197 protein-coding genes and 2 tRNA genes (2 of these 199 cut by a window edge) are annotated in these 230686 nt (G+C 65.7%); 96 read left to right on the top strand and 103 right to left on the bottom strand.

What is annotated here, in order from left to right; genetic code table 11:
- Both ACVOKU_RS01330 and ACVOKU_RS01335 read right to left on the bottom strand, forming a co-directional pair.
- On the bottom strand, window positions 1-648 hold the beginning of the coding sequence (locus ACVOKU_RS01330) for a putative bifunctional diguanylate cyclase/phosphodiesterase (protein ID WP_481558838.1). The gene continues 1776 nt to the left of window position 1, outside the view; only the first 648 of its 2424 coding nucleotides appear in the window; it begins with the start codon at window positions 646-648; its stop codon lies beyond the left edge, outside the window.
- A gap of 148 nt (window positions 649-796) precedes the next feature.
- The gene (locus ACVOKU_RS01335) at window positions 797-2731 is read right to left on the bottom strand and encodes a DEAD/DEAH box helicase (protein ID WP_481558839.1); all 1935 of its coding nucleotides are present in this window, start codon (window positions 2729-2731) and stop codon (window positions 797-799) included.
- Between the two features lie 268 nt (window positions 2732-2999).
- Here ACVOKU_RS01335 and ACVOKU_RS01340 point away from each other — a divergent pair, with 268 nt between their 5' ends.
- Window positions 3000-3221, top strand: coding sequence for an RNA-binding S4 domain-containing protein (locus tag ACVOKU_RS01340; protein ID WP_014036469.1), 222 nt, complete (start codon window positions 3000-3002; stop codon window positions 3219-3221).
- An 11-nt stretch (window positions 3222-3232) separates the two neighbouring features.
- Here the strand turns inward: ACVOKU_RS01340 and ubiM are convergent, their stop codons facing one another.
- From ubiM to ACVOKU_RS01360, 4 genes are all read right to left on the bottom strand, one after another.
- Window positions 3233-4411, bottom strand: a complete 1179-nt coding sequence (gene ubiM, locus ACVOKU_RS01345) for a 5-demethoxyubiquinol-8 5-hydroxylase UbiM (RefSeq protein ID WP_481558840.1) — start codon at window positions 4409-4411, stop codon at window positions 3233-3235.
- 80 nt (window positions 4412-4491) lie between these two features.
- Window positions 4492-4881 (bottom strand): MAPEG family protein, encoded by a 390-nt coding sequence (locus ACVOKU_RS01350; protein ID WP_312553902.1) that lies wholly within the window; start codon window positions 4879-4881, stop codon window positions 4492-4494.
- An 11-nt stretch (window positions 4882-4892) separates the two neighbouring features.
- The gene (locus ACVOKU_RS01355) at window positions 4893-5453 is read right to left on the bottom strand and encodes a DUF4019 domain-containing protein (protein WP_481558841.1); all 561 of its coding nucleotides are present in this window, start codon (window positions 5451-5453) and stop codon (window positions 4893-4895) included.
- Between the two features lie 58 nt (window positions 5454-5511).
- On the bottom strand, window positions 5512-6675 hold the full coding sequence (locus tag ACVOKU_RS01360; RefSeq protein ID WP_481558842.1) for a COG3904 family protein: 1164 nt from the start codon (window positions 6673-6675) through the stop codon (window positions 5512-5514).
- A gap of 160 nt (window positions 6676-6835) precedes the next feature.
- On the opposite strand from ACVOKU_RS01360, the gene ACVOKU_RS01365 reads away from it, so the two are divergent.
- The 3 genes from ACVOKU_RS01365 to ACVOKU_RS01375 all read left to right on the top strand — a co-directional run bounded on the left by ACVOKU_RS01365 (window position 6836) and on the right by ACVOKU_RS01375 (window position 10160).
- Window positions 6836-8314, top strand: a complete 1479-nt coding sequence (locus tag ACVOKU_RS01365; protein WP_481558843.1) for a DNA-3-methyladenine glycosylase 2 family protein — start codon at window positions 6836-6838, stop codon at window positions 8312-8314.
- Window positions 8311-8802, top strand: a complete 492-nt coding sequence (locus tag ACVOKU_RS01370; protein ID WP_481558844.1) for a methylated-DNA--[protein]-cysteine S-methyltransferase — start codon at window positions 8311-8313, stop codon at window positions 8800-8802. Before ACVOKU_RS01365 ends, ACVOKU_RS01370 begins: the two co-directional genes overlap by 4 nt.
- A 107-nt stretch (window positions 8803-8909) precedes the next feature.
- A complete protein-coding gene (locus ACVOKU_RS01375; protein ID WP_481558845.1) occupies window positions 8910-10160 on the top strand; it encodes an alkaline phosphatase family protein in 1251 nt (416 codons plus the stop codon).
- 188 nt (window positions 10161-10348) lie between these two features.
- On the opposite strand, the gene ACVOKU_RS01380 is transcribed toward ACVOKU_RS01375, so the two are convergent.
- A complete protein-coding gene (locus tag ACVOKU_RS01380; RefSeq protein ID WP_004150462.1) occupies window positions 10349-10528 on the bottom strand; it encodes a 30S ribosomal protein THX in 180 nt (59 codons plus the stop codon).
- Between the two features lie 110 nt (window positions 10529-10638).
- Window positions 10639-11052, bottom strand: a complete 414-nt coding sequence (locus ACVOKU_RS01385) for a MerC domain-containing protein (protein WP_053518754.1) — start codon at window positions 11050-11052, stop codon at window positions 10639-10641.
- Window positions 11053-11186: 134 nt separating this feature from the next.
- On the opposite strand from ACVOKU_RS01385, the gene ACVOKU_RS01390 reads away from it, so the two are divergent.
- The 4 genes from ACVOKU_RS01390 to ACVOKU_RS01405 all read left to right on the top strand — a co-directional run bounded on the left by ACVOKU_RS01390 (window position 11187) and on the right by ACVOKU_RS01405 (window position 17079).
- Window positions 11187-13394, top strand: coding sequence for a TonB-dependent receptor (locus tag ACVOKU_RS01390; protein WP_481558846.1), 2208 nt, complete (start codon window positions 11187-11189; stop codon window positions 13392-13394).
- A gap of 274 nt (window positions 13395-13668) precedes the next feature.
- A complete protein-coding gene (locus tag ACVOKU_RS01395) occupies window positions 13669-14235 on the top strand; it encodes a TetR/AcrR family transcriptional regulator (protein ID WP_053518751.1) in 567 nt (188 codons plus the stop codon).
- Window positions 14235-15908: an MFS transporter gene (locus tag ACVOKU_RS01400; RefSeq protein ID WP_481558847.1), complete on the top strand. Its 1674-nt coding sequence runs from the start codon at window positions 14235-14237 to the stop codon at window positions 15906-15908. The genes ACVOKU_RS01395 and ACVOKU_RS01400 overlap by 1 nt, the downstream gene beginning before the upstream one ends.
- 10 nt (window positions 15909-15918) lie before the next feature.
- Entirely contained in the window at window positions 15919-17079 is a 1161-nt protein-coding gene (locus ACVOKU_RS01405) for an HlyD family secretion protein (RefSeq protein WP_481558848.1), read from the top strand.
- Between the two features lie 74 nt (window positions 17080-17153).
- On the opposite strand, the gene ACVOKU_RS01410 is transcribed toward ACVOKU_RS01405, so the two are convergent.
- From ACVOKU_RS01410 to creB, 7 genes are all read right to left on the bottom strand, one after another.
- Window positions 17154-17645: a Fur family transcriptional regulator gene (locus tag ACVOKU_RS01410; protein ID WP_053517393.1), complete on the bottom strand. Its 492-nt coding sequence runs from the start codon at window positions 17643-17645 to the stop codon at window positions 17154-17156.
- Between the two features lie 33 nt (window positions 17646-17678).
- Complete coding sequence (gltX, locus tag ACVOKU_RS01415) at window positions 17679-19082, bottom strand: glutamate--tRNA ligase (protein WP_053517391.1); 1404 nt, start codon at window positions 19080-19082, stop codon at window positions 17679-17681.
- Between the two features lie 90 nt (window positions 19083-19172).
- Complete coding sequence (locus ACVOKU_RS01420; protein ID WP_111185835.1) at window positions 19173-20771, bottom strand: M20/M25/M40 family metallo-hydrolase; 1599 nt, start codon at window positions 20769-20771, stop codon at window positions 19173-19175.
- Between the two features lie 98 nt (window positions 20772-20869).
- Window positions 20870-21280 (bottom strand): hypothetical protein, encoded by a 411-nt coding sequence (locus ACVOKU_RS01425; RefSeq protein ID WP_481558849.1) that lies wholly within the window; start codon window positions 21278-21280, stop codon window positions 20870-20872.
- A 10-nt stretch (window positions 21281-21290) separates the two neighbouring features.
- Window positions 21291-22610: a cell envelope integrity protein CreD gene (gene creD / locus ACVOKU_RS01430; RefSeq protein ID WP_481558850.1), complete on the bottom strand. Its 1320-nt coding sequence runs from the start codon at window positions 22608-22610 to the stop codon at window positions 21291-21293.
- An 81-nt stretch (window positions 22611-22691) separates the two neighbouring features.
- Entirely contained in the window at window positions 22692-24152 is a 1461-nt protein-coding gene (gene creC / locus ACVOKU_RS01435) for a two-component system sensor histidine kinase CreC (protein WP_481558851.1), read from the bottom strand.
- Between the two features lie 3 nt (window positions 24153-24155).
- Window positions 24156-24875, bottom strand: a complete 720-nt coding sequence (creB, locus tag ACVOKU_RS01440; RefSeq protein ID WP_111185841.1) for a two-component system response regulator CreB — start codon at window positions 24873-24875, stop codon at window positions 24156-24158.
- Between the two features lie 34 nt (window positions 24876-24909).
- Here creB and ACVOKU_RS01445 point away from each other — a divergent pair, with 34 nt between their 5' ends.
- The 4 genes from ACVOKU_RS01445 to ACVOKU_RS01460 all read left to right on the top strand — a co-directional run bounded on the left by ACVOKU_RS01445 (window position 24910) and on the right by ACVOKU_RS01460 (window position 30662).
- Window positions 24910-25767 (top strand): 23S rRNA (adenine(2030)-N(6))-methyltransferase RlmJ, encoded by an 858-nt coding sequence (locus ACVOKU_RS01445; RefSeq protein WP_128990187.1) that lies wholly within the window; start codon window positions 24910-24912, stop codon window positions 25765-25767.
- 95 nt (window positions 25768-25862) lie between these two features.
- A complete protein-coding gene (locus tag ACVOKU_RS01450; protein ID WP_053517384.1) occupies window positions 25863-26408 on the top strand; it encodes a GNAT family N-acetyltransferase in 546 nt (181 codons plus the stop codon).
- A 125-nt stretch (window positions 26409-26533) separates the two neighbouring features.
- Window positions 26534-29998: a transcription-repair coupling factor gene (mfd, locus tag ACVOKU_RS01455; RefSeq protein WP_193395624.1), complete on the top strand. Its 3465-nt coding sequence runs from the start codon at window positions 26534-26536 to the stop codon at window positions 29996-29998.
- Window positions 29999-30044: 46 nt separating this feature from the next.
- On the top strand, window positions 30045-30662 hold the full coding sequence (locus ACVOKU_RS01460; RefSeq protein WP_481558852.1) for an HD-GYP domain-containing protein: 618 nt from the start codon (window positions 30045-30047) through the stop codon (window positions 30660-30662).
- Window positions 30663-30740: 78 nt separating this feature from the next.
- Here the strand turns inward: ACVOKU_RS01460 and ACVOKU_RS01465 are convergent, their stop codons facing one another.
- Together ACVOKU_RS01465 and gpmA are read right to left on the bottom strand one after the other, a co-directional pair.
- Window positions 30741-32834 carry a M13 family metallopeptidase gene (locus tag ACVOKU_RS01465; protein WP_481558853.1) on the bottom strand — a complete coding sequence of 698 codons (2094 nt, stop codon included), beginning with the start codon at window positions 32832-32834 and terminating at the stop codon, window positions 30741-30743.
- Window positions 32835-32980: 146 nt separating this feature from the next.
- The gene (gpmA, locus tag ACVOKU_RS01470) at window positions 32981-33730 is read right to left on the bottom strand and encodes a 2,3-diphosphoglycerate-dependent phosphoglycerate mutase (protein WP_481558854.1); all 750 of its coding nucleotides are present in this window, start codon (window positions 33728-33730) and stop codon (window positions 32981-32983) included.
- A gap of 93 nt (window positions 33731-33823) precedes the next feature.
- Between gpmA and nfi the strand changes: the two genes are divergently transcribed.
- Window positions 33824-34498, top strand: coding sequence for a deoxyribonuclease V (gene nfi / locus ACVOKU_RS01475; protein ID WP_481558855.1), 675 nt, complete (start codon window positions 33824-33826; stop codon window positions 34496-34498).
- 7 nt (window positions 34499-34505) lie between these two features.
- Here the strand turns inward: nfi and ACVOKU_RS01480 are convergent, their stop codons facing one another.
- The 3 genes from ACVOKU_RS01480 to ACVOKU_RS01490 form a co-directional block, all read right to left on the bottom strand.
- Complete coding sequence (locus ACVOKU_RS01480; protein ID WP_481558856.1) at window positions 34506-35486, bottom strand: cation diffusion facilitator family transporter; 981 nt, start codon at window positions 35484-35486, stop codon at window positions 34506-34508.
- A gap of 157 nt (window positions 35487-35643) precedes the next feature.
- On the bottom strand, window positions 35644-37893 hold the full coding sequence (locus ACVOKU_RS01485; RefSeq protein ID WP_481558857.1) for a TonB-dependent siderophore receptor: 2250 nt from the start codon (window positions 37891-37893) through the stop codon (window positions 35644-35646).
- Between the two features lie 217 nt (window positions 37894-38110).
- Window positions 38111-39319, bottom strand: coding sequence for an MFS transporter (locus ACVOKU_RS01490; protein WP_481558858.1), 1209 nt, complete (start codon window positions 39317-39319; stop codon window positions 38111-38113).
- 81 nt (window positions 39320-39400) lie between these two features.
- Between ACVOKU_RS01490 and ACVOKU_RS01495 the strand changes: the two genes are divergently transcribed.
- The 5 genes from ACVOKU_RS01495 to map all read left to right on the top strand — a co-directional run bounded on the left by ACVOKU_RS01495 (window position 39401) and on the right by map (window position 42632).
- Window positions 39401-39838, top strand: coding sequence for a winged helix-turn-helix transcriptional regulator (locus tag ACVOKU_RS01495; protein ID WP_481558859.1), 438 nt, complete (start codon window positions 39401-39403; stop codon window positions 39836-39838).
- 168 nt (window positions 39839-40006) lie between these two features.
- Window positions 40007-41137: a metallophosphoesterase gene (locus ACVOKU_RS01500; RefSeq protein ID WP_481558860.1), complete on the top strand. Its 1131-nt coding sequence runs from the start codon at window positions 40007-40009 to the stop codon at window positions 41135-41137.
- 62 nt (window positions 41138-41199) lie between these two features.
- Window positions 41200-41559, top strand: coding sequence for a bleomycin resistance protein (locus ACVOKU_RS01505; protein WP_481558861.1), 360 nt, complete (start codon window positions 41200-41202; stop codon window positions 41557-41559).
- Between the two features lie 70 nt (window positions 41560-41629).
- Window positions 41630-41842, top strand: coding sequence for a ParD-like family protein (locus ACVOKU_RS01510; protein ID WP_180875697.1), 213 nt, complete (start codon window positions 41630-41632; stop codon window positions 41840-41842).
- Window positions 41843-41849: 7 nt separating this feature from the next.
- Window positions 41850-42632: a type I methionyl aminopeptidase gene (gene map / locus ACVOKU_RS01515; protein WP_065174740.1), complete on the top strand. Its 783-nt coding sequence runs from the start codon at window positions 41850-41852 to the stop codon at window positions 42630-42632.
- Here map and ACVOKU_RS01520 read toward each other — a convergent pair.
- The gene (locus ACVOKU_RS01520) at window positions 42629-43243 is read right to left on the bottom strand and encodes a LysE/ArgO family amino acid transporter (RefSeq protein ID WP_481558862.1); all 615 of its coding nucleotides are present in this window, start codon (window positions 43241-43243) and stop codon (window positions 42629-42631) included. The two genes, map and ACVOKU_RS01520, sit on opposite strands and share 4 nt — an antisense overlap.
- 106 nt (window positions 43244-43349) lie before the next feature.
- On the opposite strand from ACVOKU_RS01520, the gene ACVOKU_RS01525 reads away from it, so the two are divergent.
- From ACVOKU_RS01525 to ACVOKU_RS01545, 5 genes are all read left to right on the top strand, one after another.
- Entirely contained in the window at window positions 43350-44243 is an 894-nt protein-coding gene (locus tag ACVOKU_RS01525; RefSeq protein WP_481558863.1) for a LysR family transcriptional regulator ArgP, read from the top strand.
- A gap of 78 nt (window positions 44244-44321) precedes the next feature.
- Complete coding sequence (locus ACVOKU_RS01530; protein WP_053517367.1) at window positions 44322-45728, top strand: TolC family protein; 1407 nt, start codon at window positions 44322-44324, stop codon at window positions 45726-45728.
- The gene (locus ACVOKU_RS01535; RefSeq protein ID WP_481558864.1) at window positions 45721-46731 is read left to right on the top strand and encodes an HlyD family secretion protein; all 1011 of its coding nucleotides are present in this window, start codon (window positions 45721-45723) and stop codon (window positions 46729-46731) included. The genes ACVOKU_RS01530 and ACVOKU_RS01535 overlap by 8 nt, the downstream gene beginning before the upstream one ends.
- Window positions 46716-47903 (top strand): ABC transporter permease, encoded by a 1188-nt coding sequence (locus ACVOKU_RS01540; protein ID WP_481558865.1) that lies wholly within the window; start codon window positions 46716-46718, stop codon window positions 47901-47903. The genes ACVOKU_RS01535 and ACVOKU_RS01540 overlap by 16 nt, the downstream gene beginning before the upstream one ends.
- Window positions 47900-49024 carry an ABC transporter permease gene (locus ACVOKU_RS01545; protein WP_481558866.1) on the top strand — a complete coding sequence of 375 codons (1125 nt, stop codon included), beginning with the start codon at window positions 47900-47902 and terminating at the stop codon, window positions 49022-49024. Before ACVOKU_RS01540 ends, ACVOKU_RS01545 begins: the two co-directional genes overlap by 4 nt.
- 66 nt (window positions 49025-49090) lie before the next feature.
- Here ACVOKU_RS01545 and ACVOKU_RS01550 read toward each other — a convergent pair whose 3' ends face one another.
- Window positions 49091-49453 (bottom strand): glycine zipper 2TM domain-containing protein, encoded by a 363-nt coding sequence (locus ACVOKU_RS01550; RefSeq protein WP_081284341.1) that lies wholly within the window; start codon window positions 49451-49453, stop codon window positions 49091-49093.
- 293 nt (window positions 49454-49746) lie between these two features.
- Here ACVOKU_RS01550 and ACVOKU_RS01555 point away from each other — a divergent pair, with 293 nt between their 5' ends.
- Complete coding sequence (locus tag ACVOKU_RS01555; protein ID WP_481558867.1) at window positions 49747-50442, top strand: response regulator transcription factor; 696 nt, start codon at window positions 49747-49749, stop codon at window positions 50440-50442.
- Here the strand turns inward: ACVOKU_RS01555 and ACVOKU_RS01560 are convergent.
- Entirely contained in the window at window positions 50384-51766 is a 1383-nt protein-coding gene (locus ACVOKU_RS01560) for a sensor histidine kinase (protein ID WP_481558868.1), read from the bottom strand. The genes ACVOKU_RS01555 and ACVOKU_RS01560 overlap by 59 nt on opposite strands.
- A gap of 202 nt (window positions 51767-51968) precedes the next feature.
- Between ACVOKU_RS01560 and ACVOKU_RS01565 the strand changes: the two genes are divergently transcribed.
- From ACVOKU_RS01565 to ACVOKU_RS01585, 5 genes are all read left to right on the top strand, one after another.
- Window positions 51969-54260 (top strand): ESPR-type extended signal peptide-containing protein, encoded by a 2292-nt coding sequence (locus tag ACVOKU_RS01565; protein ID WP_481558869.1) that lies wholly within the window; start codon window positions 51969-51971, stop codon window positions 54258-54260.
- 59 nt (window positions 54261-54319) lie between these two features.
- Window positions 54320-56197, top strand: coding sequence for a S8 family peptidase (locus ACVOKU_RS01570; RefSeq protein ID WP_481558870.1), 1878 nt, complete (start codon window positions 54320-54322; stop codon window positions 56195-56197).
- A 51-nt stretch (window positions 56198-56248) separates the two neighbouring features.
- Window positions 56249-57637, top strand: a complete 1389-nt coding sequence (locus ACVOKU_RS01575; protein ID WP_481558871.1) for an EAL domain-containing protein — start codon at window positions 56249-56251, stop codon at window positions 57635-57637.
- 112 nt (window positions 57638-57749) lie between these two features.
- Window positions 57750-58523 carry a chemotaxis protein CheW gene (locus ACVOKU_RS01580; RefSeq protein WP_481558872.1) on the top strand — a complete coding sequence of 258 codons (774 nt, stop codon included), beginning with the start codon at window positions 57750-57752 and terminating at the stop codon, window positions 58521-58523.
- Window positions 58513-58794 (top strand): hypothetical protein, encoded by a 282-nt coding sequence (locus tag ACVOKU_RS01585; protein WP_193395637.1) that lies wholly within the window; start codon window positions 58513-58515, stop codon window positions 58792-58794. Before ACVOKU_RS01580 ends, ACVOKU_RS01585 begins: the two co-directional genes overlap by 11 nt.
- A gap of 18 nt (window positions 58795-58812) precedes the next feature.
- On the opposite strand, the gene ACVOKU_RS01590 is transcribed toward ACVOKU_RS01585, so the two are convergent.
- From ACVOKU_RS01590 to ACVOKU_RS01600, 3 genes are all read right to left on the bottom strand, one after another.
- Window positions 58813-61677, bottom strand: coding sequence for a M16 family metallopeptidase (locus ACVOKU_RS01590; RefSeq protein WP_481558873.1), 2865 nt, complete (start codon window positions 61675-61677; stop codon window positions 58813-58815).
- A gap of 375 nt (window positions 61678-62052) precedes the next feature.
- A complete protein-coding gene (locus ACVOKU_RS01595) occupies window positions 62053-62403 on the bottom strand; it encodes a DUF6624 domain-containing protein (RefSeq protein WP_481558874.1) in 351 nt (116 codons plus the stop codon).
- Window positions 62400-62528 carry a hypothetical protein gene (locus tag ACVOKU_RS01600; RefSeq protein WP_481558875.1) on the bottom strand — a complete coding sequence of 43 codons (129 nt, stop codon included), beginning with the start codon at window positions 62526-62528 and terminating at the stop codon, window positions 62400-62402. The genes ACVOKU_RS01595 and ACVOKU_RS01600 overlap by 4 nt, the downstream gene beginning before the upstream one ends.
- A 169-nt stretch (window positions 62529-62697) precedes the next feature.
- Here ACVOKU_RS01600 and mutS point away from each other — a divergent pair, with 169 nt between their 5' ends.
- The 3 genes from mutS to katG all read left to right on the top strand — a co-directional run bounded on the left by mutS (window position 62698) and on the right by katG (window position 68409).
- Complete coding sequence (gene mutS / locus ACVOKU_RS01605; RefSeq protein ID WP_481558876.1) at window positions 62698-65253, top strand: DNA mismatch repair protein MutS; 2556 nt, start codon at window positions 62698-62700, stop codon at window positions 65251-65253.
- 159 nt (window positions 65254-65412) lie between these two features.
- Window positions 65413-66021: a DUF937 domain-containing protein gene (locus tag ACVOKU_RS01610; RefSeq protein WP_312553986.1), complete on the top strand. Its 609-nt coding sequence runs from the start codon at window positions 65413-65415 to the stop codon at window positions 66019-66021.
- A 147-nt stretch (window positions 66022-66168) separates the two neighbouring features.
- Window positions 66169-68409: a catalase/peroxidase HPI gene (katG, locus tag ACVOKU_RS01615; RefSeq protein ID WP_481558877.1), complete on the top strand. Its 2241-nt coding sequence runs from the start codon at window positions 66169-66171 to the stop codon at window positions 68407-68409.
- A 107-nt stretch (window positions 68410-68516) separates the two neighbouring features.
- On the opposite strand, the gene ACVOKU_RS01620 is transcribed toward katG, so the two are convergent.
- Both ACVOKU_RS01620 and ACVOKU_RS01625 read right to left on the bottom strand, forming a co-directional pair.
- Window positions 68517-68924 (bottom strand): RNA-binding S4 domain-containing protein, encoded by a 408-nt coding sequence (locus tag ACVOKU_RS01620; RefSeq protein ID WP_481558878.1) that lies wholly within the window; start codon window positions 68922-68924, stop codon window positions 68517-68519.
- 9 nt (window positions 68925-68933) lie between these two features.
- Window positions 68934-69170 (bottom strand): hypothetical protein, encoded by a 237-nt coding sequence (locus tag ACVOKU_RS01625; RefSeq protein WP_053518955.1) that lies wholly within the window; start codon window positions 69168-69170, stop codon window positions 68934-68936.
- 62 nt (window positions 69171-69232) lie between these two features.
- Here ACVOKU_RS01625 and ACVOKU_RS01630 point away from each other — a divergent pair, with 62 nt between their 5' ends.
- Window positions 69233-70690 (top strand): MATE family efflux transporter, encoded by a 1458-nt coding sequence (locus ACVOKU_RS01630; protein ID WP_065174644.1) that lies wholly within the window; start codon window positions 69233-69235, stop codon window positions 70688-70690.
- Window positions 70691-70750: 60 nt separating this feature from the next.
- Here ACVOKU_RS01630 and ACVOKU_RS01635 read toward each other — a convergent pair whose 3' ends face one another.
- The 11 genes from ACVOKU_RS01635 to ffh all read right to left on the bottom strand — a co-directional run bounded on the left by ACVOKU_RS01635 (window position 70751) and on the right by ffh (window position 78284).
- Entirely contained in the window at window positions 70751-71158 is a 408-nt protein-coding gene (locus ACVOKU_RS01635; RefSeq protein ID WP_053518959.1) for a DUF1801 domain-containing protein, read from the bottom strand.
- Window positions 71155-71631 carry a DUF1801 domain-containing protein gene (locus ACVOKU_RS01640; RefSeq protein ID WP_481558879.1) on the bottom strand — a complete coding sequence of 159 codons (477 nt, stop codon included), beginning with the start codon at window positions 71629-71631 and terminating at the stop codon, window positions 71155-71157. Before ACVOKU_RS01640 ends, ACVOKU_RS01635 begins: the two co-directional genes overlap by 4 nt.
- 79 nt (window positions 71632-71710) lie before the next feature.
- A complete protein-coding gene (locus tag ACVOKU_RS01645) occupies window positions 71711-72091 on the bottom strand; it encodes a DUF6404 family protein (RefSeq protein ID WP_053518961.1) in 381 nt (126 codons plus the stop codon).
- A gap of 82 nt (window positions 72092-72173) precedes the next feature.
- A complete protein-coding gene (gene rplS, locus ACVOKU_RS01650; RefSeq protein ID WP_053518963.1) occupies window positions 72174-72575 on the bottom strand; it encodes a 50S ribosomal protein L19 in 402 nt (133 codons plus the stop codon).
- Between the two features lie 166 nt (window positions 72576-72741).
- On the bottom strand, window positions 72742-73488 hold the full coding sequence (gene trmD, locus ACVOKU_RS01655) for a tRNA (guanosine(37)-N1)-methyltransferase TrmD (RefSeq protein WP_074900807.1): 747 nt from the start codon (window positions 73486-73488) through the stop codon (window positions 72742-72744).
- A 2-nt stretch (window positions 73489-73490) separates the two neighbouring features.
- Window positions 73491-74003: a ribosome maturation factor RimM gene (gene rimM, locus ACVOKU_RS01660; RefSeq protein WP_053518968.1), complete on the bottom strand. Its 513-nt coding sequence runs from the start codon at window positions 74001-74003 to the stop codon at window positions 73491-73493.
- A 44-nt stretch (window positions 74004-74047) separates the two neighbouring features.
- Window positions 74048-74308, bottom strand: a complete 261-nt coding sequence (gene rpsP / locus ACVOKU_RS01665) for a 30S ribosomal protein S16 (RefSeq protein WP_005415733.1) — start codon at window positions 74306-74308, stop codon at window positions 74048-74050.
- 136 nt (window positions 74309-74444) lie between these two features.
- Window positions 74445-75227: an aminotransferase class IV family protein gene (locus tag ACVOKU_RS01670; RefSeq protein ID WP_481558880.1), complete on the bottom strand. Its 783-nt coding sequence runs from the start codon at window positions 75225-75227 to the stop codon at window positions 74445-74447.
- The gene (locus tag ACVOKU_RS01675) at window positions 75224-76300 is read right to left on the bottom strand and encodes an NAD(P)H-dependent flavin oxidoreductase (RefSeq protein ID WP_481558881.1); all 1077 of its coding nucleotides are present in this window, start codon (window positions 76298-76300) and stop codon (window positions 75224-75226) included. Before ACVOKU_RS01675 ends, ACVOKU_RS01670 begins: the two co-directional genes overlap by 4 nt.
- 79 nt (window positions 76301-76379) lie before the next feature.
- Entirely contained in the window at window positions 76380-76814 is a 435-nt protein-coding gene (locus tag ACVOKU_RS01680; RefSeq protein ID WP_197572021.1) for a hypothetical protein, read from the bottom strand.
- 93 nt (window positions 76815-76907) lie between these two features.
- Window positions 76908-78284, bottom strand: a complete 1377-nt coding sequence (ffh, locus tag ACVOKU_RS01685) for a signal recognition particle protein (protein ID WP_053518973.1) — start codon at window positions 78282-78284, stop codon at window positions 76908-76910.
- 122 nt (window positions 78285-78406) lie between these two features.
- Between ffh and ACVOKU_RS01690 the strand changes: the two genes are divergently transcribed.
- On the top strand, window positions 78407-79201 hold the full coding sequence (locus ACVOKU_RS01690) for a cytochrome C assembly family protein (RefSeq protein ID WP_074900797.1): 795 nt from the start codon (window positions 78407-78409) through the stop codon (window positions 79199-79201).
- A 78-nt stretch (window positions 79202-79279) separates the two neighbouring features.
- Here the strand turns inward: ACVOKU_RS01690 and ACVOKU_RS01695 are convergent, their stop codons facing one another.
- From ACVOKU_RS01695 to radA, 3 genes are all read right to left on the bottom strand, one after another.
- On the bottom strand, window positions 79280-81586 hold the full coding sequence (locus tag ACVOKU_RS01695) for a hypothetical protein (RefSeq protein WP_481558882.1): 2307 nt from the start codon (window positions 81584-81586) through the stop codon (window positions 79280-79282).
- Between the two features lie 48 nt (window positions 81587-81634).
- The gene (locus tag ACVOKU_RS01700) at window positions 81635-83491 is read right to left on the bottom strand and encodes an ATP-binding protein (RefSeq protein ID WP_481558883.1); all 1857 of its coding nucleotides are present in this window, start codon (window positions 83489-83491) and stop codon (window positions 81635-81637) included.
- A 198-nt stretch (window positions 83492-83689) separates the two neighbouring features.
- The gene (radA, locus tag ACVOKU_RS01705; RefSeq protein ID WP_053518980.1) at window positions 83690-85066 is read right to left on the bottom strand and encodes a DNA repair protein RadA; all 1377 of its coding nucleotides are present in this window, start codon (window positions 85064-85066) and stop codon (window positions 83690-83692) included.
- Between the two features lie 149 nt (window positions 85067-85215).
- Between radA and ACVOKU_RS01710 the strand changes: the two genes are divergently transcribed.
- Window positions 85216-87273 carry a putative bifunctional diguanylate cyclase/phosphodiesterase gene (locus ACVOKU_RS01710; protein WP_481558884.1) on the top strand — a complete coding sequence of 686 codons (2058 nt, stop codon included), beginning with the start codon at window positions 85216-85218 and terminating at the stop codon, window positions 87271-87273.
- 115 nt (window positions 87274-87388) lie between these two features.
- Here ACVOKU_RS01710 and cyoD read toward each other — a convergent pair whose 3' ends face one another.
- Genes cyoD through cyoA form a run of 4 tightly spaced genes read right to left on the bottom strand, consistent with a single transcriptional unit; the run spans window position 87389 to window position 91405 of the window.
- Window positions 87389-87730, bottom strand: coding sequence for a cytochrome o ubiquinol oxidase subunit IV (gene cyoD, locus ACVOKU_RS01715; protein ID WP_053518984.1), 342 nt, complete (start codon window positions 87728-87730; stop codon window positions 87389-87391).
- Window positions 87730-88368: a cytochrome o ubiquinol oxidase subunit III gene (cyoC, locus tag ACVOKU_RS01720; RefSeq protein ID WP_065174633.1), complete on the bottom strand. Its 639-nt coding sequence runs from the start codon at window positions 88366-88368 to the stop codon at window positions 87730-87732. The genes cyoD and cyoC overlap by 1 nt, the downstream gene beginning before the upstream one ends.
- Entirely contained in the window at window positions 88365-90362 is a 1998-nt protein-coding gene (gene cyoB / locus ACVOKU_RS01725; RefSeq protein ID WP_053518988.1) for a cytochrome o ubiquinol oxidase subunit I, read from the bottom strand. The genes cyoC and cyoB overlap by 4 nt, the downstream gene beginning before the upstream one ends.
- Window positions 90363-90364: 2 nt before the next feature.
- The gene (gene cyoA, locus ACVOKU_RS01730) at window positions 90365-91405 is read right to left on the bottom strand and encodes a ubiquinol oxidase subunit II (RefSeq protein ID WP_053518989.1); all 1041 of its coding nucleotides are present in this window, start codon (window positions 91403-91405) and stop codon (window positions 90365-90367) included.
- A gap of 343 nt (window positions 91406-91748) precedes the next feature.
- Between cyoA and ACVOKU_RS01735 the strand changes: the two genes are divergently transcribed.
- Entirely contained in the window at window positions 91749-92429 is a 681-nt protein-coding gene (locus ACVOKU_RS01735; RefSeq protein ID WP_481558885.1) for a GyrI-like domain-containing protein, read from the top strand.
- Here the strand turns inward: ACVOKU_RS01735 and ACVOKU_RS01740 are convergent.
- The 20 genes from ACVOKU_RS01740 to ACVOKU_RS01835 form a co-directional block, all read right to left on the bottom strand.
- Entirely contained in the window at window positions 92417-92593 is a 177-nt protein-coding gene (locus ACVOKU_RS01740; RefSeq protein ID WP_263177825.1) for a hypothetical protein, read from the bottom strand. The two genes, ACVOKU_RS01735 and ACVOKU_RS01740, sit on opposite strands and share 13 nt — an antisense overlap.
- Window positions 92594-92651: 58 nt before the next feature.
- Window positions 92652-94334, bottom strand: coding sequence for a TonB family protein (locus ACVOKU_RS01745; RefSeq protein WP_481558886.1), 1683 nt, complete (start codon window positions 94332-94334; stop codon window positions 92652-92654).
- A complete protein-coding gene (locus ACVOKU_RS01750; protein WP_481558887.1) occupies window positions 94331-95737 on the bottom strand; it encodes a hypothetical protein in 1407 nt (468 codons plus the stop codon). The genes ACVOKU_RS01745 and ACVOKU_RS01750 overlap by 4 nt, the downstream gene beginning before the upstream one ends.
- A 4-nt stretch (window positions 95738-95741) precedes the next feature.
- Window positions 95742-96482 (bottom strand): PP2C family serine/threonine-protein phosphatase, encoded by a 741-nt coding sequence (locus ACVOKU_RS01755; RefSeq protein ID WP_481558888.1) that lies wholly within the window; start codon window positions 96480-96482, stop codon window positions 95742-95744.
- A 17-nt stretch (window positions 96483-96499) separates the two neighbouring features.
- On the bottom strand, window positions 96500-97180 hold the full coding sequence (locus ACVOKU_RS01760; protein ID WP_481558889.1) for a vWA domain-containing protein: 681 nt from the start codon (window positions 97178-97180) through the stop codon (window positions 96500-96502).
- A 540-nt stretch (window positions 97181-97720) separates the two neighbouring features.
- Window positions 97721-100759, bottom strand: coding sequence for an autotransporter domain-containing protein (locus ACVOKU_RS01765; RefSeq protein ID WP_481558890.1), 3039 nt, complete (start codon window positions 100757-100759; stop codon window positions 97721-97723).
- A 360-nt stretch (window positions 100760-101119) separates the two neighbouring features.
- Window positions 101120-101377: a hypothetical protein gene (locus tag ACVOKU_RS01770; protein WP_053520314.1), complete on the bottom strand. Its 258-nt coding sequence runs from the start codon at window positions 101375-101377 to the stop codon at window positions 101120-101122.
- 1 nt (window position 101378) lies between these two features.
- Window positions 101379-102263, bottom strand: a complete 885-nt coding sequence (locus tag ACVOKU_RS01775) for an RHS repeat-associated core domain-containing protein (protein ID WP_481558891.1) — start codon at window positions 102261-102263, stop codon at window positions 101379-101381.
- 14 nt (window positions 102264-102277) lie between these two features.
- Complete coding sequence (locus ACVOKU_RS01780) at window positions 102278-108355, bottom strand: RHS repeat domain-containing protein (RefSeq protein WP_481558892.1); 6078 nt, start codon at window positions 108353-108355, stop codon at window positions 102278-102280.
- An 852-nt stretch (window positions 108356-109207) separates the two neighbouring features.
- The gene (locus tag ACVOKU_RS01785) at window positions 109208-109693 is read right to left on the bottom strand and encodes a hypothetical protein (protein ID WP_481558893.1); all 486 of its coding nucleotides are present in this window, start codon (window positions 109691-109693) and stop codon (window positions 109208-109210) included.
- Window positions 109690-110886 carry an RHS repeat domain-containing protein gene (locus ACVOKU_RS01790; protein ID WP_481558894.1) on the bottom strand — a complete coding sequence of 399 codons (1197 nt, stop codon included), beginning with the start codon at window positions 110884-110886 and terminating at the stop codon, window positions 109690-109692. The genes ACVOKU_RS01785 and ACVOKU_RS01790 overlap by 4 nt, the downstream gene beginning before the upstream one ends.
- A gap of 402 nt (window positions 110887-111288) precedes the next feature.
- Window positions 111289-112575: an RHS repeat domain-containing protein gene (locus tag ACVOKU_RS01795; protein WP_481558895.1), complete on the bottom strand. Its 1287-nt coding sequence runs from the start codon at window positions 112573-112575 to the stop codon at window positions 111289-111291.
- Window positions 112576-112589: 14 nt separating this feature from the next.
- Window positions 112590-113129 carry a hypothetical protein gene (locus tag ACVOKU_RS01800; RefSeq protein ID WP_146256254.1) on the bottom strand — a complete coding sequence of 180 codons (540 nt, stop codon included), beginning with the start codon at window positions 113127-113129 and terminating at the stop codon, window positions 112590-112592.
- Window positions 113107-113964 (bottom strand): RHS repeat-associated core domain-containing protein, encoded by an 858-nt coding sequence (locus ACVOKU_RS01805; protein WP_481558896.1) that lies wholly within the window; start codon window positions 113962-113964, stop codon window positions 113107-113109. Before ACVOKU_RS01805 ends, ACVOKU_RS01800 begins: the two co-directional genes overlap by 23 nt.
- Before the next feature lie 590 nt (window positions 113965-114554).
- Window positions 114555-115538 carry a tyrosine-type recombinase/integrase gene (locus ACVOKU_RS01810; protein WP_481558897.1) on the bottom strand — a complete coding sequence of 328 codons (984 nt, stop codon included), beginning with the start codon at window positions 115536-115538 and terminating at the stop codon, window positions 114555-114557.
- A gap of 85 nt (window positions 115539-115623) precedes the next feature.
- On the bottom strand, window positions 115624-115962 hold the full coding sequence (locus ACVOKU_RS01815; protein WP_481558898.1) for a hypothetical protein: 339 nt from the start codon (window positions 115960-115962) through the stop codon (window positions 115624-115626).
- Window positions 115963-115970: 8 nt separating this feature from the next.
- Window positions 115971-116927, bottom strand: coding sequence for an RHS repeat-associated core domain-containing protein (locus ACVOKU_RS01820; protein WP_481558899.1), 957 nt, complete (start codon window positions 116925-116927; stop codon window positions 115971-115973).
- Between the two features lie 288 nt (window positions 116928-117215).
- Window positions 117216-117291, bottom strand: a tRNA-Thr gene (locus ACVOKU_RS01825).
- Window positions 117292-117342: 51 nt separating this feature from the next.
- On the bottom strand, window positions 117343-118347 hold the full coding sequence (locus ACVOKU_RS01830) for a 2-hydroxyacid dehydrogenase (protein WP_481525905.1): 1005 nt from the start codon (window positions 118345-118347) through the stop codon (window positions 117343-117345).
- Between the two features lie 98 nt (window positions 118348-118445).
- Window positions 118446-121331 carry an autotransporter domain-containing protein gene (locus ACVOKU_RS01835; protein WP_481558900.1) on the bottom strand — a complete coding sequence of 962 codons (2886 nt, stop codon included), beginning with the start codon at window positions 121329-121331 and terminating at the stop codon, window positions 118446-118448.
- Window positions 121332-121759: 428 nt separating this feature from the next.
- Here ACVOKU_RS01835 and ACVOKU_RS01840 point away from each other — a divergent pair, with 428 nt between their 5' ends.
- The 4 genes from ACVOKU_RS01840 (at window position 121760) to treA (ending at window position 127701) form a co-directional block, all read left to right on the top strand.
- On the top strand, window positions 121760-122239 hold the full coding sequence (locus ACVOKU_RS01840) for an RNA polymerase sigma factor (protein WP_229765781.1): 480 nt from the start codon (window positions 121760-121762) through the stop codon (window positions 122237-122239).
- The gene (locus ACVOKU_RS01845) at window positions 122236-123204 is read left to right on the top strand and encodes a FecR family protein (RefSeq protein WP_279942326.1); all 969 of its coding nucleotides are present in this window, start codon (window positions 122236-122238) and stop codon (window positions 123202-123204) included. Before ACVOKU_RS01840 ends, ACVOKU_RS01845 begins: the two co-directional genes overlap by 4 nt.
- A 14-nt stretch (window positions 123205-123218) precedes the next feature.
- Window positions 123219-126008 (top strand): TonB-dependent receptor plug domain-containing protein, encoded by a 2790-nt coding sequence (locus ACVOKU_RS01850; RefSeq protein WP_481558901.1) that lies wholly within the window; start codon window positions 123219-123221, stop codon window positions 126006-126008.
- A gap of 73 nt (window positions 126009-126081) precedes the next feature.
- Window positions 126082-127701, top strand: coding sequence for an alpha,alpha-trehalase TreA (treA, locus tag ACVOKU_RS01855; RefSeq protein ID WP_481558902.1), 1620 nt, complete (start codon window positions 126082-126084; stop codon window positions 127699-127701).
- Here the strand turns inward: treA and ACVOKU_RS01860 are convergent, their stop codons facing one another.
- The 7 genes from ACVOKU_RS01860 to murJ form a co-directional block, all read right to left on the bottom strand.
- Complete coding sequence (locus ACVOKU_RS01860) at window positions 127702-128367, bottom strand: lysoplasmalogenase (RefSeq protein ID WP_481558903.1); 666 nt, start codon at window positions 128365-128367, stop codon at window positions 127702-127704. It abuts the gene before it with no gap.
- Window positions 128364-130247, bottom strand: a complete 1884-nt coding sequence (locus ACVOKU_RS01865) for a M61 family metallopeptidase (RefSeq protein ID WP_481558904.1) — start codon at window positions 130245-130247, stop codon at window positions 128364-128366. The genes ACVOKU_RS01860 and ACVOKU_RS01865 overlap by 4 nt, the downstream gene beginning before the upstream one ends.
- 220 nt (window positions 130248-130467) lie before the next feature.
- Window positions 130468-131418 (bottom strand): 4-hydroxy-3-methylbut-2-enyl diphosphate reductase, encoded by a 951-nt coding sequence (gene ispH / locus ACVOKU_RS01870; RefSeq protein ID WP_053516117.1) that lies wholly within the window; start codon window positions 131416-131418, stop codon window positions 130468-130470.
- A gap of 27 nt (window positions 131419-131445) precedes the next feature.
- A complete protein-coding gene (lspA, locus tag ACVOKU_RS01875; RefSeq protein ID WP_065174616.1) occupies window positions 131446-131970 on the bottom strand; it encodes a signal peptidase II in 525 nt (174 codons plus the stop codon).
- Entirely contained in the window at window positions 131970-134801 is a 2832-nt protein-coding gene (gene ileS, locus ACVOKU_RS01880; protein ID WP_065181117.1) for an isoleucine--tRNA ligase, read from the bottom strand. The genes lspA and ileS overlap by 1 nt, the downstream gene beginning before the upstream one ends.
- A complete protein-coding gene (locus tag ACVOKU_RS01885) occupies window positions 134798-135745 on the bottom strand; it encodes a bifunctional riboflavin kinase/FAD synthetase (protein ID WP_111185715.1) in 948 nt (315 codons plus the stop codon). The genes ileS and ACVOKU_RS01885 overlap by 4 nt, the downstream gene beginning before the upstream one ends.
- A 75-nt stretch (window positions 135746-135820) precedes the next feature.
- Window positions 135821-137425, bottom strand: coding sequence for a murein biosynthesis integral membrane protein MurJ (gene murJ / locus ACVOKU_RS01890; protein WP_111185717.1), 1605 nt, complete (start codon window positions 137423-137425; stop codon window positions 135821-135823).
- Between the two features lie 117 nt (window positions 137426-137542).
- On the opposite strand from murJ, the gene rpsT reads away from it, so the two are divergent.
- On the top strand, window positions 137543-137812 hold the full coding sequence (gene rpsT / locus ACVOKU_RS01895) for a 30S ribosomal protein S20 (protein ID WP_005408560.1): 270 nt from the start codon (window positions 137543-137545) through the stop codon (window positions 137810-137812).
- A gap of 190 nt (window positions 137813-138002) precedes the next feature.
- Here the strand turns inward: rpsT and cgtA are convergent, their stop codons facing one another.
- The 3 genes from cgtA to rplU all read right to left on the bottom strand — a co-directional run bounded on the left by cgtA (window position 138003) and on the right by rplU (window position 139824).
- Entirely contained in the window at window positions 138003-139055 is a 1053-nt protein-coding gene (gene cgtA / locus ACVOKU_RS01900; protein WP_065181115.1) for an Obg family GTPase CgtA, read from the bottom strand.
- 178 nt (window positions 139056-139233) lie between these two features.
- Window positions 139234-139497, bottom strand: coding sequence for a 50S ribosomal protein L27 (gene rpmA / locus ACVOKU_RS01905; protein ID WP_053516127.1), 264 nt, complete (start codon window positions 139495-139497; stop codon window positions 139234-139236).
- An 18-nt stretch (window positions 139498-139515) separates the two neighbouring features.
- Window positions 139516-139824, bottom strand: coding sequence for a 50S ribosomal protein L21 (gene rplU / locus ACVOKU_RS01910; protein ID WP_006424709.1), 309 nt, complete (start codon window positions 139822-139824; stop codon window positions 139516-139518).
- 317 nt (window positions 139825-140141) lie between these two features.
- Here rplU and uvrA point away from each other — a divergent pair, with 317 nt between their 5' ends.
- Together uvrA and ACVOKU_RS01920 are read left to right on the top strand one after the other, a co-directional pair.
- Entirely contained in the window at window positions 140142-143126 is a 2985-nt protein-coding gene (uvrA, locus tag ACVOKU_RS01915) for an excinuclease ABC subunit UvrA (RefSeq protein ID WP_481558905.1), read from the top strand.
- The gene (locus ACVOKU_RS01920; RefSeq protein ID WP_125895430.1) at window positions 143126-143533 is read left to right on the top strand and encodes an acyl-CoA thioesterase; all 408 of its coding nucleotides are present in this window, start codon (window positions 143126-143128) and stop codon (window positions 143531-143533) included. The genes uvrA and ACVOKU_RS01920 overlap by 1 nt, the downstream gene beginning before the upstream one ends.
- A gap of 104 nt (window positions 143534-143637) precedes the next feature.
- Here ACVOKU_RS01920 and ACVOKU_RS01925 read toward each other — a convergent pair whose 3' ends face one another.
- Window positions 143638-144078, bottom strand: coding sequence for a copper chaperone PCu(A)C (locus tag ACVOKU_RS01925; protein ID WP_481558906.1), 441 nt, complete (start codon window positions 144076-144078; stop codon window positions 143638-143640).
- Window positions 144079-144112: 34 nt separating this feature from the next.
- Between ACVOKU_RS01925 and ACVOKU_RS01930 the strand changes: the two genes are divergently transcribed.
- The 12 genes from ACVOKU_RS01930 to ACVOKU_RS01985 all read left to right on the top strand — a co-directional run bounded on the left by ACVOKU_RS01930 (window position 144113) and on the right by ACVOKU_RS01985 (window position 163006).
- Entirely contained in the window at window positions 144113-144889 is a 777-nt protein-coding gene (locus ACVOKU_RS01930) for an enoyl-CoA hydratase/isomerase family protein (protein ID WP_053516135.1), read from the top strand.
- 87 nt (window positions 144890-144976) lie between these two features.
- Entirely contained in the window at window positions 144977-145897 is a 921-nt protein-coding gene (tesB, locus tag ACVOKU_RS01935; protein ID WP_428993211.1) for an acyl-CoA thioesterase II, read from the top strand.
- Between the two features lie 4 nt (window positions 145898-145901).
- Window positions 145902-146411, top strand: a complete 510-nt coding sequence (locus ACVOKU_RS01940) for a pathogenicity-like protein (RefSeq protein WP_481558907.1) — start codon at window positions 145902-145904, stop codon at window positions 146409-146411.
- A 220-nt stretch (window positions 146412-146631) separates the two neighbouring features.
- Entirely contained in the window at window positions 146632-148464 is a 1833-nt protein-coding gene (locus ACVOKU_RS01945) for a monovalent cation:proton antiporter-2 (CPA2) family protein (RefSeq protein ID WP_111186653.1), read from the top strand.
- Between the two features lie 146 nt (window positions 148465-148610).
- Complete coding sequence (folD, locus tag ACVOKU_RS01950) at window positions 148611-149489, top strand: bifunctional methylenetetrahydrofolate dehydrogenase/methenyltetrahydrofolate cyclohydrolase FolD (RefSeq protein ID WP_065181342.1); 879 nt, start codon at window positions 148611-148613, stop codon at window positions 149487-149489.
- A gap of 269 nt (window positions 149490-149758) precedes the next feature.
- The gene (gene guaB, locus ACVOKU_RS01955; protein ID WP_279942087.1) at window positions 149759-151216 is read left to right on the top strand and encodes an IMP dehydrogenase; all 1458 of its coding nucleotides are present in this window, start codon (window positions 149759-149761) and stop codon (window positions 151214-151216) included.
- A 105-nt stretch (window positions 151217-151321) separates the two neighbouring features.
- A complete protein-coding gene (gene guaA, locus ACVOKU_RS01960; RefSeq protein ID WP_049483147.1) occupies window positions 151322-152887 on the top strand; it encodes a glutamine-hydrolyzing GMP synthase in 1566 nt (521 codons plus the stop codon).
- 225 nt (window positions 152888-153112) lie between these two features.
- Window positions 153113-155089: a type I restriction-modification system subunit M gene (locus ACVOKU_RS01965; protein ID WP_481558908.1), complete on the top strand. Its 1977-nt coding sequence runs from the start codon at window positions 153113-153115 to the stop codon at window positions 155087-155089.
- Window positions 155086-156459 carry a restriction endonuclease subunit S gene (locus ACVOKU_RS01970; RefSeq protein ID WP_481558909.1) on the top strand — a complete coding sequence of 458 codons (1374 nt, stop codon included), beginning with the start codon at window positions 155086-155088 and terminating at the stop codon, window positions 156457-156459. Before ACVOKU_RS01965 ends, ACVOKU_RS01970 begins: the two co-directional genes overlap by 4 nt.
- The gene (locus tag ACVOKU_RS01975; protein ID WP_481558910.1) at window positions 156459-159647 is read left to right on the top strand and encodes a type I restriction endonuclease subunit R; all 3189 of its coding nucleotides are present in this window, start codon (window positions 156459-156461) and stop codon (window positions 159645-159647) included. Before ACVOKU_RS01970 ends, ACVOKU_RS01975 begins: the two co-directional genes overlap by 1 nt.
- Before the next feature lie 146 nt (window positions 159648-159793).
- The gene (locus tag ACVOKU_RS01980; RefSeq protein ID WP_481558911.1) at window positions 159794-160735 is read left to right on the top strand and encodes a DUF5655 domain-containing protein; all 942 of its coding nucleotides are present in this window, start codon (window positions 159794-159796) and stop codon (window positions 160733-160735) included.
- A 1314-nt stretch (window positions 160736-162049) separates the two neighbouring features.
- Window positions 162050-163006 carry a hypothetical protein gene (locus tag ACVOKU_RS01985; protein WP_481558912.1) on the top strand — a complete coding sequence of 319 codons (957 nt, stop codon included), beginning with the start codon at window positions 162050-162052 and terminating at the stop codon, window positions 163004-163006.
- Window positions 163007-163148: 142 nt separating this feature from the next.
- On the opposite strand, the gene ACVOKU_RS01990 is transcribed toward ACVOKU_RS01985, so the two are convergent.
- Window positions 163149-163505 (bottom strand): hypothetical protein, encoded by a 357-nt coding sequence (locus ACVOKU_RS01990; RefSeq protein WP_478462530.1) that lies wholly within the window; start codon window positions 163503-163505, stop codon window positions 163149-163151.
- Window positions 163506-164049: 544 nt separating this feature from the next.
- A complete protein-coding gene (locus ACVOKU_RS01995) occupies window positions 164050-164973 on the bottom strand; it encodes a LysR family transcriptional regulator (RefSeq protein ID WP_481558913.1) in 924 nt (307 codons plus the stop codon).
- 97 nt (window positions 164974-165070) lie between these two features.
- Between ACVOKU_RS01995 and ACVOKU_RS02000 the strand changes: the two genes are divergently transcribed.
- Together ACVOKU_RS02000 and ACVOKU_RS02005 are read left to right on the top strand one after the other, a co-directional pair.
- Window positions 165071-165910 (top strand): type 1 glutamine amidotransferase domain-containing protein, encoded by an 840-nt coding sequence (locus ACVOKU_RS02000; RefSeq protein WP_481558914.1) that lies wholly within the window; start codon window positions 165071-165073, stop codon window positions 165908-165910.
- 98 nt (window positions 165911-166008) lie between these two features.
- A complete protein-coding gene (locus ACVOKU_RS02005; RefSeq protein ID WP_481558915.1) occupies window positions 166009-166740 on the top strand; it encodes a hypothetical protein in 732 nt (243 codons plus the stop codon).
- A 39-nt stretch (window positions 166741-166779) separates the two neighbouring features.
- Here ACVOKU_RS02005 and ACVOKU_RS02010 read toward each other — a convergent pair whose 3' ends face one another.
- Complete coding sequence (locus ACVOKU_RS02010; RefSeq protein ID WP_481558916.1) at window positions 166780-168156, bottom strand: M1 aminopeptidase family protein; 1377 nt, start codon at window positions 168154-168156, stop codon at window positions 166780-166782.
- Between the two features lie 128 nt (window positions 168157-168284).
- Here ACVOKU_RS02010 and ACVOKU_RS02015 point away from each other — a divergent pair, with 128 nt between their 5' ends.
- Window positions 168285-169067 carry a 3-hydroxybutyrate dehydrogenase gene (locus ACVOKU_RS02015; protein WP_481558917.1) on the top strand — a complete coding sequence of 261 codons (783 nt, stop codon included), beginning with the start codon at window positions 168285-168287 and terminating at the stop codon, window positions 169065-169067.
- Here the strand turns inward: ACVOKU_RS02015 and ACVOKU_RS02020 are convergent.
- The gene (locus ACVOKU_RS02020; protein ID WP_481558918.1) at window positions 169064-169435 is read right to left on the bottom strand and encodes a DUF4180 domain-containing protein; all 372 of its coding nucleotides are present in this window, start codon (window positions 169433-169435) and stop codon (window positions 169064-169066) included. The genes ACVOKU_RS02015 and ACVOKU_RS02020 overlap by 4 nt on opposite strands.
- A gap of 313 nt (window positions 169436-169748) precedes the next feature.
- Between ACVOKU_RS02020 and ACVOKU_RS02025 the strand changes: the two genes are divergently transcribed.
- From ACVOKU_RS02025 to ACVOKU_RS02050, 6 genes are read left to right on the top strand one after another with little or no spacing between them, the layout of a single operon-like run.
- Window positions 169749-170171 (top strand): PAAR domain-containing protein, encoded by a 423-nt coding sequence (locus ACVOKU_RS02025; RefSeq protein ID WP_065175549.1) that lies wholly within the window; start codon window positions 169749-169751, stop codon window positions 170169-170171.
- Window positions 170172-170173: 2 nt separating this feature from the next.
- Window positions 170174-170626, top strand: coding sequence for a DUF4123 domain-containing protein (locus ACVOKU_RS02030; RefSeq protein WP_481558919.1), 453 nt, complete (start codon window positions 170174-170176; stop codon window positions 170624-170626).
- Window positions 170626-170985, top strand: coding sequence for a hypothetical protein (locus tag ACVOKU_RS02035; RefSeq protein ID WP_065175551.1), 360 nt, complete (start codon window positions 170626-170628; stop codon window positions 170983-170985). Before ACVOKU_RS02030 ends, ACVOKU_RS02035 begins: the two co-directional genes overlap by 1 nt.
- The gene (locus tag ACVOKU_RS02040) at window positions 170985-171686 is read left to right on the top strand and encodes a Tox-REase-5 domain-containing protein (protein ID WP_461289636.1); all 702 of its coding nucleotides are present in this window, start codon (window positions 170985-170987) and stop codon (window positions 171684-171686) included. The genes ACVOKU_RS02035 and ACVOKU_RS02040 overlap by 1 nt, the downstream gene beginning before the upstream one ends.
- Before the next feature lie 13 nt (window positions 171687-171699).
- Entirely contained in the window at window positions 171700-172410 is a 711-nt protein-coding gene (locus ACVOKU_RS02045) for a hypothetical protein (RefSeq protein ID WP_481558920.1), read from the top strand.
- A 22-nt stretch (window positions 172411-172432) separates the two neighbouring features.
- Window positions 172433-173167, top strand: coding sequence for a hypothetical protein (locus ACVOKU_RS02050; protein WP_481558921.1), 735 nt, complete (start codon window positions 172433-172435; stop codon window positions 173165-173167).
- Window positions 173168-173189: 22 nt separating this feature from the next.
- Here ACVOKU_RS02050 and ACVOKU_RS02055 read toward each other — a convergent pair whose 3' ends face one another.
- From ACVOKU_RS02055 to ACVOKU_RS02065, 3 genes are read right to left on the bottom strand one after another with little or no spacing between them, the layout of a single operon-like run.
- The gene (locus ACVOKU_RS02055; protein WP_481558922.1) at window positions 173190-173648 is read right to left on the bottom strand and encodes an SRPBCC family protein; all 459 of its coding nucleotides are present in this window, start codon (window positions 173646-173648) and stop codon (window positions 173190-173192) included.
- 2 nt (window positions 173649-173650) lie between these two features.
- Window positions 173651-173965: an ArsR/SmtB family transcription factor gene (locus tag ACVOKU_RS02060; protein WP_053517574.1), complete on the bottom strand. Its 315-nt coding sequence runs from the start codon at window positions 173963-173965 to the stop codon at window positions 173651-173653.
- 33 nt (window positions 173966-173998) lie between these two features.
- Window positions 173999-174835 (bottom strand): oxidoreductase, encoded by an 837-nt coding sequence (locus tag ACVOKU_RS02065; protein WP_481558923.1) that lies wholly within the window; start codon window positions 174833-174835, stop codon window positions 173999-174001.
- A gap of 102 nt (window positions 174836-174937) precedes the next feature.
- Between ACVOKU_RS02065 and ACVOKU_RS02070 the strand changes: the two genes are divergently transcribed.
- The 3 genes from ACVOKU_RS02070 (at window position 174938) to ACVOKU_RS02080 (ending at window position 177111) form a co-directional block, all read left to right on the top strand.
- Window positions 174938-175891 carry an AraC family transcriptional regulator gene (locus ACVOKU_RS02070; protein WP_279942104.1) on the top strand — a complete coding sequence of 318 codons (954 nt, stop codon included), beginning with the start codon at window positions 174938-174940 and terminating at the stop codon, window positions 175889-175891.
- A gap of 54 nt (window positions 175892-175945) precedes the next feature.
- Window positions 175946-176530 carry a TetR/AcrR family transcriptional regulator gene (locus tag ACVOKU_RS02075; protein ID WP_053517572.1) on the top strand — a complete coding sequence of 195 codons (585 nt, stop codon included), beginning with the start codon at window positions 175946-175948 and terminating at the stop codon, window positions 176528-176530.
- A gap of 95 nt (window positions 176531-176625) precedes the next feature.
- Window positions 176626-177111: a hypothetical protein gene (locus ACVOKU_RS02080; protein WP_053517571.1), complete on the top strand. Its 486-nt coding sequence runs from the start codon at window positions 176626-176628 to the stop codon at window positions 177109-177111.
- 24 nt (window positions 177112-177135) lie between these two features.
- On the opposite strand, the gene ACVOKU_RS02085 is transcribed toward ACVOKU_RS02080, so the two are convergent.
- Together ACVOKU_RS02085 and ACVOKU_RS02090 are read right to left on the bottom strand one after the other, a co-directional pair.
- A complete protein-coding gene (locus ACVOKU_RS02085; RefSeq protein ID WP_481558924.1) occupies window positions 177136-178380 on the bottom strand; it encodes a hypothetical protein in 1245 nt (414 codons plus the stop codon).
- 86 nt (window positions 178381-178466) lie between these two features.
- Window positions 178467-179468, bottom strand: coding sequence for a helix-turn-helix domain-containing protein (locus ACVOKU_RS02090; RefSeq protein WP_065175558.1), 1002 nt, complete (start codon window positions 179466-179468; stop codon window positions 178467-178469).
- Between the two features lie 260 nt (window positions 179469-179728).
- Here ACVOKU_RS02090 and ACVOKU_RS02095 point away from each other — a divergent pair, with 260 nt between their 5' ends.
- The 9 genes from ACVOKU_RS02095 to ACVOKU_RS02135 all read left to right on the top strand — a co-directional run bounded on the left by ACVOKU_RS02095 (window position 179729) and on the right by ACVOKU_RS02135 (window position 190327).
- Complete coding sequence (locus tag ACVOKU_RS02095) at window positions 179729-182305, top strand: TonB-dependent receptor plug domain-containing protein (protein WP_481558925.1); 2577 nt, start codon at window positions 179729-179731, stop codon at window positions 182303-182305.
- Between the two features lie 52 nt (window positions 182306-182357).
- Window positions 182358-182939 (top strand): FMN reductase, encoded by a 582-nt coding sequence (gene msuE, locus ACVOKU_RS02100; protein ID WP_053517566.1) that lies wholly within the window; start codon window positions 182358-182360, stop codon window positions 182937-182939.
- A gap of 159 nt (window positions 182940-183098) precedes the next feature.
- A complete protein-coding gene (locus ACVOKU_RS02105) occupies window positions 183099-183461 on the top strand; it encodes a DUF3088 family protein (RefSeq protein ID WP_053517565.1) in 363 nt (120 codons plus the stop codon).
- Window positions 183462-183475: 14 nt separating this feature from the next.
- Window positions 183476-184471, top strand: a complete 996-nt coding sequence (locus tag ACVOKU_RS02110; protein ID WP_053517564.1) for an LLM class flavin-dependent oxidoreductase — start codon at window positions 183476-183478, stop codon at window positions 184469-184471.
- An 18-nt stretch (window positions 184472-184489) separates the two neighbouring features.
- Entirely contained in the window at window positions 184490-185833 is a 1344-nt protein-coding gene (locus ACVOKU_RS02115; protein WP_481558926.1) for an LLM class flavin-dependent oxidoreductase, read from the top strand.
- A 4-nt stretch (window positions 185834-185837) separates the two neighbouring features.
- Window positions 185838-187052, top strand: coding sequence for a M20 aminoacylase family protein (locus ACVOKU_RS02120; protein ID WP_481558927.1), 1215 nt, complete (start codon window positions 185838-185840; stop codon window positions 187050-187052).
- Complete coding sequence (locus ACVOKU_RS02125) at window positions 187049-187609, top strand: GNAT family N-acetyltransferase (protein WP_279942112.1); 561 nt, start codon at window positions 187049-187051, stop codon at window positions 187607-187609. The genes ACVOKU_RS02120 and ACVOKU_RS02125 overlap by 4 nt, the downstream gene beginning before the upstream one ends.
- A complete protein-coding gene (locus ACVOKU_RS02130) occupies window positions 187606-189336 on the top strand; it encodes an amino acid ABC transporter permease/ATP-binding protein (RefSeq protein ID WP_481558928.1) in 1731 nt (576 codons plus the stop codon). Before ACVOKU_RS02125 ends, ACVOKU_RS02130 begins: the two co-directional genes overlap by 4 nt.
- A 16-nt stretch (window positions 189337-189352) precedes the next feature.
- Window positions 189353-190327 (top strand): ABC transporter substrate-binding protein, encoded by a 975-nt coding sequence (locus ACVOKU_RS02135; RefSeq protein ID WP_065175560.1) that lies wholly within the window; start codon window positions 189353-189355, stop codon window positions 190325-190327.
- A gap of 59 nt (window positions 190328-190386) precedes the next feature.
- Here ACVOKU_RS02135 and ACVOKU_RS02140 read toward each other — a convergent pair whose 3' ends face one another.
- Window positions 190387-193503, bottom strand: a complete 3117-nt coding sequence (locus ACVOKU_RS02140; RefSeq protein WP_481558929.1) for a galactose-binding domain-containing protein — start codon at window positions 193501-193503, stop codon at window positions 190387-190389.
- 197 nt (window positions 193504-193700) lie between these two features.
- Window positions 193701-194780: an MBL fold metallo-hydrolase gene (locus ACVOKU_RS02145; RefSeq protein WP_481558930.1), complete on the bottom strand. Its 1080-nt coding sequence runs from the start codon at window positions 194778-194780 to the stop codon at window positions 193701-193703.
- A 103-nt stretch (window positions 194781-194883) separates the two neighbouring features.
- Here ACVOKU_RS02145 and ACVOKU_RS02150 point away from each other — a divergent pair, with 103 nt between their 5' ends.
- Entirely contained in the window at window positions 194884-195495 is a 612-nt protein-coding gene (locus tag ACVOKU_RS02150) for a TetR/AcrR family transcriptional regulator (protein WP_053517555.1), read from the top strand.
- 124 nt (window positions 195496-195619) lie between these two features.
- Entirely contained in the window at window positions 195620-196648 is a 1029-nt protein-coding gene (locus ACVOKU_RS02155) for a phosphotransferase (RefSeq protein ID WP_481558931.1), read from the top strand.
- Window positions 196649-196655: 7 nt separating this feature from the next.
- Here the strand turns inward: ACVOKU_RS02155 and ACVOKU_RS02160 are convergent, their stop codons facing one another.
- The 7 genes from ACVOKU_RS02160 to amaB form a co-directional block, all read right to left on the bottom strand.
- On the bottom strand, window positions 196656-197543 hold the full coding sequence (locus ACVOKU_RS02160) for a DMT family transporter (protein WP_065175629.1): 888 nt from the start codon (window positions 197541-197543) through the stop codon (window positions 196656-196658).
- Window positions 197544-197575: 32 nt separating this feature from the next.
- Entirely contained in the window at window positions 197576-198637 is a 1062-nt protein-coding gene (gene murB / locus ACVOKU_RS02165; RefSeq protein WP_481558932.1) for a UDP-N-acetylmuramate dehydrogenase, read from the bottom strand.
- Window positions 198638-198645: 8 nt separating this feature from the next.
- A complete protein-coding gene (locus ACVOKU_RS02170) occupies window positions 198646-199701 on the bottom strand; it encodes a quinone-dependent dihydroorotate dehydrogenase (protein WP_481558933.1) in 1056 nt (351 codons plus the stop codon).
- A gap of 8 nt (window positions 199702-199709) precedes the next feature.
- Entirely contained in the window at window positions 199710-200477 is a 768-nt protein-coding gene (locus tag ACVOKU_RS02175; protein ID WP_053517550.1) for a class I SAM-dependent methyltransferase, read from the bottom strand.
- Window positions 200478-200482: 5 nt separating this feature from the next.
- Window positions 200483-200767 carry a DUF4190 domain-containing protein gene (locus ACVOKU_RS02180; protein WP_053517549.1) on the bottom strand — a complete coding sequence of 95 codons (285 nt, stop codon included), beginning with the start codon at window positions 200765-200767 and terminating at the stop codon, window positions 200483-200485.
- Between the two features lie 76 nt (window positions 200768-200843).
- Window positions 200844-201647: an SDR family NAD(P)-dependent oxidoreductase gene (locus tag ACVOKU_RS02185; RefSeq protein ID WP_481558934.1), complete on the bottom strand. Its 804-nt coding sequence runs from the start codon at window positions 201645-201647 to the stop codon at window positions 200844-200846.
- The gene (gene amaB / locus ACVOKU_RS02190) at window positions 201647-203179 is read right to left on the bottom strand and encodes an L-piperidine-6-carboxylate dehydrogenase (protein WP_197572329.1); all 1533 of its coding nucleotides are present in this window, start codon (window positions 203177-203179) and stop codon (window positions 201647-201649) included. The genes ACVOKU_RS02185 and amaB overlap by 1 nt, the downstream gene beginning before the upstream one ends.
- Window positions 203180-203774: 595 nt before the next feature.
- Here amaB and ACVOKU_RS02195 point away from each other — a divergent pair.
- From ACVOKU_RS02195 to ACVOKU_RS02255, 13 genes are all read left to right on the top strand, one after another.
- Window positions 203775-205124, top strand: coding sequence for an undecaprenyl-phosphate glucose phosphotransferase (locus ACVOKU_RS02195; RefSeq protein ID WP_481558935.1), 1350 nt, complete (start codon window positions 203775-203777; stop codon window positions 205122-205124).
- Window positions 205125-205268: 144 nt separating this feature from the next.
- Complete coding sequence (locus tag ACVOKU_RS02200; RefSeq protein WP_283219807.1) at window positions 205269-205703, top strand: low molecular weight protein-tyrosine-phosphatase; 435 nt, start codon at window positions 205269-205271, stop codon at window positions 205701-205703.
- A 57-nt stretch (window positions 205704-205760) separates the two neighbouring features.
- On the top strand, window positions 205761-207971 hold the full coding sequence (locus tag ACVOKU_RS02205; RefSeq protein WP_481558936.1) for a polysaccharide biosynthesis tyrosine autokinase: 2211 nt from the start codon (window positions 205761-205763) through the stop codon (window positions 207969-207971).
- 104 nt (window positions 207972-208075) lie between these two features.
- Window positions 208076-209209 carry an NAD-dependent epimerase/dehydratase family protein gene (locus tag ACVOKU_RS02210; RefSeq protein WP_481558937.1) on the top strand — a complete coding sequence of 378 codons (1134 nt, stop codon included), beginning with the start codon at window positions 208076-208078 and terminating at the stop codon, window positions 209207-209209.
- A gap of 28 nt (window positions 209210-209237) precedes the next feature.
- Window positions 209238-210239, top strand: coding sequence for a WaaS/CpsH family glycosyltransferase (locus ACVOKU_RS02215; RefSeq protein WP_481558938.1), 1002 nt, complete (start codon window positions 209238-209240; stop codon window positions 210237-210239).
- 69 nt (window positions 210240-210308) lie between these two features.
- Entirely contained in the window at window positions 210309-211655 is a 1347-nt protein-coding gene (locus ACVOKU_RS02220; protein ID WP_481558939.1) for a capsular polysaccharide export protein, LipB/KpsS family, read from the top strand.
- Window positions 211652-212944 (top strand): lipopolysaccharide biosynthesis protein, encoded by a 1293-nt coding sequence (locus ACVOKU_RS02225; RefSeq protein WP_481558940.1) that lies wholly within the window; start codon window positions 211652-211654, stop codon window positions 212942-212944. The genes ACVOKU_RS02220 and ACVOKU_RS02225 overlap by 4 nt, the downstream gene beginning before the upstream one ends.
- 8 nt (window positions 212945-212952) lie before the next feature.
- Window positions 212953-214218: a hypothetical protein gene (locus ACVOKU_RS02230; protein ID WP_481558941.1), complete on the top strand. Its 1266-nt coding sequence runs from the start codon at window positions 212953-212955 to the stop codon at window positions 214216-214218.
- 27 nt (window positions 214219-214245) lie between these two features.
- Window positions 214246-214830 (top strand): acyltransferase, encoded by a 585-nt coding sequence (locus ACVOKU_RS02235; RefSeq protein ID WP_461289652.1) that lies wholly within the window; start codon window positions 214246-214248, stop codon window positions 214828-214830.
- The gene (locus ACVOKU_RS02240; RefSeq protein ID WP_481558942.1) at window positions 214827-215390 is read left to right on the top strand and encodes an acyltransferase; all 564 of its coding nucleotides are present in this window, start codon (window positions 214827-214829) and stop codon (window positions 215388-215390) included. Before ACVOKU_RS02235 ends, ACVOKU_RS02240 begins: the two co-directional genes overlap by 4 nt.
- 14 nt (window positions 215391-215404) lie before the next feature.
- A complete protein-coding gene (gene kdsA / locus ACVOKU_RS02245) occupies window positions 215405-216250 on the top strand; it encodes a 3-deoxy-8-phosphooctulonate synthase (RefSeq protein ID WP_481558943.1) in 846 nt (281 codons plus the stop codon).
- A 1-nt stretch (window position 216251) separates the two neighbouring features.
- Entirely contained in the window at window positions 216252-216803 is a 552-nt protein-coding gene (locus tag ACVOKU_RS02250) for a KdsC family phosphatase (protein ID WP_481558944.1), read from the top strand.
- Window positions 216804-216876: 73 nt separating this feature from the next.
- Window positions 216877-217824: a KpsF/GutQ family sugar-phosphate isomerase gene (locus tag ACVOKU_RS02255; protein ID WP_481558945.1), complete on the top strand. Its 948-nt coding sequence runs from the start codon at window positions 216877-216879 to the stop codon at window positions 217822-217824.
- 45 nt (window positions 217825-217869) lie between these two features.
- Here ACVOKU_RS02255 and ACVOKU_RS02260 read toward each other — a convergent pair whose 3' ends face one another.
- The 6 genes from ACVOKU_RS02260 to ACVOKU_RS02285 form a co-directional block, all read right to left on the bottom strand.
- On the bottom strand, window positions 217870-220011 hold the full coding sequence (locus tag ACVOKU_RS02260) for a YjbH domain-containing protein (protein ID WP_481558946.1): 2142 nt from the start codon (window positions 220009-220011) through the stop codon (window positions 217870-217872).
- Entirely contained in the window at window positions 220011-220784 is a 774-nt protein-coding gene (locus ACVOKU_RS02265; RefSeq protein WP_481558947.1) for a capsule biosynthesis GfcC family protein, read from the bottom strand. Before ACVOKU_RS02265 ends, ACVOKU_RS02260 begins: the two co-directional genes overlap by 1 nt.
- Entirely contained in the window at window positions 220781-221470 is a 690-nt protein-coding gene (locus ACVOKU_RS02270) for a YjbF family lipoprotein (RefSeq protein ID WP_481558948.1), read from the bottom strand. Before ACVOKU_RS02270 ends, ACVOKU_RS02265 begins: the two co-directional genes overlap by 4 nt.
- A 10-nt stretch (window positions 221471-221480) precedes the next feature.
- The gene (locus ACVOKU_RS02275; RefSeq protein WP_481558949.1) at window positions 221481-222590 is read right to left on the bottom strand and encodes a polysaccharide biosynthesis/export family protein; all 1110 of its coding nucleotides are present in this window, start codon (window positions 222588-222590) and stop codon (window positions 221481-221483) included.
- Window positions 222591-222679: 89 nt separating this feature from the next.
- The gene (locus tag ACVOKU_RS02280; protein WP_312552854.1) at window positions 222680-222979 is read right to left on the bottom strand and encodes a hypothetical protein; all 300 of its coding nucleotides are present in this window, start codon (window positions 222977-222979) and stop codon (window positions 222680-222682) included.
- 118 nt (window positions 222980-223097) lie between these two features.
- Window positions 223098-223685, bottom strand: coding sequence for a phosphatase PAP2 family protein (locus ACVOKU_RS02285; RefSeq protein ID WP_481558950.1), 588 nt, complete (start codon window positions 223683-223685; stop codon window positions 223098-223100).
- Window positions 223686-223794: 109 nt separating this feature from the next.
- On the opposite strand from ACVOKU_RS02285, the gene ACVOKU_RS02290 reads away from it, so the two are divergent.
- Window positions 223795-223871: transfer RNA gene (locus ACVOKU_RS02290), tRNA-Arg, on the top strand.
- An 808-nt stretch (window positions 223872-224679) separates the two neighbouring features.
- Window positions 224680-224814, top strand: coding sequence for a hypothetical protein (locus tag ACVOKU_RS02295; RefSeq protein WP_481558951.1), 135 nt, complete (start codon window positions 224680-224682; stop codon window positions 224812-224814).
- Window positions 224815-224829: 15 nt separating this feature from the next.
- On the opposite strand, the gene ACVOKU_RS02300 is transcribed toward ACVOKU_RS02295, so the two are convergent.
- Together ACVOKU_RS02300 and ACVOKU_RS02305 are read right to left on the bottom strand one after the other, a co-directional pair.
- Window positions 224830-225189 (bottom strand): response regulator, encoded by a 360-nt coding sequence (locus tag ACVOKU_RS02300; protein WP_053516753.1) that lies wholly within the window; start codon window positions 225187-225189, stop codon window positions 224830-224832.
- Window positions 225186-226340, bottom strand: coding sequence for a two-component system sensor histidine kinase NtrB (locus ACVOKU_RS02305; protein WP_481558952.1), 1155 nt, complete (start codon window positions 226338-226340; stop codon window positions 225186-225188). The genes ACVOKU_RS02300 and ACVOKU_RS02305 overlap by 4 nt, the downstream gene beginning before the upstream one ends.
- Window positions 226341-226492: 152 nt before the next feature.
- On the opposite strand from ACVOKU_RS02305, the gene ACVOKU_RS02310 reads away from it, so the two are divergent.
- The 3 genes in view from ACVOKU_RS02310 to ACVOKU_RS02320 are tightly spaced (each overlapping or abutting the next) and all read left to right on the top strand, a layout consistent with a single transcriptional unit that may run on beyond the window.
- The gene (locus ACVOKU_RS02310; protein ID WP_481558953.1) at window positions 226493-229594 is read left to right on the top strand and encodes a response regulator; all 3102 of its coding nucleotides are present in this window, start codon (window positions 226493-226495) and stop codon (window positions 229592-229594) included.
- The gene (locus ACVOKU_RS02315; RefSeq protein WP_065175572.1) at window positions 229591-230415 is read left to right on the top strand and encodes a CheR family methyltransferase; all 825 of its coding nucleotides are present in this window, start codon (window positions 229591-229593) and stop codon (window positions 230413-230415) included. The genes ACVOKU_RS02310 and ACVOKU_RS02315 overlap by 4 nt, the downstream gene beginning before the upstream one ends.
- Window positions 230415-230686, top strand: the 5' end (the start) of a protein-coding gene (locus ACVOKU_RS02320; protein ID WP_053516743.1) for a chemotaxis protein CheB. 304 nt of this gene lie beyond the right edge of the window; 272 of the gene's 576 nt are visible here — the first part of the coding sequence; its start codon is at window positions 230415-230417; its stop codon lies off the right edge, out of view. The genes ACVOKU_RS02315 and ACVOKU_RS02320 overlap by 1 nt, the downstream gene beginning before the upstream one ends.

Consider the following 230686-nt stretch of genomic DNA (forward strand, 5'->3'; position numbering starts at 1 on the left):
AACCAGGGTCGCCATCCGTACCGCCGCAGCCATCCGCAGCAGCGCGTGCGAAAACGCCTGCGCCTGCACCTGCAGCCGCCGGTCGAGATCACGAAGCTGCTGCAGGTACCGGTCGCGCGCGGCGACCGGCAATTGACCGTCGGCATGACGATGCTGCAGTTCGTCGACCAGACGGTGCACGGCCATCAGGTCGCCGTCGGTCGCCCGCCACAGCGCGGTCGCTTCACGGAAGGCGCCGAGGTCGCGGGCATGACGGAACGAAAAGATCAGCCGCGGCACATCGGCACGCGCGTTGCCTCCCTGCAGGAAGCCCTGTCGGGCACGCTCGATATCCGGCCTCGGCTGCTCCAGCGCCAGGCGCCCCTGCAGGTCCCCCATCGGCACGCGCAGGGCCTGGCGGGCGTCTTCCAGATCGCGGGCATCCCCCCGCGCCAGGTAGCGGCTGAGAGCGGCCGTGGCGTCCTGCTGGCCACGCGACCAGTAGCCCTGGCCGGCGATCCACGCCGTCGAGGCCGCCTGCAGTTCCTGGATCAACGCCGACAATGCGACCAGTCCGATCGCCATGCCCGTCAGCAGCGCAAACCTCAGCCCCAGCGCGCGGGACATCGGTACCCGGCGGCTGTGAATGTCCGTGCCACTCCTACCCATCCCGGATCCCCCCGAATGTGCTGCGGCGACAACCTCCTTTCGAACCGGCCCAGCCTATGACCCTGAATGTGTGGGCGGTGCGAAACCGGGGCCCACAACGAGCAACGCCAGCCCGGGGGCTGGCGTTGTCGATCACGGCAGGTCTGGCTCAGTAGCTGCGCGGGCCGCGCGGCTTGAAGCCATCTCGACGCGGCGGACGGCCGTCACGGTCACCGCCCGGGCCACCCGGGCCGCCCGGGCCGCCACGACGCGGGCCACCCGGGCCGCCCGGACCCCGCTTGTCGAAGCGCGGCTTGAACGGACGCGGTGCCGGATTGATCTCTTCACCGGCGGCCAGCGGACGCATCTGCAGCTGCTGGCCGGACACCCACACCTTCTGCAGGTGGGTCAGCACGTCCTGCGGCATCTGCGCCGGCAGGTCCAGCAGCGAGAAGTCGTCGTGGATGTCGATGCGGCCGATGTAACGGCTTTCCAGGCCGGCTTCGTTGGCGATGGCGCCGACGATGTTCGCCGGCTTCACGCCATGCTGGTGACCGACCGAGATGCGGTAGGTCTCCATGCCCTGCTCCGGCGCACCGCGCGGCGGAACCTCGCGGCGCGGACGCTGCTCGAAACCCCCTTCGGCGTCGTCACGGCGGGGACCACGCTCGAAGCGCGGGCCACGTTCGTTGCGGTCGAAGCGATCACCACGCTCCGGACGGTCGCCCCGGTCGAAGCGCTCGCGCGGCGCACGCTCTTCCCGCGGAGCACGCACCGGCGGCTGCAGCAGGAACGGGGTGTCGCCCTGCAGCATCTTCGCCAGCGCGGCAGCAATTTCGATGGCCGGCACGTTCTGCTCGTTCTCGAAGCGCTCCAGCAGCTGGCGGTAGAAATCCAGGCCGCCGGCGCCGAGCGTCTCGCTGATGCGCGAGGTGAACTTGTTGATGCGGGTATCGTTGACCGCTTCCACGCTCGGCAGCTGCATCTCTTCGATCGGCTGGCGGGTGGCGCGCTCGATCTGGCGCAGCATGCCCTTCTCGCGCGGGGTCGCGAACAGGATCGCCTCGCCGCTGCGGCCGGCACGACCGGTACGGCCGATGCGGTGCACGTAGCTTTCGGTGTCGTACGGAATGTCGTAGTTCAGCACGTGGCTGATGCGCTCGACGTCCAGGCCGCGGGCGGCAACGTCGGTGGCCACCAGGATGTCCAGCTTGCCTTCCTTCAGCATGGCGATGGTGCGCTCACGCTGGGCCTGCTGCATGTCGCCATTGATCGCGGCAGCGGCCAGGCCACGGGCCTGCAGCTTGCTGGCCAGTTCTTCGGTGCCGGCCTTGGTGCGGGCGAAGATGATCATCGCGTCGAACGGCTCGACTTCCAGGATGCGGGTCAGCGCATCCAGCTTGTGCATGCCGCTCACCCACCAGTAGCGCTGGCGGATGTTGGCCGAGGTGGTGGTCTTGGCCGCGATGGTGACCTCGACCGGGTCCTGCAGGTAGGTCTGCGCGATGCGGCGGATCTGCGGCGGCATGGTGGCCGAGAACAGGGCCACCTGGCGCTGCTCCGGCAGCTTCTTCAGCACGGCTTCGACGTCGTCGATGAAGCCCATGCGCAGCATTTCATCGGCTTCGTCCAGCACCAGGGTCTTCAGCTCGGACAGGTCCAGGGTGCTGCGGTCCAGATGGTCGATCACGCGGCCGGGGGTACCGACCACGATGTGCACGCCGCGGCGCAGGGCCGACAGCTGCTGGCCATACGGCTGGCCGCCGTACACCGGCAGCACGCGGAAGCCCGGGATCTTCGACGAATAGGACTGGAACGCTTCGGCGACCTGGATGGCCAGTTCGCGGGTCGGCGCAAGGATCAGCGCCTGGGGCTTGATCTGCTGCAGGTCGATGTTGGACAGTACGGGCAGCGCGAAGGCGGCGGTCTTGCCGGTACCGGTCTGCGCCTGGCCCAGCACGTCGCGGCCTTCCAGCATCGCCGGGATGGTGGCGGCCTGGATCGGCGACGGGGTTTCGTAGCCGATGGCGGTGACCGCCTGCATCACGGGCTCGGACAGGCCGAGCTGCGCGAACTGCAGCGGCGCTTGGGAATCTTGGGACATGGGGAACTCCGAAGGCACTGCCGTCTTCCTGGCAGTGCGATAAAAAAGGGGATGGTCCGCGCTTTGGGCGCCCTTCTTATCGCGTGCCCTGGCGCTGCTCGGTCGGAGGAGGTTTCACTCGCTCAGAGCGGAATGATACCGCATTGATCCTGAACGAGGCGTACAGTTTTTCCCTTCGCGTGCCGTCAGGCCCCGTGCTGGCGCACAATACGCGCCCTCTTCCCGGCCCGGCCGCTGGCCTGCGCCCTTTCCCAGGAACCCCCGCTCCATGCAGATTCTCGAATTCGACCTCGACGGCGACTACGTCGAACTCAAGCAGTTGCTCAAGCTGGCCGACCTGGTCACCAGCGGCGGCGAGGCCAAGATGGTCATCAGCGAGGGCCAGGTACGGGTCGATGGCGAAGTTGAACTGCGCAAGGCCTGCAAGATCCGCGCAGGCCAGGTGGTCGAATTCGCCGACAGCCAGATCCGGGTACTGGCGGCCGGCTGATCTGATCCTGTTCAGGCCACGCGCTGGGTCAGGTGCGAGGCGATCAGCTGCCTGAACGGCGCCACGCCCTGGGCGACACGCAGGCCCGCTGCCCGCAGCAGCCGCGCCGGGCGCCGATCATCGGTGTACAGGCTGGCGATCGCATTGGTCGCCTCGTACAGCGGTCGCGCCGCCATCCGATGACCACGCTGGTAGCTGGCCAGCATGCCGGCCGCGGCGATGTCCGCACCGCGGCGCTGCTGGCCGGCGATGCCCCGCGCCAGGCGCTGGGCACTGGCCAGGCCCAGGTTGAAGCCATGGGCGGTGACCGGGTGCATGCCCACCGCGGCATCGCCGATCAGCGCCGAGCGCTCGCCTGCGAAATGGTGCGCATACACACCCACCAACGGATAGGCCTGCGGCGTGGCCACCGGCTGCATGCCCCCCAGCCGATGCTCGAAGAAGCCGCTGATGGCCTCACCGAAGGCCACCTCATCCATCGCCAGCAGTTCCTCGATCCGCCGCGGGGGCAGCGTGATCACCGCAGACGCCTGGCCTTCGTTGAGCGGCAGCAGCGCCATCGTACGACCGTAGCCGAACCACTCCCACGCGGTGTGGTGATGGTCGCGTTCGACGCGCATGCGGCACACCAGCATCGACTTGCCGAAGTCGCGCATCTGCGCACCGATGCCGAGCATGCGCCGGGTTGCGGAGAAGCGACTGTCCGCGGCCACCAGCAACCGCGCGTGCAGCCTGCTGCCATCATCCAGCGTGACCACATGGCCCTGCGTATCGGCCTGCACGCCCTGCACCTTGCGCCCGTCGAACAGTTCCAGGCCGTCCTGGCGCTGCACCGCGTCCCACGCCGCGCGGCGGATCAGATGATTGGGCACCAGCCAACCCAGCGGCTGGCCATCGACCTGGCTGCTGGCGAAGGTCAGTGCGAATGGCGAGCCGCCGTTCATCACCTTGGCATCGCGCAGTTCGGAGATCTCGGCCTCCGGCAGCCGTGCCCACAGCCCCAGCTGCTCCAGGCTCTGCCGCGACGCGTGGGTCAGCGCGATCTCGCGGCCGTCGAACGCCGCTTCGGCGAGCGCCTGGCGTGGCTGCGCTTCGACCAGCCCGATCTGCAGCGCGCTGCCGGCCAGCGCACGTGCGAAGCACAGTCCTGCCGGCCCCGCGCCCACCACCACCACGTCCATCCTGCGCATGAGCGCCTCCCACCATTGATCCAGTCGCAGCCAGCATAGCGCCGCGCAGCTGACCGGCCTTGATCTGGATCAGGCCCGGCTCACAGCAGTGCGAACACCAGCGCCAGGATCGACAGCAGCGACACCAGCCACACCAGGCTGCGCACGTAGGGCACACCTGCGGCGTACAGCGGCAGGTAGACCACCCGTGCCCAGAAGTACGCCTGCGCGGCCAGTGCCGTGGTCTCGCTGCTGCGACCGGCCACCACCACCGCGATCGCGGCGGCGGCGAAGAACGGGAACGTTTCAAGGAAGTTGGACTGGGCCCGTTGCAGCCGCCCTGCCAGCGGGCTGAGTGGCCGGCCCTGTTCATCGCGCGCCGACGCGTTCCACTTCATGCCCCGCTCGCGGGTCACCACCGTGGAGGTGGCGAAGATGTAGACAAACCCCAGCAGCGTCGACCACGCCAGCAGTGTCAGTTCGGTTGCCATGCTGTTCTCCTTCAGGGCCCGGGCGCGCGCAGGCTGTAACCGGCCAGGCGCCAGACCTGGTCCTCATCGAAGCGGAACGAGACCAGTTCGCGCACGGGCTGCGCACTGTTGGCGAAGCGGGTCGGGAAGCTGACATTGATGTACAGGCCTTCGGGCACGGCGGCGCCGGCCGCGTACTTCACCCGGGTAATGGACGGTTGGCCGCGACCACTCAAGGCCCCCAGACGGGTGCGGTCGGCGGTCAGCTGGCTGATGAAGGCCGGCTTGGTCACCGCGCGCCGCGCTACGGCTGATGCGCCATCCCACAACTCGCCCGCGCGGTTGGCGTCGACCATCTGCGCGGCCCTCAGTGCGGCCGCCCCCATCTCCGCGTCCTGCTTCTGCACCTGCGCCTGCTGTGCCGGGCTGAGGGCCGGTGCGGGCGGCCGTGCCGCTGTCGCCGGTGGCGCGGCGGCAGGCGCGTTCGGCGCCGGGCGTGCCGGAGCCGGCGCCGGAGCCGGCGTGGCGGGCGCGGGCACCTGGGCGAATGCAGCAAGCGGCAACAGGGACAGCAGCAGGAGCGCGCGCTTCATGGACACCACCGGTTCATCGGAAGGAACCGCAGTCTACGCCAGCCGGGTGAGGCGTTTGTCAGCGCAGCGGCACGCTGCCCTGGGTTGCTTCGGCATCGGCCTGTGCGGCCTGGGTCTCCGCCTCCACTGCCGGCTGTTCCGCCACCGGAACCTGCGGCGGAGGAGACGGTGGCAGCGTGGCCACGTCGATCTCCGACAGCGGGCTCTCCTCGGGGCAGACCGGATCGGGGAAACCGAACCGCTGCTTGAGCGACTGGCCGCAGCTGTTGATCGATTCCATGTCCGCACCGTCGCGCTTGCATTGCTGGTCGAAGGCGATCAGGAACGCGTCCTTGCGCTGCACGAAATCGTCGCCACACGCGCGCATCTGCTTGATCCGTTCCAGGTCGTCCTGCACCGCATTGGTGCCATCCAGGCCGAACTGCCGCAGTTCCTCCGGGGTCAGCAGGCGCAGGCTGCGGTTGGGCACGGTCATCATCAGATCGGCAACGCCCACCGCCACGCCGTTGCGCTGCAGATAATCCTTCACGTTGTCGTAGACCTCGTGCAGCTCGCGGTTGAGCTCGGCGCGCGAGGTTGCCTTGGAGCTGATGCGCATCATGCGGTGGATGCCGACCTTGCCGGTCAGCAGGCGGTTGTCGCCGGCCGCGAGTACGAACACGCAGGCGCTGTGGCAGATCGATCCTTCGCGCACCCAGATGGTCCAGCCCGATTCGCCGATGCTGTCGCCGGCAATGATCGCCGATTCGACCTGGCCACCACTGGAGTCGAGATCGAGGATGCGCTTGTGGATCTCCAGCGCGTCGGCCACCACGGCCAGGCGCCACATCATTTCGGCGAACCCGGGATTGATCTTGCCGTTGTAGCGCACCCGCAACAGGCCCCGCTCGGCGCACGGCTGCAGCGCCTGGCTGATCTGCTCGCGCTGCAGCCCGTCCAGCTCCACGCCGTCGCCGCCTTCGGCTGCGTAATCGGTGCTGCAGCTGACCCAGGCCCGGCCGTTCTCAAGCTGCGCCTGCGGCCACGGCCGATCAGCGCGGCTGCGCGGCGGGGACGGCGGTGGTGGGGCGTCGGCGGCATTGATCGACACCATGTTGTCGCCGTCACTGGCCGTTGCCCGTGCCGCCTTGTCAGCCGCGGTCACGTTGCCCGGATTCTCCAACTGGCTGCAACCCGCAAGGGCCAGGCACAACAGGGGCAACCAGCGGATCAAGGCGGACATCGGGCAACCGGATTTCGCAGGAACAAGGATCACAGTCTACCTGCCCGGCGCGCGCATTCAGCACGTGGCACTGAACCGGTTCTGACCCCGGATCGCGACCCGCTGCATCCATGTCCGAATCCGGCGAGTATCCGCCACATGAGCGGCCTAGACTGGGCGCATGAACACCGCCCTCGTCCTCGACACCGCTGCCTGCGACCGTGCCCGCCTCGCCCGTGACGCGCGCTTTGATGGCGTGTTCTTCACCGCCGTGCGCAGCACCGGCATCTACTGCCGGCCGGTCTGCCCGGCGCCGCCGCCGAAGCCGCGCAACATCACCTATTTCCCGAGCGCGGCCGCAGCCACTGCCGCCGGTTACCGGCCCTGCCTGCGCTGCCGTCCCGAACTGGCACCGCAGGCACAGCAGGCACTGGCCGGCCAGGCCGTGCAGCGGGCGCTGGCGTTGATCCACGGCGGCTTCCTGCAGGAGCAGCCGGTTGCCGGACTGGCTGCGAAGATCGGCCTCAGCGCACGCCAGCTGCAGCGCCTGTTCGTGGAGCACCTGGGCGCCACGCCCGGCCAGATCCACGCCACCCACCGCCTGCTGCTGGCCAAGCAGCTGCTGACCGAAACCACCCTGCCGGTCACCGACGTTGCGCTCGCGGCGGGCTACAACAGCCTGCGCCGCTTCAACACCGCCTTCCTGCAGGGCTGCGGGATGGCGCCGACCACGCTGCGCCGCCAACACGTCCCGCTGGCCGCCGATGACGGTGGCCTGGTGCTGCGCCTGGGCTACCGGCCTCCGCTGGATTTTCCGCGCATGCTGGCGTTCCTGCGCAAGCGCAGCCTGCCGGGCATCGAACTGATCGGCGACGACAGCTACCAGCGCGTGCTCGGCACGCCTGAACGACCCACCCTGCTGCGGGTGACGGCTGATCCGAAGCGGCCGGAACTGCGCCTGCAGCTGGGTGCGGTCGATCCGCGGCTGATACCGGACATCGTGCGACGCGTGCGGCGGGTATTCGATCTCGATGCCGACCTGCAGCAGGTGCATGCCGCGCTCGGTGAAGAGCCGCTGCTGGCGCGCGGCATCGCCGAACGCCCTGGCCTACGCGTGCCGGGCGGCTGGGATGGCTTCGAGGTGGCGGTGCGTGCCGTGCTCGGCCAGCAGGTCAGCGTTGCGGCGGCGACCACCTTCGCGCGCCGGCTGGTCGATGCGCATGGCGCCCACCTGCCGGGCATGCCGACGGAGTTCGACCGCCAGTTTCCCTCTCCGGCCGTACTGGCGGACGCCCCTCTGGAATCCATCGGTCTGCCACGCAGCCGCGCCGCCACTGTGCGCGCACTGGCCGCAGCCTGCGTCAGTGGCCAGCTCGACTTCGGGCCCGGCCAGGCACTGGAGGAATTCGTCGCCCGCTGCGTGGCACTGCCCGGCATCGGCCCGTGGACGGCGCAGTACATCGCCCTGCGCGGCCTGGGCCAGCCCGACGCGTTTCCTGCAGGTGACCTGGTACTGCAGCAGGTGCTCGGCCATGCCCAGGGGCAGCGCCTGAGCGAACGCGCCACCGAAGCGCGATCCCAGCCCTGGCGCCCCTGGCGCTCGTATGCGGTGCTGCATCTGTGGCATCTGTCCGGCACGTTCGTTGGAGAACCGACATGACGTTGTTGTTCGACTGTTTTGACAGCCCGATCGGCGAGCTCACCATCGCCGGCGACGAACGTGGCCTGGCCCACGTGCTGTTTCCTGAAAACCGCCACCCCGCGCGCGGACGCAGCGACTGGCACAATGCGCCCGGCGCGTTGCCCGAGGCCCGCGAACAGCTGCTGCAGTACCTGCATGGCGAACGCAGCACATTCGATCTGCTGCTGGCACCGCGCGGCACTCCGTTCCAGCTGCGCGTGTGGCAGGCTCTGGCGTTGATACCGTTCGGCCAGACCTGGAGCTACCTGCAGCTGGCGCAGCACCTGGGCCAGCCCAGCGCGACGCGCGCGGTCGGCGCCGCCAACGGTCGCAATCCCCTGCCGATCATCCTGCCCTGCCATCGCGTGATCGGCAGCAACGGCGCGCTGACCGGTTTCGGCGGCGGGCTGGAGACCAAGGCAGCACTGCTGCGGCTTGAGCAACGCCAGGTACCGCTGTTCGCCTGATGGGAGATCGGGGTCAGATGCCTTTCCCCTGGGAAAGGGATCTGACCGCGGACGGTCCTGGCACGCCGTGTCTTGGGCGCGTCATTACCTCGCACTATGATGGGCGGATGACTTCCGTACGCCTGACCTGCGCGCTGGCGCTGCTGCTGCCGTTGGCCGCCTGCACCACCGCACCCGCCCCGACCGCCACCGTCCCCACGCCTGCGGCAACGGCCGCACCGCCGAAGCTGCTGCTGATCTCCATCGATGGCCTGCGTGCCGACGCGCTGGACCGCGGGCTGACGCCGAACCTGCAGCGGATGATCGACAGCGGCGTGCGCGCGCGCTGGATGACGCCCTCCTATCCCTCGCTGACCTTCCCCAACCACTACACCATCGTGACCGGTCTGCGCCCTGACCATCACGGCATCATCCACAATGCGATGGACGACGCATCGCTGGGCAGGTTTGCTCTGAGCAACCGCGAGGCGGTCACCCGCAGTGACTGGTGGGGCGGCGAGCCGATCTGGGTCAGCGCGGAGAAAGCCGGCGTGCGTTCCGCGACCTGGTCCTGGCCGGGCAGCGAAGCGGAGATCAAGGGCGTGCGGCCCAGCCAGTGGCTGGCGTACAACGACAAGGAACCGTTCGAGCAACGTGTGCAGACCGTACTGGGCTGGCTGGCACGCAGCGATGCCGAGGCGCCGCGCCTGGCCACGCTGTACATGGAACACGTCGACAAGGCCGGGCATCACCATGGGCCGCAGTCGCAGCAGTACACGGCAGCCATCGTGCGGGCCGACCAGATTGTCGGCCAGGTGCTCGACGGACTGCAGCAGCGTGGCCTGGCAGCCACCACCAACGTGATCGTGGTTTCCGATCACGGCATGGCCGCGGTGGGCGACGGTCAGGTGATCGCCACCGAGTCGATGGTGGACCCGGCCATTGCACGCAACGTCAGCCAGGGCCAGTCGGTCGGCTTCGCGCCGGTCGCGGGGCGTGAAGCCGAGGCCGAACGTGCCCTGCTCGGCCGCCATGCCCACTACGAATGCTGGAAGAAGGAGAACCTGCCTGCGCGCTGGCATTACGGCACGCATCCACGCATACCCGCCATCGTCTGCCAGATGGATGAAGGCTGGGACGCGCTGACCCGGGACTGGATCGCCAGGCGCGATCGTCGCGACGGCGGCTCGCACGGCTACGATCCGGCGCTGCCGTCGATGCGTGCGGTGTTCGTGGCGAGCGGCCCGTCGTTCCGCCAGGGACTGGTGATCGACGGCTTCGACAACGTCGATGTCTATCCGCTGCTGGCGCACCTGCTGCAGGTTCCAGCCGCGCCGAACGACGGCGATGCCGAGACATTGAAGCAGACGCTGCGTTGATCGGACGTCTCCGCCGGGCATGGCCCGGCGCTACCGCAGCAATGGGGGGCCGGACGTCTCCGCCGGGCATGGCCCGGCGCTACCATGGCAATGGGGGCCATGCCCGGCGAACGCGGCGGCCGCAACGACACGCATAAAAAAACGCGGCGCCAGGCGCCGCGTTCTTCGTTGACCCATCGGCCGGCCGATCAGGCCTTGGCGACGGCCTTCTTCGCCACGGCCTTCTTCGCCGGAGCCTTGGCCACGGTCTTCTTGGCGACCGGGGCAGCGGCGCCTACGGCGACCTTGCTCGCGGTGTGCGAACGGGCGTTGCCGTAGCTGGCGTTGTAGCGCTTGCCCTTGGCGGTCTTGCGGTCACCCTTACCCATGTCTTCAACTCCTCAAATGTGAAATCTGGTTACCCCGTGCTGACACGGGTTCGGCGGGGCCGCCTTGCTGGACGCCCCCGCGCACGATCGGAAAGCCTATCACGGAGCGCCTAGTGCGCGCAGCTGGCGTCGTGTACGTGGCTGTGGTTGAGCCGCAGATTGACCAGATGGGCAACGCCGACCAGCAGACCGCCAATGGTCATCACCACCGCGTGCGGCACGGCGTTGTGATGCAGCGGGTCGTACAGCACCCCGGCCCACAGCGCGACCAGCCCGGGAATCAGGAACGCCAGCGCGCGCAGGGCGCCATGCCGGCGGTAGCCCCAGACAAGGCTGAACAGACCCAGCAGGGTCACGAACACGACCAGCGCCTGTTCAACGCCATCGCTGAGCCAGAACGACAGGCCCAGCGAAGGTGCTGCGGCCAGCAGCACCGGAATCACCGCACAGTGCACTGCGCACAGCATCGATCCGGTGGCACCGAAGCGGTCGAGCAGATGGCGCAGGTGGGAGGAAAGGGACATGACTTCCAGCAGGGTCGGCGAATCGTTATGGAATAATATAACATCCATTCCTGGTCCGCACGATCTCCTCTCCCCCTGTCCCGCGACGGGATACGTGCGCCTCACAATTGATACACAGTAACAAGGACTTCCCGATGCCCGCCCCTTCCCTGCGGTTCAAGCCGCACACCCTCGCCCTGGCGCTCGCCGCGCTGCTGCCGTCCGCCGCATTTGCCGCAGGCGACGACGATGCGCACCGTGACCGCCACCTGACCGAGCTGTCGTCGGTGCAGGTCACCGCCTCGCCGCTGCAGGGCGACGCCGAGTCGCTGGCACGCCCGGTCGAAGTGCTCGCCGGCGAGCGCCTGGACGAACAGAAGGCAGGCACCCTCGGCGATACGGTGGCCAAGCTGCCGGGCGTGCAGAGCACCTTCTTCGGCCCCGGTGTCGGTCGTCCGATCATCCGCGGTCAGGAAGGCCCTCGGGTAGCCGTGCTGTCCAACGGCATGGGCAACATGGATGCCTCCACCGTCAGCGCCGACCATGCCACCAGCATCGAGCCGTTCCTGGCTGATCAGATCGAAGTGCTGAAGGGCCCGGCGACACTGCTGTTCGGCAGCGGTGCGATCGGCGGCGCGGTCAACGTCGTCGATGGCCGCATCGCCCGCGAGCTGCCCGACCGTCCGCTCAGCGGCCGCGCTGAACTGCGCGGCAACTCCGTCAATGACGAACGCAGCGGCATGTTCCGCCTGGACGGCGTCAGCGGCAATGTCGTGCTGCATGTCGACGGCCTGGTGCGCAACGGCGATGACTATCGTATTCCCGGCTACGCGGTGATCGACAGCCTGGAAGACCACCACGACGACCATGACCACGACCACGCGGGCGAGGAAGGCGACGAGCCGCGCCGTGGCCGCCTGGACAACAGCTCCATCCGCACCCGGGCCGGTGGTGTGGGTGCCACCTGGCTGGGCGACGGCGGCTACTTCGGCGTGTCGGCCAGCACCTATCGCACCAACTATGGCATCCCCAATGGCGCCCACGTCCACGCGGACGGCGACGATCATGACCACGACCATGATCATGATCACGGCGAGGAGGAGGAAGGCGGCGACGAGCATGACGTACGCATCGACATGGTGCAGAACCGCTTCGAGACCAAGGCCGGCATCTACAACCCGGTCTCGTTCCTGAAGAACATCAATGCCCGCGTGGCCTACACCGACTACGAGCATGTCGAGCTGGAGGCCGGCACGCCCTCCACACGCTTCACCAACCGCGGCATCGAAACCCGCCTGGAAGCCGTACAGCAGCAGGTCGGTGGCTGGGACGGCGCCTTCGGCGTGCAGTTCGGCAACAGCGATTTCGGCGCCAAGGGCGAAGAAGCATTCGTGCCGGACACCGGAACGAAAAACATCGGCCTGTTCGTGCTGCAGGAGAAGCAGTTCGGCCCGTTCAAGCTCGAACTCGGCGGCCGCCACGACCAGGTCAAGCTGGACCCGACCGGCGATTACCGGCGCCGGCAGTTCGATGCCACCAATCTGTCCGCGGCCGGCATCTGGAAGCTCAACGACGCGGTCGACCTGCGCATCGGCGTGGACAGCTCCGAACGTGCCCCCACCAATGAAGAGCTGTATGCCGCTGGCGCGCACATTGCCACCCGCTCGCTGGAAATCGGCGACGCCAACCTGAAGACCGAGCGCGGCCAGCGTGTCGAGCTGGGCATCCACACCCACAGCGATCGCCTGGACTTCTCCGCCTCGATCTACCAGACGAAGTTCAAGGACTTCATCTACCTGGCCGACACCGGCGTCACCGAAGGCCTGCCGGTGCGTGCATGGACGCAGCAGGATGCGGTGTTCAAGGGTGCCGAGGCGGAAGCCCTGGTGCATCTGTTCGAAGGCGTCGCAGGCGACTGGGATCTGCGCCTGTTCGGCGATTACGTGCAGGCCAAGCTGGACGGCAACGGCAGCCGCAACCTCGACATCGCGGTGCCGCACGGTGACCACAACCACAACTACACCGTGGAGCTGGCCAACACCGGCTACCTGCCGCGCATCGCCCCGGCCCGCGTTGGTGCCGACCTGCGCTGGGCGAAGGACGGCTGGCGCGCGTCGGTGGGCGCCGTGCGTTACAGCCGGCAGAAGGACGTGGCGCAGAACGAAGAGCCGAGCGACGGCTACACCCTGGTCGATGCGCACCTGGCCTACCGCTGGGATCGCAACGACAGCAACAGCTATGAGGTGTTCCTGGATGGCAGCAACCTGACCAACCGTGAAGTGCGCCCGCACACCTCGCTGCTGCGCGACTACTCGCCGCTGCCGGGCCGCGGTGTCGCATTCGGCATCCGTGCGTACTTCTGACCCCTCCAGCAGCAGGACGCCGTTCCACTGATCCCTGACGACGCTCGTTGTCGTTCTCTCCCGGGGGGCCTGCTGGCCCCCCGTTTTTTTTGGACACGGTATGGCTTCAGTCGTGAGCCGCATCGTGACGTGATCAACACGGCCGGGTGGCACCTCCCACCTGCCATGGATACGAATTCACACACCGATCACAAAGATGTGCGTAGGACAACAACCGGACAATCCCGTCACTCAATGTCTCGCACATCGGACACTTCTGTCCGAAAATGAACCCATGACCGCTCAACGCGCCGATGCCGCTGCCCGCCGTGCCCTCATTCTCGACGCCGCCGACCATGTGTTCGGACAACACGGCGTCACCGCTCCGCTGGATCTGGTGGTCGAACGCGCCCAGGTGGGCCGGGCCACGCTGTACCGCAATTTTCCCGACCGCACCGCGCTGATCCAGGCCCTGCTGCAGCGTGCGGTCGACCGCATCCGCCGCCAGGTGGAGCAGCTGGGCGACCGTGACGACGCCCTGTTCGAGGTGTTCGAGGGGATGGCCCAGCGCATCATCGATTCACCTGCGCTGGCCGATTACTGGCGCGCCGTTGATTCGGACGTGCCCTCCATGCGCGCCGCGCGCGAGACCGTACGCGACCTGCTGGAAGCACCGATCCAGCGGGCCATCGCCGCAGGCCTGTGCCGTCCCGATCTGGAAAAAACGGATATTTCACTGATCTCGGGCATGCTGGGAGCGGCCCTTCGCGGCAAGACCCGTGACGAGCGCGCCCGTCTGGCCGGGCGTGCCCTGCAACTGCTGCGCGGAGGACTCCAGGGAGCAGCCAGCGGAGCACGCTGATGGTGCAGCCGTATCTGAAGCCGGTGCCGGACTGGGAGGAGCATGAGAAGCCGACCATGCCCGGATCGGCTTCGATGCCGTGGCACCCACCCTACCGGCGTGCTGCCTATGCCCTGGTGTCGCTGCTGGTGGCCATCACCGGTGGCCTCGGCAATGCGCTGGTCACCGCCAACCTGCCCTTCCTGCAGGGGCAACTGCAGCTCACCCCGACCCAGGGCAGCTGGCTGGTGGCCGCTTACGCGATGGTCAACGTCACCGCCAACCTGCTGGCCTTCAAGTTCCGCCAGCAATACGGCATCCGCCTGTTCGCCGAGATCGGCCTGGGCCTGTATGCCGCGCTGGCCGTGCTGCACCTGTTCGTAGGTAGCTTCGAAACCACGATGCTGACGCGCGCGGCCAGCGGTTTCGCCGGTGCGGCGTGTTCGACGCTGGGTACGCTGTACATGCTGCAGGCGTTGCCGCGGCGCTTCACCGGCAACCTGCTGGTGGTCGGCGTCGGTCTGTCGCAGCTGGCAGTTCCGCTGGCCTGGATCGTGTCGCCCGGCCTGGTCGATACCGGGCAATGGCACCAGTTGTATTCCTTCGAAGCAGGGCTGGCGCTGTGTGCGTTCGCGGCGGTGGTGGTGCTGAAGCTGCCGCCAGGCGTGCAGATCAAGGCCTTCGAGCCCCTGGATTTCCTTACCTTCAGCCTGCTTGCCCCGGCGGTTGCGCTGCTGGTGGTGGTGCTGGCCCAGGGCTACACGCGCTGGTGGCTGGACACACCGTGGCTGGGCTGGGCGCTGGTCGCCTCGATCGCATTGTCGACCACCGCCTTCATCATCGAGCACTACCGGCGCAATCCACTGCTGCAGACGCGCTGGCTGGCCAGCCTGCCGGTACTGCACTTCATCGTGGGTGCGTTCCTCATCCGCTTCCTGACCACCGAGCAGTCCTACGGCGTGGTCAGCCTGATGCGCACGCTGGGCATGGGCCCGGACCAGCTGCGCCCCTTGTTCGTGGTGATTCTGGCAGGGGTTGTCACCGGCATCATCGGTACCGCCGTGACCTTCGGCCCGAAGCGGCTGATCCCGCAGCTGCTGATGGCGATCCTGCTGCTGGGTTCGGCGGCGTTCTTCGACCAGAACCGCACCAGCATGGACCGTCCCCACGATTTCTACCTCAGCCAGTTCCTGGCCTCGGTCGGTGCCGGGATGTTCATGGGCCCGCTGATCATGCTGGGCATCTCCGCCGCCCTGAAACAGGGTGTGGACCACATGATCACGTTCCTGGTAACGCTGTCGATCACCCAGACGCTGGGCGGGCTGGCCGGCTCGGCGCTGCTGGGAACCTTCCAGCTGCATCGCGAACAGCTGTATTCCAGCGCGCTGACCAGCCAGCTTGATCCCGCCGACCCGGTGGTGGCGCAGCGCCTGCGCATCCAGCAGCAGCTGTACGCCGCGCAGATCACCGATCCGGTGCTGCGCAGCGCGCAGGGCACCGCGCAGCTGGCACAGACGACGCGCCGCGAGGCCAATGTCCGTGGGTTCAATGATGTGTTCACCCTGAGCGGCTGGCTGGCGATCGGCTTCCTGTGCTGGTTGCTGCTGCTGTCGCTGCGTACCGCCGTGCTCAAGCAGTGGCGCAAGCGCCATCCGCCCTCCTCCGCTGCGGCCTCCTCCGCAGCGCCCCGCTGAGTCCTCCGCCATGCCTCCCGTCCCGCCCCGTCCCGACGATGCCGACAACGTGACTCCACCGCCGCCAACCGACGCGGCACCTGCGCCCACGCCGGTTGAGCCGGCGGTCGCGCCGAAGTACCTCAGACCCAGCGCGCGCAGCGTGGCAGTGATGGTGGTGGTGGCCCTGCTGGGCATCGCACTGATCCTGCGCGCGTGGCACCTGTGGCCGTTTGCCAGCAGCGTGATGGTCACCGACAACGCCTACGTGCGCGGGCAGATCACGGTGATGGCACCCCAGGTCAATGGCTATGTGACCGAGGTGCTGGTGAAGGACTTCCAGCACGTGAAGAAGGGCGAACCACTGCTGCGCATCGATGACCGCATCTATGCGCAGCGCGTGGCGCAGGCACAGGCCACGCTGGACAGCGCGCGCGCGGCGTTGGCCAACTCCGATCAGTCGCAGGCGCAGAACCGCGCGCAGATCGCTGCGGCCCAGGCCACCCTGTCCGCCGGCAAGGCCGAGCTTGAGCGCTCCCGCAACGAGCTGAAGCGGTACGAACAGCTCGCCGCACAACGCCTGGTATCGATCAATGACCGCGACCGCTTCCGCACGACCCAGGCGTCGGCGCAGGCCAGCGTGCAGCAATCACAGGCACAGATCCGCATCGCCGAGGAAACGCTGGTCTCCACCCAGGTGGCACGCAAGAGCCTGGAGGCACAGGTGGAAAGCGCACAGGCGCAGCTGGAACTGGCACGCATCGACCTGGCCAATACCGTGATCCATGCGCCGCGCGACGGGCAGATCAGCGAGGCCAGCGTGCGCCCCGGCCAGTACGTGGCCGCCGGCTCGCAGCTGCTGTTCCTGGTGCCCGACGCGCTGTGGGTGGTCGCCAACTACAAGGAGGGCCAGACCTGGCAGATGCGCATCGGCCAACCTGCGACGTTCGCCGTGGACGCGTTCCAGGGCCAGGTGCTGCGCGGTCATGTGGAGCAGATCGCCCCCGCCACCGGCTCGGAATTCAGCGTCCTGCGCCCGGACAATGCCAGCGGCAACTTCACCAAGGTGGTGCAGCGGCTGCCGATCCGGATCTCGATCGATCCGGGGCAGGAGCTGGCCGCGCGACTGCGTCCCGGCATGTCGGTGATCGCACGGGTGGATACGGCGGCCGAGCCTGCGCCGGCCCGGTAGGGTCGAGCTCGTGAAAAGGGGTCAGATTCCTTTTGCCAAGGCAAAAGGGATCTGACCCCAAGCCCACCGGCCGCTCAGCCTGCGCAGCGGGCGCAGAGTCCGTGCACTTCCAGCGTCTGCGCCTGCGGCTGGAAGCCGAGCTCCTTGGCCCGCTTCTCCAGCTGGCCGACGATCTCGCGGTCTTCCAGTTCCACCGCGCTGTGGCAGCTGTTGCAGATCAGGAACGGCACCGAATGCGCCGCACTGCTGGGGTGGTGGCAGGCCACGAAGGCGTTCACCGATTCCAGCTTGTGCACGAAGCCATTGGCCATCAGGAAGTCCAGCGCGCGGTACACGGTGGGCGGGGCATCGGCGCCCACGCCCTTGCCGTTGCGCACCCATTCCAGCAGCTCGTAGGCCTTGACCGGCTTGCCGGCTTCGGCGATCAACTTCAGTACGTTGGCGCGGATGGGGGTCAGGCGCAGCCCGCGTTCGCGCGAGACACGCTCGACCACCGCCACGAAATCCGATGCGTCATGGACGTGGTGGTGGGGGGCGGTACAGGCAGTGGCAGTCTTGGCGGGCATGCGCGTTCTCCGGTTCGGCCTGGCAAGGATGCCTCAGACCGTTGCTACCTTGGTAATGGCCGCGTCGATGCGTTTCAAGGCCTGCTCACGGCCGGCCAGGTACACGGTGTGGGAAATGTCAGGGCTGACCTGGGTACCGGTGATGGCCACGCGCAGCGGCTGGGCGACCTTGCCCATGCCGATCTCCAGCGCGGCGGCCGTGTCGTGCAGGGCCGTGCCGACCGCTTCGGCCGTCCATTCCGGCAGCGCCGCCAGCAGTTCACGGGCCTTGCCCAGGGCGACCTCGGCCCCGGCCTTGAAGTGCTTGGCCACTGCGGCTTCGTCGTAGTCGTTCAGCGGCTGGTACCAGACCACGGCCTTTTCGGCCATTTCCTTCAGGGTCTGCACGCGTTCACGCAGGGCGATCACCACGTCCACCGGTGCCGGGCCCGCCGCCACGTCCAGGCCCAGCTTCTGCAGCTGGTAGACCAGGTGCGGCACGATGTCGGCCGGTTCCACGGTCTTCAGGAAGTGCTGGTTGACCCAGCCCAGCTTGGCCATGTCCAGGCGCGACGCCTTGGAGTTGCAGTCCTTCACATCGAACAGGTCGATCAGTTCCTGACGGGTGAACAGTTCCTGGTCGCCATGCGACCAGCCCAGGCGGGCCAGGTAGCTCAGCAGTGCGTCCGGCAGGTAGCCGGCATCCCGGTACTGCATCACGTCGGCGGCACCGGTGCGCTTGGACAGCTTGGCGCCCTGCTCGTCCAGGATCATCGGCATGTGGCCGAACTTCGGCACCGGTGCACCGATGCCTTCGTACAGGTTGATCTGGCGCGGCGTGTTGTTGATGTGGTCGTCACCGCGGATGACCTCGGTGATGCCCATGTCCCAGTCATCCACCACCACCGCGAAGTTGTAGGTGGGATAGCCGTCCGGACGGAAGATGACCATGTCATCCAGTTCGCTGTTGGCGATCTCGATCCGGCCCTTGATCAGGTCATCGAACACCACCGTGCCCTGCAGCGGATTCTTGAAGCGGATGACACGGTTCGGGTCGTCCCGGTACGGCAGGCCCAGCTCGCGCGCGGCACCGTTGTAGCGCGGCTTTTCCTGCCTGGCCATGGCGGCTTCGCGCATCGCGTCCAGCTCTTCCCGGGTTTCATAGGCGTAGTAGGCCTTGCCGTCGGCAATCAGCTGCTCGGCGACTTCCCGGTAACGGGCCACCCGGTCGGTCTGGTAGATCGGGCCTTCGTCGTAGTCCAGGCCCAGCCACTCCATCGCCTCCAGGATGGCGTCGATCGCCCCCTGGGTGCTGCGTTCACGATCGGTATCCTCGATGCGCAGCACGAACTCGCCGCCGCGGTGGCGGGCCTCCAGCCAGCAGTACAGCGCGGTGCGGGCGCCACCGATATGCAGATAACCGGTAGGACTGGGGGCGAAGCGGGTGCGGCAGGTCATGTGGGGCTCGAGGAACGGGAATTCCCCGATTTTACCACCAGCCCCGCGCCGGCACGGAGGGACGGACAGGGTCCGCCCCTCCAGCTCACGTCACGGCTGCGGCTCGGCCTTGCGCGGGAACGACTGCTCGCGCATCGCCGCGTTGTAGGCGAAGGAGGCCACGATGGCCGCTGCCTGCTTCAGATCTTCGGGCTCGGCGTGGTCCCAGGTGTCCAGATGGCTGTGGTGGACATTGGTGAAGTAATCCAGCCGGTCCTGGATGAACTGGAAGCCGGGCAGGCCGATGCGATCGAAGCTGATGTGGTCGGTGCTGCCGGTGTTGCGGGTCGCCACCGTGGTGGCGCCGACATCATGGAACGGGGCGAGCCAGGCCTCGAAGATCGGCATCGCCGCCAGGTTTTCCTGCGCGTAGATGCCACGGAAGCGGCCGGAGCCGTTGTCCATGTTGAAGTAGACCTGGAACTTGCTGTAGTCGCGGGTCTTGCGCAGCGGTCCGGTGGGGTCGCGCAGCGATGCCGGCAACGCCTTCTGCGCAGCGTCCACCGGTTCCGGGAACTGGCCGAAGTGCTTGGCGACGTAGGCCTGCGAGCCGATCAGGCCCTGCTCCTCGCCGCTCCACAGCGCCACCCGGATGGTGCGCCGGGGCTTGGCACCGGTGGCCTTGAGGATGCGCATGGCTTCCATCATCACCGCCACGCCGGCCGCGTTGTCGGCCGCGCCGGTGCCGCTGTGCCAGGAATCGAGGTGCGCGCCGATCATCACCACCTCATCCGGCCTGCTGCTGCCACGGATCTCCGCCAGCGTGTTGTAGCCGGGCTGATCGCTGTCGTCGGTGAAGCGCGCGCTCACGTCCACCCGCAGGCGCACGGGCTGCTTGGCCTCCAGTGCACGCACCAGCGGATTGAAGTGCTCGGCGATCATCGCCAGCTCCGGAATGCCGACCGATTCCCCGGCCTTGCGCGAGCCGCCACCGGCCACGCGGATGATGCCGTTGTCCCAGCTGCTGATGCTGATCGAGGCCAATGCGCCTTCCTCGACGAAGAAGGCGTTGACCTTGGCCGCCAGCGCCTGCCTCTCCTGGTACTCCTTCACCCGCTTGGCGCGCTCGGCGGTGGCGTCCTTGTCCTTGGGCAGGGTGAATTCCTGCAGTCCCTCCAGCGAGGTGGCGTCGTGACGATGCGAGTCCGGCTCGGTACCCCGCTTGTACTCGCGCGCCTCGCCGAGCAGCAGGATCTTCCCGCGCAGCTTGCCGCGGTACTTCTCGATGTCTTCCGGCTTCTTGATGTCCACCTGTACCAGCTCGCCCTCGACCGGTCCGCGGGTGCCCGGCGTCCAGGCCTTGGGCAGTGCGTGCAGCGGCATCACGCGGTCGCCGAGCATCTCCACGCTGGCCGAGGTGAACTCCCAGCCACGGCCGAAGTCATCGAACGCTTCGTCGTGGACATTGTCCAGCTTCCATTCGGTGAACTTGCTGCGGGTCCACGCGTTTGCGCGCCCCATCGCCGGAGAGTTGGTCAGGCGCGGTCCGATGCGCTCGGTGAGATAGCTGAAGGTGTCCATCACCTGCGAGCGATGGAACGCCTCCTGGCGGATGCGGCTGACCATGTCCAGGTCCACCGGCTCGCGCTGCTGCGCCATCGCATTGCCGCTCATCGCCAGCGCAACCGCCAGCACACCCCACTTCAGCACATCCCACCCCTGCCCTTCGGCTCGATCATCAACCCCTCGAGTCTAGCCAGCGGGGGCGCTTGGCCCCCGTCCCATCGGTCATGGGCGGTGCAGGCGCCTCATCCGCTCCAGCCCAACCACAGCTGGGCGCGCATGGGCAGCAGCAGCAACCAGTGCCGCCGGTCGATGCTGCTGCAGCCGTAAACCGCAGCGTGCGAGGGCCAATCGCCGGGCAGGCCGGCGATGCCGATCTCGGCCAACGCTCCCGGCCCGGCCTTCCAGGGCCGGTAGCAGGGGACCTTTCCACCCAGCACGCCACGTCCCTGCCGTGCACCGTCCAGCCACTCCAGCCCCTGCCCCAGCAACCCTTCGCAGGTGGCCGGCGCCAGCTGGAAGCGGACCAGGCCGGGGGCGATCCGTGCCCCCGGCAGGGCCGCCAGCACGCCATGCGCCTGCAGCAGTGCATCCACTTCGAGCAGGGCCGGAATGCCCTGCTGGGCTCTCAGCCGCAATCCCTGGCGCCACCCCATCGCGTTCTCCTCACTTTGCTTCCGCGCCCAGCGCATACCAGTCCACGCGGCGGGTCACCCACATCGCCAGCGCAAGAATCACGAACAGCAGCAGCGAGCCCATCAGCAGCGCGTTGTTCTCCGAGACCAGCAGCCCGTAAAGCGCGCCATACAGCACGGTCAGCAGCGCGGCGAAGCCCAGGCCGCGCTTCCAGTGGCCGAGCACGTTGGCCAGATACACCGCCTGCAGGCCGATGCAGGCCGCCGCCGAGACCAGATACGCCTTCCAGAAGGCGATGTGCTCGGACAGGCTGATCAGCAGCAGGAAGAAGATCGCCAGCGCCAGGCCCACCATCAGGTACTGCAACGGGTGGATGCGCAGCGATCTGATCAGCTCGAACAGAATGAAGCCGACGAAGGTGAGCAGCACGAACAGCACGCCATACTTGGAGGCGCGATCGGCCTGCGTGTAGGCATCGACCGGATCGACCAGCGACACGCTCACCGACTGCGACGCCCCCGCGCCATCGCTGCGCAGCTGGCGCTGGGCATCGGAGGCCAGCGAGGACACCGCCCAGCGTGCGTCGAAGCCCTGCGCATCGACGCGGCGTTCGTTCGGCAGGAAGGCGCCGGCGAAGGACGGATGCGGCCAGCGCGACCGCAGTGCGATGCGGTTGTCATCGCCTACCGGCACGACCGACAACGTGCGGCTGCCGTCCAGCCGCAGCTCAAGTTCCACCGTGCTTGCTGCCAGCAGTCCGCCCTGCACCCCGGCAAAGCCCGCCACGGGGGCATGCAGGCCACGCCCCAGCTCCGCAGCGGCGCCGACACCCGGCAGCAGGCGCACCTGGCGGCCATCCACGCGCAGGTTGGGCGTCCCGACCAGGCCGCGCGCGTCAGATACGCCCAACGCCACATAGGGCTGGCCATAGGTACGGCCTGGCTTGACCGGATAGTCGTCAGCCGCGAAAGAGGCCTTCAACTGGCCATTCCAGCTGTACACCGGCACCTTGAACAGCCCGACCTCACGCTGGCTGGGCAGCATCTCGCCGCCAACGTCGAGCGAGGCGGGCATCTGCAGCCAGTGCCCTTCGCTGACCTGCACCTCGGTCTTCTTGTTGCCCTTGGCGTCGACGACTTCCACCTGCTGGCGCTCCACCCACGGCACCACCCGCACCGGCCCCACCAGCCGCTGCGCGCCGGCGCGGCTGTCAGCGACCCGCGCGAAGGCTTCGTCGCGGTATTGGCTGCGCTCGTTGATCACGCTGCGGATCATCATCAGCGGAATCAGCAGCAGCAGGATCAGTCCGCCGACAATGGCGAACCGCAGCAGCATGTTCAGGGATTTCATGGTCCATCCTCGTTGGAGAGGGCTGCAGGATGGACCGTCGCGGTGAGCAGGGTTTGTGGCGAATTTGAAGCGGATGTGAAGTCAGCGCCGCGTGCGCGGGCCGGGCATGCCCAGCGGCAACCACAGGCTGGCCACGGTCCCACCGCCGTCGCGGGCCTGCAGCTGGACACGGCCATCGTGCAGGCGCGCCACTTCCTGCACGAACGGCAGCCCGAGGCCGGAGCTGCGGCGGCCACTGCCGGGACGGGCCAACGAATAGAAACGCTCGAACACGCGGTCACGGGCATAGTCGGGGATGCCGGCCCCCCGGTCGGCCACCTGCAGGCGCACGCCGCCGTCCTCAACCTGAGCCTGCAGCACCACCTCCGTCCCCGATGGAGAGAAGGCAACCGCGTTGTCGACCAGGTTGTTCAGTGCCTGCCGCAGCAGATAGGCATCACCCGGCACGCTCAGATCCGCCACGGCATCAGTGCGCACCTCGACGCCTGCCGCCTGCGCGCGCACCTGCGCGGCTGCGACGGTCTGCTGCAGCAGGTCCGGCAGCGCGATCGGCGCACGCGTCTGCAGCCAGCCATGCTGCTCCACTTCGGCCAGCGCCAGCAGCTTGTCGATGGTTTCGGTCAACCGCTCCTGCTGCTCGAGGATGCTGCGCGCGAAGTGCGCACGGTCGGCATCGGCCATCGGTTCCTGCAGCAGCTCGGCGGCACCGCGTATCGCGGCCAGTGGGCTCTTCATTTCGTGCGTCAACGACTGCACATACTGCTCGACGTAGGCCTTGCCTTCGAGTTTGCGCCGCATGGTCTCCAGCGCCTGGCCGAGATCACCGATCTCATCGCGGCGGCGGCGTGGCGGCGGCACCGGCTCACCGGCGGTGACCGCGCGCGCATAGCGGCTGAGCTGGCCCAGGCCGGTGGTCAACCACATCGTCACCAGCACCCCGACCAGCGCCGAGAGTCCGATCAGCCATGCGCCACGTTCGATGATGGCGCGCTGGCTGGCCGCAATGAACGGGTCGATGCTGCGGTTGGGCTGGGCCAGGGTGAGCACGCCGATGAGGGTGCGGCCATCGCCCGGGTCGTACACCGGCGCGGCCACATGCATCACGGTGTTGCCCTCCTCGCCCGGCGTCTCCGGGCTGGAGCGGGCGCCGTACTCGCCGCGCAGGGTGCGGTAGACATCGTTCCAGCGCGAGTTGTCACGGCCGACGTCGCGGCCCAGCGAATCGTAGATCACGATGCCTTTCGCATCGGTGATCGTCACCCGGTAATCGAGGGCGCGCTTGGGAAAGCGCCACACCATCGCTTTCAGGTCACGCTGCCGCGCCTTGGCCAAATTGCGGGTGAAGCTCCCGCTGTTGATGGTGCCTGCCCTGACGTCCGCGGCCGCCATCTCGGCCAGCACGTTGGCTGCATCGACCAGGGTCGATTCCATCGCCTGGCGCACGCCCGGCTTCACTTCGTTGACGAACACGCGCATGACGAAGAACGCGGCGATGCCCACGATCAGGAAGAAGCCCAGGAACAGCTTCATCACCAGACGCATCGCTCACACCTCCAGGGCGTAGCCCAGGCCACGGTGGGTCCGGATCGGGTCGGTGCTGGCGCCGGCCGCGCGCAGCTTGGCTCGCAGGGTCTTGACGTGCGTATCGACCGTGCGGTCGGCGCTGTCGGCACTGCTGTCCCAGCCGCGGTCCATCAGCTGGGCGCGGCTGAGGATGGCCCCGGGGCGTTGCAGCAGGGCTTCCAGCAGTGCGTACTCGTAGCGGGTCAGGTCCAGCGCCTGGCCGTGGAAGCGGACACGCCGGCCCTCGCGGTCGATGGCGAAGGCGCCATGCGTCTGCCAGCCCGCATCGGTGTCGCTGGCAGCAGGCGCCGCCCGCCGCAGCCGCGCGCGCACCCGTGCCACCAGCTCGCGCGGCGAGAACGGCTTGGCCATGTAGTCGTCGGCGCCCAGTTCCAGGCCCAGCACCCGGTCCAGTTCGTCGTTGCGGGCGGTCAGGAAGATCACCGGCAGCTGCGCCTGCGGACCGGGCAGCGCACGCAGCCGACGACAGACCTCGAAGCCGCTCAGGTCCGGCAGGCCCACGTCCAGCACCACCACATCGATACCACCGTCCCGCAGCCGCTGCAGGGCATCGCTGCCAAGCAGGCAGTGACTGGCCAGGTAGCCCTCGCTGCGCAGCGCGTAGAGCACGGTTTCGGCGATGGCGGCTTCGTCCTCGACCACCAGGACATGGGCAACGGGAGCTGTCATGGCGCGCAGCATAGCCGCTGCGGCCGCCGCCCCGTACACTGCCCGCATGAATTACCGCCATGCCTTCCACGCCGGCAACCATGCCGATGTCCTCAAGCACATCGTGCAGCTGGCCCTGATCGACAGCTTCAAGCGCAAGGACAGCCCGTTCTTCGTGCTGGACACCCACGGCGGCGCAGGCCGCTATCTGCTGGCCAGCGAAGAGAGCCGCAAGACGCTGGAGGCCGAATCCGGGGTCATGCGCCTGATGGCGCAGCCGAAGCTGCCGGACGTGGTCGAGCGCTACCTGAAGGCCGTGCAGGCCGACAATCCGGTCGGCGCGCTGACCAACTACCCCGGCTCGCCCCTGCTCACCGCCCAGGCCATGCGTGCGCAGGACCGGATGGCGGTATGCGAGCTGCAGGAAGACGAAGTGGGCACGCTCAAGGCCCTGTTCGCCCATGACAGCCGGGTCGGCGTGCACCCGGGCGACGGCTATGCACTGCTGCGCTCGCTGCTGCCGCCGAAGGTCAACGGCAGCAAGATCGGCCGCGGCCTGGTGCTGATCGACCCGCCCTACGAGGCCCAGGACGCCGAGTACCAGCGCATCCTGGCAGCGCTGGCCGAGACGCTGGCGCGCTGGCCGCAGGCCACCTGCGCGGTGTGGTTCCCGATCAAGCAGCGCCGCACGATCCTGCATTTCCTGCGCAAGGCCACTGCCCTGCCGGTCAAGTCGGCAGTGACCATCGAGTTCCTGGTACGCCCCGACGACTCACCGCTGCGCCTCAACGGCAGCGGCATGCTGGTGCTCAACGCCCCCTGGCAGTTCGACCGGGCGGTCGGTCCGGCCCTGCCGGCACTGCGCCAGCACCTGGGTGAGCCCGGCGCCAGCACCCGCCTGGATTGGCTCAAGGCACCTGAATAATGGCCTTCACGAGGCTGTACGCCCGTGAGCCTTTTGTTCACGGAAGACGGCCCCGGTGATGCCACAATCGATGGACCACCAAGGAATCACCCGGTATGGCCACTCGCAACCGCATGCCGCCCTGGCATGAGATCTTCAAGGCTCCCAGCGGCCACGAGCTGCTGATCCGCCCCATCCGCCCGGAAGACAGCGCGCCGCTGCAAGCGGCCTTCAGCCTGTTCGGGCCGGAAGAAATCCGCGACCGTTTCCTGCAGGCGGTGACCGAGCTGTCACCGGAAACCACCCAGCGCCTGACCCATCCCAATCCCAAGACCGAGATCACCCTGGTCGCGGCCGAGTCCCTGCCCGCCGGTGAGGCCGTGGTCGGTGCGGTCGCCCGGGCCTCGATCATCCCCGGTACCCGCGAAGCCGAGTACGCGATCCTGATCAGCCGCTTCCTCATCGGCCAGGGCCTGGGCCGGCAGCTGATGCGCAAGCTGGTGAAGTGGGGCCGGGGCAAGTACCTGGATCGCCTGTACGGCGATGTGGCGGCCGAGAACGAGCCGATGAAGCAGCTGGCCGCCTCGCTGGGCTTCAAGCCCGTTCCGCACCCGAACGGCACCGAAGGTCTGGTACGCATGGTGCTGGAACTGGACAACTGAAGGTGACGCCGGGCGCCGCCCGGCGATGCCGTTGCAGCCACTGCGCCCGCCGGCCATGGCCCGGCGCCGCCCGCTCACGCAGCAATCATGGGGCGGCCGGAGGCTTCTGCTAAAATCCGCGGTCCATGTCGCGTACTTCCTACCCCGCCCCGCCGCTGCCGCGCGCCGGCCAGCTCCGCGCCTGGTGGCGCGCCCCCGCTTCACCGACCGCCCTGGCCTGGTACCTGGCCCAGGCGGCGCGCGCGCATGACGCGCCGTTGCTGGTGGTTGCCCGTGACAACCACGGCGCCAACCAGCTCGAAGCCGATCTGCAGACCCTGCTGGGCAACGATCCCGCGCTGCCGGTGATCGCCTTCCCTGACTGGGAAACCCTGCCCTACGACCGCTTCAGCCCGCATCCGGACATCATTTCGCAGCGCCTGGCGGCCCTGCACCGCCTGCCTGCGCTCAAGCGCGGCCTGGTGGTGGTGCCGGTCCAGACCCTGCTGCAGCAGCTTGCCCCGCGCAGCTACGTGATCGGCGGCAGCTTCGACCTGAAGGTCGGCCAGCGCCTGGACCTGGAGGCCGAGAAACGCCGCCTGGAAAGCGCGGGCTACCGCAACGTGCCGCAGGTGATGGACCCCGGCGACTTCGCCGTGCGCGGCGGCCTGCTCGATGTGTTCCCGATGGGCGCCGACGAGCCCTTGCGGGTGGAGCTGCTGGACGAGGACATCGACTCGATCCGCGCCTTCGACCCGGAAAGCCAGCGCTCGCTGGACAGGGTCGAGTCGGTGCACATGCTGCCCGGCCGCGAAGTACCGATGGATGAGGCCAGCATCGGCCGCGTGCTGGCCACCCTGCGTGAACGCTTCGATGTCGACACGCGCCGCAGCGCGCTGTACCAGGACCTCAAGTCCGGGTTGGCCCCGGCCGGCATCGAGTACTATCTGCCGCTGTTCTTCGATCGCACCGCCAGCCTGTTCGACTACCTGCCTGCCGGCAGCCTGCCGGTGGTGTGTGCCGGCGCCGGCGAAGCCGCCGACGCGTTCTGGGCACAGACCGGCGAACGCTACGAGCAGCGCCGCCACGATGTCGAGCGCCCGCTGCTGCCGCCCTCGGCGCTGTACCTTTCGCCTGAGCAGCTGCGCGAGCGGCTGAACGACGCGCCACGCATCGAAGTATGGGCCGCCGACCATGCGCGCATCGCCGATGCACATGCGCTGGGTGACCAGCCCCTGCCGGCGCTGCCGGTAGCGGCCCGCGAAGCGCCCGCTGGCGACGCGCTGAAATCCTTCCTCGGCCACTACCCCGGCCGGGTACTGATCGCCGCAGATTCACCGGGCCGCCGCGAAGCCCTGCTGGAAGTGCTGCAGGCGGCCGAACTGAAGCCGCCGGTGGTTGCCGACCTGCCCGCCTTCCTCGCCAGCGATGTGCGCTTTGCCATCACCGTGGCGCCGCTGGAAGATGGCTTCGCCCTGGACGATCCGCGCCTGGCGGTCCTGACCGAACGTCAGCTGTTCCCCGAGCGCGCCGGCAGCACCCGCCGCACGCGCCGCGCCGGCCGCGAACCGGAAGCGATCATCCGTGACCTGGGCGAGCTGACCGAAGGCGCGCCGATCGTGCACGAGGATCATGGCGTGGGCCGTTATCGCGGCCTGATCGCGATGGACGTCGGTGGCATGCCGGGCGAGTTCCTGGAAATCGAGTATGCCAAGGGCGACCGCCTGTACGTTCCGGTCGCACAGCTGCATCTCATCAGCCGCTACTCCGGCGCCTCCGCCGAGACCGCGCCCCTGCATTCGCTCGGGGGCGAGCAGTGGACCAAGGCCAAGCGCAAGGCCGCCGAGAAGGTGCGCGACGTCGCCGCCGAACTGCTGGAAATCCAGGCGCGCCGGCAGGCACGTGCCGGACTGGCCCTGCAGGTCGACCGCGCGATGTACGAACCATTCGCCGCCGGCTTCCCGTTCGAGGAGACACCCGACCAGCTGGCCGCCATCGACGCGACCCTGCGCGACCTCGCCAGCAGCCAGCCGATGGACCGCGTGGTGTGCGGCGATGTGGGCTTCGGCAAGACCGAGGTCGCTGTGCGCGCCGCGTTCGCCGCTGCCAGTGCCGGCAAGCAGGTGGCGGTGCTGGTGCCGACCACGCTGCTGGCCGAACAGCACTACCGCAACTTCCGCGACCGCTTCGCCGATTACCCGCTCAAGGTGGAAGTGCTGTCACGCTTCAAGAGCACCAAGGAGATCAAGGCAGAACTGGAGAAGGTCGCTGCCGGCACCATCGATGTCATCGTGGGCACCCACCGCCTGCTGCAGCCGGACGTGAAGTTCAAGGATCTGGGCATGGTCATCGTCGACGAGGAACAACGGTTCGGCGTACGCCAGAAGGAGGCGCTGAAGGCGTTGCGTGCCAACGTGCACCTGCTGACCCTGACCGCCACGCCGATCCCGCGCACGCTGAACATGGCCATGGCCGGCCTTCGCGACCTGTCGATCATCGCCACGCCGCCGCCGAACCGGCTGGCGGTACAGACCTTCATCACGCAATGGGACAACGCGCTGCTGCGCGAGGCCTTCCAGCGCGAACTGGCACGTGGTGGCCAGCTGTACTTCCTGCACAACGACGTGGAGAGCATCGGCCGCATGCAGCGCGAGCTGTCCGAACTCGTGCCGGAAGCGCGCATCGGCATCGCCCATGGCCAGATGCCGGAACGCGAACTGGAAAAGGTGATGCTGGATTTCCAGAAGCAGCGCTTCAACGTGCTGCTGTCGACCACGATCATCGAGTCGGGCATCGACATTCCCAACGCCAACACCATAATCATCAACCGCGCTGACCGCTTCGGCCTGGCCCAGCTGCACCAGCTGCGCGGCCGCGTGGGGCGCTCGCACCACCGCGCCTACGCCTACCTGATCACGCCTGACCGCCGTGCGATCACCCCGGATGCCGAGAAGCGCCTGGAAGCCATCGCTTCCATGGACGAGCTGGGCGCCGGCTTCACCCTGGCAACGCACGATCTGGAAATCCGCGGTGCCGGTGAACTGCTCGGCGAGGACCAGAGCGGGCAGATGGCCGAAGTCGGCTTCAGCCTGTATACCGAGCTCCTGGAGCGCGCGGTACGCAGCATCAAGCAGGGCAAGCTGCCGGACCTGGATGCCGGCGAGGAAGTACGCGGTGCCGACGTCGAGCTGCATGTGCCGGCCCTGATTCCGGAAGACTACCTGCCGGACGTGCATACCCGCCTGACACTGTACAAGCGCATTTCCAGCGCGCGCGACAACGATGCGCTGCGCGAGCTGCAGGTCGAGATGATCGATCGCTTCGGCCTGCTGCCGGACCCGGCCAAGCACCTGTTCGCGGTTGCCGAACTGAAGCTGCGGGCCAACGCGCTGGGCATCCGCAAGCTGGACCTGGGCGAAAACGGTGGCCGCATCGTGTTCGAATCGAAGCCGGACATCGACCCGATGGCCGTGATCCAGCTGATCCAGAAGCAGCCGAACCTGTATGCAATGGAAGGCCCGGACAAGCTCCGCATCAAGCACCCGCTGCCCTTGCCGGAAGACCGCTTCAATGCGGCCCGCGCCCTGCTGACGACCCTCGCCCCGGGTTGATTTCCCACCGCTACCACCCCGCACCGGCCCCACCCGGTGCGGGCGGATGACCATGCTGCCTGACGCCGTACCCGCCCCCGACCTGCTGCACGCACAGGCCTGCCTGATCGATGCCCTGGCCATGTCGCTGCAGATGCGCGATGCCTACACCCGCCATCACTGTGACCGGGTCGGCCAACTGGCGCACCGCCTGGCCATGCACTGCGACCTGGACCAGGAGGCCGGCACGCGGGTCGCGCTGGCCGCGCGATTCCATGACATCGGCAAGATCGGCATTCCCGACGATGTGCTGCTGAGCCCTCGCCGGCACACCGAGCAGGAGCGCGCGATCATGCGTGAGCATCCCGTGCGTGGCGAGCACATCTTCCTGACCACCGGCCGCAGCGATGCCGCCGCGGTGGCCAGGTTGATCCGTGCCCATCACGAAGCATTCGACGGCAGCGGCTATCCCGACGGCCTGCACGGCGAGCACATCCCGCTGGGCGCGCGCATTGTCACCCTCGCCGACGCCTACGATGCGATGACCAGTGATCGTCCGTACCGGGCGGCGATGACGCACGGAACGGCACTGCGCATCCTCGATGACCAGGCCGGCGGCCTGATCGACCCCTACGTGCTGCAGCGCTTCCATCGCCTGCTGGCACAGGAACCTGCGCTGGCCTGAGATCCGGCGCTACCGGGCAAACAGACAAAAGGCCCGGCTTGCGCCGGGCCTTTCGCATCACGCTTCACCTGTGATCGGTTACCAGATCACCACGCGCTTGTCGTCGGCGCGCACCATCGCGTCACCGGCCTTGCACTGGAACGCAGCCGCGAACGACGGCATGTTCGAGGGCGCACCGTTGGCGCGGAAGTTGGCCGGCGCATGCGGATCGGTGTTCAGGCGCACACGCAGTTCGCCATCGGTGAAGTTGCGACGCCACACGGTGGCCCAGTTCATGAAGAAGCGCTGGTCCTGGGTGTAGCCATCGACCTCGACGTTCGCCTTCGGATCTTCCTTCAGCGCCATCTGCAGCGCGTCATAGGCCACGGTCAGGCCGCCCAGGTCGCCGATGTTCTCGCCCAGGGTCAGCTTGCCCTTCACATTCACGCCGGGCACCGCTTCGTAGCCATCGAACTGCGCGACCAACTGGTCGGTACGCTCGGTGAACGCCTTGCGGTCGGCATCGGTCCACCAGTTGTCGAAGTTGCCGTTGGCGGCGAACTGGCTGCCCGAATCGTCGTAGCCGTGCATCATCTCGTGGCCGATCACCGCGCCGATGCCGCCGTAGTTCAGTGCCGGGTCGGCCTTGGCATCGAAGAACGGCGCCTGCAGGATCGCTGCCGGGAACACGATCTCGTTCTTGGTGGCGTTGTAGTAGGCGTTGACGGTCTGCGGCGTCATGCCCCACTCGGTCCTGTCCACCGGCTTGCCGATCTTGTCCAGCATGTAGCGGTAGTTGAACGCGCGCGCCGCCTGCATGTTGCCGAGGTAGCTGTCGCCGTTGGTCTGCAGGCCTGCCCAGTCACGCCACTTGTCCGGGTAACCGATCTTCGGGGTGAAGCTGGCCCACTTCTCCAGTGCCTTCTTCTTGGTTTCCTCGCCCATCCACGGCAGCTGCTCCAGGCGCACCTTCAACGCCTGCGACAGGTTTTCCACCAGGTGCTGCATGGCCACCTTCGACTCGGCCGGGAATACGGCGTCGACGTACAGCTGGCCCAGCGCCTCACCCATGCCGCCGTTGACCGACTCCAGCACGCGCTTCCAGCGCGGCTGCATTTCCTTCTGGCCACGCAGGGTGGTGCCATAGAAATCGAAATTGGCCTTCTCGAACTGGCTGCTCAGGTACGGCGAGGCGTCGTCGATGGTGTGGAAGCGCAGGTAGGCCTGCCAGGTGCTGGCCGGCACATCGGCCAGCATCTTGTCCATCTCGGAGAAGAAGCCCGGCTGGGCCAGCGAGAACTTCTGCGCGGCCGGCACCTTCAGGGTGTCGAACAGCGCGGTCCAGCTGAAGTTCGGGGTCAGCCTGTCGGCGTCGGCAGCACTGAGCGGGTTGTAGCGCTTGGCCGGGTCACGCATTTCGATGCGCGACATGGACGCCTTGGCCAGGCGGGTTTCGAAGGCCATCACGGCCTTGGCCTGCTCGGCGGCCTGCGCGGCATCCACGCCGGACAGGGTCAGCACCTGCGCGATGTAGGCCACGTAGGCGTCGCGGATCTTGGCCTGCGCATCATCGAAGTAGTAGCCCTTCTCCGGCAGGCCGAGGCCGCCCTGGCCGACGTAGGCGATGACATTGGCCGAATCCTTGTAATCGGCATTGGCGAACAGCGAGAACAGCACGCCCTTGCCCTCGGCCTGGCTGTCGCGCAGGTACTGGGTGAGGGTGGCGGTGTCCTTCAGCGCGGCGATCTTGTCGAGCTGCGGCTGCAGCGGCGCCAGGCCCGCAGCCTCGATCTTCGCTTCGTCGTTGCCGGTCTTCCAGATGTCGCCGATCTTGGCTTCCACCGAACCGGCCTTGGCCTGGCTGGCGGCAGCCTGCTGCACCAGCGCATGCTGCACTTCCAGCGAGCGCTCGCGCAGGATCTCGAAGCTGCCCCAGGTGGTCTGGTCGCCCGGTACCGGATTGGCCTTCAGCCACTTGCTGTTGACGAAGCCATTGAGGTCGGTGCAGGCCGCGATGGCCGGATCGAGATCGGCGCTGTTGAGCGAGATCAGCGGCGTCTTGATCTGTGACAGGTCGAAGGCCGGCGTAGCGTCGGCACTGGTCGCCGGTGCAGTTTCGTTCTTGCCACACGCTGCCAGGGAGGCGGCGATGGCGATGGTCAGGCCCAGCGGGGCCAGGGTGCGGACGTTCATGAGGCTCTCCTGCGGGTAATTCCACAGGGTAGACGGGGACGCCCGCGGCAGGGACCGGCCAAAGGTCACAGAGCGCTCGTCATGTGGCGCCGGGCCCTGCGCTGCGCCACAAAAGCGAAGGCCGGCGTGCGCCGGCCTTCCGATGGTTACCTGGCCTTGCCCTGGTTGGCCACGGCCTCAGCGGCCTTGCGCGCCGCTTCCGGGTCGCCCAGGTAGCGGAACGACTGCACGGTCAGGTCATCGTTCAGTTCGAACAGCAGCGGAATGCCGGTCGGAATGTTCAGCTCGAGGATTTCCTCGCGCGAGACATTGTTGAGGTACTTGTACAGCGCGCGCAGCGAGTTGCCGTGGGCGGTGACCAGCACCATCTTGCCGTCCTTGAGCTGCGGCGCGATGGCGTCGTGCCAGTACGGCAGCACGCGGTCGAGGGTGGTGGCCAGCGATTCGGTGCCCGGCAGCGCGTTGCGGTCCAGCCCGGCGTAGCGACGGTCGTGGATCGGGTGGCCCGGGTCTTCCAGATCCATCGGCGGCGGCGGGATGTCATAGGAGCGACGCCACACCTTGACCTGCTCCTCGCCGTGCTTTGCAGCGGTCTCGGCCTTGTCCAGGCCCTGCAGGCCGCCGTAATGGCGCTCGTTGAGACGCCAGGATTTGTTCACCGGCAGCCAGTCCTGCTCCAGCTCGGCCAGGGCGCCCTGCAGGGTGTGGATGGCGCGCTTCAACACCGAGGTGTGGGCGACGTCGAACTGCAGGCCTTCCTCGCGCATCAGGCGGCCCGCGGCAGCCGCTTCCCGGCGCCCCTGCTCCGTCAGGTCGACATCGACCCAGCCGGTGAAGCGGTTGTCCAGGTTCCACTGGCTCTGGCCATGGCGCAACAGTACGAGTTTACGGGTCACTGCAGGATCTCCAACGCGAGGAAAGGCAGGCCGCCATTGTAGCCCCGGGCCCGCTCACCGTGCCGTGGCGCGGCCCATGCGATGCTGTGATCGATGAATACCGTGATCGATCCCGGGCGCTGGCAGGGCAGCGTCGCCGCCGCACGCGAGCAACAGCTGCGGCTTGCGGCGCGGGTGGAGCGCAGCGACCGGCTGCCGGGTACCGTACGCTGGCTGGCCGGGCTGGACGTCGGCTTCGAGGACGACGGCCGCACCACCCGCGCCGCAGCCGTGCTGCTGGATGCCGTCACCCTGCAACCGGTGGCGCGGGAGGTCGCCCGCATTCCCACGGTCATGCCTTACATCCCTGGCCTGCTCAGCTTCCGCGAGCTGCCCGCCCTGCTCGCTGCACTGGCCCTGCTGCCGCGTTCGCCGGACCTGGTCTTCGTCGATGGGCACGGCATCAGCCACCCGCGACGGCTGGGCGTGGCGGCGCACCTGGGCGTCGTCACCGATCTGCCGAGCATCGGCGTGGCCAAATCGAAACTGGTCGGTCGCTTCGTCGAGCCTGCAGACGAGGCTGGCGCGCATACGCCCCTGCTCGATGGCGATGAACAGCTCGGCTGGGTGTTGCGCAGCAAGGTCCGGTGCAGGCCGCTGTTCGTCGCTGGCGGGCACCGCGTCAGCGCCGATACCGCGCTGCAGTGGGTGCAGCGCACGCTGCGTGGCTATCGCCTGCCGGAGCCGACCCGCCTGGCGGATCGGCTGGCGTCGCGACGGGACGCATAGCGGCAGATCAACGGTGCACGTGGCCGCGATGGCCCTGCGCGTCCTCGCCGTGGTCGTGATCGTGCCGTGCATCCGGTGCCGCCCGATCGGGCGACGCGGGATCTCCGCATGCTTCTCCGCAGTGATCCGCTTCAATCTGCAGGGTCACATGCTCGATGCCGAAGTCATCGTGCAGGCGACCTCCCAGCTCGCGGCGCAGCACGTCGGCGTCGGTACCGTCGCGCATCACCACGTGCGCGGTCAGCGCCGGCGTGCTCGAGGCCAGTGCCCACACATGCAGGTCATGCACGTCCAGCACCGCGGCATGGCCGGAGAGGCTGTCGCGGACCTTCGCCACATCCATGCCCTTGGGCACGCCTTCCAGCAGCACGTTGATCGCCTCGCGCATCAGCACATAGGTGCGTGGCAGCACCCACAGCCCGATCAGCACCGCCAGGATCGGGTCGATCGGCTGCCAGCCGGTCCATCGGATCAGCAGCGCGCCGACGATCACCGCCACCGAGCCGAGCATGTCGGCCCACACTTCCAGGTAGGCACCCTTGACGTTGAGGCTTTCGCCGCTGCCGGCCTGCAGCAGGCGCATCGAGATCAGATTGATGACCAGGCCGGCGGCGGCGATCACCAGCATGCCGGTGGAGGCAATCTCCTGCGGTTCGCGGAAACGGCCGACTGCTTCCCACAGGATGTAGCCGGCCACCACGAACAGCATCGCGCCGTTGATCATCGCGCCAAGGGCTTCCAGCCGCGCATAGCCATAGGTGCGGCGCGCGTCCGGCGGGCGCCGGCTCAAGCGCACCGCGACCAGCGCGATCATCAGTGCGAGCGCGTCGGTGGCCATGTGGGCCGCATCGGACAGCAGCGCCAGGCTGTTGGTCCAGAACGCGCCGACGACTTCGACGACAAGGAAGGTGGACGTCAGCCCCAACGCCCACCACAACGGCTTCTCGTGGCGGATCTGGGACGGCAGGTGATCGTGGTCGTGGCCCATGCAACAGCTCCTGTGCGATGCGGTCAGGCTACGGCGTGGCTGCGGGGGAGACTATTACGATGTTTATAACATTGCAGCTGTGCGGCGCCGGTCGCGCCGGGCGTGGCCCGGCGCTCGTCGATTGCACCGGGCCATGCCTGTCAGGCACCGCGTGCGCTCAGAAGCCGAAACGCAGGCTGGCCCAGTATGCGCGGCCCGGCTCGTTGTAGGTCGCCGCGCCAGCGTCGCTGCTGTTGGCTTCGCGGAACAGGCGCTTGTCGGCCAGGTTGTTCACGCCGAAACCGAAGCTGACCGTCCCGGTAACCCTGTAGCGCGCGCTCACGCCCCAGATGTTGTATGCACCGCGATCCTGCAGCACCACCGACGGATCGCAGCTGCCGGTGCAGCGAGGATCGTTGTTGATGTTGGTGGTGGCCGGCTCCTGCCTGCCGTAGAAGGTGCCGGTCAGCAGCAGCGACAGCTTTTCGGTGGCCTGCCAGTCCAGCATCGTGTTGACCGTGTACCGCGGTATCACCGACAACGGCTGGCCGGTGCTCTTGTTCTCGTTCTCCACCATGTAGGTGAAGTTGCTGCTCCACTTCAGCCGGTCGCCCTGCTCGCCCAGCAGCGGCACCACCAGGTTGCCCTCCAGGCCCTGCACGATGGCCTTCGGTGCGTTCTCCCAGCGGAAGATCCGGCCACGGGTATCGGCGGTGAGGCCGACCTGGGTATACCCGGCCTCGATCTTGTCCTTGTAGTCGTTGTGGAAGTAGGTCAACGAGGCCTGCCAGCCACTCTGCGGAGCCCATTCCACGCCCAGTTCCTTGTTCAGGCTGGTCTCGGCGTCCAGCTCTGCGTTGCCCTGCAGGTAGCAGCCCGCGCCCAGGCTCGGCAGTGCGTTGGGACAGCCGTTGCCACGGGTGTAGTACAGGTAATCCGGATTGGACTGATAGAGGTTGGGCGCCTTGAACGCGCGCGCGATGCCGCCCTTCACCACCCAGTCGCCATTGATGCGGAACTGCGCATTGAGGCTGGGGCTGGCGTTGTTGCCGAACTGGCTGTGGTGGTCGAAGCGCAGGCCCGGCGTCACGATCCAGCGTTCACCCAGGTAGATGTTGTCTTCGACGAAGACCGCCGTGGTCTGCGCATCGGACTTGCCGCGCGCGCGATCGGCCGACAGGCCCGGCAGGCCACCGCCACTGCTGCCGGACTGGCTCATCGAATACGGATCGGTCAGGCGGCTGTCGAGATGCTCGAAGCCCAGCGTCCAGACATTCTCCGCCGCGCCGATCGTGGTCGGGAAACTGACCTCGCCGTCGAGCTGGTAATTGCGCAGGCGGGAGGTGGACCAGTCGGTGCCGTTGAAGCTGCCCTCGGGGCCACCGGCCAGGCCTTCGTTGATGCGCGAATTGTTGACCGCTTCCACCGCAGCAGTAATGCGCGAGGTCACATCGCCCCAGCGGCCACGATGGGTGATCGCCCCGGTGGTGCGGTACATGCGGTTGGTCTCTGCCTCGCTCTCGGCCAGCGCCGCCAGATCGACCGGCGTGGAGGTACCGGTGTTGCTCACGGCACGGTCGCCCGCATAGATGTTGCCCTGGCGGCTGGTACCCGCTTCGAATTCCACCACCTGGCCGGCGTTGATGTCCCAGCGCAGCAGCGCGTTGACATCGCGGTTCTTGACGCCCTCGCGGCCTGCGGGAGGTACGGTGCCCGGCGCGGTGGCGAACGCGCGATTGAGTTCGAGCGAATCCGCATCGGTCCTGTTGAGGTTGCCATACAGGCGGAAGGACAACGCATCAGTCATCGGGCCGCTCAACTGCAGGCCCACGCGCTCACTGCCACCTTCGGCACTGTGCTCGGGTACCAGTCCGTACAGGTCGACCGCTCCGGTCAGATCACCCGTCGGGCGCTTGGTGATGATGTTGACCACGCCGCCGGAGGCGCCGGATCCATAACGCGCCGCTGCCGGACCGCGCAGCACTTCGATGCGCTCGATCATCTCCGCCGGCACCCAGTTGGTGTCGCCACGGGTATTGCGCTCACCGCTGCGGCCCATGCGCACGGCGTCGCGGGCGCCGACGCGTTTGCCGTCCACCAGGATCAGCGTGTTCTCCGGTCCCATGCCGCGCAGGTCGATCTGGCGGTTGTTGCCGTACTGGCCGGACGCACTGTTGCCGGTGAGATTGACGCCGGGCATGGTCCGCAGCAGCTCGGCGATGTCGTTGGCAGGAGGACGGCGCGCAATGTCCTCGGCGGTGATGGTCGATGTACCCAGTGCCTGGCGCGCAATCTGCGAGGCGGTGACGTGTACCGTATCGATATCGGTCGCGTCGGTCTGCGCATGGGCACCCAGGGCACTGCCCGCAAGCAGGGCAGCAACGGCAAGCGCCAACGGGCGCGGCGGCGGAACAAGGACGGCAGACATCTTCAACACCTTCTGGCAGGGCAACGGGACCTCTGGCAAAGGGCTTGAGGCGACGACGGGGGAGTGGGAGCGGCGCCGCACATCTTCCGCAGGCCGATCCCTGCGCGCATTCTCCCATCAATGCGATTGATTCTCAAATGCGTCAACTCAGTGCAAGCGCTTCGCAACTGTGCATGGGGCCACCTACGCTCGTTCGCCCTACCCCTGTTGATGGGAACTACGCAGGGGGCCGGTGGCCGCCGGGGTGGCGCGCTGCCGGTGCAGCGGCATGCAGCGCCCACCATGCCAGCGCTGTCACCGCGATGCCTGCACCGAGCGCACAGACCCTGGTCCAGCCGTGGTGCGCCTGCATCCACGTACCGGCCGCAGCACCGGCGCCGCTGCCGACCGCGTAGAACAGCATGTACAGCGCCACCAGGCGACCGTGCTGTTCGGCAGGCGCGCGCAGCAGCAACGCCTGGTTGGAGACATGCAGGGCCTGTCCTCCCAGATCGAGCACCACCACGCCCAGCAGCAGCCATGCCAGGGCGTGCGGCAGCCCCAGCAGGGGCCACCACGCAAGCAGCATCAGCAGCAGCGCCCCCAGGCTCACCCGCAGGCAGAAACCCTGATCCATCCAGTGCCCCACCCGCGCAGCCAGCAGCGCACCGACCATGCCGGCCAGACCGAGCGCGCCGATGGCCGCGGTCGACCAGTTCATCGGTGATGCCGACAGGGGCAGCGGTACGGCCGCCCAGAACACGTTGAGACCGGCGAACAGCAGCAGCGCCAGAGGGCCACGCTCGCGCAGCGTGCGATCACTGCGCAGCATCGTCATCATCGAGCCGAGCAGGGCGCGCCAGGCCGGCGGCTGCGAGGGAACCGGCACGGCAGGCAGGCGTCGCCACAGCAGCATCGCCAACGCCGCCATCATCACTGCTGACAGCAGGTACACCGCGCGCCAACCGGCCAGGGCCGCCACCGCGCCGGATACCACACGCGCAGCCAGCAGGCCGATGAACACCCCGCCCTGCACCATGCCAACCACGCGCCCCCGCTGCCCCGACGGTGCCAGCGTGGCTGCATAGGCGATGAGTCCCTGGGTGAGCGCCGTCCCGAGCAGGCCCGCCAGCAGCATGCCCCCCAGCAGCCAGGCGGTACTGCGTGCTGCCGCCAGTCCCAGCAGCACCATCACCAGCGCCAGCAGCTGCACGCGCAGCAGACGGCGACGATCGCCGCGGTCGGCCAGCGGCAGCAGGCCGAGCAGGGCCAGCACGCTGCCGGCCTGGGTGGCGGCAACCACAGCGCCGGCCGTCGCGCGCTCCATCGCGAAGGCCTCCGCCAGGCGCTCCAGCAGCGGCTGCGCGTAGTAGACATTGGCCACGCTGGCACCCGCCGCGATGGCCAGCAGGCCCAGCAGGGCGCGGGGAAGGACGGACGCGGCCATGAATGTGGTTGCATATTGAAACTGGATGCACCGTATCGCCAATGGTTTTAAAATGCAACCACATCATCACAAGCCTTGCCCATGCACGCCGACAGCCCCTGCCCCGTTGCCCGCAGCGCCGATCTGCTCGGTGATCGCTGGGCCCTGCTGATCATCCGCGATGCCTTTGATGGCGTTACCCGCTTCGGTGACTTCCAGCGCAGCCTCGGCGCAGCGCGCAACATCCTCAGCGACCGCCTGCGGCGCCTGGTCGAGGCCGGGCTGCTCCTGCAGCAACCTGCCAGCGATGGCAGCGCCTACCAGCAGTACGTGCTGACGCCCGCTGGACGCGAACTTTTCCCGGTGCTGGTGGCGCTGCGCCAATGGGGCGAACGCCATCGTTTCGCAACGGGTGAGGCGCACTCGCAGCTTGTCGAGCGCGCCAGCGGAGCGCCCCTTCCCTACATGCAGCCGCATGACCACACCGGCACGCCGCTGCTGGCGGAACAGACCGTGGTCCGCAAGGTGGACATCCGCTAACCTGAGCCTCGCGTGCTGTTCGACCTGAGCGCGATGCGCCGGATCGATGATCCGCCTCGCACGGCAAAGCCTGCACGCCGCCCGCGCATGCAGCGTGTAGCAATGCCAGCGTAGGATCACAGTCGGGCCCGCCAGCCCGCCCTTCCGTTGCTGCCCAGGACTCCGCCCATGCTCCGCCGTGCCCTGCCCCGATCCGCGTCCGTGCTGCTGCCCCTGCTCCTGCTGTGGGGCGTGCCAGGCGCGCAGGGCCGCGAAGTCGCCGCGCCTGCCGCCCACGTCGAGGTCGATGGCCCCTACGTGTTCCGCAACGGCGATCAGCTGCAGGCCCAGTGGATCTGCGCTGACGCTGTGCAGACCCGCTTGCTGGGCAGCGCCACGGGGGCTGCCGATGTCGCGCCCCTGTGCGGCTACGGCCACAGCGTGCACGTGCTGCCACCGGTCGCGCCCTCGGTGTCGGAGCTGCCTGCGGTACCGCGCATCGTCGCCCTGTCCGACATCCACGGCCAGTACGACCTGCTGGTACGACTGCTGCGCGCCCACCATGTGATCGATGCGCAGGACCGCTGGGCCCTCGGCCAGGACACCCTGGTGGTCGCTGGCGACGTGTTCGATCGCGGCCCGCAGGTCACCGAAGCGTTCTGGCTGTTGTATGGCCTGCAGCAGCAGGCGGCGGCCGCCGGCGGTGCGGTGCACTTCGTGCTCGGCAACCACGAGACCATGGTCCTGTACGACGACCTGCGCTATGTCAATCCGAAGTACCTGCGCAGCGCGCAGCTGCTCGGCCGCAGCTATCCGCAGCTGTACGGCGCTGATTCGGTGATCGGGCAATGGCTGCGGACGCGTCCGGTGCTGCTGAAGATCGGCGACACCCTGTTCCTGCATGGCGGCATCTCGCCCGAAGCGGTGGAACTGGCACTGCACCCGGCACGCACCAATGCCGCCTACCAGGCCTCGCTGGGATTGCCCAAGGCCGAAGTGAAGGCCGACCCCGCAACTGCACCGCTGTACGACGGCAAGACCAGCCCGATCTGGTACCGCGGCTACTTCGATGGGCGTCTCGATGCACGGGGTGTGCAGGACGTGCTCGACACACTGCAGCTCAAGCGCATCGTGGTCGGCCACACGTCGATGCCGCATGTCAGCACGTTCCATGGTGATCGCGTGATCGCCATCGACAGCAGCATCAAGAACGGCGAGAACGGCGAGCTGCTGTTCATCGAGGATGGCCGGCTCAGCCGCGGTCTGCTGGACGGCTCACGGGTGCCGCTGGTCCTGGGGGAACCCGGCCTGCAGGACTGACCACGAAGGTGGCGGCACCCTGCCGGCGATACACTGCCGGCTCCCCCCTGCGAGCCACCATGATGCGCCAGACCGTCATCCCGCAGCTGCGCATGCGCCACGCCGATGCCACCCTGCCCTTCTACGTGCAGGGCCTGGGCTTCGTCGTCGACTGGGAGCATCGGTTCGAGGCGGGGTTTCCGTTGTTCGCCCAGCTCACCCGCGACGGCCAGACGCTGTTCCTCACCGAGCACAGCGGTGACTGCGAAGTGGGCGGCGCGGTCTACTTCATCGTCGAGGATGTCGACGCGCTGCACCGCGCCTTCAGTGCCGCGGGGGTACCGATCGAACAGCCGCCGCATGACACCGACTGGGGCAGCCGCGAAATGCTGCTGCTCGATCCGGACCGCAACCGCCTGCGCTTCGCCACCGAAACGGACTGAGTCCTCGCAGGCTTGAGAGGGATATACGAAACATATACGATACGTATATTCCTCTTACCTGGATCCGCCCATGGGCATCGTCAACATCGATGACACCCTGCACGACCAGCTGCGCCGTGCCTGCACCGTCTCCAGCCGCTCGATCAACGCCCAGGCCAGTTTCTGGATCCGCGTGGGCATGCTGTGCGAAATGAATCCGACGCTGAGCTTCCAGGACATCGTGGCCAGCGAACTGCGCGCCGCCGGCGTGCAGCCACAGCCGCTGACACCCGCACGGGCCTGACGTGAGCATCATCAAGCGGCCCGACGAGATCGCGCTGATGGCCGAATCCGGCCGCCTGCTGGCACAGGTGTTCGCCGCGCTCGACAGATGGCCGCTGCAGGGTCGCAGCACGATGGAGATCAACGACTTCGTCGAACGGATGATCGTCGACGAGCTGCAGGCGCGGCCTGCCAGCAAGGGCCAGTATGGCTTTCCGTACGTGCTCAACACCTCCATCGACAACGTGGTCTGCCACGGGGTGCCCAGTACCGCAGACGTGCTGCGTGAGGGCCAGATCGTGAATCTCGACATCACCCTGGAAAAGAACGGCTACATCGCCGATTCCAGCACCACCTACCCGGTCGGCGCGGTCACCCCTTCCGCACGGCGGCTGGTGCGGACGGCCTACGAAGCGATGTGGAAAGGCATCGCCGTGGTACGGCCCGGCGCGCGCCTGGGCGACATCGGCCACGCCATCGCCCGCTACGCACGCCGACACGGCTACAGCGTAGTCAAGGAATACTGCGGCCATGGCATCGGCCGGGAGATGCACGAAGAACCACAGATCCTGCATTACGGCCATCCCAACACCGGCAGGGTGCTGGAAGAAGGCATGGTGTTCACCATCGAACCGATGCTCAACCAGGGCAGGCCGGCGATCCGCCAGCGCGCGGGCGAATGGCCGGTCTATACCCGCGACGGCACGCTGTCGGCACAGTTCGAGCACACCGTGGCCGTGACCCGCAAGGGCGTGCGGGTGCTGACGCTGCGCCCCGACGAGACGCCGTTGTGTGCAGTGGACGCGGCCTAGAGCGGACGCAACAGCAACAGGGTGGCGAGGCAGAACATGAAGATCGCCACGCCGGCATCCAGCACCCTCCACGCGCTCGACCTGCGGAACACCGGCTGCAGCAGGCGCGTGCCATAGCCCAGCGTGCAGAACCAGGCCACGCTGGCCACGCAGGCACCGGCGGCGAACGCCCAGCGCAGATCGCCCGGATAGCGCGTGGACAGGCTGCCCAGCAGCACCACGGTATCCAGGTAGACGTGCGGGTTGAGCAGGGTGAAGGCCAGGCAGGTCAGCAGTATCTCGCGGCCGCCGCCGCCCTGCGCCTCGGCGGCGGCCAGTGCACTGCCACCCCGCCACGCGCGTAGTCCCGCCTGCAGGCCATACCACAGCAGGAACGCCGCACCACCAAAGCGCAGCACCTGCAGCAGCAGCGGCCACTGCAGCACCAGCGCGCCCATGCCGCCGACACCGGCCAGTATCAGCACGATGTCCGCGCCGGCGCAGGCCAGCACCACCTTTCCCACGTGACACTGCCGCAGGCCCTGCCGCAGTACGAAGGCGTTCTGTGCACCGATGGCGATGATCAGGCCGGCACCTGCGAACAGGCCGGCGGCGGCAGCGGCGATCCACATTGGGGCAGGCCTGGCAGCGAGGGGACGCGCAGAGTGCGGCCGCCGTCCCAGTTTAGACAATCTGATTTTTCTTTATCCTGTGCAGAGAAACTGAAGAGGCACCGGCATGGATCTGCTACATCCACAACTGGCTGCGTTTGCTGCGGTGCTGGAGGAAGGCAGCTTCGACGCTGCAGCCCGACGCCTGTCGATCAGCCCGTCGGCGCTGTCGCAACGGATCAAGGCACTGGAGGACCGGCTCGGCCAGGTACTGGTGGTACGTCAGGCACCGTGCCGACCCACCGCCACAGGTGAAGCGCTGCTGCGCAGGGTGCGACCGATGCAGACGCTGGAGGCCGAGGCGCTGGCCGAACTGCTGCCCGAACGCGGCAGCGATGCCCCGCGCACACCGATCCCGTTGGCGGTCAACGACGACTCGCTCGATACCTGGTTCGTGCCGGCCATCGCCGAGCTGCACCAGCGCCATGGCTATCTGTTCGACCTGCGCATGGATGATCAGGACCACACCCTGCAGTTGCTGCGCGATGGCAGCGTGCTCGGCGCGGTCACCGCCGAAAGCCAGCCGGTGAAGGGCTGCAACGTGCATCCGCTCGGCGCCATGCGTTACCACGCCATCGCCTCGCCCGGCTTCGCCAGCCGGCACTTCAGCGAGGGCATGCAGGCTGCGGCGCTGGCACGTGCGCCGATGCTGGTGTTCAACCGCAAAGATGAGCTGCAGTGGCGCTTCGTACGGCGGCTGACCCGTGCGCGGCTGCAGCCACCGCTGCATTATCTGCCCTCCTCGACCGGCTTCGTCGAAGCCGCCGCGTGCGGACTGGGCTGGGGCATGGCCCCGGAAACCCTGGTGGGGCCTGCCGTGCATGCCGGCCGCGTGGTGGTACTGGAACCCCGCCGCTGGCTCGACGTGCCCTTGTACTGGCAGCACGCGGCCGTGCGCTCAAGCACGCTGCAGCACATCACCCGGGCATTGCGCACCGCGGCCAGCGGCGCCCTGCGTTGAGGTCCACACGACGACCGCAGACCCGGGCTTCACGCGCAGACCACTAACGTTTGCTCACTTCTTAACTACAGGAACGGCATGCGTGTGAGCCGCCCACGGACAAGGATGCGCAGCGCGATGGGCGTCGCCGGCATGGCCTTTGCGGCCTGCTTGCCCTTTGCCACGTCAGCGCAGGCCATCACCGATACACCGGCATTGGACTGGGAACAGGCGCGGCAGCGGTTGGAACAGGTTTCCGACGCGCTGGCCGCGGCCGACGCCGCCGTCCGCAACAAGCAGGATCTGCAGGAGGCCACGCGCCTTCTGCGCCTGCCGGAGATCACCGGCGAGGTCCGCCGCCTGCAGTTCCAGAAGACCCTGACCCTGCCACTGGGCTCGCTGGCACCGGTGGCCGAGGCCTTTGGCATCGATTCCCCGCTGTCGTTCACCGAACGCGACTGGCGCACCCGCCCGGTCGTCACCGCTGTGCTGCCGCTGTACACCGGTGGCGTCATTCCTGCCGCACAGCGTGCCGCCAGCGCAGCCCACGAGCAGGCCAGCGCGGAACGCGAAGCACAGCGGCAGTCGTTGACCGTGCAGCTGGCCCAGGCCTACTTCGGCCAGCGCCTGGCCGAGCAGGCGGTGGACGTGCGCCGTGACGTCCGTGATGGCCTGGAACGCCACCTGGCCGATGCGCTGAAGCTGGAGCGCGAAGGCTTCGCCACCCGCGCGCAGCGACTGCAGGCCACCGTGGCGCGCGACAAGGCAGAGCGCGAGTACCAGAAGACCGTCAACGACCTGGCCACGTTGAAGGCCGCGCTGGCCACCCTGCTGCGCAGTGGCGGCGAGGTGCAGCCGGTATCCCCCCTGTTCGTGCAGCGCGTGCCGCTGGAACCGGCCGCCAGCTTCGAGCGCATCGCGCAGGCGCGGCAACCCCAGATCGCACGGCTGCGGGCCATGGTGGCGCAGGCCGAACAGGGCGTGCGCGTACAACAGGCCAAGCTCAAGCCGCAGATATTCGCCTTCGGCCAATACGACTTCCGTCGCCGCGACGAGATGCTGACCGATCCGGACTGGGCGTTCGGCATCGGCCTGAAGTACACCTTCCTGTCGCCGAACTCGCGACCGGCGCAGATCAGCGCGGCACGTGCGCAGCAGGAGCAGGCGGAAGCCGGATTGCGCGAAGCCGAGAACCAGGTCGCGCTCGGCGTGCGCAAGGCGTGGAACGAGCTGGAAACGGCACGCCAGCAGTTCGTGCTGCTCGACAGCAGCATCGCCCAGGCACAGGAGAACCTGCGCCTGCAGGAGCTGGCATTCCGCGAGGGGCAGTCCACGTCGCTGGACGTCATCGATGCGCGGCTGGGTCTGGGAGGCGCTCGCGTGGAGCGTGCACAGGCCGCCTACCAGTACGATGTCGCGCTGGCACAGCTGCTGGAGATCAGTGGGCAGATGGACCGCTTCGAGGAATTCCGGCGTCGCGCAGATGAGGTGATCGACCATGAGTGACGTATTGCAGGATGAAGCGACACCACCAGGCAAGCGCCGGCTGGGCCGGATCCTGCTCGTGGTGCTGCTGGCAGTGGTGGTGCTGGGCCTGTGGCTCGCCTGGCGCAGCCCGGCCGACCAGATCCAGGGCATGGCCGACGCGGACACGATCAACGTGGCCGCGAAGATCACTGCCCGTGTCGCCGAGCTGAAGGTTCGCGAAGGTGACCGCGTGCAGGCCGGCCAGGTCGTGTTCCTGCTCGACAGCCCCGAAGTAACGGCGAAGGAACAGCAGGCACGCGGCGCTCTGGCCGCTGCGCAGGCGGTGGCCGACAAGGCTGCCGAAGGTGCGCGCAGTGAGGACATCCGTGCTGCCGAAGCCAATTGGAAGCGTGCCGAAGCCGGAGCAACGCTGGCCGAAGCCACCTACCGCCGCGTGCAGAACCTGTTCAACGAAGGGGTGATGACCCGGCAGAAGCGCGACGAAGCACTCGCCCAGTCCACCAGTTCGCGCGAGCTGGCCCGTGCCGCCCGTGCCCAGTACGACATGGCACTGGCCGGTGCGCGGGAACAGGACAAGCGTGCCGCGCAGGGCCAGGTGCAGCAGGCGCAGGGCGCCGTGGCCGAAGTGGACGCGGCCCGCGTCGAAGTGGAGGGCCGTGCACCGGTGGCCGGCGAGATCAACAAGCGCATGGCCGATCCCGGCGAGCTGGTACCCGCCGGCTACCCGGTATTCACCCTGGTCGACATCGACCGCATGTGGGTATCGATGAACCTGCGCGAGTCACAGATGCAGGGCCTGAAGGTCGGCAGCACGCTGCGTGGCAGCGTGCCGGCCCTCGGTGAGGACAGCGAGTTCAAGGTCTACTTCATCAACCCGGCCGGCGACTATGCCACCTGGCGTACCACCCGGCAGTCGTCCGGCTACGATGTCCGCAGCTTCGAGGTGCGGGTGCGCCCGGTACGCCGCATCGAGGGCTTCCGCCCCGGCATGAGCGTGCTGTTCGCATGGCCCCAGCACTGAGCCCCGGCGGCAGCGGCTTTGCTGCAGCCTGGCAGCGCGAGCTGCGGGGTCTTGGTGGCAACCGTGCCGACCTGGCGCTGGTCACGGTGCTGCCGCTGCTGATGCTGGTACTGATGGCCTGGATGTTCACGCCATCGGTCATGCGCGATGTCCCCATCGCCGTGGTCGACCTCGACCACAGCAGCGACAGCCGGCAGTTGCTGCGCATGCTCGATGCCAGCCCGGGGGTGCGCATCGTCCGCCAGCCCGCCGACATGGATACCGCGCGCTCGCAGCTGCGCAGCCTGGAGGTGTTCGCAGTGGTGCTGGTGCCGCGCGACGTGACCCGTCAGGCCCTGCGCGGCCGCCAGGGCACGGTGTTCGCCTATTACAACGCCACCTACATGACCACCGGGCAATCGGCCGCGCGCGATATCGCCGATGCGGTGTCGGCCTGGAATGCACGCATGCTGCGCGAGCGCATCGGCCTGCAGGTGGGGCCCGCAAAGCTGCGCGCCGCCCCGATCGCCGTGCAGTCCGACATCCTCTACAACCCTGCACGCAGTTATGAGCTGTTCCTGCTGCCGCTGATCTTCCCGGCCGTCCTGTCGCTGGTGCTGGCACTGGCCGTGGCCGGAAGCGTGGGCCGGGAAATCCGCGATGGCACGCTGCCGGCCTGGCTCGGTGACACCCCGTGGGCCTCGATCGCCGGCAAGCTCGCGCCCTACGTACTGTTGTTCGCGTTGTACGGCGCGCTGGGCGTCGGCTACCTCGCATGGCTGCGCGGGGACGGCATCGCCGGCAGTCTGCTCCTGCTGCTGGCTGCGCAGCCGGTGTTCTACCTGGCCACGGCCGCATATGCGTTGTTCTTCGTCGGCCTTGCCCGTGACATGGGTACCGCGCTGTCGGTGGTCGGCCTGACCATCGGCACCGCGCTGGCCTTCTCCAGTGCCACCTTTCCGGTACTGGATGGCCCGCTGTTCACCCGCATCTGGCACCAGCTGCTGCCGCTCAGCGCGTACATCAAGGTGCAGACCCAGCAGCAGTTCGTCGGCGCACCGCTGTCCGTCTCGCTGTGGCCCTTGGCCACGCTGGTGTTGATGTCGGTGGTGGCCGGCGGCATCGGCAGCCTGCGGTTGATCGCTTTCGGCCGCACCCCGGAGGCCGCGCGACCGGCCGGGGCCGACGCATGAGCGCGGTCTGGCGCAGCCTGCGGCAGACCCTGCTGGCGGTGCTCGGCGACCGCTATGCCATCGTGGTGATGGTCGGTGCAGTCATCCTGTACTCGTTCTTCTATCCCGCCGCGTACCGCCACCAGGTGGCCGGCAATCTGCCGGTGCTGGTGGTCGATCAGGATCACAGTGCCACCAGCCGCGAACTGCTGCGCATCCTCGATGGCCTGCGCGTGGCGCGCGTGGTTGGCCAGCCGGCGGATCTGGACAGCGCGCGCCGGCAGCTGGAAGCGGGGCATGCCGAAGGCATCGTGCTCATCCCCGCGAACCTGGAGCGCGACATCCTGCGTGGCCAGCCAGCCAAGCTGGTCCTGCTGGGCAATGGCGCCTACCTGGGACGCGCCAGCTGGGTGCTGGGCAGCATCGCCGATGCGCTGGGCACATTCGGCCGCGACGCCGCCGTGACCCAGGCCGCGTTCATGGGCGCGCCGCAGGCAGCGCCGGTCACTCTCGTGCAGCGGCCCCTGTACAACACGCAGGAAGGCTATGGCAGCGCCATCGTACCCGGCGTGGCCGAACTGATCGTGCACCAGACACTGCTGATGGGCATCGGCGTACTGCTGGGAGGGCGGCGTCTGGTGCTCGGCCGCCGGCTGCACTTCGATCTGCCGACCCTGGCAGGCATGGCGATGGGCTTCGGCCTGATCGGGCTGTTCGGCCTGTTCTACTACGCCGGCTTCACCGCCTGGGTACAGGACTACCCGCGCGGCGGAAATCCGCTGGGCCAGCTGCTGGGCGGCACGCTGTTCATTGCCGCCACCGTGGCCTTCGGGCTGTTCATCGGCAGCTTCTTCCGCACCCGCGAACGCGCCTTCCAGTACATCATCGCCACCTCCATTCCGCTGTTCTTCCTCGCCAACCTCTCCTGGCCGGCGGTGATGACGCCCCGCCCGCTGGTGTGGCTGGCGCAGCTGCTGCCGACCACCTCCGGCATCAATCTGATGGTGCGGTTGAACCAGATGGACGCACGCCTGGAGGAAGTCAGCCGTGAACTTGCCACGCTCGCGGCGCTGCTGGTGATCTACGGCGGTCTTGCCATCTGGCGGCTGCATGGCAGGCCGTCGGGCGGGGTGCGCCCCTGAGCACAGACAAACGCCGGCACGGAGCCGGCGTTCGTTGCATCACTACGTGGAAGGGGAAAACGGCGATCAGCGGTAGACGCGCTCGCAGCGACGTTCCACCACCCGATCGCCGGTCTTCTGCTGGTGGTTGCCCTGGATCTGTCGTCCGGCGGCGCCGCCGGCGACTGCACCGGCGACGGTGGCGAGCTTCTTGCCATTGCCGCCGCCCACCTGGTTGCCCAGCAGGCCGCCCACCACCGCACCTGTGGCAGTACCGGCAATGCGGTTCGGATCGCGCGAGTTGCGCTGGACTTCAACGTTCCTGCATTCCACACGGCTGCCGTCGTTGAACTTGCGGCCTTCATCGCGGGGCCCGTAGGTCTGCGCACCCGCCATCGACGATGCCGCCATCAGGGTGCCCAGCACGAGCAGTCGGGTCGAGGTCTTCATGGCCAGCTCCTGTCTTCCGGGATGGGTCCAGTCTCCCCCTGCCGCTGGCAACTACGAGTGAAATCGGTGTCATCAGGACTTCATCGGCCATGCGTCGTTCATGAAGAGAACCGCGGCCATGGAACGATCCCAGCGCCTGGCAGCGGCTCCCGTTCGGTCGCCGCGAAGGGAACCGGCCCCCTGCATCGGCGCGCCGACCCGTGCTGCCCCTCCCGGGGCCAGCGCGCATGCGGCTATGATCGACTCAAAACGGGCGCAGGCATCTGGACGTGGATGTGCAGGAATCAGAAAGCTTGAGGGTAGCGGTACTGGAGGACGAGCCTGCCCTGCGCGAGCGCATCATCCTGCCAGGCCTGACGCGCTATGGATTCCTGGCGACCGGCTACGCCAGCGTCGCGGCCTTCCGCGCCGGAATGGAGAGACAGCCCGCCGACCTGCTCGTGCTCGACGTGAGCCTGCCTGACGGCGATGGCTTCAGCCTGGCGCGCGAAATGCGCCAACGGCAACCGGGCCTCGGCGTCATCATGCTGACCAGCCTTGCCGATGTGAGTGATCGCATCCGCGGCCTGACCGAAGGTGCCGACGTGTATTTTTCCAAGCCGATCGAGATCGATCTGCTGGCGGCGGCACTGCACAGCCTGGCACGACGGATCGCCACGCCGGCAACAGCGAGCCGGTCACTGCCCGGCTGGAGGATGAGTGAGGATCAATGGGGCCTGATCGCGCCCGACGGCACCTCGGCCGCGCTCACCCGCAGCGAGCGCAGCCTGTGCGCGGAACTGTTCCAGCACGCCGGGGCGCTGGTGTCACGCGAGCAGCTGATCCTGGCCATTGCAGATGATTCAGACGATTTCGATGCGCACCGGCTCGACGCCATGGTCTACCGGCTGCGCGTGAAGGCACGCAAGCGCTGTGGCATGGAACTGCCTCTTACGGTGGTTCATGGCCGGGGATACATGCTGAATCCTGCCGGGCGCACGGCAGGCTGATCAGGAACGTCGTTCCTTCGCCACAGATGCTCTCGACGCCGATGCCACCGCCGGCCTCTGTCACCAGCTCGTTCACGACCGCCAGCCCCAGTCCCGTGCCCGAATCCGCCGGTTTGGTGCTGAAGAAGGGCTCGAAGATCCGGGCCGCCACCTCGGCGCGCATGCCGCTGCCATTGTCACGCAGGTGGATCCGGACGCGATCTCCATCGCGGTCGATGTCGATCTCGAACCGCCCGTGATCGCTGAGCGCATCGCGGGCGTTGGACGCGATGTTCAACAGCATCAGCTCGAACTGGCTGCGGTCCATCCGCACCGGCGCCGCTTCACCATCGCTGCGCACGGACAGTACGATCCCCGGCCCGAGCAACTGGCGCAGCATCGACTCAAGTTCCTGGACCGCCTGCGCGGCATCAAACACGACGGCCTGCTCGCCATCACGACGGCTGAAACGGAGCAGCCGCCGGCTGATGGCCATGCCACGCCGCGCGGTCTCCTCCACGTCTGACAGGTGGCCTTCAAGCTGCACCAGACGCTGCCGGCTGCCTTCGCCGTCGTCTTCATGCCGCTGGTTGGCGAAGCCGACGATCACCGCAAAGATGTTGTTGAAATCATGCGCCATGCCGCTGGCCATGCGTTCGGTGATCTCCTTCTTCTGCGCATGGATCAGCTGGGCATGGGTGCGCTCGCGTTCGCGCATCTCTTCGGCAAGTTGCCGCCCGCGCTCGTTCGACTCGCGCAGGCTTTCGCGCAGAGCCTGGGTCGTCCGGTCGATCAGCAGAGTGACCAGCAGGTAGGTGAACAGCAGTGGGGGCAGGTTGTAGAACGCACGCGCGGGAGCGTCCGCGAAGACGCTCATCGCATCGCGTCCTGCACCCAGCACTACGCTGCCCACCAGGACCGCCAGCGTGGTCCACAGCGCGCCGCGACCAAGCACCAGACCACTCAGCACGAGCACCAGCATCTGGGCGAGCTGGTCGGGCATCTGCCGTTGCAGGCCGTTCACGCCCAGATTGATCGTCGTGACCAGCAGCATGGCACCGATCAACAGCTTGACCGCCGCAGCGAACGCACCACGCCGCGTCAGTACCAGTCCGATCCATGCGGCGGCGCCGATGGACAGGCTCATCGCCAACGAGGCATGCGTCGACCAGTGCACCTCGCTCGAGACCAGTTGGGACCAGGCCACGATCACCGCGAAGGCCAGGGTCGCCGGGATGGTCACCCCCAGGAACAGGAGCAGCAGCTGGATGACGCGCGCGTTGCGGCGGTCCACCGGGTCTTCGATCGGCGCCCGGTCCAGCCAGCGCAGGAATGAACGGAGCATGGGCGGCGTGAAGAGATGGCGAGAAACCGATCATATTTCTGTCAGGAGTTGCAGTCGACATGCCCCCTCGGTGGGCCTACGTTCATGTTGTCGGCGGGCGCCTACGCCACTGCCGTGACACGACGACTACACCGCCCCACCCGTCGACGCCCTGCGGGCAGCCACGACGAAGGGCCTGCACTCCAGATCGAGGATCAGAGCAATGAACCGGATTTACCGTATCGTGTGGAACACCGCGCTGGGACGGCAGGTGGTTGTGTCCGAAATAGCGTGCAGCCAGACGCGGTCCGGGCGCCGCCGCCAGGTCGCGGCGCTGCTGGCCACCGGCTCGCTGCTGGTGTCCTGCTCCGCCCTGGCCAGCGGGATCGTCACGGCGCTGGGCGTCGAGCAGGTGTCCGCGCCGGAGCAGGTCGTGTACGCCGCCGATGTCGAGGCTGATCCTGTGCCCTATCTCGCCGCCACCGGCAGCGAGGACAGCAATGCCGGCGCCTACGCCGACGGCGACAATGCGCTGGCCGCAGGCGAGGCGAGCGCCGCGGTCGGGGAAGGCACGACCGCGCTTGGCGCCGGCAGCGTGGCCTACGCCAACCGCGCCACCGCGGTGGGCAATGAAGCGCTGGCCATCGCCGACTCGAGCACCGCGATCGGCGGCATGCTGGACATCGACTACCAGTCGCAGAACCCGTATGGCGTAGTGCTGTTCCAGCAGACCGCCGCCACCGGCGTGGCGTCCACGGCGCTGGGCGCCGGCGCGCAGGCCGAAGGTGACTTTGCCACTGCCGGGGGCGCCGGCGCCCTGGGCAGCGGAAAATCCAGCGTGGCGATCGGCGGCATTGCCGACGATCTGGAGGACCAGATCGGGGAAGGTTTTGCCGGCCAGCTGCTGCAGAACACGCAGGCCACCGGTCGCCTTTCCGTGGCCGTCGGCGGCGGCGCGCAGTCCACCGCCTATGCAGCAATCTCCATGGGCGGGCTGGCCAGTGCCAGCGCTATCCGCTCCACCGCGATCGGCTACCGCGCGGTGGCCAGCGCGTATGACGCCATGGCCGTCGGTGACCGGGCGCAGGCCCTGGGCGAGTTCTCCAATGCGTTCGGTTCGGGCGCACTGGCCCTGTACGACCTGACCGTGGCCGTGGGCAGCAATGCCCGGGCGGGCGCGCTCAACACCACGGCCCTGGGCGCCAACGCGCTGGCCCTGATCGAGGGCGCCACCGCAGTCGGTTATGGCGCCTGGGCCGCCGGCAAAGGCAGCGTGGTGGTCGGTGACGGCATGACCTGGAATGGCGATTTCTGGGGGGATACACCGCGGCTGTTCACCAACAGTGTGGCGATCGGCACGGATTCGGATGTGTGGGGCAGCGAGTCGGTGGCGATCGGCGGCGGTGCAACCGTGGGCGACCCGTCGTTCGTCGACGGCGTGACCCACCCCGTCGACCGCGCGGTGGCGCTCGGTGCGGGCTCTTATGCCGATCGTGACAACACCATCTCGGTGGGACGCGCCGGCAGCGAACGCCAGATCGTCAACGTGGCGGCCGGTACGGCGGCAACCGATGCGGTCAACAAGGCACAGCTGGATGCGGTGTCGGGTGCGCTCGGCAATTTCGCCGACAGTTTCGCAGCCATCGATGTGCAGATCGGCAGGCTGACCACCCGACTGGATGACATCGAGGCGGACGTCGGTGCAGGTCATGGCCGCAACGATCAGGTCGCCGTGGGAGGCGATTCCGCAGCCCAGGCGGGCGAAGGGACCAACGCCGTGGCAGTGGGATCCGGCGCGACCGCCAACGCGGACAACAGCGTGGCGCTGGGCGCCGGCGCCTACGCCCATGGACCCAACGATACGGCGTTGGGCGGTAACGCGCGGGTCAATGCCGACGGCAGCACGGCCGTCGGTGCCAACAGCCGCATCAGCGCCCAGGCCAGCAACGCCGTGGCCCTGGGTGAGTCGGCCTCCGTCAGCAGCGCTTCCGGCACCGCACTCGGCCAAGGTGCCAGCGTCACCGCCGACAACGCCGTCGCATTGGGCCGCGGCTCGGTCGCCGATCGCGCCGATACGGTGTCGGTCGGTGCCAGCGGTGCGGAGCGCCAGATCACCCATGTGGCCGCCGGTACCCAGGCGACCGATGCGGCGAACGTGGGCCAGGTCAATGCCGGTGTCAACGCGGCGAAATCCTATACCGATGCACGGTTCACCGCATTGAACGATTCCTTCGAAACCTATCGTACGGACGTGGACCGCCGCCTCAGCTCGGTCGACCGCCGCCTGGACCGCCAGGGTGCGATGAGCGCGGCGATGCTGAACATGGCGACCAACGCCGCAGGCACCCGCAGCGAACGCGGGCGCATTGCGGTCGGTGCGGGCTTCCAGAGCGGCGAGCAGGCGCTGTCGGTGGGCTATGCACGGAAGATCGGAGAACGCGGCTCCTTCAGTCTGGGCGGGGCCTTCAGTGGTGGCGAATCCTCCGCAGGCGTGGGCTTCGGCATCGACCTGTGACAGAGCGACACCGACCACTCCCGCTCCGACGCGCTTCACCCTTTCCCTGGAGACCCACCATGTCCGTCCACACCTCACTGGCCGCTGCAATCGTTTCGGTGTTGATCACCACCAGCGCCGCCCATGCCGCACCACACCTGGATACCAGCAAGGTGATCAAGCGCAACGTGGCTGCCGCCACATCGACCGCCCAGCCGTCGGTCGGCCAGCGCTTCATCGTCAAGACCACCGGCACCACCACCCAGTCACGCAGCCTGTTGACGCAGTCGCTCGCCAGCTCGGCGCAGCGTTCAGGCATCACCACGGCGGCTGCGGCGACGGCACGCGCAGCCGCCCGTCCGGCCGCCAGGGCCAGTGTCCTGCGCAACATGGCCGTACCTGGCTGGTACGTGGTGCAGACCTCACGCCGGCTCAACTCCGCCGAGACGGCAGCCTTCGTCCGCGAGCTGGCGGCCGAACCCGGCGTGACGTCGGTCGAAGTGGACCGGCTCTACCAGGCGCTCGACACCGGGCGCGGCATGGTGCAGCCGAAACTGATCCCGAATGATCCTCAATATGCCCAGCTGCAGTGGAACTTCCACGATCAGACCGGTGGAGTACGCGCCGACCAGGCCTGGGACATCTCCACCGGCGCAGGCGTCGTGGTGGCGGTGATCGACACCGGCGTCGTGGAAAACACGCCCGACCTGAAGGACAACGTGCTGCCGGGCTATGACATGATCTCCGACCGCTTGATCTCCCGTCGCGACACCGACGCCCGCGTCGCCGGTGGCTGGGACCAGGGCGACTGGATGGAAGCCAATTACTGCACGGCGCTGGGCGCGCCTCCGCACGCCGCCCGCGACAGCTCCTGGCACGGCACCCACGTCTCCGGTACCGTCGCGCAGCAGACCAACAACGGTGTCGGTCTGGCCGGTCTGGCCCACAACGCCAGGATTCTGCCGGTGCGTGTGCTGGGTTCGTGTGGCGGGTACGGCAGCGACATTGCCGATGGCATGTTGTGGGCGGTCGGCGCGACCGTTGCCGGCCTGCCGGTCAATGCCAATCCGGCGGAAGTGCTCAACATGAGCCTGGGCAGCAACGGGCCCGATGCCTGCCCGCAGATCTACCAGGACGCCATCGACGAAGTGAACCGACGCGGTGCGATGGTGGTGGTGGCAGCCGGCAACTCCAACGCCGATGCCGGCACCTACACGATGTCCTCCTGCAAGGATGTGATCAGCGTCGGCGCCACGCGTGTCACCGGCGGCAAGGCCAGCTACTCCAGCTGGGGCAACCGGGTGGACCTGTCCGCGCCGGGTGGCGGTGGAGGTGTAGATGGAGATCCGAACGGCTACATCTTCCAGGTCGTCAACACGGGCACCACCCGCCCCACGACCGAGTTCGGCATCGGAGGATATACCGGCACCTCGATGGCATCGCCCCATGTGGCCGCCGCAGCAGCGCTGGTCCAGAGCGTGGCCACCACGCCGCTGCGCTGGGACCAGATGCGGGACCTGCTGAAATCCACTGCGCGTCCTTTCCCGGCCAGCATTCCCACCAGCACACCGATGGGCGCGGGAATCCTCGACGCCAATGCACTGGTAACCGCCGCGACCACCGAACCCTGCGATCCCACCGTCGAGAGCTGCACCCCGCCGAATGTGGAACTGAGCAACGCAGTCGAACTGCGCGGGCTGTCAAGCACCTCCGCAGAGCGGACCTACAGTTTCACCGCCCGGGCCGGCACACCGTTGACCATCATGACGCTGGGCGGCAAAGGCGACGTATCGCTGTATGTAGCGGCGCAGCGCGTCCCCAGCGCCTCCGATTACGATGCGAAATCAACCCGACCGACCAATTCGGAGTCGGTGCGGATCGGCTCGCCCTCGGCGGTCACCTACATGATCCGCCTCACAGGAACCTATTCCGGGCTGACCCTGGTGGCCCGGCAGTAAGCCCCGAGGGCGGCGCCACGCCGCGCCGCCCTCGATGCCCGGGGTCCTTCGATGGAAAGCCTGCCCAGGAAACTCTCCTTCACTGATCGGCGCACGTTGCCGTCCCTTGTCGGGGCGGTGACACGCCCATTGCAGCTGCATGCGTTGTCCAGCTGCCACGGGCTCTCCGGCGGGCTGCTGGACAGACATACCTTCACGATCGACTACACCACACGATCGCGCCGGTTGCCGGGCCGATCGCCCGTCGCCGTCCTCGTCGATGTCCTTGACCTGCCGCATGCTGCCGAGCCCTGCCAGGCCTTCGGCATGGCCTGGCTGGAGACGCGGGTCAGGCAGGACGCAGCACGCATCGAGGCCGCCCTGGACGGCCAGGCGGAGGTCCACCATATGGGCGGCAGCCGTTTCGCCTTCCTCGTGGAGCTGCCCACCCGTGACGCCGTCGAGCGCCTGGTGGAAGCGCTGTACCTGCGCCTGACGCAGCCAAGGGAGGGTGCAGCGCAGCCCCTCCGGCCCCTCGTCCACGTCGGCCTCTGCCAGGCCGAAACCGGCAAGGACAGCGCCGACGACATCATCCGCAGGATGTTCGTGGGACTTCACTGGGCAGTGTCCAGCCAGGTCACCTACTGCTGGTACTCCGCCCCGCGCGATGAAAGTCTGCGGCGCGAGTATCACCTGCTTGCCGGCGCCCGCGACGGCCTGCGCCACGACGAATTCCATCTGGTCTACCAGCCTCGTTTCCGCGGGTCTGATCTCAGTGCGGTGTCAGCGGAGGCGCTGATCCGCTGGGATCATCCTCGGCTTGGCCCGGTCAGCCCTGCCGAATTCATCCCGGTATTCGAACGTAACGCACTGATGGAGAAGGTCACGGAGTGGGTCGTCGACCGAGCGCTGGAGCAGCTGTCATGCTGGAGACGCGACGGCATCACGCTGGGCCTGTCGATCAATCTGTCTGCACGGAATGTGGCCCGTGCCGGCATGGCCGATGCGCTGGTCGCCAGGATCCATGCCGAGGGGCTGCGCTGCAGCGACCTCGAGATCGAGATCACCGAAGGAGAATGGTTGCGGGTGAACTCCGTGCCCGGCGAGCAGCTCAGGCGGATGGCATCGGCGGGAATCCGCCTGGCATTGGACGACTTCGGCAGCGGCTACAGCAACTTCGCATACCTGACCGAACTGCCGATCCACACGCTGAAGCTGGACAAATCGCTGATTGATGGAATCTCGACCGACACGCGGGCCCGCCTGAAAGTCCGTGCCATCATCGGCCTGGCCCATGATCTGGGCTACACCGCCGTCGCTGAGGGGGCTGAAACTGCCGACCAGGTCACCACGCTGCGGGAGCTCGGATGCGACCAGATCCAGGGCTTTGCATTGTGCAGGCCCATCAGTGCGAACGAACTGACCGATAGACTCACTGTTGCGCCCCACCTGCTCGAATGAGCCAGGCCTGCACCCGCGGATGGACTACGCGGCGTGCGTTTGATCCCTTCATGGAAGCCGCCGAGAATCCCGGGGCAGTTGCCTGCTCCTGATCCATCCGAGAAGTCTGCCAGTGGCCAACACAGGTTCCTTTCTGCTTCGCCTTGTTCAGGGAGACCTGACCACTGAAGGCGCGCTGACACGCCTGCACGCCGTGCAAGCGACATGCCGTGCGTGCAACCACACCGCGATGCTGAAGGCGGGCGCAGGCCTGACCGATCTGCGCGGCGCAGGGATCCTGGTCTGCCCCTGCTGCCACAACCGGCAGGCGGTCAGCCGCATGCGCTTCGAGGAGTTCGTCAAGCGGTTGCCCCGCGCGGACGCCATCGACCACCGTGCCCCCTCGCTTGCCACCGCTCCCGCACACCACGCGTCACCGCAGCCGTTCCTGGAACTGGTGCTTGTTCGTGCCGGTGCGGCGCTGTTCGGGATCGATGTTGAATCGGCGGTGGAAATACGTGGTCCGGAGGCTCTGACCCGGGGTACGGACGGCCTGTCCCGCGTGTCCGTACGCGGGCAGACGGTGCCCGTCGTGGATCTTGGCCTTGTCACGGGCGGCACCCGCTACGGTGCCCGCTGCCCGGCGATGCTGCTGGTGCAGGCCGGCGTCCAGCTTGTCGCCCTGGCGCTTGACCAGGTGCTCACCATCGAGAGTGTCCCGCTCGGCCACGTCCACCCCATCAGCAACGATGGGCAGGGATTGCCGCTCTGCAGCCACCGGGTCTGCCTGGCATCCAACCAGGAGGTTGCCCTCATTGATCCGAGTGTCGCTCTCACTCTGCAGCGGCGGCTCGCAGGTTCGCGGACCGATGCAGCGATCTTCCCCGGGAGGTCCGATGAACACTGAGACGCGGGATGCCTTGCTGCGCCTCCAGGGGGCCATGAACCGGATGCATGTCCGTGTGGCGGCACTGGAAGCGGCCACCGTTCTTCTGCTCCGCACGAACGCAGGCAATCTGGACGCGGCCGATGAATTCGAACGCAGCATCCGCCACTACCTCAGCGGCATGGACCTGCACCGGGAACACGTGTTTGCATTCGAGCAGATCGTCGAGCCCTGGCTCGGCATCCTGCGGGATCCGCGGGCCGGCATTCGCTCCCCTCCCCCCTCGGCCTGAACTGAAGGAGTGTGCGACTCAGCGCTTCTCGTCGGGCCGCCCGCCAGCAGGATGTCCTTGTGAGTCAATCACTGTTACCTCCCCGAAGCCCATGGCGCGCACGGGTGCCTCGACACGGGACAGGTCACCCACCACGACCCACGTCAACCTGTCGGCATCCAGCGCGGCAGCAGCGGCCCGGACCTCGTTGAGATCGAGTTGTCGGAGAGCGCTGCTGCGCTGTGTGGTCCAATCGTCTGGCCGGTCGAACCGCACGATGTCTGCGATCTCCGAGGCGACGGCCTCCCGTGTCTCGAAACTGCCCGCCAGACGCCGCACCTGGCTGTCCCGGAAGCGAGCAACCTCGTCCTGCCTGGCAGGCGCCGGTCCGGACGCGTACTCCGCAATCTCGCGATGAATCTCCGCCATGGCCTCCGCCACGCGGTCGGACTGCACCGGCGCCACCACGCGCCAGGGTCGCGCTATGGGGGCATTGGCCGCACTGGAGATCACCCCGTAGGACCAGCCCTTGGCCTCTCGTAGATTCATGTTGAGGCGCGCGCTTGGCGATCCGCCCAGGACGGAATTGGCGACCTCGAAGGCCAACGTCCGGGGGGCTGAACTCGGCGCGACCAGTTGCCCGGCCACCAGGGTGGCCTGCAGAGCGCCAGGGCTGTCTACCAGATACACCCGTGGCCTCGTCTGCGCCGGCAGGTGGTCGTCGATGCGCACCTCAGGGATTCCACCCGACCCGCGCCAGTCACCCAGATGCCTCTCAAGGACCGGGACCAGCTCCTGGAGCGTCGTATCCCCGACCACGACAAGCGTGCCCCGCTCCGGCCGGATCCAGGCGCGGTGGAACTCCACGAGGTCATCGCGGCGCAAAGCCTCAACGGATGCCACGGTGCCGCGTCCGAAGGCTTGCGCGTAAGGGTGATCCAGCCCGAACAGCAACGCAGGGAGAAGGCTCGTGGCCAAGCGCTGCGGGTTGGCCGCCTCCTCTCGAAGGGCGCCCTGCCTGCCCGCACGCATGCGCTCCATTGCTGCCGGCTCAAAACGCGGTCGGCGCAGCATGTCCGCGTACAGCGCAACCGAATCGTCAAGCGTGTCTCTGAGACCGACCAGGGTCACCGCGCCGCTGCCCACGTCGACGCTGGAACCCAGCTCCGCCCCCAGCGATTCAGCGCGCGCCGCGAACGCCAGAGCGTCGTACTCCCCGGCCCCTTCCGCCAGCATGCTCAACGCCATGTCTGCCAGACCCGCAGTTGCCGCGGGATCCACCGGGAACTGATAGGACATGCGAACAAGCGGGACGTCGTCCCGTCGAGCCAGGATCACGTGGGTGCCGTTCGACAGCGCCGCCCGCTCGATCGCAGGGAATCTCAACTCCGGATAGCTTCCAGGAATCGGCGGCCCTGCGCTGCGATCCACGCCCGGTGCTGCAGCGCGATGGGTTTTGCCCGGGCCTTGCGCGTGGGACACCGCGTCAACCGGCACGGCCTCCTCAGCGAACGCAGCGCGGGCGCCTGGAATGACCGTCAGGATGTGATCCCCCTGTCCCAGCCAACGGCGAGCGACGCGAACCAGCTGGTCCGGCGTGGCGGCTGCCACCACGTCGCCGGACCGCCGATAACAGCCTGCATCGCCTTCAAATACCTCACAGGCGGCGAGCACTTCTGCCTTTCCGTCCATCCCACCGTTTCGCTCGATGCTCTTCACGAACTCGGCCCGCATCGCGGTCCGCGCGCGTTGCACCTCATCGAGGGTGGGACCGTCCGTCAGCAGACGCTGAAGCTCAGCCTCGATGGCGGCTTCCACGGTCGACGGATCGATGCCGTCGCGCACGTTGGCGACGATCATGAAGCGCGATCCGAGCTGCCCCCCTGCCTCGGCCGTGACGTCAGTGGCAAGTTGATCGGAGTGCACCAGGCGCTTGCCCAGCCGGGAGGCATTGCCTCCTCCCAGAATGTGAGCCAACACCCGCAGCTGATCAAAGTCCGACGTCCCGCGAGCTGCGATGTTCCATGTCCGGTGAACGCGCGCTTGAGGCACCTGATCGGACAACGTTTCCCGGGTGGTGGACGCCCGCTTGGCGACGTCCACGGGATCCCTTGTTACGTCGGGCGCCGCTGGGATATGCCCGAAATAGGACTCGACCTTCTTCCTGGCCTCTTCAACGCCGACATCGCCTGACAGCACCAGCACCGCGTTGTTTGGGCCGTACCAGGTCCGGAACCAATCCTGGACGTCGGCAAGCGTGGCCGCCTGCAGATCGCGTGCGGATCCGAAAGTCGAATGATGGTACGGGTGCCCCGGCGGGTAGCTTGACCGGGAGAGCTGCTCCCATACGAGTCCGTAAGGCACGCCACGCCGCTGCAGCTTCTCGTTCTCGACAATGCCCCGTTCGGTGTCCAGCGCCTTCTGGTCGATGGCACCCAGCAGATGCCCCATGCGATCGGACTCCATCCAGAGCGCCAGGTCCAGCGCCGTGGAGGGAACCACCTGCATGTAGTTGGTGCGCTCCGGCGTAACCGTGGCATTGACGTCGGTGGCGCCCACGCGTTGCAGCGGGCCGTAGTAGGCGTCGCGGTAGTGCTCGGTGCCGCGGAACATCAAATGCTCGAAGAGGTGCGCAAAACCCGTGCGACCGACAGGCTCATCACCGGATCCGACCTGATACCACAGGTGAACTGCCACGATGGGCGCCTTCCGGTCGGTGTGCACGATGACACGCAGCCCATTGGGGAGCGTGAAGCGCTCGAAGGGGATGTCCATCGCGTGCGGGGCTGCAGCCGGAGCGTGCGACGCCGCTTCCATATCGCGCGCCGCCACCGGCACCGTGAAAGTGCCCACTGCCAGCACCGTCCAAAGCAGCCTCTTCGCACCACCTACGAAAGCGCTCATGCGTCCATCCCCCGCCAAGTCGTTGCCCACCCGCAAGCCCTGCAACACCACGTTGGCCCACCGGAGTTGTCTGGGGCTGCCAAGGTCCCTTTCAGAAAAGCAGGCCTCACCCCTGCCTCTCCGCGCGCAGTGCCCCAATGCTGATCCGATCTTAACGCCCAAACTGCTCGCAATGCCTGGAGACCATCGCTTGATACTCCGCCATGGGCGCCAGGCCCATTCGAGCGCGACGCTCGTCAAGCGTCTCAGGTGCTTCAACCGCGCGTGGTTCCCAACGCCCCGGGTCTACACAACGCCCCTGCGTTCCATAGCGCTGGGGGTCGTGGGTGCGGTCCCAGAGGTAGGCGTAACTGGACGCTTTGACCTGCCCCGTCGCTACCAAGGGCGCCATGGCTTCCGCAACAGAGCGCTGGAACGCCGGATCCTTGTCGGCGTGTGGGCCAGCAGCCAGGCCGCGTCCGCCCCGTCCTGGCCCACCTGCGCCACGGTCGGCCAGCCATGGGCCGCAACGATCGCCTTCAGCCGAGCGGTATGCACCGCATCGACGGCACTGAGCACCTTCTCCTCGCCCTCCGTGGTCAGCGGAAGGTCCCGGACCGCCTGATCGGCATCCTTCATCCGCAGGAGCTCGCCGCGCAGCTCCGGGTCAGCAGGCGTCCCACCGCTGGCTGCCAGCGGCGCGAAGAGGATCGCAATCACCCACAATGGACCGAATCGCCGCGTCACAGCTCCACCTCCTGCGTGATGTCTCGGCCGATAATGCCCCGTTGGCAGATTTGCCGGTAGGTCAGCTTAAACTTGGTGCGTCGACGGCGCCGGGCATCTGCCTGCGTCGCAACAACCGTATCCATGGTCGATCCGCTGTGTGCCTGTCGCACCATCAATGTGATCCTGTTTGAGTCACTGCCGCCGCCGTGGCCCCGGATCGACCGCTACAACCGGTAGGAAGCTCTCTTGCAAACCACTGATTCAAAAGCGAAACCGTCTGCATCGAAGACCAGTGCAGAACACACGCCCCTCATGAAGCAGTTCTTCGCAGCGAAGTCCGAGTACCCGGATCTGCTGCTGTTCTTCCGCATGGGCGACTTCTACGAGCTGTTCTACGACGATGCACGCAAGGCTGCACGCCTGCTCGACATCACCCTGACCCAGCGCGGCAGTTCCGGCGGCGCCCCGATTCCGATGGCCGGTGTGCCCGTGCATGCCTACGAAGGCTACCTGGCACGCCTGGTGGCGCTGGGCGAATCCGTGGCGATCTGCGAGCAGATCGGCGACCCGGCCCTGGCCAAGGGGCTGGTCGAGCGCAAGGTGGTCCGCATCGTCACCCCCGGTACGGTCACCGACGAAGCACTGCTCGACGAACGCCGCGACACCCTGCTGATGGCCCTGTCGCGCACCCGGCAGGGCTACGGCCTGGCCTGGGCCGACCTCGCCGGTGGCCGCTTCCTGGTCAACGAGGTCGACACCGACGACGCGCTGGAAGCCGAGCTGGCGCGCCTGGAGCCGGCCGAGCTGCTGGTGCCGGACGAGGAGAACTGGCCGGACTTCCTGCGCCAGCGCAGCGGTGTGCGTCGGCGCGCGCCATGGCTGTTCGATGCGGACAGCGGTCGTCGGCAGCTGCTGGCCTTCTTCAAGCTGCATGACCTGAGCGGCTTCGGCATCGACGACAAGCCACGCGCCACGGCCGCCGCAGGCGCCCTGCTCGGCTATGTTGAAGAAACCCAGAAGCAGCGCCTGCCGCACCTGACCTCGATCGCGATGGAAACCGCCGGCGAGGCGATCGCCATGAACGCCGCGACCCGCCGCCACCTGGAGCTGGATACGCGGGTCGACGGTGATACCCGCAACACCCTGCTGGGCGTGCTCGACAGCACCGTCACGCCGATGGGCGGCCGCCTTCTGCGTCGCTGGCTGCATCGCCCGTTGCGCCTGCGCGAGGTGCTGGTGCAGCGCCACCATGCGGTAGCGACGCTGATCGATCGCGGCAGCGATGGCGACATCCGCGAACAGTTCCGTCGCCTGGGTGACCTCGAGCGCATCCTCACCCGCGTCGCCCTGCGCTCGGCACGCCCCCGCGATTTCTCGACACTGCGCGATGGCCTGGGCCTGTTGCCGGCGGTGCGCGACGTGCTCGCGCCGCTGGACTCGCCACGCCTGCAGGCGCTGTACGCCGCGCTGGGCGAGCATGATGACTGCGCGCAGCTGCTCGCACGTGCCATCGCTGAAATGCCGCCGCTGAAACTCAGCGATGGCGGCGTGCTGGCCGATGGCTTCGACGAGGAGCTGGATGAGCTGCGGCGCCTGTCCACGAACGCCGACCAGTTCCTGGTCGACCTTGAACGGCGCGAGCGGGAAAGCAGCGGCATTGCCACACTGAAGGTCGGCTACAACCGTGTGCACGGCTATTACATCGAGATCAGCAAGGGCCAGGCCGACCGCGCACCGGTGCACTACACGCGCCGCCAGACCCTTACCAACGCCGAGCGCTACATCACCGAAGAACTGAAGGCGTTCGAGGACAAGGTACTGTCCGCGCGCGACCGCTCGCTGTCGCGCGAGAAGTTCCTGTACGAGCAGCTGCTGGACACGCTGGGCGCACAGCTGGAGCCGCTGAAGCAGTGTGCCGCCGCGTTGAGCGAACTGGATGTGCTGGCCGCATTCGCCGAGCGCGCGCAGGCACTGGACTGGTCGCGCCCGGAACTGGAAACGGCACCCTGCCTGAAGATCGAGCGCGGCCGTCACCCTGTCGTGGAAGCCGTGCGCGAGCAGCCCTTCGAGCCGAACGATCTGGACCTGCACCCGGGCCGCCGGATGCTGGTCATCACTGGCCCGAACATGGGCGGTAAATCCACCTACATGCGGCAGAATGCACTGATCGTGCTTCTGGCCCACATCGGCTCCTTCGTGCCGGCCAGCCGCGCTGTGATCGGCCCGATCGACCGCATCCTGACCCGCATCGGCGCCGGCGACGATCTCGCCCGCGGGCAGTCGACCTTCATGGTCGAAATGGCCGAGACCAGCTACATCCTGCATCACGCCAGCCCACATTCGCTGGTGCTGATGGATGAGATCGGCCGCGGCACCTCCACCTATGACGGCCTTGCCCTGGCCGACGCGGTGGCCCGCCACCTCGCCTACGAGAACCGCTGCTACACACTGTTCGCCACCCACTATTTCGAGCTGACCGCGCTGGCCGACGAGCAGCACGAGGGCGGCCGCAGCGGTATCGCCAACGTGCACCTGGATGCGGTCGAGCATGGCGAAGCGCTGGTGTTCATGCACGCTGTGAAGGACGGCCCGGCCAACCGCAGCTTCGGACTGCAGGTGGCCGCGCTGGCTGGCCTGCCTCGATCGACCGTGGCACAGGCGCGGCGGCGCCTGGCCGAACTGGAGCAACGGGGCAGCGAGAGCCATGCGGCGGAGCTGGCCCCTCAGGCGCTGGATGCCCCGCAGCAGTTCGGCCTGTTCAATGCCCCGTCCAGCAAGGCGCAGGAGGCGCTGGCCGCCATCGATCCGGACGAACTGACGCCCAAACAGGCGCTGGAAGCGCTGTATCGGCTGAAGTCACTGCTGTAACCGACAGGCGAGCGCGCGTTGCAGCGTGCGTGGGGCCGGCGCAACGCCGCCCCCCGCTCCCCCCGGCGGAGCCGAGCCTGCGCCCGGCAGCCTTCGCATTTCCGTCGTGCAGGCGGCGTTATGCTCGGGCGGTCCTTCCTTCACAGAACGGAGACCGCCATGAACACCGAATCCCTCGCCGCATCCCTCTTCCAGCAGCTGCAGCAGGGGCAGGGCCTGCAGCAGGTTTCCCAGCAGCTCGGCCTGGACAGCAGCCAGACCACCCAGGCGGTGGGCAGCGCCTTGCCGCTGCTGCTGGGCGCGATGGGCCAGAACGCCAGCGAGCCGCAGGGCGCGCAGTCCCTGCTCAATGCGCTGCAGCGTGACCATCTGGGCACTGGTGGGGGTGGCGGCTTCGACCTCGGCAGCATCCTCGGCGCAGTGATGGGTGGCGGCGGCAGCGGCGCCACCGATGGGGCCGGCATCCTCGGCCACATCTTCGGTGGCCAGCAGCCGCAGGCCGCGCAGGTGCTTGGCCAGAAGACCGGCCTGGACAGCGGCACCTCCGGCAAGCTGCTGGCGATCCTTGCGCCCATCGTCATGTCCTTCCTGGCCCAGCGCTTCGCCCAGCAGGGCAACGCCAGCGAACTCAGCAGCGCCCTCGGCCAGGAGGCGCAGCAGTCCGGCGGCATCGGCAGCATGCTGGGCGGGGTGCTCGATCAGGACGGCGACGGCCAGTTCGGGGCCAGCGACCTGCTGAAGCTCGGCGCGGGGTTGCTCAAGCGCTGATCGCACACACCCGTACAAGCCCCGGACCTAATAGACAGACACTATCGCATTGGTTGAATCAATCGAATTTACCGATCCACAGGCGCCACCTAATGTGGGTCGGGCCTCCCCCGATTCCACCTTTCGCCAGTCCACAGGTAGAGACCCATGAAAAGCGAAGCGAAGTGCCCCTTCAACCATGCCGTCGTCGGTGACGCGACGACCAACCGCGACTGGTGGCCGAACCAGCTGCGCGTGGACCTGCTCAACCAGCATTCCGCGCGCTCCAACCCGCTCGATGCCGGCTTTGATTACGCATCGGCGTTCAAGAGCCTGGACTATGCCGCGCTGAAGGCAGACCTGAAAGCACTGATGACGGACTCGCAGGACTGGTGGCCGGCCGATTTCGGTCACTACGGCGGCCTGTTCATCCGCATGGCGTGGCACAGCGCCGGCACCTATCGCATCGGTGATGGCCGCGGTGGCGGCGGCCGCGGCCAGCAGCGCTTCGCTCCGCTCAACAGCTGGCCGGACAACGTCAGCCTGGACAAGGCGCGACGCCTGCTGTGGCCGATCAAGCAGAAGTACGGCCAGGCCATCTCCTGGGCCGACCTGCTGATCCTGACCGGCAATGTCGCGCTGGAGTCGATGGGCTTCAAGACACTGGGCTTCGCCGGTGGCCGTCCCGATACCTGGGAACCGGATCAGGATGTGTACTGGGGCCGCGAAACCACATGGCTGGGCGGTGACGTGCGCTACAAGCACGGCTCCGAAGGCGTGGTGGAATCCCACGGCGTGCTGGTGTCCGATGACGATGCCGATGGCGACGTGCATTCGCGCAAGCTGGAGAACCCGCTGGCCGCAGTGCAGATGGGCCTGATCTATGTGAATCCCGAGGGCCCTGACGGCAACCCCGACCCGGTACTGGCTGCACATGACATCCGTGACACGTTCGGCCGCATGGCAATGGACGATGAAGAGACGGTGGCGCTGATCGCAGGCGGGCACAGCTTCGGCAAGACCCATGGCGCCGGCCCGGCAGACAACGTCGGCAAGGAGCCTGAAGCGGCCGATCTGGAGAGCCAGGGCCTGGGCTGGGCCAACAGCTTCGGCAGCGGCAAGGGCGGCGACACCATCACCAGTGGCCTGGAAGTCACCTGGACCCGTACCCCTGCGCAGTGGAGCCATGACTTCTTCGAGAACCTGTTCAAGTACGAATGGGAACTGACCAAGAGTCCGGCCGGCGCGCATCAATGGGTGGCCAAGGATGCCGAAGCGGTCATTCCCGATGCGCACGACGCCTCGAAGAAGCACCGTCCGACCATGCTGACCACCGATCTGTCGCTGCGCATGGATCCCGCCTACGAAAAGATCTCGCGCCGCTTCCTGGCCGATCCGCAGGCGTTTGCCGATGCGTTCGCGCGCGCCTGGTTCAAGCTGACCCATCGCGACATGGGGCCGCGCGCACGCTATCTGGGTCCGGAAGTACCGGCCGAAGAATTCATCTGGCAGGATCCGCTGCCGGTCGCAAAGCACCCGCTCATTGATGCCAAGGACGTGGCCACCCTGAAGCAGGCGATCGCCGCAAGCGGCCTGAGCGTCTCTGAACTGGTCTCCACGGCCTGGGCGTCGGCCTCCACCTTCCGTGGCTCGGACAAGCGGGGCGGCGCCAATGGTGCGCGCATCCGCCTGGCACCGCAGAAGGACTGGCCGGTAAACCAGCCCGCCCGTCTGGCCAAGGTGCTGGCCGCGCTGGAAAAGGTGCAGAGCGGGTTCAATGCCGGCAGTGAAAGGCAGGTGTCGCTGGCCGACCTGATCGTGCTGGCCGGTGGCGTGGGCATCGAACAGGCCGCCAAGGCCGGTGGGTACGACATCAGCGTACCGTTCACGCCGGGCCGTACCGACGCCAGCCAGGAACAGACCGACGTGGAATCGTTCGCGGTGCTGGAACCGGCGGCCGATGGATTCCGCAACTACCTCAAGGGCGCCTACAGCGTTCCGGGCGAAGCGCTGCTGATCGACCGGGCGCAACTGCTGACGCTGACCGCTCCGGAACTGACCGTGCTGGTCGGTGGCCTGCGCGTACTGGGTGCCAACGCCGATGGCAGCGCGCATGGCGTCTTCACCGATCGGCCCGGGACACTCAGCAACGACTTCTTCGTCAACCTGCTGGACATGGGCACGCAGTGGAAGGCCACCGGTCGTGAAACCTACGAAGGCCGCAGCCGCAACGACGGCGCCGCACGCTGGACCGCGACCCGTGCTGATCTGGTATTTGGATCCAATGCGGTGCTGCGTGCGCTGGCAGAGGTCTATGGCAGTGCAGACGGCGAGAAGAAGTTCGTGCAGGACTTCGTCGCGGCGTGGACCCGGGTGATGGAGCTGGACCGATACGACCTGCACGGCTGATCACCGGCAGGCCCGGCGCTGCTGTCGGAAGGCCCACCGGGCATGGCCCGGTGCTACCACTGAAGGGCTCGCCGGGCATGGCCCGGCGCTGCTTGGGGGCGTTCGCGTTACAGCGCGTCGATGTCGCCCAGCGCGCGGATCAGACGCCGCGCGCGCTTGTCCGGCTTGTGCTCCGGTGGCTGGAAGCCGTCGCGCGCGGCGATGCGCAGTGCGCGCTGCTCGGCGCGCCGTGCCTTCGAGGCCTCGCTCTCGGCATACAGCTGGTGCGCGACCGGGGCAGGCCCGCGCTGGTCGCTCAGGCCCATCACCTGGATCTCGAAATGCTCCTCGCCGCGATCAACCAGCAGGTGCTCACCCACGCGCACCGCGCGCGAGGACTTCGGCCGCTGACCGGCCACGCTGACCTTGCCGGTTTCGATGGCCTGCTTGGCCAGGCTGCGGGTCTTGAAGAAGCGGGCCGCCCACAACCAGATGTCCAGACGGACACTGGGCGACAGCGGGGAAAGCTCAGGCATCGGCAGGTACTACTCCGTTCGCTTGTTCAGGGGGCGCGGATTGTCGGGGTCGGTGCGGCAGCCGCTGCCCCCGATCAAGGTCGGTGCTCCGGCAGCGAGATCCTGGCGCTGGCTGCCGACCAGGCATTCGGGGCGGTCGGTCGGCCGCACCTGGGTATCGCCCAGCCGGTCTCCCGACGAACATGCGGCCAACAGGCCGCCAATCAAGGCCAACGTCATCGACCTCACCTGCTGTCGTTGATGCATTGCCACATCCCGCGAACCGGCTTGGTGCTAGTGTGCGCCTCCCGGGATTCGATCACCACCCCATGGCCAAAGCGCCGCTTGACCTGACCGCCGGCCCGATCGGCCGCAATCTCCTGCTGTTCTCGCTGCCGATCCTGGCGGGCAACATCGCGCAGTCGCTGAACGGTTCGGTGAACGCGGTATGGGTCGGGCGCTTCCTCGGCGAAGCGGCACTGACCGCCACCGCGAACGCCAACAACATCATGTTCTTCCTGATCGGTTCGGTGTTCGGCTTCGGCATGGCCTCCACCATCCTGATCGGCCAGGCCATCGGTGCACGGGATATCGCCCAGGCACGGCGCGTGGTCGGCACCAGCGCCACGTTCTTCATCGGCCTGTCGGCGATCATCGCCATCGCCGGCTGGTTCATGGCCCACCCGCTGCTGGCGGCGATGGGTACGCCGGCGGCCTCGCTGCCACTGGCCGAGGCCTATCTGCGCATCATCTTCCTGGCCATGCCGACGTTGTATGCCTTTGCCTTCCTCAGCGCCGCGCTGCGCGGTGCCGGTGACTCGCGTACGCCGTTCCGCTTCCTGCTGCTGTCGGTGGTGCTGGATATTGCATTGAATCCGGTACTGATCTTCGGCATGGGTCCGTTCCCGGAGCTGGGCATCGCCGGTTCGGCCTGGGCCACGCTGGTGTCGCAGACCCTCTCGCTGGGCGGCCTGCTGCTGTACATGCGGCACAAGCGCCACACGCTGTGGCTGGGTCGCGCCGACATGCGCCTGTTCAAGCTGGACCTGACCATCCTGAAGGCACTGGTGGTCAAAGGCGTGCCGATGGGCCTGCAGATGGTGCTGATCTCGCTGTCGGTGATCCTGCTGATGACCATGGTCAACCAGTACGGCACCGAAACCGCAGCGGCCTATGGCGCCTCGCTGCAATTGTGGAACTACGTGCAGATGCCGGCGATGGCGATCGGCGCGGCCTGTTCGACGATGGCCGCACAGAACGTGGGTGCCCAGCAGTGGGATCGCGTGCGCGGCACCGCACGCAAGGGCGTGCTGTTCAATTTCCTGCTGACCGGTGCGTTGATCCTGCCGCTGGTGCTGCTGGACCAGTACTCGCTGGCCCTGTTCCTGCCGCAGGGCAGCGAGTCGCTGCAGATCGCGCGCCACCTCAACCATGTGGTGATTGGCTCGTTCCTGTTCTTCGGCGTGAGCTTCGTGATTTCCGGCGTGGTGCGCTCGACGGGTGCGGTGATTCCACCGCTGCTGATCCTGGCCGCGTCACTGTGGGGCGTGCGCGTTCCGTTCGCCGAACTGCTGCAGCCCTATTGGGGCGCAGATGCCATCTGGTGGAGTTTCCCGGTCAGTTCTCTGGTGTCGATGCTGCTGTCGCTGGCGTACTACCGCTGGGGGGGGTGGCGCAAGGCGAAGATGATCAGCACACCCGCGAAGGCCGAGGCGATTGCCACACCGTCGGAGATTCCCGCCTGCCCGCCGTCACCGGTGGCGGACCCGGATGCCGTGACCCGGTAGCGCCGGACCACGCCCGGCGAGCGCACGGGTTGCCGGAAATCTGCCGGGCATGGCCCGGCGCTACCGCTTGTTCTTCGCGGCGTTATGCTTGGCCGCCGCGCGCATCAGGGTCTTGAACGCCGTGGCATCGGGCATGGTGCCTTCATGGATGTCGATCGCGCGCCGCGTGTTGCCTTCCAGGCTGGCGTTGAACAGGCGCTTCGGGTCCGGCAAGGCCGCCCCCTGGGCGAAGGTCAGCTTCACTGCCTGCTTGTAGGTCTCACCGGTGCACAGGATGCCGTGATGCTCCCATACCGGTGTGCCCCGCCATTTCCAGGTTTCCTGCACCTCCGGCAGCGCCTCATGGATCAGCGCCCGAACGCGTGCCAGCGTTTCACCGCGCCAGTCACCCAGTTCCGCGATGCGCGCATCGATCAGTGCGGCCGCGGGTGTTCCGGCGTCGTCGGGGTTCGGTGCATGCGTGGTCATCGTGTGCTCTCGTCGGCGGAACGTGCGGAATGGCGGGCATACATGCGTTCGCCGGGCAATGCAGCGGCCTGGCGGACCCACTCGAGGAACTGCGCTTCATCCAGCATGCCCTCCTGCGTGATGTGCAGGTAGCGGGTATCGGCGCTTCTGGACGGCTCCGGTGGCATCGGTTGCAGGGCCGCGCCGCGGAAGAACGCGACCTTGATGTAACGGGCGAAGCAATGGAAGCTGAGGAACCAGCCGGCATCGGCGGCCACCGCGTACATCGGCGAGTTCCACTTCACCGCCTTGTGCACGCCGGGCACGGCTTGGCCGATCAGTGCGTCGAGGCGTGCGCCGACAGGCTGCTTCCAGTCCGGCATGGCGGCGATGTACGCCTGCACCGGCGCATCACCCTCGCCCTTGGCGATCTGCGGATTTCCCCCGGACAGGAGCCGGGGTGCAGTGGAAGGTGCGGCTCGCTTGGAAGGCATCGCACGGCGCATGCATGGGAATGAAGCCGCAGACTAACGCCATCGGCGGCCTGCGGTCACGGCGCACTGCGCCATCGCTTCAGTCCGCCAGCGAGGCGAGGAACTGGCGCCATTCGGGCAGCTGTCGTTGGCGTTGAAGCGAGCGCATCAGGAGCGCCATCACCACACCGAACAGGCCGCCCGCCAGCAATCCGGCACCCAGCAGCAGGCCGAGTGGACGCTCACCGCCCTGCCACAGCAGCAGCCACATCAGGGCGCACCAGAACAGGCCGAACAGCAGCCCCTGCACCAGCGCGTTGATGCGGAAACCGGCCAGGATCGGCGGCGGCACAGCGACGCCCATCCGCCACAGCGTCCGATGCAGCAACGGTGCGGACTGCGCGCGCGGCAGACCCTTGTCGTCCAGCAGACGAAGCGCCGCGCGGATGCGGTCGGGATAGCGCAGGTCGTTCTTGTTCATCGCACGAACCTAGCGGATGCATCAGCACAAACGCAAACGGCCGCCCGAAGGCGGCCGTCGCGGCAACAACCGGAGTTGTCTATCAGGCCTTTTCGGCCAGACGGGCAGCCTTGGCCTGCGCAGCGGCAGCCAGGTCTTCCTTGATGCGGGCAGCCTTGCCTTCCAGGCCACGCAGGTAGTACAGCTTGCCGGCGCGGACCTTGCCGCGGCGCTTCACTTCGACCGAGTCGATGATGGCGCTGTGGGTCTGGAAGACGCGCTCGACGCCGTAGCCGTGCGAGATCTTGCGGACGGTGAACGAGGAGTTCAGGCCGGCATTCTTGGTGCCGATCACAACGCCTTCGTAGGCCTGCACGCGCTCACGGTTGCCTTCCTTCACCTTCACGTTGACGACAACGGTGTCGCCCTGGCTGAACTTCGGCAGTTCGCGGGTGATCTGGGCGGATTCGAATTCCGCGACGATGGACTTGTTCAGCTTGCTCATGGGTTACACCGATTCTTGTTCGGGTGGGCGTGTCGATTCGACAACGTAGGCTCATGCAGTCACCGGACTGTGCTGCACGTTTGTTTTGGGTACTGCGCACGCCAGCCGGGGCCGGCGGGAATTGGCCATGATAGCCGATAACGCCCGCCCTGCGCTAGGGGCTGGCCTATTGTTTCCGGGCCTGGCGGCCCTGCTCCAGCAGCTTCCGGTCGGCCTTGCCCAGCGCCTGTTCATCCAGCAGGTCCGGGCGCCGCTGGGCGGTACGGACCAGCGACTGCTGGCGGCGCCAGGCGGCGATGGCCGCGTGGTTGCCCGAGCGCAGCACCTCCGGCACGTCACCCAGCGGGTGCTGGGCCGGCTGGCTGTAATGCGGGCAGTCGAGCAGGCCGAGGTCGCCCTCGAAGCTGTCCTGGGCCGCCGATTCAGCGTCGTTCAGGGCCCCCTCCTGCAGGCGGGCCACGGCGTCGATGATGACCGCTGCGCCCAGCTCGCCGCCGGACAGTACGTAGTCGCCGAGGGAAATCTCCTCGTCCACATTGGCTTCCAGGAAGCGCTCGTCGATGCCCTCGTAGCGGCCACAGAGCAGGACCATGCGCGGCAGCGCCGCCAGTTCACGGACCTTGGCCTGGGTCAACGGCGCCCCCTGCGGGCTGAGGTAGATCACCCTGGCCGGGGTCGGATCGGCATCGCGGATCGCCTGCAGGCAGGCCTGCAGCGGTTCGATCAGCATCACCATGCCCGGGCCACCGCCGAAGGGACGGTCGTCCACCCGGCGGTAGTTGCCTTCGGCGTAATCACGGGGATTCCAGCCGTGGAGGCTGAACAACCCTTTCTCCTGCGCGCGCCCGACCACGCCCAGTCCAGCAGACTGGGCGAGGAACTCGGGGAACAGGGTGATGACGTCGAAACGCATGCTCAGAACTCGGGATCCCAGTCGACCACCACCAGGTTCGCCTCGAAGTCCACCGAGACGACAAAGTCCGGCAGCACGAACGGGATCATCCGCTCGCGGTCGCCGCGGACCACCACCACGTCGTTGGCGCCGGTGCTGAACAGGTGCGAGACCTGGCCCAGGGCAACGCCCTCGGTCGTCTTCACGTCCAGGCCTTCCAGGTCGACCCAGTAATACTCATCCGGATTCGGCGGCGGCAGCGCGCTGCGCGGCACGTAGATCTCGGTGCCACGCATGGCTTCGACCGCGTCACGGTCCTCGACGCCGGGGAAACGCGCGACCAGGTGCTTGCCGCTGTCGCGACCCCGCACACCTTCAATCGTGGTTTCCACGCCGGACGGACTGCGCACGATCCATGGCTGGTAACGGAAAATGGCGGAACGTGGCTCGGTCCAGGACTCGAGCTTGATCTCGCCGCGCACACCAAAAGCGCCGACAATCCTGCCCAGCAGGATGCGGCGCTCGATATCTTTCATCTGCTTCAACCAGGAGGGCCACGCCGGAGCGTGGCCCGTCAGGATCAGGCCGCAGCGGCCTGGGACTTGGTCGCTTCCTTGATCAGGTTGCGGACCTTGTCGGTCGGCTGGGCGCCGTTCTTGACCCAATGGTCAACGCGGGCCAGATCCAGCTCGATGCGCTTCTCGGCGCCCTGGGCGACCGGGTTGTAGAAGCCAACGCGCTCGATGTTGCGGCCGTCGCGCGCGCTGCGCACGTCGGTGACGATGATGTGGTAGAACGGACGCTTCTTGGCGCCGCCGCGGGTCAGTCGAATCTTGACCATGGTGTGTTTTCCTATTGCCCAGTCGCCAGGATGGCGAGGTAAGCGGGCGATTATAGCGGCAGAGCGTGGCCGAGCCAAGCCCATGCGTCACGGTAGCGCCGGGCCATGCCCGGCGGCCGGCAGGCCATGCATCCGTTCAGGAAAGCGGTTGCCAGGGCACGCCGGCCAGTACCGCCCTGCCCTGTTCAGCCAACGCCAGCGAGCCGCCCAAGGCCCGCCCATCAATGCTCTGCAGCGCCCAGAGTCCGCTGGCGTTGCAGGCAAACGCAGCCTGCACGCCTTGCAACGCGCCTGCCGGCAGGGGCCGGCACACCTGCGGTCCGTTCCAATGCGCACGCAGCAGGGCCTCTGCGGTACCCCGCAGCGCGGCGGCGCGAGGCCAGATCAGCTGGTGCCCATCATGCACGGCCACGTTCCAGGTCGTGCCCTCGCTGACGTGCCCCTGCGTGTCCACGAAAAGCGCGTCGTCATACCCATCGGCCATCGCCGCGCGACGCTGCGCGAACAGGCCGAACGTGCCGACGTGCTTGATCTGCGGCAGCTCCCGCTGCCAGGTGACGCTGCGCACGCGCCGCGGCGCGGACAGCGATACCGGCGCGGATACCGCCACCAGCACATCGACCGCCACGCGGGCCAGTGGATCGCGGAAGTCGAAGTGACGCGAGAACACCGTTACCCGCAGCGAGGCGTCGGCAAGACCGGCCCTCTGCAGCGCCTGCGCCATCCAGCCCCGCACCTGCGCCGTGTCCAGCTCGCTGCCGAACAGTTCATGTGTGGCCTGCGACAGTCGAGCCAGATGCAGGTCCAATCCCTGCACTGCTCCGCCACGCACCTGCAGCGAGGTGAAGTGCCCGTAATTCACCAGCGCCGGCAGCAGATCCTCCACCTGCGCCGGCTGGCCGTTGCAGGTCAGCATCATCGCAGCAGCGCCTGCGCCTGTTCCCACATGCCGCGCAGCACGTCGGCGGCCGGCTGGGCCGGCGCCATCCACGCCGCTTGCCCGGCCCAGGCCTGCATCGCCGCCAGCCGGTTCTCGCGTGTGGCCTGCGCGCGCATCGGCCCGGTCAGTCCACGCTGTACCGGGTACGGGCGCGGAGCCGGCGCACCGGCCGCCGCAGCGGCGCGTACATAGGGCGTTGCCAGGCCGCGGCCCAGTCGGCCACTGAACGCACGCGTCGGCCAGGTATCCTCCGGTTCCGTGATCGCCAGCGCGTCGGCCCAGGCCGGCGCCAGTGCTGCCTCCGGTGTGCGCAGGAACGCGGTGCCGATCTGCACCGCGCTGGCACCCAGCGTCAATGCCGCGGCGATGCCACGCCCGTCGGCGATGCCACCGGCCGCGATCACCGGAATTTGAAGATGGTCCGCCAGCCGCGGCAGCAGTGCGAACAGGCCGACCAGCTGGCGCTCGGCCAGCGCCGGATCGAAGGCCCCGCGATGGCCACCGGCTTCAGCCCCCTGTGCAACCACCGCATCGGCCCCGGCGTCCTGTGCGGCCCGCGCTTCGGCCAGCGTGGTGGCACAGGCGATCCAGGCAATGCCGGCGTCCTTCAACCGCTGCACATGCGCGGGGGAAAGCACGCCCATGATGGTCGAGGCCACCGCCGGGCGCGCGGCCAGCAACGCGGCGAACTGGTCTTCGAAATCGGCTGGCGTGGCATCGGCCGCACTGGCCGGCACCTCCGGTCCCCACTGCGCGAGGAAGGCACGGCTGGCGGATTCGGCGACCACGTCGCGCGTCGGCGCCGGGTCCGGCAACCACAGGTTCACCTGCGCCGGGCCCGTGGAGAGGGCCCGGAACTCATCCATCCACCGCCCGATATCGGCGGCCGGGGAGAGCACCGCCCCCATTGCGCCCATGCTGCCGGCATTGGCCAGCGCCGCCGACAACGGCACCGGACAGGCACCGGCCATGGGGGCGAGGAGGATCGGAAGCTGCAACGAAAAACGCCGACAGAAGGCGTCGGCGCGTTCAAGAATCGGCGATGCGTTCACGCGACATACCTGCGGGAGAGGTCGCCGCCCAGCATACGCCAGTCGTCACTGGTCTGATCCGTAGATCCGGCCGTGGAGGTCAGCGCGCCGCCACCGCGTAGCTGCGGACCAGTTGGCTGTCCATTTCCTCGTTGAACTGGAAAGTCACATAGCGTGCGTCGTCGGCGGCGAATTCGACATCAGCCGAGGCACGACCGATCTCGGAGCCCTCAGCGTCCAGTGCCCGCGCAACCAGCTTGCCATTGAAGGCCTTGTCAGCCACCACATACACCGCGGCCTCCTTGGAGCCCATGCCACGGCTCTTGCCCAACGTGATGGTCAGGCCGCGCGCAGCCAGGCCTGGATCGGCCTGCAGCGTCACGTTCATGCGCTTGTCCACGCCTTCACCGAGTCCCGCGACGAAATCCGCCGCCGTACCGCTGATGGCGCTGCCAGCCTTCTGCGAGACGGACGTGTCGTCCTTGCATGCGACCAGCCCAAAGGCCAGCGCGATCACCATGATGGTTCTGTTCATGAACATTCCCTTGTCAGACACGCAGGTAGTCAAGCAATTCGGCAGCGGCCGCGCAAGTGCAGATCCCGACACCCACGCGCCCGCCGGTGAAAATCAACGGAACGGCATGCCGCGGCCACCCATGGCGCCCATCATGCCCTTCATGCTGCGCATCATGCCCTTCATGCCGCCGCCGGCCATCTTGCTCATCATCTTTTCCATCTGCATGTACTGCTTCATGAGCTTGTTGACGTCGGCCGGAGTCACGCCCGAGCCCTTGGCGATGCGCGCGCGGCGCGAGCCGTTGAGCAGGTTCGGGTTGCGCCGTTCCTTCTTGGTCATCGAACTGATGATGGCGATCATGCGTGGCACTTCCTTGCCCTGGCTGACCTGCTGCTTGAGGTGGTCCGGGATGTTGCCCAGGCCCGGCAGCTTGTCCATCAGGCCGCCGATGCCGCCCATGTTCTGCATCTGCTCCAGCTGGTCGCGCATGTCGTTCAGGTCGAACTTCTTGCCCTTGGCGACCTTCTCGGCCAGCTTGGCCGCCTTGTCCTTGTCGACCTGCTGCTCGACCTGCTCGACCAGCGACAGCACATCGCCCATGTCCAGGATGCGGCTGGCGATGCGGTCCGGATGGAACACATCCAGGCCGTCCGGCTTTTCGCTGACGCCGACGAACTTGATCGGCTTGCCGGTGATGTAGCGCACGCTCAGGGCGGCACCGCCACGGGCGTCACCGTCGGTCTTGGTCAGCACCACGCCGGTCAGCGGCAGCGCATCACCGAAGGCCTTGGCGGTGTTGGCCGCGTCCTGGCCGGTCATGGCATCGACCACGAACAGGGTCTCGGCCGGGTTGACCGCTGCGTGCAGGGCCTTGATCTCGGCCATCATCGCTTCGTCGATGGCCAGGCGACCGGCGGTATCGACCAGCAGCACGTCGACGAACGACTTGCGCGCATCGTCGATGGCGGCGCGGACGATGGCTTCCGGCTTCTGGTCGGCGCTGGACGGGAAGAACAGCACGCCGACCTGTTCGGCCAGGGTCTTCAGCTGCTCGATCGCCGCAGGACGGTAGACGTCGGCCGAGACCACCATCACCTTCTTCTTGCGCTTTTCCTTCAGGTGCTTGGCCAGCTTGCCCACGGTCGTGGTCTTGCCGGCGCCCTGCAGGCCCGCCATCAGGATGATGGCCGGCGCCGGCACGTTGAGGTTCAGGTCGCTGGCTTCAGCGCCCATCACCGCGGTCAGCTCGTCGCGGACGACCTTGATCAGGGCCTGGCCCGGGGTCAGCGACTTCAATACTTCCTGGCCAACGGCGCGCACCTTGATGCGCTCGATCAGCGCCTGTACGACCGGCAGCGCGACATCGGCCTCGAGCAGCGCGATGCGGACCTCGCGGGTGGCCTCGCGGATGTTCTCCTCGGTCAGGCGGCCACGGCCGCGCAGGCGCTCGATGGTGCCGGAAAGGCGCTGGGTCAGGGACTCGAACATGCGGTGCGACCTGTCTGAAAACGGGGGACAATAAGGCTCACAGTATAGCCGGTCCGCCCCTGCTCCCGGGCTGCGACACGGCGGCCGTCGCCAGCACCCCGGGGGTATGCGAAACTGCCACGATGACAATCGTTCTCATCGCCGTCCTGCTCTACCTGGCCGCCAGCGTCCTGCTGGTGCGCGCGCTCGGCCGCGATGGTGCGGCAGGTTCGCCCGCCTGGCTGTGGCCGGCGCTGCCGGCCATCCTGCTGCATGGCGGCTATCACGTGATGGTGGCGATGCGCACGAACGGCGGGCCGGACATGCATTTCTTCGCGGCGCTGTCGCTGGTGGGCCTGGGCATGGCCTGGCTGACGTCGCTGGTGGGCGCACGCGGCCGCATGTCCGCGCTGGGCGTGGTGGTGTTTCCGCTCGCGGCGCTGTTGCTGCTGGCCTATCACGGCTATGGCCACGAGCCGAGCAAGGTGCTGGGCTGGCGGTTGGCCAGCCATGCCTGGCTGGCCCTGCTGGCTTACGCCACGCTGAGCATCGCGGCATTGCTGGCGATCATGCTGTGGCTGCAGGAACGCGCGCTGCGCCGCCGCGAATTCCGACCCTGGCTGCGCGCCCTGCCCCCGCTGGCCGATCTGGAAGCGCTGCTGTTCCGGGTCATCGCGGTGGGCTTCGCCCTGCTCACGCTGACCCTGGTCACCGGCGTCCTGTTCGTCGATGACCTGCTTGCACAGAAGCTGGTGCACAAGACCGTACTGAGCGTGCTGTCGTGGATCGTTTTCGGCGTGCTGCTGATCGGCCGCCGCCGCTACGGCTGGCGCGGGGTGAAGGCGGTGCACTGGACATTGACGGCCATGCTGTTGCTGCTGCTGGCCTTCTTCGGCAGCCAGTTCGCGATCGAGCTGGTTTTCGGACACTCCCGTTGATCGGATGACAGGTCCGCCGGGCATCGCCCGGCGGCGCAGAGCAGTAGCGCCGGGCCATGCCCGGCGAGCGAGGCGTGCCTACAGGCCGTACCGCTCGATCACGTCCAGATGCGGCTGGCGATCCTGGTCGCAGGCTTCGGCCAGGCGCAGCCAGCACAGCGGATGTGCCCAGCCGGCGGTGGCCTGCTGCAGGAACCGGTGCAGCGCGAGCGGTGCGTGATCCTGAGGCTGGGCGATGGTGAACAGCAACCCCGGCAGCGTGCCATCCTCGGCCTCCGGGTCGGTCACGGTGTAGTCGGGACGGCTGTGGGCCCAGATTTTCCAGCCCTGCGCCTCAACCGCCTCGACCAGGGCATTCCAGGCGTCCTCACCCGGATGGGCGCCGTCGATCAGCCAGCTGCGGGCGAAGCCGCCACGCTCCAGCACATGCACCTGTGCGTAGGTCGGGATGAAGTGCTCGCGTGCCTCCTCGTCTTCCGGTGCCGGATGCACCAGCGCCGCATCGAACACCACCCAGTCACCCACCTGCTGGGCGCGGTTGGCCGGCGCGTTCTCGACGATGCGGGCGGTCACCGGGCCACTGCGCCGGGCGTAGTACTCCATCGGCTCGCCCTCTTCCTCGCTGCGGATGATCACCCAGCCCCACGGCTCTTCGACCACACCCTCGGTGCTGGACAGTTCCATGCCGATCGCCGCCGCCGACCGCCGCACGGCGTCCCAGTCATGCGCGGCACTGGCGGCACTCATGTGATCCCAATGCGCGGCATTGGGCTCCTCCAGCAGTTCGATCAGCTGCGCGTAGCAGGCCTGGGCATCGCTGAAGCGTCCGGTCTCCATGTACATGCGGGCCAGCGTGCCACGTGCGCCATGCGATCCCGGCGACAGCTCCAGCAGCGCCGTTGCCGCCTGCTCCAACGCCGGCCAGTCGGACACCCGGCGCGCGCGCTGCACCTCGCACCAGTGGGCGAACACCGGCACGCTGTCGCGGAAGACATCCGCCAATCGGCGCAGGCCGGCGTCATCGCCCTGTTCGGCCAGCCACCGCATCAGCGTGTAGGCCGCGGCACCATCGTGCTGCGGATGCGCCGCCACGAAGTCCCACAGCAGTGTGCGTGCTTCGGCCTGCGCGCCGCAGGCATTGAGCGCCGAAGCCGCCGTGTCGGCCAACGGCTCATCATCGGGACACTGTGCGTGGGCCTGCAGCAACCATTGCGCCTCCTGCTCGGGATCGCGCGCGTGGTTCTGCTCCCCGCGCGCTTCCAGCCACGCCAGCAGCTCCGTGGCCGGCACCGGCAACGGCGCGACCTCCGGCAGGCTTTCCACGCGTGCAGCCAGGGCGGCCACCAGCGCGGACGCGCCGCGGTCCTGGCGCAGCTGCGGAAGATGGGCACGGGCCAGGCCCAGCTGCCGCTGCGCCACCCAGCGCGCGCCCCGCTGCAGTGCCAGCTCCAGGCTGAGTGCAGCCACCTCGATCAACAACCGATGCGAACCCACCCGGGCGAAATGCTCAATGATGGTGTTGAAGCGCGTACCCAGGTCCCAGGTATTGCGCGCCGGATCGCGCCGGCACAACGCGGCGGCGGTGTTCGCCCACAGTCGCCAGTAGTTCGGCGTCAGTTCGCTCCACGGCACCATCTGCTGCAGCGCTTCTTCGTCGCGGCCCAGCTGTGCCAGTGCCCAGGCCTTGGACAGGCGGCGCGGCACGGTGCAGTTGGCCGGCTCATACTCGCCCGAAGCGACCACCTCGGCCTCCCGCTTTTCGATCAGCGCCAGCGCTTCCTCAGCGCGGCCCAGGCCCAGAAGGATCTTGATCTGCATCTCCGGGAAGCTGTCGAACACCTCCTTGCCGCAGGCCTCGATCGCGTCGGCCTGTGCCTGCAGGTAATCCAGCGCCTCCTGGCCCCGACCGTCGTCCAGCAGCGCGTCCGCCTTCTCGCAGCTCAGGCACTGGAAGCAGGCCCAGCTCGGATCGATGCGTGCCAGGGTCTCGTCACAGACCTCGACCCGTTCGGGCACCCAGCCGGGGCCGTCGATGTTGCCGTAGCAGGCGGCCAGATCCTGGGTCACGCAGATCGACTGCGGGCACTCCAGGGTGTCCTCGCGATGCGCACGCTCGAACAGGGCGACCGCCTCGCCCAGTGCGCTTTCACCTTCGACGCGGTTGCCCACGCGGTTGCGCAGCGCCCAGTGGCCGACGTAGACATCGACCCAGGGATTGTCCAGCGCCTTGCCCAGCGCACGCGCCTCGGGCAGCAGCGCATCGACGCGGTCGACCTGCAGCTCGCTGACGTCGTCTGCAAGGCGGTTCAGCAGGTGCGCGTTCTGCGCCTGCCCGGCCTGGCGCAGGTCGCCCTGCAGTTTTTCTACCCAGTTCCAGATGTCCATGAGGGGATTACGTGCTCCTGTCTAGCGAAGGCTGGATGAGAGCGGGCGTCAGCGCAGCATCTGCTGCAGCGCGCCCGCGATGTCGGTGAAGGCTCCATTGAGGTCGGGGCCTGCGGTTGCCGTCGTCCGCGCCAGGGGCCTGCCCTGCGCGGCGACGATGATCTTCAGGGAGCGCAGCAGGCGTGCGGCCGCTTCGGCCTGCGGGTGGCCTTCCCGCTGCGCGCGCAGCAGCGCCTGCACGGCGGTGTTGTCCAGGTTGAGATACAGCCGCGACGGTGCACGCGATTCGATGCGTGCAGTGAACTGGCGGGCCAGCCGCAGCGCGGCCATCGATACCCGCTTGTCGTTCTCGTCGTCCTCCAGCCGCTGCTTCAGTTCGGCCTCGCGGTCGGGCACCACCACCACCGGCAGTGCCTCCGGACTGAAGCGCGCCGGCAGCAGCTGCTCACCATCGCCCAACTGCTCACGCAGCCAGGCCAGCTGCGCCTCATCGAGGCTGTCATCGGTACGGAACAGCGCGCGGTTGCCCTGCTCGGTGCCCAGCTCCACCAGACGCAGGCCCTTGGCCTGGGCCCAGCGACGCAGGAACGGAACCACCGCATAACGATGGCCATGCGCGACCGGCACCCCCATCGCGCGGAACAGCATCTCTTCGAAACCGCCACCGTTGTCGAGGATCACATGCACGGCGCCGCGTGCCGGCAGCGCGCTGGCCGGCAGATCGCCCTGCGAGGTCGGCACGCGCACGTGCTCCACCAGCAGTTCGAACAGGCGGTCATCACACAGCGCCGCGCCCAGCAGCGCTTCGTTGTGGCGGGCCAGCACCCGGCGCCAGGCTTCAGGCTGCTGCCGTGCGACCTCGGCCAGCCCATCGATCAACGCTTCCAGCAGGGCGTGCTGCACGGCGCGGTAATGATCATCGCGCTGCAGATCCTCACGACTGGCGGTGGGCGTCAGCCGCGAGGACTCGATCACGCCACCGATGAAGCCGGCCCAGGGCGGGAGCAGGTCACGTGCATCGTCGTCCAGCAGCATGCCGCGCACGAACACTGACAGATTGCGGTTGTCACTGGTGCCATAGGTGGCGCCATCCTGCACCCACAACAGGCCCGTGGCGTCGCTGACGCCATCGGCGCGCAGCGGCAGGGTGACGATGGGCTCGAAGTCATGCTCGAAACGCGCGGCGAACTGCAGGGCCTGCCGGCGCGCCTGCACCGGGTGCAGCGCGACCTGGCCCTGCACCCGCCACGGCGGCGGCTCCGGATTGATCGCAGAGGTGGCGGCACCGATGAAGATCGGTTCGGACAGCAGCGCGCAGTACCGCCCCAGCACCTCGTGCAGGCGTGCTTCGTTGGCCAGCGGCAGGAAGTCGGGGTGCAGCTCGAGCTCCACTTCGGTTCCGATCTCGCGCGCGGGCACTTCGCTGACCGTGTACTGCTCGGCATTGCTGGACACGTACAGATGGCCGAGTTCCGGCGCCTGGTAGGAGGTTGTGCGAACGCTGACCCGACGTGCCAGCACGAAGGCGGACAGGAAGCCGAGACCGAACATGCCGATCAGGCCATCCTCGTCGGCGCCGCCCTGGCGCAGGCCACGGGTGTAGCCGACACCGACGGTGGCCAGGTAATCGTGGATCTCCTGGCGGGTCAGGCCCGCCCCGGTATCGCTGATGCGCAGCACGCCGGCGGTGGCGTCGACCTGGACGGAGATCCAGGAAGGCACGTCCCTGCCCGGCTGCTCGATGCGACGGCGGATGATCGAGTCATGCGCGTTCTGCACCAGCTCGCGCAGGGCCACCATCGGCGTGGAGTACAGGTGCTTGCCCAGCACCGTCATCAGTCCATTGAGGTCGACGCCCGCACGGCGGATTTCGGCGGCGGGGGCGGTAAGCGCGGGGTCCTGCATGTAATCGTTTACTCCTGGGCACGGAAAGGCGCCACAGGGCGCCTTCGTCGAGCGGGAAAAACTAGCACAGGGAGGCTGACCGTAGCCGCATCTGACGTCTGCAGCGTCTGGCCCATGCCCGGCGGTCCTTCGCCGGGGAAGCAGAGGCGCGTGGCCCGGCTCAACAGGATCGCGGCCGCCGGCGCGCCTCCGATGGAATCACGCCGCGTCGATCGCCTCGGACAGGCGCTCCACGGCGATCACCTCCATGCCCTTGACCGAGCCGCCCTTGGGCGCATTGGCCTTCGGCACGATCGCACGCCTGAAACCATGGGTGGCCGCCTCGCGCAGCCGGTCCTCACCATTGGGTACCGGGCGGATCTCGCCGGACAGGCCCACTTCGCCGAAGGCGATGGTCTTCTCGGCCAGCGGCCGGTCCTGCAGCGAAGACAGCACCGCCAGCAGCACCGGGAGGTCGGCGGCCGTCTCCTGCACGCGGATGCCGCCGACGACATTGACGAACACATCCTGGTCGCCCACCAGCACACCGCCGTGCCGGTGCAGCACCGCCAGCAGCATGGCAAGACGGTTCTGCTCCAGGCCTACGGCGACACGGCGCGGGTTCGACAGCGGCGACGCATCGACCAGCGCCTGTACCTCCACCAGCAGCGGACGGGTTCCCTCACGGGTCACCATCACGCAGCTGCCGGGCTGATGCGTACTGCCACCGGACAGGAAGATGGCCGACGGATTGGAGACCTCCTTCAGGCCCTTGTCGCCCATGGCGAACACGCCCAGCTCGTTGACCGCGCCGAAACGATTCTTGAACGCACGCAGCAGCCGGAAACGGCTGCCGCTTTCGCCTTCGAAGTACAGCACCGCATCGACCATGTGTTCCAGCACACGCGGGCCGGCGATGCCACCTTCCTTGGTGACGTGGCCGACCAGGAACACGGCGGTGCCGGTTTCCTTGGCGAAACGCACCAGCCGTGCGGCACTCTCGCGCACCTGGCTGACCGACCCCGGTGCGGCGGTCAGGCTTTCCGTCCACAGCGTCTGCACCGAGTCGGCCACGATCAGGCGCGGGCCGGCCTTGGCCGCGTGCTGGAGGATCGACTCGACGCCGGTTTCAGCGAGCGCGTTGACGCCATCCAGGGGCAGTTCCAGCCGATGCGCGCGACCGGCCACCTGGGCCAAAGACTCCTCGCCGGTGACGTAGAGCACCGGCAGCTCGGCCGCCATCCTGGCGACCGCCTGCAGCAGCAGGGTCGACTTGCCGATGCCGGGATCGCCGCCGACCAGCACCACCGCCCCCTCCACCAGGCCGCCGCCAAGCACACGGTCGAACTCGCCGATGCCGGTGCTGACCCGGCGATGCTCGGTCTGCTCCACGTCCTTCAGGGCGGTGATCTTCGGCGGATCGACCTTGCCCGCCCAGCCGGCCCGCCGCGATGCCGGCGCCTTGGCCGCCGCCGCGCTTTCCAGGACGATTTCCGACAGCGAATTCCAGGCATTGCACTCGGTGCACTGGCCCTGCCATTTGCTGTACTCGGCGCCGCATTCATTGCAGACGTAGGCGGTGCGGGCTTTTGCCATCTGGGAATTTCCTGCGGCGGGGACGGGCGTGGCAGGATAGCCGAGCCCGGTCGCAGGTGCTGCGACCGCTCAAGTACCGCCCACCTGCGCCGATAGGGGTCGCGGGCGTGCGCCTTGCGGACGCCCCTCCCTTTCCCACTGGATTCAACATGACTGGAAGTTACAGTCAGAGCCTGGTCGCCATCTCTCTGCTGGTGGCCATTCTTGCTTCGTACACGGCCCTGGACATGGCCGGGCGTGTCGCCAGCGCGCAGGGACGCGTCGCCCGCTGGTGGCTGGCCGGTGGCGCCGCCGCGATGGGCCTGGGCATCTGGTCGATGCACTTCATCGGCATGCTGGCGTTCGATCTGCCGATCCCGATCGGTTACGACCTGGCCATCACCCTCTACTCCCTGGCGGTGTCGATCGCCGCATCGGCCTATGCGCTGTGGCTGGTCTCCCGCCCCAGCCTGCCGCGACGGCGGCTGTTGGCCGGTGCGGTGCTGATGGGCACCGGCATCGCCGCCATGCATTACCTGGGCATGGCCGCCATGCGCATGCAGCCCGGCATCGACTACCACCCAGGATGGTTCGCGACATCGATCGTGGTGGCCATCAGCGCAGCCGGCGCTGCGCTGTGGATCGCCTTCCGCCTGCGCACCGAGCAGCGCAACACGCTGCGCCTGCGCCTGCTCGCCTCGCTGGTGATGGGGCTGGCCATCGTCGGCATGCATTACACCGGCATGGCGGCCGCACGCTTTGCGGACGGCAGCGTCTGCGGTGCCGTGGTCAGTGGCGGCATCGATGCCCGCTGGCTGGCGGTACTGGTCATCGTCACCACCGTGGCGACGCTTGGCATCGCGCTGGTGGCCTCCCTGTTCGATCGCCAGATGCGGGTCCGTACCGGGCTGCTGGCCGATTCGCTGGCGCACGCCAACAACCGGCTAATCCAGGCCGCGCTGCACGACCCGCTGACCCAGCTGCCCAACCGCATGCTGCTGCAGGACCGCATCGAACAGGCCATCGAGAAAGCCTGCCGGCACCAGCACGCGGTGGCCGTGATGTTCTGCGATCTTGACGGATTCAAGGCGGTCAACGACGCCTACGGTCATCAACTGGGTGATCGCCTGCTGGTCGCCGTCGCGCAACGCATCGGCGGCCTGCTGCGACCGCAGGACACCTTCGCGCGCCTGGGCGGGGACGAATTCGTGATCGTGCTGGCGATCGACATCCCGGATGACGCCGTGGTCGTCGCAGAGCGCATCATCGCCGCGGCCAGCGAGCCTTTCATTCTCGACGCGGCCGAGCTGCAGGTCAGCGCCAGCCTCGGCATCGCCCTGTACCCGGATGACGCCGGCAACGAACGCGAGCTGATGGCCCACGCCGATGCAGCCATGTACCACACCAAGGACACCGGCCGGAACGGCTACACGTTCTTCACTCCCTCGATGCAGCTCAGTGCAAACCGCCAGCTGCGGCTGCTGCAGGATCTGCGCAAGGCCGTCGCCCGGGGAGAACTGGTGCTGCACTACCAGCCGAAATTTCCCGCCGCCGATGCCCCCGCCAGCGGCGCCGAAGCGCTGCTGCGCTGGCAGCACCCGGAACTGGGCCTGCTGGCACCGGACGTGTTCATCCCGATCGCCGAGCGCAGCGGGCTGATCCTGCCGATCGGTGACTGGGTGCTGGATCGCGCCTGCGCCCAGCTGCGTGCGTGGCATGATGCCGGCCATCGCGGCTGGACGATGGCGGTCAACCTGTCTCCCCTTCAGTTCGCCTCGCCGACGCTGCTGGCCAGCGTGCGTGCGGCGCTGGAACGACACGCCATCGATCCGCCTCTGCTGACGCTTGAGATCACCGAAACGACTGCGATGAAGGATGTCGACGCGAGCCTGGCGATTCTCAACGATCTCACCGCGATGGGCGTGCACATCGCCATCGACGATTTCGGCACCGGCTATTCCAGCCTGCTCTACCTCAAGCGCATGCCGGCCACCGAGCTGAAGATCGACCGCGCCTTCGTGCACGACCTGGAACGCAATGCCGAAGACGCCGCGATCGTCTCCTCGATCATCGCCCTGGGCCGTACGCTGCAGTTGCAGGTGGTGGCCGAGGGCGTGGAGACCCAAGCCCAGCGCGAGTATCTGAGCGAACTGGGCTGCGACCAGCTGCAGGGCTACCACCTGGGTCGGCCGATGGATGCCGAGGAGTTCCTGCGCAAGGTGGGGTGAGGCCCGGAGTGCGAGGTCGGAGCCCTCGCCTGCGACATGGGATCCGACCCCATCCACCCGACAACAGAAAGGCCGCCCGGGGGCGGCCTTTCTGCGTGGCAACGTCGCGGGGACGTCAGTGCATCATATGCACGTTCATGTTGTGCATGACCCACAGGGTGCCGACCACGATGATGCCGATCACCACGATGGTGAAGGCAGCAGCGTTGACGTTCCAGCGGCTCTCCGAGGAGCGGTCCAGGTGCAGGAAGAACACCAGGTGGACCAGCATCTGCAGCACGGCGGTGATCGCGATCACCACACCGTTGACGGTGCGGGAGAAGTCGCCCGACATCACCATCCAGAACGGGATGACGGTCAGCACCACTGCCAGCACGAAGCCGATCAGGTACGACTTCACGCTGCCGTGGCTTTCGCCACCGGTGCCATGATCGTGTGCGTGGTTGTCATGTGCCATTACAGCGCTCCATTGAGGTAGACGACGGAGAACACGCCGATCCAGATCAGGTCCAGGAAGTGCCAGAACAGGCTCAGGCACGCCATGCGGGTCTTGTTGGTCGGGGTCAGGCCGTACTTCTTCAGCTGCACGAACATCACCAGCAGCCACAGCAGGCCGGCGCTGACGTGCAGGCCGTGGGTACCGACCAGGGCGAAGAACGCCGACAGGAAGGCACTGCGGTCCGGACCATAGCCCTGGTGGATCAGGTGCTGGAATTCCCACACTTCCATGCACATGAAGCCGAAGCCCAGCAGCCAGGTGATCGCCAGCCACAGGTACATCTGGCCCACCTGCTTGCGGTGCAGGGCGATCATGCCCAGACCGAAGGTCAGCGAGGAGGTCAGCAGCAGCGCGGTTTCCCAGGCCACGAACGACAGTTCGAACAGGTCCTTCGGACCGGGGCCACCATCGGTGCCGCCGGCCAGCACCACATAGGTGGCGAACAGCGACGCGAAGATGAGGCAGTCGCTCATCAGGTACACCCAGAAACCGAAGACGGTGTTGCCGCCGGTGTCGTGATGCTCGTGGTCGTCATGGCCATGGGCCGCCGCATGCGCGGCGTGCCCGTGGCTCAGGGTCGAGGTATTGGTGCTCATGCCTTCAGCTCCGACTTCACCAGGCCCTGGGCTTCCAGGTGCTTGCGGTGTTCGTTCTCGATGCGTTCCACCTCGGCGGCCGGGACCCAGTAGTCCACGTCCTGGTCGAAGGTGCGGTAGATGAACGTGGCGATCATGCCGACGAAGCCGACGATGGCCAGCCACCAGATGTGCCAGATCATCGCGAAGCCGAACACCAGGCTGAAGGCACCGATGACAACACCCGTGCCGGTATTGCGCGGCATGTGGATGTCGGTGTACTTCGCCGGCTTCGGCCAGGCCTCACCGCGCTGCTTGCGCTCCCAGAAATCGTCCAGCTCGGTGACGTCCGGCAGCGTGGCGAAGTTGTAGAACGCCGGCGGCGAAGAGGTTTCCCACTCCAGCGTACGGGCATCCCACGGATCGCCGGTCAGGTCGACGGTCTTCTTGCGGTCGCGGATCGACACGGCCACCTGGATGATCTGGCACAGGATGCCGGCACCGACGATGAAGGCACCTGCAGCAGCAACCAGCAGCAGCGGCTCATAGGCCGGATTGACCGTGCTCTGCAGGCGACGGGTCATGCCCATGAAGCCCAGCACGTACATCGGCATGAAGGTCACGTAGAAGCCGATGAACCAGCACCAGAACGCGCACTTGCCCCAGAACTCGTTGAGGCGGAAGCCGAACATCTTCGGCCACCAGTAGGTGATGCCCGCGAACATGCCGAACACCACGCCGCCGATGATCACGTTATGGAAGTGCGCGATCAGGAACAGGCTGTTGTGCAGCACGAAATCGATGGCCGGGATGGCCAGCATCACGCCGGTCATGCCGCCGATGGTGAAGGTGACCATGAAGCCGATCGTCCACAGCACCGGCGTGGTGAACTGCACGCGACCGCGGAACATGGTGAACAGCCAGTTGAAGATCTTCACGCCCGTGGGAATGGAGATGATCATCGTCGTGATGCCGAAGAAGGCATTGACGTTGGCGCCCGAACCCATGGTGAAGAAGTGGTGCAGCCACACGATGAACGACAGCACGCCGATACAGGCGGTGGCGTAGACCATGCCCTTGTAACCGAACAGGGCCTTGCGCGAATACGTGGCGATCACTTCCGAGAACACGCCGAACGCCGGCAGGACCAGGATGTACACCTCCGGGTGGCCCCAGATCCAGATCAGGTTGATGTACAGCATGGCGTTGCCGCCACCGTCATTGGTGAAGAAGTGCGTACCCAGGTAACGGTCCAGGGTCAGCAGCACCAGGGTGATGGTCAGCACCGGGAAGGCAGCGACGATCAGCACGTTGGTCACCAGGGCAGTCCAGGTGAACACCGGCATCTGCATCAGCTTCATGCTCGGCGTGCGCATCTTGAGGATGGTGATGAAGAAGTTGATACCACTCAGCGTGGTACCCAGACCCGCCACCTGTAGACCCCAGATGTAGTAGTCCATGCCTACGCTTGGACTGTATTCGATCCCCGACAAGGGCGGGAATGCCAGCCAGCCGGTGGCGGCGAACTCACCGATCCACAGCGACAGCATGATCAGCACCGCACCGGCGACGAACAGCCAGAAGCTGAGCGAGTTGACGAACGGGAACGCGACGTCGCGCGCACCGATCTGCAGCGGCACGGCCAGATTCATCAGGCCGGTGATCAACGGCATCGCCACGAAGAAGATCATGATCACGCCGTGGGCGGTGAAGATCTGGTCGTAGTGGTGCGGCGGCAGGTAACCCTCGGAGCCACCGACGGCGATGGCCTGCTGGGTGCGCATCATGATCGCGTCGGAGAAACCGCGCAGCAGCATGACGAAGGCGACGATGAGGTACATCACGCCGATCTTCTTGTGATCCACCGAGGTGAACCACTCCTTCCACAGATAGCCCCACAGCTTGAACTTGGTGATCAGGGCGACGACGCCCAGGCCACCCAGCACCGCACCGACCAGTGTGGTCAGCACGATCGGATCGTGGGGGATCGACTCAAGAGAGAGTTTTCCCAGCATGTTCATTCTCCCGAGCCCGCATGACCGGCGTGGCCGGCGTGCTCGTGTTCAGTGGCATCCAGGTTTTCCCCGGACTCCTTGGACTTGTGCTCTTCGCTCGGGGCGTGGCCTTCGTGCCCTTCATGGCTGGCAGCATCGGCGGCAGCGGCGCCCGCATGGGCGTGCTTCATGCCGTAGTGCTTGTTGTCGCCCATGTGCTTGGCGATGACCCAGTCGAACAGGCCCTCCTCGGACCGGCCGTAGTAGGTCACCGGATACCACTCGGCATTGCGCGCTTCACCCAGGGCCTTGAACGAGGCCTTGTCCAGCGTCTGCTCACCGGCGCGGACCTGGTCCAGCCACTGGCGGTACTCGGCATCGGTGACCGAATAGGCAGTGAAGTGCATCTTGGCGAAGCCCGCACCGCTGTAGTGCGAGGACATGCCCGGGAATTCACCGGTTTCGTTGGCGATCAGGTGGAGCTTGGTCTCCATCGCCGCCATCGAATAGATCATGCTGCCCAGGTGCGGGATGAAGAAGGCATTCATCACCGTGTCGGAGGTGATCTTGAAGTTCAGCGGGGTGTTGACCGGGAACTTGATCTCGTTGACGACCGCGATCTTCTCTTCCGGATAGATGAACAGCCACTTCCAGTCCAGCGAGATCGCCTCGATGGTGACCGGCTTGACGTCCGATTCCAGCGGCTTGTACGGATCCAGCGCGTGCGAGGAGCGCCAGGTCAGCACGGCCAGCACCAGCACGATCATGCAGGGGATCGACCACACCACCACCTCGATCGCCGTCGAGTGCGACCACTTCGGCTCGTAACGGGCCTTGGTGTTGGAAGCGCGGTACTTCCACGCGAAGGTCAGGGTCATGATGATGACCGGGATGACGACCAGCAGCATGAGCACGGTGGCCGTGATCAGCAGGGTCTTCTCATCCTGGCCGATCTGGCCCTTCGGACTGAGGATGGCCACGGCATCGCAGCCGGTGAGCATCACCAGCACTGCGAGCAGCAGGCCCGGGCGCAACCAGCGCCCAAGGGTTTTCAACGGAATCATCGGTCGATCCAATTGCGAGGGAATGCCGTTCCCCGTCCTGCCCGCTCCGGCCAAAGCCGGTCCCACCCGTCCGGAGACAGGCAGGGAGGTGGGGTCGAGTCAGCCTTGCAATTTTAGGCCGTCACCCACCATTTAAGAAAGGCATTGACAATGATCCACCGCAGGAAAGGCCCCATTCTGGCTGCGACACGTTGTCGCACCGTGCGCGCAATGGGGCGCGGAGCATCGCAGCCGCAGGTGTCGCCACGCCGGAATCCCTCGTTCGGCAAAGTCGAATGAACGCATTCAGGAACTGTGGCATGCTGACGCGCGTGCGATGCTTTCCGTCTACTGGAGATCTCCAATGGGCAAAGTCGATTTCAAGACGCTTGACCGCACCCTGTACCGGGCGCCGACCGGCGACTTCGTCCTGCTCCAAGTGCCCTCCCTGCCGTTCGTGATGATTGACGGCCGCGGCGACCCCAATACGGCAATCGCCTACGCCGAGGCCGTACGCTGGCTTTACTCCGTCAGCTATGCGTTGAAGTTCGCCCTCAAGGCGGTGGGACAGGACCATGTGGTTGCGCCGCTGGAGGGGCTCTGGAGCGCTGAGGATCCGGGCAGCTTCGTCGCCCGCCGCAAGGACGAATGGACCTGGACCCTGATGATCCGCACCCCGGATGCCGTCGATACGCCACGGTTCGCTGCGGCAACGGAGAAGGTGAGGGCGAAGCTCGGTGCGCCACCCTCCAGCCTGCGCCTGCAGCGGCTGGAGGAGGGTCTCTGCCTGCAAACGCTGCACGTGGGCCCCTATGAGGATGAAGGCCCGACACTCGCGAGGCTGCACCAGGAGGTGATGCCATCGCTGGGCTACACGTTTGCCGGCCCGCACCATGAGATCTATCTGAGCGACCCACGGAAGACCGCTCCTTCGCGACTCAAGACACTCCTGCGCCAACCTGTGCGGGCGGTAAAGGCGGATCAGCCGCCGGTGGACGCCCCCGCCCGGCGGGCGAGGACGTCCTCCCTGCATCAGAACCGGTAACCCAGGCCCAGCTGCACACCATTCTGCAGCTGGCCGTCGCGGCGCTCGCCCACATAGTCGACCATCACCGACAGCCGCTCGCTGGCCCGGCTGGTCACACCCAGGTTCCAGCTCAGCACCTGCTCGCCCACCGTCTGGCTGTTGCTGCCGAACATCATCCGCATGGGCCAGATACGCAATGACGTCCGCCTCAATCGGCGGGGGAACCGCGGATGAAGGCAGTCAGCGAAGCACGGGGGGCTCGCCACCCGATGGCAGGAACTCGACTGCCACCCCTCGCCGCTCCCCGCCAGCCGGTACCTTGACTGCGCTGCGCCAGCGCGCCGCCGCCGCCCGCGCAGCCTGGTCCAGCGCCAGGACGCCGCTGCTCCTCTGCACAAGGACCGAGGTCACCTGCCCGTCCTCCCAGACATCAACCACCAGCAACATACGCACGTTACGGGCAACGACGGTGCCTTCCGGCAAAGGCGGCAACGGCTCGGGTGTGAAGCCGGCCGCGGCCAGATCCACACGTAGCGTTCCCCGATCGCCCTCCGCCGTATTGGGCGGCCCGCCGTCTTCCTGCGCAGGGGCTGCGGGCGCCCGGGGCCGCGGCGGCACCCACAACCCTGTGCCATCGGCCAGCGTTCCGCGTGGCGGCAGCGCTCGCTCTGCGTCGGGCTCATCCGAGGGCGACGTCACCGACACCACTGGCAGGCCCGGCTCTGCCATCCCGCCAGGCGGGGCCGCCGTGTCGCCGCCAGCGTCATCACTTGTACCCTCAGAAACCTTGTCGGCAGCCGGCCCGAGCAGCGCCGAGGCCCGCGCCTCCAGAATGCGGGAGCGCTCCCTGCTGCCGCGCGACATCATGATGGCCCCCAGGCGCACGTCGCTGCCCAGCAGGATGTTGCCGGTATTGAGGTAGTCACGCGAGTCCACGCCGCTGCGCAGCCGTCGTTCCAACTGGCCGGCTACCACGCGCGCGCCCAGCGCCAGTTCCTCGTCCTGGTCGGCCATCACTTCGCTGTAGGCCTCCCATACAGGAACCTCGTTGGGCGCATAGGCCAGCACCTGTTCCAAGAGGGTCTGTATCCGATACAGGCGCTCCTGCAATGGCAACTCGTCCAACGCAGGGGGCAGCTGCCGCCTGCCGAAGAAGCTGCGCACCGACAGCGCTCGCATGTCCTCGGTCAACAGCGCCAGAGCAATGGCCGGGCGGCGTGGCGACGCAGCCCACATCTGCCGAAGCAGTTCGGTCGATTCCGCGTCCAGCGCCCTGTATTCCGGGCTCCGCCTTGCCTCCAGCACACTGCGATCGATGGCACCGGTACGGCTGGGCGGAGAGAGCGCGTTCATCTTGCCCACCACGGCGCTGTACTGGTCGCGCAGGCGCGCGAACTCGCGCGTATGGTCAGACGTGCGCGGCCAGAGCCGAGCAGATGCCTTCAGCTCGCTCAACAGGTGATCGACCTGCGCCACGTCTCCGCGGGCACCAGCGCGCATCGCCGCCTCCACTGTCTGCAGCGAGTCCTGCTCGAACGCCTCGCGCGAACTCCATTGCCGCTGCCCGCGCGCCAAGTCGTTCGCCGCTATGTAGACCTGGCGCGGTGCGTCGCGATCAACAGAGCCTCCGCCACCAGAGATCACTACCACCACGACGAAACCCAAGCCCAGCATCAGAGCCGCCACCAGGTAATCGCCGGACCGATCCAGCCAGGCCACGCGCAGCAGCGACAGCACCGACACCGTGCCGCCCAACATCACCGCTGCACGGAAGGCAGCGCGGCCATCGCTGATGGAAGGGCGGGCTCCCAGATGGCCCAGCACATCAAACGTGGAGTAAACCTGACCGCCCAGCCACGCCCACAACGGCGTCAGGCCAATCAGAACCGCCAGCAGAGCGGCCAGCCAGCCCAGCCACTTCACGGCCGCTTTCCCAGGATCACGATCGGCACGCACAGGATGTAGAACAGCACGCCCAGCAGGAGCATGCCGGACTGCACGGCCAGCTCGAAGCCATCCCACCAGCCCGGCGAGGGCAGCGCGCTGTAGGCACGCCAAGCCGGCATGCCCCAGCCGGCCACCCAGCCCAGCAGCAGGGTGCCGATCACGGCCATCGTAACCCGCGACCCCAGGCCGGGAAGCTGACTGGTTGTGGCAGCAGCGCCCGGAGCGGCCGGCCTTGCCACCGGGCGGGCGGCTGCCGCCTGCCGCAGTGGCTGGGCCGTGCGGGTACGTTTCCGCTTGCGACCGCGGCCCTTGCCGCCGTTCGTCTGCTGTGCCACGCGCGCACTGCGTGCGACCAGGCCGGCGCGCGCGCACGCCGCGCAGGGTAGCCCGGCAAAGTGCTGGTGGCTGGCATCCTGACTGCACGCCACCAACTGGCCGCCGCTTCGCTGCGCGTAGCCCATCAGCAGCGACGACCACTCCTGCGCCGATGGACGGCGCTGCGGCTGCGCCGAGAACGCGCGATCAAACAGATCGCGCAGAGCCGGCGGGAACATTTCATGGCCACTGACCGGTGCGGGCAGCAGGCGGCTGATGCCGCGCCGGCCGTAGGGATACAACCGCGCAGCGATGCGCCCAGGCAGGTCGTTGGGCACGTCGCCCCCCTGGGGGCGCCCGGCGTATGGATGCAGGCCCGAATTGAGCAGCTGGAATACGATCACCGCCAATGCGAAGCGATCCTGCGCCTCTTCCTCGCCAGGCGTGACCCCACGCTGCTGGAACTCGGCCGCCAGATAATCGGTGGTCACCTGGCCGGCCGGGAAACGCTCGTCCTTGCCCTGGATGCTGAAGCCATCGCAATCAAGCATGGCGATGAACAGCGAATCGCGGTAGAAGCGGACATTCAGCGGCTTGAGATCGACCACGTAGTGCTGACAGCGGTGCAAGGCAGCCAAGGTCGCCGCCAGATTCGCAGCCAGGGTCATCTTCGCGCCCAGACCGGTGGGCAGCTTTTCAACGCGTGCCTGCCGTTCCTGCAGTACATGCTCAAGATCGGTGGTGGCCGACACGTCCAGGATCGGCATGCTGAAGCCGATGAAGCGCCCGCCACGGTCACGGAGCAGACCGGTCGGCCATGCGATCTGCACACGTTCGCGCCCACCCTCACGGAGCGTCGGCAGATCCGGCTGCAGTTCCAGCATTGCTCGCAGCTTGCGCTCGTAGAACGGCACGTCCTTGGCCGAGTGATACAGCTTGGCGACCTCGCGCGGACGCTCCTTCAGAGTGAACACACTGCCGGCGCCACCACTCTTGAGCAGGCGCAGCAGGGTCAGCGGCTGGCGCCGCTGGTCGAAGATGATTTCTCCACTGCGGCCAGGCATGTGCTCAGCCCGGCAATGCGATCAGCAGCGTCTTGTCATCGCCGGTAATGCCATCCGTGCGTGGGTCGGACAAGGTCGCCTGCAAGGCCTGGCTGCCATGTGCTTCATCCACGGCAGAGAGATAACGCAGCACCGGCCCGAAAAACGGCTGGAACAAGGTGTCCCCTCGGCGTCCCATCGCAAAGGGCTGCACGCCGTCGGACATCAGCACCAGCGCCTGCACCGCCCCTTCGAAACGGGTCAGCCGCAACTGTTGCCGCCAATTGGCTCCGGTAACGAACCAGGTTTCGTTGGCGTACTCGCCGTTGGCCGGCAGCGACACTGCATCGGCGGTGTCATCGCTGAATGCGCAGGCGGCGACCCCATCGCCGATATGGAAGAACCAGCCACCACGCGCATCGGCTACTACCCCCACAAGGGTGCAGGCATGGTCGGACAGGCGCAGGCCACGTCCGGCGGCCAACAGCGCCAGTTGACCGCGCGCGTCATCGATGGCCGTTTCGAGGATCGGCCGCAGCGCGTCCACGGGCACCGTCAGCGGTGCGTCGCCCAACGCCATTGCCGCCGCCAGTGCAGCGGCGACGCTGTACGACATGTGTTGCGCCCCGACATCGCTGTGCGAGGCCGAGCCGGCACCATCGCAGACCACCGCCACCAGAAGCGCACCGCTGCATACCGCGGCATGCGCGTCCTGGCAGGGCTGCCCGCGATCCACGTGCGACCGCCCCGTAGCCGAGGCAGCCATAACGCGCCAACTCACGGTCAGACCGGCACGTGCGACCAGCTATCGGTCGCCGGCAACTGGACCTGCCCGCCGGGCGTCGAATTGGACACCACGCGCATGCTCGCGCTGAGCCACAGGAACAGCTCCTTGAACTGCAGGCCCTGCAAACGCTTCACCCCGCGCTCGCCATTGCGGCTGAACCGGGCAAGCACACCGAGGTCGGCATTACCCACTGCAATTGGAAACACCGCCACCCTGTTCTGTTCCTCGGCACTGCGGCACTGTTCGGCCACCGCCTCCCAGGCATCGGTCGGTTGGCCATCGGACATCAGGAACAACCATGGCCGCGTGTAGGCCACGCCAGCCTGCCGGAAGCGCTGCTTCTCATCTTCGATTTCCTGCAGGGCAAGCTCCACCGCCGCGCCGGTGGGGGTGGTGCCGTTGGCCTTCAGGGTGGGCGCAGTGAAATCCATTGCATCGCACCAGTCACCACGTACGGCGGCAGTGTCCATGCCACCGTATTCCACCAGCAACACGCGCACACGCTTGGCCGCTATCACATCGTCCTTCAGCTCCTTCTCCAGCAGCTTCAGACCAGCGTTGAGCTGTTCGATCGGGCTACCATCCATGCTGCCGGAGCAGTCCAGTACCAGTATCAGCGGTGTGCGCTGTTCGCTGTTATCGACCAGAGAAACGTCAGGAATCGCGCCAATGGACATCGTGGTAAGCCTCCGTGCTATGGATCGGGCCGCTGTATGCGGTTGCATCGAGTATAGGCACAGGGGAGAAGGGAAACCATGAGCCGACTTCCGACGCCCCGTGGCAATGCTTGCCACATTTGCCGACGTGCCCGGAATCCGACTCTGTCCAGGGAGTATGGAGAGCCAACCGACTCCCTGCCGATACCGTCGTTCTGGAACATCTGTTCAGCAGCAGGAGGGTCTTTTCGGTGCAAATGCGACACTGGCGTGGGATGTCGCATGTGCTGAAGCAGGGCCATGAAGGCTTCGCTCAGCAATCAGGACTGCCAGCCGTGGGCTGGCACTACTGGGGAATTCGCATTCCGCCGGGCATGGCCCGGCGCTACCAGACCAGGCTACACGTTTGCCGGCCCGCACCATGAGATTCCATCTGAGCGATCCACGGAAGACCGCTCCTTCGCGACTGAAGACACTCCTGCGCCAACCTGTGCGGGCGGTAGAGGCGGATCAGCCGCCGGTGGACGTCCCCGCCCGGCGGGCGAGGACGTCCTCCCTGCATCAGAACCGGTAACCCAGCCCCAGCTGCACACCATTCTGCAGCTGGCCGTCGCGGCGCTCGCCCACGTAGTCGACCATCACCGACAGCTGCTCGCTGGCCCGGCTGGTCACACCCAGGTTCCAGCTCAGCATCTGCTCGCCCACCGTTTGGCCGTTGCTGCCGAACACCAGATCCGGCGCCGCCGCAAAGCCGGTGCTGTAGCGGGCCTGCGTATCCCCCAGCTCCTTCTGCCACACCACCCGCGCCCGCGGGGTAATGCGCTCGCCGTTGTTGCCCTCGAAGGTCTTGAACAGCTGCAGGCCCGAACCGACCCGGATGCTCTCCAGGCTGCCGCCACGCCCGGCCAGCGCCGCCACGCCCTGCCCTTCGTTGAACCGCGTCGCGGAGGTGCGCGCATAGTCCACCACCGGCAGCAGCGGCTGGATCACCACGCCCTTGCCGCTGGTGAAGGAGAACGCATGTTCCACCCGCGCGGAGATCGCATCGTTGCTGTACTTCGCACGCAGCGGGTCCTGCAGACCCTCGATGCCGGCGATGCTGCGCCGGGTGTCGTGGCGCAGGTCGGTGTAGCGCACTGCCGCGGACAGATAACCGCGCGCGTAGATCGCGTCCAGGTAACCGCCCACATCCAGCGCACGCACGTCGCCGGTGAAGCTGGAGGCGCCACGGGCCTTGGTCGACATATCCGCGGCCGCCACGCTCACGCCCAGGCCGACACGGTCATCGGCCAGGCGCGTATCGGCACCGACCACGATGCCGCCCACGGTATGGCTCATCCCGGCCACGCCAGCATCGGCATCGATGCGGCCATGGCTGGCGAAGCCGCGTGCCCACAGACCGTGGCCACGCTGGCCATCACCGCTGGCCCCCGCACCTGCTGCCGTCGGCTCGACCAGATGCATTGCCAGCTGGTTGAACAGGGTGCGATGGCGCATGCCCGGCTGTGCCGACATCGACTGCGCGACCTGCGCGGCCAGGCCATCGGCATCCCCACCGGCACTGCGCATCGCCGCCTGATGCTGCTGGACCACGTTGCCGATGCTGCCCAGCAGGGCGTTGTCGGCCAGGCGCAGGGTGGCGTGCGCATCGCCACGCAGCGCACCGGCCTGCTGCGCGACCACGTCGCGGTCGGCAAACTGCAGTGCGCCCAGCAGCGGCTCCAGCGCCGACGCCGGCTGCGACGCGGCCGTCCTCAATGCCTGGCCGAGGCCCGCGCCCGACGCCACGTTGGCGAACGGAGACACGTCATCGAAGGCCGGATTGGCGACCGCCCAGATGCCGTCGCCGGTCTGCACGATATTGAACGTGAGCAGCGAGTTCTCGCGCGGATGGAACCTGCGCTGTGCCGTGTCGGCACTGATCAGATCGGCACTGTAGCCCGAGCCGTCCTGCCGCTCGGCACGGGTGAAGGCGACCTGTCCGGCCTGCAGCTGCGGCACGCTGGCATCGAACTCGCTGTCACTGTCGTTCAACAGCGCGGTGGTCAGCTCGTTGCCTTCCTTGCTGCCATAGATGCGGCCCTGTACCAGCGGGATGGAAAGATCCTGGCGGTAGTAGCCCGGTGCGATATCCAGCGCGAGCTTGCCGACCGTGCCGCCGATCAGGAAGCCCGGCGCAGTGGTGGCCGCCCCGTTTCCGCAATAGTAGTAGCTGCCCTGGCTGTCGCAGCGATGGACTTCGAATGCGTCCAGTACAAGGCCCGCCTGGCGCGTTTCCGGCGTGATGTCGAACAGCAGCCGGCCGGCATTGGGATAGGCGAAGCTGACATAGCCGTTGACCGTCAACGGGCCGCCCTGCGGATGAAGATCGCCACCGGCCACCCTCACCCGCGCCACCTGCGGAACATTCCAGGGGAAGTCGGGATAGTCCGGGTCCCCGACATAGGCCGTCGCGCCGATGGTTCCATGCCCCTTCAGTGCAGCCCCTGGATCCAGCGTCACGACGGCCGTGGAGATTCGACCACCGGCCATCGCCACCTCACCTCCACGCCGGACCAGCAGCGTATCGCTGTTGTCCAGTTCGCCGGTCGAGGCGAGGGACAGCGAACCGTCCACGATCGTGCTCCCGGCCTTCAGCAGACCGTCCCTCACATCGACGGCACCGTTGCGTCCTATCACGCTGTTGCCGGTAAGCAGGCTGCTCTGCGCTGTGATGTCCAGCCTCCCCGAGTCCACCCACAGGATCGACGCACCGCTGTCTTCTGTCGCGGACCAGTGGGCGCCCGCGGTGAGCTTGATCACGCCAAAGGCATCGCTGCCGACGACCTTGTCCACGTCCACATCGCGCACATAGGAGAACTGCGCGGGATCGAATGCCGGATTGATGTTTCCGCTCACCTGCTTACCATCGATGATCAGGACATCGTTGGTCGTTGCATAGTCCATCGAGGTCGCCACCCTGTCGCTGAACAGCGTCACGTCCGGATAGGCCGTGCAGCCACCGTCCTCGCTGGTGTCGCGCGTCGGGCAGAAGCGGGTCGCGATGGCCATCGTGGCCGGATCGAAATAGCGCAGGAAGCCGGAGCTTTCCGTCAGTTCGTAGTGGGCCTGGGTGATCCGGCCTTCAATGACGGCAAAGTCCCTGGCGCCAAACATGTCCCGGTAGTACTGGATGTACTTCTCCTGGCCCGGGTACGGCGTGGGAACACCATCCCGGGCTTCGCCATGGATCCCCAGCACGGTCATGTCGTAACCGTCATACACCGGCAGGGCGAAGCGGGTGATCCGACGATTGACACCGGCGACGAATGCATCGGCACACGCCGAGTAGCAACCACCGTCCAGCACGGTATCCAGGCCATTGCGACGGATGACCTCGCCCATGCCAACGCCACCGCTGGCAGCACCACCGGGTGAATTGCGGAAGACGATCTGGCGGATGGTCCGTCCCTGCCGGTTCGCCGCGCTGAGAATGCGCTCCAAGGTCCTGGGATCGCTGCTCTCGACGCCGCCGGAGTAGTAGATCGTGTCGCCGTTAAGATGGAAGGTGCTTGCCTGCGCATCGAGCGTGGAGAGTCCCGCCATCAGAGCGAACGACATCGCCATGCTCAGCCTGGACCGGGAAGTGAGGGGGGAGATCGACGAGTTCGACATGCGGGTTACCTGTGTTCGAGAGAGTGCCGCCCCGCCAACGCCCCCGCCGATGCAGGGCCACTGGACGTCGCAGTGCCATCCGTCGCGCCTGTGGCCGACGACAGGAAGCACTAACGGCCGAAGGTCGCCCTCACCCCCAGTCGGGCGGCGAATCGCGCCACCAGCCTTCGCATTCCGCCGGGCATGGCCCGGCGCCACCAGACACAAAAAAGCCCCGACCAGGGCCGGGGCTTTTCATCAAACATGGTGCCGGAAACAGGGGTCGAACCTGCGACCAGTTGATTATGACTCTAAATGAACGAATCCTCAGTCGCTGGATGCACGAGTTTGATCAGCGATAGAGCTGACGAAATCGATGATCTCCTCGATCTCGACGCCTCGTTGATTAGGCTCATCGTCCGATCCCAAACCCGTCTCCGAGAGCTCTTGCAGCAATACATCGATCAGCAACTCTCGGTCACGCTCGAGCAGATGTTTGACGCCTTCTTCAGGCAACTTAAAGCTGTGCCTCGCTGCGATTTCGGCCAACAGCGAATTCAGATGGGAGGAGATGGACTGTGTCATTTTACTTCACCCTCGGGTCTCTCAACCCATCACTATTTCTTGGAATCGCAGTTATGACCTTCCCTTCACCATTCAGGACCACCCTCGCATCCTTCCCGGTGTAGGCAGTCTTGCCACCGGCCTGCTCGGCGACCTTCACAGGTTCTTTTACTGCCGATAGTATGGCCCTTGGGGAGACACCTCTGCCCCCATCGCGGGAGATTGCCTGATTCAACCCATGCTTCGTGTAACCAGTGATCTTTCCCGCCAGCGCGCCTGACGTACCCGTAACGCCAGCAGCTCCTGCACCAATTTCGGCTGCCGTGGCAACTGCTGCTGGATTTGCCATCGCAGATAGACCTACCTCTGCCAGCACTGGAGCGGCCAGAACTGCAGTCAATGCAACGCCAATTGCCGGCCCGAGTCTGTCGTTGGGATTCCTTGGCGGTGGAGTCACCGGCTGCCCATTCGTGGCGTCGTTGACTACCTTGAAGGCTGCACCGCTCTCCCGCCCATCAGGATCCGTGAATCTGTAAGGATTGCCGTTCGCATACCGGTACCGGTTGAACTGCCCAACCGGCTGCTCATACGCCGTCACCGGATCCACCGACAGGAACACCCCAAGCTGCGGGTCCATGTACCGCTGCTGCATGTAGCTCAGTCCGGTCGACGAATCGCTCACATGCCCCGTGTACCCAGGCCCATCGCCGACCTGCCCGCCCACCACTGCCCCGTATGGCTCGTAGACATGGCGCTTGATGACGCTGCCGTTGGCATCGCTCTCGGCCACGACCGAGCCGAGGACATCAGTGTGGACGTAGGTGACCGTCTGTGCAGCGGCATCGAACACCAGCGCCACGACGGCAAGCAACAACAACGGACAGATGCGCCTGATCATCCCGGACATGGTGTGCTCTCCGTTCAGAGGGGCGGATCGCCCGGGTTTTCCGGCTTCGGATCCCGCTCAACCGTGGGCTCGAAAGGTGACGACCAGCCTGAGCAGCCAGCGGCATTGCATGCCCGCACTACATAGGGACTGGTGCAGTATGCAATCGAGTAGCTCTCCCCCTGGATCTCGTTGAGTGGCCCGGAATACATCTGGCCATACACGGTCGTGCCATCGCCTGCATGGAGTTCGTACCGCTCCGCACCGCTCGAGGCAGTCCAGCTGACACTGCAGTTTGCGAACTCGCTGTCGTGCGGTCCGGCGTAGTACCAGTGATGATGTGCATAGGTGATCGTAGGGGTCGACGGCGGACGTATCACATTGACCGTCCTTGTCGCAGACCAGGCACTACACCCGCTGCTGTTGCATGCGGACGCGCGATAGGCATAGCTGCCGGGTGCGCCGGGATTCAACGAAGCGCTTGTACCGGAGTGATCGCCAGCTCCTGCCCACGCAGCGCCGTTCACGCTCTGCTGCAGACTGTAGCGTGTCGCGCCGCTCACCGCTGACCAGCTGACCGTATATGCCGCCGTCGCCGAGGCCGGAGCATTCAGCGTTGGAGCGCTCTGAGGCGGGAGCAGAACCGTGACCATGCCAGTGCTTGAGTAGCTGCTGCAGCCTCCCGTATTACAGGCTCTTACCCGGAACGAGTAGCTGCCATTAGCCCGTCCGCTGACCGAGATACTGGTACCCGCGCCGCTCTGGATCTGCGACCACGCCCCGGATGTCAGCTCCTCCAGTCGGTACTCGGTTGTCGCGGCAACCGTCGTCCATGTGACAGTAAAACCGCCATTCGTACTGGATGCAGGCACAGCCAAAGCCGGCGCAGCGGATGGAGGCAGGACCACGACCGTTTTGACCGTTGCAGAGTAGTTTCCACAGCCACTGGCGTTGCAGGCCCGGGCGCGGTACTCATATGAACCGCTTGGCTTGCCACTGACTGCCTTGCTGATTGCGGAAGCATCCTGCACGTTGACCCATGCTCCCCCCGCAATACGCTCTTCAAGCTGATAGGACGATGCTGTCGGAACCGACAGCCAGCTCACCGTCCAAGCTCCCGAGCTATTGGTAGCGGGAGCCGTGACGGCGGGCGCGGCGGGCACCAGCAGCACAATGATCGCCTTCTCGGCTGACCAGGCGCTACAGCCACCGGCGTTGCAGGCCTGAACCCGATAGCTCCAAGTGCCGGAAGTCTTTCCGGAAACACTGCGCTGCGTCGCTCCTTCCGCCTGCAACTCCTTCCAGGTTCCAGTGCCCAGCCTTTCCTCCAGCCGATACTCCACAGCGCCGGCAACGCTGCTCCAGCTCACAGGGAATGCTCCGGTGCTGTTGCTTCCGGCCAGTGAAATGGTCGGCGCCCCTGCCGGCGGCAGGAGCACCGTGGTCGAAACGATATTTGACCAGGGCCCACAACCTGCAGAGTTGCATGCGCGCACCTGGTAGCCGTAACTGCCCGTGGCTTTGCCGCTGATCGCCGCGGACGTCCCAGAAGTACTGGCCAGATCGGTCCAGGCCGCCGTCCCAAGCCGCTCCCTGGGTTCGTACCGGACGCTGCCCGCCACCGGCGTCCAGCTTACGGTGAAGGCACCGGAATAGCTGCTGGCAGGCGCAGTGACAGTTGGCGCCGTGTCCGTCGGGTAGATCACGGTCATTGCCTGCGCGCCCGAATAGGGCCCACATCCAGACACATTGCATGCCCGCGCTCGATAACTGTAGTTGCCGACCGCCCTTCCACTCAATGTGACACTCAGGGCTGCGGCGTCGTGTACAACAACCCACGCTCCGTTGCCGGCCTGTTCCTCGACAACGTAGCGGCTTGCATCCGCCACGGCCGACCAGCTTATGGTGTGGGTGCCACTGAGACCGACCGCTGGCAGCGCCAACGAAGGTGCCACTGCCGGCACCGGAACATGGTTGACGACAACGGAGCCGCTCCAATCCCCGCACCCGCTTCCCTGACAGGCTCGGACTTGATAGTGGCGTGGACCTCTAGCAACCCCCGAGACAGCGAAGGAAAGCGCACTACCTGCGTAGGCGCTGCTCCAGGATGCCCCCGAACTGCTGGACGCACGGAGCTCATAACGATTGGCGTTTCCGATCGAACTCCAGCTGACCGTGTAACTTCCGGTTGCTACAGTAGCTGGAGCAGTCAAGACAGGAGCCACAAGAACAACCGCCGTTTCCACCTGTGCAATCAGATGACTGCCCAGACTCACGTACTCAAGCTCCTTTCCCGTGCGCTTGTTGTGCTGTCGACGCAGCACCCCATCATTGCCGTAGAAGGAGAGAATGTCTCCAGCCGAGGCGTTGTAGCTGCCAACTCGTCGCCCATGAGCATCGTATGCATAGGTCTCGCGGCCGCCAACGTTACGCAGGCGATTGCCGAGATCAAAACGGAACACCTCACCATTCTTCATGGCAAGGTTGCCCTGCACGTCGTAGTCGAGGCCGATGATGGCACTCCCGTCATCCAGATTCACGGTCGTCATACGGTTACGTGCGTCGTACCAGTAATTGTGCTGCTTGATGCCGCCCAGCTTGGCACTGCGCAAGTTGTCCAGAACGTCGTACGTGAAGCGATATATTTTGTCGCCACCGAAGGAGGCCGAGCTGGCCTGCGTCAGGCGATCGGAGGCGTCATACTGCATCTGCCGCGACTTGGTTACTTCGATCGCGTCCGTGATGCTGGCAACGTTGCCGTTCTTGTCGTAGGCGATGCTGGTGTCCAGAACTCCAGAATCGATCGCACGGGACGGCAGTCCTCGAGCGTTCTGGGCCATGCTGTGGGCGATACCATTGCCGTAGCTGAAAGCCCGCAGCGCGCCATTGGGATAGTAGGCAACACCGGTGGCAAAGGTCCCAACCCGGGTTGGTTGACCGAGCGCGTTTGGAGCCAGCGCCACCTGCAGACCACTGGGATACTGCAGACTGGCCAACGCACCATTGGCGTCGTAGCCATAGCCCATCGCCCAGATTCCCGAGCCCGACTGCTGCAGGGTTTCGCTGATGATCAATCCTCGCTTGGCGTAGTCATAGGTATTGATGACCTGCCTTCCGTCCGGATTGCCGGTTACCACCTGCGTCGGAAGACCGGCGCCGTTGTATGACCACAGCTGGTCACCACTACCGTCGGCGAAGATGAGCTGTTTCAGCCGATTGCGAGCATCGTAGGTGCGATCGACACGGCGGCCTGAGGCTTGCGCTGCAGCCGAATCACAGGTGTTGGTCGCATTCTGAGTCAGCCCGGCCGCGGACCATGCAAGATTTCCGGCTGCGTCGTAGCCCATGGCCGTCGCGCCAGTTTCGGGCTCGACACTCTTGCAGAGCTCCTGCTGGGGGTTGTAAACGTAGGAACGCGTAACCGACACGCCGCTGGTTGCGTTTCGGCGCTTGATCGATGTCGGCTTTCCGAACAGGTCACGCCCGATGTCGGTGAAAGCGCCACCCGGGTGCTCGATTGCTACCGCCTGATCATAGGATGGCGTGTCGTAGACTCGATGCTGGGTAATCGTTGATTGCCCGCGCGCATCAGTGACACGTACACGCATGCCTGACTGATAGGTCGTCAAGGTGGTCAACAGACCGTGTTCGCTATCGATTGAACTTGACGTTGGCCGTCCCAGCGCGTCGAACTCGCTCCACTGACCGGTGCTTGGACTAGCCCCCGCAGCTGGATAAGACTGGAACGTCGTGCGACCCGCATGGTCATACGTGAATCGTTGATAGCGCCCGGTCGCGGAGGGGCTGTTCGCATCCTGCTCAAGGGTCAATGCAGGGCGCCACATCGCATCGAACCACGTCACCTTGTTGCGGTTTCCGGTACTTGTCGTCAGTCGCCAGTGGCCACCCGCCATTCCATGCTCGACAGCGTCGACCCGCTCGAAGACCTGGGTGGTCGGGCTCCACGCTACGGTGTCGCCCACCGCAAATGCCTTGCGTGTCTGCCTCCCCATCGCGTCATAGTCGAAGCTCGTCTGGTAGCCCAGCTCGTTGGTGACCGAGCGTATCCACCCATTGTCGTCGACACTTGCCGACATCGATGTGCCATCCGCGAAGCCTATCGACTGTGGGATACCGCGCTTCCAGCTACTCAGTGTCGTGCTGTTGCCACGACCATCGGCAAAGCTGGCCACAGTGCCATCGGCCTGGTAACTCAGCGTTTGAAGAAGCTTGCCGAACCGCCGCTGTTCGGTAGGCATGGCCTTTGCGTTGTAGACCGTCTGGACTTCAACCAGACCGGTATTGTCGTTGGTCTGACTGGATACCTGGCCAAGGATCCAGGCACTGGTGTCATTGTAGTAGCCGGTAGTATCAGTGCGACTGGCGCCTTGTGAACTGCTCCGCGTAACGCGCGATGGCCGGCCATAGCTGTCAAAGGCGTCCACGTGCCAGGTCATCGTTACGCCATCGCGTCGGATCTGCCGCGTCCGCAGGGGACGGACGAGCGCTGACGTCCCATCGAATCCGCCCCACGCCCAACCGTACCGGTCGGGGAACGGAAATGATGCCGCCTCGGCAGAAGAAACGTAACTGAGCTCCTCCGTCTCCAGCACCACACCAGATGCGGCCACCGTCTTGCGCCCGAGCAGTTTTCCTTCGTTGTGCTCGAAGACGATCCCGTAGGTCTCTTCGATCCAGCTGCCGTCGGGCTGTGTGATCTTCACGACCTTGGTCTGCGGGCAGCTCGTGCACGGAGTTACCGCCCCCTCCCACATCGGCTGGAAGTCACCAGAATCGCCATACGTCCACCGCATCTGAGACAGCCCCGGGCCGTCAATGGTCTTCTCGGTCAATGCCAGCAGGTCGGAGTAATAAGGAACACCGAGCACGTGACGCAGAATCCCCTCTCCCGCGGACTCCGGCGCGCAGTAGTGCACAGGGACGCCGGCCCTGTAATGGCGTTGATGATCGAATCTGAAGTTGCCGACGGCACCGGATGGATGCTTGATGCGAAGCCGGTACACCTTCTCACGCAGGGGAGCGACGCCGCCGCACCCTTGGCCGGGGTCCTCCGTCCAGTTTTCATAGGCGATGCGATTATTGTCCAGGTGCTCGATCTCCCAGGATGAGCCATCCGGTTGGGTGACCCGCTGCAGTGCAGCCCCCGCATATCCGTAGTTCCACGTACGCCCGTTCGCCGAAGCACTCTGCAGCTTCGAACCGCTGTAGTTCAGTGTGATAAGACGACCGTCGCTACCGGCGATACTGGTCGGATGCCCGCTCGCGTTGTAGCTGATGCTGACACTGTTCCCGAATCGATCTTCGATTCGGCTTGCGAGCAGATAGACCTCCATCCGTGTCTTGATGTATCCGATGGAGGAATCGACCATCATCTGCCCGACGGTACGCTGCGTACCCACATTGAAGGTGTATTTGATTCCATCCTTCGTCTGCAGGATGAAGCCCTCACCTTCATAGCCCGCCACCATGGGCGTGCAGCTCACCGCGTCCAGTTCGTTGGTCGTCCAGCTCCAGTTGTCCGCGCGCCGGGCATCGGGACGGAAGCTGGCAGGAGGACTGCCGATCAGGGACCGGGCACCATGACCCGGTAGATTCACCGAGTAGCCTGACCAGAGGTCGTTGATTCTGAAGGGCAGCTCGGTGTAGGGAATGAAGTTCGCGCTGCAACGTGGAACCTTGGTCGATCCCCGGTATGTCCACCCGTAATCCGCGTCGAAAACACCGGAGATGTACGGGACGTCGATGTTCCAATCGCCCGCACCGCCGTAGATCTCAGGGTCCTGGCCAAGATGCGGTATCGGACGGATGTTGAATCTGCGGGCGAGTGCCACCGGCAACGCGTTGCTGCCCGGCAACGAGATATCGGTTTGCCGGAAGTGCGCGGCCCGATCGAACGCGTTCACCGAGTCCCCGAACAGATCAGACGTGAGTGGGCCAACCAGTTCCGCCGAGCGCAGCTTTTTGTCGTACTCCTGGTAGGGCTGCTGCACCGCCTGCTGCGCCTGTGCCGCACCTGCCATCCACAGAATCAGGAAAGCCGCGCTGATGGACTCGAGTACCAGGCGACCACTCTTCTTTGCAGCTGTTTCCATCCCTGTCCCCCTCATCCCTTGATCGAGAATTGTGATCCCACTTCCAGACTTCAGTTGCGCTGCGCCCGCGGTTGCAAACAGAACCGCACGGCCTTCCCGCTCGCACCGATACGCCCCCGGCCCAGGGTCGGCGTCAGCGCGGGCACGCTTGCTCGAAAAATTCTGACCCCGACTCGTGACCCGGACTCCCAGGGTCACGGAGCAAGATTGCACTAACAGATACGGATCGCGATCACCCCAGCAGCGCCGCCAGCTATGTGGTGCCAATAGCGGGAAGATCGAGCAGGCGCTCTCGACGACGGCCGAGCCAACGGCATCGGTAGGATGTACGAGCGCCGTCTGGGCAAGCACGAACGGCGACAGCCGAGGTCAGTCGGCAGCACACAGCACAGCCAGCGGCCCGCCGCAGCCAGCGTCCGGATTCGATCTTCAAATCCCCTGAAGCGGATCAACACAACGCCTGCAGTTCCCCCGAACCTGCACATCCTTCCAATCCCTGAAAGAGCCTTGAAGCAAGGCTGGGTATTCATAACACAGAACCGGGGCCTGGATGACGGGACTGCAGCATTGACGCCAGAGGCACCAGCCCGCGCGGCAGCCACCGAGCGCCCGGAAGCCTCGGGAGGGGCCGGATCAATCAACAGCAGGAGGCGCTCCCGGGCTGCCAACCAATCCGCATTCCGCCGGGCACTGCCCGACGCTACCAGAGCAGGAAAAAAGCCCCGACCCGGTCCGGGGCACTTCATGCAACGGGTGCCGGAAACAGGAGTCGAAGCTGCGACCTACGCATTACGATCGACCTCTCCCAACCAGTCAATTGCGCCGTGCAACCATGTCGACCAAGCGCCATGGTCATGGGCGGAACTTCGTGACCTTATTGCGAAGGCAGTCAGTTAATCCGTCGATGGCCATACGGACACAGGACTGGTCCACCATGAAGCTGAAACTGGCTGTCACCACCAGACCGGAGAAGTAGCTAAAAGTAAACACAGCTTTATTCGTGGATCGAACAAAGCGCGGATCATCTCCCAAGCCGACCTCAAGCACCTGCCCACCTCCATCCGCAGGCTGGAGCGCGCGCGAGAATGATCCACCGTCATCCAGCCAGTCTACAAAAGACTGCCTAAGCCCTTCCAATGCGTCTCGCGCCACGACGACTTGCGGAAGCACAACGCGAAAATCCTCAGTTGCCTCCCGCCCCCCCTCTGGCGCTCGATTCCAGTACTCGCCGACCAGCGTGAAGCGACAGACCATTTCGCGATCTGTGCTCTCCACAACTTCACACTCGAGATTCTCCATTCCTCGATTTGAGGGCAGCGACCATCTACGATCAGTCATCGAGACCTCCCTGTTGGATTTCCCTTGGGTCGGCGAGAATGCTCCTCGTTTCTATTGACATTTCTTTCTCCGGTATCGTGTGGAGTCCTTCCCCTGCTCGCATGCCCTCCTGGATCACTTCCGGGCCCACGGTCAGGAATCACCGAGTCGGGATCGCTACTTGAAGCGCCTTCATTTCTTCTCGTTTCAGACTGACGCCCACTTGTACTCTCAGGTGAATATGGATCACTCGGGATGAATGGCGATGGCGATCGTCCCGATTCGCCCCTGCTTCCAGGAATAGGCTGCCCATCTCGCCCCCGCCGCACTGTATCCCGACCTGCGGGACGTTCAGTGGGCCTCGAAGTTGGCCTTCCACTTGGCCCGCTCTCGCGATTCCCCCCGGATGTATCCTCACTGCGCTGGATGTTTCCACCGGGGTGGGGAACCGGGATGGGAAGGATGTAAGGGGCCGGCATCGGAATCGCCTGCCGTCCATCAGGATCAGTGAACTTGTACGGATTCCCGTTGGCATACCTGTACCGATTAAACTGCTCAACCGGTTTCTGATACGCCGTCACCGGATCCACCGACAGGAACACCCCCAACTGCGGATCCATGTACCGATGCTGCATGTAGCTCAGTCCGGTGGCCGAGTCGCTCACATGCCCGGTATACCCCGGGCCATCCGTGACCTGACCACCGACCACAGCACCGTAAGGCTCGTAGTCATAGCGCTTGATCACGTTGCCGTTGGCATCGCTCTCGGCCACGACCGAGCCCAGCGCGTCCGTGTGGATGTACGTCACCGTCGTCTGGGCAATTGCGGCTGGCGACACGCCAAGGCCAAGCAGCAGCACGCAGCACAGCCAGGCGCCGAATGCCCCCAGCTTCCGAATTCGATCTTCAATTCTCCTGAAGCGGGTCGACACACCACCTACAGTTCCCCCGAACCTGCGCATCCTTCCAATCCCTGAAAGAGCCTTGAAGCAAGGCTGGGTATTCATAGCACAGGAATGACCGGCTGCGGTTGCCACGTCAGGAACTGCGCGAGGAGCCAAGCGCTCGGGAAGCCGGAGGGACGAGTAGGCCGCGAGACTCGGAAATTGCGGCTGCCCGCCATGGGTTGGCACTGCTGGGGAACTCGCATTCCGCCGGGCATGGCCCGGCGCTACCAGACACAAAAAGCCCCGACCAGGGCCGGGGCTTTTCATCAAATATGGTGCCGGAAACAGGAGTCGAACCTACATTTCATCTCAGTCCCGGGTCTGTCGGTCCAGCGATATCTCCGGTTCCGACCATCCTGTCCAGACTCTCCTCAAATACCTCACCATCTTCAATGTAGAGCTGGACTTCGTGGTCAGATGATAGCCGGATGTCCAGTACCCATACTTGCGGCGCGCCAGCAAGCGCATCGCACAGATCACCCGTCGACACCTCTAACGGCCTGTTCACCATCCGCTCTCGAAGATCACCCAAGGCCGCTTTTGACTCCGCTCCCGAAGGGACATCCAAATGCGATAGCAGCCAAATATCATTCGTGCTGAAGTTCTCTCTTAACGCCTCAACTACCCTGTCTCCCGTGATTGGGAAGCCCCAAGCGTTTACGGTCATGACTATCCGCCTCCGTTAAGCGGCCGCGCGGGTCCGCGTGAAGGAGTGCCCCCGGTAGCACTCGGCTCGTAAGGATGTTCGTGCGGGTTCGTATGACTGCCCGGCCGGCCGTGGTCAGTAAAATCAATTGTCTTTACCGGCCTCCCGTGACCATCGAATTCTCTCGCCTGGTCGTACTTTCCATTTCTACCATCTCGCTGCCCCAGTTGCGTATGCGGGCCAGCCGCATCCGGTTCTGGTGCAGGCTCACCATTGGGCTTCGTGGGTAGTGGTCGGTCGGGGAAACGATTGGGTATTGGCTGCCCGTCTCGCCCCCGCCGAACCGTATCCCGACCTGCGGGACGTTCAGTGGGCCTCGAAGTTGGCCTTCCACTTGGCCCGCTCTCGCGATTCCCCCCGGATGTATCCTCACTGCGCTGGATGTTTCCACCGGGGTTGGGAACCGGGATAGGGAGGATGTAAGGGGCCGGCATCGGGATCGCCTGCCGTCCATCAGGATCAGTGAACTTGTACGGATTCCCATTGGCATAGCGATACCGATTGAACTGCCCAACCGGCTGCTCATACGCCGTCACCGGATCCACCGACAGGAACACCCCCAACTGCGGATCCATGTACCGCTGCTGCATGTAGCTCAGCCCGGTGGCCGAGTCGCTCACATGCCCCGTATACCCTGGTCCGTCCGTGACCTGACCACCGACTACGGCTCCGTAGGGCTCGTAGTCATAGCGCTTGATCACGTTGCCGTTGGCATCGCTCTCAGCCACAACCGAGCCAAGCGCGTCCGTGTGGATGTAGGTGACCGTCGTCTGTGCGACTACCGCTGGCGACACGCCAAGGCCGATCAGCAGCACGCAGCACAGCCAGGCGCCCAATGCCCCCAGCTTCCGAATTCGATCTTCAATTCTCCTGAAGCGGGTCGACACACCGCCTGCAGTTCCCCCGAACCTGCGCATCCTTCCAATCCCTGAAAGAGCCTTGAAGCAAGGCTGGGTATTCATAGCACAGGAATTGCCGGCTGCGGTTGCTAGGTCGGCAATTGTGCGAGGAGCCAAGCGCCTGGGAAGCCGGAGGGGCGAGTGGGCCGCGAGACTTGGAAATTGCGGCTGCCCGCCATGGGCTGGCACTGCTGGGGAACTCGCATTCCGCCGGGAATGGCCCGGCGCTACCAGACACAAAAAGCCCCGACCAAGGCCGGGGCTTTTCATCAAACATGGTGCCGGAAACAGGAGTCGAACCTGCGACCTACGCATTGTCGGGCGGCAGACATGACTGAGACGATTGGGCATACCCAGTGAAAGAGTCAGCCCACCTCTTCAATCGATACGTAGACGTAGTCATTTGCCGGAAATTGCCACGAACGGGGGGCTACATCTCCCGGCAAAGTCAAGAGCAGTGCACCCGGCACGTCCACCGCAACGACTGAGAGGATACGGTCATCAGAGAAGCGCAGGCGAATACCAGAGTCAACGATCAATCCAGCACCTTGCCAGCGAACGACTTCAACACACGTAACGTCAAGTGCTTCCGAAAGCTCTAGATTGACCCAATCACATTCCGATTCAGTCAGAGCACTCGACAAGATCTCAACATTAATGGTTCCAAATTCGTCCCATCCTTGAACAACGGTACTGGAGGATGTCACTTCAAGAGACACATTGGAATCAAAGCTAAAGACTACTTGCCAAGCTAGGTTCGCCGTCTGCGTAGAGGGAAACCTGCAAGCCAGAAGCCGACGTCCCTGGAGCAGCTGAGCCACTTCACTCGGCTTCGCACCATTCCACTGCATCGGCAAATAACGCGTGCCGTCCGGAAGTACTTCAATCGTAGTGTAGGGTTTCATGTGGCTTGTCACCATTTGCCGGGATGTCGATACTCTTGCCGCCCGAGCTGTTCGTCTGGCGACCAAAGACGCCATTCTCTCCGATCTGTGCTCCAGGAGGAGCGCTGTCCCCGCGAACCGCGGGCCTTGTTTCTCCGGCGAGAGTCTTGAGGTCTTCGTCGTAGTTCCCGGTGCCGCCGAACTCCGGCTTCAGATTGCCACTTGTATGCCGCGTGCCGTTCTTATTCGACCCTGCCAAGGGGCTGCTCTGATCACCTACCAGATCCACTGGTAATGCCGGTGGCTTCGTGCCACTGGGGGCTGCTGTGGAGCCGGACGGATCAGCCGACTCATTTCGTTGAACCGTATCGATCAGGTTTGAAAGCAACCGACTGCCGTAGGCCACCGTTAGAATGACAGGAAGAGCTAGAGCATCGGCTATGGTATTGACCTCACCAGCACACCGCTTTTCATCGCACGTGATGGCCCGTCCATCAGGATCAGTGAACTTGTACGGATTCCCGTTCGCATACCGATACCGATTGAACTGCCCAACCGGCTGCTCATACGCCGTCACCGGATCCACCGACAGGAACACACCCAACTGCGGATCCATGTACCGCTGCTGCATGTAGCTCAGCCCGATGGCCGAGTCGCTCACATGCCCGGCATACCCCGGGCCATCCGTGACCTGACCACCGACCACAGCACCGTAAGGCTCGTAGTCATAGCGTTTGATCACGTTGCCGTTGGCATCGCTCTCAGCCACGACCGAGCCCAGCGCGTCCGTGTGGATGTAGGTGACCGTCGTCTGGGCAATTGCGGCTGGCGACACGCCAAGGCCGAGCAGCAGCACGCAGCACAGCTAGGCGCCGAATGCCCCCAGCTTCCGAATTCGATCTTCAAACCCCCTGAAGCGGGTCGACACACCGCCCGCAGTTCCCCCGAACCTGCGCATCCTTCCAATCCCTGGAAGAGCCTTGAAGCAAGGCTGGGTATTCATAGCACAGGAATCACCGGCTGCGGTTGCCACGTCAGGAACTGTGCGAGGAGCCAAGCGCCTGCGAAGCCGGAGGGGCGAGTAGGCCGCGAGACTCGGAAATTGCGGCTGCCCGCCATGGGCTGGCGCTGCTGGGGAACTCGCATTCCGCCGGGCATGGCCCGGCGCTACCAGACACAAAAAAGCCCCGACCAGGGCCGGGGCTTTTTCATCAAACATGGTGCCGGAAACAGGAGTCGAACCTGCGACCTACGCATTACGAACCCAGCCAAGTGAACCTTGATAGCCCCCACGCTCCTAGCAACTGATCGTGCAAGCCCAACTCTGGCCGAGTGGACCGGCATGGACCGTTGCCACCGGTACGCTGTACGAGGCTCTCTGGGCAAGCGACCAAGGGACTGTCCCGGGGTCTACCCGGAACTGACCCGACTGACGATAAGCGCCGACTAAGCCTTGGGTTGCGGACAACTCCACCCCACCAGTCCCCGGTGCGGAAGAGGATGAGGACACTCCTTCATGGCTTCGACGTTTAGCGGGATGTGACGCTGCCTACCGGACTTGGCGTTCTCGGCTCGAATGGTCAGCATCTTGGCTTCCCAGTTGATGTCAGCCCAGGTCATCGAAAGCAACTCACCCCGCCTCATGCCCGTATTCATCGCTGTAAGCACCACCGGGGTCAGGTGATCGACGTACCCGTCCATCGGCAAATCAGGCAGAACCGCTTGCCGGTACTTGCGTCGGGCCGCATTGGCGTTCGCCCTGCCTTCGACGCCAGCCAGATCGCGCGCTGCCAGTGCAGTCCGGAGCATCGCTTCTTCATCTGGCGACAGGAAGCGTACAACCTTGCGGCTAGCTGCTGATCGCTGACGCATGCCCATGAGGGGGTTCGTCTCGATCAACTTCCACTCAACGGCCCGAGACAGGGCAGACCGCAGGCAAGCAAAATCGCGCGCTGCGGTAGCCTTGGTGACGGCGTCAGGGCCAGTGACACGCCCGCGCCACCATCGCTCCATTGTGGGCACGTCAATTTCGATTATCTGCCGGCGCAACAGCCACGGGAACACGGATCGGATGCGATCCGGGTACTGACGACCACCCTTGAGCTCAGCTATCGCCCAAGGTTCGAAGTGATCGTCGAGGAGCACTTTGAGGGTGCAACTGATGGGTTTGGTTTTCGCGAGTGCTGGCAATCCCGACTGAACGTACTCAGCGACCGCTTGCCGGGCTTGGTCGCGGGCCTGATCAAGTGACAGATGTTCGACCGACCCCAAGGTACGACGCTTACCGTGCGCCCAGGTCACGATCCAAGCCTTGTACCCTGAGGGCTGCACTCGCAAGATCAGACCTCGAACCTGGGCGTCCCTGAACTCGTAGGGGCGATCTCGGGGTTCTGCTGTGAGAACGATGCGCTTGGTGAGGGCGGATGACATCGGGGGGGTTGTCCGTAAGTGGCGATAGAGCCAACTTAGAACAGGATGCGAGGTGGTGTTTGGATGAGGATCGTCCGCAACCACGTCAAGGCGACGGCGAGAATACCTCGACCACCTCTCGGACCCCATGAACGGATAGTGCACGCAACAGTTCGCCACGGACGTCACGATCTCCGTACGCACGAAGGTAGATACTCTCAACCTGACCTTGTTCATCAAGGAGCACTGTTGCTTTCGCACACTCCCCAGAAAACTCCTGCACTCCAAGGTACGCATCCGTTTCGACCAATGCCAGTTCAGACATTAGAACATCGACAATATCTTTAGGTATTCGATCCAGAGAAGAAAACTCCCACCCAGCATCGCCAAGCACCCGGCGCGCGCCCTTCGGAATAACAAAATTTGATCGATAGCTGCCACTCATCTCAGGCCCTAGTTCCATATCGTCACCGGAATCTTCTCAATCCCCGCCTGCTTAGCCGCCTCAGTTCTATGATGTCCGTCTTGAATCTCCAAACGTCCCCTTTCATTGCGAATAGCATCTACAGGTTTCGACTGGTCGTAGCCGTTTCGCCTCATATCTGCCGCCATGCGCTTAACTTGGGAACCCGACATTTCAGACTTGGTCTGGGTCGGAATTAAGTTCTTGGGATTCGTTTGGATTGTTACGGGTTTAGCCGTAGCGACTTCCGCCGCCCTGCTTGCCTGAGCTTCTGCGGATGCCGATCTAGCTGCGCTGAGGGCTGCAATCTCCTTAGCCGCGAGCTGACTTGAGACAGTTAGCCGCTGGGACTGACCGAGCGTAACGATCCCCATCACGCCTTCAGCAATCGCAACCGCCCCACCTGCTGCTGCCAAGCCATAGTTGCCTTGCTCAGCTGATGTGACAGCTGCGTCCCAAGTAACTTGGCCAGGGATCGTATAGCGCATCCAAGCAGGGCTTTCAGCCCTCCCGTCCGGATCAAAGTATCGGTAGGGATTCCCTGCTGCATACCGATAGCGATTGAACTGGCCCACAGGCTGCTCATAAGCGGTCACTGGATCAACCGACAGGAACACCCCCAGCTGCGGATCCATGTAACGCTGCTGCATGTAGCTCAGGCCAGTGGCCGAGTCACTTACATGCCCCGTATATCCCGGCCCATCCGTGACCTGACCACCCACCACGGCCCCATAAGGCTCGTAGTCATAGCGCTTTATCACATTGCCATTGGCATCGCTCTCAGCCACAACCGAGCCCAGCGCGTCCGTGTGGATGTACGTGACCGTCGTCTGTGCGATTGCGGCTGGCGACACGCCAAGGCCAATCAGCAGCACGCAGCACAGCCAGGCGCCCAATGCCCCTAGCTTCCGAATTCGATCTTCAATCCTCCTGAAGCGGGTCGACACACCGCCTGCAGTTCCCCCGAACCTGCGCATCCTTCCAATCCCTGAAAGAGCCTTGAAGCAAGGCTGGGTATTCATAGCACAGGAATGACCGGCTGCGGTTGCCAAGTCAGGAACAGGGCGAGGAGGTAAGCGCTCGGGAAGCCGGAGGGACGAGTAGGCCGCGAGACTCGGAAATTGCGGCTGCCCGCCATGGGTTGGCACTGCCGGGAACTCGCATTCCGCCGGGCATGGCCCGGCGCTACCGGACACAAAAAAGCCCCGACCAGGGCCGGGGCTTTTCATCAAACATGGTGCCGGAAACAGGAGTCGAACCTGCGACCTACGCATTACGAATGCGCCGCTCTACCAACTGAGCTATTCCGGCCGAGCACGCGATTTTACGGGCTCCCCTGCCCGGTGGTCAATCCACCCTCGGTCAGCCTGCCTCCACCCGGTTCGCGCATGCCCGCCCGGCTGCGAAATCCGCCAGGTTGCCCAGCGTGATCGCCGAGATCTCCTGCAGGGCCTCCACGGTGAAGAAGCCCTGATGGCCGGTCACCAGTACGTTGGGGAAGGTCATCAGGCGCTGGAACGCTTCATCGTCGATGATTTCCCCGGAGAGATCCTGGAAGAACAGCGCGCTTTCCTGCTCGTAGACGTCGATGGCCAGGTGGCCCAGCCGGCGTGATTTCAGCGCGCGGATGACCGCATGGGTGTCGACCAGACCGCCACGCGAGGTGTTGACCAGCATGGCACCCGCCTTCATCTGCGCCAGCGACGCATCGTTGATCAGGTGATGGGTATCCGCCGTCAATGGGCAGTGCAGCGACACGATGTCGGCGCGGGACAACAGCTCGGCCAGAGCCACGTTCTCTCCCAACGCGGCGAAGGATGCCGATGGATAGGGATCATGGCCCAGCACCGTGCAGCCCAGGCCCTTGAAGATGCGCGCCGTCGCCACACCGATCTTGCCGGTGCCGACGATGCCGACGGTGCGGCCATGCAGGGTGTGCCCAAGCAGGCCATCGAGCATGAAGTTGCCTTCGCGCACGCGGTTGTAGGCGCGATGTGTCTGCCGGTTGAGGGTCATCACCAGGGCCAGGGCATGCTCGGCGACGGCCTCAGGTGAGTAGGCCGGCACGCGCGCGACGAACAGGCCCAGCGACGTCGCAGCGGCGAGATCGACGTTGTTGAAGCCGGCGCACCGCAGCAGCACGGCACGTACGCCCTGCGCGTGCAGGGCCTGCAGCACAGGGGCATCAAGACGATCATTGACGAACACGCAGACGGCGTCGCAGCCCTGTGCCAGCGTGGCGGTATGCAGGTCGAGCGAGGCATCGAAGTAGACGAACGCGAAATCCTGTTCTGCGGCGCCGCGCTGATTGGCCTCGTCAAGAAAGCGACGATCATAGGGCCGGGCGCTGAAGACTGCGATCTGCATGGAGGGGCCTGGGTGGAATTCCATGCCGAACCATACCGCAGCAGCGTGCGTCCTGGGATGGCACCGGCGATGCGGGCATCGCCGGTGCCGCCGGCCACTCAGAACCGGTAACCCAGCCCCAGCTGCACGCCATTCTGCAGCTGGCCGTCGCGGCGCTCGCCCACGTAGTCGACCATCACCGACAGCCGCTCGCTGGCCCGGCTGGTCACACCCAGGTTCCAGCTCAGCACCTGCTCGCCCACCGTCTGGCTGTTGCTGCCGAACACCAGATCCGGCGCCGCCGCAAAGCCGGTGCTGTAGCGGGCCTGCGTATCCCCCAGCTCCTTCTGCCACACCACCCGCGCCCGCGGGGTGATGCGCTCGCCGTTGTTGCCCTCGAAGGTCTTGAACAGCTGCAGGCCCGCACCGACCCGGATGCTCTCCAGGCTGCCGCCACGCCCGGCCAGCGCCGCCACACCCTGCCCTTCGTTGAACCGCGTCGCGGAGGTGCGCGCGTAGTCCACCACCGGCAGCAGCGGCTGGATCACCACGCCCTTGCCGCTGGTGAAGGAGAACGCATGTTCCACCCGCGCGGAGATCGCATCGTTGCTGTACTTCGCACGCAGCGGGTCCTGCAGGCCCTCGATGCCGGCGATGCTGCGCCGGGTGTCGTGGCGCAGGTCGGTGTAGCGCACCGCCGCGGACAGATAACCGCGCGCGTAGATCGCGTCCAGGTAACCGCCCACATCCAGCGCACGCACGTCGCCGGTGAAGCGGGAGGCGCCACGGGCCTTGGTCGACATGTCCGCGGCCGCCACGCTCACGCCCAGGCCGACACGGTCATCGGCCAGGCGCGCATCGGCACCGACCACGATGCCGCCCACGGTATGGCTCATCCCGGCCACGCCGGCATCGGCATCGATGCGGCCATGGCTGGCGAAGCCACGTGCCCACAGACCGTGGCCACGCTGGCCATCACCGCTGGCCCCCGCACCTGCTGCCGTCGGCTCGACCAGATGCATTGCCAGCTGGTTGAACAGGGTGCCATGGCGCATGCCCGGCTGTGCCGACATCGACTGCGCGACCTGCGCGGCCAGGCCATCGGCATCGCCACCGGCACTGCGCATCGCCGCCTGATGCTGCTGGACCACGTTGCCGATGCTGCCCAGCAGGGCGTTGTCAGCCAGGCGCAGGGTGGCATGCGCATCGCCACGCAGCGCACCGGCCTGCTGCGCGACCACGTCGCGGTCGGCAAACTGCAATGCGCCCAGCAGCGGCTTCAGGCCACTGTCCTGGCGATCGGATGCAGCTCCCAGCACACGCCCCAGGTCATCACCGGACGGGCCGTTGGCGAACAGCTCCCACTGGTCGAAGCCCGGGTTGGCGGTCAGCCACAGACCGTCGGCCGTCTGCCTGACATTGAAACTCAACAGCGAGTTGTGGCGCGGACGGAACACCTCACCGCCGCTGATGCTGGCGCTGTAGCCAGTGTCGCCCAGCCGCACGACCTCCTGGAAGCCATCCTGGTAGATCGGGCCTTCAATCAGATCGCGACGGAAGTCCTTGCTGTAATAGCCCTGCGCCACGTTCAGTTCAAGGAAGGCGCCCTTGGAGATCACCAGCGCGCCATCGAGCACTTTGTTGGTGGACGGGTCGAAGAAATTACCCACGCGCACGCGACCACCGGCACTGCCGCCGCTCTCGGTCACGTCGAACAGCACTTTGCCGCCGGGCATGATGTTGACGTAGCCATGGGTGACCAGATCACCTCCGCGCGGCATCAGCGTGCCGAACACGCGCAGGCGGTTGAAGCCATCCTCGCGCCAGGACGGGCCGGTGCCACCCAGCAATGCAGTGCTGTCCATCGCCGTGCCCGCCACGTCGCCGTGGCCGACCAGCATGCCCGCACCGAGCACACGCACTTCCGGGGCACGCAGGGCGCCACCTTCCAGGGCGATGGTGCCATTGTCGACCAGCATGAAGTCCGCACCGGTGGTTGCGGACGAGCGCCAGACAGCGCCATTGGCAATCCGGATCACGCCCATCGAATCGTCCAGCGTGGACGCGTCCAGATCGCCCAGCCGAAGCTTGGACAGCAGCAGGGCCTGCACGCCGGGATCGCTCAGATAATCCTGCACCGAACCAGCGCCGATGCCCTGCGGACCCGTGCTGGAAAGGTTGTAGATGGTCAGTGCGTAGGAAAAGTACGCCGACGGCCGATCGGTGCTCCAGCGCGCGAAATCATCATCGACGAAGGTCTGCAGTTGGCGTCCCGACCGCAGGTAGCCCGGATTGATGTCACCGGTGACGTCCGCAGTGACATTCAACGTATCGCCCGGATCACGATAGCCGGTTGCGGTGATGATCCGGTTGCTGTGAATGTCCTGCCCAGGGAACGACTCCAGCGCGCTGCCGCTGCCATCCGGATCGAACGTGACCGACGTACCGGGGGTGCGCGCAGGATCGCGGAACACCAGCAGGCCGTTGGGCTTGACCACTTCGTACATCGCCTTGTGCAGCAGCCCAGCATCCATGCCGCCGCCATAGTTGCCGGTGTAGATCTGGGTCATGCGCGGCGACGGCTCGTAGATCACATTGCTGCCGTTGTTGGCCGCATGGATCTCCACCGAATCGACAATCGGCAGATCGCCGGCAAGATAGCGCTCCACGCCCCCGGACTGCATGATCGAGCAGGACGAGATGCAGTGGCCCGATACGATGGTGTTCAGGCCGGACGTGCGGATCACCCCCTGCAGCCACTCGCCGGCGATCAGCGCGCCACCGTTGGAGGTACGCAGCACCACCTCCCGGATCGGCCGCCCCTCGGCCTGCGCCTTGGCCAGCAGCGCCGGCAGCGAAACGACGTCGGCGAAGGTGACGCCACCGCTGAGGAAGATGCGGTCTCCCTGCACGTGATAGTTCATTGCCATGGCGTCATCAGCCTTGACCATGACGCCAACACCAATCAGGCCGGCCAGGGCCAGACTCAACTTGGACTGCTTCATACCGTTCTCTCTCCCCCGCAACACGCGGACGGGAAGCTAAACGTCAGAGCGGGAGGCCCTCCCCCGCTGCATGCCATGGAAAAAAATGAACGGATTCAGATCAAGTTGGCAGTCAAAACTGTGGCTGAGTTAGCGCTCTTGAACGCTTTTACAGGAGAAATACAGCCTCCGGCAAAGTTAAAAACGCAGAAAGGGCGGTAACACCCCCAGTTGCCATCCGGGTGAAAGGTGAACGAATTCATGATCGACACGTGCAGGCTGGCGGCTCTTCCCCATCCGGTCATCGTCGCGTAAAACTCGGTGACGCCCCCCCCCATCGTTGCCCGAGGCCAGCCCTGTCCGCTTCGTCCCCCCTGATCCATCGCGCACCGGATCCGCCTGGGCCTCCGGACGCCTTCATCACGTTCGTAAGGGAAGAGCGCGCGCCGTTGTGCACTTTCCTGCGTACCCGTGGGGTGGGCCCGGAGGATGCGGAGGACATCGCCCAGGACTGCATGGAACGGTTGATCCGCTATCGCGCGCACGGCACCGAGGAGCTGCGCCTGCTGCTGTATCGTATCGCCCGCAACCGCCTGGCAGACCGCGGCCGCTCGCCGCAGGCGAGACCGCATCTGTCGCTGGCCGAGCGCGATGGCAGCGACGAGCCCTCCAGCACGTCAGCCGACCCTCTGCGCCAGGCCGAATCCGGGCAGATGCTCGCCCTGCTCCGGCAGGCCCTGTTCAAACTGCCGGAGCGCGCGCGCGAGGTGTACCTGCTCAACCGGATCACCGGGATGAGCTACACGCAGATCGCGCAGCACTGTGGCATCACCGCCAAGACCGTGGAAAAACACATCGCCCGTGCACTGCAGGGCCTGCGCCAGGAGCTGGGGCCACACCCGCTGCACAACGACAGGGACAACGAATGATCAGCACCCGGCACACGGAAGAGGCGGGAGTGTTCGAGCGCGCCAGCGCCTGGGTGGCGCGCCTGGAGGCACACGACTGCACGCCCGAGGAACGCGAGCGCTTCGAAGACTGGCTGGCGGAGGACACCCGCCACGTCAAGGCGTGGGTACAGGCCGAAACGCTCTATCAGCAGAGTGCGGGCCTGGCCCAGGATCCCTGGCTGCGCACGGCGGCGGCGCGCGCCGCGCGTCCAGCCCGGCGCCGCTGGCTGCCCGGCGTCGCTGCTGCGGCGGCGCTCTGTCTGGCCATCGGCATGGGCTGGATGGTCGCCACCGATGGCAATCCCACGCCCCGCATCTATGCCAACGACAGCCTTGCTCCCCGCCAACAGACGCTGGCCGATGGCAGCTCCGCCATCCTGGACGCAGGGACCACGTTGACCGTGCGCATGGGCTGGCGCCATCGGGAACTGGTCCTCGAGCAGGGTCGGCTGCAACTGCAGGTGGCACCGTCGCGCAAGGCCCTGCGCGTGCAGGCAGGCAACAGTTCGATCCGCGATATCGGAACCACCTTCCAGGTGGAGCGCCTGCGCGACGGCCATGTCGAGGTCGCCCTGCTGGAAGGCGCAGTGGAGGTCACCAGCGGCAGCGCGCAGCACACGCTGGCCCCGGGCCAGCAGCTGCAGGTACTGCCCTCCGGGCGGATCCAGCCGGGCCCTGCGCTCGCCTCGACCGAAGCGGCTGAGGCGTGGCTGCAGGGACGGCTGGTGTTCGATGCCACTCCCCTGGCGACCGTGGTCGAACGCATGAACCGCTACGGCCGCACGCAGATGGTGATCGCCGATCCGGAGATCGCCAATCTCGCGGTCAGCGGCACCTTCCGTGCAGGCGACGCAGAGGAACTGCTGTCTGCACTGGAGCTGGGATGGTCGGTTGCCGGCCAGGCGCGCCCGGATGGCGCGCTGGAACTGCGGCGTACCTACTGAGGAGAAAGGCGGTGATGGCAGGACCGGGCGCGCTGCAGTGGGGGCTGCTCCGGGGGCTGCTGTGGGTCATGTTCGGCGCTGCCAGCGCCGCGCCGGCCCACGCCGGCCAGCAACCCGCCAATGTCGACTACCACATCGCACCCGGCCCGCTGGCACCGGCACTGCAGCAATGGGCACGCCAGAGCGGCATCGCCCTGGTATTCGACGCCCGCGAGCTGACGGGCCTGCACACCCCCGGCGCCGACGGCCGACAGGCACCGGCGATCGCTCTCAAGCAGCTGGTCTCCGGGATGCCGGTGAACATCCTGCGCACACCCTCGGGGGCGTTCGTCATCCGCCGCGTCGCTGCTTCTGCCGCGCCCCCTGCACGTGCCCCGACCGTGACGTCGCCCAAGCCGCCGCCGCCCGTCGCACTGGCCCCCGCGCAGGTGGAACTGGCACCGGTACACGTCACCGGCAGCCGCCTGCCGCGCACCTCCGTGCAGACGACGCTGCCGATGACGATCATCGATCGCGAAGACATCCTGCGCAGTGGTTACGGCAGCCTGTTCGACCTGTTGCGACACCTTCCCGGCATGAACGGCCACCCGGCGATGACCACCTCGCGCGGCGGCGATTCGCAGTATCTGCCGGTGGGCGCTGCAGCCACCACCAGCCTGGATGGCATGGGGCCGCGTGCGACCCTGTTCCTGGTCAACGGCCGGCGGCTGCCACGCTATCCGATGGTGTCGCTGGAACAGGGAGGTCTCACCGATCTGGGCGGCATTCCCCTGAGTTTCATCGAACGCATCGAGCTGGTGCGCGGAGGCGCGTCGGCCATCTATGGTGCCGACGCGATGTCCGGCGTGGTCAACATCATCCTGCGCGAACAGGCCGAAGGGCCGGAGGCGACGGTGCAATCGGGCATCAGCAGCCGCGGCGACGCGCAGCAGAATCGCGTGCAGATCGCCAACGGCGGCGTACGCGAAGGTGGGGACCGCTGGTTCGCCGGCCTGGACCTGCATCGCATCGAGCACGTGGCCGGCGATCGCCGCGCGTGGCATGCGGAGACGTCGCTGTATCCGATCGGCGCGTTCTACGACGGCGCGTACATCCCCGCAGATCTCTGCGAAGGTCCCTTGATACAGCGTGAGGATGGCTGCTGGTTCGACAGCGCGCGGCCGCGCTCGCTGCAGCCCGCGTCGGATACTGCCTCGGCCTACCTGCGTTACCGGCACGAGCGTGGCGAAGGACGCTACGCCTATCTGGAAGCACGTGGCAGTCACAATCGGCAGCGTTTCGATCTGGGGCCGACCGCCGTTGCCATCGGCCTGTACGGCATCACGTTCAACAGCGTGCTGCGCGAGGCCGGAAGCGTGCGCCCGCACGTGCGCGCCAGCGATGCCGACATCACCCTGGGTATCGGTCGCGAGCAGCAGTCACGCAGCTGGGAGGCGGGCATCAGCGCGCAACGCAGCCAGGTCACCCTGGTCACGCCGGGCACCGTGCGCACCGAACCGCTGCTGCACGCCGCCGAGTCACTGGACTACCTTCCCGGCTTCACCTCGCTGCGTGCGGACAAAGTGCAACAGCTGTTCCCCTCGATCCGCAATCGTGGACGCACTGACCAGTGGCAGGGCTGGTGGGGCATGCAGCGGCAGCTGATGCAGTTGCCCGGAGGGCCGGCCCAGCTGGCTACCGGCGTCGATCTGCGCTACGAAGCATGGGCCTCGTTACCCGATCCGTTGTTGATCCAGGGCGATCTGGCACTGGGCCTGCCCCAGCAGCAGCGACGCCTGTCACGTCGCAGCGGAGCCACCTATGCCGAAGTCGGCCTGCCACTCAGCCGCTCGCTGCGCATGGACGTGGCCGCACGCTGGGACCGCGATGGCGATTACCTGGCGTTCTCACCACGCGCGGGACTGCGCTGGAGTCCAACGCCCCACTGGTCGTTCCTGCTGACCAGCGGACAAGGCTACCGTGCGCCCAGCCTGTTCGAGCAACGACGCCCCCCTGGCTACTTCGGCCTGGTCGCGCTGCCGGCCTCGCCGGGCCTGCCGCCCTGCGCACAGCCCGCGATCGACGGCAGCTGCCTGGTCAACGTGGAGGTCGCCGAGAACGACGCGCTGAAGGCAGAGCGTTCACGCAGCCATTCGCTGGCAGCCACGTGGACGCCCAACGACGTGTTCTCGCTGTCACTGACCCACAACATCGTCGAGCTGCGCAACGAGATCCTTGCCCTGCGGCCCACCGACGCGGCATGGAACCGCAGCACGTGGGAACGGGATGACGAAGGGCGGCTGAGCAGTCTTCGCCTGTCCTTCGACAACATCGGCCGCACGACGTCGCGCAATTGGGTGATGCGCGGCGAATACCGCGTCGACACTGATGACACCGGCCAGTGGCTTTTCTCACTGGACGCGCTGAAACAGCAGGCGCTGCGCCGCGAACGAGGGCAGGATGGCAGCGTGGATCTCCGCGGCCATGCCACGCCGGCAATGGCCGCGATCCTCACCGTGCAATGGCAGAACACGGCATGGGACGTAGCATTGCGCGGCAACCAGGTGGGACGCACGCGCGCCTGGCTGCCCGGTGCGGAATGCCCCGATGACCAGCGCGAGATGAACCATTGCATGAATCCACGGCAGCTGCGCTGGAACCTGCACATGGCGCGCAGGTTGGGGCCGCGGGTGATCGCCGCGCTGGACGTGCACAACGTGCTTGACCGGCAGCCGGTGAACTATCTGGTCGGCAACGGCGGACAGTTGCCGGGTTTGGATGATCCGCTGGGCCGCTATTTCCTGCTGACCCTGCAGTTCCGTTGAGGCCGCTGGCATCCACACGCGGGTGACACGGGCGGCACGCTAGGGTGGGGCCACGCCCACCGTGAGGTACGTCATGCGTCCTTCGATCCGCCCGGTCGTCTGCGTACTGGCCCTGTTGCTCAGTGCCGGCGCGGCATGCGCCGACTCGCCCGCTTCGACCCCTGCGCCACCGGACCAGGCCTGGCAGCCGCTTTTCCAGCAGGTCCAGCGCGCGCATCTGTTCCCCGACCAGAAGACCTTTGCCGATGCTGTGCCGCGGCAGTCGCCGGCTGCACTGCTGGCTGACTGGCAGCGCGCGCAGCGACAACCCGGCTACACGCTGCGGGCCTTCGTCGACAGGGCCTTCGACCTGCCCGGCGGGCCTGCGCCCTACGTCTCACCTGCCGGCCAGAGCCTGCGCGCGCATATCGAAGGCCTGTGGCCCGTGCTGACCCGGCAGTCCACGGCGGTCGATCCCCATGGCTCGCTGCTGCCGTTGCCGCACGCGTATGTGGTGCCCGGCGGGCGCTTCCGCGAAGTGTATTACTGGGACAGCTACTTCACGATGCTGGGACTGGCTTCCAGTGGCCGCTGGCCCCAGGTCCGCGCGATGGTCGACAACTTCGCGTGGCAGCTCGACCAGTATGGGCACATTCCCAACGGCAACCGCAGTTACTACCTGAGCCGCTCGCAGCCGCCGTACTTCAGCCTGATGGTGACCCTGCTGGCCGCGCACGAAGGCGATCAGGCGTACCGCCGCTATCTGACACAGCTGCGCACCGAGCACGACTTCTGGATGCGGGGCGCCGACGGCCTTGCGCCCGGCCAGGCACGCGAGCGCGTGGTGCGCATGTCCAATGGCGACCTGCTCAACCGCTACTGGGATGCGCGCGCGGTGCCGCGTAGCGAATCGTGGACGGACGATCTGGCGACGGCGGCACAGGCACCGCAGCGGCCACCCTCACAGGTGTACCGCGACCTTCGCGCCGGCGCCGAATCCGGCTGGGATTTCAGCTCGCGATGGATGGACGACCCCAGTGCACTGTCCAGCATCCAGACCACGTCGATCGTTCCAGTCGACCTGAACAGTCTGCTGTACCACCTCGAGCAGACCCTCGCCCGGGCCAGCCGCGTGGCCGGCGACCGCGCCTCGGCCCGCGACTACTCGGCCCGGGCCGAGGCCCGACGCAGTGCCATCAATCGCCTGCTGTGGGATGCGGCGCAGGGCTGGTATGCCGATCACGATCTGCGCAGCGGACAGCTGCGCCCTGCCCTGACCGCTGCCGCGCTGTATCCGTTGTGGTTGAAGATCGCCACCGATGAGCAGGCGCGACGCAGCGCCGACGCAGCCGAAGCACAATTGATGCGTGAGGGCGGCCTGCTGACCACCACCCTCGTCAGCGGCCAGCAGTGGGACGCGCCGAACGGGTGGGCACCGCTGCAGTGGGTGGCCGTCGATGGCCTGCAGCACTACGGTCAGGAGCGCCTGGCGCGGCAGCTGGGAGTGCGCTTCCTGCGCACCGTGCAGTCCGTCTACGATCGGCAAGGCAAGCTGGTGGAGAAGTACGTGGTCGATGGCTCCGCGGGCGGAGGGGGTGGCGGCGAGTATCCGCTGCAGGATGGCTTCGGCTGGAGCAACGGGGTGACACTGGCACTGCTGGATCGCCTGTGCCCGCGGCAGCGGACCTGCGAGAACGCGGGCGACGTCGAGTAGCTAGCGCACCGATCGTGCGATCGCGTACTGCGCCGCGTAGTAGGTGGACAGCACCAGCAGGCTTGCCAGCGGCACGCCACCGGCGAAGCGGTCCCAGGCCAGCAGTGAATCGCTGGCGACGAACAACAGGGCGCCGGTTGCCGCCCAGCGCGCACTGCCCGCTTCGACAGCGTCCGGTCGCGGGCGGGTCCACTGCCGCGCCAGCGCCAGGATCGCCATGCACGCCAGTACCACCACATAGGCCAGCACAGGGATGCGCATCGGCGCCGGCAGATGCGGCCATAGACCGGACACGTTGAGCGCGGCGAACACACCCAGAAGTCCCCCTGCGGCGACCAGGCCGCGACCCGCGCGCAGACCATCGCGGAAGGCGACGATGTAGCAGAGGTGGGCCAGCAGGAACGCCAGCAGGCCGGGGACGAAGGCATCCATCGGCAGCATCAGCGCGATGTCGCCTGCGCACGAGAGCAGCATGCCCGCCAGCACCGCGCGACGGTACGACGGCGATCCAGCAGGACGCGTCTGCCATACCATCGCCGCGATCAGCAGGGTCGCTGCGGGCTTTGCCAGCCAGTGCAGCCAGCGGCCTTCGCCGGGCAGGAATGCACCGACGATGGCCAGCACCGCCAGCAGCAGGACCGCACCACCGCCCAGGCGTGGTCTCATCGCGGCTTCCACAGCTCGGCCAACTGATCCGGGCGGCCGGGAATGCGCTCCAGCACCGGATACTGCAGGCCACCGTGATAGTCGATCCGGATTGGCGCGATGCGGTCGAACTGCTTCACCAGCAGCACGATCGGCGCCTTGTCCTTGGCCGCAGCGGCAACCGCGTCCTTCAACCGCTCGCTGCTGTACTCGCGGTCACCGATGGCGATCACCTTCATGCCCGGCGCCAGGCCTGCATTGAAGGCGGGACTGTCCCAGATCACGTCGCCGACCACACCGCTGTCCATCACCGTCGCGCCGAGCGAGTACGCCAGCAGCGCCGCCTTGGTGCGCTTTTCCTGTGCCTTGTAGGCATCGTTCGGCGCGTCGCGGTAGACCAGCTTCCAGCCGGCCAGTTCCAGACCGCCGGTCAGCGATCCATGGCCATCCAGGCGCTGCCGCAGGAAGCCGGCCCAGTCGTACGGAGCAATGGCGTTCAAGGTCGCCACCACGTCGTCGAACGTATACGGATTGACGTCCCAGTCACCGTTGCCTACGCCAAAGAAGGCACGGGCAAAATCATCCAGGCTGCGCCGGTTTCCGGTCAGTGCGCGCAGCCTGCCCTCCACTTCCAGCCACAGCATCTGGCCACCGGAGTAGTAGTCCTCGCTCATCTGGTAATTGCGATACGGCAGTGTGCGCCGCTGGGCGATGGTCGGGTCGTTGGTGGTGTCCTGCAGTGGCCGCCAGGCCAGTCCCGGGCGACCGCGATCATAGGTCGCCGCAACATTGGCCAGCATGTCGCGCGCCTGATCGGTGGACCACAGCCCCGAGCGGGCGGCCAGCACCTGGCCCCAGAACTGGGTCTGGCCTTCGTACACCCACAGCAGGCTGTCACCCATCGGAACGTTGAAGTTGTCGGTTGCCAGGTCCGCGCCACGGCGATACTTGCCGTTCCAGGAATGCGTGTACTCGTGCGGCAGCAGGTCACGCATCCAAGCCGAGTCATCCCACTCGGTGAAGTAGCCCGGCGCAGCGCTGTTCTCACTGGAGCGATGATGCTCCAGCCCGATGCCGCCCAGTCGGTCGGTCAATGCCAGCAGAAACTCGTAATGGTCGTAGTGGCGCGCGCCGTACAAGCGGTCAGCCTGCTGCACCAGGGCGCGGTGCGCCTTGATCTGTGCCTCGGTCGGCTTCAGCGACTTCGCTTCATCGGCGAACACGTTCAGGTGCACCGGCGCCTTGGCGCCCGGGTCCAGATCGATGCGCTGGTAATGCTCACCGGCGAACAGCGGCGAATCGACCAGATGGTCGAAAGTGATCGGCTTGAACACCACCGTGTCACCGTCGCGCCGGACTGTTTCGAGCGCGGTGGCATAGCTCCAGCCCTTCGGCAGGGTCACGCTGGCCTGGGCCTGCAGATGGCGTGCATCGACCCCGGCCGGATACAGCGCGTTGGCGTTCCACTGCAGGTTGAGCATTTCCGGCGTCATCACCACGCGGCCCTGGTTGCCGCCCTGCGAAGACAGGAAATCGAAGTGCGCCACGATCTCGCTGACGCCCTCCGGCACATCGACCTTGAACGCATAGACGTTGTACTGGTCGCGCTGCCAGGCCAGCGGCCTGCCATTGGCCGTGACGCGCAGGCCGGCGAGCTTGTCGATCGGGCCGGTGGGCGAATGGTTGCCGGGAATCCACTGCGGGTACAGCAGGGTCATCGGGCCGGGTTTTGCCGGCACGATGGCGGTCACCTTGAAGATGCGCCGGGCCAGATCGCGCGCGTCCACGTCGATGCGCAGCAGGCCGTGCGCAGCGGCATCGGCCGGCGGCGGGCTCTGCGCCAGCGCGGGTGTAGCCGCCAGCGCGAACAGCACGGACATCACCAGGGCACGGGTCTTCATCGGGCGGCTTCCAACAGCGGAGAATCCTCCGATGCTAGGCCTGCGGGATGCGCGGCCCCATGGCCAAAGGTCATGGGCGGGCTGCCCATCCGCGCATGCCCAAGAGCGTGCGAACCAAGGTTCGCACCCACCTTGTGCTGGTTTGCACCCAGAGCGGTTTTTGCACCCACCAGAGCGGTTTCAGTAGATCCACGCCGTGCGTGGACGAGGCCTTTCCCGGTCAGTCGATCAGGCGCAGGCGCAGTTCCTTCGGCAGCGCGAACACCATCGATTCCGGCTCGCCATCAAGCTCGGACACACTGCCGGCGCCCAGTTCGGCCAGGCGCGCAAGCACGCCATCGACCAGCACCTGCGGTGCCGACGCGCCGGCGGTGACGCCGATGTGCTGCTTGCCCTGCACCCAGGCCGGGTTGATCTCATGGGCGCCGTCGATCAGGTAGCTCTCGACGCCTTCGCGCCGTGCCAGCTCGCTCAGCCGGTTGGAATTGGAGCTGTTCGGGGACCCGACCACCAGCACCAGGTCGCAGCGCTTGGCCAGGTCACGTACCGCGTCCTGCCGGTTCTGGGTTGCGTAGCAGATATCGTCGTTCTTCGGCCCCTGCATGGCCGGGAAGCGCTCGCGCAGCGCGTCGATGATGCCGCGCGTATCGTCCACGGACAGCGTGGTCTGGGTGGTGTAGGCGAAGTTCTCGGGCTGGTTGATCTGCAGCGTGGCGACCTGCTCCACATCCTCCACCAGGTAGATCTGGCCGGTACCGGCTTCCTGGTTCCACTGCCCCATCGTGCCTTCCACTTCCGGATGGCCCGCGTGGCCGATCAGCACCACGTCGCGGCCCGCACGGCAATGGCGCGCCACTTCGAAGTGGACCTTGGTCACCAGCGGACAGGTGGCATCGAATACCTTCAGGCCACGACGCTCCGCTTCCAGGCGCACTGCCTGGGATACCCCGTGGGCACTGAAGATGACGGTGTTGTTGTCCGGCACCTCGTCCAGTTCCTCGACGAAGATCGCACCGCGCTGCTTCAGATCATCGACCACGAAGCGGTTGTGCACCACCTCATGACGGACGTAGATGGGCGCGCCGAGCGTTTCGATCGCGCGCTTCACGATCTCGATCGCACGATCGACACCGGCACAGAAACCACGCGGGTTAGCGAGCAGCACATCCATCAGTTCAATCTCCCGGCAGCGGCCGGCTTACGGTTTCGGAGTGGCATTATCCGCCTTTTTGGCGGACCTGCCGTCGAACAGGCCGGTCAGGGCGATGCCGATGGCACCGACCACGATGGCCGAGTCGGCGATGTTGAACGCCGGCCAGGTATAGCTGCCAACGTACCACTGGATGAAATCGACGACATGACCGTGCACCTGGCGGTCAATCACGTTGCCGATCGCCCCGCCGATGATCAGCGCATAGGGAACGGCGGCCTTCCAGTTGCCACGGGCGGTGCCACGCAGCCACCATGCCATCAGGCCGCTGATGGCGATCGCCAGCGCCGTGAAGAAATACTTCTGCCAGCCACCGGCGTCGCTGAGGAAACTGAATGCGGCACCGGTGTTGTAGGTGCGATACCAGTTCCAGAAGCCATCGATGACCACCACCGGCTGGAACTCCGGCAGGCTCGACAGGACCCAGGCCTTGGACCACTGGTCCAGGCCGATGATGGCCGCCGACAGCAGCAGCCAGACCAGAGCGTTGGGATGCGGACGGGCGGCGCTCATCAGAACCAGCTCCGCACTTCGCCAGCGCCGTCGATGTTGCTCACGCAACGGCCGCACAGTTCCGGGTGATCGGCATGACTGCCGACGTCGGCGCGGTGATGCCAGCAGCGCACACATTTGGCCTTGGTGGTCGGCTGGGCACTGACGAACACCTCGTCGGTGGTTGCCGGACGCACCTGCACGTCACCGCTGATGAACAGGAAGCGCAGTTCGTCGGCCAGCGGCTGCCAGCGCGCCGCCTGCTCTTCGCTGGCGGCCACGGTGATCTCGGCCTCCAGGGCGGCGCCGATCGCGCCGTTGGCACGCATCGGCTCGAGCACCTTGGCCACCTGCTCGCGCACGGCCAGCAGCTGGTCGAAATCGGCAGCGTTGAGCTGGGCATCCGCCGGCAGCGGCGCCAGGCCCTCGTACCAGGTGGTGAACAGCACGTGGCCGGTGCGCGTGCCCGGCAGGTAGCCCCACAGCTCGTCGGCGGTGAAGGTCAGGATCGGTGCCACCCAGCGGGTGAACGCCTCGGCGATGTGATACATCGCGCTCTGCGCCGAACGGCGACCGTGCGAGTCGGTCGGCATCGTGTACAGGCGGTCCTTGGTGACGTCCAGGTACAGCGAGCCCAGGTCCACGCTGCAGAAGTTCAGCAGCAGCTGCACGATCTCGGCCATGTTGTAGCCGTCGTAGGCCGCCTTGATCTTCTCCTGCAGTTCCCACGCGCGATGCACGATCCAGCGGTCCAGCGCGACCATCTGGTCGAGCGGGCGCAGGTCCCGGGCCGGATCGAAACCGTCCAGGTTGCCGAGCAGGAAGCGCGCGGTGTTGCGCAGGCGACGGTAGGCGTCGGCATTGCGCTTGAGGATTTCCTGCGACAGCGACATCTCGTTGCTGTAGTCGGCCGAGGCGATCCACAGGCGCAGGATGTCCGCGCCCAGCTTGTTCATGATGTCCTGCGGCTCGATGCCGTTGCCCAGCGACTTGGACATCTTGCGGCCGTGCTCGTCCACGGTGAAACCATGGGTGAGGCACTGCTTGTAGGGCGCGCGCCTGTCGATTGCCACGCCGGTCAGCAGCGACGACTGGAACCAGCCGCGGTGCTGGTCCGAGCCTTCCAGGTACAGGTCGGCCGGCTTGCCGAAGCCACGCGCGGCCAGCACGCCTTCATGGGTGACACCCGAGTCGAACCAGACGTCGAGGATGTCGGTGACCTTCTCGTAGTCGGCCGCTTCTGCGCCCAGCAGTTCGGTTGCATCCAGCGAGTACCACACGTCGATGCCCTCGGCTTCGACACGGTCGGCAACCTGCTGCATCAGCTCCACCGAGCGCGGGTGGATCTCGCCGGTCTGGCGATGGGTGAACAGTGCGATCGGCACGCCCCAGGTGCGCTGGCGCGAGATCGTCCAGTCCGGACGGCCATCGACCATGCTCTGGATGCGCGCCTTGCCCCAGGCCGGGAACCAGCCGACGGTGTCGATGGCGGCCAGCGCATCGCTGCGCAGGTTGGCCTTGTCCATCGAGATGAACCACTGCGGGGTGGCACGGAACACCACCGGCGTCTTGTGGCGCCAGCAGTGCGGATAGCTGTGGCGGATCGGGTGGAAGGCCAGCAGCGTGCCGTTGTCGCGCAGCACGCCGATGATGGCCTCCTGCGCCTTCCACAGGTGCTGGCCGGCCAGTACCACGTCACCGGCCGGCGGCGTCGATTCCAGGTACACGCCACGGCCATCGATCGGCGTCACCTGGCCGGCGTTGTACGTGTCGAGCAGGCCGTACTTCTGGCTGACCACGTAGTCTTCCTGGCCATGTCCGGGAGCGGTGTGCACCGCACCGGTACCGTCTTCGTCGGACACGTGGTCGCCGTTGAGCAGCGGGATCGCGCGCCCGGCATAGAACGGATGCGACAGCAGCTGGTTTTCCAGTGCAGCGCCCGTGGTTTCGCCGTGCAGTACCACCTCCTCGACGCCGTAGCGCTGCAGCGCACGTCCAGCCAGCGCAGCGGCCAGCACCAGCCAGCGGCGCTTGCCGTTGTGCGCCGGGCCTTCGGCCAGCACGTAACGGATGTCCGCACCCAGCGACACGGCCAGCGACGCCGGCAGCGTCCACGGCGTGGTGGTCCAGATCGGCACCGCCACGTCCACATCGGCCGGCACGCTCACGCCGAAAGCCTGGCCGATGGCCTGCGGATCGCGCGCGGGGTATGCCACGTCGATCGCCGGCGATTCCTTTTCCTGGTATTCGATCTCGGCTTCGGCCAGCGCCGAACCGCAGTCGAAGCACCAGTACACCGGCTTGGCACCCCGCACCAGGTGGCCATTGGCCACCACCTTGGCCAGTGCGCGGATCTCGTTGGCCTCGAAGTCGAAGCTCAAGGTCTTGTACGGGTTGTCCCAGTCACCGGTCACGCCCAGACGCTTGAAGTCCACGCGCTGGATGTCGATCTGCTCTTCGGCGAACTCACGGCACTTCTGCCGGAATTCAACCGCATCGAGCTTCACGCCGACCTTGCCCCACTTCTTTTCCACCGCGATCTCGATCGGCAGGCCGTGGCAGTCCCAGCCGGGCACGTAGGGCGCATCGAAACCGGCCAGGTAGCGCGACTTGACGATGATGTCCTTCAGGATCTTGTTGACCGCGTGGCCCAGGTGGATGCGGCCGTTGGCATACGGCGGGCCGTCGTGCAGCACGAACAGCGGGCGGCCGGCGGCGTTGTCGCGCAGCTGCTGGTAGAGCCCCTGCTCCTCCCACCGCGCCAGAATGCCCGGCTCGCGCTTGGGCAGATCGCCGCGCATCGGGAAATCGGTGGCTGGCAGGTTCAGGGTGGTCTTGTAGTCCTGGCTCACGCAGTGGCTCGCAATCTATGTTCGGAAAGGAGGGCGCGCGCCTGTTCGGCGTCGCGGTGCATCTGGTCGGTCAGTGCCGCCAGATCATTGAACTTCTCTTCGTCACGCAGCTTGGCGACGAACTCAACGTCGATGTGGCGACCGTACAGGTCACCCTGGAAATCGAACAGGTGGGCTTCCAGCAGCGGCTCCACGCCCTCCACCGTCGGTCGCGTGCCGAAGCTGGACACCGACGGCCAGGGCTGGTCGAACACCCCGTGCACCCAGGTCGCGTAGATACCCGACAGCGCCGGGGTCTTGGGGAAACGCAGGTTGGCGGTCGGGAAGCCCAGCGTGCGGCCGAGCTGGCGACCACGCACCACGCGCCCGCTGATCGCGTAGGGGCGACCGAGCAGATCGCCGGCCCGGGCGAAATCGCCGGACTGCAGCAGCTGGCGGATGCGGGTACTGGAAATGCGCTCGCCGTGCAGGTCGACCGCCTCGATCTCGCCCGCACTGAAGCCCAGCTCGCTACCCAGCTTCTGCAGCAGGGCCAGATCACCGCGGCGACGGTTGCCGAAGCAGAACTCCGGCCCGATCCACACTTCGCGGGCATTCAGTCGCCGCACCAGCAGCTGGCGGACGAAGGTTTCGGCCGGCATCGCCGCCATCGCTGCATCGAAGCGCAGCAGCCCCACCGCGTCGACCCCCAGCTCGCGCAGCATCTCGACCTTGCTGCGTGCCAGCGTCAGGCGCGGTGGTGGCGTGCCCTGGGCGAAGAATTCACGGGGCAACGGTTCGAACGCCACGGCCACCGCAGCCACACCCAAGGCGCGCGCGCGCGCAACGGCATGCCGCACCAGTGCACGATGCCCCAGATGGAGGCCGTCGAATGCACCGATGCAGACCACGCTTCCGTTGGGGAACAGCTCCCCGCCCTCGACGCTTCTGAACAGCCTGCTCATCAACTCCCGTTCCGGCCCACCCGGGGCCGCCGCTTCAATGGTGTAACCCTGAAGTATAGCCGCCGCAGGCGACGATCAATGCCCGCGCAGGTCGCGCGGGCGGAAGCCCATGGCCAGCATCGCCAGCAGATAGGTCAGGCCACCGCCCCCCACCAGCAGGATCAGGCCGCCGATCCGGTGCCATTTGTCCATCCCGGTGAAGGCCGGCATCCAGTACAGCAGGGCCAGCAGCACGCCGACCATGCACGCGCAGGCCACCAGCAGCCGCACGAGGTAGCTGCCCCAGCCCGGCAGGCGCTGGTAGACATCGGTCTTGCCCAGCCAGTACCACAGCAGGCCCAGGTTCAGGTAACTGGACAACGCACTGGCAATGCCCAGCGCCAGATGCAGGCCGGGCTGCTTGCCGATGGCGGTCATCACACCCTGCGCCTTCAGCGCGTCCGGCACCATCACCTGGTACAGCACGGCCAGCAGGACGAAGTTGAACACCATGTTGGCCACCAGCGCGGCCACGCCGGCACGCACCGGGGTGCGGGTGTCCTGGCGGGCATAGAAGGCCGGCAGGACCACCTTCAACAGGGCGAACGCGGGCAGGCCGAAACTCAGGCCATACACCGACAGCGCGGTCATGCGGGTGTCGAAGGCGGTGAACTGGCGGTACTGGAACAGCGTGGCGATCAGCGGTTCAGCCAGCAGCACCAGGCCCAGCATGGCCGGCACCGAGATCAGCAGGGTCATGCGTAGGCCCCAGTCGAGCGAGCGCGAGAAGCCCTCGCGGTCGGTGCTGACGTGGTGGCGGGCCAACGCCGGCAGGATCACCGTGCCCAGGGCCACGCCGAACACCCCCAGCGGCAGCTCCAGGAAGCGGTCGGCCAAGGACAGCCAGGACTGCGAGCCATCCGTCAGCTTGGCCGCGATCAGGGTGTCCAGCAGCAGGTTGATCTGCGCCACCGAGGAACCGAACAGGGTCGGCACCATCAGGGTCAGCACCTTGCGCACACCCGGGTGGTTCCAGCCCCAGCGTGGCAGGGTCAGCAGATTGATGCCCTTGAGCGAGGGCAGCTGGAACAGCAGCTGCAGGATACCGGCCGCCAGCACCGCCCAGCCCAGCGCCAGGATCTGCTTTTCCGGGGTTCCGCCGAGCTGCGGCGCCAACCACAGCGCGCCGGCGATCATGCACAGGTTGAGGATGACCGGGGTCAGCGCCGGCATCGCGAACCGCTGGAAGCTGTTCAGCGCCCCGCCGGCCAGCGCGGTGAGCGAGACGAACAGCAGGAACGGGAAGGTCAGGCGGAACAGATCGACCAGCAGGGTCTGTTTGACCGGGTCGGTATCAGCACCGCTTGAGAACGCCACCGCCAGCTGGGGAGCGAAGATCAACGCCAGCGCGGTGACCACCAGCAGCGTCCCGCCCAAGGTGCCCGCCACGCGTGACATCAGTTCGCGCAGTTCAGCGTGGCTGCGGGTCTCCTTCACCTCGGTGAACACCGGCACGAAGGCGGTGGCGAAGGAGCCTTCGGCGAACAGGCGACGCAGGAAATTGGGTACCCTGAACGCCACCCAGAACGCATCGGTGACCGCATTGGTGCCGAACGTGGTGGTGATCACCTGGTCACGGACAAGTCCGAGCACCCGCGAGACCATGGTCATGCTGCTGAACGACAGCAGGCCCCGCAACATCTTCGGTGAACTCACTCAACGTCCCTCTTGACAATCGACTTGACGTACATTTCCCGCGCCATCATACTAGCCAGCTTGCTGTTCCCATAACACCGATTTTTTCAGGAAACCACCACCGTGGCCAATATCAAGTCCGCCAAGAAGCGCGCCAAGCAGACCGTCGTGCGCAACGCGCGCAACGTGGCTCAGCGCTCGATGCTGCGCACCGCTGTCAAGAAAGTGATCAAGGCGCTGGACGCCAACGATGCCGCCGGCGCCGAAGCCGCCTTCGCCGTTGCCCAGCCGATCCTGGATCGCTTCAGCGCGCGTGGCCTGATCCACAAGAACAAGGCTGCTCGCCACAAGAGCCGCCTGAACGACCGCATCAAGGCCCTCAAGGCCGCCTGATCCGGTTGCCGCCGGGGCTGCCGTCCCGGCGACACGCAAAAACCCGGCTCCGGCCGGGTTTTTTGTTGCCTGCACTCCGGGCCCTGCCCGCTTTCCGTAGAGCCGAGCCCATGCTCGGCTGCTGCCTGCATCGCAACCAACAAAAAAACCCGGCCGAAGCCGGGTTTTTCGCGCGGGAGCCACAACGCCCTTACTGCGCGTTGCGGGCCTCCAGCTCCTCTTCTTTCTGCCGATCGAAGAAGGCCATGATCCGGCTCATGATCGGGAAGGTACCTTCGCGCCCCAGGGCGGAAACCAGGAACCAGGGCTCCTTCCAGCCCAGCTCGGCCACGATCTGCTCGGCCGCCGCCTTGGCCTCGTCCTCGAACATCAGGTCAGCCTTGTTCAGCACCAGCCAGCGCGGCTTTTGCAGCAGCTCCGGATCGTGCTTTTCCAGCTCGCGCTCGATCGCGCGCACCTGCTCGACCGGGGAGATGCCTTCCACGCCCCCCTCCATCGGCGAGATGTCCACCAGGTGCAGCAGCAGGCGGGTGCGCTGCAGGTGGCGCAGGAACTGCGCCCCCAGGCCGGCACCGTCGGCCGCACCCTCGATCAGGCCCGGAATGTCGGCGATCACGAAGCTGCGGTAGTTCTCGACCTTCACCACGCCCAGATTCGGGTACAGCGTGGTGAACGGGTAGTCGGCCACCTTCGGCGTCGCCGCCGAGACAGCGCGGATCAGGGTGCTCTTGCCGGCATTGGGGAAGCCCAGCAGGCCGACGTCGGCCAGCAGCTTCAGTTCCAGCTTCAGCGTGCGCTCTTCGCCCGGCTCGCCCGGCAGCGCCTGGCGCGGCGAACGGTTGGTCGAGCTCTTGAAGTGCATGTTGCCCAGGCCGCCCCTGCCGCCCTTGGCCACCAGCAGGCGGTCGTTGTGCTGGGTCAGGTCGCCGATGATTTCATCGGTGGCGACGTTGATGACCACGGTGCCGACCGGCACGGTGATGGTCAGATCTTCGCCACCCTTGCCATAGGCCTGCCGGCCCATGCCGTTCTCGCCGCGCTGCGCCCTGAAGATGCGGTCATGGCGGAAGTCGACCAGGGTGTTCAGGTTTTCGTCGGCGCGGATGTACACGCTGCCGCCCGCACCGCCGTCGCCGCCGTCCGGGCCGCCGAGCGGAATGAACTTCTCGCGACGGAAGCCAATGCAGCCGTTGCCGCCGTTGCCGGCGAACACTTCGATTTCTGCTTCGTCTACCAGTTTCATTGTTTCGATGCCTGCGATGGGCGCGGCCAGCCTGCCGTCGCCTTGAATGTAATGCCAGCCGATGGCGGGCAACCCGGCGCAGCCGGTCTTGCTTTTACTCTAACGAAAAGCCCCGCCGAAGCGGGGCTCTTCATGCAGCATTCCCATGCCGGGGCACGGGTGCCGGCGGATGCCTGGATCAGGCTTCGGCCGAGACGATGCTGACGGTGCGACGCTTCTTCGGACCCTTGACCGAGAACTCCACCTTGCCGTCCACGAGGGCGAACAGGGTGTGGTCACGGCCCAGGCCGACGCCGGAACCCGGGTGGAACTGGGTGCCGCGCTGACGCACGATGATGTTGCCTGCTTCGATGGCCTGGCCGCCGAAGATCTTGACGCCGAGGTACTTCGGGTTGGAGTCGCGACCGTTGCGCGAGGAGCCTACGCCCTTTTTATGTGCCATGACTGCTTCTCCTGATGCTTAGCCGGCGATGCCGGTGATCTCGATTTCGGTGTAGTACTGACGGTGACCCTGGCGCTTCATGTGGTGCTTGCGGCGACGGAACTTGATGATCCGGACCTTGTCAGCACGACCCTGGGACAGAACCTTGGCGGTGACGGCGGCGCCCTTCAGCGCATCGCCCAGCTTCACGCCATCGCTGTCGCCCAGCATCAGGATGTTGTCGAACTTGATCTCGCTGCCGACTTCGACTTCGAGCTTTTCAACGCGGAGCTTTTCGCCCTGCGCCACGCGGTATTGCTTACCGCCGGTGACCAGTACTGCGTACATGACCAGGCCTTCCTCTGTAGTTATTGTGGTCTGAGCTGCCGCCATCGAGGGCGGACAGGAGCGGAATTGTACGCAGATCAACGGCCGCGGGTCAAGTCAACCCCATTCCGGCCTGGGGGGCCCGGCCGGAACGGGGTCGGAAGCCTTTTCACGACGTGGAAAGGGATCTGACCCCCACCTGTCGGCCTGTCTCAGAAGGTGAGACACCGGGCTGGCATTGTCGCCCATTGCCCCCATCTGGTCACCTCGGTAGGCTGACCGATTGCCGTTCCCTGCTGGCCCGGCACCCAGCCAACGCCCCCACAACCGGATTCCCCATGGCGATGGATTTCATCCGCATCCGCGGCGCGCGGACGCACAACCTGAAGAACCTCGACCTCGACCTGCCCCGCGACAAGCTGATCGTGATCACCGGCCTGTCCGGCTCGGGCAAGTCGTCGCTGGCTTTCGACACGATCTACGCCGAAGGCCAGCGTCGCTACGTCGAGTCGCTGTCGGCCTACGCCCGGCAGTTCCTGAGCGTGATGGAGAAGCCGGACCTGGACCACATCGAGGGCCTGTCTCCGGCGATCTCGATCGAGCAGAAGTCGACGTCGCACAACCCCCGCTCGACGGTCGGCACGATCACCGAGATCTACGACTACCTGCGCCTGTTGTACGCCCGCGTCGGCACGCCGCGCTGCCCCGACCACGGCTATCCGCTGGAAGCGCAGACGGTCAGCCAGATGGTCGACCAGGTGCTGACGCTGGACCCGGAACAGCGCTACATGCTGCTGGCTCCGGTGATCCGCGACCGCAAGGGCGAACACGCGCAGGTATTCGACCAGCTGCGCGCACAGGGCTTCGTGCGCGTGCGCGTGGATGGCGAGCTGCATGAGATCGACGCGGTGCCGCCGCTGGCGCTGCGCCAGAAGCACACCATCGAGGCAGTGATCGACCGCTTCCGCCCGCGCGAGGACATCAAGCAGCGCCTGGCCGAGAGCTTCGAGACCGCGCTGAAACTCGGCGACGGCATGGCCTCGGTGCAGAGCCTGGACAACACCGCCAGCACGCCGACCCTGTTCTCCTCCAAATACTCCTGCCCGGTCTGCGATTACTCGCTGCCGGAGCTGGAGCCGCGCCTGTTCTCGTTCAACGCGCCGATGGGCGCCTGCCCCGGTTGCGATGGCCTGGGCATGGCCGAATTCTTCGACCCCTCGCGCGTGGTCGTGCATCCCGAGCTGTCCCTGGCCGCCGGCGCAGTGCGTGGCTGGGACCGTCGCAATGCATACTATTTCCAGCTGATCGCCTCGCTGGCACGGCACTACAAGTTCGACGTCGATGCCGCCTGGAACTCGCTGCCGGCCAAGGTGCAGCAGGCCGTGCTGTATGGCAGCGGCGAGGACGCGATCACGTTCACCTACTTCACCGAAGCCGGCGGCCGTACCCAGCGCAAGCACCGCTTCGAGGGCATCATTCCCAACCTGGAACGCCGCTACAAGGAAACCGAGTCGGCGGCCGTGCAGGAAGAGCTCGGCAAGTACATCAGCGAGCGCGCCTGCCCCGAGTGCAACGGTGCCCGCCTGAACAAGGCTGCGCGCAACGTGTTCGTGGCCGACCGGCCGCTGCCGGACCTGGTGGTGCTGCCGATCGACGAAGCCCTGAAGTTCTTCAGCGAACTGAGCCTGCCGGGCTGGCGCGGCGAGATCGCCTCGAAGATCGTCAAGGAGATCGGCGAACGCCTGGGCTTCCTGGTCGACGTGGGCCTGGACTACCTCACTCTGGAGCGCAAGGCCGATACCCTCTCCGGTGGCGAGGCACAGCGCATCCGCCTGGCCAGCCAGATCGGTGCCGGCCTGGTCGGCGTGATGTACGTGCTCGACGAGCCGTCGATCGGCCTGCACCAGCGCGACAACGAGCGCCTGCTGGGCACCCTCACCCGCCTGCGCGACCTCGGCAACACGGTGATCGTGGTCGAGCATGACGAAGATGCGATCCGACTGGCCGACTACGTGCTGGACATCGGCCCGGGCGCGGGTGTGCACGGTGGCGAGATCGTCGGCCAGGGCACCCTGCAGGACATCCTGGATGCACCCCGTTCGCTGACGGGCCAGTACCTGTCCGGCAAGCGCTCGATCGAGATTCCGGCGCGCCGGCACCGGCCGAACCCGAAGATGACCCTGCATCTGCGCGGCGCCAGCGGCAACAACCTGAAGGGCGTGGACCTGTCGATTCCCTCGGGCCTGCTGACCTGCGTGACCGGCGTGTCCGGCTCGGGCAAGTCGACGCTGATCAATGACACCCTGTTCTCGCTGGCCGCCAACGAGATCAACGGCTCCTCGCACCCGGTCGCCCCGTACAAGGAGATCGATGGCCTGGACCTGTTCGACAAGGTCGTGGACATCGACCAGTCGCCGATCGGCCGCACTCCGCGCTCGAACCCGGCCACCTACACCGGCCTGTTCACCCCGCTGCGCGAGCTGTTCGCACAGGTGCCCGAAGCGCGTGCGCGTGGTTATTCACCGGGTCGTTTCAGCTTCAACGTGCGCGGCGGACGCTGCGAGGCGTGCCAGGGGGATGGCCTGATCAAGGTCGAGATGCACTTCCTGCCGGACGTGTACGTGCCCTGCGATGTCTGCCACGGCAAACGCTACAACCGCGAAACGCTGGAGATCCTGTACAAGGGCTTCAACATCAACGACGTGCTGGAAATGACCGTCGAAGATGCGCTGAAGCTGTTCGAGCCCGTGCCGTCGATCGCGCGCAAGCTGGAAACGCTGGTGGATGTCGGCCTGAGCTACATCAAGCTGGGACAGAGCGCGACCACGCTGTCCGGTGGTGAAGCGCAGCGCGTGAAGCTGTCCAAGGAGCTGTCGCGCCGCGATACCGGCCGCACCCTGTACATCCTCGATGAACCGACCACCGGCCTGCACTTCCACGACATCGAAGCGCTGCTGGGCGTGCTGCACAAGCTGCGCGACGAAGGCAACACGGTGGTGGTGATCGAGCACAACCTCGATGTGATCAAGACCGCCGACTGGATCGTCGACCTGGGGCCGGAAGGCGGCCACCGGGGTGGCACCATCCTGGTCACCGGCACGCCGGAAGACGTGGCCGCCTGCCCGCAGTCGTACACCGGGCAGTTCCTGGCACGCATGCTGCCGTCCACCAGTGCGCGCCCGGAGCAGCCGGCCGCCGTGGCCAACAAGCCCGACGCCCGGCCGCCGCGCAAGGTGAAGCCGGAGAAGGTGGTGAAGAAGGCCGTGGCCGCCAAGAGCACCGGCAAGGCCAGCAAGAGCACGACCAAGAAGAAGGACGCCTGATGAGCAGCGAACACAAGATCCTGGCCCGCATTCCGATCAGCGTGCGCTGGCGCGACATGGACAGCATGGGCCATGTGAACAACGCCAAGTACATCTCCTACCTGGAGGAAGCGCGCGTGCGCTGGATGCTGGGCGTGGAAGGCGTGTCGATGACCGACCGCATCGCGCCGGTGGTGGCCGCGACCAACGTCAACTACCGGCTGCCGATCGTGTGGCCCAACGACATCCTGGTCGAACTGTTCGTCGAGCGCCTGGGCAACAGCAGCGTCACCATCGGTCATCGCATCGTCGACCAGCAGGACGAGTCGAAGCTGTACTCCGATGGCAACGTGGTGGTGGTCTGGATGGATACCCAGACCGGCAAGAGCGCACCGCTGCCGGAGGCGATCCGCAGCGCGTCTACCTGAAATGCCCTGGTGGGTGCCGACCTTGGTCGGCACCGGTCCGCCGGGCATGGCCCGGCGCTACCGACGCCGGTCCGACCCTGATGCGCGGCGGAACGGACGCTGCATCATGGAGCGGCCTTGCGTACCGTCAACGTTGCGCTGGCGGTGCCACCGCCCTCCAGCTGCAACTGCAGCGGCACGACCTGCCCTTCCTTCAAGGCACCCTCGCCTTCCATCAGCATCAGGTGCAGGCCACCGGGCTTGAGCTCGGTGCGCGCCCCGGCTGCAATCGGCAGCCGTTCGACTTCGCGCATCCGGCTGACACCGTCGACCACGGTGGTCTCGTGCAGTGACACGTCGCCGAAGGCCCGGCTGCCCGCGCCCACCACCGTCACCGGCGCTGCGCAGCGGTTCACGATCGTCCCGTAACCCGCCGTCATCGGCATGGCCGGGTTCGGCGGCAGGCGCACCCAGCCCTGCTCCACCGTCACACAGCGCGATTCCGCCGCCGCTGCTGCGAACGCACACAGAAGCAACAGTACGCCAACGAATGGTTTGGTTATCATCGCCCACGTTCCTTCTTCGCAACGAGACCGCAGCATGACGACGCTCATCGAGGTGATCAACCATGGTCCCATCCGCGAACTGCGCCTGGCGCGGCCGCCGGTCAATGCGCTGGACACCGACCTGTGCCGGCAGCTGATCCACGCCGTCGAGCAGGCCATGGCCGACGATGCGCACGGCATCGTGCTGTCCGGCAGCGAGCGCGTGTTCACCGGCGGCATGGACGTGCCACACCTGCTCTCCCACGGCGATGACAAGCACAAGCTGCTGGATACCTGGAATGCCTTCTTCGGCGCGGTACGCACGCTGGCCGAGAGCCGCATCCCGGTGGTTGCCGCGATCACCGGCCACGCCCCTGCCGGCGGTTGCGTGCTCGCCCTGTGCTGCGATTACCGGGTGATGGCGCGCAGCGCCGACCCGGCACGCCCGTATGCCATCGGACTGAACGAGGTGCAGGTCGGCCTGATCGCACCGGAAGGCATCCAGCGCCTGCTGCGCCGTACCGTCGGCGTGCACCGCGCGGGGGTGCTGCTCACCACCGGCGCCCTGGTGCCGGCCGAGCAGGCGCTGCAGATCGGCCTGGTCGACGAACTGGCCGAGGGCGATCTGGTGGTCGCCCGGGCCGTGGCCTGGCTGCAGAACCTGCTCAGGCAGCCGCGGCAGCCGATGCTGCTGACCCGCGCCGTGGCCCGCAATGACCTGCACGAAGCGCTGCACCCGGACCTGATCCAGCTGGACCGGTTCGTAGAGGCCTGGTTCGCCCCGGACGCACAGAATGCCCTGCAGGCGCTGGTGGCGCGGCTGGGCAAGTAACGGTCTCCGCACTCTGGGGTCAGCCCCCTTCTGCAATGCGAAAGGGATCCGACCCCGGACCGGTATAATCAAGGCCTCTTCATTGTTGTGGCCGCCCCCTTGAACGACACGCCCGAACCCGTCGTCTCCGAGCTGATCGACCTGCTCACCCTGGAGCGGCTGGAGGACAACCTGTTCCGCGGACAAAGCCGCGACATCGGCACCAAGTACGTGTTCGGCGGGCAGGTGCTGGGCCAGGCGCTGGCCGCCGCCCAGGCCACGGTCGACAACGGTCGCCACGTGCATTCGCTGCACGCGTATTTCCTGCGGGCCGGCAACATCGACCATCCGATCGTCTACGACGTGGACCGCACCCGCGATGGCGGCAGCTTCTCCGTGCGCCGGGTGACCGCGATCCAGCATGGCAAGGTGATCTTCTTCTGTGCTGCCTCGTTCCAGCAGGCGGAGACCGGTGCCGAGCACCAGCACAAGATGCCCGAAGTGCCGCAACCGGAAGACATCGAGCCGAACCGCCCGTTGCCGGCCGAAGTGCTGGAGCGGCTGCCGATCAAAGTGCAGCGCTGGCTCTCGCGCGGTGGCCCGTTCGAGTTCCGCCACGTCTATCCCCGCGACGAACTGAATCCGCCCAAGCGCCCGCCCTATCACCAGGTCTGGATGCGGTTGAGCGAACCGGTCGGCGATGCCCCCGAGCTGCACCAGGCGCTGCTGGCCTACGCGTCCGACTTCCATCTGCTGGGCACGGCGACCTTCCCGCACGGCATCAGCTACTACCATCCGCACGTGCAGATGGCCTCGCTCGACCACGCGATCTGGTTCCACCGCCCGTTCCGCGCCGACGACTGGCTGCTCTATTCGCTGGACAGCCCCAGTGCGCAGGATTCGCGCGGCCTCGCCCGCGGCCAGTTCTTCACCCGCAATGGCGTGCTGGTGGCCAGCACGGCACAGGAGGGCCTGATCCGCGTGGTTCCCGACCAGACTGCTGTGGCCGCCGTGCCGGCCAAGGACTGAGCCGATGCGTCAGATCTTCAGCAGCCAGCGTGTGGAAACCGTCGAGGGCGTGGCCGAGCTCCTGCGCAGCCATGGCATCGAAGTGAAGGTGACCAATGGTCGCTCGTACAAGACCCGGCGGCGCGGCCAGTTCAGCTATACCGACCTGGGCAATGCGCAGGGCTATCCAGCGGTCTGGATCGTGCGCGCCGACGACCAGCCGCGTGCGCGCGACATCCTGCGCGATGCACGCCTGCTCGATACCACCCGCCGCGACCATCCCACGGCCGAGTTCGCGTTCCGCGACACGCCGGATGCCGGCAGCGGCGGGCGCAGCTGGGCCTGGCGGATCCGCATCGCACTGCTGGTGGTGATCGCTGGCGTGGCGCTGGTGATCGGCCTGCGTCACCGCGGTGGCCCGGCCCCCGCAGCCCCCGCCCCCGCCCCACAGGCCCAGCCGCAGCAGACGCAGCCGGCCCCGCAGGCGCCGCAGGAAGAGGAAGAAGTCCGCGTCCGCATCCATCCGTCGACGTAACGACACCGGTAGCGCCGGGCCAGGCCCGGCGAGCGCAGCGGGGCGCGCAGGCACATCCGCCGGGCATGGCCCGGCACCGTTGATCGTTTCAGAATGATCTAAGGGGTGGCTGCCGGCATCGTTCCACCTTCAAGACAATCCGGCGCAACATGCGTGCTATTGCCGTCATCCACATTGCTCTATCGTGGTGAGCGATTCTGGATTCCGGGGAAAGCACCGCATGGCGGTAGAAGCAGCGACCAGCGAGCTGGTCAAGGTGGTTGCCCTGCTGGGCGCGGCGGTGGTGATGGTGCCCTTGTTCCGGCGGCTGGGCCTGGGGTCGGTACTGGGCTACTTCGCCGCCGGCCTGGCGATCGGACCGTTCGGGCTGGGCTGGTTCTCCGATCCGCAGGCCATCCTGCATACCGCCGAACTCGGTGTGGTGATGTTCCTGTTCGTGATCGGCCTGGAGATGCGGCCCTCGCACCTGTGGAGCCTGCGCAAGGAAATCTTCGGGCTGGGCACGCTGCAGATCGTCACCTGCGCGCTGGTCCTGACCAGCATCGCCAAGTTGTTCGGCTTCCCGTGGCAGGTGGCCTTCATCGGTGCCACCGGCTTCGTGCTGACCTCCACCGCCGTGGTGATGCAGCTGCTGGCCGAGCGCGGTGATATCGCGCTGCCGTCCGGGCAGAAGATCGTCTCCATCCTGCTGTTCGAAGACCTGCTGATCGTGCCGCTGCTGGCCCTGGTGGCGTGGATGGCGCCCAGCGCGGGCAGCGCCGATGGCGAGGGCTCGCGCTGGCTGTCGGTGGCGATCGGTGTCGGTGCCATCGTCGGTCTGGTGCTGGTCGGCCGCTTCCTGCTCAACCCGCTGTTCCGCCTGCTGGCCGAATCGAAGGCACGCGAGGTGATGACCGCCGCCGCGTTGCTGGTGGTGCTGGGCGCGGCACTGCTGATGCAGCTGTCCGGCCTGTCGATGGCGATGGGCGCGTTCCTGGCCGGCGTGCTGCTGAGCGAATCGACCTTCCGCCACCAGATCGAAGCCGATATCGAACCGTTCCGCGGCATCCTGCTCGGCCTGTTCTTCCTCAGCGTCGGCATGGCGCTGGACCTGGGCGTGGTGGCCTCGCACTGGCAGCTGATCGCAGGCCTGGTGCTGGCGCTGATGGCGGCCAAGGCGCTGTGCATCTACGTCGTTGCGCGTCTGATGGGCAGTGACCACGCGCAGGCGCTGGACCGTGGCGTGCTGATGGCGCAGGGTGGTGAGTTCGCCTTCGTGCTGTTCTCCGCGGCGGCGGCCGCTGGCGTGATCGACGTGGACATCAATGCCAACTTCACCGCCGTGGTGGTGCTGTCGATGGCGCTGACCCCGCTGGTGGTGCTGGTCTACAAGCGCGTGGCACCGAAGCCGACGGTGAACCTGGAGGGCGTGGACGAGGCCGACGGCCTGTCCGGCAGCGTGCTGCTGATCGGCTTCGGCCGCTTCGGCCAGGTGGCCAGCCAGTCGCTGCTGGCGCGCGACGTGGACGTGACCATCATCGACAACGATGTGGAGATGATCCAGAGCGCGGCGCGGTTCGGCTTCAAGATCTACTACGGCGATGGCACCCGCCTGGACGTGCTGCATGCTTCCGGCGCGGCGACCGCGCGTGCGATCGCGGTGTGCGTGGACAAGGCCGACGCCGCCGACCGCATCGTCGAGCTGGTCGCGCACGAATTCCCGCAGGCCAAACTGATGGTGCGCTCGTTCGACCGCGAGCATTCACTGCGGCTGATCCATGCCGGCGTCGATTTCCAGATCCGCGAGACCTTTGAATCGGCCGTGCTGTTCGGTCAGGCCGCACTGGTCGAGCTGGGCGCCGACGAGGACGACGCGATCGAGATCGCCGAACAGATCCGTCGCCGCGACGCCGAGCGTTTCGAGCTGGAAATCGCCGGCGGCGGCCTGAACGCCGGCGCCAAGATGGTATTTGGCAACTCCGGCCAGGGCGTACCGACGCCGACCCCGTTCACCGCGCCGAAGCGGGCAAGCAAGACCTTGAACCCGCAGGACGTGCCCGAAGAGGAAGAATGAGGGATGCGACCCGTAACGTCACCCGGGGTCAGCGTTCCAAGGTAGCGCCGGGCCAAGCCCGGCGAGCGCAGCGGCCGCATTGGCGGTGGGCGAGGGGGCCTGAATCGGGGACAATAGCCTCCCCACCGCCGCCGCCCCCGCATTCGATGAACGATTCCGCCGCCCCGCATCCTGCCCGCATCCTCGATGGCCGCCGCATCGCTGAAGACCTGCTCGACAGCCTGAAGGTGCGTGTCGACGCCCGCATCGCGGCTGGTGGCAGCCGTCCGGGGCTGGCCGTGGTGCTGGTGGGCGGCGACCCGGCCTCGACCGTGTACGTGCGCAACAAGCGCCGTGCCGCCGAGAAGGTCGGCATCGAAGCACACGATTACGACCTGCCGGCCGGCACCACCGAGGCCGAGCTGCTGGACCTGATCGACCAGCTCAATGCCGATCCCAAGATCAACGGCATCCTGATCCAGCTGCCGCTGCCGGGCATCCCCGATGCACGCCGGCTGATCCAGCGCATCGACCCGCGCAAGGACGTCGATGGCTTCCACCCGGAGAACGTCGGCCATCTGGCCCTGCGCGAGTTCGGCCTGCGCCCGTGCACCCCGCGCGGCATCACCACGCTGCTGGGCCACACCGACCAGCCGGTGCGCGGCCGCAACGCCACCATCGTCGGTGTCAGCAACCACGTTGGCCGCCCGATGGGCCTGGAACTGCTGATTGCCGGCTGCACCGTCACCAGCTGCCACAAGTTCACCCCGAAGGACGTGCTGGAACAGGCCGTGCGCAACGCGGACATCCTGGTGGTGGCGGTGGGCCGCCCGGGCATCGTGCCGGGCGAGTGGGTGAAGCCGGGCGCTGTGGTGATCGACGTTGGCATCAACCGTCTGGACGATGGTCGGCTGGTGGGCGACGTCGGCTTCGACGCGGCGGCGCAGCGGGCGAGCTGGATCACCCCGGTGCCGGGCGGTGTCGGCCCGATGACCGTGGCCACGTTGATGCAGAACACCCTGGAAGCGGCGGAAGCGCTGAGCTGATCGCAGCGAGCGGCTGTTGGTAGGTGCCAACCGTCGTCGGCCCGCCTGTGGTGGGTGCCAACCTTGGTTGGCACGATTCGTCCGGCGTCTGGACTCCAGATGGGGTGGAGGCCTCTCGGTTTGTGCCAACCAAGGTTGGCACCCACCGAAGCGGTAGCCGGCCCCCTGAATGGACCGCCGCCCGCGCGACACTGCGTCGCATCCACCCCCTGCCACGCGGCGCGAAAACAAGGTAAAATGTCGCGCTTCCCCACATCTCGGGTATGCCGATGCTGCGCATCCAGGCTGAAGCACTCACTTACGACGACGTCTCGCTCGTCCCCGCCCACTCGACCATCCTGCCCAAGGACGTCAACCTCGAAACGCGGTTGACCCGAGACCTGAAGCTCAAGCTTCCGATCCTGTCCGCCGCGATGGACACCGTCACCGAAGCCCGCCTGGCCATCGCCATGGCCCAGCTCGGCGGCATGGGCATCATCCACAAGAATCTCAGCCTGGAACAGCAGGCCGCGGAAGTGGCCAAGGTGAAGAAGTTCGAGGCCGGTGTCATCCGCGACCCGATCACCGTCGGCCCGGAAACCACCATCCGTGACGTGCTGGCCCTGACCCAGGCACACAACATCTCCGGCGTACCGGTGGTGGGCAGCGACGGCCTGCTGGCCGGCATCGTGACCCACCGCGACATGCGCTTCGAGACCGAGCTGGACGATCCGGTCCGCCACATCATGACCAAGAAGGATCGCCTGATCACGGTCAAGGAAGGCGCCGCGTCCGACGAAGTGCTGCAGCTGCTGCACCGCAACCGCATCGAGAAGGTGCTGGTGGTCAATGATTCGTTCGAACTGCGTGGCCTGATCACCGTCAAGGACATCCAGAAGAACACCGACTTCCCGAACGCCGCCAAGGATCTGTCGACCCGCCTGCTGGTCGGCGCCGCTGTCGGCGTGGGTGGCGATACCGATCGCCGCGTGGAAGCGCTGGTCGCTGCCGGCGTGGACGTGATCGTGGTCGATACCGCGCACGGCCACTCGCAGGGCGTGCTGGACCGCGTCAGCTGGGTCAAGAAGAACTTCCCGCAGGTGCAGGTCATCGGCGGCAACATCTGCACCGGCGAAGCCGCACTGGCGTTGCTGGACAGCGGCGCGGACGCGGTGAAGGTCGGCATCGGCCCGGGCTCGATCTGCACCACCCGCGTCGTCGCCGGCGTCGGCGTGCCGCAGGTCACCGCCATCGACCTGGTGGCCGAAGCGCTGCAGGACCGCATCCCACTGATCGCCGACGGTGGCATCCGCTACTCGGGCGACATCGGCAAGGCGCTGGCCGCCGGTGCCTCGACCATCATGGTCGGCGGCCTGCTGGCCGGTACCGAGGAATCGCCGGGCGAGACCGAGCTGTACCAGGGCCGTTCGTACAAGAGCTACCGCGGCATGGGCTCGCTGGCTGCCATGGAGAAGGGGTCCAAGGACCGCTACTTCCAGGACGCCGCCACCGCCGACAAGCTGGTGCCGGAAGGCATCGAGGGCCGCGTGCCGTACCGCGGCCCGGTGGGCGGCATCATCCACCAGCTGATGGGCGGCCTGCGCGCCACCATGGGCTACGTGGGCTGCGCCACCATCGACGACATGCGCAGCAAGCCCAAGTTCGTGAAGATCAGCGGCGCCGGCCAGCGTGAGAGCCACGTCCACGACGTGACGATCACCAAAGAGCCGCCGAACTACCGCGCCTGACGCGGGCCGAGCAAAGAGGAACGAGGAAGCTGATTCCCGTTCCTCTTTCTCCATCTGCCGCCGCAAATTCCGACTTCGTTTTCCCTACTGCATTGCCAGGGCGCCATGACCAACATCCATAACGACAAGATCCTGATTCTCGATTTCGGCGCGCAGTACACGCAGCTGATTGCCCGCCGCATCCGCGAGCTGGGCGTCTACTGCGAAATCTGGGCGTGGGACCACAACCCGGCCGAGATCGCCGGCTTCGGCGCCAAGGGCATCATCCTGTCCGGTGGCCCGGAATCGACCACGCTGCCGGGCGCCCCGGCCGCGCCGCAGGAAGTGTTCGACAGCGGCCTGCCGATCTTCGGCATCTGCTACGGCATGCAGACCCTGGCGGCCCAGCTGGGCGGTGCCACCGAAGCCGCTGACCAGCGCGAGTTCGGCCACGCCGAAGTGAACGTGATCAACCCGGATGCATTGTTCAAGGGCCTGAGCGACCACGGCGGCGAGCCGAAGCTGAATGTCTGGATGAGCCACGGCGACCACGTCTCCGTTGCGCCGCCGGGCTTCACCATCACCGCCACCACCGACCGCATTCCGGTGGCCGCCATGGCCAACGAAGAAAAGCGCTGGTACGGCGTGCAGTTCCACCCGGAAGTGACCCACACCCTGCAGGGCCAGACGCTGCTGCGCCGCTTCGTGGTGGACGTGTGCGGCTGCCAGACCCTGTGGACCGCCGCCAACATCATCGACGACCAGATCGCCCGCGTGCGCGAACAGGTGGGCGATGACGAAGTGATCCTGGGCCTGTCCGGCGGCGTCGATTCGTCCGTGGTGGCTGCGCTGCTGCACAAGGCCATCGGCGAAAAGCTGACCTGCGTGTTCGTGGATACCGGCCTGCTGCGTTGGCAGGAAGGCGACCAGGTGATGGCGATGTTCGCCGAGCACATGGGCGTGAAGGTCGTGCGCGTGAACGCCGCCGACCGTTACTTCAAGGCGCTGGAAGGCGTGAGCGACCCGGAAGCCAAGCGCAAGATCATCGGCAACCTGTTCGTTGAGATCTTCGACGAAGAGTCGAACAAGCTGAGCAACGCCAAGTGGCTGGCGCAGGGCACCATCTACCCTGACGTGATCGAGTCGGCCGGCAGCAAGACCGGCAAGGCGCATGTGATCAAGAGCCACCACAACGTGGGCGGCCTTCCGGAGCACATGAAGCTGGGCCTGGTGGAGCCGCTGCGCGAGCTGTTCAAGGACGAAGTGCGCCGCCTGGGCGTTGAACTGGGCCTGCCGCGCACCATGGTCTACCGCCATCCGTTCCCGGGCCCGGGCCTGGGCGTGCGCATTCTGGGCGAGGTAAAGCCGGAATACGCCGAACTGCTGGCCAAGGCCGATGCCATCTTCATTGATGAGCTGCGCAAGGCCGACTTGTACGACAAGACCAGCCAGGCGTTTGCCGTGTTCCTGCCGGTGAAGTCGGTGGGCGTGGTGGGCGATGCGCGGGCTTATGAGTGGGTGATTGCGCTGCGGGCCGTGGAGACGATCGACTTCATGACCGCGCATTGGGCGCATCTGCCGTATGAGTTCCTGGGGACGGTGAGCAACCGGATCATCAATGAGTTGCGGGGGGTGTCACGGGTGGTTTATGACATCTCGGGCAAGCCGCCGGCGACTATTGAGTGGGAGTGAGTTGAAAGAACGAGGGCGCCGAGAGGCGCCCTTGTTGTTTGAGAGAAGAGCGCCGCAGACATTGGAATGGGGGTGCTATTGAATGTGGTAGTGCCGGCCGCTGGCCGGCAGCCGATGCCAAGGGGGGCTCTAGAAAAGGGGCGGGGCGGGGAGGCGGTTCGTTGCTCCCGCCGGTCAGCCTTGAGTGTAGACTTTCGCTTTGCATTCGATCCAAGGTGTTGTTGCGTGAACACGGAAAATCACTCCCAGACGGCCGCATTTCTCTGGTCGATTGCCGATCTTCTGCGTGGTGACTTCAAGCAGTCCCAGTACGGTCGAATCATTCTGCCGTTTACTCTTTTGCGCCGAATGGAGTGTGTGCTCGCACCGACCAAGGGCAAGGTGATCAAACAGGCTTCGGCTCAGCAAGGCCGGCCAGATCAAGTGCGAGAAATGCTGCTACTGCGCGCTTCAGGCCAGCAGTTCTTTAATGCGTCATCGCTCAATCTCGGCACTCTATCTGATACGCAGACCGCAGCCGATCTGATGAGCTATGTGCAAGCCTTCAGCAAGGACGCACGTGAGATCTTCGAGCACTTCCATTTTGAAGATTTCGTTCAGCAGCTGGAAACTGCCAACCTGCTCTATCAAGTGGTACAGCGTTTCGCAGCTACGGATCTGAGCCCGGAGCGCATCAGCAACTTCGGCATGGGCATCATCTTCGAAGAGTTGATTCGCAAGTTCGCGGAAAGCTCCAACGAAACCGCCGGTGAGCACTTCACGCCGCGCGATATTGTGCATCTCACCACCTCGCTGGTGATCACCGATCAGGACCACAAGCTCGCGCCTAACAGCATCGTCACCATCTATGACCCAACGGCCGGCACTGGTGGCTTCTTGTCTGGAGGTGACGAGTACATCCAGTCAATCAGCGAAAAGGTCAGCGTGTCGTTGCATGGCCAGGAGCTCAATCCCGAGTCCTACGCGATCTGCAAGGCAGACATGCTAATCAAGGGGCAGGACGTGGCCAGCATCAAGCTCGGGAACACTCTGTCCAACGATCAACTGGCCGGCAAGCACTTCGACTTTATGCTCAGCAACCCGCCGTTTGGCGTGGAATGGAAGAAGGTGCAGAAGCAGATAACCGACGAGCATGCAGGAAAGGGCTTTAACGGCCGCTTTGGCCCCGGCTTGCCGCGTGTATCCGATGGCTCGTTGCTGTTTTTGTTGCACCTGGTCAGCAAGATGCGTGACCCGCGTGAAGGCGGCTCGCGCATCGGCATCATCCTCAATGGCTCGCCGCTGTTTACCGGTGGCGCGGGTTCGGGTGAGTCGGAGATTCGCCGCTACCTGCTGCAGAACGACCTGGTCGAGGCCATCGTCGCGTTGCCAACAGACATGTTCTACAACACCGGCATCGCTACCTATGTGTGGATACTCAGCAACCACAAGGCTGCTGCGCGCCGCGGCAAAGTGCAGTTGATCGACGGCAGCCAGCACTGCGAAAAAATGCGCAGGTCGCTGGGCAGTAAGCGCCAGTACATCACCGAGGATCAAATTAGAGAACTGGTGCGCCTATATGGCAGCTTCGAGCACACTGCGCGGAGCAAGATCCTCCCTATCGACGCCTTCGGCTACCGTCGTATTACGGTTGAACGCCCGCTGCGTCTGAACTTCCAAACAAGTGGAGAGCGCATCGCTAAGGTGGAGGAAGAAAGGGCCCTGCAGAAACTCGACAGCGCCGCCAAGCTGCGGCTGGTTGCGGCGTTGCAAGCGATGGACGCCAGAGTGCTTTATCGCAACCGCGAGCAGTTCAGTAAGTTGCTGAAGAAGGTTCTCACCGCCCACGGCGTCAGCCTCAGTGGACCGGAGCTGAAAGCCCTGCTCAATGCCTTGAGCGAACGTGACCCCGAGGCGGATATCTGTATGTCCAAGGGCAAGCCGGAAGCAGACGCTGGCTTGCGAGACAATGAGAACGTGCCGCTAGGCGAGTCGGTTTACGACTACTTCCAGCGTGAAGTCATCCCGCATGTGCCAGATGCCTGGATCGATGAAAGCAAGATCGACGCGCAGGATGGGGAGGTCGGCGTTGTCGGCTTCGAAATTCCCTTCAACCGCCACTTCTATGCGTTCCTGCCGCCGCGCCCGCTTGCTGAGATCGACCGCGACTTGAAAGCCTGCACCGACCGGATCAAGCAGATGATTGAGGCGCTGTCGGCATGAACTTCCCCGCCTATCCGGAATACAAGCCATCTGGTCTTGATTGGTTGGAAGGGGTCCCCGCACATTGGGAAAACAGGAAGATTGCGAGGGATCTTCCATTCGTGGTCGGCTGGACGCCGTCGTCAGGCAGGGACGAGTACTATGATGGTGATTTGCCTTGGGTCACAATTGCGGATATGACGCAGAAGTTGGTTAAGGACACTAAGTCAAAAATCAGCCGTCTTGCAGTTCAAGAAAGGGGTGCAAAGGTTGTTCCTGCCGGCAGCATGCTCTTTTCGTTCAAGTTGACGGTGGGGAAGGTCGCGTTCCTAGCAACCGACTCTTATACAAATGAAGCGATCGCAGGTTTTTTTCCTGACGGGAAGTTTGATCTTGAATATTGGAAATATGCCGCCGCAGAATTTATTCCCAGATATGGAAGGGAAAATATTTACGGCGCGACTTTGCTGAATCAGGAGCTTATTGGCTCCGTGCGATTTTATGCCCCGGCGCAGGCTGAGCAAACCCAAATCGCCCGTTTCCTCAACCACGAAACTGCCCGCATTGACGCGCTGATCGAAGAACAGCAGCGCCTGATCGAACTGCTCAAGGAAAAGCGTCAGGCCGTGATCTCTCACGCCGTCACCAAAGGCCTCGACCATACGGCGCCGATGAAAGAGTCCGGCGTGGAATGGCTGGGCGAGGTGCCGGCGCACTGGGTTGTTTGTACTGCTCGGCGTGTAATCCGATTAATTGAGCAAGGATGGAGTCCTGAATGTGAATCATACCCTGCCGAAGAAGATGGCTGGGGTGTACTAAAAGCAGGCTGCGTTAACGGAGGCTTTTTCGACGCCTCTGAGAACAAGACTCTGCCTTCTACGCTGAAGCCAATTCCCGAGTACGAGGTTCGCGCAGGTGACATCTTGATGTCACGAGCAAGCGGATCGCCTGAACTAGTAGGTTCAACTGCATTGTTGGGGCAAGTGCGTGAGCGGTTAATGCTCTCCGACAAAATATTTCGTATTCATTTGGAAGAAAAAGTCAGCAGCCAATTTTTTGTTTGGGTAATGAATTCGCAGTTTATGAGATCTCAAATAGAGCAGGCGTTGAGTGGCGGTAATGGCCTAGCCAACAATTTGCCACAGTCTTCCTTGTTAGCCTTCTGGCTGGCTATGCCCCCTGAACACGAACAAGGCGCTATTGCCGAACTGATCAATAAGCAAATTGGACGAATTGACGAACTGGTTGTCGAGGGCGAAGCAGCAGTAGAGCTTCTCCAAGAACGCCGCTCAGCCCTAATCTCGGCCGCCGTCACAGGTAAAATCGACGTGCGCGGCTGGCAGCCACCGGCCAGCTTTACATCCCCCGAATTGGCACAAGAGGCCGTGTAATGGCGGACAGCAAGGAAGCTCAGTTCCAACAAGACATCATCGACGCCCTGGCCGCCCAGGGCTGGCTGGTAGGCACCGCCAGCGGCTACGACCGCCGCACCGCGCTGTACACAGAGGACGTGCTGGGCTACTTCAAGGACGCCTGGCCGGAACGCTGGGACAAGTTCGCCAAGGCCAACCCCAATGCGCCGGAAGAGGTGCTGGTGCAAAAGCTGGTGCGCGAGCTGGAGCGGAGCGGCACTCTGGATGTGTTGCGCCATGGCTTTAAGCTGCCGGCGGTGAAGGTGGAGCTGTGCAGCTTCCAGCCCGACCACGGCATGAACCCGGACACCCTCAAGCGCTACCAGTGCAACCGCCTGCGCGTGGTGCCGGAGGTGTCCTACTCGCCCCATGCGCGTGAGGCTGGCAGCAGTGGGCAGAGCTACGACCCACGACTGGATCTGGTGTTGTTCGTCAACGGCATCCCCACCGCCACCCTGGAGCTGAAAAGCGAGTTCAAACAGTCGGTGGAAAACGCCAAGCGCCAGTACCGGCAAGATCGCCCGGTAAAAGACCCGCTCACCCGTAAGCCCGAGCCACTGCTGACCTTCAAGCGCGGCGCGCTGGTGCACTTTGCCGTAGGCCAGAACGAGGTGGCGATGACCACCAAGCTGGCAGGCAAAGACACCTTCTTCCTCCCGTTCAACCTCGGCAGCGCGGAAGGCGGTGCGGGCAACCCCATGCCGGAGGACGACAGCCAATACGCCACCAGCTACCTGTGGCAACGCCTGCTGCAGCCGGATGCCTGGCTCAAGGTGCTGGGGCGCTTTCTGCACCTGGACAAGAAAACCAGCGAAAGCTTTGACGGCACGCCGGTAACCAAGGAGACGATGATTTTCCCGCGTTACCACCAGTGGGAAGTGGTCAACAAGTTGATCAACACCACCCGTGCCGAAGGGCCGGGCAAGCGCTACTTGATCCAGCACAGCGCCGGCTCGGGCAAGTCCAACTCCATCGCCTGGACCGCCCATCAACTGGCCTCGCTGTATGACTATGCCGGCCAACGGCTGTTCGACTCGGTGATCGTGGTCACCGACCGTACGGTTCTGGACAGCCAGCTGCAGAACACCATCTACCAGTTCGAGCACGCTCAGGGTGTAGTCAAACCGATCAGCCGTGATGTCGGCAACCAGAGCAAATCCGAACAACTGGCCGAGGCGTTGGCCGAACAGACGCGCATCATCATCGTCACCATTCAGACTTTCCCGGCGCTGTTCGACGCCTTGGACAAATACCCCAAGCTGGCCAGCGGGCGCTATGCGGTAATCGCCGACGAGGCGCATTCCTCGCAGACCGGCTCATCGGCCAGCAAGCTGAAACTGATTCTTGGTAGCGATGCTTTGGAGGCCGAGGAAGTCAGCGCCGAAGAGCTGCTCGATGCCGCCGTGCAGGCGCGCCAGCCGAATGAGCGCATCAGCTACTACGCCTTTACCGCTACGCCCAAGGCCAAGACCCTGGAGCTGTTCGGTCGCCCAGCCGACCCGACGTTGCCGCCCAGTTCCACCAACAAGCCGGAGGCGTTTCACCTGTACTCCATGCGCCAGGCCATCGAGGAAGGTTTTATCCTCGACGTGCTGCGCAACTACACCACCTACAGCACCGCCTGGAAGATCGCCCATCCGGATGGCGATGATGACGAGGTGGACAGTAAGAAGGCGCGCATCAAGCTGGCCCGTTGGGTGCGTCTGCACCCTTACAACATCAGCCAGAAGGTCGAGGTAATCGTCGAGCACTTCCGCGCCAATATCCGTGGCCTGCTGGGTGGCCAGGCCAAGGCCATGGTGGTAGCCAGCAGCCGCCAGGAGGCTGTGCGTTACCAGTTGGCGGTAAAGGCCTATGTGCAGCAGATGGGTTACAGCGATGTGCACCCGCTGGTGGCGTTCTCCGGCAGCGTGTTATCGGATGAGGTGATTCCCGAAGAGGTGACGGAAAGCAGCAGTCTACTCAACGCCGGCCTGAATGGCCGTGACCTGGCGGACGCCTTCGATACCCAGGACTTCAATGTGATGATCGCGGCCAACAAGTACCAGACCGGCTTCGATCAACCCAAGCTCTGCGCCATGTACGTGGACAAGAAGCTGCAAGGCGTGGACTGCGTGCAGACCCTGTCGCGACTGAACCGCACCTTTGGGGATAGCAAGGAAACCTTCATCCTCGACTTCTTCAACGAGCCGCAGGATATTCTCGATGCCTTCTTGCCGTACTACGCCAAGGCCGAGCTGACCGATGTGACCGACCCGCAGATCATTTATGACCTGCAGAAGAAGTTGGATGCTGAGGGGATCTATCACTGGCAGGAGGTCGAGGCGTTCGCCATGGCCTTCTTCGACCCCAAGGCGGCGGCCAGCAAGCTCAGCTACTACTGCACACCGGCCAAGGAGCGCTTTGCCAAGCGTTATGCCTTCTCCGTGGAGTCCCGCCAACAAGCGCTGGATTACAAGCGCACGGCCGAAGCCAATGGCGACAGCGCCAGCCTGAAGAAAGCCGAGCACGCACTGAAAGAGGCCGGCGAGCAGGTGGACCAGCTCGACCTGTTCCGCAAGAACCTGCAGAGCTTTGTGCGCCTGTACGAGTTCCTCTCGCAGATTGTGCCCTACGAGGACCGGGAACTGGAGCAGCTCTGCGTGTACGCCAAGCACCTCCATCCGTTACTGCGCGTGGACCGTCTGCAACAAGACGATGTGGACGTGGGCGAGCTGCAATTGAGTCATTACCGTCTAAGCAAGCGCGCTGAGCACCGCCTGCGCTTGAGTGAGGAGGAGGGCGAATACACGCTAAAGCCCGGTAGTGACGTGGGCAGCGGCAAGCCACATGACCCTGAAAAGAAGCGCCTATCGGAAATCATCGAAGCGCTGAACGATATCTTCGGTGCGGAAGTTAGTGATGACGATCAGCTGCAGTTCCTCACTGGCATCGCTCAGCGCATTAGCCGTCAGGAAGATGTAATGGCCCAGGTAAACAACCACTCGGTGGAGCAGGTGATGCATGGGCTGTTCCCCAAGCGCGTACTCGATACCGTGCTCGACGCCATGACTGACCACGAGAAGCTGTCGCTGGAAGTGCTGGATAACGAAACAAAGAGCCGAGCGTTTGCGCTGGTGATTCTTAGAATGCTAAGGACGGTCGATGGTATGGGCAAACGCGAGTAGCCTCCAATGTAGCCTTGTGGGTGTTGCGAGTGAGCCTATTCGGGTCTCGCTCGCCTTGACGAGGCTATCGTGCGTCCATCGTTAGCGCCTAGTGTGCTGTAGTAGGGAATTCATGAGCTTCATTTGAAGGGGCGGGGATAGCGAAAGTGAGCGACATCAAACTCTTTAGATTGGTAGATGGCAAGGCGATGGAATTGCGCGGAAGTGCGTCCGACTTGGAGAAGCCGCTGCAATCGCTTATCGAAGCCAATCTATTGCCCATGTTGGGTATCCGTTTCGTTGCCACCGAGTACGCCACCGGGAGAACGCACGGCGGGCGCATCGATTCACTGGGCTTGGACGAGAACAATAGCCCTGTGATCCTTGAGTACAAGCGTTCCGTCGGCGAGAACGTTATCAACCAGGGCCTTTACTATCCGAACTGGCTGATGGACCACCAAGCGGAGTTCAAACTCCAGGTGATGGACACTCTTGGCATGGATGTGGCTGCACAGATTGACTGGAGTTCACCGCGAGTTCTCTGTATCGCCTCTGATTTCACAAAGTTCGATGCGCATGCCGTTCAGCAGATCAATCAGGGCGTGGAGCTGATCCGGTATCGCCGTTTTGGTGCTGATCTTCTGCTCTTTGAGCAGGTCAACACTGTCGGCGGCCCGCGATCCAAGGCGAGGCCGCGGATGCAGGAGGTTGAGGCACAGCCCGCCAGCCCGACTCGGCCTGTCGGAGCTACTGGCGACCGTAGCTATGCAGAGTGGATGGGTTTGTATGGGCCGGAGATGAAAGAACTGGCCAGCTCTCTGGATGACTTCATCGGATCGCTTGGCGATGACGTCCAGCGAAAGGAGCTGAAGTTGTACATGGCTTTCAAGCGTCTGAAGAACTTCGCGACGGTTGTACCGCAGAAGAGTCGACTGCTTCTATTTCTGCACGTGGACCCGGATTCTCTTATGCCACTCGCACCCAATATGCGTGATGCGAGGACATTTGGCCACTGGGGCACGGGCGATCTGGAGGTCGCAATCTCAGGTTTTGAAGAGCTTGAGCAAGCGAAGCCGTTCATCGCGCAGGCGTACGCGGGCAGGGCATAGCTAAGGGGGCGATGCCGCTCGATATGGCATGTGCGCAGAGCTAATGCTCCTCGATCTCGAGATAGCCATCTCAGCTTGCCCCTGTTCCAGAGGCGGGAGATTTTGGTGCGTGAAGTATCTTAATGGCTCACTCCTACTGGGGCTTTGGCAGGCGTTCGACTACGCTTGGAGGTCGGGTGTGATGCGATCCTAAGCGGACATTAGTAAGCCGTTTAGACGGATCCGGCTCTGCGTCGCTTGCTGATCATGCTCCGGCCCCTTAAGATCGAACAGAATAAATGGGACGCGGCTCCGGCGGGGTTGCTGTGGACAACGCGTATAACCCGACCTCAGGGGCTATCTATCGGGTGTCTTGGTGCCACTGGAGAGGTTATGTTCGCCGAAAGAGGTCCAAACGAGAGTGTCTTTTACGCTGGCGGCACGCTCATCAGGCACACAGTTGTGGAGGGCGAAGATCTGATCCTTCGCACTGGTGATCAAGACGTACTAGTGCGGAACGTCTTGATACTTGGTCCAGACCACTATAGGGGAACAATCTATGGGTTCGAGCCGAGTGGGGCGACCGAGATCAACGGACTAGAGCTTGACCAGGAGATTGAGTTCTATGACAGAAATATTTTTGCCGTGCGTGTCGCCTAGCAGTTCATTTAAGCCGAGCCTTCTTGGCAGGTCGGCTTATTTTGGTCGATAGGCCATTGATAGAGTTCTGCAGGTTCTGGCAAGCACCCCTGCCGAGGCTTGGTTCGGCCTGCTTGGCGTTGTATTTGGCTCACTTCTCACGGCTCTGAGGGGGCTCACCAATAGAGCAAACGCCAAACAGTTGAAGTTGCAGTTGGCGCTCGAAGAACGGCTGCATCGCCAGAGAGTTTCGAAGGAACGGCTCGAAGGGCTCTGCGTTCTTGTTTGCCACTGGCTTAATGGCATGTTCTCCAATTGCTTGGGCCTCGCGCTGGTTGCGCGGAGCGAGTGTGACTGCAATGCCTACCTTAATGCACTAATAGAGAATGGCTCTGATCGGCCAGTGGACTTGAGTGGAAATGATCATCGGCATCTATGGTTATGAGGTTAGACAGGCGAATGACTAAGTGATAAAGGCTAGAACGTGGGTCAATTCGGTCATAGGCGAACACAAGAGCGCCTAGTTGCAGGGCAAGTCTGGTGCCCACTTCTTGTCGCCATTTGCAGCCGTATAAATCGCGGAATGTGAGCCGCTCGAAGAGCGCGATCGTGCGAGCGGTGAGCGGCGCACGGTGTCTAGCAACTAGTGTAAGCCGACACCACTCTGCCGCAGGCGTTGGATCTCTTGAGGAAACGATGCTCACACCAAGCAACCGATTCACCATTGAACTTCAACGCCTCGCGTTCGAGCACTTCGATTCGTGCACAAGCTGCGGACATGCTTTCATCGAAGCTGAGTATTCGTGCTTGGGGTATCTGCGCAATGGAGAGCCGGCGTACGTTTGCGACAAGTGCTCGGCGCAGCTTTCTGAATTGGCGGCGCGAACTTATTTCATGCCAAGGCCTTATCAAGTGCCAGCTCCTGAAGCAGAACTCTGGCGCTACATGGACTTCACCAAGTACGTCAGCCTACTTTCTTCACGGGCGCTGTATTTCAGCCGATCCGATCAGTTTGAAGATTCATATGAAGGTGCGAAAGGCTTGAGGCGCAGGAAGATTGCTTGGGATGATCACTATCTCGATTTTTTCCGGAAAGCCATTCGTAACCCTCCTGATGGATATGAATGTGACAAGGCCGATGAGCAAGTCGAAGAAGAAGCAAATCGGCTTCTTCGAGACCTGGAGTCTGGCGGGAATGCCTCGCGAACGCACACATTTATAAGTTGCTGGCACGAGAATTCATACGAGTCAGCTGCGATGTGGCGGCTGTACTCGAGCTTCCTACCGAACGCGGTAGCAATCAAAACCTCCTGCGGAGCGTTGTATAGATCCCTAGGGAGCAACCCTCAGATCAGAATTGGGAGAGTTCGCTACATCGATTTCGACAAACAATATGCTGGGGTAAACGACGCCTACTGGTGTAAGCGAAGATCATTCGAGCATGAGCGTGAGGTGCGTGCTGTGATTGCGGATTGTTCGCGCCAAGGTATTGGGAGTCTGGTTCCCTGTAAAATAACATCGCTTATCGAGTCTGTTTATCTTTCTCCCCAATCCCCGGCTTGGTTCATGGATTTGGTGAACGATGTGAATCGTAAATTTGGTGTTGAGGTTGAAGCTGGTCCATCTGAGCTCAACGAGGAGCCGTTCTTTTAAGATGGTGGTTCAACGGTTCATTCAAACCGGCGTCGCTTTACGGCGAGGCGAAACTCAAGCGTTGCGACCTTGTCCGCTCTTGGCGGGAGGCGGATGCTGGAGCAACGAATGGTGTCGACGCCGCGGAGGGGACGCCTGAAGATCACTCCGGCCTAACCTCCCGACAAGCCCACTCAAGCAACCCCCGGCAAGCCAGAAACAACCCATCCACCACCCCCTCATCCAAATGCCGCTCCGGGTCAGCCGCCACCCGGCAGCGGTCCGCGGCGTGCAGCACCTCCAGCACCGTCAGCGCCCCCACCATCGCGCGCTCACTCCTGGCGAGGCTGACGCGGCGCCCGGGTGATACATCGTTCTCCGGCCAAGGCAGTCCATCTGCGCCTTCACACCGTCGGATGCGCTTAAGGATGCCAATCAGGGAGTTGAGGTCGGGCGGCGGGGTGTCGTCGTTGATGGGCTCAACGGTTGTATACGAGGAAAAGTTCTCGGAATCGTTCATGGCGTCGGCTTCCCTGGCTGTACTTAACAGCGCCACCGCGAAGAGGGTGGCGGACGGTGCGGGTTCCAAACCGGGACAGACAGTTGTCAGAAGACCGGCGGGTCCGGAGACCCCCACGCACCGCCCGCCATAAAGGCCGACGGATTACCCGCCGGCACCGGTTTAAGACGGTGCCGACGGGTAAGCGTAAACAACTCTCTGTCTCGGGTTTGGACGCCCGGCCACCCGTTGTCGGTGGCGCGCCATGGTGTTTACGCCGTCGCTCCGAATGCCAATAGAAATTCCCGAAGAAATCGCAGGAATCGAGAGCGAAGAACTATTGTGGCACGCACCATTCGTGCAGCACGCGACATCGCCAGACGCATTCGCGCAGTCACCCTGCTGATTGCGAATCAAACTGGCGTAATCGCCCACGCCACAAGCGAATAGCGCGACAGCCTTCTTAACACCCCTTTCGTCTCAAAATCGGATGGCGACGCTGCCCGATCACCCGCGCACCTGAAAAATCGGTTCAATCACGACACCGCCAGCAGGCATCGCACCGTCAACCAACGCCGTCCTCAGCGTCCGCCGCATTCCCCACCAACAGCTCAATCATCGCCCGCGCCGCCGCCGACTGCCGCCGATGCGGCGCATAGATCACCGAGAACGGCCGCGATCTTCCCCGCAGCTGCGGCAGCACCTCCACCAGCTGCCCGCGCCGCAACCGCTCGCGCACGATGAACTCGTAGCTCTGGCAGATGCCGATGCCCTGTTCGGCCAGCGACACCACACCCAGCACATCGTCGGAGGTCTCGATGGACGAACGCGGCAGCCAGTCGACGTCGCGCCCGTTGTCGCGGAAGATCCACGGCGCCAGCCGCCCGGTGCGCGGCATCACGAAGGGTAGGCACAGGTGCTGCTGCAGGTCGTCCAGCGTCTGCGGCGTGCCACGGCGTTCCAGATAGTCCGGCGCGGCCACCAGCAGCAGCGGCGCGTCTTCCAGCTTTCGCCCCACCAGCCCGCTGTCCGGCAGCTGGCCCAGGCGGATGGCCAGGTCGAAACCCTCGGCCACCAAGTCCACGTTGCGGTTGGTGATGTTCAGCTCCACCTGCACCTGCGGGTACTGCTGCGCAAAGCGCGCCAGCACGGGCGGCAGCCGGTAGTGGCCATAGGTGGTCGGCACGCTCAGGCGCACGCGGCCTGCCAGCGCGCCGTCTTGGCCCTGTACGTCGCGCTCGGCGTCGTCCAGCAGGCCAAAGGCCGTGCGCACCTGTTCCCGATAGAGCCGCCCGGTGTCGGTCAGGCCCACGCGGCGGGTGGTCCGCTGCAGCAGCTGCCTGCCCAGCCGCGCTTCCAGGCGCGTGACCGCGCGGCTCAGTACCGACGGCGTGGTGGACAGCGCCACCGCGCCCGCCGTGAACGAGCCGTGCTCCACCACCGCCAGGAACACCTCCACATCGCCCAGGTAGTCGAACTTGCGGCTCATTGGGCTCTCCGGGGAACAGATGTTTTGCGATGGCGCCAATTTATCGCCGCTGGGGCGATGAATAAAGTGGCCGCCATTCCCCGAACAGGAGCTCCCCATGAACCTGATGACCCGGCTGGCCGCTGCGCTGGCCCTGACTCTGGCCGCCAGCGGCGCCCACGCCGCCAACGTGCTGGTGGTGCTGTCCGACGAAAACCATCTGGACCTGAAGGACGGCAAGGTGCTGTCCACCGGCTTCTATCTCAACGAGCTGATGCAGCCGGTCAAGCTGCTGCTGGACGTGGGGCACGCGGTGACTTTCGCCACGCCGCAGGGGCGGGCGCCCACGGTGGATGCGTCCTCGGTGACGCCGGCGTACTTCGGCAACGACGCCGCGCAATTGAAACTGCACGAGGACCTGTTGGAGAAACTGGCGCTGACCTCGCCGACCGCCTCACCGGTGGTCAGCCTGGCGCGTGTGGAGCAGCAGGGCTACGCGCGCTTCGATGCGGTCTATATCCCCGGTGGCCACGCGCCGATGCAGGACCTGCTGAAGAGCCCGGCGCTGGGCCGGCTGCTGGCCGACTTCCACCAGCGCAGCAAGACCACCGCGCTGGTCTGCCACGGGCCGATCGCGCTGCTGTCCACCCTGCCGGATGCAGCGGGTTTTGTGGCAAAGCTGGACGCGGGTGCGATGCCGGCTACGCCGAAGTGGATCTACAGCGGCTACCAGATGACGGTGATCAGCAACCAGGAAGAAGAACAGGCCAAGCCGCTGCTGGGCGGCGGCGAGATGAAGTTCTACCCGCAGACCGCGTTGCAGCGGGCCGGCGCAAAGTTCAGCAGCAACACCACGCCGTGGACCGGCCATGTAGTGGTGGACCGCGAGCTGATTACCGGGCAGAACCCGGCTTCGGCGCTGGAAGTCGGGCAGCGGTTGCTTGAGCGGTTGAAGTAAGCCGGTTGATTGGGCGTGTGATGGCCGGCATGGCACCATGCCGGATTGGCCTCGCGCGTTCTGGCGAGGCCCTTTGCCAGGGAAGCCCTCGACACGACATGCGAACGTCCTTCTTCATTCTCTCCGCCCTGTGCCTGGGCCTGCTGTCCGGGTGCGCCAGCGGCCCGGAGCAGCACACCTCGATCCGCGAGATTACCGGTGCCTTCGTGGCCAACGATGGCCAGCTGTACCTGCTGCCGCGCTACGACGAACCGATGCGCTTCGATGCGGCGCCGTTCCGTGACTACCGCGCCCTGATGGACAGCCCGCTGCGCGAGGCGGTGGTGTGCGCGCAGATGTACTTCCACGAGGATTGGCGCGACCCGGCCAACAAGGCCAAGGTGCATGGCAGCTACGCGCTGCTGCTGCGGCCGGAGCAGGTGACGCCGCAACAGGCGGCGCAGTTCAGGCTGGAGCGGATTGATGTCACACCGCGCGAAGCCAAGGTGGTCGATGAGCGCGCGCGCTATTACCTGCCGCTGGAGCGGAGCCGTTACTCGCTGGCCTTTGATCGCGCCTGCGACCTTTCAAAGAAGGGCAGCAGCTATTACAGCGCCTTGTTCGAGGGCGATGGCGAACGCGTGCAGTTGCCGCACGCTGCGGCGCTGGCGGAGAAGGCGGCGCTGGCACAGCCGATCAACGCGCGCGCCGAGCGTATCCTGCCGGAGCGGGAGGACACGCCGGGCGTGGGGTCAGCGGCGGGCAAGGTGCTGGGCGCCGCTTTGATTCCTGTGGCGGTTCCGGTGTTTGTGTTGAGCCTGCCGTTTCTGGGGCCGGATCACTGGAAGTGATGGGGCGTTGGGGTAGGGCCGTCCACACATGGTGCGGATCTACTGGCACCTCGGCCTGCCCCCTGCCACACAGCTGGCCTGCCAGTGCTGCCAGGCCTCGGCATCGATACTGGCCTTCAGTGCAATGGCCTGCAGCTCCGCCCAGTCTTTCGGTGAAGGCGCGGCCAGCAGCCCGCGCATGAAGGCCTGCATCTTCGCCTCACCCACCTGCTTTTCCAGCGAAAGTAGCAGCAACGGACCATAGACGTAGCGATACATCTCGCCCAGGTCCGAGTGGCCATCGACGGCATCGAACGCCGGCAGCGGCGTATCCAGCGCATCGACGGTGGCCTGCAACCTTGCAACATAGTGGTCCGCCGCAGCGTCACCACTGATCTGACGCAGCGCCTTGATCGACAGGAATTCGGCGCTGGATTCCAGCAGCACCCAGTAGTACGGCCCCTGCGGGCGGTTGAGCGTGCCGAAGTAGTAATGGCCCATTTCGTGCGCGATGTACTGCACGCGCCGTTCGGCCTGTTCACCGCCGGCCAGCAGCGAATCGGCCACGTTGCCGATGCTGCCGCTCATGGCGATGGTCGGCCAGGTGGCAAAGCCCCATTCGCTGCCGTCGCGGTCGCGCTCGGCCTGGTTGAGCGTGACCATGCGCAGGAAGGTGGGGCGGTCGGCCAGCGGCACGCCCATGTAGCGCGCGTGCACGTCGGCCACCTGCTGCACGACGCGGGACAGCGCGTCGACCTTGGGCGTGGGCAGGCTCTCGTTGAGGAGGGTGACCTGCGCGGTGTGGGTGATCGGGCCGCTGCCACCGAACAGCAGGATGGGCCGCGCGTTGTCGCTGCGAAAGCGGCCCTGCGTGCCTTCGATGGCGGGGCTGCCATTGAGGTACAGGAAGCGGCAGCCGCGGCAGTCCACCTGCAGGTCGTAGCGGCTTTCGCTGCCGCGCACGCGGGCCTTGGGGTCGAACGCCTGAGGCAGCCATGCAGACTGCTCGGTAAAACGGGCGCTGTCGCCGTTGAAGGCCATCATGCCTTTGAAGTCGCCCATGGCATCGTGCTTCGGGTACAGCGGGAACGCGCCCACGTACTGCACGCAGAGCGTGGCCGTGGGCTCGGCCAGAGTGTAGACGCGCGCCTCGCCATCCACGCCCGGGTCGTACCAGCCATCGAACCCGACCGGCTTGCCCTCGTCATCGGTGACCCGTGCGACGTTCAGACCGGCATTGAGCACGAAGTGGCCCTGTGCGTCGGCGGGGCGATTGGACAGGCATGCATCGCCCTCCACGCGGCCACTGGCGATATCCAGGCGCACACTGCCAGTGGTGAGCGGCGTTGCCAGCTGCTCGGGCGATGCGGCTTGGCTGAGGGCAGGAGCGAGCAGTGCGGCGAGGGCCGCCGGCAGCAGGGCCTTGCTGGGGTTCATCGAGCCATCCTTGGGTGGATGGCGCCGACTATAGAGCCAATATGAATTCCTGCCGAGAGGGGCGCATCCACGCGTGGCGTGCAGTTGCGGAGCTACACTGGCCCCCTGCACGTGATGGAAGCTTGCCCATGTTGAACGGAAGGGTCGCAGTGGTTACCGGCTCCACCAGCGGTATCGGTCTTGGCATCGCCACGGCGCTGGCGCGACAGGGCGCCGACATCGTGCTGAATGGCTTCGGCGATGCGGCGCAGATCGAGAGCCTCCGCGCCAACCTCGAAGCGGAGTTTGGTGTGCGGGTGGCGCATGACGGCGCCGATCTTTCCCGGGGCGAGGCGGTACGAGCCATGATCGCCAACGCCGTTGCGAGGATGGGGCGTATCGACATCCTGGTGAACAACGCGGGCATCCAGCACACCGCGTCGATCGAGGAATTTCCTGTCGAGAAGTGGGACGCGATCCTGGCGCTGAATCTCTCGGCAGTGTTCCATGCCACGGCGGCGGCCTTGCCCTACATGAAGCAGCAGGGCGCCGGCCGCATCATCAACATCGCCTCGGCGCATGGGCTGGTGGGCTCGGTGAACAAGTCGGCCTATGTGGCAGCCAAACATGGCGTGGTGGGATTGACCAAGGTGACCGCGCTGGAAAATGCCGGCACCGGCATCACCGCCAATGCCATCTGCCCGGGGTGGGTGCGCACCGCGCTGGTGGAGCAGCAGATCACCGCGTTGGCCGAGCGCGAGGGTATCGATCAGGAGTCCGCCGCGCGTGCGCTGCTGGCCGAAAAGCAGCCCTCGTTGCAGTTCGTCACCCCCGAGCAGCTGGGGCAGACCGTGGTCTTTCTGGCTTCGGACGCCGCGGCGCAGATGACCGGCACGGCGCTGCCGGTGGACGGGGGCTGGACCGCGCGCTAGCGGGCCGGCGCCGCAAGCCGCGCCCGCAGCGCGTCCCAGTCGGCCACGAAACAGCCCTCGCGGCCGCGATTGCACTCGGTGATCCACGCATCCAGTGATTCGCTGCGCGCCCGGTGGGCGCTGACATCCCCCAGCACGGCAAAACGCAGGCGGTAGTTCACCAGCATCTGCATCCATTGCCCGGCCACGCCCGAACGCAGATCGAAGAAGTCCGGCGAGAGGCGCTGCACCGGAACCACGATCCACTCGGCAGGGTGACCCAGCGCGTCGCCGACGAGGTCGCGCAGGCCGTTGGCATCCAGCAGGGGGCCTTGGTCACGGACGCGCAGGAAGGTGGTGTCGCCGATCTTTTCCAGGTGCGGGTGCATGGGGGGAAGTGGGTGGGGGCGTTGAGCGGGGTGGAGGAGGGGGCGAGCTAGGGCGGCCCCTTTTGCGGACGTTGTGGGTCGATCAGGCCGGCTGCTCGCTCATGGTGACGTGTTCGCCCTTAACTGGAGACGCATTCTGCCGCATTTGAGAGGTGGTTGTGTTTACACGATTCCAGAATTCTCTTTGTAGCTCATCCACTTGCGGGATTGCAGGTAGATCGCCGCCGTTTCGCGCCTGGAAGTCCTGTCATCGGCTTCGGTAGCTTCGCGCAGCTGGCTGGAAAGGTCGGTGCCTGCTTCGTGTGGAACTGATATGGGTCGATTGATTGTGGTCGTTGGGGATGCAACCAGTGGCGGCGGGCGCGTTATCACGGGGTCTGCGTTTACTGATATCAACGGGCACGCCGTAGCACGTGTGTCCGACCGCGCGACATGCCCCAAGCATCAGGGCATCTTCCCGATCGTGACCGGGGACGATTCCTGGATTGTCGATGGGCAGCCGGTTGCGCGCGACGGTGATCGGCTGGCCTGCGGATGCAGCCTGCTGGCGGGCGCCCAGCAGACGACCCACATCGCGGCTGCTGGTGCGTTGGCACCTGCCACGTCGGAAGGGGATGCCACGGCTCACGCGCCAGCGCCCGACGAGTTCACGGTGCACTCGACCCAAAAGGAGCCGGTCTGCCGGGAATGCCTTCTGGCGGCGGCAAGGAGCGGTGCCGCTTACCTGCGGAGATGAATATGGAATACGCCATTGTTGACGCCGCTCCGTCCCCGCAGATTGCCAATGTTCTGGGAGGCTACGCCACATCGGGCATTGCGTGGCCGCTCTTTGAACATCAGCCTGAAGCCAGCAGCGCCGATGTCGGGCCTTGGCTGATCCAGTTGAATGGCAATGGATGGGTGCGCCGATGGCTGCTGAATCTTGAGGCGCGTCCGGGACGGGTGTGCTGGGTGACCAGTGACGAGCCGATTGGCGCCGTCATCGAGCATCTTCAAGCCCGCCTGGATGTACGGCTGTCAGATGGAGGCTTGGCGCTGTTCCGGTTCTGGGATGGACGCGCCTTGTATCGTGTGTGGACCGTCATGACGCGTGAACAGAAGAGAGCGTTCATGGCGCCATTCGTCCGGTGGTCAGTTTGGCTGCAGGGGCAGCAGTGGCAGCTGGATCGCGACGTTGTGGAGAAAAGCTGATGCTGACGTTCAATGCCAGACAGGAGGCGTTGCTGCGCTTGCCTGATCTGTTCGATTTCCTCCCCAGGCTTGCCGGCGAGATTCGCCGTGACATGCCCGAACGGGTCTTTGGCATGGATGACGCTGCACTTCTTGCGGAAACCGATCGCTGTTATGCCTACGCGGCCTACGAGTTGGGCATCACCCACCTTCCGGTGCTCGTTGCCTGGACGAAGACGGATGTCGGCAGTGGTGGTGAGCTTCATCGCAATGCTGAAGTGGATATCGCGATTCGCCACGCGGAGCACCCGAGCACCAAAGCGGCTGATGTGCTCGGCGCCTTGGCCGCCTTGCATCGGTGGCCGAAGGGAGAGGAGTGATGGTTGCGGTTCCTGTTCGTTGGGGCATAGGCAAGCTGGCCGAGAGAGCCGCTGCGGCGGCGGCAGCGGCAGCGGCGGCCACCGCGGCGAACGACGCCGTCAAGGACAAGCCAGACGTCCGAAGTCGAGAAGCAGACTGCTCTGATGTGCCAGACCACAGCGAGTGCAATCAGTGCTTGCTGGGGAATGGGCGAGTGGGGCAGCCGCCTACGCCGAGATACATAACCTTGAGCACACGCATCAACTATGACTACCAGCTACAGATCGCCAACATGTTTGCCGGTCCGGAGCGGTTTGGCTATGTACGCCGAGGCGATAGTGCTGACGAGATCGTGAGCATTGGCGTAGAAGTCGTAAAGGGGTTCTTTGGCAAGGGCGGAGAGTACACCACCCTTGAATGGCTATACGGAGGTACCTCGTTTGATGGCTTCTGGCGAGATCGGTGTACCGTGGTTGAAGCGAAGGCCAACTTTGAAAAATTCTTCGACGAATATGGCCGTGATGCAACGCCATTTACGTTTGCCGTAACTGAGTCCTGGCTCAAAAGTTACAGAGTGCAATCCGCGCTCGTCGCCCCTGCAATGCCTAGAGGGAAGCTTGAGTGGCACTTCATGGACGTCGTCGCTTTCATTGCTGGAATTGAAGCCGGGATTCCAACTGAGAGTGCGCGCCATACCCCTTACGTGCTGGGTGCCATTTGAGATGATCGTTACCTTGACCGTGAAGTTCGTCCCACAGAGGCTGTCTCTCTCAGAGGCATACGCCTATTCGGCTGCATTGATCGAGAATCTTGGAGAGCTCACGCCTGATTTCCGGCAATGGTGGGGCATGCCGAAAGGGCCGAAGGACCACTTCGTGTCATTTGTAGAGCGATCAAGGATCATCTCCCGAATGGAAGCGGACGAGGCAGAGTTTCCAGAGCTGCGGCATGCCGGCGCTCCCGGCCTGCTGTTGACGAACGCGGGAGATGAGGCGAGCTGGAGGGCGCGCGGACGGGTTGGGCTGGCGATCTCTCCAAGCTTTGGCTCGATTCGGATCAGCATCAGCGATGTGGAGGTGGTCTTCGAGCGGCCATCGCGCGTGCTGTGGACGATTCTGGATGCGATGTCCAAGCGGCCCGATGTGTGTTTGATACAGACGAACGTGAAACAGCGTGTGGGTGCTGATCTACTGCTTTACAGCCTGCATCGAGCACCGTTTCCCCATCGTGAGTTCCTGGGCTGGATGGGATACGTGGATGAGGCGCTCACCCGTGATCAGGTTCCTGCTGCGGCAAAGCTTGAGCGACGGGGCAATGGCACGCTCATCCTCGCCACCGACGTACTCGACCTGTCCGACCCGCATGCCGTGCAACAGGCCAACCAGGTCGAGATGAGCCTGGTCGATCTTGGGTTGCTTCCGGTCATCGACCCTGCGTTGAAGTAGCACTCGTTGCTGAGGAGATGCCGTGAATATCACCCTGGTCTGCCGTTATCCCCATCGGGCTCGCACTGCCGAGCAGGTGTGGGACGACCTGTCGATACTTATTCTCAACCTGTCCAATGCCGACCCGCTCTTCAGACAATGGTGGGCAAATCCACGATCTGCCAGAGACCCCTATGTTCCCCTCAGCGACAGCCGTGCATTCGTGGCGCGTGTCGAGGAAGACGATCATCGGTGGGCCAGGGAGTTCCCGGGCCAGCCGTCGGACGGCAGCAACGGAATCATGATCACCAACTCCGGAAACGATAGCGACTGGACGAAGCGTGGCGGCGCAGGAGTGAGCTACCAGCCCAATCTTGGCGTCCTTCGGTTCCACGTTGACCGTATCGAGAAGGCCTACCGGTCTCCCGGAAATGTAGTGGGCACCATGTTGTCTGCGGTACTCAGGACTTTGCCGATAAGCTTCGCCCAGACCAATGTCCAGCAGCGGGTGGATGGCCAGTTGCTGCTCTACAGCCGCGATCGCGCGCCCTTCCCGCACCGCGAGTTTCTGGGCTGGATGGGGTACGTGGACGCCCCTCTCGCTGCAGACCAGATTCCCGCGGCTGCCCGGCTGGAACGCTGTGGCAACGGAACACTCATCCTCGCCACCGACGTACTCGATCTTGCCGACCCGCATGCCGTGCAACAGGCCAACCAGGTCGAGATGAGCCTGGTGGATCTTGGGTTGCTTCCGGTCATCGACCCTGCGTTGAAGTGACTGCGGCCAGACACCCCACCAGTCAGCTCGGCTTGGCAAACACGTCCAGTCCCTTGCCGGTCTCCAACAACGATTTCAGGCTGGACAGCACGATCGGCCAGCCCTGGCGGATGCCGGTATCCATGCCGCTGCCGGGTTCCAGATCGTCGTGGGTGACGCTCAGCCGCACCATGTCCTGGTAGGGCACGATCTCGAAGGTGACGCGGCTGTAGCTGTCCGGGTTGTCGGCCTGCGAGGCCGCGGCCCAGGTGATGACCAGTCGCGAGGGTGGGGTGCTTTCCACCACTTCGCCGACCAGCTCGACCGAGCGCGTGTCGTTGGCGCGCACGTGCTGCCAGCGCGAGCCGGGTTTCCAGTCCGAGACGTTCTCGTGGCCCCAGTAGCGGCGGGCGATCTCGGGCCGGGTGATGGCCTCGAACACCTTCTGTGGCGTGGAGGCGATGTAGATCACGTGGATGAAGCGGGTGGACGCTGCGGACATCGTCATTCTCCTTCCAGTTCTCGTTTCAGGTCATGCAGCAGGCTCAGGCGCTGCTGCTCGAACTTGCGTACCCAGCGCTCGTAGACGTCATGCAGCGGCACCGGGTTGATGAAGTGCAGCTTCTCGCGGCCACGGCGCACCGTGCTGATGAGGTTGGCGTCTTCCAGCAGGCCCAGGTGCTGGGTGACCGATTGCCGGGCCATGTCCAGGTGTTCGCACAGCTGGCCCAACGTCTGACCGTTGTCTGCGCAGAGCAGGTCCAGCAGCGTCCTGCGCGTGGGGTCGGCCAGGGCCTTGAACACCTTGTCTGCATCCATGGCGGACAGAATAGGCAGGTAAATACCTGCATGTCAACCGCCGTCGGTGGATCGGCTCACGACCTCCCACTGGTCGATGCGGCTGGACATGGCCTGCAGCTTGTCACGCACACGTTGCACGGCATCGCTGCCCAGCAACAGGTGGCTGGGCGGTGCGTCGCTGTTGATGATCTTCAGCATGGCCTGCGCCGCCTTTTCCGGATCGCCCAGCTGATGACCGCTCTTGGCCTCGCGCGTACTGCGGATGGGGTCGAACAAGGCGTCGTAATCTTCAATGCTGCGCGGTGCACGCACCATCGAACGGCCGGCCCAGTCGGTGCGGAACGATCCCGGCGCGACGGCCGTGACGTGGATGCCGAACGCGGCCACTTCCTGGCCCAGCACCTCGCTGATGCCCTCCAGTGCGAACTTGCTGCCGCAGTACCAGGCGATGCCGGGCAGGGTGATGAAGCCGCCCATCGAGGTGATGTTGAGGATGTGGCCACGGCGGCGCGCGCGCATATGCGGCAGCACGGCCTTGATGAGCGCGGCGGGGCCGAACACGTTGACCTCGAACTGGTGGCGCAGTTCGTCCAGCGTGGATTCCTCGAGGATGCCTTCGTGGCCATAGCCGGCGTTGTTGACCAGCACGTCGATGGCGCCGATGCCGCTTTCGATGGCATCGACCAGCGCGTCGATGGAGGCGTGGTCGGTGACGTCCAGCAGGCGGCCGAACGCGCGGCCGGGGGCGAGTGATTCAAACGCCTGGCGGGCCGGTTCGTTGCGCACGGTACCGACCACGCGGTGGCCGGCCTGCAGGGCCTGTTCGGCGAGGGCGCGGCCGAAGCCGCTGCTGACGCCGGTGATGAGCAGCAGACGGGAGGGGGACATGGTGATGGCCTCATGGAAAGCGGGCTTGCACAGTAGTGCTTGTGGGGGATGCCCTACAGGCCTAAGCTTCGGCCGATCTTGCCTATTCCTCTGAGGTGTGCGGTGCGGTCTGGCGATGATCCGGTGCAGCAGGATGCGCAGGCGCGCATGGTGGGGCTGCTGCAGGCGTTGGCGCCGGAGGAGGGCTACACGCTCACCGCCGTGCCGGGCGTACGCCTGCTGCGCTCGAACCGGCCGCTGGCGCGCACGCCGGTGCTGTACGACCCGGGCATCGTGATCGTCTGCCAGGGCGTCAAGCGCGGCTACCTGGGCGGGCAGGTCTACCAGTACGACGCGCAGCACTACCTGGCGGTGTCGGTGCCGGTGCCGTTCACCATGGAAACCGACGCGTCGGCGGAGGCGCCGTTGCTGGCGATCTACCTGCACCTGGACCTGCAACTGGCGGCGGAGCTGTTGCTTGCGCTGGACGCGCATGAGGCGCCGGGGCAGACACACGCGCGCAGCATGATGGCCAGCCCGATGGACCCGCCGATGCAGGCCACGGTGATACGGCTGCTGCATGCGCTGGGCGACACGCGGGAAGCGGCGGTGCTGGGCCCGGCGCTGGTGCGCGAGGTGTACTTCCGCGTGCTGACCGGCGCCCAGGGCGCTGCGATGCGTGAGGCGCTGGCCATGCGCGGCCGTTTCGGCAGCATCGGCCGGGCGTTGCGGCAGATCCATGCGGCCTATGCCACGGCGCTGGACGTGGCACACCTAGCGGCGGAGGCGGGGATGAGCGTGGCGACCTTCCACGATCACTTCCGTGACGTCACCGGCACTTCGCCCATGCAGTACGTGAAGTCCACGCGCCTGCACCAGGCGCGGTTGCTGATGCTGCGCCAGGGGATGACCGCCGAGGCGGCGTCGCTGGCGGTGGGGTATGCCAGCCCGTCGCAGTTCAACCGGGAGTTCAAGCGTCTGTTCGGCCTGCCGCCGGCGGCGGAAGTGGCGCGGATGCGGCGCAGCTTCGCGGTGCCACCCGCGCCAGCCGGTGCGCTGTATGTGTCTTCCCACTGAACGGCGCGGGTCGGCCCGTTGACAGGCTATCTACCTACTAGTAGGTTTGCGCCCATGAAAGAGTCGCTGTCCCCGAAGGCGCTGGAGATCCTGGCGCAGGCCCGTTCCCTGCTGGAAGCCGGTGGTTACAACGGTTTCAGCTACGCGGACGTGTCCGCGCGGGTGAACATCAGCAAGGCCAGCATCCATCACCACTTCCCCAGCAAGGCCGATCTGGTGCGCACGGTGGTGGTGCTGTACCGGGCCGAGGCGCGCGAGGGACTGGCGCTGCTGGACCGGCAGCTGGGTGATCCGCTGCTGGAGCTCAACGCCTATGTCGATTACTGGTCCAGCTGCATTGCCGGCGGAACGGCGTCGTTCTGCATCTGCGCGATGCTGGCCGCGGAAGCGCCGATGATCCCGGTGGAGATTGCCGAGGAAGTGCGCGGCCACTTCGAGGACCTGACCGAGTGGTTGACCCGTACCCTGCTGAAGGGCGCTGCGCAGGGGCAGCTGCGCCTGCAGGGCCCGGCGGGCGACGAAGCCAAGGCGTTCATGGCGTCCGTGCACGGTGCGATGCTGGCGGCGCGGGGGTTTGGCGATGCGGCCACCTTCGCGGCCCTGGCGCGGCTGGCGATCGCGCGGGTGAGCGCCGCCTGAGAACTGTATGCGGAAGGCCTGCGGCAACGCGGGTCTTCTTTTTGCCCACCATGCCTACCTACTAGTAGGTTCACTGAATCCAACGGAGCACTCCCATGCCACACCCGCTGTCCGCCCTCGGCGTCATCCACACTGCCGTCAGCCTGCTTCCCATCGTGGCTGGTCTCTATGGCTTCGTCCGCCACCGCGCCATCGATCCGGCCACGCGTGCCGGCAAGCTCTATCTGCTGGGCCTGGTGTTGTCGGTGGCAACCTCGTTCACCGTGTCCAGCACGGGCGGACTCAATCCCGGCCACGCCTTTGGCGTGATCGTGCTGCTGGTTGCTTTCGGCGGCGTGCTAGCCGCGCGCCTGCGCTTCCTGGGGCGGGCGGCGCGGTATCTGTCCACCTTCGCGTTGTCGTTCAGCTTCCTGCTGTCGCTGGTGCCGGGCGTGAATGAAACGCTGACCCGCATCCCGGTGGCACATCCGATTGCGGCGGCGCCGATGGCTCCGGTCGTGCTGCAGACCCTGCTGGGGTGTTTCGTGGTGTTCGTGCTGGGCTTCATCGCACAGTGCTGGCGGATGCGTGGCCGCCGCTGAGAACAGGCGCCGCGGCGACACTGCTCAGTCTGCCAGCGGCGACGGCGCGTCTTCGCCATAGGTGGCGTAGGCGCTGCCGCAGGTGGCCACCGCAGCGGCCGCCGCGGGCAGGCCAGTAGCGCGGATGCCGCGCCGCGTATCGCGGTCGAATATTTCCGCGTAGCGTTCGGCGGCCAGCGCGTCATCAGGCAGCACATACAGCAGCACGCGCTGCAGGGTTGACTGGCCCTCCATCGGCTGCGGCGTGCGGAACGCCGGTACCTGCACGCGGGCGCTGTGCCAGCGCATCGGCTCGCTGCTGGTCTGCCAGCGGACCTGCAAGGGCTGATCGAGCGGAAGCAGCGCGGCGCCGTCCGGGTAGCCGTACGCGGTGCAGTCCGCGGGTGGCGTCGGGATGTTGGCGATGGCGCCGTCACCGATGTCCAGCGTGAGGCCATTGACCTCCATCCGCACGATGGGCGCGCCGCCGTAGTTGTGGACCTTGAACAGCACCAGGCCTTCGAAGCGGCTGCGCTCCAGATCATCTGCGGTAGTGCCGCTGAGGCGTGCGAGCGCGGGCGCGACCTCCACATGATCGCGGTAGTGGTAATAGAGGTGCACCAGTTCCGGCGTGCCCGGGCGCCTCCATGACGCGTTGAAGGGCGCAAGGTCCGGATAGGGGTGGCGCAGCAAGGGCACGTCGGTGACGGCACGATCTCCGGAGGGCGTGGCGTAGCGGTAGTGGTCCACCGAGCGCTTCAGGCGCCCGTCTTCATACGGGAATGCCCTGTCTGCATCGGACTGTGCGTTGGGGTAGCGGTGGAAGGTGATGAAACGTTCGGGCGTGTCGCCCTGCATGGGCAGGTCCGGGCCAGCGCCGGAGCCGGTGGATGCATACGGCGACGTGTCCAGCCACAGCGGTTGCCCGCTGAGATTGACGTGCAGTTCCGCGATGGCGGCACGCGAGCCGCCGGCGAAGCTGTCCCAGGTGTTCTGCAGGGAGTGCCACAGCGGAACGATGAGCATGGCTGCGGCGGTGGGCACGAACATCACGGCGTGCACGCGGCCGGGCACCTGGCCACGGTCCCGTACCATGTAGCGCAGCCACGCCAGCACAAGCACCAGCAGCAACGGTACGCCCACCCAGATCGCCAGGGTGGCCAGCGCCACAACGCCCCAACCCAGATTGGGGGTGGCCACAGCGATGAGCGAAAGGGTGGCGATGAACGCCGCCAGCACCAGCGACACGCCTATCCCGAAGCGGTAGTTCCTGTAAGGGCGGTCAGTCATCACCGTTCCATCGGCCTGCGGGACATGGCGATATCTTGCCGGTCCGATGGCGGAGTGGAAAGGCGGACGTTGCCGCAGGCCTACCCTCAGCAGCCGACCAGTCGATCGGCTTCGATGCCCTGCCGATGCAGGCTACGGTACTCGGTGGGGCTGGCATCGACCAGCCCGCGGAAATGGCGGCGGAATGATTCCTGTGAGCCGAAACCGGCCTGCTCGGCGACCCAGTGCAGCGGGCGGTCGGTGGTTTCCAGCAGCTCGCGGGCGAAAGCCACCCGCTCGCGGATCAGCCAGTCGATGGGTGACAGGCCGGTGGCGTCGAGGAACTGCCGTTGCAGGGTGCGTTGGCTCAACGCGGCCTGTTCGGCCAGGCTGCCCAGCGAGTGCGGTTCGCGCAGATTGCGCCGCATCCATTCCATCAGCTTGGCCAGGCGCGTCGGCTCGCCGCTGGGAATGGCGCGGCTGACGCGCTGGCTGCGCCCGGCATCACGCCAGGGCGCCAGCACCAGGCGCTCGGCAACGAGGTTGGCCACGCGCGCGCCGTAATCCTTGCGCACCATGTGCAGCATCATGTCCATGCCGGTGGCCGAACCGGCCGAGGTGATGATGCTGCCGGCGTCGACGTAGAGCACGTCGTCGCGCACGCCGATGCGGGGGAACTGCTGCGCAAGCGTTTCGGTGAGCCGCCAGTGGGTGGTGGCCTGGCGGCCATCGAGCAGGCCGGCCCAGGCCAGCACGAAGGCGCCCGAGCAGATCGAGGCGATGCGGGCGCCGCGCGCGTGGGCGCGGACGAGCGCATCAAGCAACGCCTGCGGCGGGCGTTCACTGGGTTCGCGCCAACCGGGAATGACGATGATGTCCGCATCGTCCACCGCGTTGAGATCATGCGGCAACTGCACCTGCGTATTGCCGAGCATGCGCAGCGCGCCGGGTTCGCCCGCGCACAGCTGCGTGCGGTACCACGCCACGCCCAGTTCCGGACGCACCGGTGCGAACAGGCCCACCGCACAACCGAACTCGAACAGGCCCTGGCCGTGGCAGGCCACGATGGCGACGGTCGGCGCGGTGGGATCGGCAGCGTGGATGGGCATGGCCTGATGCTACCGGTGATGGTGCATGCCGCCGCGTGGCATGCGGTCATGAGGTGATGCCTGCGGGATATATGGCGGCTGGGGTCGGATCCGTTTCCTTCGAAAGGGATCCGACCCCATGCAAGTGCGCTGCCTAACGTCATTACCAGCGGTCATGTGGGTGGCCGGATGTTACGGCTGGGTGACGCGATCACGCCTGTCGTGGCGGGTGAACAGGCCCTTGAATGGAAGCGTGTTTCCGGCCCACCCCACGAGCCCCCATGCCTGCCGCCTACGCCCCTGTCCTGAGTCCTCTTGCTGTGTTGATCGCCGCCGCCCTGGTAGCGGCCCCCGTGCATGCGGCAGACGCCGATGCGCAGCCGGCAACCACAGCGGCTGCCGCCAACGTCGCTGCATCCACCCTGGACGCAGTGGTGGTGACCGGCTCGCGCACCAGCACGCGCACGGTCAAGAACAGCTCCACGCCCATCGACGTGATCTCCGCCGAGGATCTTGCTGCGACCGGGCAGGCCAACCTGCTCGAAGCGCTGCAGCGCAGCCTGCCGTCGCTGAGCCAGATCGGTGGCTACCAGAGCGACCAGGAGAGCCTGATCCGCGGCTATCAGCTGCGCAATCTCTCACCGGGCTACACGCTGGTGCTGGTCAACGGCAAGCGCCGCAACGCCAGTGCCTATGTGAGCGGTGCCAACGGCGGCGGCTTTCCTGGCCACGCCTGGGCGGATCTGGCGCTGATTCCGGTGTCGGCCATCGACCACGTGGAAGTGCTGCGCGATGGTGCCTCCGCCATCTACGGCTCGGACGCGATCACCGGTGTGGTCAACGTCATCCTGAAATCGCAGGCACAGGGCGGTGAGGTGTCGGTGGAGAGCGGGCAGAGCATCGATGGCGACGGTACGCGTACCAGCGTGCGCGCCAACGTCGGCCTGCCCTGGGGCAAGGACGGCTTCGTCAACCTCTCGGGCGAGACCACGCGCCAGCACCACGCGATCCGGACGCGACGCTACATCGATGGCTATCTGAGCTATCCGGCGATCGATGCCAATGGCAACCGGGTCGCGCTGCGGCCGAACAACCGCCTGCCGGCCGGTGCGACGCCGGACCCTGCCGAGGCCACGCGCGATGCCGAAGCCAACACCATCCTCAGCTCACCGTCTTATGCGCTGAAGGCGTTTGCGGTGAACGTGGGCCATGGCCTGGGTGAGAGCGCGCAGTTCTACGCCAACGCCACTGCCAGTGACCGCACCGCGCAGGCGATCCAGAACTTCCGCCTGCCGGCCACGATCTTCACCACGTACCGGACACCGGGGGTGCTGAGCGTGTTTCCCGACGGCTTCCTGCCGGTGCTGGAGACCAAGGAGAAGCAGTACACCGGCACCGCCGGCGTGAAGGGGCAGGTGGCCGGCTGGGACTACGACGCCAGCCTGACCGGCAACCGCAGCACGGTGCGCACCTATACCCGCAACTCGGTGAACTACTCGCTGCCGTACCCGGGCTCGCCCACCGACTTCTATGACGGCAAGCTGGATTACCAGCAGGGCATTGCCAACCTGGACCTGCGCCGGGGCTTTGACGTAGCGGCCTTTGCCTCACCCCTGGACGTGAGTGCCGGTGCCGAGTACCAGCACGAGCGCTACGAGCGCGGGGCAGGGCAGTGGGAGTCGTACACCGGATTCGGTGCCGCTGCGTTTGTCGGCTACTCCACCGCCGACGCGGTGAAGGCCACGCGCAACAGCAAGGCGGTGTACGTGGGGGCGGCGACCAACGTCACCTCGCGCTGGTACCTGGATGCGGCCGCGCGCTGGGAAGACCATTCGGACTTCGGCAGCGTCTCGACCGGACGCTTGACCAGCCGCTTCGACATCACCGACGCACTGGGCGTGCGTGCGACGGTCAGCAACGGCTTCCACGCGCCGAGCCTGGGCGCGCAGTTCTACCAGGCCACGGGCAGCTGCCCGTGCGGTACGACGCTGGTGGCGCAGGTGTCCTCGCCCGCTGCGGTGGCACTGGGTGCCACCCCGCTGAAACCGGAGAAGGCCACCAACTACAGCATCGGCGTGACCTGGGACCCGAGCCCGGCCTTCCACCTGGCCGTGGATGCCTACCAGATCGACATCCGCGGCCAGCTCGGCCAGTCCAGCCAGATCGGCTACAACGCGCAGGATCCGGCGCGCATCACCGACAACAGCGGCACCGTATTGACCTCCGCGCAGAAGAACACGATCGATGCGCTGCTGGGTTCGGCCGGCATCAGCATCCTGCCGGGCGACGCGTTCTATGCCAGCTACTTCACCAACGTGGGCGACACCCGCACGCGCGGCGTGGAGCTGACGCTGGAGGCGAACCAGGACACATCGTGGGGCAAGCTGCGCTGGAGCTATGCCGCCAACGTCGGACGCACCACGATCCGCAGCGTCAGCGCCATTCCTGCGGCGCTGCAGGGGCTGCCCAACATCAACCTGCTGACGAAGTCCGGCGAGTACGCATTGCGCTTCCGTACGCCCAGCTACACCCAGGTGGCCGGACTGGGTTGGCAGAACGGACGCTGGCGCTCGAATGTGGACGTTACCTACTACGGGTCGATCAAGCGCCTCAACAACGGCGTGGAATACAGGCAGCCACCCGTGCTGGTGACCAACCTGTCCGGCGGTGTGGAGCTGGGCGCGGGCTGGAGTGCGGCGCTGGGCATCAACAACGTGTTCGACAAGCGCACCCGCAAGGTGCCGGAGTACGCGCGCAGCGCCACCGACGTGGCCAGCATCGAGACCACCTGGGACAGCGGTGACGTGCTCAGCAGGATCGGCGCGTTCTGGTACGGGCGGGTCAATTACCGGTTCTGAGGTTCAGGCATGGCGTCGCCGGGCAGCGTCCGGCGTTACCGAGGAGAGTGGCATGTCATCTGGGTTGAAGATTGTTGCGTTGATCGGATCGCCAACGGCATCGGTGAATTCGCGCACGCTGTTGCTGGTACGGCACCTGCTGGAGGCGCTGCAGCAGCGCCTGCATGCCAGCGTGACACTGGTGGAGCTGGCGCCGATAGCGCGCGCGCTGGGGCAGACGCTGTCGCGCAGCGAGGCCGAGCCCGCGGTGGAACAGGCGCTGGCCACCCTCGAGGATGCCGAGCTGCTGGTGGTGGCCGCACCGGTCCATCGTGGCTCGTACCCGGGGTTGTTCAAGCACCTGGTGGACTTCATCGACCTCGAGGCGCTGGTGGACACCCCTGTGCTGCTGGCGGCCACCGGGGGCAGCGAGCGGCATGCGCTGGTGATCGACCATCAGCTGCGACCGTTGTTCAGCTTCCTGCAGGCGCATACGTTGCCCATCGGCGTGTATGCCACACCAGCCGATTTCGATGGCGAGCAGATCAACAGCGCGGCGTTGCAGGCGCGCATCCAGTTGGCTGCCGAGCGCGCTGCCGGGCATCTGCTGCCGCATGCCGCCAGCGGGCCGGCGCCCCTGCGCCGCATCGCCTGAGCTGCCCATAACGGCCAGCAGTCTGCTTATTGCCAACCTGCATCTGCGTGGCCGGATCCGACCGGCGATTGTCGCCAGCAGGTACGGGCGCGGCGCACAGCTTCTCTAGCATCGATAGCGAAACGGCACTTCATTGCCGGCCCAGACGAGGACGAATCCGTGGCTGCAGCTGCCTCCCCCAAACCCATCCTGTTCCTGCTTGATCGCGAGTTCGTCGACGGCCAGTTGCCGGGCCAGCGCTTCTTCTGCCGGCACAGCCTGCTGCTGGAAGGCGCGCTGTCCAGCATCGACGGCCTGGATGCACAGCTGGACGTGCGCCGCATCGGCTTCGCGCGGCCACGCCGCGAGGTGATCGCGGCGGTGGGCGAGCAGGACCAGTCGCTGCCGAAGCTGGTGCTGCCGCAGGGCGTGCGCAGCGAACACGCCAACGGTGCCTACCAGGACCGGCAGTACGTGACCGGTGCCGAGCCGATCCTGGCCGCACTCAATGGCCTGCTTGGCATTCCTGTGGCCCACCCCTGAGCGAGGACGCGGACATGAGCTACCTCATCAGCGTGCTGGACAAGAGCCCGGTGGCCGAAGGCGCAGGCGCCGAGCAGGCGCTGCGCAACAGCCTGCAGCTGGCCCAGCGTGCCGAACAGCTGGGCTACCACCGCTACTGGTTTGCCGAGCATCACGCCGCACCGACCCTGGCCAGTCCGGCGCCGGAGGTGCTGGCGGCATGGGTGCTGGCACAGACCCGGCGCATCCGCATCGGCAGCGGTGGCGTGATGCTGCGCCACTATGCGCCGTACAAGGTGGCCGAGAACTTCAACCTGCTGGCGGCGCTGGCGCCCGGACGCGTCGACCTGGGGGTGGGCAAGGCACCCGGTGGCCTGCCGGCGTCCACCGCAGCGCTGGCCGCGGGGCGACCGGCCTTCGCCGATTTCGATCAGCAGCTGCGCGATCTGGAAGGATTCCTGTCCGGCTCGCTGGCCGAAGATCATGCGCATGCCAATGCGCAGGCGCGGCCGGTGCCGCAGGTGGCGGCCGAGCGTTTCCTGCTGGGCGCCAGCCCGCAGAGCGCACGGCAGGCGGCGGAGCTGGGCTGGCGCTTCGTCTATGCCGCCCATTTCGACGGCGACCCGAAGCACATCGAAGCGGCGTTCGAGGCCTATCGCGCCGTATCCACGCAGCCGCCGTTGCTGGCCACCGTCGCTTTCGCGGCGCCCACCAGCGAAGCGGCGGCGCGCCATGTCGGCGCATTGCGTGTCTACAAGCTGCACCTCGGCCCGGGGCAGACGGTGAACCTGCCCAGCCCGGACGCCGCGGCCGAGTATGCCCGCCAGGTGGGCGTGACCGACTTCCGTATCGAAGAGACGCGGCCCAGCGTGCTGTCGGGCGACGCGCAGCAGGTGCGCGGGGAACTGGACGCACTGCACCGCCGCTTCGGCGTGGGCGAATTCATCCTCGATGCGCCGGTGGCCGACCTCGACGCACGCCTGGCGTCCCTTGAACTGCTGTCGCCCGCGCCACGCGCGGCGGTGGCCTGACCTGCAGGAGCGATACCCATGAGCAAGACACCGCGCCCCATCCCGTTCGGCATCATGCTGCAGGGACCGGGCAGCCACATGCATGCGTGGAAGCATCCGTCCAACCCGGCCGATGCCAGCGTGAACCTGGACTTCTACATCGACATCGCGCGCACGGCCGAAGACAACGGCATCGCGTTCGGCTTCGTTGCCGATGGGCTGTACATCAACGAGAAATCGATCCCGCACTTCCTCAACCGCTTCGAGCCGATCTCGCTGTTGTCCGCGCTGGCCACGGCGACGAAGAAGATCGGCCTGGCCGGCACGCTGTCCACCTCCTACAGCGATCCGTTCACCGTGGCCCGGCAGTTCGCCTCGCTGGACCTGATCAGCGGTGGGCGCGCCGGCTGGAACGTGGTGACCTCGCCGCTGGAAGGATCGGGCCGCAACTACGGCCGCCCGCATCCGGAACATGCGCTGCGCTACCAGATTGCCGACGAATACCTGGACGTGGTGCAGGGCCTGTGGGATTCATGGGACGACGATGCCTTCATCCGCGACCGCGAACAGGGCACCTTCTTCGCCGCCGACAAGTTCCGCCGCCTCGACCACAAGGGCCGCTTCTTCCAGGTCGAAGGCCCACTGAACATCCAGCGCTCGGCGCAGGGCCAGCCGGTGATCTTCCAGGCGGGCTCGTCCGACGACGGCATCGCGCTGGCCGGCAAGTATGCCGATGCGGTATTCACCCACTCGCCCTCGCTGGAAGAAACCCGTGCCTTCACCCAGAAGGTGAAGAACTCGGCCATCGCCCACGGGCGCAGCGGCAATGACGTTAAGATCTTTCCGGGCATCGGGCCGATTGTCGGCCACACCGCCGAGGAGGCCGAAGCCAAGTACCAGGCGATTGCCGCACTCGCGGGCCTGGACGATGCGCTGGCCTACCTCGGGCGCTTCTTCGACCATCACGATTTCACCCAGTACGATCCCGACGCGCCGTTCCCCGAGCTGGGCGAGATCGGCAGCAATTCGTTCCGCTCCACCACCGATCGGATCAAGCAGGATGCCCGCGAGCAGGGCTTGAGCCTGCGCCAGGTCGCGTTGCAGGCGGTGAGCCCGCGGCCCAACTTCATCGGTACACCCGAGCACGTGGCCGACGAGTTGATCCGCTGGTTCGAGGCGGGCGCCAGCGATGGCTTCATTCTGGGGTTCGCGGCGCAGCGCGAGGGGCTGGACGATTTCGTGACCCTGGTACTGCCGATCCTGCAGGCGCGCGGGTATCACCAGCGCGAGCTGGAAGGGAAGACGCTGCGCGACCACCTGGGCCTGCCGTACAAGGCCAGCCGTCATTCGACGGCCGCCGAACCGGCGCGGAAGGTGGGCTGAGGCGATGAACGTACTGCGCCGGGCATCGTTGACTGTGGCGCCCACCGGGCCGACGGGCGTGCTGCCTGAAATAGCCGCACGCGCCGATGAGGCCATCGCCATCCGCCACGACCTGCATCGACACCCGGAGCTCGCCTTCGAGGAGCATCGCACCAGCGCACGCGTAGCCGAACTGCTGCAGCAGTGGGGCTATACGGTGACCACGGGCGTCGGTGGAACCGGTGTGGTCGGAACGCTGCAGCGGGGTCAGGGCAGCCGCCGGCTTGGGCTGCGCGCCGACATCGATGCGTTGCCGATCCAGGAGGCGTCCGGGCTGCCCTATGCCAGCCAGAACGAAGGACGGATGCACGCCTGCGGTCATGATGGACACACCGCGATCCTGCTGTCGGCGGCGCATTACCTGGCCCGGCACGGGCGCATCGATGGCACCCTGCAACTGGTGTTCCAGCCGGCGGAAGAAACCGGCTCCGGTGCGTCAAGGATGCTCGCCGACGGCCTGTTCGAGCGTTTTCCGGTGGATGCGATCTATGGACTGCACAACTGGCCGGGTGTGCCGGCGGGGCACTTCGGCTTTGTCGACGGACCAGCGATGGCATCGGTGGACTGGGCACGGTTGAGGGTGATCGGCAAGGGCGGGCATGGTGCGGAACCACAGGGAAGCGTGGATCCGATCCTCGCCGCCGCGCACATCGTCACCGCACTGCAGAGTGTGGTGTCGCGCAATGTGGACCCGCGGCAGATGGGCGTGGTGACGGTCGGTTCGATCCACGGTGGGCAGGCGGCCAACGTGATTCCCGACGTGGTGGAGCTGACCCTGACCGTACGCGCCTATCTGCCCGACGTTCGCGACACGCTGCGCCTTCGCGTGACCGAGCTTGCCGAGCAGACCGCCGCCGCGTTCGGGGCGCGCGCCGAGATCGAGTTCCCGCGTGGCTTCCCGAGCGTGATCAACCATCCGCAGCAGACCGCCTATATCCGTGAGGTGGCGCTGCAGGGATTCGGCGCAGGGCAGGTGCTGGATGCCTTCGCGCCGCGCACCGCCAGCGAGGACTTCGCCTTCCTGCTGCAGGCCCGGCCCGGAAGCTTCGTGTTCGTCGGCAACGGTGACAGTGCGCCGCTGCACAGCCCGCGCTACGTGTTCAACGATGCGGCCATCGCCCCTGCCGCCAGCCTCTGGGCGCGGCTGGCCGAACACTATCTGGTGGAGGACGCAGCATGAGTACGGCACCGTTCGAGGAGCGCTTCCTCTACACCTCGGTGGACGATCCACTGGCGCGGCCACTGTTCGATGGGCTCGAACAGGAGTACGACAGTCGTTACGCCGATGTGCGGCGACGCATCGGTGGCAGTGCGCGCGAGGAGTTGCAACGCTACCCGGCGCAGGCATTCGCTGCGCCGGTGGGAGCATTCGTGCTGCTGCTGCGTGAGGGTGTGGCCATTTCCGGCGGCGCGTTCATGCCTCACCGCGACCCGGATACGGCCGAGTTCAAGCGCATCTGGACACTGCCTGGCCTGCGCCGCCAGGGCATCGCCCGGCGGGTGCTGCAGGAGCTTGAAGACCAGGCCGCACGCCAGGGCTATCGCCGCGTGTACCTGACCACCGGCTTCCGTCAGCCTGAGGCGGTCGGCCTGTACCTGAGCCATGGCTACACCGCACTGTTCGATCTGTCTGCCGACCCGGAATCGATCGCCCATCTGCCGTTCGAGAAGCAGCTGCGGGCATCTGCGCGCCCGCCGGCATCAATCGCCGCCGCCGTGCAGGGAGTCCACGCATGAGTACGCCGTCCACCGCGATCGAGGGTCTGGCCGCGCGTCCGGCACCGGCATTGAAGATCGTGCCGGCGCGGCATCCGCTGCAGGTGTTCGGCACGGTCCTGGCGCTGGCATTGATCCTGATCGGGCTGCAGTCGGTACTCGGCAATCCACGTTGGGGCTGGGGCACCTTCGCCGAGTGGTTCTTCGCCCGCCCGGTGCTGGAAGGGTTGGGTCGCACGCTGTTGCTGACCGCGCTCGGCACCGGCCTGGGCTTCGCGCTGGGCACGCTGCTGGCGCTGGCACGGGTATCCGGCTCGCCGTTGCTGTCGGCGGTATCGTGGGGCTACGTCTGGTTGTTCCGTTCGATTCCACTGCTGGTGCTGTTGCTGCTGCTGAACAATCTGGGCTATCTGTACAGCACGATCGAACTGGGCATTCCGTTCACCGGCATCAGCCTGTTCTCGTATCCCACCACCCAGCTGATCGGTGTGTTCACGGCTGCGGTGCTGGGCCTGACACTGAACCAGGCGGCGTTCTCGGCCGAGGTGATCCGCGGTGGCATCCTCTCGGTCGATCACGGCCAGTATGAAGCAGCGGCCGCGCTGGGCCTGCCGCGCGGCCGCCAGGTGCGGCGCATCATCCTGCCGCAGGCGATGCGTTCGATCCTGCCGGCCGCCTTCAACGATGTGATCGGCCTGGCCAAGAGCACGTCGGTGGTCTACGTGCTGGCGTTGCCGGAGCTGTTCTACACCGTGCAGGTGATCTACCGCCGCAACCTGGAGGTGGTGCCACTGCTGATGGTGGCCACGGTCTGGTACCTGGTGATCCTGACCGTGCTGTCGCTGCTGCAGCGGCGCGTGGAGCAGCGCTTCGCGCGTGGCCAGCTGCAGCGTGAGCGCAGCGTGTCGCGGGTATCCTCGCCCGCGCCGCGTGCGGCATCGCCGGTTGCGGTGCGGCCGCGCATCGCGAGCGCGGCCGAGGCCGGGCAGGGGGCGCCGATATCGCTGCAGGGTGTCGGCAAGGCGTTCGGCGGGCAGCCGGTACTGGAGGACATCACCCTGGAACTGCGCGGCGGCAGCGTAACGGTGCTGATCGGCCCGTCCGGTGCCGGCAAGTCGACCCTGCTGCGGTTGATCAACCACCTGGAGCGCGCCGACACCGGCTTCGTCAGCGTCGGTGGCCAGCTGATCGGCTATCGCCGTGACGGCGACACCCTGTACGAGCTGCCGGAGCGCGAGATCCGCCGTCGTCGTGCCGAGGTGGGCATGGTGTTCCAGGGCTTCAACCTGTTCCCGCACCTGACCGCGCTGGAGAACATCATCGAGGCGCCGATGGCGGTGCGCGGTGTGCCGCGTACGCAGGCCGAACAGCAGGCGCGCGTGCTGCTGGAGCGCGTCGGTCTGGCGGACAGGGCCGATGCGTTCCCGCGCCAGCTGTCAGGTGGCCAGCAGCAGCGCATCGCCATCGCCCGTGCACTGGCCCTGCAGCCGAAGGTGCTGCTGTTCGATGAGCCGACGTCGGCGCTGGACCCGGAACTGGTGGCCGAAGTGCTCAGTGTGATCGAAGAGCTCGCCCGTTCCGGCACCACGCTGGTGATCGTCACCCACGAACTCGGCTTCGCCCGCCGCGTTGCCGACCACGTGGTGATGATGGACCAGGGCCGGGTGATCGAGCAGGGCACGCCCGAGGCCATATTTGAACACCCGCGCCAGCAGCGCACCGCCGATTTTCTCGCCAAGACCCTCTGATCCGGATGTGACCCCCATGAGTCCTGCAACGTCTCGTCGTCCCTCGCGCAGCACCCTGCTGGTCATCGCTGTGCTGGTCATCGGCATTGCCGGCATCGTCTATTCCCGTGCACGGCAGGCCCCGGAGGCCGTGCCCGCAGCGACCAGCAGCCTGGCCGGTGCCGGCGCGCCAGCGCTGCGGGGGACCGTGGATCCGAAAGCGCAGGCGCTGGTTCCGGCGGACTTCCGCTTCGTGACGCCGGGCACGTTGACGGTCGCGACGCATCCCGGTCAGTTGCCGCTGGCCGACTATGGCGCCGACAGCAAGGAAGTGATCGGCATCGAGCCGGATATCGCACGGCTGGTGGCCGATGCGCTGGGCCTGAAGCTGGTGGTGGTGCCGGTCGCCTGGGCCGACTGGCCGCTGGGACTGGAGTCGGGCAAGTACGACGCAGTGCTGTCCAACGTAACCGTGACCGAAGAGCGCAAGAAGAAGTTCGACTTCTCCAGCTACCGTTATGACCTGCTCGGCATCTATACGCGCACCGACGGGCCCATCCAGAAGATCGAGAAGCCGGCCGATGTCGCTGGCCTGAAGGTGGTGGTCGGTGCCAGCACCAACCAGGACCAGATCCTGCGGCAGTGGGATGCACAGAACATCGCGGCCGGGCTGGAGCCGGTGCAATACCAGTACTTCGATGATTCGGTGGTCGGCCGCCTGGCCGTGATCACCGGCCGCGCCGATGTGTCGTTCGAACCCAACGCCACCGGCGCGTACTCCGCGCGCGATGGCAAGGTGCGGCGCGTTGGCCTGTTTCCGGGCGGTTGGCCGAACGCTGCTGCGATTTCGGTCACCACGCGCAAGGGCAGCGGCCTGGCCGATGCGGTGACCCAGGCGCTCAATACCCAGATCGGCAGCGGCACCTACGCACAGGCACTGGCGCGCTGGAACGTGACCGAAGAAGCCGTGCCGCAGTCGCAGACCAACCCGCCGGGCCTGCCGGATCTCTGAGGCCGGGCGTGCCCCGGCACCAAGCCGGCTTCCTTAGAACCGAGCCATGCTCAGCTGCTCTACCAGCGCGCCTCCAGCGTCCTGAACGGCTTCGCCAACCGTACACCCTCGGCATCGAAGTCGGAAACGCTACGGCCGTCCACGCGCACCTGCTTCGGTGCCGTGCGCGCGGGCCACCAGACCTTGACGGCCGTGGCGCTGCGCAGCCCTTCGCCGAGCGTCACGGTCAGCGTACCGTCGCGTTGCTGTGCCTGCATCCGCAGCGTGCCGTACGCCGTCGGCAGGCGCTCCACCGCAAGGCCATCGCCGGCCAGCCAGGAGGGCGGCGTGCCCGGCAGCAGTGACAGGGCATCGTCGTCCTCGCGCATCAGCATCCCGAACAGGGTGCGGCCGTATTCGGCACCGATCCAGGTGTGCGGCATGTCGCCCAGGTAGCGCGGAAAACGCAGCCGTGAGTGCACGACTTCGGCCAGCACCTGCCATTGCAGCGGGCGACGGTCGCGCAGCAGGCCCTGCAGCAGTTCGTCGGCCGCTGCGGGCTGGCCCAGATGCACATAGCTCAGGACGTTGCGGATTTCATAAGGGGTGTACGCATACAGCGCACCGGGCTGGTTGCGCTTGCGGACGTCGTCAAGATAGCGGGCAAAGGTGGTGCGCAGCGCATCAGCCGGCAGCACGCTCTGCGCACCGGTGGGATCCAGCGCGATGGAGACGCCGGTCGGGTCGCCATCGCCAAGATCGGCGGAGGAGGGAATGAAATCGATGCCCTTCCACGCCATCGTCGCGCGGATCGAAGCGTGCAGCGCGTCATACAGCGCCTTGTACTGCCCGCGTGCCCAGGTGGCGGTGGCGTGGTCGCCGAGTGATTCAGCCAGCCATGCGCCGTCATGCCAGCCCTTCAGGCCCCAGTAGTCGTCCCAGTAGCTGTGGGTGGGAGAGGGATAGCCCTCGTGGCTGATCGACGGTGCCAGGATGCCGGCAAAGCGTTCCGGCGCCGGTTGATCGGCCTTGTAACCGGGTACCAGCGTGCGCTCACGCAGTTCCTGCAGGAAGCGCAGCGCGGCCTTCACTTTCGGCAGGTATGCACGCACGGACTCGGGGCCACCGTCGAGGCGCGCGACATCGGCCACCAACGCGACGTACTGGCCCTGGCTGTCGTACTCGATGTCCGATCCGAAGCCGGTGTTGACGCTGCCATCGTCATTGAGGATCGGCGACACCAGGCCGTTGGCATGTACCCCGTGTTCGCTGTACCACGCCAGGTAGTCGCGCGCGACCTTGGCTTCGCCCATCCGCAGCAGCACCGCCGAGGTGGCCATGCCGTCTCGGATGAAGGAGCGGTTGTAGTTGCGTGGGCCGGGTTGCATGGCCGGGCCGGTCTGGTTGATCAGCATGTACGCGGCCTGGGCACGCAGCATGTCGACCAGCGACGGATCGGGCAGGCGCAGGCCGACCTGGCCCAATCGTGCCTGCCAGTCCGCGGAGGCTTCGGCGGCCAGCGTCTCGAAGCCGGCATCGGCATCGCCTGGCAGGCGCGCGAGGTCCAGTGCCGGTGGCTCCGGAAGTACACCCTTGGCGTCGGCCGCCGCCCTACCCAGCGGGAAGGCGACGACCACGGATTGGCTGGCGCCGGGCGCCAGTGTGATCCGGTAGTCCAGCGCCGCCGCCGCCAGCCCACGCGCATCGGTGGCCTGGCGTGCGCCGGGCAACCGGCCCGAAGCGATGGCGGAGGTGATCTCGGTTTCGCCGTTCGGGCCGAACGGTGCCGCGCCGGAGGCGCTGACCGCCGACAGCGAGTGCAGCAGAGTACGACCATTGACGCGCACGCTCTGGCCGTCGATGGCCACGTCGCGGATCGGCGACAGGCCACCGTTCTGCCACGGCGGGTTCATCTGCATCGGCCGCACCACCAGGCTCAGCGTGCCCTCGACCGGCGTGGTACCGGTATTGCGCAGTCGATGCCGGAGGAAGGTGACGGGCTGGCCGTCGCGCTCGATCGCGAACGCTTCGCTGCGCAGTTCCAGACCGGGTTGCGGCGACCAGGCGGCCGAGGGCATCGGCTTCCAGCCGTCGCGCAGGGCATGCTGCACGGTCTGTTCCGCGGCACCGGCGGCACGCCCATCGGCATTGCGCCAGATCGGCTGCACCAGCGGTGCGCCCTTGAATGCCTCGATGTTGCCGTATTCGTCGAAGATCGACTTCTGCCGTCCGGCATGCACGCCCACGGCCGTCCAGTACGTCTGCTGCATCTGCAACGACGCCGGGAACAAGCCACGCTGCGCGCCGCTGGCGGCGATCTGGTACTGCTTCATCGGCGTCATCACGGCCTTTGGGCCGAGCAGGCGCAGGCGCGTGACCTGTGGCGAGGGCCCGTCGACGATGAGCCGCAGGGCACGCACATCGTGCACCGTATCGCTGGCCAACCAACTCTGGGCATGGCTGGCGGCCTGCGTGTCCTGCGCCAGCGGCTGCCAGCGCCCCTGCGCATCCTGGGCCTGCAGGCGTGCGGCGCCACGCTGGCCCGCCCACTCCACCGCCAGGCCGGTGCCCGGCTGAGCGCGCGGCAGGGTGATTTCAAGCACATGGCTGCCCTTGCCATCGGTAGGGAGGGCGACGCCGCTACCGCCTTGCCACAACGCGGCTGCCTGTGCGCTGTCGAGTCCGTGCACGCGTGCACTGAGCGTGGCGTCCAAGGGTTCCATCTCGAAGATGGAGACCCCCCAGTCCGACGTGCGCTGAGGACTGGCCAGCCTCAGATAGCGCGCCTGGCGCGGTTCGAAGTACAGCGTCTCCACATCGCCCAGCGAGTCGGCCATGGTGTATGCGGGCTGCCACTGCCGGCCGTCCATCGAGGTCTGCAGCGTGTAGCCCTCGGGATTGGAGACATCCCAGGTCAGGCGTGCACCGCCGAGCAGGGCAGGTGCGCCCAGATCGATCTGGAACCAGTGTCCGGGGCTGAAGGCGCCGCCGGTGACCGTCTTCGGGTCGTTGTCGATCAGATGGCCGATGGCCATCGCCGGGACCTGCTGTGATGAGCTGCTGGCCTGCCACTGGCTGCGCGGTGGCAGTGTCTGCGCCTGCGCGGCGGAGGCCATCACGGCCAGCGGCAGCAGAGCGCGCGCGACGTAGCGCAGGCAGGCCCAGGAGGGGCGGAAGCGATCAGCACGCAGCGTCATGTCGACAGCCTTGGAGGTTCGGCCAGGATCGGGCAGGCGCTACGCTAGCAGGGGGTGTAATCGTTTACATGACGCGCTGCAATAGGGGAGAGTGCGGACGCGTGGCGCGACGCCCTGCAAGGCGTCGCGACAGCCATCGTCCTTAAGGTCACTGCCTGCACGAACCGGCGCCCCGTGACAGCAGCGCCCAGGCAAGCTCAGCGCAGCGCCACCTGTTCCCACCAGCGCGTGCCTGCCTGCGGCGCCTGCATGTCCAGCGCCTCGCCCATCATCGGCGTGGCGATCGGCACATCGTGCGCGGCTGCCAGCGCGGTGATGCGCTCGAAGGGCTGTTGCCAGTCGTGCAGGGCCAGGTCGAAGGTTCCGTTGTGGATCGGCAGCAGCCACTTGCCGCGCAGGTCCAGGTGGGCCTGCAGCGTCTGCTCCGGTTGCATGTGCACGAATGCCCAGCGCGGATCGTATGCGCCGGTTTCGATCATGGTCAGATCGAACGGGCCGTACTTCTCGCCGATGGCCTTGAAGCCATCGAAGTAGCCGGTGTCACCACTGAAGAAGATGCGGAAGTCGCCGTCCTGGATGACCCACGAGGCCCACAGGCTGCGGTCGCTGTCGCCCAGGCCGCGGCCGGAGAAGTGCTGGCCGGGTGTGGCGGTCAGGCGCAGGCCATCGGCTTCGGTCGATTGCCACCAGTCCAGCTGTTCGACCTTGTCCGCGTCCACGCCCCAGGCGATCAACTGATCACCCACACCCAGCGGCGCGATGAAGCGCGTGGTCTTGCCCGCCAGCTGCATCACCGCAGCGTGATCCAGGTGGTCGTAATGGTTGTGCGAGAGGATCACGCCGGCGATCGGCGGCAGCTGTTCGATGCTGATCGGCGGGGCGTGGAAGCGGGCAGGGCCCATCCACTGCACCGGTGACGCCCGTTCGGAGAAGACCGGGTCGGTCAACCAGTACTGGCCGCGCAGCTTCAGCAGGATCGTCGAGTGCCCCAGCCGGAACAGGCTGCGATCCGGCGCGGCTTCCAGCGCGGCACGATCCAGCGCCTGCACCGGTATGGCGCCCGCGGGTACGGTCCCCTTCGGCTTGTTGAACAGGAACGTCCACCAGATCTCCAGCCCGTTGCGCAGGCCTATCGCCGGGCGCGGCAGTACGTTGTGGAACTTGCCCTCGCGGTACTGCGGGGAGTCGGGGAAGTCGGGGAGGGACCAGGACTTGCAGAAGGTGTAGGTGGTCACGGCGAGGATTCCAAGCAGGAGGACAAGGAGCAGGCGCTTCATGGGTGACGTCCGCAGGGTACACTGCACAGTGTAGTTTCCTGTTACCAGAAAGTACACTGATCGGTGTAAAATGGGGGCATCCGTTCAGTTATCTGGTGTCGCCATGTCCCGTCCGCCGCAGCGCCTGACCGACCGCAAACGCGAGGCCATCGTGCGCGCGGCGGTGGAGGAATTCCGCACGGCCGGCTATGAGGCCACCAGCATGGACCGGATCGCGGCAGCGGCCGGTGTATCCAAACGCACGGTCTACAACCACTTCCCCAGCAAGGAAGAACTGTTCTCGCTGATTCTGGAGGAACTCTGGGAACGCAGCATGGCCAGCGTCGAACTTCCCTACCGTGCGGAGCAGCCGCTGGAGCCGCAGCTGCTCGCGTTGCTGGAGCAGAAGCTGGAACTGCTGGGTGATGCCAATTTCATCGACCTGGCCCGCGTTGCCATGGCGGAGATCATCCATTCACCCGAACGTGCGCAGGCAATCGTCTGCCGCATGGGCGAGAAGGAGAGCGGGGAAAGTGCCTGGATCCGTGCGGCGATCGCCGATGGCCGGCTGCGTGCGGTCGATCCCGAATTCGCCGCCCATCAGCTGCATGGACTGGTGAAGAGTTTCGCCTTCTGGCCGCAGGTAACGATGGGGCAGGCGCCGCTGGGGGCCGACGAGCGCGCGCGGGTGGCGGCATCGGCGGTCGCCATGTTCCTGGGCCACTACGCGCGCTGACGCCGTGGCAACCGCGTCGGCATGGCTCGCCCGGCCCGCAAGCACAGTGCTGTGACGGACATGTCTGTGCCGTCGATGCGCCATCTGCGATAGTGACGTCAGGTATCAATGCACGATTGCTTCCATGTCATCCGCTTCGGCGCGCCATATCGGCGAAGTCCTGCAACAGTCCTATGGCATCACCACCGCCGCGGTGGTGCCTCGCCCGGTTGGCGCAGACGCCAATGCCAGCGTTTACCGCATCGATGCGCGACGCGGTCAGTGGTGGTTGAAATGCCGCACCTACCAGGTGCAACCGGCGGTCTGGGACACGCTGCATTGGCTGCGGGGCACCCTGGGCATCGAGGAGATCGTGGCGCCCTGGCCGGCATTGACCGGCGGCGCGTCGGTCCAGCGCTGGGGCCTGCAGTTCACGCTGTTTCCCTACATCGAGGGCCAGTCCGGTTTCGAGGCGCCGCTCAGCCATGCGCAGTGGCTGCGCCTGGGCAACGTGCTGCGCCGGCTGCATGACGCTGAGGTGCCCGAATCGCTGCAACGCGCGCTGCCGAGCCTGCGCCTTGAAGCGGATGCGTTGAACACCGTTGGGCGCTGGCTGCAGGCGGGCGATGCCTTGCCGGTCGCGCAGGATCGGTTGGGCAGCGCGTTCCTGGCCGTCTGGGAGCTGCGCCGCGAACGCATTGCCGAGGTCCACCGCCGCGCGTCGGAACTGCACGATGAACTGCGCGACGAACGGCCGCCGCTGCGGTTGTGCCATACCGACCTGCATGCGGGAAACCTGCTGATGGGTAACGAGGGCAACCTGCATCTGATTGACTGGGATGGCCTGTCCCTGGCGCCGCGCGAGCGTGATCTGATGTTTCCCGGCGCGGCGGTGGGTGGACGCTGGGGGCGCGAACGTCCGCTCGGTTTCGTGGAAGGGTATGGCCCGGACCTGGGGGACCCACGCTGGATCGCCTGGTACCGGCACTGGCGGATCCTGCAGGACCTGATCGAGTTCGAACAGGTGCTGCTGGGGGGCGACGCGCTGGAGCGCTCGCCGCAGCTGCGCCGTCAGTCGCTGCACTACCTGGGCGAACAGTTCGCGCCGGGCAATGTGTTCGACGCAGCCGAACGCGCGTATCGCGCGCTGGATGCGTCGCCGCTGCAGAGTTGACGGTGGATCATTCGGCGGGCTTGGCCGCCGCTGACGCCGCCGCCGTCGCCGCCCGCCGCGACAGCACGGCCTCGCGGTGGGCGATGTAAGCGTTGGCGGCCAGAATGATGCCCGCACCGACGATGGTCCAGCGGTCCACGGTCTCGTTGAACAGCAGCCACCCGCACAGGGTCACCAGCGGCAGCTGCAGGAAGCTGATCGGCGTCAGCGCTGACACTTCACCCAAGCGCAGCGCACGCGTCCACAGCAGCTGGCCGACCGTACCCATCACGCCGGTGACCAGCAGCCACAGCCAGGCCACGCCGCTGGGCCAGACCCAGACAAACACTGCCGGAACCAGCGAAAGCGGCACCCAGAAGACGTAGGTATAGAGCACCACGGTATCGGCGCTGTCCACGCGGGTGAGCTGCTTGATCTGGATGGCCACCAGTGAACTCAGCACCGCAGCGGCGACGGCGACCAGGCTGCCAGCGGTGAAGCCGGTGGTGCCCGGCCGCACGATCACCAGTACACCGATGAAACCGACCACTACTGCGGCCCAGCGGCGCACACGCACGGTTTCGCCCAGCCACAGCACGGCGGCGATGGTGACGAACAACGGTGTGGAGTACGAGAGCGATACCGCCTGCGCCAGTGGCAGATGGCCCAACGCCCAGAACGCACACAGCATCGAACCCAGGCCGATCGCGCTGCGCACGAAATAGCGTGGCAGCTGCTGGGTCTTCAGCGGCGCATGGCCCGGCCGCAGCAGCATCGGCAGCAGTGCCAGCAGGCCGAACGCGTTGCGGAAGAAGGCGACCTCCTGGGTCGGTACGTAACGGGTGGCGTAACGGATCGCCACCGCCATCATGCCGAACGCCAGGGTGCTGCCGAGCATCAGCAGCGCCGCCCGCATCGGGGTGGCGCCGGTGGAAAGGGCGGGGGTGTTCACCACTGCGCGCCGAGCAGGCGGGGCTCCGGTTCGATCGGTACGCCGAATTTCTCCAGCACCGACGCGGAAATGCGCCGCGCCAGCGCAAGCAGCTCGGCCCCGGTGGCGTTGCCATGGTTGACCAGGACCAGCGCATGGCTGGCGGCAACGCCTGCATCGCCCTCGCGGAAGCCCTTCCAGCCGCAGGCCTCGATCATCCACGCCGCGGAGACCTTGCGCCGGTCCTCACGATCGGCCGGGAACACCGGCAGGTCCGGGAAATGCTGCAGCAGCACGTCGACCTGCTCCAGCGGCAGAACCGGGTTCTTGAAGAAGCTGCCGGCATTGCCCAGCACCTCCGGGTCCGGCAGCTTGCGGCGGCGTATCGCGATGACCGCGTTGGCCACGTCCACGGCGCTGGGCAGCTCCACGCCCTGCGCCTGCAGTTCTTCGCGGATGCCGGCATAGTCCATGCGCAGGTCGTGCAGCAAGGGCAGCTTCAGCTCGATGGCGGTGATCAGGTAGCGGTCTGCCTGCTGCTTGAACACGCTGTCGCGGTAGGCGAAGCCACACTGTTCGTTGTCCAGCCGCACCCAGGCCTGCTCGTGGCAGTCCCAGGCTTCCACTGCCTGGATGAACTCGCCGACCTGTGCGCCATAGGCGCCGATGTTCTGGATCGGCGCTGCACCGGCCGTGCCTGGAATCAGGGCCAGGTTCTCCAACCCGGACAGGCCTTCCTGCAGCGACCACATCACCAGGCCGTGCCAGGGCACGCCGGCACCGGCGCGGATCACCGCATGATCGGCGCGATGCTCCAGGAAACTGATGTCGCGGTTGCCGAACACCAGCACGGTGCCAGGCAGATCGTCGGCGATCAGCACATTGCTGCCGCTACCCAGCACCAGCAGCGGTCCGCCGGAAACCTCCGGCAGCGCCAGCACGTCCGGCAACAGCGATGTGTCATGCAGCTCCAGCAGCTGCGCGGCAGTGGCACGCACGTGGAAGGTGTTCAGCGCCTGCAGCGGTGCGTTCCGGGTCAAGGTCCAGCGCAGCGGCGCGGCGGTGTCGAGTCCATCCATGGGGGCGCTCACAGCGGCGCCACCGCGCCACGGCTGGGCGCTTCGCGGCGGCGGCGGATCGCCTCCACGCATTCCGATACCAGCGCCGGCCCGCGGAAGATCAGGCCGCTGTAGCACTGCACCAGCGAGGCGCCCGCCGCCATCTTGGCCACTGCGTCGGCGCCGGACAGGATGCCGCCGACACCGACCAGCGGCACCGACTCGGGCAGGCGCGAGCGCAGCCGCCGCAGGACCAGGGTGGACTGTTCCAGGACCGGGGCACCGGACAGACCGCCGGCTTCGTTCGCCAGCGGATCGCCGGCCACCCTGCTGTGGTCGATCGTGGTGTTGGTCGCGATCACGCCGTCCACCTGCAGCTCGCCGAGCACGCGCGCAGCAGCGTCGATGTCGCGCTCGCTGAGGTCGGGCGCCACCTTCACCAGCATCGGTACGCGCCGGCCGTGCCGCGCGGCCAGGCCTTCCTGGCGGTCACGCAGCTGGCTGACCAGCTGGCGCAGTGCGGTTTCCTCCTGCAGTTCGCGCAGGCCGGCGGTGTTGGGCGAGGAGATGTTGACGGTGATGTAGTCAGCCAGCGGGTACACCTTGTCGAGGCAGGCCACATAGTCGTCGACGGCCTGCTCGTTGGGGGTGTCCTTGTTCTTGCCGATGTTGATGCCGAGCAGGCCGCGACGGTTGCGCGCGCGCTCGACATTGCGCACCAGTGCATCCACGCCGGCGTTGTTGAAGCCCATGCGGTTGATGATGGCGTTGTGCGCCGGCAGCCGGAACAGCCGCGGCATCGGGTTGCCTGCCTGTGGCCGCGGCGTGATCGTGCCGATCTCGACGAAGCCGAAACCCAGCGCGAACAGCGCATCGATGTGCTCGCCATTCTTGTCCAGGCCGGCCGCCAGGCCGACCGGATTGGGGAATGTCAGCCCGAACACGGTGCTCGGCAGCGGCGCGATGCGTGCGGCCAGCAGCGGCGTGGTGCCGGTGCGGTAGGCCACGTCCAATGCGGACAGGCCGAGGCCGTGGGCGCGCTCGGCGTCGAGCGAGAACAGGAAGGGGCGGGCAAGCGAATACATGCGTCGGTTCAGTCCAGCGTGCCGAGGAAGGCTCGGGTTCGATATTCAAAGGCGACCTGGCCGTTGACCGCGTGGGCCGCGAACAGATCCTGCAGTGCCGCCAGCATCGGCGCATGGCGCGGATGCCCGGGCTGTGGCGCATAGGAGGACGACAGCAGGCGGCCGCGCAGGGCGTCCAGATCCAGGTGCTGCACGTTCGGCAGTTCCACCTGGCCGCGCAACCCGGCGCCAAACCATGCCTGCATGGTGGCGTCATCCTGGTAGCGTTCGGCCACGGCGGAATAGTCCGTGCCGTAATCGAGCAGCAGCTGCTCATAGCCGACCAGGAACGGGCTGGCATCGAGTAGGCGTGAGTTCCAGTAGATCAGCGCCAGTCCGCCGGGGCGGAGGATGCGCTGCCATTCAACACGGACGGCGTCGGTGTCGAACCAGTGGAAGGCCTGCGCGGCACTGACCAGATCGACGCTGTGCTCTGCCAGGCCGGTGGCCTCGGCACGCCCATCGACGGCCTGGAACAACGGGTATGCAGCCAGCCAGCCTTCGGCGGCGGCGCGCATGGCGGCGTTGGGCTCGACCGCGACCACAGGATGGCCGGTGTCGAGAAACAGACGGCTGGAAATGCCGGTACCGGCGCCGATGTCGGCCACCCGTGCATCGTGGTCGACGCCCATCGGTCCATGCAGCCATTCCATCAACGCCGGCGGGTAGTCAGGCCGATAACGGACATAATCGGCGACGCGGCTGCTGAAGCGTTCGGTGCTGTCGGAGGAGGTCATGGCGGTCAGTTCGACAGTGCGGCGAGCCAGGCCAGGCCACCGAAGAAGAGGATGAAGGCCAGGACTGCCGCCAGGGCGGCTGCCACCATCACCCAGCCCAGCACCAGCCCGGTGACCGCCAGGCCATCGCCCTCGAGTTCATGCGGGCGGCGGCGGATCTCGGCGCGGGCCATGTGGCCGGTGACGATGGCGACGATGCTGGCCACGAAGGGCAGGACAGTCCAGGCGGCAATGCCCATGACCAGGCTGACCACGGCCAGGGCGCTTGTCTGTCGGGGTGCCACGCTCATCGGGTCCTCCTTGCAGTACGCACATGATAGTGCCTCCGTCCGGGCAATCCCATGGGCAGTGCCCGGCCCGGGCGGTTCAGCCCATCAGTACCTGGCCACCATCGACGTTCAGCACGTGACCGGTGATCCAGCGCGCCAGCGGCGAGCACAGGAACAGCGCGGCATCGGCAATCTCGCGTGGTTGGCCGAAGCGGCCGAACGGAATTCTTGCCAGGGTGCCGTGATACAGCGCCGGGTCGCTGGTTTTGCGCCGGTCCCAAAGCCCGTCGGCAAACTCGATGGAGCCCGGGGCGATCGCGTTGACCCGGATCCGGTCCGGCGCCAGTGCCAGCGCCTGCGACGTGGTGTAGTGCGAAAGAGCGGCCTTGGCAGCCGCATAGGGAGCGCCTCCCGGCCGGGGTTGCTGCGCGGCGATCGAGGAGAGATTGAGGATGCAGGCGTCGCTCGATTCGCGCAGCCAGGGCAGGGCGAGCCGCGAGGCCCGCACCGCCGCCATCAGATCGACCTGCAGGCTGGCGGCCCAGCCGTCTTCATCGTCGGCCATGCCGTAACCCGTGGCATTGTTGACCAGCACGTCGATGCCGCCCAGGGACGCTGCGGCCGCATGCAGCCAGGCGTCGATCTGGCCGGGATCGGCCAGGTCGGCGGCAAAGGCGTGCAGTGATGCCCCCTGGGCCGCTGCGTCGGCCAGCAGGGCGTCGAGCCCCGCCTGTCCTCGTGCGCAGACCGAGACATGGGCGCCGGCCGCAGCGAAGGCCAGGGCCATCTCGCGGCCGATGCCTTTGCTGCCGCCGGCAACCAACACCCGGCGGCCGCTGAAGTCGAGGATTGGAGCCCCCGCGGTGGCCCCACCCTCGGCGACGTCCGCGCCGGGATGCATCACAGGTCGAACTTGATGCCCTGGGCCAGCGGCAGCGAATCGGAGTAGTTGATGGTGTTGGTCTGCCGGCGCATGTAGACCTTCCATGCGTCCGAGCCCGACTCGCGGCCACCACCGGTGTCCTTCTCGCCACCGAACGCGCCACCGATCTCCGCACCGGAGGTACCGATGTTGATGTTGGCGATGCCGCAATCCGAGCCCGCGGCCGACAGGAAGCGTTCGGCGGTTTTCAGGTTCTGGGTGAAGATCGACGAGGACAGGCCCTGCGGTACCCCGTTCTGCATGTCGATGGCTTCGTCGATGCTGTCGTAGGGCATCACGTACAGGATCGGCGCGAAGGTCTCGTGCTGGACCACGGCATCGCTGTTCTTCAGGCCGCTGACAATGGCCGGCAGCACGAAGTTGCCGGCGCGGTCGATGCGGGTGCCGCCGGTCTCGATGGTGCCGCCGGCGGCCTTGGCCTGGGCAATGGCATCGAGGAACTGCTGCACGGCACCCTCGCTGTTCAGCGGACCCATCAGGTTGGCGGCATCGGTCGGATCGCCGATCTTGCCTTCCACCTGCTTGTACGCCTTGACCAGCGTGGCCAGCACGTCGGCGTAGATCGAGCGGTGCACGATCAGGCGGCGGGTGGTGGTGCAGCGCTGGCCGGCCGTACCGACGGCGCCGAACACGATCCCCGGCACAGCCAGCTTCAGGTCGGCGGTCTCGTCGAGGATGATGGCATTGTTGCCACCCAGTTCCAGCAGGCAGCGGCCCAGGCGGCGCGCCACCTTTTCATTGACGGTGCGGCCGACCTGGGTGGAGCCGGTGAAGCTGATCAGCGGCACGCGACGATCATCAACCAGCTTTTCCGACAGTGCGGTGCCGGCATCGTTGACCAGGAAGAAGATGTCCGGGAAGCCGGCTTCGCGCAGCGCGTCGTTGCAGATCTTCATCGAGGCGATGGCGGTCAGCGGCGTCTTGTTGGACGGCTTCCAGATGCACACGTCGCCGCAGATCGCCGCCAGGAATGCATTCCAGCTCCACACCGCGACCGGGAAGTTGAAGGCCGAAATGATGCCGACCAGGCCCAGCGGGTGGTACTGCTCGTACATGCGGTGGCCGGGGCGCTCCGAGTGCATCGTGTAGCCATACAGCATGCGGCTCTGGCCGACGGCGAAGTCGGCGATGTCGATCATCTCCTGCACCTCGCCATCGCCTTCCGGCTTGCTCTTGCCCATCTCCAGGGCAACCAGCGAGCCCAGCGCGTCCTTGTGCCTGCGCAGTGCCTCGCCGCACAGGCGCACGGCTTCGCCACGGCGCGGGGCAGGGGTGGTGCGCCACTGCTTGAACGCTTCCTGGGCGCGGGCGATCACCGTTTCGTATTCAGTCTCGGTGGTCGCACGCACCTGTGCGATCGGCTCGCCCGTGGTCGGATTGACCGGGGTGATCAGCTCACCGCTGGCAGCGCTCGACCACTCCCCGTTGCCCAGGTACGTGCCAGCGTTGATCGCGTCCAGGCCAAGGGACTTGAGCAGCTCGGAAGACATGCAGACTCCTGTGTTTCGTTACGTTGTTTGGCGTCATCGCGGGCGGGGTGGGGGGGGCGATGAACAGAACCGCCGATGGTAGCAGAGGGCGATGAGTGGCCTTGGTGCAGTGCAGGGTGCCAGGCCTGGCGGACGTGCTGGGACGGGACGTCCCGGGGGGCGCCAATCGGGTTGATCCTGCGGGGCGTGATGGGATGATTCCGTGTATCAAACGTCAATTTCTGGACGCTATCGGACTCAGTGCGACTCATTTTGACGCATTTTGAAATATTAAAAAATGGGAATAGTTCTAATGACTTAGGGTGGGTCGGGCGGGTGAATGGGGGCACGACGGGCTGCCGCTTCCTACCAATTACCTTTCACATCATTCACAATCACGTTCGACTTATTGACGCAATTCCGTCTGTTCGCACCGGCTTGGGGAGGCCTGCTATGCGACAGCCATCACATTGTAGTGCTGGATCGGAACACAGCTTGGAGAAGTGCAGTGCTACATGGATCGGTAGATGACCTCCCCGCAGAGCGTGCCGATGCCGGCCGCCGCCGGGTCGAAGCCCGGGCAGCCCTGGAACTGGGGCTTCGCCTCGGAGACCTGTTGCTCCTGCCCGGCATGGCTGCATTGGCCCACGTCGTGTGCTATGGGACGGCGGCGCCCAACCAGTCCCAGCGCATCGTCTTCGGTGCGGTGATTCTCAGCGCCATCGTCTGCTTCTCCATCGCACCGGTCTACCGCAACTGGCGCCTGCGTGGCCTGCTGGCCGACCTCTGGCTGCTGCTGCTGGCCTGGTCCGGCAGCTTCGCCCTCTTCTCCCTGTATGCCGTGCTGGTGGGGCTGGCCGATGCCGTGCCGTCGCGCTGGCTGGTGGGCTGGTACATCGGCGGCCTGGCCTCGATGGTCGGCCTGCGCGTACTCCTGCGTGTCCAGCTGCACCGGTTGCGCTCGCGTGGGCTGGATCATGAGCGGATCCTGCTGGTCGGCCTCCGCGCCCCGGCGCTCAGGCTGCATCGCCTGCTGCGCGGCAAGCCGGAGATGGGCAAGGAAGTGATCGGCTACTTCACCAGCAAGGGCGACATTGCCACCCGGCGTGGCGGCGATGCCCCGCAGCGCCTGGGCGCACTGGATGATGTACCGCGCTACCTGGATGCACACCGGGGGGAGTTCGACCAGGTCTGGGTGTCCCTGCCGCTGGGGGATACCGCGCCCATCCGTGACATGCTCAAGCAGATCGAGCGGTTCCCGGTGCCGATCCGCCTCATTCCCGATACCACGGGCCTGGGGGCACTGAACCCGGGCGTGCACCAGGTGGGCGATGTGCCGATGATCGGCGTTCGCCAGGGTCTGGTGGACCACAATTTCCGCCTGTTCAAGCGCATCGAGGACATCCTCGTGGCCGGCGTTGCGGTCGTCCTGCTGGCGCCGCTGTTCGTGGTGCTGGCGATCGGCGTGAAGCTCAGTTCACCTGGCCCGATCCTGTTCCGCCAGCGCCGCCACGGCCTGGGCGGGAAGGAGTTCTGGATGCTGAAGTTCCGCTCCATGCGCGTGCATGAGGAAGGGACGGGGCAGATCACGCAGGCGACCCGGGGCGACCCGCGGGTGACCCGGTTCGGTGCCTTCCTGCGGCGCAGCAGCCTGGATGAGCTGCCCCAGTTCTTCAACGTGCTGGGTGGCAGCATGTCGGTGGTGGGCCCCCGTCCGCACGCGATCCAGCACAACAATCACTATGAACGCGTGATCGAACGCTACATGCACCGGCATTACGTCAAGCCGGGCATCACCGGCTGGGCGCAGGTGCACGGGCTGCGGGGCGAGACGCCGGAACTGCGGTCGATGAAGAAGCGCGTGCAGTACGACATCGACTACATCCGTCGCTGGAGCCCGACCCTGGATGTGCGGATCATTGCCTTGACGGCGCTGAAGGTTCTCGGGCAGAAGTCGGCTTATTGACGGCGTCTGCCATAGATATGTTTCGTAATGTGATGAATTTCCTCACATTTTTATCGCGCGCCACAGGCGTGTAAGGTATCCTGTAAGGCTGTCACCACCCTTGGATGGAGTGGTGCCGCACGGAATGCCACAGGATTCGAGTCAGTGTTCAAGAACGTTCTTTTTGTTTGCGTCGGTAACATCTGCCGCAGTCCGTCCGCCGAAGTCATGCTTCGTCAGGCGTTGCAGGGCAAAGATATCCAGGTGTCCTCCGCCGGCCTGGGGGCACTTGTAGGCCATGGCATCGATGCCACGGCACAGGAACTGTTGATCGAACATGGCCTCACCGGCGACTCGCATCGCGCCCGCCAGATTGACGACGCCATCCTGGCGACGGCTGATCTCGTGCTCACGATGGAGCGCAAGCATGTGCGCCGCATCGCCGAGATCGCGCCGCAGGCCTCCGGAAAAACCTTCCTGCTGGGCAAGTGGCAACAGGACCGGGAAATCCCCGACCCATACCGCCAGCAACGCCCGGCATTCGAGCATGTCTATACATTGATGGCCGAGGGTGTCGAGAGCTGGGCGCGGCACATGTAGTGCCCGCCGCATCCACCCTCCGACATCCCGCATACCTGATTTGAAGAGCTCTCACAGATGACAACCAATACCCGTAATCCGGCGCAGGACGAAAATGATGAAATCGATCTGCGTCAGCTGCTTGGCACGCTGATTGACCACAAATGGTGGATTGCGGGAATCACAGGAGCCTTCTTCATCGCATCAGTGGCATACGCTCTGTTGGCGACGCCGATCTATCGCGCCGATGCGATCGTACAGGTCGAATCGAAGGTGCCCAGCCTGCCGGGCCTGGCTGACATCAGTCAGTCGCTGGGAATGAGCGCGGGGTCACCCGAGGCGACGACCGAGATCGCGTTGATCACCTCTCGCGCAGTCGTGGGTAGTGCGGTCAACGCGCTGAAGCTTGACATCGATGTCGAGCCGAATCGCTTTCCGGTGTTGGGTGGGTACTTTGCGCGCCGTGCCGAGCGGAGCGCGCCGGATACCTTGGCGGATGTTCGTTTCGGCCTGGCCCGTTTCGGCTGGGGCGGCGAAAGGCTGGACATCTTCCAACTTGACGTGCCGCGCCACCTGCTGGCGCGCCCGTTGACGCTGGTTGTTGGTGAGAACAGCAGCTACGAGCTGTTCGATGAAGATGACAACCTGCTGGTAAAGGGGAGTGTCGGCAAGGTTGCGGCCGGGAATGGCGTCACCCTGCAGGTCGCCGAAATGCGCGCGCACCCGGGGATGCGTTTTGAAGTGACCCGCCAGCGTCACCTGACGGTCGTCAACGAGCTCCAGAAGGAGGTGTCCGTCAGCGAGTCGGGCAAGGATTCCGGCATCCTGACGCTGGCCTACCAGAGCGCAGATCCCGATCTTGCGCAGAACTTTCTGCAGCAGGTCGCGCAGGCGTACGTGAGACAGAACGTTGAGCGCAACTCGGCCGAGGCCTCGGCACAGTTGACGTTCGTCAAGGAACAGCTGCCGAACGTGCGCAACCAGGTGGACGCAGCACAGAAGTCTCTGAGCGCCTACCAGATGCGTGCCAATTCGGTCGACCTGACGCTCCAGACCAAGGGCCTGCTGGATCAGGAGGTGGCCGTCGAGACCAGCATCCAGCAGCTGCGCCTGCAGCAGGCTGAGATGGACCGCAAGTTCACCCGCGATCACCCGGCCTACCAGGCGTTGATGCGTCAGATCGGGGACCTGGAGTCCCGCAAGAGTGGGTTCCAGGGGCAGGTGAAGCAGCTTCCGGAAGCCCAGCAGGAACTGCTGCGTTTGACCCGTGATCTGCAGGTCAGCAACGAGATGTACACCGCGATGCTGAACCAGGCTCAGCAGTTGGACGTGGCGCGTGCCGGCACGGTCGGCAACGTGCGCATCGTCGATGCTGCCGAAGTCGACGCTACCGAGCCGGTCAAGCCGCGCAAGGGACTGGTCGTACTGGTGGGCACCCTGCTGGGCGCGTTCCTCTCCATCGGTCTGGTGCTGCTGAGGCAGCTGCTCAACCGTGGTGTTGAAGACCCCTCCCAGATCGAGGAGATCGGCCTGCCGGTCTACGCGTCGATTCCGGTCAGCCCCGGCCAGCAGTCCGACTCGGTGCGTGGCAAGTTCCGCGCCGACGGCAAGCTGCACCTGCTGGCGGTAAAGGATCCGGCCGACCTCGCGGTGGAGGCGGTGCGCAGCCTGCGTACCAGCCTGCACTTCGCGCGGCTGGAGGCAAAGAACAATATCGTCCTGATCTCGGGTTCGAGCCCGAATGCAGGCAAGACGTTCGTTTCCTCCAACCTGGCTGCGGTGATTGCCCAAGCCGGCCAGCGCGTGCTGATCATCGACGCTGACATGCGCAAGGGCACGCTGCACAAGGCACTGGGTGCCTCCCAGACGCCGGGCCTGTCGGACGTACTCGTCGGCAAAGCACCGCTGGACACCGCCATCCGTACAGTCCAGGGCCTGGACAACCTGAGCTACATTTCCCGCGGCGACGTACCGCCGAATCCGTCGGAACTGCTGATGCATCGCAACTTCACGGAGTTGCTCGAGCAGGTCGAAAAGCGTTTTGATCTGGTGATCATCGATACGCCGCCGATCCTGGCGGTCACTGATGCGGCGATCATCGCCCATCACGCCGGCACCTGCCTGCTGGTCGCGCGTTTCGGCCTGAACCAGCCCAAGGAGCTGGCACTTGCCCGCAAGCGCTTCGAGCAGAACAACGTTCAGCTGAAGGGCGCCATCTTCAACGCGGTCGAGCGCCGTGCAACCGGCTACTACAGCTACGGCTACTACGAATACAAGTCGACCCGATAAACGGGAGGCGGGCAGGGTGCGACCAGGCATCCTCGCCGACAGGGAAGTCACGGCAACTGCGACCTGCAGGCCCGCGACGCAATCGAGATACAGCGGAGATAGGCATGAAAGTACTGATCACGGGTGGCGCAGGATTCATCGGCAGTGCACTGGCGCGCGCGCTGGTTGCGCGGGGAGACCAGGTCACGGTCCTGGACAATCTTTCGCCACAGATCCACGGCGAAAATCCGCAGGACTCTGCACTGCTGGCCTCTCTGCCTGCCGAAGTCACGGTGGTCAGGGGAGATGTGCGCCGGCGCGAGGACTGGCTGCAGGTCCTGCCGGGCCAGGATGTAGTGGTTCATCTGGCCGCCGAAACAGGTACCGGGCAGTCCATGTACGAGATCGACCGCTATGTCGACGTCAACGTTCGTGGCACCTCGCTGTTCCTTGATCTGATCGGCAACAAGGTACAGGGCTGCGAGTCGGTCAAGCGCGTGGTGGTTGCATCCTCCCGCTCGATCTACGGCGAAGGCCGCTACCAGGGAGCCAACGGTCCGGTTTACCCCGGGGCACGTGTCGATGCCGATCTGCGTGATGGCGTGTTCGAATGCCGTGATCCACAGACGGGTGATCTGGTTGCGCCGCTGCCCACGGACGAGGACTCGCGCATCCACCCCAGCTCGATCTATGGCATCACCAAGCAGGTCCAGGAACAGCTGGTGCTGGTCGGCGCGTCCGCCATCGGCATCCAGGGTATCGCCCTGCGTTACCAGAACGTCTATGGGCCTGGCCAGTCGTTGAAGAATCCGTACACGGGCATCCTCTCGATCTTCTCCACTCTGCTACTGCAGGGCAAGGATGTGAACATCTTCGAAGATGGCAAGGAAACCCGTGATTTCGTTTTCATCGACGATGTGGTCGCGGCTACCGTTGCGGCAATCGATGCGGATGTCAGCGGTCAGGCGTTCAATGTCGGAACCGGCGAGGCAACCGACGTCATCACGGTTGCCAGCGCGTTGAAGAATGCGTACGGCAAGGGAGGAGAAATCAGGATCTCCGGCAACTACCGTATCGGGGATATCCGGCATAACTTCGCCGATCTCAGCCGCGCTGAGGCGGCCTTGGGCTACCGTCCGCGTGTCACTTTCGCAGAGGGCGTGAAGCGCTTTGCCGCATGGGTTCTGACACAACAGATCGAAGACTCCGGTTACCAGCGGTCGGTGGACGAAATGCGCGCGAAGGGACTGCTGAAGTGAATTCCGCAGTACAGCCGGAGCGTGCAGCATGAGCGAGTCACTCGCCGGCAAGCGCGTGCTTTTCATCGCGCCGATGTTCTTCGGCTATGAGAAGTTGATCAAGGGTGAGCTTGAACAGCTGGGAGCGGTCGTCGATTACTTCAGCGACAGGCCGGGAGCGGACTTCCTGACCAAGGCCCTCATCCGGGTGGACCGGCGTTTCCTCGCAAGGAAGATCGAGCGCTACTACGGGGACATCATCGAACAGACCCGCGATCGCGACTATGATCTCGTGCTGATCATCCGTGCCGAGGCTGTGTCCGGCAGCATTCTTGATCGGCTGCGCAGCATGCATTCGCGCGCGAAGTTCGTGCTGTACCTGTGGGACTCGATGCATTACAACCCGAATGCCCGCAAGGTGCTGGGGAAGTTCGACACCGTTCTCTCCTTTGATCGTGCCGATGTCGATGCCAATCCTCAGATGCAGTTCCTGCCATTGTTCTATGGCAGGGAGTTTGAGCGTGCCGCCAATTGGAGAGGTGAGTTCAAGTACGACGCGTGCTTCATCGGAACCATCCATACCGACCGCTACAAGGTTCTCGAACAGATCATCGATCAGCTTGAGAAGGACGGGATGAAGGTGTTCGTCTACTGCTATTACCCATCCCGCATGCTTTTCCGCTTGCGCGCGCTGTTCGATGGCGGTTTCCGTCGCTTCGCCAGGAAATACATCGATTTCAAGGGAATGCCGCTGTCCGAAGTGGTTGATCGCATCGCGGAGAGTCGCTCCGTGATCGACGTGAACAGGCCTGGCCAGCTGGGTCTGACGATGCGGACGATCGAGGCGATCGGGGCACAGCGGTTGCTGGTGACCACGAACGAAGACATCGTCAACTACGAGGTCTACTCGCAGAAAGGCATGTACCTGATTGACCGGCGTGCGCCGAAAGTGACTCGCGAGTTCATCCTGCGTGAGGGTGTCCCTCACGATGAATCAGTTCGTGTCGGACTTTCTGCCAGGAATTGGGTACTGCGCGTTCTTGGAAAATAACCGGGGCGGTCCAGTGACATGTCACGCCGCCCCTCCGTTCGAACGCTCCTCCAATACAAGCTACCTAGCATGAAGTACCTCACCGTCGTCTACTACGATACTTTTGCCCGCTTCTTCTCTGCCATCGAAGATGAAGTCCGGTTGCGGGACGGCGAGGCGGAGTTCCTTCACCTTGCGCTGTTTCCAAGCGCCTATCTTTACCTGGCCATTGAGCGGAAGGCAGTTCGACTGCTTCCTTGGGAGGCCACCAAGGCCTCGTCGGAAGTTGAGGCCGTCGAAGAGGCGGAACTGGATCGTATTGGCGCATATCACTCGCACATCCTTTCCGGAGCTGGAGGGCGGCCCGATCTGCGTGTCCGCGAACGAGCGGCGAAGTATGTCAACGCGGTGTCGGAGATCCTGCGCGAGTTCCGTCCGGACCGCGTCATCATGTCGGGCGACACACGGATCGCCTGCGAAGCGTTGTCCTTCTGCCTGGCCCGCGACTGGCCTGATGTGCCGAAGTTCCACTTCGAGCAGGGACCGGGCGGCACGACGATTCTTGACCGCAAAGGCGTCAATGCGAACTGTTCTTTCCGCCATGACGTAGCGGCGTTGACGGGGGAGGGCTATTCCGCCGAGGCGCCGCAGAAGCGTTCCCGCTTCAAGCGCAATCCGGTGTTCCGCGCGGTGGATCACTTACTTTCTCGATCACTGAATGTGCTGTCGCGCCTTCCGATTGAGTGGGAGACGTTGCCGATGCCAAAGTGCCCAGAGTCGCAATACGAGGCCTGTCTGGACTCGGCAAAGTGTTCTGATGCAGTCAATGGGCCGTGTGTGCTGGTGGCGCTGCAGGTGCCCGACGATGCCAACAATATTCATCACAACCCGCTTGGAGTGGGAGACGAGCAGTTTGTCGGAATGGTTGCCCGGGTCGTACGCCAGCTGGGTGGCCGGGTCCTTGTCCGGGAACATCCGCTGTACCGTCGCAAGTACAGCGCGGCGATGTATGGACTGATCGCATCGGCACCTGACGTTGCGCTTTCGAGTGCTGAGTTGAAGGAGGATCTGGCTGACGCCGCAGTGGTGGTCACGGTGAACTCCATGACCGGTTTCGATGCCTACATGTCCAATGTGCCGGCGATCCTGCTCGGGCGCGCCTTCTACGATCATCTGCCAGGGATCACGCGGGTGCACGCGGAAGCGGATCTATCCGCATCCCTCCAGATGGTCCTGCATAAGCGTGTCTCGGAGCTTCTGGGCGGCTGCGATCCGCGGGCGATCGTCGCGCAGATGAGAGACCGATACTTCATCAAAGGGCACATGCTGGATACGGATCTGATTGCCGCGTCGGGTATCGCGGATGCTTTGACCTCACCTGCCGTTGAGCCGGCAGACGGCAAGCGCACTGATTCGGCTGGGGCTGTGGTGGAATGACAGCAAAGGGAATCTACTGGGGAGTCGCATCAAACCTGCTTGGCAACGCGCTGATGCTGGGCGCGACTTTGTGGTTGACCCGCCTCATCAGCCCCGCGGAGTTTGGCGAGTTTCGAGTCGGGGCGAACTTCTCGACGCTGATGATTCCGTTCCTGGCGTTGGGGGGCGAGCGCCTGGTCAGCCGATTGATCCAGAAGGGCGACTCAGCGGGCGTGGCCAGAACGGTGCGGATGGTCATGACGATCTCCCTGGTCGGAGCTGCTGTGCTGCTCCTTGCCTATCCACTTCTCGCTCGCTACGCCTTTGCAGGAACGGTGGGATTCCCGGTCTTCGCGCTGGGTGTGCTCCTTGTCCCGCTTACCATCTGCTACAACCTCGCCAACACGATCTGGAGGCACGTAGGATCTCCCGCACGCGCCCAGATTCACCTGAACTTCCATCAACGTCTTCTGCGCGCGCCGCTACTGATTGTGTTTGCCTGGCTCCATCCCACGGCCGTCTCTGCGTCCGCCGCGATGTTCCTCGCACAGGGCACGTCACTGTTGCAGTTGTGGAAGCACCTGCGGTCTGCGATGAAAGGTGGTTCCGATCCAGCGATTCCAGGGACACGCAGCCGATCCGTGATCGGCGAGATGCTGGTGATCGGACTGCCCGTGGCGTTGCTGGCTGCGGTTGACCGCGTAGACGTCTTGATCATCAACGCTGTAATGGGCGTGGAGACTGCCGGCGAGTACGACCTTGTCTACATGCTGGCACTCACCGCCATGTTCCCCGCCATGGCCATGTCGAAGACATCCGAACCCATGCTTTTCTCCTTGGCCGATGACATCGGCCAACAGAAAAAGGTCCGATCGTTGCAGATGCGCACCCTGCTGCTTTCTTGCGCAGCACTGATCGGAATTGCGGTCATCTCGCCCTTCATTCCGATGGTGCTGGGGGTGGCTGGCCCCGATTTCCCGGCTGCAGTTCTCGTTCTGTCGGCGGGGCTCGCACTTTCCAGCGTGTGCGGCCCGGTCCTTGAATACATGCAGATCAATGGGCGTGCCAGGATAGCCCTGATTCTGGCCATGACTCTGATGTGCGTGTTCGTATGGATGAAGTGGATGGCGGCGGCGGCGGGTAGCCTGGTGTTGTTTGCATTCCTCGGTGGCCTCTTCTACTTCGCTCTTCGACTTGCGTTGGCCATATATATCTACCTCGTTGATCGCGTTCTGCTCACCAATCCTTATATGCTTCTAGTTTCTATTGCGCTGTACTGCTTGGTCGCCGCCGTGATCGTCGGAGGATGAGGATGAGGATGAGTGCTCACAAGCTGATTGACGCAGGATTTATTCTGTTCTTCGTCATTGGGCTTTTTCTCGGCCATGGCCAGTTTGGCAGCATTATTGTCCCGGCGGTCCTGATCGGATATCACGTCCTCAAGCTGCGCGCTCTCTCAAAATCGATCGAGTTTTCCTTCCTGCTGCTCTTTTCGGTCACCTATCCGATATTCTGGCTGTTTTCGGTTTCTCTTGGGGTCGATATTCATTACCTCTATTGGAACGTGAATTCGACCTTTATCGCGCAGGCGTTTGCTGCGCAGGGGATTTTTCTCGCCAGCCTGTTCCTGGTTCTGGGCAATTCGCGGCCCTTGACTGTTGTTGACTATCGCAGGAAGGACAGTGCGGTGGTGTTCTGGTCGGCAATCATCGCGATGCTCGTATGCCTTGTGATTGCGGCAAGCTCTATTCAGGGCAATATCTTTGAACAGTCGTATGACTATGAGCTAAGTGGCTCGTCAATTCTATTCGAGTATGTTCTCATTCTGATCCTGGTTGCCTACTGCTATTCCGGACAGAGCACCATCAGGCGTCGCGTCTTGATTGTCGCGGCAGCGTTGTTTGTTCTGGCGCCGCTCTACTATGGGAAGCGACTGCCAGCGTCCATGGTCGCGTTCGCGATGCTCCTGCTCTACATTCGCCCGAAGAACATCCGGCAGGTTGCACTCATATTTGGAGTGGGATTTGTCGCACTGTCGCTGCTGGCTCTGTTCAGGGTCGGCGAGTCCGGGCAGAGCTTCGCGCAGATCATATTCAACATCAGTGATGATGGTTCCATGCGGAACAATCAGGGTGGAGTCATATATTCCTCTGCTGTCTACATGAAGCTTGTGCATGACGGAATCTTTGACTTTCAGTTTGCCATGGAGTCGATGCTCAACGTGGTACTTTCAATCTTCCTCCCTTCCTCCATGGTTGACGAGTCCGCATACATAAATTTTGCAGCAATGAAGCATATCCCTATTCCCGGGAATGGAGGATTTCCTGGCGTGACCTTCTTTGTATGGGGTGGGGTGCCGGGTGTAATTCTTGCGGGAATGCTGTTCGGGTGGGTGATGAAGTACAGTTGCCGTTATCCGCTGCTTGCGGTGTACGCCACGTTCCTCTTTTTTACTTTTCCTCGATGGATGGCGTACAGCGTCAATATCATGTTCAAGGCCGGCACCTTGCTGTTGATTGCTTTCATACTCGTACGACTTGTCTCAATGGCGAGCCGAGGGGCGGCTCGTACTGCCCGATCCTGATGGCCAATTTTCTAGCTGGGAGTTCCAATGCATCTGGTATACAAAATAACATGGGTGCTGCGCGCGATCTTCTACAAGATGATATTCCGCTCCTTCGGAATGCCGGGCTATCTGGGGCGTCCAGTATTTGTTCTTGGCCCTCGCCGAATGTCGTTTGGTAAGAAGGTGCGGATTTTTCCGGGCATGAGGGCAGAGTGTTTCGAGAATGGGTTGTTGACCGTGGGCGATGACGTCTCGATTGGTCAGAACTTTCACATCATCTGCAGCTCGCAGCTTTCGATTGGCTCTGGATGTTTGATATCGTCGGGTGTTTTTGTAACTGATACCGATCATCAGTATGAGGATATATCGACGCCTGTTGCGCATCAGCCCGTGACAGTGAGGGCCACGAGTATCGGTGAGAACTGCTTTCTCGGCGTCGGTGCCCGTATCCAGGCGGGCACGACCCTCGGCAAGGGGTGCGTGGTTGGCGCGAACGCCGTGGTCAGGGGCAGCTTCCCTCCGTACTCCGTACTGGTAGGCGCACCAGCGCGCGCAGTCAGGCGCTACGATCCCCAGGATGCGGTTTGGAACCGCGTTATGTCCGCCTCCAGTTCGGAGGGCGCGAGATGAGCTACCTGTTCAAGTTCTGCTGGGTTGCTCGCGCCCTCGTTTATCGCTGCTTCATGGGCGCGTTCGGGTTCCCGGGATACATGGGGCCACCGTTGTTCATGCTTGGTCTTCGCCGAATGTCGATGGGCCGACGCGTCCGGATTTTTCCGGGACTGCGGGCCGAGTGCCACGGTCAGGGTGAACTGGTGATCGAGGACGACGTGGCCCTGGGTCAATGCGTACACATAACGTGTGGAGAGCGACTGGTCATTGGGCAGGGCACGGTGATAGCTGGATTCGTATCAATCACCGATATCGACCATGATTACCAGGAGGTCGGCGTCCCCGTGATGTCGCAAGGCCATACAACCCGGGAGACCCGGATCGGGAAGAACTGTTTCATTGGAATGGGGGCGCGGATCCAGCCTGGCACCCGGCTTGGAGACGGCTGCGTGGTTGGCGCGAACTCCGTGGTCAGGGGAGAATACCCTCCCAATTCGGTTCTTGTCGGCTCTCCCGCGAGGGTCGTGCGGTCTTATGACTCAGGCCAGCAGGCATGGGTGCGAACGATTAACCATTGATGAGAGGTTGTTTGATGAACGTTTCAATTTCCGAGAAGGTGGTCGTCGGCAACGATATCCCCTTCGTCCTCTTCGGCGGTCTGAATGTGCTTGAAGACCTCGACTCGACGCTGTTCGCCGCAGAGAAGTATGTCGAGGTCACCCGCAAGCTCGACATTCCCTATGTCTTCAAGGCTTCGTTCGACAAGGCGAACCGCTCGTCGATCAACTCCTTCCGTGGGGTAGGCCTGAACGAGGGGCTGCGCATCTTCCAGGAAGTGAAAAACCGCTTCGGCGTGCCGGTGATCACCGACGTCCATGAGGTAGACCAGGCGGCGCCCGTGGCCGAAGTGGTCGACGTACTGCAGATTCCTGCGTTCCTGGCGCGCCAGACCGATCTGGTCACCGCCATTGCGCGTACCGGCCGCGCCATCAACATCAAGAAGCCGCAGTTTCTCAGCCCGACGCAGATGAAGAACATCGCCAGCAAGATCCGCGAGGCCGGCAATGAGCGGATCATCCTGTGTGAGCGCGGCGCCCAGTTCGGTTATGACAACCTGGTCGTGGACATGCTCGGCTTCCGCGAGATGATCGAGGCCACGGGTGGTTTGCCCGCCATCTTCGACGTGACACACAGCCTGCAGCGTCGCGATGCGGGTAGCGAAGCCTCCGGTGGTCGCCGCCGTCAGGTGGTGGAGCTGGCGCGCTCGGGTATGGCGGTTGGCCTGGCAGGTCTGTTCCTGGAGGCGCATCCGGATCCGGACAATGCGCGTTGCGATGGTCCGAGCGCGTTGCCGCTGAGCGCTCTCGAACCGTTCCTGGCGCAGATCAAGGCGGTCGATGATCTGGTGAAGTCGTTCCCCAAGCTTGATATTGCCTGACATGGCATCGGCGAGGTACCAGGGACCGATCAAGCTGGTCCTGTTCGATGTGGATGGTGTATTGACCGATGGCGGCCTGCACATCGATGGCAAGGGCGAGCAGTTCAAGACCTTCAATGTCCGCGATGGTCTGGCGGTCGCATTGCTGCGCGTGCATGGCATCCGTTGTGGCGTGCTGTCAGGCAAGGCCAGCCCGTCCCTGGATTTCCGGATCCGGCAGCTGGGCATGGATGTGGCTGTGACGGGCCGGCTGGAGAAGCTCGACGCGCTGGCTGCCATCTGTGGTGACGTGGGTGTCTGCGAAACCGAGATCGCCTATGTCGGGGATGATGTCGTAGACCTGCCGTTGGCCGGCAGGGTGGGGCGCTTCTATGCGCCTTCCGACGCGCATCCTCTGGTGTTGGCCGCCGCCGACGTGGTCACGGATGCTCGAGGCGGCCGCGGCGTGGGGCGGGAAGTGGCCGAGCGTGTCCTTGCCGAGGGCGGCGTGGATCTGCAGGCAGCCTACGCGCCGCTCATAGCAGGATGGAGCGCCGCTGGAGCGGTGCAGTAGCCGGCGCAAGGTTGCGCGGGTAAGCGCGGCGCAGCGAGGTTCGCCGCGAATTATCATCAGAAGGAAACAAGGTATGTCTTCCGTGGTATCAGTCGCCGATCACATCGCATCGGCCAAGCGTGTCCTGCAGATCGAGGCATCGGCTGTCGCCGCGCTCGCCAGCAGGCTGGATGGGCAGTTCACCCAGGCGGTCGAGCAGGTGCTGGGTTCTCAGGGCCGGGTCATCATCTGCGGCATGGGCAAGTCGGGAATCATCGGGCGCAAGATCGCCGCCACGCTGGCCAGTACGGGAACGCCCAGCTTCTTCATGCATCCAGGTGAGGCTTTCCACGGCGACCTGGGCATGGTGACAGCCACCGATGTGTTCGTTGCGATTTCCTACTCCGGTGAAACCGAAGAAGTGGTGAAGCTGCTGCCGTTCCTCAAGGACAACGGCAACTTCCTGGTGGCAATCACCGGTCGGGCGACATCGACGCTGGCGCAGGCTGCCGATTGCCACCTGGACGCGGGTGTAGCGCAGGAAGCGTGTCCTCTTGCGTTGGCGCCCACCGCATCGACTACGGCGACGCTGGCGATGGGGGACGCGCTGGCGGTTGCGCTGATGGAGGCGCGAGGCTTCCAGCCGGAGAACTTCGCGCGCTTCCATCCGGGAGGCTCGCTGGGTAGGCGCCTGCTGTCGCGTGTCGAGCATGAGATGATCGCCGGCGGCCTGCCGGTAGTGGACGCAGCCGCATCGATGATGGATGTCCTCCAGGCCATCACCCGGTCCAGTCTGGGCTTGGCGATCGTACGGGCCGGCGCGAGCTACGCGATCATCACCGATGGTGATGTTCGCCGGGCGCTCGAGCGTCATGGTCGCGAGGTGTTCGACAAGTCTGCGGCCGAGCTGATGACGGCCTCGCCGGCGCAGGTCAGCGTGGGTACACGGGTCGAGGATGCGCTGGTATTGATGGAGCGGCGCAGGATCTCGTCGCTGCTGGTCTTTGACGGAGACGTACTGGTCGGAGTTTTCAAGAAGTAGAACGAGGAAGGCGCCCTTGCGGGGCGCCTTCTTGCTTTGTCGGCATTATTTCGCGATGGCGTCGAAGTTCCGGTAGAAGAACTCAGAATCGCGTTCCGATGTCAGCTGGTACAGGCTGTGGGAATGCGACAGGCGGGCACCACCATCGCGATACAGTGGGTTCCACATGAAATCGGCGCGTGCGCGCGTCGACCGAGGCAGCATGAAATCGAAAGGCACCGAGAAGTAGATGCCCTTGTCGAAGCTGCCCTCACCGAAGTCCCGCGATGAAACGTCGGTCTTGGTGGCGTAGGCACCCATCGTCACGCCATTGTCGAACATGCGGGCTACTGACACGGTCGCACCCCAGTCCTTGGCCAGGTATCGGCCTGCGCTGACCGCGCTGATGATGCGGCGCTGGTCGCCCCACAGGTAGTAGAGCGTGGCATGACCGGTGGTGACGCTGTAGTCGCGGAAGCTGAAGCGCTGGTTGAAATCCCGCTGCCTGACCCAGTTCAGTTCAGCACCCAGCGCCCAGCGCTCGTCCATCGGCCGATAGAGGATCTCGCCGCCGACGCCGCCGTACATGTATTCCAGCAGGCCGGCATAAGCCATGCCGTACAGGTCGCGGCCCAGCTGTTTGGTGCCAGTCAACTGCAGGTTGGGCAGGGTGAAGTCGGAGGTTGTCAGGTACTGGCGCACGTAGGTGCGTACCCGAGGCAGCCTGCTGGGTGCGTCGTACTTGAACTTGTCGTAGTTGTTGTACGCGTTGTAGCTGGCGGTGCCGCTCAACCACAGGTTGTCGTTGAAGCGGAACGTCGCGCCATACATCGCCGCAACCTGGAACAGGATGAAGCCATCCGGGCCGCCGACGGACTGCCGGTAGCCGACATTGAACGCGCCGTCGAAGCGCTTCAGTGGCGCTTCGTACAGCGTTTCCGACCGCCGGGCATAAGGAACGGTCATTTCGACATGGCGGCTGACCGCGGCCAGGTCGGTGCGGTCGTCCAGGTAATCGTTGAACGTCTTGCGTTCGAGGCTGGTCTCGACGACAGGCAGACCGAGGCGCACATTACGCAGCGTCCACCAGCTGACATCCGGCGAAGCGTGCCCGTCGAGGATACGCGCAGCGCGTCCAATGCCCTGCGCGGGATAGATGAAACGGCGCTGTTCGGCACTGACGATCAGCTCCTGCCCACTGCGATCGATGCGCTTCACTCGCAGGCCGGCATTGTCCTCCAGTTCGCGCGCGATGGCTGGCCAATCCGTGGTGGCGGTGGCCGCTTGGGCTTCTTCCACACCCGTTGCCTGGCTCACCGTAGCACCGCGGGGTACTGGCGGTGGGTCCAGGAGCTTTGTCATGGGCGTGGCCTGGGCCAGGTTCGAGCGCAGCGTGATGCCCACCATGGCCGTGTTGCCACGCTCCCAGCCCAGATGCAGCAGCACGTTGTTGTTGACCGTGAACACCGCGCCGAGGTTGATGGGCGATGACTGTTTCTGGTTGTTGCGCTGGGGCTCGTTGCGATAGTCGTTACCGTCGTACTCGAGCTTCAGCTGCAGGCGGTCCCATGGCGTCTGGTAGCTGATGCCACCAAATATGCCGAGACGGCCGCGGAACATGGCGCTGGTGTTGAAATCACCAGGGGTGTTGACGCCGGGGCGTTCCTTGAAGCGGTCGTCGATGGCGCCGAGCGGATTGGCGATGTCGCCACGGTTGCCGATGTAGCCGGTGGCCACGCCAAGGCTGGCATCCACCGGTCCGAATCGCTTGTTGGCGACGAGGTACTCGCTGGAAAACAGCCCGGTGCCACCGAGATCGCGCGCACCGACGGAGACTTCCGGGAGCCAGCGACCTTCCTGCCACAGCCGCAGCTTGAGATCGATGGACTTGTCCTTGTAGTTCTGGTCGCCACTGAGGCCTTCAGAACCATAACGTCGATTGGCGACCGAAATGTAGCGGAACGCACCCTCCACCCAAGGCAATGGCTGCATCACGACCGTGTACCGGCTGTAAGGCGACGTATGGCTGGCAGTGAGGCTGAGTTCGCCCTCATCGCTCATGCGCGCACTTGGCGTCTGCAAAAGGCCGACGCCGCCCCAGTCGCTGGCGGTGGGGGTGGGGCCTTCCTGGGCATGCAGGGCAGCGCTGATGCTCAGGCTCAGAAGAGCCACAGCGGCGCTCGCCAGCGGCATTCGATTACGGGACATCAATTTGAAACTCCCGGCGCGTCCAGCACCTGGGTGGCGAGGAAGCGGGCGGCTTCGTCGTTGATATCGGGGGCGATCGAGCGCACGGCCGATCCCGCGATGGGGACGTAGATCACCGCACCGGGCGCGAGCGCCACGGGCGCACTGCGGTTCCACAGGGCGACGCCGATCTTCGCGGCGCGGCCGTCGGGCTGGATCACATACAGATCGTCAGGGCTGGCTGCCGGCAGCAACGCGCATCGGCTGCGATAGATCCGGGCATCCTGCATCGCAACGTGTGGTATCGCGCAGGGTTGCGCTACGGCGCCGGTGACGGTGACCGTCTGCGGTCGCGAGGGATAGATCAGCCGATCGCCTGCGCGGGCCGGTCGGTCCTGTCTGCGGGCGGCCTCCAGCGAGCGCGGTTCGAGAAGCTGCACTTCGCGACCAGTGACGGGCAGGTCGCTGAACTCACGCGCCATGCGATCGGCAGCCTCCGCGACGTCGGTGTCATCCTGCAGGGCCGCAAGCGTCTGCAGGTCGAACAGCAGCCCTGCCTTCAAGCGTGTTTGCGGCACCACGGCATCGGTGCGCAGCAGGGCCGCGCCAAGCATGTAGGCTTGCTCGTCCGGGGCCGCAGCCAGTGCAGCAGCGCTGATGCGCGCGCCGGAGGCCAGACTGTGCACGCCTGGCGCGCGGACGTGGCCGGAGACATCCACGGAAATCGGGGGGGCCGCCAGGGCGGAGTTGGCAAGTGTCAGGCCAAGCGTCAGGCCGATCAATCGCTGCTTCATCGGGGCTGCAGATCCGGCGAATAGGGTTTGAGCTGGATGATTTCCAGGCGGGTGCCCGGTGCGATGGCCTGCACGCTCTTCCAGATGAATCCGTTGGAAGGATCGACCCAGTAATGGTTGTCCTGCTTCCAGCCCTGGCCACTCAACCGCTCGCGGACGTGCAGCAACTCACGCGTGCGTCCCAGAATTTCGACCTTTTCCTGGCCCAGCGGATGCAGCGTTCCGGTGACGTGCTGGCCGAACTGGTAGCCGGGCATGACGTCATAGAGCCGCTGCACGGTGTCGCCGTCGCGCGCCCTGCGCAGATCGACGAATGGATCTGGACCCGAAATGCGCATGCTCTGCAGTTCGGGTGAGCCACCATGGGTTGCTTCAACCAGGCCGTTGCGCAGGAACACGATGCTGCGCTCGTTGCTGTACCACGCCTGGCGGCCGCCATCCAAGCCGCCCAGGACGAGCACGGCGCCGCCGGCCGGGCCATTGACCTTGATCTGCGGATAGCGGTTGCGTGCAACGTCCTCTGCCGTGGGCTCGACATCGGGCTTGCCCTGGATGGCGAGTTGGACAGCCTTGACACTGCTGCGGCTCACCACGCCGCAGCCCGTTGCTGCGGCGACGGTCAGCACGGCCAACACGCCTGCACGAAGACTCTGGAGGACGAGCGTCGCCCGAGCGTTGCTGCTCATGCCGACCTCGTCAGTTGTTGTCCAGATCGTTGCGAGCGCTGGCTGCGTTGCTGATGATGGCAGTGAACGGCAGCAGCTGGTTCACGAAGCGGCTCCAGCGGGTCACGCCGGCGGCGCCGACGAACACGACGTCGCCCGGCTGCAGATTGAACTGGCTGGCCACTGCGAAGGCGGTCGGTGACTTCGCTTCCAGATGGAACACCTGCGACGGCCGCTCCTGCAGATCGTTCGAGCCACGAATCACGTAGACGGCGTTGCCGTTGGAGGTGGTCTGCAGCAGGCCACGGGCGCGGCCCAGCGCCTGGCTCAGCGAGATCTCGCCGGTCTTGAAATTCATGGCGCCCGGTTGGTTCACTTCGCCTACAACGAAGACTTCCTTGCGGTCGAGATAGGGCACGTACAGATGGTCGCCGGCCTTGAGGAACACGTTGGTGTCGCCGCCACCGTTGCGACCCAGCCGGTCAAGGTCAAGTGTATAGGTGGTGCCTTCGCGGGTGAGGCGCACACCGGACAGATCCGCCTGGGTCGGGTCCAGCCCCGCCTGGCTGATCGCATCGCCCAGGGTCAGCGGGGTGACGGTCAGCGGAACGGTGGCCGGTTGGCGCGAGGCGCCCGTGACCCAGACGCGCTGGCTGGCATAGGTCAGGATGGAAACATCAACCTGCGGCGCTTCGATGTAGCGGGCCAGCCTGCTGGTGATTTCCTCGCGCAGCTGCGCGGGGGTCTTGCCGGCAGCGGTGACCTTGCCGATGTACGGATAGAACAGGGTGCCGTCGGAGTTCACCAGGCGGCCTGCTGCGCTGAGCTGCTGCTGCGGGCCTGCCGGTACGGTCAACTCGGGATGGTCCCAGACCGTGATGTAAAGAATGTCGCCCGCGCCGATCTGGTAAGGGCCGGGCTGGTACTGGGCCAACGTGGCAGGGAGGCCGGGAGCGACCTGGGTCGCGCGATCCATCGCGATCAACTTGGGCGTGATCGGAATCAGTTCAATCTGATCATTTCCAACCTGTTGGCTGTCGCGCACCAGTGAACTCGAACGCATGTGCTGGCCAGGGGCCCACACACAGCCAGACAGGGTGAAGGCGAACGCCATGGTGGCGACGAGACGCTTGCAGTCCATCGTTAATCATTCCTGGCCCGAGCGGGCATGAAAAAGCCCTCGCCGAACTGCCGCCCGGCGAGGGCGTGGGTACTACAGCGGCGTTCCTATCAGCGGGTGCCGGTAGTGCCGGTCGAACCGGTGGTGCCGCCCGGCGGGTTGGTGGTGCCGCCGCCGTTGTCGTTGCCTGCGTCATCGCTGCTGCTGTCAGCAGCGACACTGTAGATCACCGCAGCCGCGGCGACGCCGAGGCCGATCGAGGCAGCGGTGTTCAGGGTGCCGGAGGCGGCAGCGCTGGCGTTTTCGGTGGTGGCCACTTCGTTGCTGCCGTCAGTGGAGGCCGGAGCATCCTGAGCGAACAGCGGGGAGGACAGACCCAGGAGGGCCAGAACGGCAATCATCTTCTTCATCTACGGGGTCTCCTACTCCGTGAGGGAAATTTTCCAAGGCTATAGTCCCAGCCACATTGAGGCCTGTCAAGGAAACTGGCGGTTCTCTGGCCCCCGGATTCATCTGGCTGATGGTCGCTCAGAAGTGCTCGAAGACCGCGGTGCGACCGGAAAGCAGCTTGGCGAGGGCAATGACGAACCGGTGAGTGTGAAGCTCCGGAACGGCAAGGGGCAGCGCCAGTCCGGCCATCACGGCAGCACCCATCGCCCACGTCGGTATGCGCTCCGTAGGGAGGCCGCAACGCAGCACCCACGCGCTGCTGGCCAGGCCAAGCGCCAGGCCGGCCAGCACCTCGGAAAGGCTGTGGGCGTGAAGGGGCAGGCGTGAAGCGCCGATCGCCACCGCCAGGCCGACGCCGGCCGCAGCGGGAAAGTGAGCCCTGCTCCTGAACGCGACTGCCAGGAGTACGCCGACCACCGGGTACACCACGCTGGACATGGCGGCGTGCCCGGAAATGCCGGTGAAGTCCAGGTGCTGAATGCCCAACCCCCAGCCCATGAACGCGAGCTTGGAGGCCAAGGTCAGCCCGGCGGTGGCAGCGATCGCCAGCGCCCACCTTCGCTTGAAGCGCGCCTCGCTTCGCGGCAATGCCAGCAGCACGGTGGCCATGGGCAACAGCCAGCGGCTGTCGCCCAGATTAGAGAGGAAAAGCCAGAACTCGAACATCCAGGTGGGACTGATGTGGGGCGACCAGCATACCTTCCGCCGACGGCGCGGCCATCGGCGGTGGCTTGGTCCATTCAGCTGGACGCGGTATGCTTTAGCGCTTGCGCAAGGCCCCGTAGCTCAGCTGGATAGAGCGTCCCCCTCCTAAGGGGAAGGTCGCCCGTTCGAATCGGGCCGGGGTCACCATGAATCAATGGGCTTCAGTTGATCGGCCCGGTGCGCCACTCTTCATTCCTTCAGGGGCTGCTGCGATCCGTCTGGCGCGGCTGATTCATGGCCGCACCCCATTCATTATCCTGCCGGCTTCCTCCCGTCGGTCATCGGCGTGGGTCGATAGCGCGGACGTCGATCCCGCTGCTCGCCATGGCCGAGCAAGGGCAACGAGCGCCCAGCCTGAACGTCCAGTCAGGTAGGCATGTCGTTTTCACGCAAGCCTAACTGCTGAGCGCCCAGTTTTCACTCCAGCGTGACGGGTCGGCAGGGGGACTCGTGGCAGGCGTTGCTCTGCCGTGCGCAGCGCTTCCCCCATGACCAGCAGGATCCGAATGAATCGCAATGCCGTGACGTCCGTTGGCGTCGGTCCGGGCGCCGTCCCCCTGTGCTGCAGGGTGCGCCATGCCGTCTTCGCTGCAAGCGCGCCTCGCCCCGCCTTCCCGATCATCCCCCCGGCGGCCGGCTGATGGGGCGTTTCCAGTACGCCTTTCGCAAGGCACGGGGCTGGCAGGCCTCCCTGGTCGCTGCCGCGTGGGCAGCGTTGCGCTATGCCGTCAGCGGGGACACCGGTTACTTCCGCTCCCACGGCGGCTGGCGAAGATCGCGGATCAGCCGGAAACTGGGCGAGGCCGACTCTCTGGATGACTGAGTCCGCGGGGAATTCTTGCCGGAAACGCATAGCAGTCTGCGGGCCGCATGGGTTTGCCGGGCCTACAGTGGCCCCCATTGCCGGGACGGGTGCCCGGCCACCTGCACGCCTTTGGTCCAGACGGGAGTCGCCATGCACCTGCTGATCGCCATTGGCAAAGTGGCCGCGGTGTTCGCCTGCGTGCTCGCAATTCTTGAAATCTGCAGCCGGGTTCACCGTCGGCGCAGGGGCCGCAGCAGGCGTGCGGACAGGGAAAAACTCCCCTGAGGCACTTGGCGAGGCTCAGTCCTGCCTGAGCAGCTCCACCAGTTGCCGCAGTCGGTAGGGTTTGGGCAGGAATTCGACCTGTTCGGGCAGGGGCGGCAACTGCGAGCGCGCATAGCCGGAGGAGAGGATCATGCGGGCGTGCGGCTGGTCGCGCGCGACGTGCTCGCTCAGTTCAATGCCGGACATGCCATTGGGCATGCTGACGTCGCTGAACACCACGTCGAAGCGGGTATCGCCGCGCAGCAGCGCCACTGCTTCATGACCGTCGGCCGTGGTCGCCACGTCGATGCCGAAATCGCGCAGGGCCAGGCCTATCATTTCGCGCAGGTCGGTCTGGTCCTCCACCATCAGCACGCGGATCGGGTCATCGGTCATGGAGCGGGTTCCTCTAGTGCGGGTAACAGCAGGCTGACTGTGGTGCCGATGCCTGGCGTGGTGGAGACATCGACGAAGCCGCCGCTCTGGGTGGTGAATCCGAACACCTGGCTCAGGCCCAGTCCGCTGCCTTTGCCGATGTCCTTGGTGGTGAAGAAAGGCTCTGTCGCGCGTTCCGCCACATCGACGGGCATGCCACGCCCCTGGTCACGCACGCTCACCGTCACGTATCGGCGTTGCTGGCCAGCCTCTCCATCCGGATCGAGGCGATGCTCCAGTGCGGTGGCGATCAGCACATGGCCGCCATCGGCCGTGGCTTCGACAGCGTTCGCGACCAGGTTCGCCAGGGCGGTCTGCAGCTGCAGCGCGTCGGTGCAGACCGGTGGCAGATCGTGAGCCAGTTCCGTCCCGAGCAGTGTACCCGAGGCATGCGCGCGCCGCAGGCCCGGCAGGGATTCGCCGATCAGTGCGTTGACGTCCACCGGTTCACGGATCAGGGTCTGCCCTGTGCTGAACGCAAGCAACTGGCGGGTCAACAATGCGCCGCGGTCGGTCGCCGTCTGTGCAGTGGATAGCAGTTCGTGGGCCCGCGGATCACTGCCCACGCGCAGCGCCAGCAGATCCAGTGCGTTGCCGATGGTGGTCAACAGATTATTGAATTCATGCGAGAGCCCACGACTCAACCGGCCGACCGTCTCGAACTGCTGGGTCTGCCGGAGTGCACGCTGTGCGTCACGCAGCAGGCGCTGCGCCTGCCATTGTTCGGTGATGTCGCGGGTAATCTTGACGTAGCCGAGCAGTTCGCCGTTCTCCAGCACCGGCTCGATCACGATGCTGGCGCGGAACGAGGCGCCGTCGCGACGGACGCGCCAGCCTTCGGCGGAGCAATGACCCTGCTGCGCGGCCAGCCGGAGCAGCCGCTGCGGCTCGCCGGCGTCGCGGTCTGCTGGCAGGTAGAAGCGTCCGAAGTGGGTCCCGATGACTTCGTCGGCTGCATACCCCTTGATGCGTTCGGCCCCGGGGTTCCAGCTGCAGACGATGCCCTCGGGATCGAGCAGATACAGCGCATGGTCCCGCACGCTGTCTATCAGCAGGCGCAGCTGTTGGGAAGTGTCCGTCAGAGCGGACCTCGTAGAAGCGGGTGCGTCCACGTGGAAATGAGCATTACCCCTGTGAGGGCCGGAAAGCTAGGCACTGCAGTGTGAAGGATGTGTGCAGGGATTGCCCGTGCCATTGGTCGTATGCGGCTGAATACGACACGGGGTACCATCACGCACTTCTTTGCCTTCTGGAATCGCCCCGTATGCGTCCCGGTGCAACCTCGCGCGACCGCTGGATATGGATGACTGCCGCCGCATTGCTGGCCGCAACCATCGCACTGGAACTTGTCGTGCCTCTGGGTTATGCGGTGTGGCTGGCCTACTTCCTGGCCGTTGGCGTGACGGTGTTCCAGCGGAGTGCACGCGCACCGTTCGTGGTCGCGGTGCTGGCCTGCGCGCTGCTGATGGTGGGCTATCACATCGCCCCGGCAAGCACGAATTCGGCGTTCTCGCTGGTGAACCGCACCATCGGCGGTGCGGCCTTCCTGATGATCGCGCTGATCGTGTCCCGCGCCATCCAGGCGCGCCGGCAGGCCATGCGCGCCCTGTGGCTGCAGGAGGCGGAGAACGCCGTGGCCATGAGCCTGCGGGGAGACCTGGGGCCGGAGCAGATCGCCGAGGCGGCGGCGACCAGCCTGGCCTCGCAGCTGCAGGCCGATGTCGGCGCCGTGTACCGGCTTGAGGGCGGCCGCCTGCAACTGACGGGCGGACTGGCGTTACCGACCGGCATGCCGGCGTCGCTGGCGCTGCAGGAGGGGCTGGCCGGACAGGTCGCGCGCGACTTGCGCACCCGCCACCTGCAGGGCGATGAGGCCTCGGTACTTGAACTCCAGAGCAGCCTCGGGCGGGTCCCGGTGCGTGAGCGGATCCTTGCACCGATCACCAGTGACGGTGCCGTGGTCGGCATCGTCGAGCTGGGTCGATCCAGCGTCGGCGAACAGCGTGATCTGGACCGCGAACTGCTGGAGCGCTGTGGCGACACCATCGGCATGGCCCTGCGGGCGTCGCTGCTGCGCGCGCAGCTGGTCGTGCTGCTGGAGGAGTCGCAGCGCCAGGGAGAGGAGCTGCAGGCCCAGCAGGAAGAACTGCGCGTGGCCAACGAGGAGCTGGAAGAGCAGAGCCGCAGCCTGCTGCAGTCGCAGACCCATCTGGAGCAGCAGCAGGCCGAACTGGAGCAGAGCAACGTACAGCTTGAGGAGCGCACGCACGAGCTGGAGGCGCAGAAGCAGGCCCTGCTGGTTGCGCAGAGCCAGCTGGTGCGCAACAGCAACGAGCTGGCGGCGACGTCGCGCTACAAGTCCGAGTTCCTGGCCAACATGTCGCACGAGCTGCGTACGCCGCTGAACAGCTCGTTGATCCTGGCCAAGCTGCTGGCCGACAACAAGGACGGTACGCTCACCGAAGAGCAGGTGAAGTACGCACGGGCAATCCTGTCGTCGAACAACGATCTGCTGGCACTGATCAATGACATCCTCGACCTGTCGCGCATCGAAGCCGGGCATGTCGAACTGAGCGATGAAGTGGTCGCGGTCGACAGCGCGCTGCAGCGGCTGCGCGAGACCTTCGATCCGATCGCGCGGCAGAAGGGCCTGGCCCTGGAGATCAGCGCCGATGCGCTGGCGCCGGGTCAGCTGGTGGTGGACAGCCAGCGCCTGCAGCAGATTCTGAAGAACCTTCTGGCCAATGCACTGAAGTTCACCGAGCACGGCAAGGTCAGCCTGCACGTGCGTCCCGGCGGCAGTGGCCGCATCCGATTCGAGGTCTGTGATACGGGCATCGGCATCGCGCGCGAGCAGCTGCAGGTGATCTTCGAGGCTTTCCGCCAGGCTGATGGCAGCACCCGCCGGCGCTATGGCGGCACCGGGTTGGGCCTGTCGATCTCGCGCGACCTGGCTGCCCGCATGGGCGGCGAAATCCAGGTGGACAGCGAACCGGGGCGTGGCAGCTGCTTCGTGCTGGAGCTTCCGCTGCAGGGGGCGCCCGTGTCCGCGCCGGAGCCGGGCGCGGAGCCCGCGCGCGTGGCCACCCCGACAGCGCGTCCGGCGATTGCACAGATGGCGCCGACTGCGCCTGTGCCCCCACCCGCAGCTGCCACACACGTTCCAGATGATCGCGGCCGGCGCCAGCGCATGGGACGCCTGATCCTGGCGGTAGAGGACGACGTGGCATTCGCCGAAGCGCTGGTGGTGCTGGCGCATGAACTGGACTTCGACTGCGTGGTTGCCGGCACGGCGGAGGAGGCGCTGGCGCTGGCTGCGGAGCTGCGGCCGAACGGCATCCTGCTCGATATCGGCCTGCCTGACGTCTCCGGTCTGAGCGTGCTGGAGCGTCTGAAGCGCAACCCGGACACGCGGCACATCCCCGTGCACGTGGTCTCGGCGATGGACCGCAGCCAGGTAGCCCGTGAGCTGGGCGCGATCGGCTATGCGATCAAGCCGACCACGCGCGAACGGTTGGCGGCGGCCATCGAGCAGCTCGAGCAGACCAGCCAACGCGATGTCAGGCGCCTGCTGATCGTCGAGGATGACAGCGAACTGAGGCACAACCTGGAGCTGTTGCTGGGGCGTGATCAACTGCAGATCGTCGCCGTCGGCACACTGGCCGCAGCGCTGGAGCAGCTCAGCAATGTCACGTTTGACTGCATGGTGATGGATCTTTCCCTGCCGGACGGCAGCGGTTACGACCTGCTTGAACACATGGCCGGCAATGATGACGTCGGCTTCCCGCCGGTGATCGTCTACACCGGACGTGCGCTCAGCCGCGAGGAAGAGCAGCGGCTGCGCCGTTATTCCAAGAGCATCATCATCAAGGGTGCGCGCTCTCCCGAGCGCCTGCTGGACGAGGTCACCCTGTTCCTGCACAGCGTGGAAGCGAGCCTGCCCACCGATCAGCAGCGCCTGCTGCGCGAGGCGCGCCGGCGCGACACCATCCTTGATGGGCGCACCGTACTGCTGGCCGAGGACGATGTGCGCAACATCTTCGCGCTGTCGAGCGTGCTCGAGCCGCTGGGTGTCAACCTGGAGATCGCGCGCAACGGCCAGGAGGCGGTCGATCGGCTGGCGCAGCGCGAGGTGGACCTGGTGCTGATGGACATCATGATGCCGGAGAAGGATGGTCTGACGGCGATGCGCGAGATCCGTGCGCAGCGCCACCTGCAGGATCTCCCGATCATCGCGTTGACCGCAAAGGCCATGCCCGATGACCGCGAGCGTTGCCTGCAGGCCGGCGCCAACGACTACATCGCCAAGCCGATCGATGTCGACAAGCTGGTCTCGCTGTGCCGGGTGTGGTGCTCGCGTCAATGAACGAGCAGGCCTTGTTCGACCTGGAGCTGAAGGTGCTGCTGGAGGCGATCTATCAGCGCTACCACTACGACTTCCGCAGCTACGCGGTGTCGTCGCTGCGACGGCGCATGCGCCAGGCCATGCAGCGCTACGAGTGCGAGAAGCTGTCGGACCTGCAGCATCGCCTGCTCCATGAGCCGGAGCTGTTCACGCAGGCGATGCAGTTCTTCACCGTGCAGGTCTCGGAAATGTTCCGCGACCCGGCATACTTCCGCACCCTGCGCGAGCAGGTGGTGCCGGTACTGCGCACCTATCCTTCGGTGAAGCTGTGGGTGGCGGGCTGCAGCACGGGCGAGGAGGTGTGGTCGTTGGCGGTGCTGCTGCACGAAGAAGGGCTGCTGGAGCGCAGCATCGTCTATGCCACCGATATCAATCCCGGCGCCCTGGTGACCGCCGAGGCCGGCGCCTACCCGATCGACCGCCTGGCGCAGTTCAGCCGCAATTATCTGGCGGCGGGGGGCAGGGCGTCGCTGTCGGACTACTATTCGACGGCGTATGACGGGGCCGTGTTCGACCGTCACCTGCGACGCAACATCATGTTCGCCGACCACAGCCTGGCGACGGACACGGTGTTCTCCGAGGTGCACCTGGTGTCGTGCCGGAATGTACTGATCTATTTCAACCGGGACCTGCAGGACCGGGCCGTGGGCCTGTTCCGGGAAGCGCTCGTGCATCGTGGCTTCCTCGGCCTGGGCAGCAAGGAGTCGCTGCAGTTCGGTTGCCATCACGACGCGTTCGACGTGTGTTCGCGCGAACATCGGCTGTACCGGAAGGTCGCCTGATGAATGACGCCGGTCTGCCGGAAGTGATGGTGGTCGGTGCATCCGCTGGCGGGGTCGCTGCCCTGCAGGCCATCGTGCAGGCGCTGCCGGCGGGCCTGTCGGTGCCGGTGCTGGTGGTTCTGCATGTGCCCCGTGACCGCAACAGCCGCATCGTCGAGGTGCTGGCACCGCATTGCGCGGTGCCGGTGCGCGAGGCGGAGGACAAGCAGCCGATAGAGCGCGGCACGGTGACCTTTGCGCCGCCGGACTATCACCTGCTGGTGGAAGACCG

The organism is Stenotrophomonas sp. STEN147 (genome assembly GCF_056757995.1).

Excerpts from the sequence above, each read along its gene's own strand:
- ACVOKU_RS01865 (WP_481558904.1), bottom strand. The coding sequence starts at position 130,247 with ATGAAGACCCGTGCCCTGGTGATGTCCGTGCTGTTCGCGCTGGCGGCT.
- ACVOKU_RS02160 (WP_065175629.1), bottom strand. The coding sequence starts at position 197,543 with ATGCGGGCGGCGCTGCTGATGCTCGGCAGCACCCTGGCGTTCGGCATG.
- treA (WP_481558902.1), top strand. The coding sequence starts at position 126,082 with ATGCGTCCTTCGATCCGCCCGGTCGTCTGCGTACTGGCCCTGTTGCTC.
- nfi (WP_481558855.1), top strand. The coding sequence starts at position 33,824 with ATGAATACCGTGATCGATCCCGGGCGCTGGCAGGGCAGCGTCGCCGCC.
- ACVOKU_RS01540 (WP_481558865.1), top strand. The coding sequence starts at position 46,716 with ATGGCCCCAGCACTGAGCCCCGGCGGCAGCGGCTTTGCTGCAGCCTGG.
- ACVOKU_RS01585 (WP_193395637.1), top strand. The coding sequence starts at position 58,513 with ATGAACACTGAGACGCGGGATGCCTTGCTGCGCCTCCAGGGGGCCATG.
- ACVOKU_RS01775 (WP_481558891.1), bottom strand. The coding sequence starts at position 102,263 with ATGTCCGGGATGATCAGGCGCATCTGTCCGTTGTTGTTGCTTGCCGTC.
- ACVOKU_RS01930 (WP_053516135.1), top strand. The coding sequence starts at position 144,113 with ATGACGACGCTCATCGAGGTGATCAACCATGGTCCCATCCGCGAACTG.
- ACVOKU_RS02280 (WP_312552854.1), bottom strand. The coding sequence starts at position 222,979 with ATGAAGAAGATGATTGCCGTTCTGGCCCTCCTGGGTCTGTCCTCCCCG.
- rplS (WP_053518963.1), bottom strand. The coding sequence starts at position 72,575 with ATGAGCAAGCTGAACAAGTCCATCGTCGCGGAATTCGAATCCGCCCAG.
- ACVOKU_RS02225 (WP_481558940.1), top strand. The coding sequence starts at position 211,652 with ATGACAGCAAAGGGAATCTACTGGGGAGTCGCATCAAACCTGCTTGGC.
- ACVOKU_RS01860 (WP_481558903.1), bottom strand. The coding sequence starts at position 128,367 with ATGAGACCACGCCTGGGCGGTGGTGCGGTCCTGCTGCTGGCGGTGCTG.
- ACVOKU_RS01795 (WP_481558895.1), bottom strand. The coding sequence starts at position 112,575 with ATGCCCAATCGTCTCAGTCATGTCTGCCGCCCGACAATGCGTAGGTCG.
- ACVOKU_RS02205 (WP_481558936.1), top strand. The coding sequence starts at position 205,761 with ATGACAACCAATACCCGTAATCCGGCGCAGGACGAAAATGATGAAATC.
- ubiM (WP_481558840.1), bottom strand. The coding sequence starts at position 4,411 with ATGCGCAGGATGGACGTGGTGGTGGTGGGCGCGGGGCCGGCAGGACTG.
- ACVOKU_RS01610 (WP_312553986.1), top strand. The coding sequence starts at position 65,413 with ATGAACACCGAATCCCTCGCCGCATCCCTCTTCCAGCAGCTGCAGCAG.
- ACVOKU_RS02235 (WP_461289652.1), top strand. The coding sequence starts at position 214,246 with ATGCATCTGGTATACAAAATAACATGGGTGCTGCGCGCGATCTTCTAC.
- cgtA (WP_065181115.1), bottom strand. The coding sequence starts at position 139,055 with ATGAAACTGGTAGACGAAGCAGAAATCGAAGTGTTCGCCGGCAACGGC.
- ACVOKU_RS01635 (WP_053518959.1), bottom strand. The coding sequence starts at position 71,158 with ATGACCACGCATGCACCGAACCCCGACGACGCCGGAACACCCGCGGCC.
- ACVOKU_RS02155 (WP_481558931.1), top strand. The coding sequence starts at position 195,620 with ATGTCATCCGCTTCGGCGCGCCATATCGGCGAAGTCCTGCAACAGTCC.
- ACVOKU_RS02020 (WP_481558918.1), bottom strand. The coding sequence starts at position 169,435 with ATGCACCCGCACCTGGAAAAGATCGGCGACACCACCTTCCTGCGCGTC.
- ACVOKU_RS02295 (WP_481558951.1), top strand. The coding sequence starts at position 224,680 with ATGCACCTGCTGATCGCCATTGGCAAAGTGGCCGCGGTGTTCGCCTGC.
- ACVOKU_RS02240 (WP_481558942.1), top strand. The coding sequence starts at position 214,827 with ATGAGCTACCTGTTCAAGTTCTGCTGGGTTGCTCGCGCCCTCGTTTAT.
- ACVOKU_RS02170 (WP_481558933.1), bottom strand. The coding sequence starts at position 199,701 with ATGTATTCGCTTGCCCGCCCCTTCCTGTTCTCGCTCGACGCCGAGCGC.
- ACVOKU_RS01465 (WP_481558853.1), bottom strand. The coding sequence starts at position 32,834 with ATGAACGTCCGCACCCTGGCCCCGCTGGGCCTGACCATCGCCATCGCC.
- ACVOKU_RS01640 (WP_481558879.1), bottom strand. The coding sequence starts at position 71,631 with ATGCCTTCCAAGCGAGCCGCACCTTCCACTGCACCCCGGCTCCTGTCC.
- ACVOKU_RS01710 (WP_481558884.1), top strand. The coding sequence starts at position 85,216 with ATGACTGGAAGTTACAGTCAGAGCCTGGTCGCCATCTCTCTGCTGGTG.
- ACVOKU_RS01945 (WP_111186653.1), top strand. The coding sequence starts at position 146,632 with ATGGCGGTAGAAGCAGCGACCAGCGAGCTGGTCAAGGTGGTTGCCCTG.
- ACVOKU_RS01765 (WP_481558890.1), bottom strand. The coding sequence starts at position 100,759 with ATGTCGTTCGCTCTGATGGCGGGACTCTCCACGCTCGATGCGCAGGCA.
- ACVOKU_RS01920 (WP_125895430.1), top strand. The coding sequence starts at position 143,126 with ATGAGCAGCGAACACAAGATCCTGGCCCGCATTCCGATCAGCGTGCGC.
- ACVOKU_RS02075 (WP_053517572.1), top strand. The coding sequence starts at position 175,946 with ATGAAAGAGTCGCTGTCCCCGAAGGCGCTGGAGATCCTGGCGCAGGCC.
- ACVOKU_RS02210 (WP_481558937.1), top strand. The coding sequence starts at position 208,076 with ATGAAAGTACTGATCACGGGTGGCGCAGGATTCATCGGCAGTGCACTG.
- ACVOKU_RS01590 (WP_481558873.1), bottom strand. The coding sequence starts at position 61,677 with ATGAGCGCTTTCGTAGGTGGTGCGAAGAGGCTGCTTTGGACGGTGCTG.
- ACVOKU_RS01560 (WP_481558868.1), bottom strand. The coding sequence starts at position 51,766 with ATGCTCCGTTCATTCCTGCGCTGGCTGGACCGGGCGCCGATCGAAGAC.
- ACVOKU_RS01770 (WP_053520314.1), bottom strand. The coding sequence starts at position 101,377 with ATGACACAGTCCATCTCCTCCCATCTGAATTCGCTGTTGGCCGAAATC.
- ACVOKU_RS01780 (WP_481558892.1), bottom strand. The coding sequence starts at position 108,355 with ATGGAAACAGCTGCAAAGAAGAGTGGTCGCCTGGTACTCGAGTCCATC.
- ACVOKU_RS01645 (WP_053518961.1), bottom strand. The coding sequence starts at position 72,091 with ATGAACAAGAACGACCTGCGCTATCCCGACCGCATCCGCGCGGCGCTT.
- ACVOKU_RS02110 (WP_053517564.1), top strand. The coding sequence starts at position 183,476 with ATGAGCTACCTCATCAGCGTGCTGGACAAGAGCCCGGTGGCCGAAGGC.
- ACVOKU_RS01445 (WP_128990187.1), top strand. The coding sequence starts at position 24,910 with ATGAATTACCGCCATGCCTTCCACGCCGGCAACCATGCCGATGTCCTC.
- ACVOKU_RS01815 (WP_481558898.1), bottom strand. The coding sequence starts at position 115,962 with ATGAGTGGCAGCTATCGATCAAATTTTGTTATTCCGAAGGGCGCGCGC.
- ACVOKU_RS02150 (WP_053517555.1), top strand. The coding sequence starts at position 194,884 with ATGTCCCGTCCGCCGCAGCGCCTGACCGACCGCAAACGCGAGGCCATC.
- ACVOKU_RS01620 (WP_481558878.1), bottom strand. The coding sequence starts at position 68,924 with ATGCCTGAGCTTTCCCCGCTGTCGCCCAGTGTCCGTCTGGACATCTGG.
- lspA (WP_065174616.1), bottom strand. The coding sequence starts at position 131,970 with ATGAGCGCCGCCCGTCCGCATCCCAACGCTCTGGTCTGGCTGCTGCTG.
- cyoD (WP_053518984.1), bottom strand. The coding sequence starts at position 87,730 with ATGGCACATGACAACCACGCACACGATCATGGCACCGGTGGCGAAAGC.
- ACVOKU_RS01790 (WP_481558894.1), bottom strand. The coding sequence starts at position 110,886 with ATGAAAAGCCCCGGCCCTGGTCGGGGCTTTTTGTGTCTGGTAGCGCCG.
- ACVOKU_RS01850 (WP_481558901.1), top strand. The coding sequence starts at position 123,219 with ATGGCAGGACCGGGCGCGCTGCAGTGGGGGCTGCTCCGGGGGCTGCTG.
- ffh (WP_053518973.1), bottom strand. The coding sequence starts at position 78,284 with ATGTTCGAGTCCCTGACCCAGCGCCTTTCCGGCACCATCGAGCGCCTG.
- ACVOKU_RS01525 (WP_481558863.1), top strand. The coding sequence starts at position 43,350 with ATGGATCTGCTACATCCACAACTGGCTGCGTTTGCTGCGGTGCTGGAG.
- gltX (WP_053517391.1), bottom strand. The coding sequence starts at position 19,082 with ATGACCTGCCGCACCCGCTTCGCCCCCAGTCCTACCGGTTATCTGCAT.
- ACVOKU_RS02275 (WP_481558949.1), bottom strand. The coding sequence starts at position 222,590 with ATGGACTGCAAGCGTCTCGTCGCCACCATGGCGTTCGCCTTCACCCTG.
- ACVOKU_RS01370 (WP_481558844.1), top strand. The coding sequence starts at position 8,311 with ATGACGTTGTTGTTCGACTGTTTTGACAGCCCGATCGGCGAGCTCACC.
- creC (WP_481558851.1), bottom strand. The coding sequence starts at position 24,152 with ATGCGTCTGGTGATGAAGCTGTTCCTGGGCTTCTTCCTGATCGTGGGC.
- creD (WP_481558850.1), bottom strand. The coding sequence starts at position 22,610 with ATGAAATCCCTGAACATGCTGCTGCGGTTCGCCATTGTCGGCGGACTG.
- ACVOKU_RS01695 (WP_481558882.1), bottom strand. The coding sequence starts at position 81,586 with ATGGACATCTGGAACTGGGTAGAAAAACTGCAGGGCGACCTGCGCCAG.
- ACVOKU_RS01365 (WP_481558843.1), top strand. The coding sequence starts at position 6,836 with ATGAACACCGCCCTCGTCCTCGACACCGCTGCCTGCGACCGTGCCCGC.
- ACVOKU_RS01395 (WP_053518751.1), top strand. The coding sequence starts at position 13,669 with ATGACCGCTCAACGCGCCGATGCCGCTGCCCGCCGTGCCCTCATTCTC.
- ACVOKU_RS02005 (WP_481558915.1), top strand. The coding sequence starts at position 166,009 with ATGCGAACGTCCTTCTTCATTCTCTCCGCCCTGTGCCTGGGCCTGCTG.
- ACVOKU_RS01410 (WP_053517393.1), bottom strand. The coding sequence starts at position 17,645 with ATGCCCGCCAAGACTGCCACTGCCTGTACCGCCCCCCACCACCACGTC.
- creB (WP_111185841.1), bottom strand. The coding sequence starts at position 24,875 with ATGCTGCGCGCCATGACAGCTCCCGTTGCCCATGTCCTGGTGGTCGAG.
- ACVOKU_RS02215 (WP_481558938.1), top strand. The coding sequence starts at position 209,238 with ATGAGCGAGTCACTCGCCGGCAAGCGCGTGCTTTTCATCGCGCCGATG.
- ACVOKU_RS01340 (WP_014036469.1), top strand. The coding sequence starts at position 3,000 with ATGCAGATTCTCGAATTCGACCTCGACGGCGACTACGTCGAACTCAAG.
- ACVOKU_RS02130 (WP_481558928.1), top strand. The coding sequence starts at position 187,606 with ATGAGTACGCCGTCCACCGCGATCGAGGGTCTGGCCGCGCGTCCGGCA.
- ACVOKU_RS02285 (WP_481558950.1), bottom strand. The coding sequence starts at position 223,685 with ATGTTCGAGTTCTGGCTTTTCCTCTCTAATCTGGGCGACAGCCGCTGG.
- ACVOKU_RS01835 (WP_481558900.1), bottom strand. The coding sequence starts at position 121,331 with ATGAAGCAGTCCAAGTTGAGTCTGGCCCTGGCCGGCCTGATTGGTGTT.
- rimM (WP_053518968.1), bottom strand. The coding sequence starts at position 74,003 with ATGAAAGATATCGAGCGCCGCATCCTGCTGGGCAGGATTGTCGGCGCT.
- ACVOKU_RS02175 (WP_053517550.1), bottom strand. The coding sequence starts at position 200,477 with ATGACCTCCTCCGACAGCACCGAACGCTTCAGCAGCCGCGTCGCCGAT.
- rpsP (WP_005415733.1), bottom strand. The coding sequence starts at position 74,308 with ATGGTCAAGATTCGACTGACCCGCGGCGGCGCCAAGAAGCGTCCGTTC.
- ACVOKU_RS01545 (WP_481558866.1), top strand. The coding sequence starts at position 47,900 with ATGAGCGCGGTCTGGCGCAGCCTGCGGCAGACCCTGCTGGCGGTGCTC.
- ACVOKU_RS01925 (WP_481558906.1), bottom strand. The coding sequence starts at position 144,078 with ATGATAACCAAACCATTCGTTGGCGTACTGTTGCTTCTGTGTGCGTTC.
- ACVOKU_RS02265 (WP_481558947.1), bottom strand. The coding sequence starts at position 220,784 with ATGAAGCAGCGATTGATCGGCCTGACGCTTGGCCTGACACTTGCCAAC.
- ACVOKU_RS02270 (WP_481558948.1), bottom strand. The coding sequence starts at position 221,470 with ATGAGCAGCAACGCTCGGGCGACGCTCGTCCTCCAGAGTCTTCGTGCA.
- msuE (WP_053517566.1), top strand. The coding sequence starts at position 182,358 with ATGTCATCTGGGTTGAAGATTGTTGCGTTGATCGGATCGCCAACGGCA.
- cyoA (WP_053518989.1), bottom strand. The coding sequence starts at position 91,405 with ATGATTCCGTTGAAAACCCTTGGGCGCTGGTTGCGCCCGGGCCTGCTG.
- ACVOKU_RS01785 (WP_481558893.1), bottom strand. The coding sequence starts at position 109,693 with ATGACTGATCGTAGATGGTCGCTGCCCTCAAATCGAGGAATGGAGAAT.
- ACVOKU_RS01460 (WP_481558852.1), top strand. The coding sequence starts at position 30,045 with ATGACCATGCTGCCTGACGCCGTACCCGCCCCCGACCTGCTGCACGCA.
- guaB (WP_279942087.1), top strand. The coding sequence starts at position 149,759 with ATGCTGCGCATCCAGGCTGAAGCACTCACTTACGACGACGTCTCGCTC.
- murB (WP_481558932.1), bottom strand. The coding sequence starts at position 198,637 with ATGGATGGACTCGACACCGCCGCGCCGCTGCGCTGGACCTTGACCCGG.
- ACVOKU_RS01760 (WP_481558889.1), bottom strand. The coding sequence starts at position 97,180 with ATGTCCATTGGCGCGATTCCTGACGTTTCTCTGGTCGATAACAGCGAA.
- ACVOKU_RS02310 (WP_481558953.1), top strand. The coding sequence starts at position 226,493 with ATGCGTCCCGGTGCAACCTCGCGCGACCGCTGGATATGGATGACTGCC.
- guaA (WP_049483147.1), top strand. The coding sequence starts at position 151,322 with ATGACCAACATCCATAACGACAAGATCCTGATTCTCGATTTCGGCGCG.
- ACVOKU_RS01500 (WP_481558860.1), top strand. The coding sequence starts at position 40,007 with ATGCTCCGCCGTGCCCTGCCCCGATCCGCGTCCGTGCTGCTGCCCCTG.
- ACVOKU_RS01360 (WP_481558842.1), bottom strand. The coding sequence starts at position 6,675 with ATGTCCGCCTTGATCCGCTGGTTGCCCCTGTTGTGCCTGGCCCTTGCG.
- ACVOKU_RS01335 (WP_481558839.1), bottom strand. The coding sequence starts at position 2,731 with ATGTCCCAAGATTCCCAAGCGCCGCTGCAGTTCGCGCAGCTCGGCCTG.
- ACVOKU_RS01940 (WP_481558907.1), top strand. The coding sequence starts at position 145,902 with ATGCGTCAGATCTTCAGCAGCCAGCGTGTGGAAACCGTCGAGGGCGTG.
- ACVOKU_RS01990 (WP_478462530.1), bottom strand. The coding sequence starts at position 163,505 with ATGAACGATTCCGAGAACTTTTCCTCGTATACAACCGTTGAGCCCATC.
- ACVOKU_RS02255 (WP_481558945.1), top strand. The coding sequence starts at position 216,877 with ATGTCTTCCGTGGTATCAGTCGCCGATCACATCGCATCGGCCAAGCGT.
- ACVOKU_RS01630 (WP_065174644.1), top strand. The coding sequence starts at position 69,233 with ATGGCCAAAGCGCCGCTTGACCTGACCGCCGGCCCGATCGGCCGCAAT.
- trmD (WP_074900807.1), bottom strand. The coding sequence starts at position 73,488 with ATGCGTTTCGACGTCATCACCCTGTTCCCCGAGTTCCTCGCCCAGTCT.
- mutS (WP_481558876.1), top strand. The coding sequence starts at position 62,698 with ATGAAGCAGTTCTTCGCAGCGAAGTCCGAGTACCCGGATCTGCTGCTG.
- ACVOKU_RS02025 (WP_065175549.1), top strand. The coding sequence starts at position 169,749 with ATGGGTCGATTGATTGTGGTCGTTGGGGATGCAACCAGTGGCGGCGGG.
- ACVOKU_RS02140 (WP_481558929.1), bottom strand. The coding sequence starts at position 193,503 with ATGACGCTGCGTGCTGATCGCTTCCGCCCCTCCTGGGCCTGCCTGCGC.
- ACVOKU_RS01810 (WP_481558897.1), bottom strand. The coding sequence starts at position 115,538 with ATGTCATCCGCCCTCACCAAGCGCATCGTTCTCACAGCAGAACCCCGA.
- ACVOKU_RS01735 (WP_481558885.1), top strand. The coding sequence starts at position 91,749 with ATGGGCAAAGTCGATTTCAAGACGCTTGACCGCACCCTGTACCGGGCG.
- ACVOKU_RS01845 (WP_279942326.1), top strand. The coding sequence starts at position 122,236 with ATGATCAGCACCCGGCACACGGAAGAGGCGGGAGTGTTCGAGCGCGCC.
- radA (WP_053518980.1), bottom strand. The coding sequence starts at position 85,066 with ATGGCAAAAGCCCGCACCGCCTACGTCTGCAATGAATGCGGCGCCGAG.
- ACVOKU_RS01375 (WP_481558845.1), top strand. The coding sequence starts at position 8,910 with ATGACTTCCGTACGCCTGACCTGCGCGCTGGCGCTGCTGCTGCCGTTG.
- ACVOKU_RS02220 (WP_481558939.1), top strand. The coding sequence starts at position 210,309 with ATGAAGTACCTCACCGTCGTCTACTACGATACTTTTGCCCGCTTCTTC.
- ACVOKU_RS01885 (WP_111185715.1), bottom strand. The coding sequence starts at position 135,745 with ATGAGCAGGCTGTTCAGAAGCGTCGAGGGCGGGGAGCTGTTCCCCAAC.
- ACVOKU_RS01690 (WP_074900797.1), top strand. The coding sequence starts at position 78,407 with ATGACAATCGTTCTCATCGCCGTCCTGCTCTACCTGGCCGCCAGCGTC.
- ACVOKU_RS02000 (WP_481558914.1), top strand. The coding sequence starts at position 165,071 with ATGAACCTGATGACCCGGCTGGCCGCTGCGCTGGCCCTGACTCTGGCC.
- ACVOKU_RS02015 (WP_481558917.1), top strand. The coding sequence starts at position 168,285 with ATGTTGAACGGAAGGGTCGCAGTGGTTACCGGCTCCACCAGCGGTATC.
- ACVOKU_RS02065 (WP_481558923.1), bottom strand. The coding sequence starts at position 174,835 with ATGTCCCCCTCCCGTCTGCTGCTCATCACCGGCGTCAGCAGCGGCTTC.
- ACVOKU_RS01975 (WP_481558910.1), top strand. The coding sequence starts at position 156,459 with ATGGCGGACAGCAAGGAAGCTCAGTTCCAACAAGACATCATCGACGCC.
- ACVOKU_RS02040 (WP_461289636.1), top strand. The coding sequence starts at position 170,985 with ATGGTTGCGGTTCCTGTTCGTTGGGGCATAGGCAAGCTGGCCGAGAGA.
- ACVOKU_RS01970 (WP_481558909.1), top strand. The coding sequence starts at position 155,086 with ATGAACTTCCCCGCCTATCCGGAATACAAGCCATCTGGTCTTGATTGG.
- katG (WP_481558877.1), top strand. The coding sequence starts at position 66,169 with ATGAAAAGCGAAGCGAAGTGCCCCTTCAACCATGCCGTCGTCGGTGAC.
- kdsA (WP_481558943.1), top strand. The coding sequence starts at position 215,405 with ATGAACGTTTCAATTTCCGAGAAGGTGGTCGTCGGCAACGATATCCCC.
- mfd (WP_193395624.1), top strand. The coding sequence starts at position 26,534 with ATGTCGCGTACTTCCTACCCCGCCCCGCCGCTGCCGCGCGCCGGCCAG.
- ACVOKU_RS01390 (WP_481558846.1), top strand. The coding sequence starts at position 11,187 with ATGCCCGCCCCTTCCCTGCGGTTCAAGCCGCACACCCTCGCCCTGGCG.
- ACVOKU_RS02060 (WP_053517574.1), bottom strand. The coding sequence starts at position 173,965 with ATGGATGCAGACAAGGTGTTCAAGGCCCTGGCCGACCCCACGCGCAGG.
- rplU (WP_006424709.1), bottom strand. The coding sequence starts at position 139,824 with ATGTACGCAGTACTGGTCACCGGCGGTAAGCAATACCGCGTGGCGCAG.
- folD (WP_065181342.1), top strand. The coding sequence starts at position 148,611 with ATGAACGATTCCGCCGCCCCGCATCCTGCCCGCATCCTCGATGGCCGC.
- ACVOKU_RS02120 (WP_481558927.1), top strand. The coding sequence starts at position 185,838 with ATGAACGTACTGCGCCGGGCATCGTTGACTGTGGCGCCCACCGGGCCG.
- ACVOKU_RS01400 (WP_481558847.1), top strand. The coding sequence starts at position 14,235 with ATGGTGCAGCCGTATCTGAAGCCGGTGCCGGACTGGGAGGAGCATGAG.
- ACVOKU_RS01570 (WP_481558870.1), top strand. The coding sequence starts at position 54,320 with ATGTCCGTCCACACCTCACTGGCCGCTGCAATCGTTTCGGTGTTGATC.
- cyoB (WP_053518988.1), bottom strand. The coding sequence starts at position 90,362 with ATGCTGGGAAAACTCTCTCTTGAGTCGATCCCCCACGATCCGATCGTG.
- ACVOKU_RS02145 (WP_481558930.1), bottom strand. The coding sequence starts at position 194,780 with ATGAAGCGCCTGCTCCTTGTCCTCCTGCTTGGAATCCTCGCCGTGACC.
- ACVOKU_RS01350 (WP_312553902.1), bottom strand. The coding sequence starts at position 4,881 with ATGGCAACCGAACTGACACTGCTGGCGTGGTCGACGCTGCTGGGGTTT.
- ACVOKU_RS02030 (WP_481558919.1), top strand. The coding sequence starts at position 170,174 with ATGGAATACGCCATTGTTGACGCCGCTCCGTCCCCGCAGATTGCCAAT.
- ACVOKU_RS02250 (WP_481558944.1), top strand. The coding sequence starts at position 216,252 with ATGGCATCGGCGAGGTACCAGGGACCGATCAAGCTGGTCCTGTTCGAT.
- ACVOKU_RS01380 (WP_004150462.1), bottom strand. The coding sequence starts at position 10,528 with ATGGGTAAGGGTGACCGCAAGACCGCCAAGGGCAAGCGCTACAACGCC.
- rpmA (WP_053516127.1), bottom strand. The coding sequence starts at position 139,497 with ATGGCACATAAAAAGGGCGTAGGCTCCTCGCGCAACGGTCGCGACTCC.
- ACVOKU_RS01510 (WP_180875697.1), top strand. The coding sequence starts at position 41,630 with ATGGGCATCGTCAACATCGATGACACCCTGCACGACCAGCTGCGCCGT.
- ACVOKU_RS01575 (WP_481558871.1), top strand. The coding sequence starts at position 56,249 with ATGGAAAGCCTGCCCAGGAAACTCTCCTTCACTGATCGGCGCACGTTG.
- ACVOKU_RS01680 (WP_197572021.1), bottom strand. The coding sequence starts at position 76,814 with ATGAACAGAACCATCATGGTGATCGCGCTGGCCTTTGGGCTGGTCGCA.
- ACVOKU_RS02095 (WP_481558925.1), top strand. The coding sequence starts at position 179,729 with ATGCCTGCCGCCTACGCCCCTGTCCTGAGTCCTCTTGCTGTGTTGATC.
- ACVOKU_RS01490 (WP_481558858.1), bottom strand. The coding sequence starts at position 39,319 with ATGGCCGCGTCCGTCCTTCCCCGCGCCCTGCTGGGCCTGCTGGCCATC.
- ACVOKU_RS02090 (WP_065175558.1), bottom strand. The coding sequence starts at position 179,468 with ATGCCCATCCACGCTGCCGATCCCACCGCGCCGACCGTCGCCATCGTG.
- ACVOKU_RS01565 (WP_481558869.1), top strand. The coding sequence starts at position 51,969 with ATGAACCGGATTTACCGTATCGTGTGGAACACCGCGCTGGGACGGCAG.
- ACVOKU_RS01425 (WP_481558849.1), bottom strand. The coding sequence starts at position 21,280 with ATGGGGTGGCGCCAGGGATTGCGGCTGAGAGCCCAGCAGGGCATTCCG.
- murJ (WP_111185717.1), bottom strand. The coding sequence starts at position 137,425 with ATGTTGCGGGGCCTGCTGTCGTTCAGCAGCATGACCATGGTCTCGCGG.
- ACVOKU_RS02080 (WP_053517571.1), top strand. The coding sequence starts at position 176,626 with ATGCCACACCCGCTGTCCGCCCTCGGCGTCATCCACACTGCCGTCAGC.
- ACVOKU_RS01520 (WP_481558862.1), bottom strand. The coding sequence starts at position 43,243 with ATGTGGATCGCCGCTGCCGCCGCCGGCCTGTTCGCAGGTGCCGGCCTG.
- ACVOKU_RS02115 (WP_481558926.1), top strand. The coding sequence starts at position 184,490 with ATGAGCAAGACACCGCGCCCCATCCCGTTCGGCATCATGCTGCAGGGA.
- ACVOKU_RS01355 (WP_481558841.1), bottom strand. The coding sequence starts at position 5,453 with ATGAAGCGCGCGCTCCTGCTGCTGTCCCTGTTGCCGCTTGCTGCATTC.
- ACVOKU_RS02085 (WP_481558924.1), bottom strand. The coding sequence starts at position 178,380 with ATGACTGACCGCCCTTACAGGAACTACCGCTTCGGGATAGGCGTGTCG.
- ACVOKU_RS01480 (WP_481558856.1), bottom strand. The coding sequence starts at position 35,486 with ATGGGCCACGACCACGATCACCTGCCGTCCCAGATCCGCCACGAGAAG.
- ACVOKU_RS01485 (WP_481558857.1), bottom strand. The coding sequence starts at position 37,893 with ATGTCTGCCGTCCTTGTTCCGCCGCCGCGCCCGTTGGCGCTTGCCGTT.
- ACVOKU_RS01535 (WP_481558864.1), top strand. The coding sequence starts at position 45,721 with ATGAGTGACGTATTGCAGGATGAAGCGACACCACCAGGCAAGCGCCGG.
- ACVOKU_RS01995 (WP_481558913.1), bottom strand. The coding sequence starts at position 164,973 with ATGAGCCGCAAGTTCGACTACCTGGGCGATGTGGAGGTGTTCCTGGCG.
- ACVOKU_RS01800 (WP_146256254.1), bottom strand. The coding sequence starts at position 113,129 with ATGAAACCCTACACTACGATTGAAGTACTTCCGGACGGCACGCGTTAT.
- ACVOKU_RS01700 (WP_481558883.1), bottom strand. The coding sequence starts at position 83,491 with ATGCAGGACCCCGCGCTTACCGCCCCCGCCGCCGAAATCCGCCGTGCG.
- ACVOKU_RS01530 (WP_053517367.1), top strand. The coding sequence starts at position 44,322 with ATGCGTGTGAGCCGCCCACGGACAAGGATGCGCAGCGCGATGGGCGTC.
- ACVOKU_RS01600 (WP_481558875.1), bottom strand. The coding sequence starts at position 62,528 with ATGGATACGGTTGTTGCGACGCAGGCAGATGCCCGGCGCCGTCGACGC.
- ACVOKU_RS01495 (WP_481558859.1), top strand. The coding sequence starts at position 39,401 with ATGCACGCCGACAGCCCCTGCCCCGTTGCCCGCAGCGCCGATCTGCTC.
- ACVOKU_RS02300 (WP_053516753.1), bottom strand. The coding sequence starts at position 225,189 with ATGACCGATGACCCGATCCGCGTGCTGATGGTGGAGGACCAGACCGAC.
- uvrA (WP_481558905.1), top strand. The coding sequence starts at position 140,142 with ATGGCGATGGATTTCATCCGCATCCGCGGCGCGCGGACGCACAACCTG.
- ACVOKU_RS01405 (WP_481558848.1), top strand. The coding sequence starts at position 15,919 with ATGCCTCCCGTCCCGCCCCGTCCCGACGATGCCGACAACGTGACTCCA.
- ACVOKU_RS02260 (WP_481558946.1), bottom strand. The coding sequence starts at position 220,011 with ATGTCCCGTAATCGAATGCCGCTGGCGAGCGCCGCTGTGGCTCTTCTG.
- ACVOKU_RS01740 (WP_263177825.1), bottom strand. The coding sequence starts at position 92,593 with ATGCGGATGATGTTCGGCAGCAACAGCCAGACGGTGGGCGAGCAGGTG.
- ACVOKU_RS01450 (WP_053517384.1), top strand. The coding sequence starts at position 25,863 with ATGGCCACTCGCAACCGCATGCCGCCCTGGCATGAGATCTTCAAGGCT.
- ACVOKU_RS01670 (WP_481558880.1), bottom strand. The coding sequence starts at position 75,227 with ATGATGCTGACCTGCAACGGCCAGCCGGCGCAGGTGGAGGATCTGCTG.
- ACVOKU_RS01505 (WP_481558861.1), top strand. The coding sequence starts at position 41,200 with ATGCGCCAGACCGTCATCCCGCAGCTGCGCATGCGCCACGCCGATGCC.
- ACVOKU_RS01550 (WP_081284341.1), bottom strand. The coding sequence starts at position 49,453 with ATGAAGACCTCGACCCGACTGCTCGTGCTGGGCACCCTGATGGCGGCA.
- ACVOKU_RS01985 (WP_481558912.1), top strand. The coding sequence starts at position 162,050 with ATGCTCACACCAAGCAACCGATTCACCATTGAACTTCAACGCCTCGCG.
- ACVOKU_RS02135 (WP_065175560.1), top strand. The coding sequence starts at position 189,353 with ATGAGTCCTGCAACGTCTCGTCGTCCCTCGCGCAGCACCCTGCTGGTC.
- ACVOKU_RS02055 (WP_481558922.1), bottom strand. The coding sequence starts at position 173,648 with ATGTCCGCAGCGTCCACCCGCTTCATCCACGTGATCTACATCGCCTCC.
- ACVOKU_RS02180 (WP_053517549.1), bottom strand. The coding sequence starts at position 200,767 with ATGAGCGTGGCACCCCGACAGACAAGCGCCCTGGCCGTGGTCAGCCTG.
- amaB (WP_197572329.1), bottom strand. The coding sequence starts at position 203,179 with ATGTCTTCCGAGCTGCTCAAGTCCCTTGGCCTGGACGCGATCAACGCT.
- ACVOKU_RS02185 (WP_481558934.1), bottom strand. The coding sequence starts at position 201,647 with ATGCATCCCGGCGCGGACGTCGCCGAGGGTGGGGCCACCGCGGGGGCT.
- ACVOKU_RS01830 (WP_481525905.1), bottom strand. The coding sequence starts at position 118,347 with ATGCAGATCGCAGTCTTCAGCGCCCGGCCCTATGATCGTCGCTTTCTT.
- ACVOKU_RS02315 (WP_065175572.1), top strand. The coding sequence starts at position 229,591 with ATGAACGAGCAGGCCTTGTTCGACCTGGAGCTGAAGGTGCTGCTGGAG.
- ACVOKU_RS02010 (WP_481558916.1), bottom strand. The coding sequence starts at position 168,156 with ATGAACCCCAGCAAGGCCCTGCTGCCGGCGGCCCTCGCCGCACTGCTC.
- ispH (WP_053516117.1), bottom strand. The coding sequence starts at position 131,418 with ATGGATGTGCTGCTCGCTAACCCGCGTGGTTTCTGTGCCGGTGTCGAT.
- ACVOKU_RS02230 (WP_481558941.1), top strand. The coding sequence starts at position 212,953 with ATGAGTGCTCACAAGCTGATTGACGCAGGATTTATTCTGTTCTTCGTC.
- ACVOKU_RS02125 (WP_279942112.1), top strand. The coding sequence starts at position 187,049 with ATGAGTACGGCACCGTTCGAGGAGCGCTTCCTCTACACCTCGGTGGAC.
- ACVOKU_RS01625 (WP_053518955.1), bottom strand. The coding sequence starts at position 69,170 with ATGCATCAACGACAGCAGGTGAGGTCGATGACGTTGGCCTTGATTGGC.
- ACVOKU_RS01755 (WP_481558888.1), bottom strand. The coding sequence starts at position 96,482 with ATGGCTGCCTCGGCTACGGGGCGGTCGCACGTGGATCGCGGGCAGCCC.
- cyoC (WP_065174633.1), bottom strand. The coding sequence starts at position 88,368 with ATGAGCACCAATACCTCGACCCTGAGCCACGGGCACGCCGCGCATGCG.
- ACVOKU_RS01750 (WP_481558887.1), bottom strand. The coding sequence starts at position 95,737 with ATGCCTGGCCGCAGTGGAGAAATCATCTTCGACCAGCGGCGCCAGCCG.
- ACVOKU_RS01385 (WP_053518754.1), bottom strand. The coding sequence starts at position 11,052 with ATGTCCCTTTCCTCCCACCTGCGCCATCTGCTCGACCGCTTCGGTGCC.
- ACVOKU_RS02035 (WP_065175551.1), top strand. The coding sequence starts at position 170,626 with ATGCTGACGTTCAATGCCAGACAGGAGGCGTTGCTGCGCTTGCCTGAT.